208 protein-coding genes, 3 pseudogenes and 1 riboswitch (1 of these 212 cut by a window edge) are annotated in these 230,686 nt (G+C 64.4%); of the genes and pseudogenes, 124 read left to right on the forward strand and 87 right to left on the reverse strand.

Features of this window, described 5'->3' with window-relative positions; all coding sequences use genetic code 11:
* Positions 1–584: pseudogene (locus J7E80_RS02835) on the forward strand (pyridoxal 5'-phosphate synthase lyase subunit PdxS); the annotation flags it as partial.
* A 73-nt stretch (positions 585–657) separates the two neighbouring features.
* On the opposite strand, the gene J7E80_RS02840 reads toward J7E80_RS02835, so the two are convergent.
* Positions 658–2,670 carry a M3 family metallopeptidase gene (locus tag J7E80_RS02840; protein WP_215049971.1) on the reverse strand — a complete coding sequence of 671 codons (2,013 nt, stop codon included), beginning with the start codon at positions 2,668–2,670 and terminating at the stop codon, positions 658–660.
* Positions 2,671–2,754: 84 nt separating this feature from the next.
* On the opposite strand from J7E80_RS02840, the gene J7E80_RS02845 reads away from it, so the two are divergent.
* Positions 2,755–4,032, forward strand: a complete 1,278-nt coding sequence (locus J7E80_RS02845; protein ID WP_251036376.1) for a CapA family protein — start codon at positions 2,755–2,757, stop codon at positions 4,030–4,032.
* A 65-nt stretch (positions 4,033–4,097) separates the two neighbouring features.
* On the opposite strand, the gene J7E80_RS02850 is transcribed toward J7E80_RS02845, so the two are convergent.
* Both J7E80_RS02850 and J7E80_RS02855 read right to left on the reverse strand, forming a co-directional pair.
* Positions 4,098–4,838, reverse strand: coding sequence for a type 1 glutamine amidotransferase (locus tag J7E80_RS02850; RefSeq protein ID WP_215049972.1), 741 nt, complete (start codon positions 4,836–4,838; stop codon positions 4,098–4,100).
* On the reverse strand, positions 4,835–6,127 hold the full coding sequence (locus tag J7E80_RS02855; RefSeq protein WP_215049973.1) for a Mur ligase family protein: 1,293 nt from the start codon (positions 6,125–6,127) through the stop codon (positions 4,835–4,837). The genes J7E80_RS02850 and J7E80_RS02855 overlap by 4 nt, the downstream gene beginning before the upstream one ends.
* A 90-nt stretch (positions 6,128–6,217) precedes the next feature.
* Here J7E80_RS02855 and pdxT point away from each other — a divergent pair, with 90 nt between their 5' ends.
* From pdxT to J7E80_RS02900, 9 genes are all read left to right on the forward strand, one after another.
* Positions 6,218–6,940 carry a pyridoxal 5'-phosphate synthase glutaminase subunit PdxT gene (gene pdxT, locus J7E80_RS02860; RefSeq protein WP_215049974.1) on the forward strand — a complete coding sequence of 241 codons (723 nt, stop codon included), beginning with the start codon at positions 6,218–6,220 and terminating at the stop codon, positions 6,938–6,940.
* A gap of 3 nt (positions 6,941–6,943) precedes the next feature.
* On the forward strand, positions 6,944–7,699 hold the full coding sequence (locus tag J7E80_RS02865; protein WP_215049975.1) for a YebC/PmpR family DNA-binding transcriptional regulator: 756 nt from the start codon (positions 6,944–6,946) through the stop codon (positions 7,697–7,699).
* A gap of 79 nt (positions 7,700–7,778) precedes the next feature.
* The gene (gene ruvC, locus J7E80_RS02870) at positions 7,779–8,357 is read left to right on the forward strand and encodes a crossover junction endodeoxyribonuclease RuvC (RefSeq protein ID WP_215049976.1); all 579 of its coding nucleotides are present in this window, start codon (positions 7,779–7,781) and stop codon (positions 8,355–8,357) included.
* Positions 8,358–8,437: 80 nt separating this feature from the next.
* Positions 8,438–9,082, forward strand: a complete 645-nt coding sequence (gene ruvA / locus J7E80_RS02875) for a Holliday junction branch migration protein RuvA (protein WP_215049977.1) — start codon at positions 8,438–8,440, stop codon at positions 9,080–9,082.
* On the forward strand, positions 9,075–10,193 hold the full coding sequence (gene ruvB, locus J7E80_RS02880; protein WP_215049978.1) for a Holliday junction branch migration DNA helicase RuvB: 1,119 nt from the start codon (positions 9,075–9,077) through the stop codon (positions 10,191–10,193). The genes ruvA and ruvB overlap by 8 nt, the downstream gene beginning before the upstream one ends.
* A 246-nt stretch (positions 10,194–10,439) precedes the next feature.
* Complete coding sequence (gene yajC, locus J7E80_RS02885; RefSeq protein ID WP_215050166.1) at positions 10,440–10,823, forward strand: preprotein translocase subunit YajC; 384 nt, start codon at positions 10,440–10,442, stop codon at positions 10,821–10,823.
* Positions 10,824–10,935: 112 nt separating this feature from the next.
* Positions 10,936–12,687, forward strand: coding sequence for a protein translocase subunit SecD (gene secD, locus J7E80_RS02890; protein WP_215049979.1), 1,752 nt, complete (start codon positions 10,936–10,938; stop codon positions 12,685–12,687).
* Positions 12,687–13,712 carry a protein translocase subunit SecF gene (gene secF / locus J7E80_RS02895; RefSeq protein WP_215049980.1) on the forward strand — a complete coding sequence of 342 codons (1,026 nt, stop codon included), beginning with the start codon at positions 12,687–12,689 and terminating at the stop codon, positions 13,710–13,712. Before secD ends, secF begins: the two co-directional genes overlap by 1 nt.
* A 147-nt stretch (positions 13,713–13,859) precedes the next feature.
* On the forward strand, positions 13,860–16,253 hold the full coding sequence (locus tag J7E80_RS02900; RefSeq protein WP_215049981.1) for a bifunctional (p)ppGpp synthetase/guanosine-3',5'-bis(diphosphate) 3'-pyrophosphohydrolase: 2,394 nt from the start codon (positions 13,860–13,862) through the stop codon (positions 16,251–16,253).
* Positions 16,254–16,964: 711 nt separating this feature from the next.
* Here J7E80_RS02900 and J7E80_RS02910 read toward each other — a convergent pair.
* Complete coding sequence (locus J7E80_RS02910) at positions 16,965–18,503, reverse strand: DUF349 domain-containing protein (RefSeq protein WP_215050167.1); 1,539 nt, start codon at positions 18,501–18,503, stop codon at positions 16,965–16,967.
* A gap of 289 nt (positions 18,504–18,792) precedes the next feature.
* Positions 18,793–19,599 (reverse strand): peptidylprolyl isomerase, encoded by an 807-nt coding sequence (locus J7E80_RS02915; RefSeq protein WP_215049982.1) that lies wholly within the window; start codon positions 19,597–19,599, stop codon positions 18,793–18,795.
* A 246-nt stretch (positions 19,600–19,845) separates the two neighbouring features.
* Between J7E80_RS02915 and hisS the strand changes: the two genes are divergently transcribed.
* Positions 19,846–21,198 carry a histidine--tRNA ligase gene (gene hisS / locus J7E80_RS02920; protein ID WP_215049983.1) on the forward strand — a complete coding sequence of 451 codons (1,353 nt, stop codon included), beginning with the start codon at positions 19,846–19,848 and terminating at the stop codon, positions 21,196–21,198.
* Positions 21,199–21,259: 61 nt separating this feature from the next.
* Here hisS and J7E80_RS02925 read toward each other — a convergent pair whose 3' ends face one another.
* On the reverse strand, positions 21,260–22,558 hold the full coding sequence (locus J7E80_RS02925) for an APC family permease (RefSeq protein WP_215049984.1): 1,299 nt from the start codon (positions 22,556–22,558) through the stop codon (positions 21,260–21,262).
* Between the two features lie 99 nt (positions 22,559–22,657).
* Here J7E80_RS02925 and aspS point away from each other — a divergent pair, with 99 nt between their 5' ends.
* Positions 22,658–24,445: an aspartate--tRNA ligase gene (aspS, locus tag J7E80_RS02930; RefSeq protein WP_215049985.1), complete on the forward strand. Its 1,788-nt coding sequence runs from the start codon at positions 22,658–22,660 to the stop codon at positions 24,443–24,445.
* A 119-nt stretch (positions 24,446–24,564) separates the two neighbouring features.
* Here the strand turns inward: aspS and J7E80_RS02935 are convergent, their stop codons facing one another.
* From J7E80_RS02935 to J7E80_RS02955, 5 genes are all read right to left on the reverse strand, one after another.
* The gene (locus tag J7E80_RS02935) at positions 24,565–25,965 is read right to left on the reverse strand and encodes an MFS transporter (protein ID WP_215049986.1); all 1,401 of its coding nucleotides are present in this window, start codon (positions 25,963–25,965) and stop codon (positions 24,565–24,567) included.
* A gap of 10 nt (positions 25,966–25,975) precedes the next feature.
* On the reverse strand, positions 25,976–26,305 hold the full coding sequence (locus J7E80_RS02940) for a Dabb family protein (protein WP_215050168.1): 330 nt from the start codon (positions 26,303–26,305) through the stop codon (positions 25,976–25,978).
* Position 26,306: 1 nt separating this feature from the next.
* Positions 26,307–27,995 carry an FAD-dependent oxidoreductase gene (locus J7E80_RS02945; RefSeq protein WP_215049987.1) on the reverse strand — a complete coding sequence of 563 codons (1,689 nt, stop codon included), beginning with the start codon at positions 27,993–27,995 and terminating at the stop codon, positions 26,307–26,309.
* A gap of 84 nt (positions 27,996–28,079) precedes the next feature.
* Positions 28,080–28,841, reverse strand: coding sequence for an SDR family NAD(P)-dependent oxidoreductase (locus tag J7E80_RS02950; RefSeq protein ID WP_215049988.1), 762 nt, complete (start codon positions 28,839–28,841; stop codon positions 28,080–28,082).
* Between the two features lie 105 nt (positions 28,842–28,946).
* Entirely contained in the window at positions 28,947–29,732 is a 786-nt protein-coding gene (locus tag J7E80_RS02955; protein WP_215049989.1) for an IclR family transcriptional regulator, read from the reverse strand.
* A gap of 133 nt (positions 29,733–29,865) precedes the next feature.
* Between J7E80_RS02955 and J7E80_RS02960 the strand changes: the two genes are divergently transcribed.
* The 5 genes from J7E80_RS02960 (at position 29,866) to J7E80_RS02980 (ending at position 35,512) form a co-directional block, all read left to right on the forward strand.
* Entirely contained in the window at positions 29,866–31,617 is a 1,752-nt protein-coding gene (locus J7E80_RS02960) for an FAD-dependent oxidoreductase (RefSeq protein ID WP_215049990.1), read from the forward strand.
* Positions 31,618–31,649: 32 nt separating this feature from the next.
* On the forward strand, positions 31,650–32,420 hold the full coding sequence (locus J7E80_RS02965; protein ID WP_215049991.1) for an IclR family transcriptional regulator: 771 nt from the start codon (positions 31,650–31,652) through the stop codon (positions 32,418–32,420).
* A gap of 141 nt (positions 32,421–32,561) precedes the next feature.
* Positions 32,562–33,890, forward strand: coding sequence for a cytochrome P450 (locus tag J7E80_RS02970; RefSeq protein WP_215049992.1), 1,329 nt, complete (start codon positions 32,562–32,564; stop codon positions 33,888–33,890).
* Positions 33,883–35,178 (forward strand): NAD(P)/FAD-dependent oxidoreductase, encoded by a 1,296-nt coding sequence (locus tag J7E80_RS02975; protein ID WP_215049993.1) that lies wholly within the window; start codon positions 33,883–33,885, stop codon positions 35,176–35,178. The genes J7E80_RS02970 and J7E80_RS02975 overlap by 8 nt, the downstream gene beginning before the upstream one ends.
* Before the next feature lie 10 nt (positions 35,179–35,188).
* Positions 35,189–35,512, forward strand: a complete 324-nt coding sequence (locus tag J7E80_RS02980) for a 2Fe-2S iron-sulfur cluster-binding protein (RefSeq protein ID WP_215049994.1) — start codon at positions 35,189–35,191, stop codon at positions 35,510–35,512.
* A 15-nt stretch (positions 35,513–35,527) separates the two neighbouring features.
* Here J7E80_RS02980 and J7E80_RS02985 read toward each other — a convergent pair whose 3' ends face one another.
* A complete protein-coding gene (locus J7E80_RS02985) occupies positions 35,528–36,205 on the reverse strand; it encodes an acVLRF1 family peptidyl-tRNA hydrolase (RefSeq protein WP_215049995.1) in 678 nt (225 codons plus the stop codon).
* Positions 36,206–36,267: 62 nt separating this feature from the next.
* On the opposite strand from J7E80_RS02985, the gene J7E80_RS02990 reads away from it, so the two are divergent.
* From J7E80_RS02990 to nusB, 14 genes are all read left to right on the forward strand, one after another.
* Complete coding sequence (locus tag J7E80_RS02990; protein ID WP_215049996.1) at positions 36,268–37,806, forward strand: replication-associated recombination protein A; 1,539 nt, start codon at positions 36,268–36,270, stop codon at positions 37,804–37,806.
* A gap of 172 nt (positions 37,807–37,978) precedes the next feature.
* Positions 37,979–38,605, forward strand: coding sequence for a 30S ribosomal protein S4 (gene rpsD / locus J7E80_RS02995; protein ID WP_215049997.1), 627 nt, complete (start codon positions 37,979–37,981; stop codon positions 38,603–38,605).
* 142 nt (positions 38,606–38,747) lie between these two features.
* Positions 38,748–39,122 (forward strand): DUF948 domain-containing protein, encoded by a 375-nt coding sequence (locus J7E80_RS03000; protein WP_215049998.1) that lies wholly within the window; start codon positions 38,748–38,750, stop codon positions 39,120–39,122.
* Between the two features lie 18 nt (positions 39,123–39,140).
* Positions 39,141–39,371, forward strand: a complete 231-nt coding sequence (locus J7E80_RS03005) for a DUF6167 family protein (RefSeq protein ID WP_215049999.1) — start codon at positions 39,141–39,143, stop codon at positions 39,369–39,371.
* 126 nt (positions 39,372–39,497) lie between these two features.
* Positions 39,498–42,176 carry an alanine--tRNA ligase gene (alaS, locus tag J7E80_RS03010; protein WP_215050000.1) on the forward strand — a complete coding sequence of 893 codons (2,679 nt, stop codon included), beginning with the start codon at positions 39,498–39,500 and terminating at the stop codon, positions 42,174–42,176.
* Positions 42,177–42,182: 6 nt separating this feature from the next.
* Complete coding sequence (gene ruvX, locus J7E80_RS03015; RefSeq protein ID WP_215050001.1) at positions 42,183–42,782, forward strand: Holliday junction resolvase RuvX; 600 nt, start codon at positions 42,183–42,185, stop codon at positions 42,780–42,782.
* Positions 42,779–44,617, forward strand: coding sequence for an endolytic transglycosylase MltG (gene mltG / locus J7E80_RS03020; protein WP_215050002.1), 1,839 nt, complete (start codon positions 42,779–42,781; stop codon positions 44,615–44,617). Before ruvX ends, mltG begins: the two co-directional genes overlap by 4 nt.
* Positions 44,614–45,471 carry a shikimate dehydrogenase gene (locus J7E80_RS03025; RefSeq protein ID WP_215050003.1) on the forward strand — a complete coding sequence of 286 codons (858 nt, stop codon included), beginning with the start codon at positions 44,614–44,616 and terminating at the stop codon, positions 45,469–45,471. The genes mltG and J7E80_RS03025 overlap by 4 nt, the downstream gene beginning before the upstream one ends.
* Positions 45,472–45,500: 29 nt before the next feature.
* Entirely contained in the window at positions 45,501–46,700 is a 1,200-nt protein-coding gene (gene aroC, locus J7E80_RS03030) for a chorismate synthase (protein ID WP_215050004.1), read from the forward strand.
* 59 nt (positions 46,701–46,759) lie between these two features.
* Positions 46,760–47,392 (forward strand): shikimate kinase, encoded by a 633-nt coding sequence (locus J7E80_RS03035; RefSeq protein ID WP_215050169.1) that lies wholly within the window; start codon positions 46,760–46,762, stop codon positions 47,390–47,392.
* Positions 47,389–48,477, forward strand: a complete 1,089-nt coding sequence (gene aroB / locus J7E80_RS03040) for a 3-dehydroquinate synthase (RefSeq protein WP_215050005.1) — start codon at positions 47,389–47,391, stop codon at positions 48,475–48,477. The genes J7E80_RS03035 and aroB overlap by 4 nt, the downstream gene beginning before the upstream one ends.
* Positions 48,477–48,995 (forward strand): tetratricopeptide repeat protein, encoded by a 519-nt coding sequence (locus tag J7E80_RS03045; protein WP_215050006.1) that lies wholly within the window; start codon positions 48,477–48,479, stop codon positions 48,993–48,995. Before aroB ends, J7E80_RS03045 begins: the two co-directional genes overlap by 1 nt.
* Before the next feature lie 157 nt (positions 48,996–49,152).
* A complete protein-coding gene (gene efp / locus J7E80_RS03050) occupies positions 49,153–49,716 on the forward strand; it encodes an elongation factor P (RefSeq protein WP_056635236.1) in 564 nt (187 codons plus the stop codon).
* Positions 49,716–50,126 carry a transcription antitermination factor NusB gene (nusB, locus tag J7E80_RS03055; protein ID WP_215050007.1) on the forward strand — a complete coding sequence of 137 codons (411 nt, stop codon included), beginning with the start codon at positions 49,716–49,718 and terminating at the stop codon, positions 50,124–50,126. The genes efp and nusB overlap by 1 nt, the downstream gene beginning before the upstream one ends.
* A 79-nt stretch (positions 50,127–50,205) precedes the next feature.
* On the opposite strand, the gene J7E80_RS03060 is transcribed toward nusB, so the two are convergent.
* Positions 50,206–51,474, reverse strand: a complete 1,269-nt coding sequence (locus tag J7E80_RS03060) for a PrsW family intramembrane metalloprotease (RefSeq protein WP_215050008.1) — start codon at positions 51,472–51,474, stop codon at positions 50,206–50,208.
* Between the two features lie 168 nt (positions 51,475–51,642).
* On the opposite strand from J7E80_RS03060, the gene pyrR reads away from it, so the two are divergent.
* From pyrR to J7E80_RS03125, 13 genes are all read left to right on the forward strand, one after another.
* The gene (gene pyrR / locus J7E80_RS03065; RefSeq protein WP_215050009.1) at positions 51,643–52,227 is read left to right on the forward strand and encodes a bifunctional pyr operon transcriptional regulator/uracil phosphoribosyltransferase PyrR; all 585 of its coding nucleotides are present in this window, start codon (positions 51,643–51,645) and stop codon (positions 52,225–52,227) included.
* Entirely contained in the window at positions 52,224–53,219 is a 996-nt protein-coding gene (locus tag J7E80_RS03070) for an aspartate carbamoyltransferase catalytic subunit (protein WP_215050010.1), read from the forward strand. Before pyrR ends, J7E80_RS03070 begins: the two co-directional genes overlap by 4 nt.
* Positions 53,220–54,620, forward strand: a complete 1,401-nt coding sequence (locus J7E80_RS03075; protein WP_215050011.1) for a dihydroorotase — start codon at positions 53,220–53,222, stop codon at positions 54,618–54,620.
* The gene (locus tag J7E80_RS03080; RefSeq protein ID WP_215050012.1) at positions 54,620–55,138 is read left to right on the forward strand and encodes a hypothetical protein; all 519 of its coding nucleotides are present in this window, start codon (positions 54,620–54,622) and stop codon (positions 55,136–55,138) included. The genes J7E80_RS03075 and J7E80_RS03080 overlap by 1 nt, the downstream gene beginning before the upstream one ends.
* The gene (carA, locus tag J7E80_RS03085) at positions 55,119–56,384 is read left to right on the forward strand and encodes a glutamine-hydrolyzing carbamoyl-phosphate synthase small subunit (RefSeq protein ID WP_215050013.1); all 1,266 of its coding nucleotides are present in this window, start codon (positions 55,119–55,121) and stop codon (positions 56,382–56,384) included. Before J7E80_RS03080 ends, carA begins: the two co-directional genes overlap by 20 nt.
* On the forward strand, positions 56,384–59,710 hold the full coding sequence (carB, locus tag J7E80_RS03090; RefSeq protein ID WP_215050014.1) for a carbamoyl-phosphate synthase large subunit: 3,327 nt from the start codon (positions 56,384–56,386) through the stop codon (positions 59,708–59,710). The genes carA and carB overlap by 1 nt, the downstream gene beginning before the upstream one ends.
* Entirely contained in the window at positions 59,703–60,572 is an 870-nt protein-coding gene (pyrF, locus tag J7E80_RS03095; RefSeq protein ID WP_215050015.1) for an orotidine-5'-phosphate decarboxylase, read from the forward strand. The genes carB and pyrF overlap by 8 nt, the downstream gene beginning before the upstream one ends.
* Positions 60,573–60,664: 92 nt before the next feature.
* The gene (gene mihF / locus J7E80_RS03100; protein WP_215050016.1) at positions 60,665–60,982 is read left to right on the forward strand and encodes an integration host factor, actinobacterial type; all 318 of its coding nucleotides are present in this window, start codon (positions 60,665–60,667) and stop codon (positions 60,980–60,982) included.
* 43 nt (positions 60,983–61,025) lie between these two features.
* Positions 61,026–61,598 (forward strand): guanylate kinase, encoded by a 573-nt coding sequence (gene gmk / locus J7E80_RS03105; protein WP_215050017.1) that lies wholly within the window; start codon positions 61,026–61,028, stop codon positions 61,596–61,598.
* A gap of 39 nt (positions 61,599–61,637) precedes the next feature.
* Complete coding sequence (rpoZ, locus tag J7E80_RS03110) at positions 61,638–61,898, forward strand: DNA-directed RNA polymerase subunit omega (protein WP_205653913.1); 261 nt, start codon at positions 61,638–61,640, stop codon at positions 61,896–61,898.
* Positions 61,899–61,939: 41 nt separating this feature from the next.
* Complete coding sequence (gene coaBC, locus J7E80_RS03115; RefSeq protein ID WP_215050018.1) at positions 61,940–63,193, forward strand: bifunctional phosphopantothenoylcysteine decarboxylase/phosphopantothenate--cysteine ligase CoaBC; 1,254 nt, start codon at positions 61,940–61,942, stop codon at positions 63,191–63,193.
* Positions 63,194–63,269: 76 nt separating this feature from the next.
* Positions 63,270–64,505, forward strand: a complete 1,236-nt coding sequence (metK, locus tag J7E80_RS03120; protein WP_215050019.1) for a methionine adenosyltransferase — start codon at positions 63,270–63,272, stop codon at positions 64,503–64,505.
* Positions 64,506–64,668: 163 nt separating this feature from the next.
* Positions 64,669–66,828 carry a primosomal protein N' gene (locus J7E80_RS03125; protein ID WP_251036408.1) on the forward strand — a complete coding sequence of 720 codons (2,160 nt, stop codon included), beginning with the start codon at positions 64,669–64,671 and terminating at the stop codon, positions 66,826–66,828.
* On the opposite strand, the gene J7E80_RS03130 is transcribed toward J7E80_RS03125, so the two are convergent.
* From J7E80_RS03130 to J7E80_RS03165, 8 genes are all read right to left on the reverse strand, one after another.
* Entirely contained in the window at positions 66,825–67,934 is a 1,110-nt protein-coding gene (locus tag J7E80_RS03130) for a glycosyltransferase family 1 protein (RefSeq protein WP_215050021.1), read from the reverse strand. The genes J7E80_RS03125 and J7E80_RS03130 overlap by 4 nt on opposite strands.
* A complete protein-coding gene (locus tag J7E80_RS03135; protein WP_215050022.1) occupies positions 67,931–68,860 on the reverse strand; it encodes an alpha/beta fold hydrolase in 930 nt (309 codons plus the stop codon). The genes J7E80_RS03130 and J7E80_RS03135 overlap by 4 nt, the downstream gene beginning before the upstream one ends.
* 13 nt (positions 68,861–68,873) lie before the next feature.
* Complete coding sequence (locus tag J7E80_RS03140) at positions 68,874–69,743, reverse strand: aldo/keto reductase (RefSeq protein WP_215050023.1); 870 nt, start codon at positions 69,741–69,743, stop codon at positions 68,874–68,876.
* Positions 69,744–69,867: 124 nt separating this feature from the next.
* Positions 69,868–71,139 (reverse strand): MFS transporter, encoded by a 1,272-nt coding sequence (locus J7E80_RS03145; protein WP_215050024.1) that lies wholly within the window; start codon positions 71,137–71,139, stop codon positions 69,868–69,870.
* Positions 71,140–71,266: 127 nt separating this feature from the next.
* Positions 71,267–72,040 (reverse strand): 5'/3'-nucleotidase SurE, encoded by a 774-nt coding sequence (surE, locus tag J7E80_RS03150; protein WP_311380752.1) that lies wholly within the window; start codon positions 72,038–72,040, stop codon positions 71,267–71,269.
* Between the two features lie 8 nt (positions 72,041–72,048).
* Positions 72,049–73,035 (reverse strand): PfkB family carbohydrate kinase, encoded by a 987-nt coding sequence (locus J7E80_RS03155; RefSeq protein ID WP_215050026.1) that lies wholly within the window; start codon positions 73,033–73,035, stop codon positions 72,049–72,051.
* Positions 73,036–73,135: 100 nt separating this feature from the next.
* Positions 73,136–73,903: an alpha/beta hydrolase gene (locus J7E80_RS03160; RefSeq protein ID WP_215050027.1), complete on the reverse strand. Its 768-nt coding sequence runs from the start codon at positions 73,901–73,903 to the stop codon at positions 73,136–73,138.
* Positions 73,875–74,504 carry a DUF6194 family protein gene (locus tag J7E80_RS03165; protein ID WP_215050028.1) on the reverse strand — a complete coding sequence of 210 codons (630 nt, stop codon included), beginning with the start codon at positions 74,502–74,504 and terminating at the stop codon, positions 73,875–73,877. Before J7E80_RS03165 ends, J7E80_RS03160 begins: the two co-directional genes overlap by 29 nt.
* A gap of 407 nt (positions 74,505–74,911) precedes the next feature.
* Between J7E80_RS03165 and J7E80_RS03170 the strand changes: the two genes are divergently transcribed.
* A complete protein-coding gene (locus J7E80_RS03170; RefSeq protein WP_251036379.1) occupies positions 74,912–75,163 on the forward strand; it encodes a hypothetical protein in 252 nt (83 codons plus the stop codon).
* 97 nt (positions 75,164–75,260) lie between these two features.
* Here the strand turns inward: J7E80_RS03170 and J7E80_RS24550 are convergent, their stop codons facing one another.
* The 3 genes from J7E80_RS24550 to J7E80_RS23640 form a co-directional block, all read right to left on the reverse strand.
* Positions 75,261–75,734, reverse strand: a complete 474-nt coding sequence (locus J7E80_RS24550; RefSeq protein ID WP_396020722.1) for a GNAT family N-acetyltransferase — start codon at positions 75,732–75,734, stop codon at positions 75,261–75,263.
* 69 nt (positions 75,735–75,803) lie between these two features.
* The gene (locus J7E80_RS03180) at positions 75,804–76,085 is read right to left on the reverse strand and encodes a hypothetical protein (RefSeq protein WP_215050030.1); all 282 of its coding nucleotides are present in this window, start codon (positions 76,083–76,085) and stop codon (positions 75,804–75,806) included.
* A 163-nt stretch (positions 76,086–76,248) separates the two neighbouring features.
* Positions 76,249–76,479 (reverse strand): hypothetical protein, encoded by a 231-nt coding sequence (locus J7E80_RS23640; RefSeq protein ID WP_251036380.1) that lies wholly within the window; start codon positions 76,477–76,479, stop codon positions 76,249–76,251.
* 391 nt (positions 76,480–76,870) lie between these two features.
* Here J7E80_RS23640 and J7E80_RS23645 point away from each other — a divergent pair, with 391 nt between their 5' ends.
* Complete coding sequence (locus J7E80_RS23645) at positions 76,871–77,194, forward strand: hypothetical protein (protein ID WP_251036381.1); 324 nt, start codon at positions 76,871–76,873, stop codon at positions 77,192–77,194.
* 39 nt (positions 77,195–77,233) lie between these two features.
* On the opposite strand, the gene J7E80_RS03190 is transcribed toward J7E80_RS23645, so the two are convergent.
* A complete protein-coding gene (locus J7E80_RS03190) occupies positions 77,234–78,250 on the reverse strand; it encodes an LLM class oxidoreductase (RefSeq protein ID WP_215050031.1) in 1,017 nt (338 codons plus the stop codon).
* A gap of 130 nt (positions 78,251–78,380) precedes the next feature.
* Positions 78,381–79,403, reverse strand: coding sequence for a transporter (locus tag J7E80_RS03195; RefSeq protein WP_311380753.1), 1,023 nt, complete (start codon positions 79,401–79,403; stop codon positions 78,381–78,383).
* Between the two features lie 95 nt (positions 79,404–79,498).
* Between J7E80_RS03195 and J7E80_RS03200 the strand changes: the two genes are divergently transcribed.
* Positions 79,499–80,068, forward strand: coding sequence for a TetR/AcrR family transcriptional regulator (locus J7E80_RS03200; RefSeq protein ID WP_215050033.1), 570 nt, complete (start codon positions 79,499–79,501; stop codon positions 80,066–80,068).
* A 42-nt stretch (positions 80,069–80,110) separates the two neighbouring features.
* On the opposite strand, the gene J7E80_RS03205 is transcribed toward J7E80_RS03200, so the two are convergent.
* The gene (locus J7E80_RS03205) at positions 80,111–80,344 is read right to left on the reverse strand and encodes a hypothetical protein (RefSeq protein ID WP_215050034.1); all 234 of its coding nucleotides are present in this window, start codon (positions 80,342–80,344) and stop codon (positions 80,111–80,113) included.
* Between the two features lie 393 nt (positions 80,345–80,737).
* Here J7E80_RS03205 and J7E80_RS03210 point away from each other — a divergent pair, with 393 nt between their 5' ends.
* The gene (locus J7E80_RS03210; RefSeq protein ID WP_311380758.1) at positions 80,738–80,992 is read left to right on the forward strand and encodes an AMP-binding protein; all 255 of its coding nucleotides are present in this window, start codon (positions 80,738–80,740) and stop codon (positions 80,990–80,992) included.
* Here J7E80_RS03210 and J7E80_RS03215 read toward each other — a convergent pair.
* Positions 80,971–81,210, reverse strand: coding sequence for a hypothetical protein (locus J7E80_RS03215; RefSeq protein ID WP_215050036.1), 240 nt, complete (start codon positions 81,208–81,210; stop codon positions 80,971–80,973). The genes J7E80_RS03210 and J7E80_RS03215 overlap by 22 nt on opposite strands.
* Between J7E80_RS03215 and J7E80_RS03220 the strand changes: the two genes are divergently transcribed.
* Positions 81,196–81,501 carry an AMP-binding enzyme gene (locus tag J7E80_RS03220; protein WP_215050037.1) on the forward strand — a complete coding sequence of 102 codons (306 nt, stop codon included), beginning with the start codon at positions 81,196–81,198 and terminating at the stop codon, positions 81,499–81,501. The two genes, J7E80_RS03215 and J7E80_RS03220, sit on opposite strands and share 15 nt — an antisense overlap.
* Before the next feature lie 74 nt (positions 81,502–81,575).
* On the opposite strand, the gene J7E80_RS03225 is transcribed toward J7E80_RS03220, so the two are convergent.
* Entirely contained in the window at positions 81,576–81,875 is a 300-nt protein-coding gene (locus J7E80_RS03225; RefSeq protein WP_215050038.1) for a muconolactone Delta-isomerase family protein, read from the reverse strand.
* Between the two features lie 151 nt (positions 81,876–82,026).
* The gene (locus tag J7E80_RS03230; RefSeq protein WP_215050039.1) at positions 82,027–82,473 is read right to left on the reverse strand and encodes a hypothetical protein; all 447 of its coding nucleotides are present in this window, start codon (positions 82,471–82,473) and stop codon (positions 82,027–82,029) included.
* Between the two features lie 1,215 nt (positions 82,474–83,688).
* On the opposite strand from J7E80_RS03230, the gene J7E80_RS03235 reads away from it, so the two are divergent.
* On the forward strand, positions 83,689–85,050 hold the full coding sequence (locus tag J7E80_RS03235) for a prealbumin-like fold domain-containing protein (RefSeq protein WP_215050040.1): 1,362 nt from the start codon (positions 83,689–83,691) through the stop codon (positions 85,048–85,050).
* Between the two features lie 121 nt (positions 85,051–85,171).
* Here J7E80_RS03235 and J7E80_RS03240 read toward each other — a convergent pair whose 3' ends face one another.
* The 4 genes from J7E80_RS03240 to J7E80_RS03255 form a co-directional block, all read right to left on the reverse strand.
* Positions 85,172–86,488: an FAD-binding oxidoreductase gene (locus tag J7E80_RS03240; protein WP_215050041.1), complete on the reverse strand. Its 1,317-nt coding sequence runs from the start codon at positions 86,486–86,488 to the stop codon at positions 85,172–85,174.
* A 91-nt stretch (positions 86,489–86,579) separates the two neighbouring features.
* A complete protein-coding gene (gene otnC, locus J7E80_RS03245) occupies positions 86,580–87,224 on the reverse strand; it encodes a 3-oxo-tetronate 4-phosphate decarboxylase (RefSeq protein WP_215050042.1) in 645 nt (214 codons plus the stop codon).
* Positions 87,206–88,492, reverse strand: a complete 1,287-nt coding sequence (otnK, locus tag J7E80_RS03250; RefSeq protein WP_215050043.1) for a 3-oxo-tetronate kinase — start codon at positions 88,490–88,492, stop codon at positions 87,206–87,208. Before otnK ends, otnC begins: the two co-directional genes overlap by 19 nt.
* A gap of 31 nt (positions 88,493–88,523) precedes the next feature.
* Positions 88,524–89,252, reverse strand: a complete 729-nt coding sequence (locus tag J7E80_RS03255; RefSeq protein ID WP_215050044.1) for an aspartate/glutamate racemase family protein — start codon at positions 89,250–89,252, stop codon at positions 88,524–88,526.
* A 300-nt stretch (positions 89,253–89,552) separates the two neighbouring features.
* Between J7E80_RS03255 and J7E80_RS03260 the strand changes: the two genes are divergently transcribed.
* Complete coding sequence (locus tag J7E80_RS03260; protein WP_251036382.1) at positions 89,553–90,509, forward strand: phosphoglycerate dehydrogenase; 957 nt, start codon at positions 89,553–89,555, stop codon at positions 90,507–90,509.
* Positions 90,510–90,575: 66 nt separating this feature from the next.
* On the opposite strand, the gene J7E80_RS03265 is transcribed toward J7E80_RS03260, so the two are convergent.
* Positions 90,576–91,478, reverse strand: coding sequence for a LysR family transcriptional regulator (locus J7E80_RS03265; protein WP_215050045.1), 903 nt, complete (start codon positions 91,476–91,478; stop codon positions 90,576–90,578).
* Between the two features lie 170 nt (positions 91,479–91,648).
* Here J7E80_RS03265 and solA point away from each other — a divergent pair, with 170 nt between their 5' ends.
* Together solA and J7E80_RS03275 are read left to right on the forward strand one after the other, a co-directional pair.
* A complete protein-coding gene (gene solA / locus J7E80_RS03270) occupies positions 91,649–92,833 on the forward strand; it encodes an N-methyl-L-tryptophan oxidase (protein WP_215050046.1) in 1,185 nt (394 codons plus the stop codon).
* Between the two features lie 102 nt (positions 92,834–92,935).
* Complete coding sequence (locus J7E80_RS03275) at positions 92,936–93,610, forward strand: haloacid dehalogenase type II (RefSeq protein WP_215050047.1); 675 nt, start codon at positions 92,936–92,938, stop codon at positions 93,608–93,610.
* A gap of 781 nt (positions 93,611–94,391) precedes the next feature.
* Here the strand turns inward: J7E80_RS03275 and J7E80_RS03280 are convergent.
* Both J7E80_RS03280 and J7E80_RS03285 read right to left on the reverse strand, forming a co-directional pair.
* Entirely contained in the window at positions 94,392–94,754 is a 363-nt protein-coding gene (locus tag J7E80_RS03280) for a cupin domain-containing protein (RefSeq protein WP_215050048.1), read from the reverse strand.
* 463 nt (positions 94,755–95,217) lie between these two features.
* Entirely contained in the window at positions 95,218–95,661 is a 444-nt protein-coding gene (locus J7E80_RS03285) for a hypothetical protein (RefSeq protein WP_215050049.1), read from the reverse strand.
* Positions 95,662–96,039: 378 nt separating this feature from the next.
* Here J7E80_RS03285 and J7E80_RS03290 point away from each other — a divergent pair, with 378 nt between their 5' ends.
* On the forward strand, positions 96,040–96,732 hold the full coding sequence (locus J7E80_RS03290) for a hypothetical protein (RefSeq protein WP_215050050.1): 693 nt from the start codon (positions 96,040–96,042) through the stop codon (positions 96,730–96,732).
* Positions 96,733–96,768: 36 nt separating this feature from the next.
* Here J7E80_RS03290 and J7E80_RS03295 read toward each other — a convergent pair whose 3' ends face one another.
* A complete protein-coding gene (locus tag J7E80_RS03295; protein ID WP_215050051.1) occupies positions 96,769–97,731 on the reverse strand; it encodes a sugar-binding transcriptional regulator in 963 nt (320 codons plus the stop codon).
* 138 nt (positions 97,732–97,869) lie between these two features.
* Here J7E80_RS03295 and J7E80_RS03300 point away from each other — a divergent pair, with 138 nt between their 5' ends.
* The 3 genes from J7E80_RS03300 (at position 97,870) to glpK (ending at position 102,148) form a co-directional block, all read left to right on the forward strand.
* Positions 97,870–99,660 carry a glycerol-3-phosphate dehydrogenase/oxidase gene (locus J7E80_RS03300; RefSeq protein WP_215050052.1) on the forward strand — a complete coding sequence of 597 codons (1,791 nt, stop codon included), beginning with the start codon at positions 97,870–97,872 and terminating at the stop codon, positions 99,658–99,660.
* Positions 99,661–99,816: 156 nt separating this feature from the next.
* Complete coding sequence (locus J7E80_RS03305) at positions 99,817–100,563, forward strand: MIP/aquaporin family protein (protein WP_215050053.1); 747 nt, start codon at positions 99,817–99,819, stop codon at positions 100,561–100,563.
* A gap of 70 nt (positions 100,564–100,633) precedes the next feature.
* Positions 100,634–102,148, forward strand: coding sequence for a glycerol kinase GlpK (gene glpK / locus J7E80_RS03310; RefSeq protein ID WP_215050054.1), 1,515 nt, complete (start codon positions 100,634–100,636; stop codon positions 102,146–102,148).
* A 75-nt stretch (positions 102,149–102,223) separates the two neighbouring features.
* Here glpK and J7E80_RS03315 read toward each other — a convergent pair whose 3' ends face one another.
* Positions 102,224–103,174 (reverse strand): hypothetical protein, encoded by a 951-nt coding sequence (locus J7E80_RS03315; protein ID WP_251036383.1) that lies wholly within the window; start codon positions 103,172–103,174, stop codon positions 102,224–102,226.
* A 628-nt stretch (positions 103,175–103,802) separates the two neighbouring features.
* Between J7E80_RS03315 and leuS the strand changes: the two genes are divergently transcribed.
* The 4 genes from leuS to J7E80_RS03335 are packed head-to-tail and all read left to right on the forward strand — an operon-like array spanning position 103,803 to position 110,575.
* Complete coding sequence (gene leuS, locus J7E80_RS03320) at positions 103,803–106,328, forward strand: leucine--tRNA ligase (protein WP_215050173.1); 2,526 nt, start codon at positions 103,803–103,805, stop codon at positions 106,326–106,328.
* A 57-nt stretch (positions 106,329–106,385) separates the two neighbouring features.
* Positions 106,386–107,444 (forward strand): DegV family protein, encoded by a 1,059-nt coding sequence (locus J7E80_RS03325; protein ID WP_215050174.1) that lies wholly within the window; start codon positions 106,386–106,388, stop codon positions 107,442–107,444.
* Positions 107,445–107,493: 49 nt separating this feature from the next.
* The gene (locus J7E80_RS03330; protein WP_215050055.1) at positions 107,494–108,561 is read left to right on the forward strand and encodes a helix-hairpin-helix domain-containing protein; all 1,068 of its coding nucleotides are present in this window, start codon (positions 107,494–107,496) and stop codon (positions 108,559–108,561) included.
* Between the two features lie 58 nt (positions 108,562–108,619).
* Positions 108,620–110,575, forward strand: coding sequence for a ComEC/Rec2 family competence protein (locus J7E80_RS03335; RefSeq protein WP_311380754.1), 1,956 nt, complete (start codon positions 108,620–108,622; stop codon positions 110,573–110,575).
* A gap of 1,210 nt (positions 110,576–111,785) precedes the next feature.
* On the opposite strand, the gene J7E80_RS03340 is transcribed toward J7E80_RS03335, so the two are convergent.
* The gene (locus J7E80_RS03340) at positions 111,786–113,024 is read right to left on the reverse strand and encodes a hypothetical protein (protein WP_215050057.1); all 1,239 of its coding nucleotides are present in this window, start codon (positions 113,022–113,024) and stop codon (positions 111,786–111,788) included.
* Positions 113,025–113,480: 456 nt separating this feature from the next.
* On the opposite strand from J7E80_RS03340, the gene J7E80_RS03345 reads away from it, so the two are divergent.
* Entirely contained in the window at positions 113,481–113,873 is a 393-nt protein-coding gene (locus J7E80_RS03345; RefSeq protein WP_215050058.1) for a hypothetical protein, read from the forward strand.
* Between the two features lie 399 nt (positions 113,874–114,272).
* Positions 114,273–114,491 carry a hypothetical protein gene (locus J7E80_RS03350; RefSeq protein WP_215050059.1) on the forward strand — a complete coding sequence of 73 codons (219 nt, stop codon included), beginning with the start codon at positions 114,273–114,275 and terminating at the stop codon, positions 114,489–114,491.
* Positions 114,492–115,035: 544 nt separating this feature from the next.
* Here the strand turns inward: J7E80_RS03350 and J7E80_RS03355 are convergent.
* From J7E80_RS03355 to J7E80_RS24555, 3 genes and pseudogenes are all read right to left on the reverse strand, one after another.
* Entirely contained in the window at positions 115,036–116,244 is a 1,209-nt protein-coding gene (locus J7E80_RS03355; RefSeq protein ID WP_215050060.1) for a spherulation-specific family 4 protein, read from the reverse strand.
* A 1,225-nt stretch (positions 116,245–117,469) separates the two neighbouring features.
* Entirely contained in the window at positions 117,470–120,208 is a 2,739-nt protein-coding gene (locus J7E80_RS03360) for a BTAD domain-containing putative transcriptional regulator (RefSeq protein ID WP_311380755.1), read from the reverse strand.
* A gap of 15 nt (positions 120,209–120,223) precedes the next feature.
* Positions 120,224–120,457 (reverse strand): annotated as a pseudogene (locus J7E80_RS24555) (winged helix-turn-helix domain-containing protein); the annotation flags it as partial.
* Between the two features lie 625 nt (positions 120,458–121,082).
* On the opposite strand from J7E80_RS24555, the gene J7E80_RS24195 reads away from it, so the two are divergent.
* From J7E80_RS24195 to J7E80_RS03385, 9 genes are all read left to right on the forward strand, one after another.
* Entirely contained in the window at positions 121,083–121,208 is a 126-nt protein-coding gene (locus J7E80_RS24195) for a hypothetical protein (protein ID WP_285291787.1), read from the forward strand.
* Between the two features lie 54 nt (positions 121,209–121,262).
* On the forward strand, positions 121,263–121,388 hold the full coding sequence (locus J7E80_RS24200; protein ID WP_285291788.1) for a hypothetical protein: 126 nt from the start codon (positions 121,263–121,265) through the stop codon (positions 121,386–121,388).
* Positions 121,389–121,446: 58 nt separating this feature from the next.
* Positions 121,447–121,572, forward strand: a complete 126-nt coding sequence (locus J7E80_RS24205) for a hypothetical protein (RefSeq protein WP_285291789.1) — start codon at positions 121,447–121,449, stop codon at positions 121,570–121,572.
* 53 nt (positions 121,573–121,625) lie between these two features.
* Positions 121,626–121,751, forward strand: a complete 126-nt coding sequence (locus tag J7E80_RS24210) for a hypothetical protein (protein ID WP_285291790.1) — start codon at positions 121,626–121,628, stop codon at positions 121,749–121,751.
* Between the two features lie 250 nt (positions 121,752–122,001).
* Positions 122,002–122,988: a tetratricopeptide repeat protein gene (locus J7E80_RS03365; RefSeq protein WP_215050062.1), complete on the forward strand. Its 987-nt coding sequence runs from the start codon at positions 122,002–122,004 to the stop codon at positions 122,986–122,988.
* Positions 122,989–123,166: 178 nt separating this feature from the next.
* Positions 123,167–124,849 carry an ABC transporter substrate-binding protein gene (locus J7E80_RS03370; protein WP_215050063.1) on the forward strand — a complete coding sequence of 561 codons (1,683 nt, stop codon included), beginning with the start codon at positions 123,167–123,169 and terminating at the stop codon, positions 124,847–124,849.
* A 123-nt stretch (positions 124,850–124,972) separates the two neighbouring features.
* Positions 124,973–125,902, forward strand: a complete 930-nt coding sequence (locus J7E80_RS03375; RefSeq protein WP_215050064.1) for an ABC transporter permease — start codon at positions 124,973–124,975, stop codon at positions 125,900–125,902.
* A complete protein-coding gene (locus tag J7E80_RS03380; RefSeq protein WP_215050065.1) occupies positions 125,892–126,854 on the forward strand; it encodes an ABC transporter permease in 963 nt (320 codons plus the stop codon). The genes J7E80_RS03375 and J7E80_RS03380 overlap by 11 nt, the downstream gene beginning before the upstream one ends.
* Positions 126,851–128,632: an ABC transporter ATP-binding protein gene (locus J7E80_RS03385; RefSeq protein ID WP_215050066.1), complete on the forward strand. Its 1,782-nt coding sequence runs from the start codon at positions 126,851–126,853 to the stop codon at positions 128,630–128,632. Before J7E80_RS03380 ends, J7E80_RS03385 begins: the two co-directional genes overlap by 4 nt.
* A 113-nt stretch (positions 128,633–128,745) precedes the next feature.
* Here the strand turns inward: J7E80_RS03385 and J7E80_RS03390 are convergent, their stop codons facing one another.
* Positions 128,746–129,099, reverse strand: a complete 354-nt coding sequence (locus J7E80_RS03390) for a helicase associated domain-containing protein (RefSeq protein ID WP_215050067.1) — start codon at positions 129,097–129,099, stop codon at positions 128,746–128,748.
* 567 nt (positions 129,100–129,666) lie between these two features.
* Here J7E80_RS03390 and J7E80_RS03395 point away from each other — a divergent pair.
* Positions 129,667–130,734, forward strand: coding sequence for a ComEC/Rec2 family competence protein (locus J7E80_RS03395; RefSeq protein WP_251036385.1), 1,068 nt, complete (start codon positions 129,667–129,669; stop codon positions 130,732–130,734).
* Positions 130,668–131,684, forward strand: a complete 1,017-nt coding sequence (gene holA / locus J7E80_RS03400) for a DNA polymerase III subunit delta (RefSeq protein ID WP_215050068.1) — start codon at positions 130,668–130,670, stop codon at positions 131,682–131,684. The genes J7E80_RS03395 and holA overlap by 67 nt, the downstream gene beginning before the upstream one ends.
* A gap of 96 nt (positions 131,685–131,780) precedes the next feature.
* Here holA and rpsT read toward each other — a convergent pair whose 3' ends face one another.
* Both rpsT and J7E80_RS03410 read right to left on the reverse strand, forming a co-directional pair.
* The gene (gene rpsT / locus J7E80_RS03405; RefSeq protein ID WP_215050069.1) at positions 131,781–132,041 is read right to left on the reverse strand and encodes a 30S ribosomal protein S20; all 261 of its coding nucleotides are present in this window, start codon (positions 132,039–132,041) and stop codon (positions 131,781–131,783) included.
* 204 nt (positions 132,042–132,245) lie between these two features.
* A complete protein-coding gene (locus tag J7E80_RS03410) occupies positions 132,246–132,833 on the reverse strand; it encodes a type II toxin-antitoxin system PemK/MazF family toxin (RefSeq protein WP_215050070.1) in 588 nt (195 codons plus the stop codon).
* Positions 132,834–133,026: 193 nt separating this feature from the next.
* Between J7E80_RS03410 and lepA the strand changes: the two genes are divergently transcribed.
* Both lepA and hemW read left to right on the forward strand, forming a co-directional pair.
* Positions 133,027–134,880: a translation elongation factor 4 gene (gene lepA, locus J7E80_RS03415; protein ID WP_215050071.1), complete on the forward strand. Its 1,854-nt coding sequence runs from the start codon at positions 133,027–133,029 to the stop codon at positions 134,878–134,880.
* A gap of 36 nt (positions 134,881–134,916) precedes the next feature.
* Positions 134,917–136,146 carry a radical SAM family heme chaperone HemW gene (gene hemW / locus J7E80_RS03420; protein WP_215050072.1) on the forward strand — a complete coding sequence of 410 codons (1,230 nt, stop codon included), beginning with the start codon at positions 134,917–134,919 and terminating at the stop codon, positions 136,144–136,146.
* Between the two features lie 84 nt (positions 136,147–136,230).
* On the opposite strand, the gene J7E80_RS03425 is transcribed toward hemW, so the two are convergent.
* The 4 genes from J7E80_RS03425 to J7E80_RS03440 all read right to left on the reverse strand — a co-directional run bounded on the left by J7E80_RS03425 (position 136,231) and on the right by J7E80_RS03440 (position 138,812).
* Complete coding sequence (locus tag J7E80_RS03425; RefSeq protein ID WP_215050073.1) at positions 136,231–136,650, reverse strand: DUF4870 domain-containing protein; 420 nt, start codon at positions 136,648–136,650, stop codon at positions 136,231–136,233.
* Between the two features lie 163 nt (positions 136,651–136,813).
* Positions 136,814–137,332 (reverse strand): mycothiol transferase, encoded by a 519-nt coding sequence (locus tag J7E80_RS03430; protein WP_215050074.1) that lies wholly within the window; start codon positions 137,330–137,332, stop codon positions 136,814–136,816.
* A gap of 9 nt (positions 137,333–137,341) precedes the next feature.
* Positions 137,342–137,788 carry a DUF309 domain-containing protein gene (locus J7E80_RS03435; protein WP_215050075.1) on the reverse strand — a complete coding sequence of 149 codons (447 nt, stop codon included), beginning with the start codon at positions 137,786–137,788 and terminating at the stop codon, positions 137,342–137,344.
* A 169-nt stretch (positions 137,789–137,957) separates the two neighbouring features.
* Positions 137,958–138,812, reverse strand: coding sequence for a DUF3097 domain-containing protein (locus tag J7E80_RS03440; RefSeq protein WP_215050076.1), 855 nt, complete (start codon positions 138,810–138,812; stop codon positions 137,958–137,960).
* 213 nt (positions 138,813–139,025) lie between these two features.
* Between J7E80_RS03440 and hrcA the strand changes: the two genes are divergently transcribed.
* Genes hrcA through J7E80_RS03455 form a run of 3 tightly spaced genes read left to right on the forward strand, consistent with a single transcriptional unit; the run spans position 139,026 to position 142,000 of the window.
* Positions 139,026–140,039 carry a heat-inducible transcriptional repressor HrcA gene (gene hrcA / locus J7E80_RS03445; protein WP_215050077.1) on the forward strand — a complete coding sequence of 338 codons (1,014 nt, stop codon included), beginning with the start codon at positions 139,026–139,028 and terminating at the stop codon, positions 140,037–140,039.
* 59 nt (positions 140,040–140,098) lie between these two features.
* Positions 140,099–141,226 carry a molecular chaperone DnaJ gene (gene dnaJ, locus J7E80_RS03450; RefSeq protein ID WP_215050078.1) on the forward strand — a complete coding sequence of 376 codons (1,128 nt, stop codon included), beginning with the start codon at positions 140,099–140,101 and terminating at the stop codon, positions 141,224–141,226.
* A 3-nt stretch (positions 141,227–141,229) separates the two neighbouring features.
* Positions 141,230–142,000, forward strand: coding sequence for a 16S rRNA (uracil(1498)-N(3))-methyltransferase (locus tag J7E80_RS03455; protein WP_215050079.1), 771 nt, complete (start codon positions 141,230–141,232; stop codon positions 141,998–142,000).
* Between the two features lie 26 nt (positions 142,001–142,026).
* On the opposite strand, the gene J7E80_RS03460 is transcribed toward J7E80_RS03455, so the two are convergent.
* Positions 142,027–142,989: a GerMN domain-containing protein gene (locus J7E80_RS03460; RefSeq protein ID WP_396020723.1), complete on the reverse strand. Its 963-nt coding sequence runs from the start codon at positions 142,987–142,989 to the stop codon at positions 142,027–142,029.
* A 338-nt stretch (positions 142,990–143,327) separates the two neighbouring features.
* Here J7E80_RS03460 and J7E80_RS03465 point away from each other — a divergent pair, with 338 nt between their 5' ends.
* From J7E80_RS03465 to J7E80_RS03485, 5 genes are all read left to right on the forward strand, one after another.
* Positions 143,328–144,416, forward strand: a complete 1,089-nt coding sequence (locus tag J7E80_RS03465) for a PhoH family protein (protein WP_215050080.1) — start codon at positions 143,328–143,330, stop codon at positions 144,414–144,416.
* Entirely contained in the window at positions 144,413–144,886 is a 474-nt protein-coding gene (gene ybeY / locus J7E80_RS03470) for an rRNA maturation RNase YbeY (RefSeq protein ID WP_215050081.1), read from the forward strand. The genes J7E80_RS03465 and ybeY overlap by 4 nt, the downstream gene beginning before the upstream one ends.
* Positions 144,883–146,226 carry a hemolysin family protein gene (locus J7E80_RS03475; RefSeq protein WP_215050082.1) on the forward strand — a complete coding sequence of 448 codons (1,344 nt, stop codon included), beginning with the start codon at positions 144,883–144,885 and terminating at the stop codon, positions 146,224–146,226. Before ybeY ends, J7E80_RS03475 begins: the two co-directional genes overlap by 4 nt.
* Positions 146,210–147,169 (forward strand): GTPase Era, encoded by a 960-nt coding sequence (era, locus tag J7E80_RS03480; RefSeq protein WP_215050083.1) that lies wholly within the window; start codon positions 146,210–146,212, stop codon positions 147,167–147,169. The genes J7E80_RS03475 and era overlap by 17 nt, the downstream gene beginning before the upstream one ends.
* A gap of 235 nt (positions 147,170–147,404) precedes the next feature.
* Positions 147,405–148,874: an LCP family protein gene (locus J7E80_RS03485; protein ID WP_251036387.1), complete on the forward strand. Its 1,470-nt coding sequence runs from the start codon at positions 147,405–147,407 to the stop codon at positions 148,872–148,874.
* 67 nt (positions 148,875–148,941) lie between these two features.
* On the opposite strand, the gene J7E80_RS03490 is transcribed toward J7E80_RS03485, so the two are convergent.
* Positions 148,942–150,894 (reverse strand): M13-type metalloendopeptidase, encoded by a 1,953-nt coding sequence (locus J7E80_RS03490; RefSeq protein WP_311380756.1) that lies wholly within the window; start codon positions 150,892–150,894, stop codon positions 148,942–148,944.
* Positions 150,895–151,145: 251 nt separating this feature from the next.
* On the opposite strand from J7E80_RS03490, the gene leuA reads away from it, so the two are divergent.
* From leuA to J7E80_RS03505, 3 genes are all read left to right on the forward strand, one after another.
* Entirely contained in the window at positions 151,146–152,885 is a 1,740-nt protein-coding gene (gene leuA / locus J7E80_RS03495) for a 2-isopropylmalate synthase (protein ID WP_215050086.1), read from the forward strand.
* Positions 152,886–152,976: 91 nt separating this feature from the next.
* Positions 152,977–153,729, forward strand: a complete 753-nt coding sequence (gene recO, locus J7E80_RS03500) for a DNA repair protein RecO (protein ID WP_215050087.1) — start codon at positions 152,977–152,979, stop codon at positions 153,727–153,729.
* Positions 153,730–153,731: 2 nt separating this feature from the next.
* The gene (locus tag J7E80_RS03505) at positions 153,732–154,580 is read left to right on the forward strand and encodes an isoprenyl transferase (RefSeq protein ID WP_215050088.1); all 849 of its coding nucleotides are present in this window, start codon (positions 153,732–153,734) and stop codon (positions 154,578–154,580) included.
* Positions 154,581–154,942: 362 nt separating this feature from the next.
* On the opposite strand, the gene J7E80_RS03510 is transcribed toward J7E80_RS03505, so the two are convergent.
* The 7 genes from J7E80_RS03510 to J7E80_RS03540 all read right to left on the reverse strand — a co-directional run bounded on the left by J7E80_RS03510 (position 154,943) and on the right by J7E80_RS03540 (position 159,863).
* Positions 154,943–155,152: a hypothetical protein gene (locus J7E80_RS03510; protein ID WP_215050089.1), complete on the reverse strand. Its 210-nt coding sequence runs from the start codon at positions 155,150–155,152 to the stop codon at positions 154,943–154,945.
* 79 nt (positions 155,153–155,231) lie between these two features.
* Positions 155,232–155,747, reverse strand: coding sequence for a DUF2269 domain-containing protein (locus tag J7E80_RS03515; protein ID WP_215050090.1), 516 nt, complete (start codon positions 155,745–155,747; stop codon positions 155,232–155,234).
* A complete protein-coding gene (locus J7E80_RS03520; RefSeq protein ID WP_215050091.1) occupies positions 155,738–156,007 on the reverse strand; it encodes a hypothetical protein in 270 nt (89 codons plus the stop codon). Before J7E80_RS03520 ends, J7E80_RS03515 begins: the two co-directional genes overlap by 10 nt.
* Before the next feature lie 154 nt (positions 156,008–156,161).
* Entirely contained in the window at positions 156,162–156,809 is a 648-nt protein-coding gene (locus J7E80_RS03525; protein WP_215050092.1) for a DUF305 domain-containing protein, read from the reverse strand.
* Between the two features lie 127 nt (positions 156,810–156,936).
* The gene (locus J7E80_RS03530) at positions 156,937–157,401 is read right to left on the reverse strand and encodes a DUF6153 family protein (RefSeq protein ID WP_215050093.1); all 465 of its coding nucleotides are present in this window, start codon (positions 157,399–157,401) and stop codon (positions 156,937–156,939) included.
* Between the two features lie 93 nt (positions 157,402–157,494).
* Complete coding sequence (locus J7E80_RS03535) at positions 157,495–159,639, reverse strand: copper-translocating P-type ATPase (RefSeq protein ID WP_215050094.1); 2,145 nt, start codon at positions 159,637–159,639, stop codon at positions 157,495–157,497.
* Positions 159,640–159,704: 65 nt separating this feature from the next.
* Positions 159,705–159,863 carry a heavy-metal-associated domain-containing protein gene (locus J7E80_RS03540; protein WP_215050095.1) on the reverse strand — a complete coding sequence of 53 codons (159 nt, stop codon included), beginning with the start codon at positions 159,861–159,863 and terminating at the stop codon, positions 159,705–159,707.
* 344 nt (positions 159,864–160,207) lie between these two features.
* Positions 160,208–160,409: riboswitch (cyclic di-AMP (ydaO/yuaA leader) on the forward strand.
* 158 nt (positions 160,410–160,567) lie between these two features.
* Here J7E80_RS03540 and J7E80_RS03545 point away from each other — a divergent pair.
* Positions 160,568–161,269 carry a M23 family metallopeptidase gene (locus tag J7E80_RS03545; RefSeq protein ID WP_251036388.1) on the forward strand — a complete coding sequence of 234 codons (702 nt, stop codon included), beginning with the start codon at positions 160,568–160,570 and terminating at the stop codon, positions 161,267–161,269.
* 37 nt (positions 161,270–161,306) lie between these two features.
* On the opposite strand, the gene J7E80_RS03550 is transcribed toward J7E80_RS03545, so the two are convergent.
* Positions 161,307–162,311 carry an alpha/beta hydrolase gene (locus J7E80_RS03550; protein WP_215050096.1) on the reverse strand — a complete coding sequence of 335 codons (1,005 nt, stop codon included), beginning with the start codon at positions 162,309–162,311 and terminating at the stop codon, positions 161,307–161,309.
* 88 nt (positions 162,312–162,399) lie between these two features.
* Here J7E80_RS03550 and J7E80_RS03555 point away from each other — a divergent pair, with 88 nt between their 5' ends.
* Positions 162,400–163,473 carry a quinone-dependent dihydroorotate dehydrogenase gene (locus J7E80_RS03555; protein ID WP_215050097.1) on the forward strand — a complete coding sequence of 358 codons (1,074 nt, stop codon included), beginning with the start codon at positions 162,400–162,402 and terminating at the stop codon, positions 163,471–163,473.
* Positions 163,474–163,623: 150 nt separating this feature from the next.
* Here the strand turns inward: J7E80_RS03555 and J7E80_RS03560 are convergent, their stop codons facing one another.
* Positions 163,624–164,226, reverse strand: a complete 603-nt coding sequence (locus tag J7E80_RS03560) for a DUF3043 domain-containing protein (RefSeq protein ID WP_215050098.1) — start codon at positions 164,224–164,226, stop codon at positions 163,624–163,626.
* A 144-nt stretch (positions 164,227–164,370) separates the two neighbouring features.
* Between J7E80_RS03560 and J7E80_RS03565 the strand changes: the two genes are divergently transcribed.
* The 5 genes from J7E80_RS03565 to J7E80_RS03585 all read left to right on the forward strand — a co-directional run bounded on the left by J7E80_RS03565 (position 164,371) and on the right by J7E80_RS03585 (position 169,591).
* Positions 164,371–165,801: a dipeptidase gene (locus J7E80_RS03565; RefSeq protein ID WP_215050099.1), complete on the forward strand. Its 1,431-nt coding sequence runs from the start codon at positions 164,371–164,373 to the stop codon at positions 165,799–165,801.
* Positions 165,802–166,004: 203 nt separating this feature from the next.
* On the forward strand, positions 166,005–166,394 hold the full coding sequence (locus tag J7E80_RS03570; RefSeq protein ID WP_215050100.1) for an iron-sulfur cluster assembly accessory protein: 390 nt from the start codon (positions 166,005–166,007) through the stop codon (positions 166,392–166,394).
* Between the two features lie 185 nt (positions 166,395–166,579).
* Positions 166,580–167,452: a cytochrome c oxidase subunit II gene (gene coxB, locus J7E80_RS03575; protein ID WP_215050101.1), complete on the forward strand. Its 873-nt coding sequence runs from the start codon at positions 166,580–166,582 to the stop codon at positions 167,450–167,452.
* Positions 167,453–167,462: 10 nt separating this feature from the next.
* Positions 167,463–169,193 carry a cytochrome c oxidase subunit I gene (ctaD, locus tag J7E80_RS03580; RefSeq protein ID WP_215050102.1) on the forward strand — a complete coding sequence of 577 codons (1,731 nt, stop codon included), beginning with the start codon at positions 167,463–167,465 and terminating at the stop codon, positions 169,191–169,193.
* Positions 169,190–169,591 carry a cytochrome c oxidase subunit 4 gene (locus J7E80_RS03585; RefSeq protein ID WP_215050103.1) on the forward strand — a complete coding sequence of 134 codons (402 nt, stop codon included), beginning with the start codon at positions 169,190–169,192 and terminating at the stop codon, positions 169,589–169,591. Before ctaD ends, J7E80_RS03585 begins: the two co-directional genes overlap by 4 nt.
* A gap of 101 nt (positions 169,592–169,692) precedes the next feature.
* On the opposite strand, the gene J7E80_RS03590 is transcribed toward J7E80_RS03585, so the two are convergent.
* On the reverse strand, positions 169,693–169,986 hold the full coding sequence (locus J7E80_RS03590) for an HPr family phosphocarrier protein (RefSeq protein ID WP_215050104.1): 294 nt from the start codon (positions 169,984–169,986) through the stop codon (positions 169,693–169,695).
* 164 nt (positions 169,987–170,150) lie between these two features.
* Here J7E80_RS03590 and J7E80_RS03595 point away from each other — a divergent pair, with 164 nt between their 5' ends.
* Positions 170,151–170,945: a GntR family transcriptional regulator gene (locus J7E80_RS03595; RefSeq protein ID WP_215050105.1), complete on the forward strand. Its 795-nt coding sequence runs from the start codon at positions 170,151–170,153 to the stop codon at positions 170,943–170,945.
* A 92-nt stretch (positions 170,946–171,037) separates the two neighbouring features.
* Here J7E80_RS03595 and J7E80_RS03600 read toward each other — a convergent pair whose 3' ends face one another.
* The 4 genes from J7E80_RS03600 to J7E80_RS03615 form a co-directional block, all read right to left on the reverse strand.
* The gene (locus J7E80_RS03600) at positions 171,038–172,708 is read right to left on the reverse strand and encodes a cytochrome bc complex cytochrome b subunit (RefSeq protein WP_215050106.1); all 1,671 of its coding nucleotides are present in this window, start codon (positions 172,706–172,708) and stop codon (positions 171,038–171,040) included.
* The gene (locus tag J7E80_RS03605; protein WP_215050107.1) at positions 172,686–173,756 is read right to left on the reverse strand and encodes a ubiquinol-cytochrome c reductase iron-sulfur subunit; all 1,071 of its coding nucleotides are present in this window, start codon (positions 173,754–173,756) and stop codon (positions 172,686–172,688) included. The genes J7E80_RS03600 and J7E80_RS03605 overlap by 23 nt, the downstream gene beginning before the upstream one ends.
* Positions 173,757–173,859: 103 nt before the next feature.
* Positions 173,860–174,648 carry a c-type cytochrome gene (locus J7E80_RS03610; protein WP_215050108.1) on the reverse strand — a complete coding sequence of 263 codons (789 nt, stop codon included), beginning with the start codon at positions 174,646–174,648 and terminating at the stop codon, positions 173,860–173,862.
* A gap of 87 nt (positions 174,649–174,735) precedes the next feature.
* Complete coding sequence (locus J7E80_RS03615; RefSeq protein ID WP_251036391.1) at positions 174,736–175,410, reverse strand: heme-copper oxidase subunit III; 675 nt, start codon at positions 175,408–175,410, stop codon at positions 174,736–174,738.
* 112 nt (positions 175,411–175,522) lie between these two features.
* On the opposite strand from J7E80_RS03615, the gene trpD reads away from it, so the two are divergent.
* Positions 175,523–176,581, forward strand: a complete 1,059-nt coding sequence (trpD, locus tag J7E80_RS03620) for an anthranilate phosphoribosyltransferase (RefSeq protein WP_215050110.1) — start codon at positions 175,523–175,525, stop codon at positions 176,579–176,581.
* A 58-nt stretch (positions 176,582–176,639) separates the two neighbouring features.
* On the opposite strand, the gene J7E80_RS03625 is transcribed toward trpD, so the two are convergent.
* From J7E80_RS03625 to J7E80_RS03635, 3 genes are read right to left on the reverse strand one after another with little or no spacing between them, the layout of a single operon-like run.
* The gene (locus tag J7E80_RS03625; RefSeq protein WP_215050111.1) at positions 176,640–177,449 is read right to left on the reverse strand and encodes an ABC transporter ATP-binding protein; all 810 of its coding nucleotides are present in this window, start codon (positions 177,447–177,449) and stop codon (positions 176,640–176,642) included.
* Complete coding sequence (locus J7E80_RS03630) at positions 177,446–178,531, reverse strand: iron chelate uptake ABC transporter family permease subunit (protein WP_251036392.1); 1,086 nt, start codon at positions 178,529–178,531, stop codon at positions 177,446–177,448. Before J7E80_RS03630 ends, J7E80_RS03625 begins: the two co-directional genes overlap by 4 nt.
* Positions 178,528–179,592 carry an iron ABC transporter permease gene (locus tag J7E80_RS03635; RefSeq protein WP_215050112.1) on the reverse strand — a complete coding sequence of 355 codons (1,065 nt, stop codon included), beginning with the start codon at positions 179,590–179,592 and terminating at the stop codon, positions 178,528–178,530. The genes J7E80_RS03630 and J7E80_RS03635 overlap by 4 nt, the downstream gene beginning before the upstream one ends.
* 126 nt (positions 179,593–179,718) lie before the next feature.
* On the opposite strand from J7E80_RS03635, the gene J7E80_RS03640 reads away from it, so the two are divergent.
* From J7E80_RS03640 to J7E80_RS03650, 3 genes are all read left to right on the forward strand, one after another.
* Positions 179,719–180,726, forward strand: a complete 1,008-nt coding sequence (locus tag J7E80_RS03640; protein ID WP_215050113.1) for an ABC transporter substrate-binding protein — start codon at positions 179,719–179,721, stop codon at positions 180,724–180,726.
* A gap of 108 nt (positions 180,727–180,834) precedes the next feature.
* Positions 180,835–181,812 (forward strand): siderophore-interacting protein, encoded by a 978-nt coding sequence (locus tag J7E80_RS03645; RefSeq protein ID WP_215050114.1) that lies wholly within the window; start codon positions 180,835–180,837, stop codon positions 181,810–181,812.
* 163 nt (positions 181,813–181,975) lie between these two features.
* Positions 181,976–182,260: a DUF1540 domain-containing protein gene (locus tag J7E80_RS03650; RefSeq protein ID WP_215050115.1), complete on the forward strand. Its 285-nt coding sequence runs from the start codon at positions 181,976–181,978 to the stop codon at positions 182,258–182,260.
* 113 nt (positions 182,261–182,373) lie between these two features.
* On the opposite strand, the gene J7E80_RS03655 is transcribed toward J7E80_RS03650, so the two are convergent.
* Both J7E80_RS03655 and J7E80_RS03660 read right to left on the reverse strand, forming a co-directional pair.
* Positions 182,374–182,655, reverse strand: a complete 282-nt coding sequence (locus J7E80_RS03655; protein ID WP_215050116.1) for an Lrp/AsnC family transcriptional regulator — start codon at positions 182,653–182,655, stop codon at positions 182,374–182,376.
* A gap of 72 nt (positions 182,656–182,727) precedes the next feature.
* A complete protein-coding gene (locus tag J7E80_RS03660; protein WP_215050117.1) occupies positions 182,728–183,144 on the reverse strand; it encodes a DUF3054 domain-containing protein in 417 nt (138 codons plus the stop codon).
* 114 nt (positions 183,145–183,258) lie between these two features.
* Between J7E80_RS03660 and J7E80_RS03665 the strand changes: the two genes are divergently transcribed.
* Together J7E80_RS03665 and J7E80_RS03670 are read left to right on the forward strand one after the other, a co-directional pair.
* Complete coding sequence (locus J7E80_RS03665) at positions 183,259–183,657, forward strand: VOC family protein (protein ID WP_215050118.1); 399 nt, start codon at positions 183,259–183,261, stop codon at positions 183,655–183,657.
* 125 nt (positions 183,658–183,782) lie between these two features.
* Positions 183,783–184,256, forward strand: coding sequence for a VOC family protein (locus tag J7E80_RS03670; protein ID WP_215050119.1), 474 nt, complete (start codon positions 183,783–183,785; stop codon positions 184,254–184,256).
* On the opposite strand, the gene J7E80_RS03675 is transcribed toward J7E80_RS03670, so the two are convergent.
* Positions 184,253–185,134 (reverse strand): universal stress protein, encoded by an 882-nt coding sequence (locus J7E80_RS03675; protein ID WP_215050120.1) that lies wholly within the window; start codon positions 185,132–185,134, stop codon positions 184,253–184,255. The two genes, J7E80_RS03670 and J7E80_RS03675, sit on opposite strands and share 4 nt — an antisense overlap.
* On the reverse strand, positions 185,121–185,636 hold the full coding sequence (locus J7E80_RS03680) for a universal stress protein (protein WP_215050121.1): 516 nt from the start codon (positions 185,634–185,636) through the stop codon (positions 185,121–185,123). The genes J7E80_RS03675 and J7E80_RS03680 overlap by 14 nt, the downstream gene beginning before the upstream one ends.
* A 292-nt stretch (positions 185,637–185,928) precedes the next feature.
* Here J7E80_RS03680 and J7E80_RS03685 point away from each other — a divergent pair, with 292 nt between their 5' ends.
* Complete coding sequence (locus J7E80_RS03685; protein ID WP_215050122.1) at positions 185,929–186,231, forward strand: DUF4193 domain-containing protein; 303 nt, start codon at positions 185,929–185,931, stop codon at positions 186,229–186,231.
* A 106-nt stretch (positions 186,232–186,337) separates the two neighbouring features.
* Positions 186,338–186,631 (forward strand): hypothetical protein, encoded by a 294-nt coding sequence (locus J7E80_RS03690; RefSeq protein ID WP_215050123.1) that lies wholly within the window; start codon positions 186,338–186,340, stop codon positions 186,629–186,631.
* Between the two features lie 22 nt (positions 186,632–186,653).
* Here J7E80_RS03690 and J7E80_RS03695 read toward each other — a convergent pair whose 3' ends face one another.
* The gene (locus J7E80_RS03695; protein WP_215050124.1) at positions 186,654–188,525 is read right to left on the reverse strand and encodes a glycoside hydrolase family 15 protein; all 1,872 of its coding nucleotides are present in this window, start codon (positions 188,523–188,525) and stop codon (positions 186,654–186,656) included.
* Positions 188,522–188,998, reverse strand: a complete 477-nt coding sequence (locus J7E80_RS03700) for a hypothetical protein (protein WP_215050125.1) — start codon at positions 188,996–188,998, stop codon at positions 188,522–188,524. The genes J7E80_RS03695 and J7E80_RS03700 overlap by 4 nt, the downstream gene beginning before the upstream one ends.
* A 222-nt stretch (positions 188,999–189,220) precedes the next feature.
* Between J7E80_RS03700 and J7E80_RS03705 the strand changes: the two genes are divergently transcribed.
* Positions 189,221–191,380 (forward strand): transglycosylase domain-containing protein, encoded by a 2,160-nt coding sequence (locus J7E80_RS03705; RefSeq protein WP_251036393.1) that lies wholly within the window; start codon positions 189,221–189,223, stop codon positions 191,378–191,380.
* Between the two features lie 66 nt (positions 191,381–191,446).
* Here the strand turns inward: J7E80_RS03705 and J7E80_RS03710 are convergent, their stop codons facing one another.
* Complete coding sequence (locus J7E80_RS03710) at positions 191,447–191,914, reverse strand: DapH/DapD/GlmU-related protein (RefSeq protein ID WP_215050126.1); 468 nt, start codon at positions 191,912–191,914, stop codon at positions 191,447–191,449.
* Positions 191,915–192,182: 268 nt separating this feature from the next.
* Here J7E80_RS03710 and J7E80_RS03715 point away from each other — a divergent pair, with 268 nt between their 5' ends.
* A complete protein-coding gene (locus tag J7E80_RS03715) occupies positions 192,183–192,938 on the forward strand; it encodes a lytic transglycosylase domain-containing protein (RefSeq protein WP_215050127.1) in 756 nt (251 codons plus the stop codon).
* A 65-nt stretch (positions 192,939–193,003) separates the two neighbouring features.
* Here the strand turns inward: J7E80_RS03715 and J7E80_RS03720 are convergent, their stop codons facing one another.
* The 5 genes and pseudogenes from J7E80_RS03720 to yidC all read right to left on the reverse strand — a co-directional run bounded on the left by J7E80_RS03720 (position 193,004) and on the right by yidC (position 200,129).
* Entirely contained in the window at positions 193,004–193,267 is a 264-nt protein-coding gene (locus tag J7E80_RS03720) for a hypothetical protein (RefSeq protein ID WP_215050128.1), read from the reverse strand.
* Between the two features lie 30 nt (positions 193,268–193,297).
* Positions 193,298–193,474, reverse strand: coding sequence for a hypothetical protein (locus J7E80_RS03725; RefSeq protein WP_215050129.1), 177 nt, complete (start codon positions 193,472–193,474; stop codon positions 193,298–193,300).
* Between the two features lie 135 nt (positions 193,475–193,609).
* Complete coding sequence (locus J7E80_RS03730; RefSeq protein ID WP_215050130.1) at positions 193,610–197,188, reverse strand: bifunctional proline dehydrogenase/L-glutamate gamma-semialdehyde dehydrogenase; 3,579 nt, start codon at positions 197,186–197,188, stop codon at positions 193,610–193,612.
* Positions 197,189–197,540: 352 nt separating this feature from the next.
* A pseudogene (locus J7E80_RS03735) lies at positions 197,541–198,866 on the reverse strand (aspartate aminotransferase family protein); the annotation flags it as partial.
* Between the two features lie 300 nt (positions 198,867–199,166).
* The gene (gene yidC / locus J7E80_RS03740) at positions 199,167–200,129 is read right to left on the reverse strand and encodes a membrane protein insertase YidC (RefSeq protein WP_215050132.1); all 963 of its coding nucleotides are present in this window, start codon (positions 200,127–200,129) and stop codon (positions 199,167–199,169) included.
* A 248-nt stretch (positions 200,130–200,377) separates the two neighbouring features.
* Between yidC and J7E80_RS03745 the strand changes: the two genes are divergently transcribed.
* The 4 genes from J7E80_RS03745 to J7E80_RS03760 all read left to right on the forward strand — a co-directional run bounded on the left by J7E80_RS03745 (position 200,378) and on the right by J7E80_RS03760 (position 203,107).
* Positions 200,378–200,884: an HAD domain-containing protein gene (locus J7E80_RS03745; RefSeq protein ID WP_215050133.1), complete on the forward strand. Its 507-nt coding sequence runs from the start codon at positions 200,378–200,380 to the stop codon at positions 200,882–200,884.
* 151 nt (positions 200,885–201,035) lie between these two features.
* Entirely contained in the window at positions 201,036–202,262 is a 1,227-nt protein-coding gene (locus J7E80_RS03750) for an inorganic phosphate transporter (RefSeq protein ID WP_215050134.1), read from the forward strand.
* On the forward strand, positions 202,259–202,480 hold the full coding sequence (locus tag J7E80_RS03755; RefSeq protein ID WP_215050135.1) for a hypothetical protein: 222 nt from the start codon (positions 202,259–202,261) through the stop codon (positions 202,478–202,480). Before J7E80_RS03750 ends, J7E80_RS03755 begins: the two co-directional genes overlap by 4 nt.
* A 75-nt stretch (positions 202,481–202,555) precedes the next feature.
* Positions 202,556–203,107, forward strand: coding sequence for a dihydrofolate reductase family protein (locus J7E80_RS03760; protein WP_215050136.1), 552 nt, complete (start codon positions 202,556–202,558; stop codon positions 203,105–203,107).
* Between the two features lie 6 nt (positions 203,108–203,113).
* Here the strand turns inward: J7E80_RS03760 and J7E80_RS03765 are convergent, their stop codons facing one another.
* Positions 203,114–203,650, reverse strand: a complete 537-nt coding sequence (locus J7E80_RS03765; protein WP_251036394.1) for a hotdog fold thioesterase — start codon at positions 203,648–203,650, stop codon at positions 203,114–203,116.
* Positions 203,651–203,828: 178 nt separating this feature from the next.
* Here J7E80_RS03765 and polA point away from each other — a divergent pair, with 178 nt between their 5' ends.
* From polA to rpsA, 3 genes are all read left to right on the forward strand, one after another.
* On the forward strand, positions 203,829–206,471 hold the full coding sequence (gene polA / locus J7E80_RS03770) for a DNA polymerase I (RefSeq protein ID WP_251036429.1): 2,643 nt from the start codon (positions 203,829–203,831) through the stop codon (positions 206,469–206,471).
* 76 nt (positions 206,472–206,547) lie between these two features.
* On the forward strand, positions 206,548–207,837 hold the full coding sequence (locus J7E80_RS03775; RefSeq protein WP_215050138.1) for a GNAT family N-acetyltransferase: 1,290 nt from the start codon (positions 206,548–206,550) through the stop codon (positions 207,835–207,837).
* A gap of 187 nt (positions 207,838–208,024) precedes the next feature.
* Positions 208,025–209,500: a 30S ribosomal protein S1 gene (gene rpsA / locus J7E80_RS03780; protein WP_215050139.1), complete on the forward strand. Its 1,476-nt coding sequence runs from the start codon at positions 208,025–208,027 to the stop codon at positions 209,498–209,500.
* A gap of 165 nt (positions 209,501–209,665) precedes the next feature.
* Here the strand turns inward: rpsA and J7E80_RS03785 are convergent, their stop codons facing one another.
* On the reverse strand, positions 209,666–210,232 hold the full coding sequence (locus tag J7E80_RS03785; protein ID WP_215050140.1) for a type 1 glutamine amidotransferase domain-containing protein: 567 nt from the start codon (positions 210,230–210,232) through the stop codon (positions 209,666–209,668).
* Positions 210,233–210,388: 156 nt separating this feature from the next.
* The gene (locus J7E80_RS03790) at positions 210,389–211,081 is read right to left on the reverse strand and encodes a YigZ family protein (protein WP_311380757.1); all 693 of its coding nucleotides are present in this window, start codon (positions 211,079–211,081) and stop codon (positions 210,389–210,391) included.
* A 107-nt stretch (positions 211,082–211,188) separates the two neighbouring features.
* Between J7E80_RS03790 and coaE the strand changes: the two genes are divergently transcribed.
* The 4 genes from coaE (at position 211,189) to J7E80_RS03810 (ending at position 217,325) form a co-directional block, all read left to right on the forward strand.
* Positions 211,189–212,445 carry a dephospho-CoA kinase gene (gene coaE, locus J7E80_RS03795; RefSeq protein WP_215050141.1) on the forward strand — a complete coding sequence of 419 codons (1,257 nt, stop codon included), beginning with the start codon at positions 211,189–211,191 and terminating at the stop codon, positions 212,443–212,445.
* The gene (uvrB, locus tag J7E80_RS03800) at positions 212,442–214,541 is read left to right on the forward strand and encodes an excinuclease ABC subunit UvrB (RefSeq protein ID WP_215050142.1); all 2,100 of its coding nucleotides are present in this window, start codon (positions 212,442–212,444) and stop codon (positions 214,539–214,541) included. Before coaE ends, uvrB begins: the two co-directional genes overlap by 4 nt.
* A 237-nt stretch (positions 214,542–214,778) precedes the next feature.
* Positions 214,779–215,810 (forward strand): TerC family protein, encoded by a 1,032-nt coding sequence (locus J7E80_RS03805; RefSeq protein ID WP_215050143.1) that lies wholly within the window; start codon positions 214,779–214,781, stop codon positions 215,808–215,810.
* A 141-nt stretch (positions 215,811–215,951) separates the two neighbouring features.
* On the forward strand, positions 215,952–217,325 hold the full coding sequence (locus J7E80_RS03810) for an MFS transporter (RefSeq protein WP_215050144.1): 1,374 nt from the start codon (positions 215,952–215,954) through the stop codon (positions 217,323–217,325).
* On the opposite strand, the gene J7E80_RS03815 is transcribed toward J7E80_RS03810, so the two are convergent.
* From J7E80_RS03815 to J7E80_RS03825, 3 genes are read right to left on the reverse strand one after another with little or no spacing between them, the layout of a single operon-like run.
* Positions 217,311–218,657: an alpha/beta fold hydrolase gene (locus tag J7E80_RS03815; RefSeq protein ID WP_215050145.1), complete on the reverse strand. Its 1,347-nt coding sequence runs from the start codon at positions 218,655–218,657 to the stop codon at positions 217,311–217,313. The two genes, J7E80_RS03810 and J7E80_RS03815, sit on opposite strands and share 15 nt — an antisense overlap.
* Positions 218,650–219,150, reverse strand: coding sequence for a GNAT family N-acetyltransferase (locus J7E80_RS03820; RefSeq protein WP_215050146.1), 501 nt, complete (start codon positions 219,148–219,150; stop codon positions 218,650–218,652). The genes J7E80_RS03815 and J7E80_RS03820 overlap by 8 nt, the downstream gene beginning before the upstream one ends.
* Before the next feature lie 37 nt (positions 219,151–219,187).
* On the reverse strand, positions 219,188–221,731 hold the full coding sequence (locus J7E80_RS03825) for an RNA helicase (protein WP_215050147.1): 2,544 nt from the start codon (positions 221,729–221,731) through the stop codon (positions 219,188–219,190).
* 145 nt (positions 221,732–221,876) lie between these two features.
* Between J7E80_RS03825 and J7E80_RS03830 the strand changes: the two genes are divergently transcribed.
* The 7 genes from J7E80_RS03830 to J7E80_RS03860 form a co-directional block, all read left to right on the forward strand.
* A complete protein-coding gene (locus J7E80_RS03830; RefSeq protein ID WP_215050148.1) occupies positions 221,877–222,653 on the forward strand; it encodes a trans-aconitate 2-methyltransferase in 777 nt (258 codons plus the stop codon).
* 177 nt (positions 222,654–222,830) lie between these two features.
* On the forward strand, positions 222,831–224,654 hold the full coding sequence (locus J7E80_RS03835) for an ABC transporter ATP-binding protein (RefSeq protein ID WP_215050149.1): 1,824 nt from the start codon (positions 222,831–222,833) through the stop codon (positions 224,652–224,654).
* On the forward strand, positions 224,651–226,447 hold the full coding sequence (locus J7E80_RS03840; protein WP_215050150.1) for an ABC transporter ATP-binding protein: 1,797 nt from the start codon (positions 224,651–224,653) through the stop codon (positions 226,445–226,447). The genes J7E80_RS03835 and J7E80_RS03840 overlap by 4 nt, the downstream gene beginning before the upstream one ends.
* Positions 226,444–226,824, forward strand: coding sequence for a GntR family transcriptional regulator (locus J7E80_RS03845; RefSeq protein WP_215050151.1), 381 nt, complete (start codon positions 226,444–226,446; stop codon positions 226,822–226,824). Before J7E80_RS03840 ends, J7E80_RS03845 begins: the two co-directional genes overlap by 4 nt.
* 46 nt (positions 226,825–226,870) lie before the next feature.
* Positions 226,871–229,813, forward strand: a complete 2,943-nt coding sequence (gene uvrA, locus J7E80_RS03850; RefSeq protein ID WP_215050152.1) for an excinuclease ABC subunit UvrA — start codon at positions 226,871–226,873, stop codon at positions 229,811–229,813.
* A 132-nt stretch (positions 229,814–229,945) separates the two neighbouring features.
* Positions 229,946–230,662, forward strand: coding sequence for an HAD hydrolase-like protein (locus J7E80_RS03855; protein WP_215050153.1), 717 nt, complete (start codon positions 229,946–229,948; stop codon positions 230,660–230,662).
* A protein-coding gene (locus J7E80_RS03860; protein ID WP_215050154.1) for a 1-acyl-sn-glycerol-3-phosphate acyltransferase crosses the window boundary here: on the forward strand, positions 230,649–230,686 show its 5' portion. Its footprint extends 631 nt past the window's final position; 38 of the gene's 669 nt are visible here — the first part of the coding sequence; it begins with the start codon at positions 230,649–230,651; the stop codon falls past the right edge of the window. The genes J7E80_RS03855 and J7E80_RS03860 overlap by 14 nt, the downstream gene beginning before the upstream one ends.

Raw genomic sequence — 230,686 nt, forward strand, 5'->3', positions numbered from 1 at the left:
TCGACGAGTCCGAGGTCCTGACCCCGGCCGACTACACCAACCACATCGACAAATGGGAATTCACCGTTCCCTTCGTCTGCGGTGCCACCAACCTCGGTGAGGCGCTGCGCCGCATCAACGAGGGCGCGGCCATGATCCGTTCCAAGGGCGAGGCCGGCACCGGGGACGTCTCCAACGCCACCACGCACATGCGCCAGATCCGCGCCGAGCTCCGCCGGCTGTCCTCCCTGCCCGAGGACGAGTTGTATGTTGCGGCGAAGGAGCTGCAGGCCCCGTACGAACTGGTCAAGGAAGTTGCCGCCACCGGCAAGCTTCCCGTGGTGCTGTTCACCGCCGGTGGCATCGCCACCCCGGCCGACGCCGCGATGATGATGCAGCTCGGCGCCGACGGCGTGTTCGTCGGCTCGGGCATCTTCAAGTCCGGCAACCCGGCCCAGCGGGCCGCCGCCGTCGTGAAGGCCACCACCTTCTTCGATGACCCCGATGTCATCGCCAAGGCCTCGCGCGGCCTGGGTGAAGCCATGGTGGGCATCAACGTTGACGAGATCCCGCAGCCGCACCGCCTCGCCGAGCGCGGCTGGTAACTTCCTTCACTCGATTGCTCCGTAACCGCCCTTTAGAGCGACCAAAACGGCGGTTACGGAGCAATCGATGGGGTTATTCGAGGCCGCGGCGCTTCAGGAGCGGCTCAAGCTTGGCATCCCGGCCGCGGAATGTGCGGAAGGATTCCAGCGGGTCCCTGCTGTTGCCCCAGGCCAGGAGCTCGGTGCGAAAACGGTCGCCGTTGGCGCGGCTGAGGCCGCCGTTCTCGGTGAACCAGTCGACGGTCTCCGCGTCCAGCACCTCGCTCCAGATATAGGAGTAGTAGCCCGCGGCGTAGTAGTCTCCGGCGAAGATGTGCTGGAAGTAGCCCGAGCGGTAGCGCGGCGGTATGAGGGTGTGCGCCACTCCCGCCGCGGCCAGTGCCTTCGCCTCGAACTCCAGGGGGTCCTGGGGAACACTGCCGGCATCGAGGACGTGCCACGCCAGGTCCAGCAGCGCGGCGCCCAGGTACTCCGTGGTGGCGAAGCCCTCGCCCCAAAGACGCGATTCGTTCAGCCGGTCAACGACGTCCTGGGGGAGCTGTTCTCCCGTGGCGTGGTGGCGTGCGTAATTGGCCAAGACCTCGGGCCACATGATCCACATTTCATTCACCTGGGACGGGTACTCGACGAAGTCCCGCGGCACATTGGTCCCTGAGAACCGCGGATAAGTGACGTCCGAGAAAAGTCCGTGCAGGGCGTGCCCGAACTCATGGAAGAGGGTGCGGACTTCGTCGAGCGTCAGCAGGGTGGGCTCGCCGGCCGGCGGCTTGGAGATGTTCAGGTTGTTGATCACTACGGGCCTCGTGCCCAGGAGTTCGGCCTGGTCGACCAGCGAATTCATCCAGGCTCCGCCCCGCTTCGATTCCCGCGTGTAATAGTCGCCGAGGAAGAGCCCCAGCTCCGAGCCGTCCTCGTTGCGCACCTCCCAGACCCGGACATCCTCGTGGTAGCCGGAGAGGTCCGGCCGCTCCTGGAACGTGATGCCGTACAGCGACGTGGCGGCGAAAAACACACCGTCAGCCAAGACCCGGTTCAGCTCGAAATACGGCCGGATGGCCTGCTCGTCCACCGCGTAGCGTTCGCGGCGCACTTTGGCGGAATAGTAGGACCAGTCCCAGGCTTCAAGCGGGTGCCCGGCGCTCTCGGCCAAGGCCGCTGCTTCGGCGTCGGCGTTGCGGACGGCCGGCGGTGCCAGCCGGTTAAGCATGGTCCGGACCGCCCCGAAGTCCGGCGCCGTCTGCCGGTCCACCACGAGTTCGGCGAAGTTGGCGAAGCCCAGCAGGGCAGCCTTCTCCGCACGCAGCCGCACCATGGACCTGACGAGGTCCAGCACATCAAGGCTGCCTCCGCTGCTGCCCCGGGCGATGGATGCCTCATAGAGGCGGCGGCGGACCTCACGGTTCTCCAGGGAAGCCAGGGCGGGCTGGCTGCTCGGCTGGATGAGGGTCAGGAGGAACTTCCCCTCATGCCCCGCCAATCGGGCGGCTTCCGCGGCGCTGGAGATCTCGTCCGCCGGGAGGCCAGCCAGGTCGGCGGCATCGTCCAGCAGCAAGGACGCACTCTTCATGCCCTCCTTGACACGCTGGCCGAACTCGGTGCCCAGCCTGGCAAGCTCGGCGTTCAGTTCCTTGAGCTTTTCCTGCCCTTCGTCGCTGAGCTGGATTCCGGACTGGCGGAATTCCTTGAGGTATTCCTCAACAAGCCGCTGCGACTCCGAGTCGAGGCCTTCCGTATCGACGGCGGCGAAGCGCTCGTACAGCGCCCGGTTGAGATAGACGGCATCCTGGTGCGCGGTGAATCGCGGCGACAGCTCCGTTTCGAGTTCCTCGATGGTGTCCGAGGCGTCCGCCGACACCAGCGTGAAGAAGGAGGCAGCCGCCCGCTGCAGCAGCCGGCCTGAGCGTTCCATGGCCAGCGCGGTGTTCTCGAAGTTTGCCGGCTCCGGGTTGTCCACAATGGCCTGGATCTCTGCCAAATGTTCTGCAAGCCCGGCATCAACTGCTTCGGCGTAATGGTTGTCCTGAATGGCCGCAAAGGGAGGCAGCCCGAACGGCAGTTCGCTCGGGCTCAGCAGGGGATTAGTCATGAAGCAACCCTTTCATGCAGCCGTGGAGTTCACAATGATGGGCGGTCACGTTTTTGGACGGTGCACCACCGTAGGATTACGGACATGGGGAATTCTGACACCACATTTTTCAGCCGGTCGGCCCGGGCGATTGCGGCGGCATCGCTGATGGCGTCTTTAGCGTCCTGCGGCGTCGTCGCCGAGCAGGGCAACAGGTCGGGCGGATCCGCCGGCGGGGGGCAGGGTACGGTCAGTGCCTCGCCCGGCGCATCAGCGTCGCCGACGCAAGCGAGCCAGAGTCCGACGCCCAGCCCCACGCCGACGCCGGGCGCAGGACCGGAGTGCAAGGCTGTCCGCTGCGCCTCGGTCCTCGTCACCGGTGACATGCTCGTCCACACCCAACTGTGGGAGCAGGCGCGCCAGGATGCGTTCGCGACGGGCGCCAAGGGGCTGGACTTCGGCCCGCTGCTCGAGGGCCAGCGGGGCTATATCGAGCAGAGCGACCTTGCCATTTGCCACCAGGAAACGCCGGTGGCAGCTCCCGCTGGTCCCTTCTCGGCCTACCCCTCGTTTAACGTGCCGCCGCAGATCATCGCTGCCTCCAAATCCGTGGGCTATCAGGCGTGCACTACGGCGAGCAACCACACGATCGACCAGGGCACGGAAGGCCTGATCCGGACCCTGGACGCGCTGGATGCCTCCGGCCTGCAGCACACCGGCTCCTACCGCACGGAGGCGGAGGCGAAAGGTATCCTCATCCTGCCGACGGAAGCCGCACAGATCGCCGTCATCGAGGCCACCTACGGCCTCAATGGACAGATTCCGGAACAGGACTGGCAGGTGGACATGCTCGACGCCCCGGCCATGATTGCGAAGGCGAAGAGGGCCAGGCAGCTTGGCGCGGACATCGTGCTCGGTGTCATGCACGCAGGTGACGAATATGCCAGCGCTCCGAATGCCCAGCAGCAGGAAGTGGCGCACGCCCTCGTGGACAGCGGGCAGTTCACCATGATCTATGGCCACCACACGCACTCCGTGCTGCCGATTGAAAAGTACAAAGGTACGTGGATTGTCTACGGGCTAGGCAACGGCGTGACGGAGCTGTCGCCCACCTACGTGGTCAACAACGAGGGACTGCTGGTGCGGGCCCAGTTCAGCCAGGGTGCTGACGGAAAATGGGTGGCCGCCGATCTGGGCTGGGCACCTTCCGTCATCGTCAATGCTCCCTACCGCTGGTGTTCGGTGGCGTCAGACGCGCCGCAGGGCGCCTGTGCCGGCCCTGCCGCCGACGCCGAGACGCGGCAGCGGACCAAGACGGTGGTGGAGTCGATGGGGGCAGCGAAGGCAGGGGCCCACGAGCTCCTCATCACCAAGGAGCGGTGACCGGGTCGTAGCCGGCCCCCTTTAGCGGCATTCCGCTAAGGGGGCTCACTAGGGCGGGCTCTGCTTTAGCGGGGGCGGCGGGCGGCGTGCTCCCTGGCCAGTACCGCATAGTGGTCGTCGGGCGTGCCCGGCGTAAAGCTGCCGTACTTCCGCTCGACGGCGGTCCGGATCAGGTAGTCGGCGATGGCAGGGTTCTTGGGCAGCAGCGATCCGTGCAGGTAGCTCGCCACGATGTTGCGGTAGCGGGCCCCCTCCTGACCGTCGCTGCTGTTGTTGCCGGTTCCCTTGGCCACGGTGCCGAGTGGCGCCACGCCGGGGCCGAGGCTGGTCTGCCCGGAGTGGTTTTCGTAGCCAAGCACCTCACCGAACTCTGCCGTGGTGACCTTCACGTTGCCGATCAGCCGTTCGTCCGTGCCGTAGGTTTCCACATCGAGAGCGCCGATGCCGGGAATGACCTCACCGGTGCGGGTCTTGAAAAAGCGCCCGAACAGCTGGTACATGCCGCAGATGAGCAGCATGGGGGTGCCATCTTCGGTCATGTTCCTCAGCGTTTCAGCGCGGGACTGCAGATCATCCTGGATGACCAGCTGCCCGCTATCCTGCCCGCCTCCGCCGACGATGATGTCCACCTGGTCGGGAAAGGCGTCACCCACGTTGTACTCCAGCAGCTCTGGTGTGTAGCCGTGCCATTTCAGCCGCTGCTGCAAGACCAGGGCGTTGCCCCAGTCACCGTAGATGTTCATGTCGCGGGGATATAGCTGCAGGACCCTGATGGTTCCCTTGCTCCCCGTTGTCCCGGGGGTCACGAGACCACCTCCACTGTGGTGATTTTGGACAATTCGCGGCGGATGGCGAGCATGGCCGTATATGTGCAGAATACTCGCTTCGGCTTGCCTTGGCCTTTGCGGATAAAGTCGGCCAGCGCGGGGGCAATCTCCGTCTGAACGTCGCTGACCGGTACTTCGTCATACTGCAGCCGCAGTGCCATGTCGTAAGCGCGCGAGCCGGTCAGCTGGTCCACGCCGTCCGCGCGGAGAGACTCGAAGTCGACGTCCCACAGCCAGGACATGTCGCGGCCGTCCGCGTAGTTGTCGTTGATGGCGATCATGGTGGCATAGCCGCCTGCCGGGAAGGATTTCAGCCCCAGCCGGAAACCGCTCGGGTTCTTGACCAGGACCAGATCCAGCGGGAGGCCGTCGACGACGAGGCTCTCACCTCGGCCGAAGGCCGGTGCCACCTGGGAAAGGGCAGCGAGCAGGGCGCTGTTGTCTGCTGTGCCAGCGCCGCTGCCACAGATGCTGCGGGCCAGGGACAGGGCCGCGGCCGCATTGAAGATGTTGTAGACGCCGCGGAGCTTCATCGCAGTGGTGACCGTGACGCCGTCGTACTCAAAATCGGCGTTGTCCGCGCCCACGCGGCGGAGAACGACGTCGGCATGCGGCTTTTGCGGTACGGCCGCCAGCGGGGGGCTGCCGGGACCGGCCCGCAGTTCGTCATCATTGGGGAAAGTGCTGAGCAGGGAGTCGTCCAGCCCGAAGTAGCGGACCTCAGGGCCGTCCAGTTTTTCGGCGATCCGGGCGACGCGCGTGTCTTCGCGGTTCAGGACGACGGTCCCGGTGGTCTTGGAGGCGATGTGCTGGAGTAGCTGGGCAGTCTTGTCGATTTCCCCGAAGCGGTCCAGCTGGTCGCGCAGCACGTTCAGCAGGAGGCTGTAACGCGGCGGAACCCGGTTGACGAAGTGCACGGCGTGGGCTTCGTCGAGCTCCAGCACGGCGATGTCCGCCTCGAGGCGGCCGCGCCAGTCCACCTCGCCCAGCAGTGCGGCAGCTACGCCCCTGGTGAAGTTGCTGCCGGTGCGGTTGGTAAACACCTTCAGACCCTGGCTTTCGAGCAGTTCCACCACCATCTTCGTGGTGGTGGTTTTGCCGTTGGTTCCGCTGATCACCGCCACACCGTGGGGGAGGGTGGACAGTGTCCGCTGCATGAAGCCGGGGTCGATCTTCTCGACCACCAGCCCAGGAAAAGCGGAGCCTCCGCCCCGGAGCCGGGTAGCCCGGCGGACGAGCTTGCCGAGCATAACGCTGAAGGAAAACATGCTCTGTAATATATCCCAGTAGCGGCATGCAATCAGGCCGGGCAGTGCCGGCGGGACCTGCGACAGCGTCCGGCACACTATGATATTTGGATGACCAATCCCCTTTCTGCCGCGGTTCCGCGCCTTAGTGCAGGCATCGGTACAGGCTTGCGCATCGGCGTCCTGGCACTCCAAGGCGACTTCCGCGAGCACCTGCGCGCCGTCGAAACGGCCGGTGCCACCGGCGTCGGCGTCCGCCGGCCTGCGGAACTGGACGGCCTGGACGGACTCATCATTCCCGGCGGGGAATCCACCGCGATCGACAAACTCGCGCGGGCCTTCGAGCTCGCGGACCCGCTGCGCAAGCACATCGCCGAAGGCCTCCCCGTGTACGGGTCCTGCGCCGGGATGATCCTGCTCGCGCACGACATCGCCGATCCCGCCACCGATCTGGCCGGCAATCCCCAGCAGACCTTCGGCGGCCTGGACATCACTGTGCGGCGCAACGCCTTCGGCCGCCAGCGGGAGTCCTTTGAAACCGATCTGGACTTCAAGGGCCTGGACTTCAGCGCTACTGAAGTGGGCGTGGCGCCCGTGCACGCTGTCTTCATCCGTGGACCGTGGGTGGAGCGGGTGGGACCCGGCGTCGAGGTGCTGGCCCAGGTGGAGCCGGCGGACCCGGCCCACGCCTCCCACGCGGCCGATCTGCAGGGGACAGCTAGAATTGTTGCAGTGCGCTCCGGCCAACTGCTGGCCACCTCCTTCCACCCGGAAGTGACGGGGGAGAAGCGCGTGCATGAACTTTTTATCCGCATGATCAGAGGAGAAGCGTAAAGCATGTCAGGCCACTCCAAATGGGCAACGACCAAGCACAAGAAGGCCATCATTGACAGCCGCCGGGCAAAGTCGTTCGCCAAACTGATCAAGAACATTGAGGTTGCGGCCCGCATGGGCGGACCTGACCTCGCCGGCAACCCCGGGCTGGAACTGGCTGTCACCAAGGCCAAGAAGACCTCGGTGCCGAACGACAACATCGACCGTGCCATCAAGCGCGGCGCCGGCCTCACCGGCGAAGTTGTGGACTACACGGAGATCATGTACGAAGCTCGCGGCCCGCAGGGCTCAGCGCTGCTGATCGAGTGCCTCACCGACAACAAGAACCGCGCGGCCTCCGAGGTGCGGCTGGCGATCTCCCGCAACGGCGGCACCATCGCCGATCCCGGTTCAGTCAGCTATCTCTTCACACGCAAGGGCGTGGTGACCCTTCCGAAGAACGACCTCAGCGAGGACGACGTCCTGATGGCCGTGCTCGAGGCGGGCGCCGAGGAAGTCAAGGACAACGGCGACGCTTTTGAAATCCACTCGGACCCGAAGGACCTTCAGGCTGTCCGTGACGCGCTCAAGGAAGCCGGGATCGAGTACGACACCGACGAGGCCGAGTTCGTCCCGTCGATGGAGGTGCCGCTTGACCTGGATGCCGCCAAGAAGTTTATGAAGCTCGTCGACGCCCTCGAAGACCTTGACGACGTGCAGAACGTCTACAGCAACGCTGACCTCAGTGACGAAGTGCAGGCTGCACTGGAAGCCGAGTGACTTCCCGCTTTGCCTTCTGAGCGTTCTTTCCGGACCGCTCCGTTTCCTGAACGCTTGTTTCCTGATGGGGGGCCGGAAAGTGACGCTGCGCGTACTGGGTGTTGATCCCGGTCTTACCCGCTGCGGCATCGGCGTGGTGGACGTGGAAAAGAACCGCCGCGCCACCATGGTGGCCGTCGGCGTGGTGGGGACCTCTCCCCAGGAGACTCTGGATCAGCGCCTCCTGGTCATCGCGCTCTCCATTGATGACTGGCTCGACCGGTATGCGCCCGACGTACTGGCCGTGGAACGCGTGTTCTCCCAGCTGAACGTCAGCACCGTCATGGGCGTCGCCCAGGCCTCCGGCGTCGTGATAGCCGCAGCCGCCCGGCGGGGAATCCCGGTGGCTCTCCACACGCCGTCGGAAGTCAAAGCGGCGGTAACCGGCAGCGGAAGCTCGAACAAGGACGCCGTCACCAAACTGGTGACCAAGATTCTTAGGCTGGACGCCCCGCCCCGCCCGGCGGACGCCGCCGATGCGCTTGCCCTAGCCATCACACATGCGTGGCGGGCTGGCAGCGGAGCCTCAATTGCCACCACCGGGCCGGGCAGCCAGTCGCTGACGCCGGCGCAGCGTGCCTGGGCCGAGGCGGAGGCCAAGGCGCGCCGTGCGCGCTGATTGTCCGGGGCCCTTGCTAGGGTATTCGTAGATATGTTCGGATAGTCGGTTTTAGCCGGCGGTAGTTCAGGAGCCCGGCCTTGATAAGTTTTCTCCGCGGAACCGTAGCGCACGTTGGCCTGTCGACTGCCGTGATCGACCTTAACGGGGCCGGCATGAGTGTCAACGCCACTCCGCAGACCCTCAGCAGGCTCCGCACGGGCGAGCAAGGGAAGCTCTTCACGTCCCTGATTGTGCGGGAAGATTCCCTGACCCTCTTCGGCTTCGCCAGCGACGACGAACGTGAGGTCTTCGACGTCCTGCTCAGCGTCAGCGGGGTAGGCCCGAGGCTTGCCCTGGCCGTCCTGGCGGTCCATGATCCTGAAGCTATCCGGGTCGCGGCGCACACCGGGGACAGCAAAACGTTCACTAAGGTTCCGGGCATCGGCCCGAAAGTTGCCGGCCGCATCGTGCTCGAGCTCGCCGGAAAGCTCGTGCCGCACGGCACTGCGGCCAGCGCCGCCCCGGCCCCCTCCGGCGAATCGGTTTGGAAACCGCAGGTGGTGGCCGCCATGACCAGCCTCGGCTGGTCGGAGAAGGACGCCACCGGCAGCATCGATAAAGCCCTCGCCGAGACCCCCGACCTGGCGGACCAGGGCAATGTCGCCGAGATTCTGCGGACCACCCTGCGCTGGCTTGGCCAGGACGGGGCCAGGGCCGGCAACAGGGTAGGCAGCCGTGGCTGAACCGTCCCTCGTAGCCGGGGGAGAGGAACCCGAGGAGAGGGCCATCGAAGCGGCCCTGCGGCCCAAGAACCTGCACGACTTTGTGGGCCAGCACCGCGTCCGCAAGCAGCTGTCCCTCGTGCTGCAGGCGTCCCGCATGCGCGGCCGCAGTGCCGATCACGTCCTCTTCTCCGGTCCGCCCGGCCTCGGAAAGACCACGCTGGCCATGATTGTCGCCGCGGAGATGAACGCGCCGTTGCGGATCAGCAGCGGGCCAGCCATCCAGCACGCGGGTGATCTCGCGGCCATTCTGTCCTCGCTCTCCGAGGGTGAGGTCCTCTTCCTGGACGAAATCCACCGGATGTCCCGCCCCGCAGAGGAAATGCTCTACATGGCCATGGAGGACTTCCGCGTGGACATTGTGGTGGGCAAGGGGGCCGGTGCCACAGCCATCCCGCTGGAACTGCCCGCCTTCACCCTGGTCGGCGCCACCACGCGTGCAGGTCTCCTGCCCGGGCCGCTGCGTGACAGATTCGGCTTCACGGGGCATCTGGAGTTTTACTCTGTCGAAGAGCTCGAGCTCGTGCTTCGCCGATCCGCTGGTCTCCTGGACCTGAAGGTGAACTCCGCAGGTTTCAGCGAAATCGCCAGCAGGTCCCGCGGTACACCGCGTATCGCCAACAGGCTGCTGCGCCGCGTCCGCGACTGGGCCCTGGTGCACGGTATCGAGCAGATCGACGCGCGGTCCGCTTCCGCAGCCCTGGATATGTACGAGGTGGACAAACGGGGACTTGACCGGCTGGACCGTGCGGTGCTGGAGGCGCTCATCACCAAGTTCGGCGGCGGCCCGGTTGGCCTTTCGACCCTGGCCATCGCGGTGGGGGAAGAACCGGAGACGGTCGAGACGGTGGCTGAGCCGTACCTCGTCCGCGAGGGACTTCTGGGCCGCACACCCCGGGGACGCATCGCCATGGCCCCAGCCTGGACCCACCTGGGTTTCGCGGTTCCCGCCGGAGTTTTTGGCCAGGAAACGCTGGACCTGTTCGACGACGGTGCGGATCGCGACGGGGAAGATGGCGCGGGGGCGGCAGGTAAAGATTCAGCGTCCGAATGGATTTCCAATACCCAATAACAGCGTCCTTCCAGCTTTTCCCTCTAGACTGGAATGACGCTCGGCACGTCCGTGTCTCTGTTTTCGTGTCTTGTTTACGTGGCCGGCCCCAACAGGTCGCTGCTGCCGGTCATTAAATTGGCCCGAGAATGCGTGCGGGACGGACGGTGCCGTCAACCAGCTATGCAAGTACAGAACGGAACTTTTCCTGTGTTCGGACATATTTCTGCCCAGGCCCAGCCGCAGGCCGGCGGCGGCATCGACATCATGACCATCTTGCTGTTCGTCATGCTCGGCGTCTTCATTTTCATGATGTTCCGCCGCAACAAGAAGACCCAGCAGCAGCAGGCCGCCCTCCAGTCGCAGTTTGCACCGGGCATCGAGGTCATGACCAGTTTCGGCCTCTTCGGCCGCATCGTGTCGATCGATGAGGACAACAACAAGGTTCTGCTGGAACTGTCGCCGGGGAACCTTGCCACCGTCCACCGGCAGGCCGTCACCAAGATCGTTGAGCCGGTTACGGAAACCCAGGCTGTGCCCGATGATGCGTCGTCCCTCACGACTGACCAGGACGTAAGCACCACCGCCGTCGACGAAACGCCGGACGAAACCGTGAAGCGCCTTAACGACGAGGGCAAAAAGGACATCTAGTCCGCCGCCGCGTCCTGCCCCGCTGGATACCAGCATCAACGGCGGGGAGCTGCCGCCGGAGCGTGCCTGATCTGCACCGGCGGCTCCTCCGTAATTAAAAGAAAGATCGACAATGGCACGAACTGGCCGCAAGAAACCATCCCCCCGGGTGCTGGTCTGGCTTGGCGTAATCCTGGCCGTCCTGACTGCCGTCCTTGCAGGCGGCACGATGTCCGGGGTGGCAAGCTGGGCACCAAAGCTCGCGCTGGACCTGGAAGGCGGCACGCAGATGATCCTGGCGCCCAAGGTCGAGGGCGGCTCGGATATCAACGAGGAGCAGCTCAACCAGGCGGTGGCGATTATTCGTCAGCGCGTGGATGGCTCGGGCGTGGCGGAAGCTGAAATCAGCACCCAGTCCGGCAGGAACGTCGTGGTAAGCCTCCCGGGAACACCGTCCGCAGAGACGCGAGCCCTGATCCAGGCTTCCGCGGACATGAACTTCCGCCCGGTGCTGTTGGCGGCCCCGGGTGATCCGGTTCCCGAAGCAGAGCGCACGCCGGCGGCGCAGCTGCCCAAGCCCACCGCGAAGCCGCAGAACGGCAGTGACTCGAATTGGATTACGGCCGACATCTTTAAGCGCTTCGAGGCACTCGACTGTGCAAAGCCGCAACAGGATAAGCAGGAGCGCTCAGATCCCGCCAAACCGCTGGTCACCTGCGAGCCGGCCACCGCCGAGACGCCCGCAATCAAGTACATCCTGGGCCCGGTCGAAGTCAAGGGCGTTGAGATCCAGGGTTCCACCTTCCAGCTCCAGCAGGGCGCCCAGGGTGCGGTCACCAACGAGTGGGCCGTCAACATCCAGTTCAACGCCGAGGGCACAGCCAAGTTCAAGACGGTCACCGAGCGGCTTCACCAGTTCTACATCACTGCCGGCGGAGACACCGGCACCGATCCGAAGTCGCAGTTCGCCATTGTGCTCGACGATCAGGTCATTTCCGCCCCGCGGGCGCAGGCTGTCATCACCGACGGCCGTCCGCAGATCACCGGCGGCTTCACCGAGAAGTCAGCCAAGGTGCTGTCCGACCAGCTGCGTTTCGGTGCGCTGCCCATCAGCTTCGATATCCAGAGCGAGCAGCAGATCTCGGCGACCCTCGGCGGTGAACAGCTCCGCATGGGTCTGCTGGCCGGCCTGATCGGTCTGTTGCTGGTGGTCGTCTATTCCCTGTTCCAGTACCGCGCCCTGGGCTTCGTCACCGTTGCCTCACTGGTGGTTGCCGGCGCCCTGACATATCTGGCCATTGCCATCCTCGGTTGGACGGAGAACTACCGGCTGTCCCTCGCCGGCGTTGCCGGCATCATCGTTGCCATCGGCCAGACCGCAGACTCATTCATCGTGTACTTCGAGCGCATCCGTGATGAGCTCCGTGAAGGGCGCGGTCTGGTCTCTGCGGTGGAAAACGGCTGGAAGCGTGCCAAGCGAACTGTTCTCGCCTCCAAGGCAGTCAACCTCCTGGCCGCGCTCGTGCTGTACTTCGTGGCGGTGGGCAACGTGCGTGGCTTCGCCTTCACCCTTGGCCTGACGGCCATTGCCGACCTCATCGTAGTGTTCATGTTCACGCACCCGACGCTGCAGCAGCTGGCACGCACTCGCTTCTTCGGCGAAGGCCATAAGTTCTCGGGTCTCGATCCGGAGCGTCTCGGCGCGGTTCCGCTCTACCGCGGCGCCGGAAGGGTAAGGACCCCCGAGGATACGCCGTCCGTGGTGCGGGCCAAGAACACCGGCGCAGCGGCTGAGGCTGAACGCCGAATGACAATCGCTGAACGCCGCCGCGCGGAGCAGCAGCTTGCGGGTTCATCCAAGGGCCCGGCCAAGGAGAGCAAGTAATGTCCAGTTTCGCCAAATTCGGTAACGATCTCTACACGGGCAGGCGTTCCTACGACTTCGTTGCCGCGAAGAAGATCTGGTTCATCATCGCAGCCGTCGCCGTTGCGCTGTCCATCCTTATCCCGGTAGCCAAGGGTGGTTTCAACCTCGGCATCGAATTCCGCGGCGGCTCCGAATTCACCGTCTCCAACGTCAAGACGACGGACGCTGACCTGGGCGAGAAGGCTGTCCAGGATGTTGTTCCCGGGAGCGTTCCGAGGGTGGCGAACGTCGCCGGCACCACCATGCGCATCCAGACGGACAAGCTCACGGACGACGAGACGATCAAGATCAAGGAAGGGCTGACGTCGGCGTACGGCGTCACTGACAACGAGGTGACCTCAACCTTCGTCGGACCGACCTGGGGTGCCGATGTTACCAAGCAGGCCCTCATCGGCCTGGTGGTTTTCGTGGCCTTGGCAACGGTGCTGATGGCCCTGTATTTCAGGACCTGGAAGATGTCGGTCTCGGCCATCGCGGGGATGCTCGTGACCATGTTCATCACGGCCGGCGTCTACGCCCTGAGTGATTTTGAGGTGACACCTTCGGCCATCATCGGGTTCCTGACAGTCCTCAGCTACTCGCTGTACGACACGGTCGTGGTGTTCGACAAGATCCGCGAAAACACGGCTGAGATCGAGGTCTCCACCCGCCGGACATTCGGCGAGGAGGTGAACCTGGCCGTCAACCAGACCCTGGTTCGCTCCATCAATACCATGATGGTGGCCATCCTGCCTGTGGGGGCGATCCTGTTTATCGGTGCCGGGCTGCTCGGCGCCGGAACCCTCCGCGACCTCTCGCTGGCCCTGTTCGTCGGGATCCTCATCGGCACCGCGGCCACGATTTTCATTGCCGCTCCGATGTACGCCTGGCTGCGCCAGAGCGAACCCCTGCTGGTCAAGCAGGCCCAGCGCGTGGAGCACCGCCGGGCGGAGGGCGCCAAGGCCGCCGTCGAAAAGGCCGCCGCCCAACCCGCCAAGGGTTAGCAGCCGGCGCCATAAGGCCGGAGACCGTCATCATGACGGTCTCCGGCCTTTTGCGTCCTCGTCCCGGCGATCCTCGGCGTCCCGGTTATCGGGGACGCCGCGGCGGGAATAGACTGGAATAATTAACGGGTCGTGAGGGGTGCTTCATTGGAAGAACGTTCGACGTCGGCGCCAGAGGCAGCCGGTGATAACGGTCCGGGCCAGGGCCCGCAGACTGGTCTGGTGGCTGCCGGGCGCCCCGGACCGGGTGTTCCGGTGGACAACTCCGGTGTGCGCCCGACCTTTCCGGGCCGGCGTGAACGCACCCGGTCCCGGCTTGCGCGGCTGACCGGCAGGAGCACTGCCACGTATTCGCCCATCCTGGAGCCTCTGCTCCGGACAGTGCGGGCGAACAATCCCAAAGAGGACTTTGACCTCATCCAGCGCGCTTTTGTGGTGGCGGAACAAAGCCACCGGGGACAGAAGCGCAAGAGCGGCGATCCCTACATCACCCACCCGGTGGCCGTGGCCACCATCCTCGCGGAACTGGGCCTCGGCGGGACCACGCTGGCCGCGGCACTGCTCCATGACACCGTGGAAGACACGCCCTACACACTTGAAGACCTGAAAGCCGACTTCGGCCCGGAAGTGGCCATGCTGGTGGACGGTGTGACCAAGCTGGACAAGGTCAGCTTCGGCGAGGCGGCACAGTCGGAAACCGTCCGCAAAATGGTTGTGGCGATGGCCAAGGACATCCGGGTCCTGATGATCAAGCTTGCGGACAGGCTGCACAATGCACGGACGTGGCGTTTCGTCTCGGCGGAGTCTTCTGCCCGCAAGGCCCGCGAAACACTCGAAATCTTTGCACCACTGGCGCACCGCCTCGGGATGAACACCATCAAGTGGGAGCTTGAGGACCTCTCCTTCGCCGCGCTGTATCCCAAAGTCTATGAGGAAATTGTGCGCATGGTGGGCGACCGGACGCCCGAGCGCGAGAAGAGCCTCAGCGTCATCCGGAACCAGATCGCCGAGGACCTCCGGGTGGCCAAGATCAAGGCCACCATCACCGGCCGGCCGAAGCACTACTACTCGATCTACCAGAAGATGATCGTCCGGGACAAGGACTTCGACGACATCAACGACCTCATGGGTGTCCGCGTGCTCGTGGACTCCGTCCGCGACTGCTATGCGGCCCTTGGCACCCTGCATTCGCGGTGGAACCCGCTGCCCGGGCGGTTCAAGGACTACATCGCGATGCCCAAGTTCAACATGTACCAGTCGCTGCACACGACGGTTATCGGCCCGGGCGGCAAACCCGTTGAGATCCAGATCCGCACGCACGAGATGCACCGGCGGGCCGAGTACGGCGTGGCCGCACACTGGAAGTACAAGGACCAGCCCAACCGGACGGCCGCCGGGCCGGGCAGCCCCCGCGACGGCGACATGGGCTGGCTCCGTTCCCTCGTGGACTGGCAGCAGGAAACCTCCGATCCGGGTGAATTCCTCGATTCGCTCCGCTTCGAGATCAACGCCCGGGAAGTTTTCGTGTTCACGCCCAAGGGAGAGGTCATGGCACTGCCGGCGGGCTCCACGCCGGTGGACTTTGCGTATGCGGTCCACACCGAGGTGGGCCACCGGACCATCGGAGCCAGGGTCAACGGGAAACTGGTGCCGCTCAACAGCGAACTCAACCACGGCGACTGGGTGGAGATCTTCACCTCGAAGGCCGAAGGGGCGGGACCCAGCCAGGACTGGCAGCATTTCGTCAAGAGTGCGCGGGCACGCAACAAGATTCGCCAGTGGTTCAGCAAGGAGCGGCGCGAAGAGGCCATTGACCGCGGCAAGGAGCTCCTGACCCGCGCCATGCGGAAGCAGAACCTGCCGCTGCAGCGCCTGATGACCCATGACGCCCTGGCTGCCGTGGCCGAGGAATTCAAGTACGTGGACATCTCCGGGCTGTACGCCGGCGTGGGCGACGGGCACACCTCGGCGCAGCACGTCATGGAGAAGCTCGTCGAGATGCTCGGCGGCAATGAAACTCCGGATGACGACCTTACCGAAGTGAGCATCCCGACCCAGGTCTCGAAGGCGCGCTTCTCGGACTCCGGTGTGGTGGTCCGCGGCGTGGGTGACGTGTGGGTCAAGTTGGCCCGCTGTTGCACCCCCGTGCCTCCGGACCCCATCCTTGGGTTCGTCACGCGGGGTTCAGGCGTTTCCGTGCACCGCACGGACTGCACCAACATCTCCGACCTGAAGGACCAGCCGGACAGGATTGTGGACGTCGACTGGGCTCCGACGCAGTCGAGCGTGTTCCTCGTGGAGATCCAGGTGGAGGCCCTGGACAGGAAGTCGCTCCTGTCCGACGTGACGCGGGTTCTGTCCGAGAACCACGTCAACATCCTCGCCGCGAGCGTGCACACGTCAACCGACCGCGTGGCCATCTCCAAGTTTGCCTTCGAGATGGGTGATCCCAAGTATTTGAGCCACGTCTTGAGCGCTGTCCGGAGGATCGACGGAGTGTTCGACGTCTACCGGACCACGGGCAACCGCCGGCGCAGCTAAGGCGAGCTTTTCCAGCGCCGCCTTCTTGTGCGGCAATCTGGGCGTTGCCTCCACGGCCAGGGTCAGAAGGCGGATGCGGACGTCAAGATCAGGGCTCTCCAACAGTTGGCGTAGGGCAGGAACGGCGCGATCGGGCTCCACGTGCAAGGCGATGTCCAGCGCCGTCCGCGATGGGCTTGACACCATCAGGCCGCCCAGGCTGACCACGTCAAAGGGACCGAGACGGACCTCATGCAACGTGCAGCCGCGGGTTGACCTCAAACTCGAGATCCGGCGTTTGGCGTCGACCAGGAGGGCCAGGAGGTCCGGTTCACTGGCGCAGCCGTAGATCCAGGCCGCGGTCATCCGCCCGGCCACCACGCGCTGCCGGATGGCAGCCGGGACGGCAAAGGCCGCTGCGCGCGCCCGCAGTTGCGGAGATGCGGGAGCACCCGGCACTGTGTAACCGTGCTGATAAAGCCGCGTCAGCACGCCGTCGGCTGCCATGGACTGCAGCTCGGGCCAGGAAAACAGTTGCCCCGGGGCGTAAAGATCCAGCAACTGGGCTGCGGAGTTGGCTACGGCGCCGGATGCGGGGGAGTCAGCGGGCCGCCCCGTGGCGTTCCCCTGCCGGATTGGGGTCATCCAGCCATCCTGCCGGAACGTGCCGAAATGAGTACAGGCCCCGTCCCGGCTATGTGGATAACCGTTACGGGGCCTGCAGGGAATTACTTAGGAAAGCTCGCTGGCCGACCGCTGGATCTGGTCGAGCCATGCCTGGCGGGCATCGAGGGCTTCCTGGGCGGCCTTGATCTTGCGCTCGTCGCCTGCCTTCTCGGCCTTGGCCAAGTCTTCCTTGAGCCCGGCTATCGCGGACTCAAGCTGGCTCAGGGCACTGTTGGTGCGGGCCTTGGTTTCGGGGTTGGAGCGCTGCCAGTTTTCTTCCTCGGCCTGCCGCACCGCATCCTCGATCCTGCGCAGTCCTGCCTCGATGCGTCCCATGTCGGCGCGGGGCACCTTGCCGGCATCCTCCCAGCGGTCCCGGACGGACTGGAGGGCCTTCTTGGCGGCACCCAGGTCCTTGACCGGAAGGATCGCGTTGGCCTCTTCGAGCAGGGCTTCCTTCACCTTGAGGTTGGCGGCGTATTCCTGGTCAATTTCATCGTTCGCGGCCTGGCGATTCGTGAAGAAAACATCCTGGGCAGCCCGGAAGCGCGCCCACAGGGCGTCGTCGTCCTTGCGGCTGGCCCGCGGCGAGGCCTTCCACTCGTCCATCAGCCGGCGGTACTCCCCTGCGGCGAAGCCCCAGTCGGTCGACGAGGACAGTGCCTCGGCTTCGGCGATCAGCTTTTCCTTGGCGGCCTTGGCCGCGGAATTGTTGCTGTCCAGCTGGGAGAAGTAGGCACGGCGGTGGCGGTCAAAGACCGTCCGGGCAGCCCGGAAACGCTTCCAAAGGGCATCCTCGTTGCTGCGGCCCAAGCGGATTCCGCTCTTCTGCGCGGTCTTCCAGCTTTCGAACAGTTCGTTCATCCTGGCGCTGGAGGTCTTCCACTGGATCTGCGCCGGATCCGTTCCGGAAATGGCTTCGGCCTCGGCGACGATCGCTTCACGCGCGGCAAGCTCGGCTGAGCGGACGGCGTCGTGCTGGGCCTTTTCCGCCTTTTCGAGCTCGGTGATCTGCGTGGACAGCGTGTCCAGACGGCCTTCAGCCGAACGGATGTCACCCACCATGTTCCGCTCGGCCAGCTGCTCACGAAGGTGCGTGACTGTCTTCTGCATGTCCGTGGTCGGCGCCTTGGATGCAACGCGCTGTTCCAGCAGCACAATCTGGGCCACGACGTCGTCGTACTTCCGGGCGAAGTAGGCCAGCGCCTCGTCGTTGCTGACGCCAGGGTACTGACCGACAGGGTGTTCCTCGCCGTCGATGGTCAGGAAGACGTGGCCGTCCCCCTCGACGCGGCCCCAGCGGGCTGCTTCCGCGAGCGACGTGGCCGGCGCCGGGGGCACGGGCGTCACGTTTGCAGCGGGGCCTGCCTTGGGGCGGGCAGCGAAAGCTGCCGGCGACGGGGCCGGACGGGGAGCCGGCGTGGGGCGCGGACCGGGAGCGGCGGCTTCAGCGGCGGCAGACTCTCCGGCGGGAGCGGCGGCTTCAGCGGCCCCAGACTCTTCGGCGGGCGCGGCGGCTTCAGAGGCCCCAGACTCTTCGGCGGGCGCGGCTGCTTCAGCGGGAGCGGCGCTTTCTTCGCCTGCCGCGGCTTCTTCCGCCGCCAGCTGCTCGGCCTGTGCCTGAACTGGCTCAGGCTGCTGGGCCTGGGACTGCGCGTGTTCGCTTGGCTCACCTTCAGCCGGCGCGAGCTCCGTTGCTGCGCCTTCGGGCTGCACTTCTTCTGCCTGGGTACCTTCGGCAGCTGCCTCTGCGGGCTCGGCTGGGGGAGCCGGAACCTCAATCAGGTCTGCTGCTGTTTCGTCGGATTTCTGACTGTCTGTCACCGCTAAAAGTCTTTCGCTTGGAGGAAAATACTCTCGTAATACACCCGTGGCCGCTTGGGACGCTGGCTTCTTACTTCAGAGAGAACGAGTCTATCGTGACTGGTTCCACAGGTGCGCCGTCGGTGGCATTTTCGCCATTCTTAAGTCCTGCTTCCGCAATCTTCGTCACGACGTCCAGTCCCGAGGTAACCTTGCCCACCACCGTGTAGCCACCCGCGGCGTCGGCCGGTATCACAGTGTCCTTGTACACGATGAAGAACTGCGTGCCGTTGCCGTAGGCGTTTCCCCCGGTGCGTGCCACCGCAATGGTGCCCGCCGGATATTTGTTGTTCGCCGGGGTATTTTCCAGCGGGCCCCAGGTGTAGTTGGGGTCGCCTTGGCCATCTCCGGTCTTGGAACCGCACTGGAGCACGCCGAAGTTCTCCGCAGTGGTGAGGCGGTGGCAGCTGACGCCCTTGTAGTAGCCCTCATCGGCGAGGGACTTGAAGACGGCTGCGGCCTGCGGTGCCTTCGTGCCGTCCAGCTGGACGCCCAAGGCTCCGCGGTTGAGTTTCAGCTGACCGGTGAAGACCTTGCCCGCGGCTGTTTCGGGCTTGGGGATGTTGGCGGCGTTGGTGGCGGACGCAGAAGGAGAAGCGGATGCCGGGGGGGAGTTCAGTTCTGCCTCAGCGGCAGCGAACTCTTCTTCGGTCGGGTTTCCCGAGAAGACGGCAAGCTGAAGCACGACGGCGAGGGTGACTGCCGCCGCTGCGGCGCCACCTGCAATCAGGTTGTCACGCTTTCGCCGCTTTTCCTGATCCCGGCGAAGCGCGCGCTTTGCTTCCATTTGCTGGATGCGCCGCTTGGCTTCGCGCGTTTCGCGTGGACTGGGCGCCACAGGTCCTCCTCATTGATTGGGCTGCCCGCCTGAGTCACCCGCGAAGGCATCCTCGGCTACAGCTGCACGGCGGCAGCTTGTCCGGTTCCGGCGGCTGCATTAGAGATGCCGGCGCCGAAAGCATAAACTGACTGCCGCACATAGTTTATGCATGACAGCTTGGACTCCCGCCCCCTGCCGCCCCGTTTCGCGGGGAAAACTGCGCAGCGGACTCCGGCCGTCGGTTACCTGAGGAGAAACTCCACCATGGCACGCACAGCCTCCCTGTCCGGATTCCCCGAGTGGCTTCCCGAGGAGCGGCTGGTGGAGCAGCATGTCCTGGACACTCTGCGTCGTACCTTTGAGCTGCACGGCTTCTCCTCGATCGAAACCCGCGCCGTTGAAACCGTGGGCCAGCTGCTGCGCAAGGGCGAAATCGACAAAGAGGTGTACGGGCTCAGCCGGCTCCAGGACGACGAAGGCGATGAGGGCAAAGCGAAGCACGATCCGCACGCGCTGGCCCTGCACTTCGACCTGACGGTTCCCTTTGCGCGCTACGTCGTGGAGAACGCGGGCTACCTCGCATTTCCATTCCGCCGCTACCAGATCCAGAAGGTCTGGCGGGGCGAGCGCCCGCAGGAGGGCCGCGCACGGGAGTTCACCCAAGCCGACATCGACGTGGTCGGTGACGGCGAGCTGCCGTTCCGATACGACGTCGAAATCGCGCTGGTCATCGCCGAAGCCCTGGGCGCCCTTCCCATCCCGGACTTCCGTCTCCGCATTAACAACAGGAAGCTCGCCGAGGGTTTCTACCGTGGCATCGGCCTGGACGACACCGCCGGGGTGCTGCGCAGCATCGACAAGCTGGAAAAGATCGGGCCGGACAAGGTGGCGGAACTGCTCAAGACCGAGCTGGGGGCCACCGATGACCAGGCGCAGGCAGCGCTGAAGCTTGCCGGCATCCGGACCGAGGACACGTCCTTCGTGGCGCAGGTGCGCTCCCTCGGCGTGAGCAACGAGCTCCTTGAAGAGGGCCTGGACGAACTCGAGCAGGTCATCGAGGCCGCGGTGAAGCGCGCCCCCGGCAAGGTTGTTGCCGACCTGAGCATCGCGCGCGGGCTCGACTATTACACCGGCACCGTGGTGGAAACAGTGCTCGTCGGCCACGAGCAGCTCGGGTCCATCTGCTCCGGCGGCCGGTACGACGCCCTGGCGAGCAAGGGCAACAGGAAGTTCCCCGGCGTCGGTCTCTCCATCGGCGTGACCCGGCTGGTTTCCCGCATCCTCAGCCACAATCTTGCGAAGGCCTCCCGTTCGGTGCCCACCGCGGTGCTGGTCGCGCTGAACGCCGACGATACCTGGGGAGAGGCCCAGGACGTTGCCACACAGCTGCGCGGCCGCGGCATTGCCACGGAGGTCGCTGCCAAGGCCGAGAAGTTCGGAAAGCAGATCAAATTCGCTGACCGCCGCGGCATCCCGTTCGTCTGGTTCACGGACGACGACGGCAAGCACCAGGTGAAGGACATCCGCTCCGGTGTGCAGGTCGATGCAGACCCGGCGACGTGGACGCCGTCGGACGAGGACCTGTACGTCCAGGTCACCGGCGTCTCACCGGAGTAGCCAGCCCCGAGGCGGTTGCCTGGCCGAACGCGGTAAGCGGCTGAATAAAGCGGGAAACCGCCTAAGCGGCGCCGGTCCGGTTCCGGCGCAGCCGGAGCGCCACCGCCCGGGCGCCCACCCCGGCCGCCAGCACTGCTGCCATGGTCAGGACAGATGACGGCGGCAGCGTGAAGGCGAGGACAAGGCAGCCCGCGAGCCCGGCGGCGTTGAGCCATTTGGGCGCATGAAAGGGACGCTCCTGAAGCGTGTACGCTGCCGCGTTTGCCACGGCGTAGTACATGAGCACGCCGAAGCTGGAGAAGCCGACCACGGTCATCACGTTGCTGGTCAGCAGAAGCAAAATCACGACGGCGGCCACCGCCAGTTCGGCGACGAACGGTACGGTGTGGCGGCCCCCGATGCGGGCGAGCGGACCCGGCAGGTCGCGTTCCCTGGCCATGGCCATCGCGGTGCGCCCCACACCGGTTATCAGCGCCAGCAGGGCGCCCAGGGATGCGGCAGCCGCCCCGCCCTGCACGAACGGAGCGCCGGCAGCCAGTTGTGAGTGGGCCACGGCGTCCAGCAGGGGGGCCGGTGAGGCGGCGAGCTGGGGCAGGGGAAGATGTTGCAGGAGCAGGACCGCCAGCACCAGATAGATGCCAAAGGCTGCTGCCAGGGCGCCCAGGATGGCCCGCGGGATTACCCTGGCAGGGTCCTTTACCTCTTCGCCCAAGGTCGCGATGCGCGCGTACCCGGCAAACGCGAAGAACATGAGGCCCGCGGCGGGAAGGATGCCCCAGGCACTGCCGCTATCGCCGTCGGACAGCTCGCCGGGGGACAGGGCTCCGGTTCCCGAAGTAAGCCCGGCCCCGGCGGGATGGGGTCCCAGGATGCTGGCCGCTGCCACGAAGATGAGGGTGGCCAGGACAATGCCCAGCAGGACGCGCGTCAGGAATGCCGTCCGCGTGATCCCCAGCAGGTTGACCCCGGTCAGCGCTGCCACGGCCGCGATGGCGACCGGCGTGGCGTAGTCCGGCGCGACATACTGCCCGAAAGTCAGCGCCATGGCGGCGCAGGATGCCGTCTTCCCCGTCACGAACCCCCAGCCGGCGAGGAAACCAGGCCATTCGCCCAGCTGCTTGCGGCCATAGACATAGGTGCCGCCGCTCTCCGGGTACTTGGCTGCAAGTTGGGCGGACGCCACGGCATTGCAGTACGCAACCGCGCCAGCGATGAGGATGGAAACGAGGAGGAGTTTTCCGGCCAGTCCGGCAGCGGGCGCGAACACGACAAAGACGCCGGCGCCAAGCATGGATCCAAGTCCGATCGATGTTGCGTCGAACACCCCCAGCCTTCGCTGCAGCTGCTGATGATTGGTCATGGCAGGGCAGGGACCTTTCCAACGGGTAAACTCGGACGGGATCGTTCCCGCAATGATCCTAATTCAACTTCGTTTCGTCTTCCTTCTGAAAGGAATGCTGTGCTGCGCACACATGACCTTGGATCCCTTCGCTCCGAGCACATTGGACAAACCGTAACCCTGGCTGGCTGGGTAGGCCGCCGTCGTGATCACGGTGGTGTCGCATTCGTCGATCTGCGTGACGCTTCGGGCGTCGCCCAGGTCGTGGTCCGCGAAGAAGAGGTCTTCCACGGCCTGCGGAACGAGTACGTGCTTCAGGTGACCGGCACGGTCTCCAAGCGCCCGGAGGGCAACGAGAACCCGGCTCTTGCCACCGGCGAGATCGAGGTCATGGCGGACAAGGTCGTTATCCTCAACACCTCTGAGCCGCTGCCTTTCCAGATCGATGAGCATGTTGAAGTGGGCGAGGAAGCACGGCTCAAGCACCGCTACCTCGACCTCCGCCGTCCCGGCCCCAGCCGCAACCTGCGCCTGCGCTCCGAAGCCAACCGCGTCGCCCGCGAACTGCTTCACGAGGAAGGGTTCGTTGAAATTGAAACTCCCACGCTGACGCGCTCGACGCCGGAAGGCGCCCGCGACTTCGTGGTCCCCGCACGCCTGGCGCCGGGTTCCTGGTACGCCCTGCCGCAGTCGCCGCAGCTTTTCAAGCAGCTCCTGCAGGTGGGCGGCTTCGAGAAGTACTACCAGATTGCCCGCTGCTACCGTGATGAAGATTTCCGCGCCGACCGCCAGCCGGAGTTCACTCAGCTGGACATCGAAGCCAGCTTCGTTGAACAGGATGACATCATCTCGCTCGGTGAGAACATCGTGAAAGCGGTGTGGAAGCTGATCGACGTCGAGATCCCCACGCCGATCGAGCGCATCACCTACGCAGACGCCATGGCGCGTTACGGCACCGACAAGCCGGACCTCCGCTTCGGCCAGGAGCTGACCGAGCTGACCGAGTTCTTCAAGGACACCAACTTCGGCGTCTTCAAGGCCCCCTACGTTGGTGCAGTGGTCATGCCCGGCGGGGCATCTCAGGCGCGCCGGGCCCTCGACGCCTGGCAGGAATGGGCCAAGCAGCGCGGAGCCAAGGGCCTGGCCTACGTCCTGTACAAGGAAGACGGCGAGCTCGCTGGACCGGTGGCCAAGAACCTGACCGAGACTGAGCGCGCCGGTCTCGCCGACGCCGTGGGCGCCAAGCCCGGCGACTGCATCTTCTTCGCCGCCGGCGAGAAGACCCCGTCCCGCGCGTTGCTCGGCGCAGCCCGCGTGGAGATCGGTCACCGCACCGGCCTCATTAACCCCACGGACTGGGCTTTCTGCTGGGTGGTGGACGCGCCCATGTTTGAGCCGGCGGCTGCCGCTGTGGCTTCGGGCGACGTCGCGGTGGGCGCAGGGCAGTGGACGGCTGTCCACCACGCCTTCACCTCGCCCAAGCCCGAGTTCCTGGATACCTTCGACAAGGATCCGGAATCCGCGCTGTCCTACGCCTACGACATCGTCTGCAACGGCAACGAAATCGGCGGCGGCTCCATCCGTATCCACGAGCGCGATGTCCAGGAACGTGTCTTCGAGCTCATGGGTCTGGACCGGGCAGACGCCCAGACCAAGTTTGGCTTCCTGCTGGAGGGCTTCAAGTACGGCGCCCCTCCGCACGGCGGCATTGCATTCGGCTGGGACCGCGTCGTGGCCCTGCTGGCCGGCGTGGACTCCATCCGCGACGTCATCGCATTCCCGAAGTCCGGCGGCGGCCACGATCCGCTGACCGATGCACCGGCGCCCATCACCCCGCAGCAGCGCAAGGAAGCCGGCGTCGACTTCAGGCCCGAGGTCAGGAAGCTCGAGGCCAAGCAGCCAGAGTAGGCGGCCGAGGCGCGAGGCATCGGTCCGCCGTTTCGACGGTTCCCTGCGCACTCGACGTTGCGAAGCGTCGAACCGGCAGGGAACCGTCGAAACGGGGCGGGGCTTAAGTTTGCTGCGGCTTAGCTAAGCCGGACCGCCGGCTGCCGGGTAGGTTTCTGCTCGTCGAGCGCCTCCCGACGCCGTGCGGTGCCCGCCAGGTAGGGTGCACCAAGGTCCTGAATCAGCGTCCTGTACGTCTCCCGGGAGAAGAACGCGGACCCTGCAGCAACCAGCATGCAGACAGTACCGAAGACGGCCACCGGAACCCAGCCCATGACTCCCGGCGCCAGCAGCATGCCGGCGATCATCGGCCCGAAGCCGGCGAGGACCAGCCCCAGCTGATTGCCCATGGCCATGCCGGTGTAGCGGACGGGAGCGGCGAACTGCTCGGCGAAGAATGCGGGCCAGATGCCGTTGAAGCCCGAGTAGAGCACGGTCATGTTCAGGAAAGCCGCCAGGAAGACCAGGACGATATTTCCGGTGGACAGCGCCAGGAAGTACAGGAAGATCGTGGCTGAGCACCCGAAGGCGGCGGTGAGCAGCAGGGGCCGGCGGCCGATCCGGTCCGAAAGCTTCGCCGCCAGCGGCATGGCGAACATGGACAGGCCGATGGCGACGGCATTCACGGTGAGGATGGACGCGCGGTCGAAGCCTGCGGTGGAGGTGGCGTATGCCAGCCCGAAGACCGTGAAAATGGTCTGCATCACGGACATGATGGACATGCCCGCGACGCGCAGCACGTCGGGGGCCTGGAAACGGAGCACTTCCTTGATGGGCATCGGGGCGACCTGGTGACTTTCCTGGGCCTCCTCGAAGACCGGTGTTTCGTCCAGGTGTGTCCGGACCCAGTAGGCGATGGCCAGGACCACGATGGAGAGCCAGAACGGGATGCGCCAGCCCCAGCTCATCATCGCTTCCTGGGGCAGGGCAGTGACCGGAATGAACACGAGGGTGGCCAGCACCATGCCGGAGGCATAGCCCGTCATCACGAAGCTGGTGAAGAAGCCCCGCTTGCCCTCGGGCGAATGCTCCAGCGTCAGGGTGGAGGCGCCCGCAGACTCAGCGCCCGCGGAGAATCCCTGGGCCAGCCGGCCGGCCACCAGAAGGATGGGCGCCCAGACGCCGAGCTGCTCGTAGGTGGGGAGGAAGCCGATGCCGAGCGAGGCAAGGCCCATGATGCCCAGGGTCAGCAGCAGGATCTTCTTCCGTCCCAATTTGTCGCCGAAATGGCCCATGACCAGGCCGCCCACGGGCCTGGCCACGTAGGCGACGCCGAAGGTGGCGAAGGCGCCAACGAGTCCAATGGCAGGGTCCGCGGACGGGAAGAACAAGTGGGGGAACACCAAGGCGGCGGCGGTTCCGTAGATGAAGAAGTCGTAATACTCCAGCGTGCTGCCGAGGAAGGATGCCAGGGCGGCCTTGCCCGGCGTTTTCCTGGGGGCCGGCTGCGTTGCGGGCTGGCTTGTGGATGCAGACTGCATGGGAATCTCCTTAAGACTGCGTTGTCTCAGTGGTGGCGGCAGAGGTGTCCCCGAGGTGGAAGTCCACCGAGAGGATCTGCTGGCTGTTGGGGAACGAGTACGCCTTCAACGGCTCGTGGAGCGGATGCGTGTTGTACACCGCGATGTCCTCGACCGTTTCGAAGTCGGCCACAATGGCGTAGTCGAAAGAGCGCTCGGTGCTGAGGACGTCCGCGCCGTGGCTGAGGCTGAGCATGCCGGGGATTTTGCCGGTCATGTTGTTGAGGCCGTCAATCCAGGCCTGCTTGTCGGCAGGCAGGAAGCCCGGCTTGAACTTGAAGAGCACCGTGTGGCGGATCATCTCAGACACCTGCCAGTTCCGCGGCTTGCCCAGTCTGTGCGGCAGCCTGTTCCGCGGCACGGTATTCCGGTGACTGGCCAGCTATGGTGCGTCCGGCGAGGTAGCCCATGGTCATGATAGGTCCCAGGGTGGCGCCGGCGCCGGGATAGCCTGCGGCGTAGGCGTTTTCCGCCGTGTTGCCGGCGGCGAACAGGCCCGGGATGGGGCGGTTGTCGACGTCGAGCACGCGGGCCAGACCGTCGGTGGCCACACCGCCGTTGGTGCCGAAGGCGCCGTTGACCACTTCCAGGGCGTAGAACGGTCCGGACTGGAGCGGGCCAAGCGAGGGGTTCGGCCACGGGTTGTCGTCGTCGCCCCAGTACTTGTCGTAGGCGCTCTCGCCGCGGCCGAAATCGGGATCCTCGCCCTTGACGGCAAACTCGTTGAACCGGGCCACTGTCGCGGCGAGGTTCGCAGCCGGAACGTTGATCTTCGCGGCCAGTTCCTCAAGGGTTGCCGCCTCGATCAGATAGCCCGGCGTCGGCTGGCCGGCCCGGTGCGCCAGGATGCCGTAACGCTCCAGGTAGCCGTGGTCCACGACCACATGCGCCGGGGTGTTGAGGGTCCGGTTCGCGGCGGAATCCCAGGACTGCAGGCTGCGGGCGAGGTCATTGTAGTTCTGCGACTCGTTGGCGAAGCGGCGGCCATGGCGGTTCACCATGATCGATCCGGGCCCTTGGCGTTCGAAGCGGAGCAGGGTGCCCACAGGCTGCCCGTCGCGGATGTCGCCCGTGACGGACATCGGCGCCCACCACGCTTCGCGGGTGCCGCGGGTCTGGCCACCGATGCGCTGCGACATCCGCAGCCCGTCCCCGGTGTTCGACGGCGGCGAGCACATTGTGTACAGCCGCGAAGCGAGCATCGAGTCGGCCAGAGCCTTGTCCCATTCGAAGCCTCCGGTGGCCAGCACCACGCCGTCATTCGCCCGGAAGGCCTCGCCGGATTCCAGTTCGACGCCGGTCACCCGGCCGCCGTCGGTGAGCAGGCGGTGCCCGCGTGCCCCGGTGACCAGCGCGGCACCGTCGCGGACCAGGCTGGCAAGCAGCATGGAGACGAGGGCCTGGCCCTTGGCCACGAGCCCCTCGTCCTGGCGCCCGGCCAGTTCGTCCCACGGGAACTTGGTGAAGGCGCCCCAATTTTCGTATTCCTGCATGGTGAACGGCGCGCGGCCGTCGCTGCGGACGTGTGCCATGCGATCGCCCAGGGCTTCCCTGCTGTTGAACAGCTCGGGCTCCACCGTCCGGCCGCCTTCCATGGCGCCGGGTAGGTCCTGCCGGTAGTCGGGGAAGTTGTCGAGGAAGATGAAGCGGACGCCGCATTCTTCTTCCACGAAGCGGAGCATCTGGTCGCCGTAGTTGAGTGCTGCATTCAGGAGTTCGTCCCGGCCGCGTCCGCGGGCCACGGCGCGCACATATTCGGCGGCTGCCTCCTTGGAATCGGCAATGCCGGCCTTCCGTGCGTGGTGGTTGTCTGCCACCCAGAGCATTCCGCCGGAGACGGCGGAGGTGCCGCCCAGCAGTTCGCTTTTCTCCAGCACGATGATCGATTTGCCGGCCCGGGCTGCTGTGGCGGCGGCGGTGAGCGCGCCCGCACCGGAGCCCACGACGACGACGTCGTAGCTGTCCGAGGCGGTTCCGTTGATGAATTTCATGGTGGTGGTGTTCCCTTTCAGAGGAAGAAATGCCCTGCACAGCTCCCGCGGCGGGGCTGGGGCGGCTGGGGCCGGACGGCGGGGTCAGACGGCGGTGTAGCCGCCGTCGATCACGAGCTCGGACCCTGTGGTGAAGCGCGATTCGTCGGATGCCAGGTACAGCACGCCGTAGGCGATCTCGTCCGGCTGGCCCTGGCGGGGCAGCGGGTTGGAGCCGACCAGCTGCTTGTAATAGGCCTCGGCGCCGATCTCGGACTGCTCGGCCGAGCGGCGGCTCATCCTGGTGTTCATCGATCCGGGGTGGATCGAGTTCACCCGGATGCCGTACCGTCCGTAGGCCGCCGCGTCCGACTTGCTCAGGAGCCGGACGGCGCCTTTGGTGGCGTGGTAGAGCGGCACATTCCTTCCCCCGGTGATGCCATGGATGGAGGAGAAGTTGACGATGCTGCCGGTGCCCTTTTCGATCATGCCGGGGACCACGTGCTTGGTCATGAGCCAGACGCCCTTGACGTTGACGTTGAAGATCGTGTCAAAATCCGCCACGGACGCCGTATGGGATGCGCCGGCGGGGCCGATGATTCCGGCGGCGTTGACCAGGATGTCCGGTGCGCCCAGTTCGTCGCGGACCCGGCGGATGGCGTCGGCGACGCTGACCTCGCTGGTGACATCGACGTCGTACTCGTGAATGCTTGCGTGTGCCGCAGCAACCGGGATGCCGGCAACGTCCAGGCTGGCGATCACGGCGCCGTGTTCAGCCAGGAGGGCGGCGGTGGCGCTGCCCAGGTCGCCGCGGCCTCCGGTGACGATGGCGGTCTTTCCGGCCACGCGGTTCTGTGTGGGATTCATGGGTGCTCCTCGTGCTCCTGCAGCCTCTTCGCTGCGTCCTAGCCAGAGTGGCAGGGGAGTTGTGATGGGGACCACATGATTACCGATGAACGGAAAAACTTAGTTCTAGTGGCTTTGGCGGAGCGTTCCCTTCAGCTCGCCTTGCCAGCCGAGCGCCCTTGATATGCCACGGGCGGCGGCCATCAGGACGGGTACCCGGGCGGCCGCGTTCTCCTCGTTGCGCGGCACTACCACGCTGAGTGCGGCGCGGACGGTGTTGTCGGGCCCGAAGACGGGGACGGCGATGCCGCTGGATTCGGGCACGATCACGCCCGGCATGGCGGCGAAGCCGCGCTGCCTGATCTCAGCCAGGTGGCGGCGGAGTACAGCGGGATCGGTCAGGGTGGTTTCGGTGAACTTGGTCAGGGGCCGGGCCAGGATAGTGTCCTGATAGGCGGCGGAGGAGTGGGCCAGCAGGACCAGGCCCGAGGACGTTGCATGGATGGGCAGCCTGCCGGCGATCTTGGTGATGTCGACGATGGTTTTGTCGGAGCCCAACCGCTCGATGTACAGGACCTCGTCGGAATCAAGGATGCCCAGGGTGGTGGAGTGCTGCACCACGGCCTGGACGTCCTCCATGAACGGCAGGGCGGCTTCCCGCAGCCCCAGCATCTTGGACCCGCGGGAAACGAGTTCCCACATCCGGGTGCCGATGTGGATGTCACCGCCGGATTCACGTTCGAGGAGCCGTTCGAGCAGCAGGTCATTGACCAGGCGGTAGGTCGTGGTCACGGGCAACCCGGTCCGGCGCCCCAGCTCGGCGACGCTCATGGAGGTGTGGCGGTCGTCGAACGCGCTCACGATCTTCACGAAGCGGCCGATAATCGACTCGCCCGATGGGGAATTGGCCACGGTTCCTCCTCAGGATTCCCGCTCAATGGTAATCCTCCTCCCGGGCGGCCGTGCTCCCCGTTCTACTGGGGGTTTGTCAGTCAACGCCTGCCGCCGCAAAGGAGTGGCCTGCAGGCAGAACGGAGCAGGAACCATGACAGAAACCGCAAAGACGGCGGTCTGTGACGTACTCGTCATCGGATCCGGCGTGGCCGGAATGGCCGCGGCACTAAAGGCCGCCTCGCAGGGATTGAGCGTGATCGTCGCCGAAAAGGAACAGTACTTTGGCGGAACCACCGCGATATCCGCGGGCTGGGCCTGGGTTCCCGGCAACAAGCAGGGCCTGGCGCAGGGCGATACGCGCGAGGACGCCGAGACCTACCTGAAGAACCTGGCGCCGGAGACGTTCAACGAGGCAGGAGTGCGGAACTTCCTGGACACCGTGCCCGAGGCGATCTCCTTCTTCGAAAACGAAACCGACGTGAAATTCACCTACCCGGAGAAGGCCCCGGATTACCAGATGGACCTGCCCGGCGCGAAGCTCTCCGGCCGGGCCATCCTGCCGCAGGACGTGGACGCACGGGTGCTCGGCAACAAGCGGCTGCTGATGCAGCCGTACATGAGTTCCTATACGGTCTTCGGCTACATGCCGCAGGTGGGGCCGGACATCAACGAGTTCTTCCACGTGAACCAGTCGGTCAAGTCCTTCATCTACGTCGCCAGGAAGCTGCTGCGCACCTGGGCCGACGCTGCCCGCTACAAGCGTCCGGTCCTGCGCTCCAACGGCAACGCCCTGATGACCCGCATGGTCAAAAGCGCCGACGACCTGGGCGTCCGGCTGTGGAAGTCTTCACCGGCACTGTCCCTCACCAGGGACGACGCCGGGACCGTCACCGGTGCGGTCATCGGCGGAGAGCGGGCCGTCACCGTCACCGCCCGTTCCGGCGTCATCCTCGCGGCCGGTGGGTTCTCCGGGAACAGGGAACTGCGGCAGCGGTATTTCCCGCACGACGCCGGCGGCGACAACCACTTCACCCCCACCATCGGCCACGGCGGCGACGCCGCCACCCTGGCGATGGGAGCCGGCGGCTACATCGACGATTCCGTGTTCAGCGTGGGCTCCTGGGCGCCGGTGACCGTGTTCAAATATCTCAGCGGTGAACAGCGGCTCTTCCCGCACCTGCGCGCGATCGGCCTGCCCGGGCTTATCGCCGTCGACCGCCGCGGTAGGCGCTTCGGCAACGAGGCCCTGAGTTACCACGACTTCGGCGGGGCCATGATCGGGCACAACAAGGACGAGGACAGGACCTTCGGCTACGTGATCGGCGACGCGAAAACGATGCACAAATACGGCATCGGCTACGCCAAGCCCTGGCCCATGCCCCGGGGCTACTTCTACCGGACCGGCTATTTGGTGAAGGGGAACACCCTTGCTGAGCTGGCCGGAAAGCTCGGCATCGATGCAGCGGGCCTGGAAGCGACAGTCGCTGAATTCAACCCGGCCGCGGAGCGCGGCGAGGACCCGGCCTTCGGCCGCGGTTCCACCCAGTACAACCACTTCCGGGGCGACCTCGAGCACAAGCCGAACCCGAACCTGGCGCCGGTGGGCAAGGGGCCCTACTACGCGGCGAAGATCCAGATGGGCGATCTGGGCACGTTCGCTGGCCTCGGCGTCAACGAACACTCCGAGGTGGTCACTGCTGAAGGATCAGTGGTGCCCGGCCTCCTGGCCGTGGGTGCGGCTGCGGTGAGCGTCTTCGGCGGCGGCTACCCCGGCTACGGCTCCCACATCGGCCCGGCTTTGGTTTTCGGCTACCGTGCCGGGCGGGACATCGCCAGGCTCGCCGGGGACCGAAACGGGACAGCGCGGACCGGGTGGCAGCCGGCCAACATGGCGGCCAGTTAGTGGCGGCCAGTTAAGCGGGGCCGGAGAACGCCATGGCCAACTCGCCCTCGGGGGAATCGGTGATCAGCCGCGTGGTGCGGCTCATGAGTGCCTTCGACCGGGACCTGCCGGCCATGACGCTCTCCGGCCTCGCACGCCGCGCCGGCCTTCCGCTGACCACCGCGCACCGGCTCGTGGACGACCTGGTCCTGCACGGCCTGATTGAGCGGCTGCCGGACGGGAACCTGTGCTCCGGGATGCGGATGTGGGAGCTCGCAGCCCGTGGCTCGCGTGCGCTGAACCTTCGTGAGGTGGCGCTGCCGTTCATGGAGGATGTCCAGGCGGCCGTGCACCAGCACACCACGCTTGCCGTGCTCGACCACGGGACGGTGCTGTACGTGGAGCGCCTCTCCTCGCCGCGCTCCAGCCTGGACGCCGCCCACATTGCACAGCGGATGCCCATCCACGCCGCCTCCTCCGGCCTGGTGCTGCTGGCTTTCTCGCCGCCCGCAGTTCAGGCCGAGGTGCTCTCGAAGCCGCTGAAGATCGTGACCCCCGAGACCATCACTGACCCTGTACTCATCCGCAAGCACCTGGCCGAGATCAGGCAGCGCGGCTACGTTGCCCTGCCAGGCATTGGCGTCACCGAGTGGACGGGCATCGCTGTGCCCGTCTTCGGGCCGGGCAACACGATCGCGGCGGCGCTCAACGCCATCGTGCCGCGGCAGGAAGCGGCTGTTCCCTTGACCGTTCCCGCTCTCCTGACCGCCGCGCACGGGATCTCCCGCGCCCTAAGATCCCCGGCTGAGGGCCGGCCCCGCTGAAATCCGCCCAGCCCGGAGAACAGGCCGACTTTCGCAACCGATCAACGGAAGACCTATGGGGGCGGGTGCGGCGGATCGCGCACTGTGGAGTGAGAGGCGGATCACATCGGATTCCGCCGATGCCCACCGGAAAGAAGGACGATGATGTCTTGCCCGCTGACAGCAGCACCCCCGGCCGCCACGCACGGCAGCAGCACCCGCGCGACATTGCCACCGTACTCACATGAACTCGACTGGCCCCAGGGGATGGCGCCCTTCAAGGTGGTGGACGACGGGACCCAGGGGGATCCCTACCGCCACTACCAGTGGATGCGCGAGAACGCCCCGGTGCTCCGTGCCCATTCACCCGTATCGGATGTCTGGTTCATCTCCCGGTACGATGACGTCCGCCGGGCCATGCGGGCACCGAAAGTCTTCTCATCGCAGGTTGTGGACCCGGTCCCGCTGACCTTCCTGACGCTGTTCGACGCCCCCAACCACACCAGGCTCCGCCAGGTGGTGGCGCAGGCCTTCATCCCCAAGGCCATCGCCCGCTTCGAGGACCGGGTGCGGGAGAATGCGGAAAAGTACCTGGCGCCGATGCTCGCCGCCGGCGGCGGGGACGCCGTGGACGACTACGCCATCCCGCTGAGCATGTCCACCATCAGCGCCCTGCTCGACGTTCCTGCCGAGGACTTCGAGAAGATGAAGTTCTGGTCCGACGAGACCTTCAGCTACTTCGGCCGGCTGGCCCGCAACGCCCAAGGTACGGGCACGGACGAGCAGAGCACCCTCGAGTTCTTCGCCTACCTGAAAGACACCATGGAGCGCCTGTACCGCGAGGAGAGCGACTCCGTCGGCGGACACATCGCCCGCATGTGGAAGGAAGGCCTGCTCAGCGAGAAGGAAGCCAAAGAACTCTGCGCCTTTGTCTTCGTCGCCGGCCATGACACCACGACCATCCTCCTGGCCAACGCGTTCCGAATGTTCAGCGAACAGCCGGACCTGCTGGACCGGATCCGCCGGAATCCGGACGATGCGAACCTCTTCGTCGAGGAACTGGCCCGTTTCCGGGGCACCGTCCAGCGGGCCAGCCGGATCACCACGGAGGAGGTGGAGGTTGCCGGCGTGACGATTCCCGCCGGCGCCATTGTCCGGCTGCTGCCCGCAGCCGCGAACCGGGACAGCAGCAAGTATCCGGACGGCGAACGCTTCGACATCGACCGCAACACCGACGGCCACCTGGGCTTCGGGCACGGGGTCCACAGCTGCCTTGGCGCGCCCCTTGCCAGGCTTGAGGTGCTGGTCACGGTGAAGCTGCTCGCAGAGAAACTGGGGTCGCTCAGCCTGGATCCGGACAAGCCCATCGAGTACGTGCGCGGCAACAACCTGACGAACTCGGGCCCGGAGCACCTCCACGTGATGCTGCAGCGGGTCAACGGGGATCAAATCAACGCAGATCAAATCAACGTAGGGCAGCCCAATGCATAGCGGCACCGGAACACCAGCTGTACTGACCCAGGACCCGGTGGTCATCGTCGGCGCGGGACACTCCGGCGTCGCCGTCGCCGCGGGACTCCGCGCCCGGGGCTGGAAAGGCGGCATTCTGCTGATCGACGCGGAGCAGGAACTGCCCTATGAGCGGCCGCCGCTCTCCAAGGAACTCCTGAAAGACGGCGCTTCCGATGACTCAGCCGTGCTCCGCAAGCAGAAGTTCTACGCGGACAAGGGCATCGAGAGGCTCGCCGGGGTCGCCGCGGAGTCCATCGACAGGGATGGCCGGGCGGTGCTGCTGTCCGACGGAACGCGGCAGGTATATCACCGGCTGGTCATCGCCACAGGTTCACGGGCGCGGCCCCTCACTGTGCCCGGTGCCGGTCTTCCTGGAGTTCGGTCTCTGCGGACCCGGGCCGACGCCCTCGAACTCAAGCGGCTCCTGGTCCCGGGGACCCGGGTGGCCATCATCGGCGCCGGATACATCGGACTGGAAGTGGCTGCAGCGGCGGCCGCGAAAGGTTGTGAGGTCACGGTGCTCGAATTCCAGGATCGCGTGATGAGCCGGGTAACGTCCGCCCCGGTCTCGCGCCACTTCGAGCAGCTCCACGGGCGCCATGGCGTCCGGTTCGTCTTCGGCGCCGCGGTCACCTCGATCGACGGCGTAAAACGGGCCGAAGGCGTGACCGTCGCCGACGGCACTGCCTTTCCTGCCGACGTCGTACTCGCCGGCATCGGCGTCCTGCCCAACCAGGAGCTGGCGGCGGACGCTGGCCTCGAGTGCCGGGACGGCATCCTCGTGGACGGCGACGGCCGGACTACCGATCCCGCCATCTACGCCAGCGGGGACGTCACGCGGTTCACCAGCCCCATCGACGGCGCCAGCCAGCGGCTCGAGTGCATCCAAAACGCGCTCGCACAGGCGGACAGCGTGGCCGCTCACATCACCGGCCAGGCGGCCGCTGAACCGGAAGTCCCGTGGTTCTGGACCGTTCAGCACGGCGTCCGGCTGCAGACCGCGGGCGTCCGCCACCCCGAGGACCAGGTCATCGTCCGCGGCGAGCCCGCCGGCGGCAAATTCTCGGTGGTGTATCTCCGTGATGGCAGCCTCGCCGCCGTCGACACCATCGCCAACCTGACCGACTTCCGCACCGCCAAGCGGCTTATAGCCCAGGGAGCCCGGATCGACCCGGTGCTTGCTGAGGACCCCGCCATACCCCTCGCCGAAGCCATCTCCGGCACCCCCAACCATCCCGACGCTGACCTTGCAGCAGCCCGATCCTAAGGAAACCGGCATGAGCAACAACAAACTGACTGTCGTCGACCGCGAAGGCACCACCCATGACCTTGAATGGGAGCCTGACCAGAGCATGATGGAGGCCCTCCGGGACAACGACCTCCCCGTACTGGCATCCTGTGGCGGCACCGCCTCCTGCGCCACCTGCCACGTGTTCCTGGAGCAGGAGGTCTTCGACACCCTCGAGGACCGCAGCGAGGACGAACTCGAGCTGCTCGTGGAGGCCGAGGGCTACCGGGAATGCGGCTCGCGGCTCTCCTGCCAGGTGGGCTTCAGCCGGGACCTCAACGGGGTCACCGTGACGCTGGCGCCCGAGGAGTAGGCGCCGGTTGCAGCCCTACGTGCGGGGCGGGTCGGTCACCGCGACCCGCACCGCGCAGGCGTCCGCCGCGGCTTTCTTCAGGACGGCGGCGCGGGGATCGGCAACGTCGAGGTAGGCAAGCCGCGGCAGGCCTGCCCAAGGTTTCAGGGCAGGGTGCGCCAGGACTTCGTCGGCCAGGGCGCGGTCGCCGCCCGGGAGGATGTACTCGAAGGCCTGGCCGCCAAACACAAGCCGGGCCTGCTCCGCGACCGCCTCCACCATCGCGCCCGCCTGGTTGGAGCGGCGCCGCGCAAACCTTTGCTGGGACTGGCCTCCCGCAGCGGTCCGGGACTGCACGTACTTGGAGCCCGTTTTGGACGCGTAGATCACACCTTCGCTGGCGACCGCCACGGCGTAGCCTCCCCGACGGACCAGGACAAGCGCTATCCTGCGGGGCTGGGACGCCAGCGATGCCAGCCGCTCCACCAGATCGGATCCGCGCCCCGGCCGGCCGTCGTCGGGCCAGGGGGCCTGCAGCAGCGCAGTCGCGCCGTCGGCCGCAAGCAGCCGCACACCGTCGTCGTGGTCTTCAATCTCAAGGGGGCCATGGCCTGCGGCGAAGCGGTCCACCCAGCCGGCCAGCCGCGGGCCGGCCACGAACGCGGTGCGTGAGGCCGGGGAAGGGCGTCCGGCGGGTGAAGCGCTGTGGGGCATTGCCGAATCCCTTGCTTTCGTGACCGGACTTTGTCCGCTGAATCTATGAGTAGCCTATCTATGTGACTGATCTCTTTGGCTCGGGTCCGGGCAACGACGACGAGGGCGACGACGCGCCGCCGGACGGTGGCCCGAGCGCCGGGACGCCGGGCGCGTCCCGGACCACTTCGTTGCGCAGTCCGCTGGCTGTCCGGATGCGGCCGCGCACCCTGGATGAAGTGGTGGGCCAGCAGCACCTGCTCGGCCAGGGATCGCCGCTGCGCCAACTGGCTGCAGGTGCCGAGGCGGGCGGTCCCGCCGGTCCCAGCTCCCTCATCCTCTGGGGGCCGCCGGGCACCGGAAAGACAACGCTGGCGCACGTGATCGCCAGGGGACCGGGGCGGAAGTTCGTGGAACTCTCGGCGCTCACGGCCGGAGTCAAGGACGTCCGCCGGGTCATGGATGAGGCACTCACCGCCCGCGACCTCTACAAGACCACGACAGTGCTGTTCCTGGACGAGATCCACCGCTTCAACAAGGCCCAGCAGGACGCGCTGCTGCCCGGCGTCGAGAACCGCTGGGTGGTGCTCGTGGCGGCGACCACCGAAAACCCGTCCTTCTCCGTGGTCTCGCCGCTGCTGTCCCGATCCCTGCTGCTCACCCTGAGGCCCCTGACCGACGCCGATATCGAAGGCCTGCTCCAGCGCGCCGTGGCGGACGTCCGCGGGCTCAACGGCGCGGTCCGGCTCAGCGACGAAGCCCTGGCCCACCTCGTCCGGCTGTCCGGCGGGGACGCGCGTCGCGCCCTGACGGCGCTCGAAGCAGCCGCCGGGGTTGCGTTTGGCGACGCGGACGACGTCGGCACCTCCGTGGGTGCCGTCGGCACCGATGCGGACGTCACCACTGGGGACGGCACCACTGGAGGCGGCGCCGCTGTCGTCAGCGCAGCCCGGCCGACCGCTGCGAAATCGGCCGCTCCCGAACCTGTCATTGTCGATCTCCGGCGCACCGAGCGGGCGCTCGACGTTGCCGCTGTCCGCTACGACCGCGCCGGCGACCAGCACTACGACGTTGCCAGCGCCTTCATCAAGTCCATCCGCGGCTCCGACGTGGACGCGGCCCTGCACTACCTCGCCAGGATGCTGGAAGCGGGGGAGGACCCGCGCTTCGTGGCCCGGCGCATTGTGATCTCCGCCGCCGAGGACGTCGGCATGGCAGACCCCACCGCCCTGCAGACCGCCGTCGCAGCGGCGCAGGCCGTCCAGCTCATCGGCATGCCTGAAGGCCGGATTGTCCTGGCAGAAGCGGTGGTTCACCTCGCCACGGCGCCGAAGTCCAATGCCGCCTACCTCGGCATCAACAAGGCCATCGCCGATGTGCGGGCCGGGCTGGGGAACGGGATTCCGGCGCCCCTGCGGGACGCGCACTACCCGGGATCGAAGCAGTTGGGCCACGGCCTCGGCTACAAGTACGCCCACGATGCCCCCCATTCCGTGGCCACCCAGCAGTATCCGCCGGACGATCTTGTGGGCCGCGACTACTACGAACCCACCGGCAACGGCGCGGAGCGGGACATCGCCGTCCGGCTCGAGCGGCTGCGGAAGATCGTCCGGGGTAAGTGACCACCGTGGTAGGATGGATGCTTGTCTGGCAAGGCACGGACGCACAATCCACCGAATTTTCCGTTTGATGGAGCTGTGCCCTGCGCCCAGTAGCAAAAGGCAGCGGTTGGCCGATGCTCTCCATCGTGGAGGCCAGTAACACTGACACACCGCAGTTATTGGAAGGACACAAGTGGCTAACAACACTCGTGCTCGCCGTCAGGCCCGCCTCTCGCGGTCCCTCGGCATCGCTCTGACCCCCAAGGCCGCCAAGTACATGGAGCGCCGCCCGTACGGCCCCGGTGAGCATGGCCGTGCCCGCAAGAAGCAGGACTCCGACTACGCCGTACGTCTGCGCGAAAAGCAGCGTCTGCGCGCCCAGTACGGCATCCGCGAAGCCCAGATGACCCGTGCCTTCGAAGAAGCACGCCGCACCAAGGGCCTGACCGGTGAAAACCTGATCGAACTGCTCGAAATGCGTCTCGACGCCCTCGTGCTGCGTGCCGGCTTCGCCCGCACCATCGCCCAGGCCCGCCAGCTGGTTGTGCACCGCCACATCCTGGTTGACGGCATCCGCGTTGACCGCCCGTCTTTCCGCGTCGGCGAGGGCCAGCTGGTCCACGTTCACAGCCGCAGCGAAACCATGCCTCCGTTCCAGGTTGCAGCAGCCGGCGCGCACCGCGACGTCCTGCCCCAGGTCCCGGCCTACCTGGACGTCAAGCTTGACGCCCTGCAGGCACGCCTGGTCCGTCGCCCGAAGCGCTCCGAGGTCCCCGTGACCTGCGAAGAGCAGCTCGTCGTCGAATTCTACGCACGCTAAATTTTCGGCGTACCCAAGGAAGCCCGTGGCAAGCGCCGCGGGCTTCTTTGTATGTAAGGTACTTGGGGGACATCCGCGGCTGCAGCACGCTGCCGCCGCGCACCGAGTACCGTTCCACGGAGTTTCAAGGAGATGAACGTCTATGTCTGGTGGCGATATTGCCGGCCTGATCGCGGCCGGGGTATTTGCGCTCCTGGTCCTGTTGCTTGCTGTCCCGATCCTCAAGCTCGGCCGGGTATTCGATGAGGTGCGGACCTCGATCCGTTCCATCAGCGACGGCGCAACGCCCCTCATGGACGAAGTCACCGCCACCGTCTCCACCACCAACCAGCAGCTGAAGAAAGTGGATGGCATCGCCTCCAACGTTTCGGACGCCTCGGCCAACCTTTCGGCGCTGTCGTCCCTGGTTGCCGCCACGGTGGGCTCTCCCCTGATCAAGGTTGCAGCCTTCAGCTATGGCGTGCGCTCCGCCTTCGCCGCCCGCAAAAAGCCCGCCGCCGGCCGTCGCAGCCGCTAAGCCACCCGGAGAACTGAAATGAAGAGACTTGTCTGGATGGGCATCGGCGTTGCAATCGGTGTCATCGCTTTCCGCAAGGTGACCGAGGCACAGGCGACCCTGGGGCCTGAAGGCCTGAACCGGGCCGTGGGCAGGCTGGCCGACGGCGTCTACGACTTCGCCGACGCCGTCCGCGCTGGAATGCGCGAGCGGGAAACCGATCTGCGCACCGCGCTCGGCGTCGAGTCCCAGGACGTTGTCCGCCGCTAGCACGGCCGCGAGAGAATTAAACGAGAGAATTAAGCCAGCAGGATCCGCCGCTATCGCCGGAACTGCCACTGAATCAAATTGTCACGCGCCAGAATGCGTGAACCAAGAAGGGTATGTAATCAGCTCATGAAGTCGCAGGAGATCACAAAGCGCTGGGTGGACTTTTTCGTCAGCAAAGGCCACACCGCGGTTCCCTCCGCGTCGCTGGTGTCCAGCGACCCCTCCCTGCTGTTCACAGTTGCGGGCATGGTCCCGTTCATCCCTTACCTGACGGCACGTGAGGAAGCGCCCTACTCCCGTGCCACCAGTGTGCAGAAGTGCATCCGCACCGGCGACATCGAGGAAGTGGGCAAGACTGCCCGTCACGGCACGTTCTTCCAGATGTGCGGCAACTTTTCCTTCGGCGACTACTTCAAGGAAGACGCCATCAAGTTCGCCTGGGAACTGCTGACCACCAGCGTCGAGAACGGCGGCTACGGCCTGCCGCCGGAACTGCTGTGGGTGACTGTCTACGAAGAAGACGACGAAGCCAAGGACCTGTGGCTGAAGAACACCGGCGTCCCGGCCAGCCGCATCCAGCGCATGGGCAAGGCGGACAACTACTGGCACACGGGCCAGCCCGGCCCGGCCGGCCCCTGCTCGGAGATCTACTACGACCGCGGCTCCGCCTACGGCGTCGAAGGCGGGCCCATTGCCGACGAGAACCGTTACGTGGAGATCTGGAACCTGGTGTTCATGCAGTACCAGATCGACAACGTCCGTTCCAAGGACGACTTCGACATCGTGGGCGAACTGCCCAAGAAGAACATCGACACCGGCCTCGGCATGGAACGCCTCGCCATGATCCTGCAGGGCGTCGAGAACATGTACGAGACCGATCAGGTCCGGCCGGTCATCGACAAGGCCGCCGAGCTTTCCGGCAAGGAATACACCTCCGCAGAAACGGACGACGACCCGCACCACACCGATGACGTCCGGATGCGCGTTGTGGGCGACCACATCCGTTCGGCCCTGATGCTTATCGCCGACGGCGTGACACCCTCCAATGAAGGCCGCGGCTACGTGCTGCGACGCCTGATCCGCCGCGCCGTGCGTTCGATGCGCCTGCTCGGCGTCGAAAAGGCCTGCCTGCCGGACCTCCTGCCCGCCTCGCGGGACGCTATGAAGGGCGTCTACCCGATTGTGGAGACGGACTTCGAACGCATCAGCCGCATCGCCTACGCGGAAGAAAAGGCCTTCCTGCGGACCATCGCCTCCGGCACGGCACGCCTCGAGGACGCCGTGAACGAATCGAAGGCTGCCGGCCGTCCACTGTCCGGAGCCGACGCGTTCACGCTCCACGACACGTACGGCTTCCCGATCGACCTCACGCTGGAAATGGCCGAGGAAGCCGGGCTGAAGGTCGACGAGCCCGAATTCCGCAAGCTCATGCTCGAGCAGCGCAAGCGCGCCCAGGCGGACGCCAAGGGCAAGAAGGGCGCCCACGCGGACCTCAGCGCCTTCCAGGAACTGCTCTCCGAGGGTGAGACGGTCTTCACCGGCTACACCGACCTCGACGGCGAATCGCGGGTCCGCGGGATCCTCAGCGCCGGCCGCAAAGTTTCACAGGCAGCCACCGGCGACGAGATCGAGCTGGTCCTCGCCGAGACGCCGTTCTATGCCGAAGCCGGCGGCCAGGCTGCGGACACGGGCCTGATCACGGGTGATGGCTTCGTCGTCGAGGTCCTGGACGTCCAGCGGCCGGTGAAGGGGCTGAGCGTCCACAAGGCAATCGTGCGTGAAGGTGAAATCGCCTCCGACGCGCTGGTCAGGGCAGCGGTGGACCGCGAACGGCGTCACGCCGCCGAGCAGGCGCACACGGGCACGCACATTGTCCATGCCGCGCTGCACCAGATCCTCGGTCCTCAGGCCGTCCAGCGCGGTTCTTACAACAAGGCCGGCTACCTGCGCTTCGACTTCGCCTGGGGCGAAGGACTCAGCACGGCCACGCGCTCGGAGATCGAGGAAGTGTCCAACCTGGCCATCCGGAACAACTTCCGCGTGGATACCAAGGTCATGCCCCTCGCCGAAGCCAAAGCCCTCGGCGCCATGGCCCTGTTCGGCGAGAACTACGGCAGCGAAGTCCGTGTCGTGGAGATCGACGGCGCATGGTCGCGTGAGCTGTGCGGTGGCACCCATGTTTCGAACACCTCCCTGATCGGCAGCCTGTCGCTGCTCGGGGAGCAGTCGGTCGGTTCGGGAAACCGCCGCGTAGAGGCCTTTGTGGGAATGGACGCCTTCCGGCACCTTGCCGCCGAACGCGCGCTTGTCACCGAGCTGACCGAAATGCTGAAGGTGCCGTCCGGCCAGCTTGCCGACCGGATCGCCACGACACTGACGAAGCTCAAGACGGCGGAAAAAGAGCTCGAGCGGCTCCGCAAGGAACAGCTCGCCGCCACAGCCGCCCAGCTCGTCGGAACCGCCCAGGACGCCGCCGGCGTGCGCGTCATAGCGCACGACGCCGGACAGGTCGGCGGAGCTGATGACCTCCGCGGCCTCGCCCTCGACCTGCGGAACCGCTTGGGATCCGCGGCTTCAACCGTGGCCGTGGCCGGCGTCAGCAACGACCGGCCGGTGATCCTCATCGCCACTAACGAGGCTGCGCGCGAAGCGGGCGTCAAGGCCGGCGCGCTGGTACGGCTCGCGGCCGGCATTCTCGGCGGCGGCGGAGGCGGCAAGGACGACGTTGCCCAGGGCGGCGGCACCGATGCGTCCAAGGTCGGCGCGGCGCTGTCGGCAGTCGTAGATTCCGTAACACGGCGCTAGTAAACAGTGACCTCATCTGCTGCACCCGGCGTCTACCCCCAGGGAATCAAACTGGGGGTGGACGTGGGCACCGTCCGCGTCGGCCTGGCGATCTGCGACAGTGACGCCATCCTGGCCACTCCCTTGAAGACCCTGGACCGCAATCCCAAGAAGAACTCGGACGTGCGGGTCATTGCCGGCCTTGCGGCGGAGCGTGGGGCAGTACAGATTTTCGTGGGCCTTCCGAGGACCATGAAAGGTGAAGAACATGCCTCCGCACGCATGGCCACGGAGTATGCCCAGTTGCTCGCAACGGAGCTTCAGCGTGCAGGATTGGACGTGCCCGTCCACCTCGTGGATGAGCGTCTTAGCACGGTTTCCGCGCACCGGCACCTCCACGAAGCTGGCATGAGCAGCAAAAATCACCGTAAAGTGGTAGATCAGGTTGCTGCTGCGGGAATTCTGCAGCACGCCATTGACATGCAAAAAGCCAGGGGAACGGATGTGGGGAGCCGCGTACGCGCGCTTTCGCAGCCGGGGCTTTCCGGAGACGCCGCAGCGGATCACGCTGCGCAGGCTGTCCCGGGGACAGAGACGCAATCTTCAGAGGACGGAAGGCTACAGTGAGCCCGGTCAACAGCGACGACGCCTCCGGCAGGAACTTCAGGACCGCCGGACGGCCGCTGACGCGCAAGGAAATCCGAGCCCGGGAGAAGTCCCTCACGGCGGATTCCGGGGACCTCGTGCCCGAACATGCCTACGAGTCGGAGGACGACGTGCCGGACGTTCCGGATCACCCCCCGGCCGCCCCGCCGCAGCGGGCTCCGCAGGCGCCGGCACCGGCACAGGCGCGGGTAGAGCAGCCGCTCCCCGTTGCCGTTCCGGCACCAGTTCCTGCGGCATCAGTTGCACCGATCCCATCGGCGGATGTTGTGGCACCCACGGTTGGTGTTCCCCTGGTCCCGCCCCTTTCGCCCACCATCCAGCCGACTGCTGGCCATCACGTGGACGCTGCCCCCGTTCCGCACGAGGATGTCCCCGTTCCGCACGAGTACGCGGCTGACACCCACGACTCCCATGGTGCCCACGCCGCCCATGGAGCTCACGCTGCCGACGCCTACGCCGGCGACACCCACGCTGGGCACGCCCACGGCGCTCACAAGCATGCTGCCCACGCGGCCCCCGCCCACGTGGCTTCCGCGGATGCCGATGCTGGGGGAGCGTACGTCCACGCTGACGAGATCCAGCACCCCGCTGTCCATGCAGAAGAGGACTACGCCGCTTACCACCACGACGCTCACCACGAGGTGGCGTTCGAGGATCATGAGCCGTATGAACACGAAGCGGTCGGGCACCAGCTGCTCGGCAGCGCCGAAAGCGTGACGACCGTTGCCCGTCCGTCGAAGAAGGTCCGCCGACGACGCCGGCTGGTGGCCCTGCTGCTGACCCTTGCACTCTTTGTCACAGCCGCAGTCGTAGGCGCCCAGTTCCTCAAACCGCTGCTCGGCGGCGGAAAACTCAGCGACTATCCCGGCCCCGGCACCGGACAGGTGAAGGTCAGCGTCCTTCCCGGCGAGGGGCCGGTATCGGTGGCGGCCAAGCTGGAGGAGGCGAGGGTGGTGGCCAACGCTGACACATTTGTTGCGGCACTCGCCGCATCGGACGGAACCCTCAACCCCGGCGAATACGACTTCAAGCAGGAAATGAAGAACGAGGACGCCGTATCCGTCCTGCTCAACGAGGGACAGTCGAAGGTCATGTACGTCGCGTTGAACGCCGGCCTTCGGATCAACGAATCACTGGAGGCGATCTCGGAAGGCTCGGGGATTCCGGTGGCGCAGTTCAAGGCACTCAGCGACTCGCCCCAACAATTCGGGCTCCCGGCCAAGGCAAAGAACCTCGAGGGCTTCCTCGCGCCGGGCGAGCACCGGTTTCCGCTGGGCTCCACGCCGAAGGACATCCTGACGGAACTCGTCAAAGTCACCAAGGATGAACTGAAGTCGCAGGGCGTTACGGATCCCGTGAAGCAATACGATGTCGTCACCGTGGCAAGCATCGTGCAGGCTGAGGGTGGCCAGGCAGAATACAAAGATGTTGCCGGCGCCATTTACAACCGCCTCAAGCCCAACAACACTGAGACGGCCGGGCTGATCCAGTCCGATGCCACGGTCACCTACGGCCTGGGCCGGAAGAGTTTCCACATCGACGAAGACGAAAAGGCGGACAAGTCCAATCCGTACAACACGTACGCGATCCCGGGACTGCCCGTGGGCCCCATCGGTTCGCCGGGAAAGACGGCCATCGATGCGGCGGCCAAGCCGAAGAAGAACGACTACATGTACTGGGTGACCATCAACCTGGACACCAAGGAGACCAAGTTCTCCAAGACGCTTGAGGAGCACCAGCGTTACGTTGATCAGTACAACGTCTGGTGCGAGGCCAACCCCGGCCGTTGCGTATGAGCCGCAGGGCGGCCGTCCTCGGGCATCCGATCGGCCATTCCAAGTCTCCCGCCCTGCATTTGGCAGCGTACACGCAGCTCGGCGAGCAGATCGGCTACAGCGCCATCGACGTGACGGAGGAGTCCCTTCCGGCGTTCATGGCGTCGGTGCGGGTTGAGGCGGGCTGGCGCGGGCTTTCCGTCACCATGCCGCTCAAGAAGGCCATGGTCAGTGAAGTCGACGAAATCCGCGGCGTGGCGCGCGTGCTAGGGGTCATCAACACCGTTGTGTTCGACGGTGAAGGTGCGTCCGGCAGGCGGATCGGCTATAACACGGATGTCGCCGGCATCATCAACGCCCTGCGCAATGCCGGGGCGGTCGAAGCCCCGGCCGCCGCTGTCCTCGGCGGCGGCGGAACGGCGGCGGCCGCGGTGGCTGCCCTTCAGGAACTTGGCGCAAAATCAATTGATGTCTACGTCAGGGACACGGCCCGGGCGGCCGAGGCCAGGGCCGCGGCCGCCGGCCTTGCCCTGGAGCTCACCGTGCGCCCCATGACCGAGGCCGTCGCCGGAATGGCGGGCGCCGACGTCGTCATTTCCACGCTGCCGCCGCGGGCGGCTGACGGTATGGCCCTGGAACTGGAGCAGCGGGGCGGGTCGACGGACGGTGTCCTGCTCGACGTCGCCTACGACCCCTGGCCCAGCCGCATCGCTGCTGCCTGGCAAAGAGGCGGCGGAACAGTGGTGCCCGGACTGGAGATGCTGTTGTACCAGGCAGTTGAGCAGGTCCGCCTTTTCACGGGCCGGGAGGATGCTGCAAGCGCCGAAGTCATAGATGTGATGTGTGACGCAGTCGGGGCACCCCGACGCGTGTAGTGACCGCCAGACATGGCAGGATGGATTGTATGTTGCGTTGGTTGACTGCCGGAGAATCCCATGGTCCGGCCCTGGTCGGAATTATCGAAGGCGTGCCCGCAGGTGTTGAACTCACCAGCGGGCAGATTGCTGATGCCCTGGCGCGCCGCCGCCTCGGCTACGGCCGCGGAGCCCGGATGAAGTTCGAGCAGGACGTGGTGACCATCCTTGGCGGCGTCCGACACGGCACCACGCAGGGCGGCCCCGTCGCCGTTCAGGTGGGCAACACCGAATGGCCGAAGTGGGAGCAGATCATGTCTGCAGACCCGGTAGACGCCGAGACACTTGCGGACCAGGCCCGCAACGCTCCGCTGACCCGCCCGCGGCCCGGCCACGCAGACTTCACCGGCATGCAGAAGTACGGCTTTGATGAAGCCAGGCCCGTGCTTGAACGCGCCAGCGCCCGCGAAACTGCCACACGTGTTGCCATGGGAACAGTTGCCGCCCAGTTCCTGAAGCACCTCGGCATCGAACTCGTGAGTCACACCGTCTCCATCGCCAGCGTCACCGTCCCCGAGGGCAGGCCCCTGCCCGCCCCGGAGAACGTGATTGCGCTCGACGCCGACCCGCTCCGCTGCTTTGACCGTGAAACGTCCGACGCAATGGTCGCCGAGGTGGATGCCGCACACAAGGAAGGCGAAACACTCGGCGGAGTGGTTGAAGTGCTCGCCTACGGTCTCCCGCCGGGACTGGGGAGCTACGTCCACTGGGACCGCCGCCTCGATTCGCGCCTTGCCGCCGCCCTGATGGGCATCCAGGCGATCAAGGGCGTCGAAGTGGGCGACGGGTTCCTCACGGCTGCCAGGCGCGGATCGGCTGCCCATGACGAAATCGTCAAGGACGCCGACGGCCGGATCATCCGCACCAGCAACCGTGCCGGCGGCATCGAAGGCGGCATGAGCATCGGCGACGTCCTGCGTGTGCGGGCCGCCATGAAGCCGATCGCGACGGTTCCCCGCGCCCTGAAGACCATCGATGTCAGCACCGGCGAAGCCGCCAAAGCCCATCACCAGCGTTCCGACGTCTGTGCCGTTCCCGCCGCGGGCGTAGTGGCAGAGGCCATGGTTGCCCTGGTGCTCGCCGAAGCCGTGACCGAGAAGTTCGGCGGCGACTCCGTGGCCGAGACTGCCCGCAACATCAGGGGCTACCTCGACAACATTCCGGCGTCGCTGGACTCGATCGGACGCTAGTGCCCCTCAGTAATACACCCTCTGCCGCGGGGGAGCGGCCTGTCGTGCTCATCGGACCGATGGCGGTCGGCAAGTCGGCGATCGGGCAGCAGCTGGCACAGCAGCTCGGTGCCCCCTTTGTGGACACGGACGCCGTCATCGTCGAGAACCACGGCTCAATCGCCGACATTTTCGCCGGGCGCGGCGAGCGTGCGTTCCGGGAGATTGAGGCACGGACAGTCGCCCGCGTCGTCGAAGAGGCGACCGGAACCTCAACGGTCATTTCACTCGGTGGCGGCTCGGTTTTGGACTCCGGAACCCAGCAGCTCCTTAAGCGATGCACCGTGGTCTATCTCGAATGCGATGCGGACACCGTCGCTGCGAGGATTGCCAGGAACTCCGGCCGGCCACTCCTCGCCGGCGACGGAATCCGCCGCTGGAAGATGCTGTTTGCCACCAGGAAGCCGGTCTACGAGCGTCTCGCCGACATTGTCCTGGACGTCCGGCACGGCTCGGTGAATGAGCTGGGCCGACGGCTTGAGGCGGTCTTGTCCACCTATGCAGGCAGGGCAAAGGAACCCGGGGCGGAAAGCGGCACTCCGGAGGACTCAGTCGCGGCTGACACTGCCGCGGACAACACACGCGCGGCACACACCGCCGCGAATACTGCGGCCGGCAACATTCCGGCCGCGAAACAGGAAGTTGAAAAGTGAGCGAATCAACTGTCATCAAAGTCACCGGCGAATCCCCCGGGGACAACTACGACGTCGTAGTTGGGCGCGGCCTGCTCGGCACCCTTCCGGAACAGCTCGGGGAGCGCGTCCGACGCGTCCTGGTCATCCACCCGCGGGCACTGCGCTTGACAGGTGATGCCGTCAGGGATGAGCTGGCGGCAACAGGCTTCACTGCGCTGACCGCAGAAATCCCCGACGCCGAAGAAGGCAAGCACATCCAGGTGGCTGCGTTCTGCTGGCAGGTCCTGGGGCAGAACGACTTCACCCGCTCGGACGCCGTCGTGTCGGTCGGCGGAGGAGCCGTCACCGACGTCGCAGGCTTCGTCGCCGCGACGTGGCTCAGGGGTGTCAAAGTGATCCACATGCCCACCAGCCTGCTTGGCATGGTGGATGCCTCCGTAGGCGGCAAGACCGGTATCAACACGGCCGAAGGCAAAAACCTCGTGGGGGCCTTTCACCCGCCCGCCGCCGTCCTTGCGGACCTGGACACGCTGAACACCCTCCCGAAGAACGAGATGATCTCCGGCATGGCCGAGGTCATCAAATGCGGTTTCATTGCCGATCCCGCCATCCTCGACCTCGTGGAACAGAACACCGAAGCAGTCACGGACCCCCAGTCGGACACGCTTCGCGAACTGATTGAACGCGCCATTGCCGTGAAGGCCCGCGTCGTGTCGGAGGATCTGAAGGAATCCGGGCTCCGCGAAATCCTGAACTACGGCCATACCCTGGGCCACGCGATTGAACTCGTCGAACGCTATTCGTGGCGCCACGGTGCCGCAGTGTCAGTGGGCATGATGTTCGCTGCGGAACTGTCCCGCAGCGTGGGCAGGCTCGGCGATGCCGACGCAGACCGGCACCGCAGCATCCTCGAATCCCTCGGGCTGCCGGTGACGTACCGCCGCGACCGCTGGCAGGGCCTGCTGGACGGCATGCGCCGCGACAAGAAGTCACGCGGTGACCTGCTCCGCTTCGTGGTGCTCGACGGCATCGCCAAGCCCGGCATCCTCGACGTCCCCGACACGTCGCTGCTGTTCGCCGCCTACCAGGAGATTGCGTCCTAATGAGTGTCATCACAGGTGGAACCACTGAATGGCCCGATGGAGGTTTCCCGGGCATCAGGATCAACCCGGAACTCCTGACCCCGGAAATCACCAGCCCCGAAACATGCGCGGAGGCGCTCGGGGCTTCCATGGACCCGGCGGACCGGGTATTCGTGATGCTCGTGGAGGGCAACGCCTCTGATGCCGCTGAACTGCTGGCCGAGGCCCGGTACAAGGACCCCGAATCGTTCCGGCTGCGGGCCTTCGAGGCTGAAGTGCTGCGCGTCTCCCACCGCTATGACCCGGCCGTGGAGCTCTTCAAGCAGCTGCTCGCCGAAGTGTCTGGAACGCCCAATGAGGCACTGGTGCATCAGTGCCTGGGCAGGACGCACTTTGCTTCCGGCAACATCGGCGCGGCCGTGGAATCGTTCTCCCGGGCACTGGATCTGAGAGTCGCCCAGTCCGCCGATGCGGCCCTCATTTACTCGTCCACTGTGGCGCTGCAGCGTGCGCGGGACGTGCTCGAACTGGCCTCCTGACCGCCTGCGCAGGACGGGGCCGGCGGAGTGCGCCAGCTTGTCCGCTAGAATGGTTCTTGGATTTTTGATAAATACACGCTGGCGGGCCGAACGGCATGCTGGCCTGGCATAACCGGCTGGCAGCTAGAAGCAGTCAGATAGAAACCAGAGGAAATCAGTGGCAACCACAAACGACATCAAGAACGGAACCGTCCTGAAGCTTGAGGGCCAGCTCTGGAACATCATCGAGTTCCAGCACGTCAAGCCGGGCAAGGGCGGGGCGTTCGTGCGCACCAAGATGCGCAACGTCATGTCCGGGAAGGTCGTCGACAAGACCTTCAACGCCGGCCTCAAGATCGAAACCGCCACGGTGGACCGCCGCGATTACCAGTACCTGTACCAGGACGGCGCCGACTTCGTGTTCATGGACACGCAGGACTATGACCAGATCACCGTTTCCGGCGCCACGGTGGGCGACGCCACCAACTTCATGCTGGAAAACCAGATGGTCAACATCGCCATCCACGAAGGTACCCCGCTCTACATCGAGCTGCCGCCGAGCGTTGTCCTCGAAATCACCTACACCGAGCCGGGCCTGCAGGGCGACCGCTCCTCTGCCGGCACCAAGCCCGCCACGCTCGAGACCGGCTACGAGATCCAGGTGCCGCTGTTCGTCGAGAACAACACCAAGGTCAAGGTCGACACCCGCGACGGCAGCTACCTGGGCAGGGTCAGCGAGTAGTGAGCGCACGCGGTAAGGCCCGTAACAGGGCACTTGAGGTCCTCTTCGAGGCTGAGCAGCGCTCCGTCTCTGCTTTTGACGTGCTGCGCGCGCGGCGCGAGAGGACCGATCAGATCGTCAATCCCTACACGCTGGAAATCGTTGAGGGCGTGGTTTCACTGCAGCCTGCCATCGATGAATTCCTTGAAACGTACTCGCAGGGCTGGACCCTCGAACGCATGCCGTCCGTGGACCGGATCATCCTGCGGATCGGCGCCTGGGAGCTGCTCTACAACGACGACGTCCCCGACGGCGTCGCCGTCAGCGAAGCAGTCACACTGGCCAAGACTCTCTCAACGGATGAGTCGCCGTCGTTCATCAACGGCCTGCTGGGACGTCTCCAGCAGCTGAAGCCCTCGTTGCTGGCCTGACGCCAGCAGTGCGCAGACGCTAAAAAGCCCCGGCCGCCCGGCCGGGGCTTTTTGCTGCCCATTAATGTCCGACGGCGGCTTAATGTCCGATGGCGGCGCGCAACGCACCGAGCTCGCGCAGCTGCTGCAGCTCGTCCTGCTGGTGGGACTGGACGTCCCTGCCGCTGAGGATCCGCTGCCGGGTGAAGGCAAGCCGGGTGGCCGCTTTCACGAAGGCCTTCATCTCGGCTCCCCGATTGTAGGAACCGGCCCAGCGCACCGCCTGCCGCCTGCCGCCCGGGGTGGCCAGCATGGCCACTTCAGCCGGAGTGAACCACCCTGCGGCTGAATACTCAAGCAGCCGCTGGCGGGTGAGCCGTGTCTCGGCCACCCGCAGCACCACAATGCATCCCACGGCCAGCAGGAAGATCGGAACCTGCACCAGCACATACTGCGCCAGGAAGTCCTGTCCCATGCTGTTCCAGCGGTTGTGCAGGATCATCGCGGGGACCAGACCCACGGCAAACGCCGCAATGGACAGTCCGGAATGCCAGCGGCGTGCGGCGAAGCCCATGATCAGCCCGGTGGTCCCGGTGAAGATTGCGTGCGCGAACGGCGACATGACACCGCGCAGGAAGAAGATCTGGGCCAGGTCGCTGCCCGGGGTTGTGGATTCGGCGATGGCACGGCCGAAGTAGAGGATGTTCTCCGTGAAGGCGAAGCCGCCGGCGATGGTGAAGGCGAAGACCACGCCGTCCACCGGCCCGTCGAAGTGCTTCCGGGCGAGCAGCACCAGGAGCAGCAGGCCGAGGGACTTGGCGAATTCCTCCACGATGGGTGCCTGGACGGTGGTCATGAAATCGCGGTAGGACGCTTCGTCGGAGACGGGCGCGGCCAAGGCAAACACCGGCTGGATGAGCAGTGTGACGGCGATGGACACGGCCGCGCCCCACGTGAACGCAAACAGGAGCAATCGCTTGGGCTCCGGTTCCCAGCGGTCAATGTGGGAGACGGAAAGGAGCACCGCGCCGAGCGGGATCAGTGAGGCAACGAATCCGATGGCGAAGCCCGTTACGCCCGTGTTGGCCAGCAGGAAAGGGACCACCAGGAACAGGCTGACGAACGCGAGCACGCCTCCGCCCATCACCAGCGAGAGAACGCCGGACGACGGGCGGGCGGCCACGGTGGATGCCGATTCCGGGATGACCTGGGCTACGGATCCGCCGCTGTGTCCGGGCGCCGGTTGGTAGTTCTGCTGCTGGACATGGCCCATCCAGGTGGGGTTGGTCTGCTCATGGAACTGCCACTGCGGGTCGCCGGGGCGGTTGCCTGACGGTCCGGGACCAGGCTGGTGCGGGTTCATCGACATAGCCATGAGCCTATGTCGCGGCGTCGGGGTCGCCAAAGGCCCGAAGGCCGGATGTGACCGACGACGCTCTCAGCCCGGGGATTCAGGCAAACTCCGTGTGGTAATTTTGGAAGGCAAATGTTCCTTTTTTAATTCCGTCCCGTGAGGCGGGGAAAGGGGAGACGAGCGTTGACTCCTGTCACACAGGCACCGGTTCCGGCCAGGGTTGTTCTCAACCATGCGGATATCGACCGTGCACTCACTCGTATCGCCCATGAGATCCTCGAGGCCAACAAGGGCTCCCAGGACCTGGTGCTTCTCGGCATTCCTCGCCGCGGCTACCCGTTGGCCGTCCGGCTTGCGCAGAAAATTGCCGCCGCAGACCCTGCTGTGGACGCTGCATCCATCGTCGGACAGCTGGACGTCACCATGTTCCGCGATGATCTTTCCCACCAGCCCACCCGGCCGCCGCACCGCACCCAACTGCCGCTGACCGGAATCGACAACAAGGTTGTCGTCCTGATTGACGACGTCCTGTACTCGGGCCGCACCATCCGTGCCGCCCTGGACGCCCTCGTTGATCTGGGCCGGCCCCGCATTGTGCGCCTGGCCGTGCTGATCGACCGCGGGCACCGGGAGCTTCCCATCCGGGCAGACCATGTGGGAAAGAACCTGCCCACGTCCTCCGCCGAAAAAGTCCGTGTCCGCCTCGAGGAAACCGACTCCGTTGACGGCGAGACGGTCAACGAAGTGGTCATCGAGGCCGGCGCATGAAGCACCTGCTGTCCACGGAGAATCTGAGCCTTTCCAACGCCGTGCGCATCCTCGACACCGCCGAGGAAATGGCGGCCGTCGGCGACCGTGAGGTCAAGAAACTTCCCGCACTCCGCGGCCGCACGGTGGTCAACCTCTTCTTCGAGGATTCCACGCGTACTCGCATATCGTTCGAGGCGGCGGCCAAGCGGCTGTCCGCAGACGTAATCAACTTTGCCGCCAAGGGATCGTCGGTTTCCAAGGGGGAGTCCCTCAAGGACACTGCCCAAACGCTGTCCGCGATGGGTGCGGACGCCGTCGTGATCCGGCACTGGGCGTCAGGGGCACCGCACCGGCTCGCCGCGACCGACTGGATCGACGCCGCCGTCATCAACGCCGGTGACGGAACGCATGAGCATCCCACGCAGGCACTCCTGGACGCCTTCACCATGCGCCGGCACTGGACAAAACTCGCGGGCCTGCCCTCGACCGGCGCCGACCTTATGGGCATGCGGGTTGCCATTGCCGGGGACGTCCTGCACTCCCGCGTCGCGCGCTCCAACGTCTGGCTGCTGCGAACCCTCGGTGCCGAAGTCACGCTGGTGGCGCCGCCCACGCTGCTGCCCATCGGCGTCGAAAAATGGCCATGCAATGTCAGCTACAACATGGACGATACGCTCGAAAAGGGCGTTGACGCCGTGATGATGCTCCGCGTCCAGGGCGAACGGATGAATGCGTCATTCTTCCCCTCCACCCGGGAGTATTCGCGCCGCTGGGGCTTTGACGACAACCGGCTCCGCGCGCTGGACAGCCTCGGGCTCAAGGACACCATCATCATGCACCCCGGGCCCATGAACCGTGGCCTGGAAATTTCCGCCGCCGCCGCCGATTCGCCCCGCTCCACCGTGCTTGCACAGGTCCGGAACGGCGTGTCCGTCCGCATGGCCGCCCTGTATCTGCTGCTCTCCGGGGACACCCGCGAACCAGCCGCCACCCCTAAGGAGAGCAAATAAATGGCTGAACGTCCCGCCGTCAACGGCACAAACAGTAACGGCACCGACAGCAACGCCACCAGCGGAACCTACCTCATCCGCGGCGCATCGATCCTTGGCGCCGGAGCCGAGGACCTGCTCATCCGCGACGGAGTCATCACCGGGCGCGGCACAGACCTCTCCGACGACGGAGCCACCATCATCGACGCCGACGGCCTCATCGCGCTGCCGGGCATGGTGGACGTCCACACGCACCTGCGCGAGCCGGGCCGCGAGGACGCCGAAACCGTTGAAACCGGCACCCGGGCGGCTGCGCTGGGCGGCTTCACCGCTGTGCACGCCATGGCCAACAGCACCCCGGTGGCCGACACGGCGGGGGTCGTGGAGCAGGTCCACAGCCTGGGCCGCGCCGCAGGCTGGGTGGACGTCCGTCCGGTCGGTGCTGTCACCGTCGGCCTGGCGGGGGAGCAGCTGGCCGAACTCGGTGCCATGGCCGACTCCCGCGCCCAGGTCCGCATGTTCTCCGACGACGGCATCTGCGTCCACGATCCCGTCCTCATGCGCCGCGCCCTCGAATACGTCAAGGCGTTCGACGGCGTCGTGGCCCAGCATGCGCAGGAACCCCGCCTCACCGCCGGGGCACAGATGAACGAAGGCGAGGTCTCCGCAGTCCTCGGGCTGACCGGATGGCCGGCCGTCGCCGAGGAAAGCATCATCGCCCGCGACGTCCTGCTGGCCCAGCACGTGGGCTCCAGGCTCCATGTCTGCCATGTGTCCACCGCAGGGTCCGTGGAGATCATCCGCTGGGCCAAGGGCCGCGGCATCAACGTCACCGCTGAGGTGACGCCGCACCACCTCCTGCTCACCGACGAACTGGTCCGCAGCTATGACCCTGTCTACAAGGTTAACCCGCCGCTGCGGACCGATGCAGACGTCCAGGCCCTGCGTGCCGCCCTCGCAGACGGCACCATCGACGTCGTCGGCACCGACCACGCCCCGCACCCCAGCGAGCACAAGGAATGCGAATGGGCGCAGGCCGCCCTGGGGATGACCGGGCTGGAGACGGCACTGTCCGTTGTCCAGCACGCCATGATCGAATCCGGCCTGATGACCTGGTCCGACTTCGCCCGGGTCACCTCCATTGCGCCGGCCGCCATCGGCCGCCTCGAAGACCAGGGGCGCCCCCTGGAGGAAGGCGAGCCCGCGAACCTCATCCTCGTGGACCCGGCCGCACGCTGGACCGTGGACCCGTCCGCCATGGCGACGATGGGACGCAACTCCCCGTTCTCCGGCATGGAACTTCCGGGCAAGGTGGTGGCAACGTTCTTCAAGGGCCACCCCACGGTTCTCGAGGGCCATCTCAACACGCCGTACCGCTACCCGGCGGACGTGCCGGCAGCAGGCACGGCGGCAGGAAACTGATGGAAAAAGTCCTCCCCGGACTGGCCATGCTGGCCGTCGCGGCCGTCGTCTTTGCCCTCATCGGCATGGGATGGCGCAGCCGCCTCCGGCGCCAGTCGGACATCGAGCAGCTGCCGGCCGTGCCCCCGGAACTGGGTGCGCCGCTCGTCGCCGCTGATGGCCAGTACGTCGCGTCCACGACCGCCGGCGACTGGCTCGACAGGATTGCCGTGCACGACCTCGGAATCCGCACCAATGCCCGACTCACCGTGCATCCGGAGGGCGTGTTGATGGACCGGTCAGGTGCGCCGGCTCTCTTCATCCCGACGGCCAGGCTGTCGGGAATCCGCCAGGACAGCGGCATGGCCGGCAAGTTCGTCGAGAAGGACGGGCTGCTGGTCCTGAGCTGGACTCTCGGAGCCCACCAGCTGGACACCGGCTTCCGCACCCGCAGAGCCGCGGACAAGCCGGCCCTCCTCCAAACTCTTCAGGAATTGATCTCTGCAGGCCCTCAGACAGATGCCCATAGTGGAAAGTAATACAGTGACGGACAACAACACAGCAAGCTCCACCCCGGCCGCCCTGGTGCTCGAAGACGGCCGCATCTTCCGCGGCAGCAGCTACGGCGCCCAGGGCGCCGCCCTCGGCGAGGCGGTCTTTGCCACCGGCATGACCGGCTACCAGGAGACCATCACGGATCCGTCCTACGCCCGCCAACTGGTGGTGCAGACGGCGCCGCACATCGGCAACACCGGCGTGAACAGCGAAGACGCCGAGTCCCGCCGCATCTGGGTGGCCGGCTACATCGTCCGCGACGCCGCCCGCCGCCCGTCCAACTGGCGCTCAGAGCGCAGTCTCGACGACGAACTCGTGGAGCAGGGCATCGTGGGCATCCAGGGCGTGGACACCCGGGCCATCACCCGCCACCTGCGCGAGCACAAGACCATGCGCGCCGGCATCTTCTCCGGCGAGGCGGCCCAGGCCACGGACAAGGAACTGCTCGACGCCGTGCTGGCCAGCGCGCCGATGGAAGGCGCCCGGCTGGCCGAGGAAGTCAGCATCGACGAGGCCTACGTCGTGGAGCCCAAGGATTACGGCTGGGAAGGCGATGCCCGGTTCAGCATCGCCGCAATCGACCTCGGCATCAAAGCCATGACGCCCATCCGCTTCGCCGAACGCGGCGTCCGCGTCCATGTGCTGCCCGCCACCGCCACCATCGAGGACGTCAAGGCCGTCAACCCGGACGGGTTCTTCATGTCCAACGGCCCCGGCGACCCCGCCACGGCCGACACCCAGGTCAAGCTGCTCCGTTCCGTGCTGGACGAGAAGCTGCCGTACTTCGGCATCTGCTTCGGCAACCAGATCCTGGGCCGGGCATTGGGCTTCGGCACGTACAAGCTCAAGTACGGCCACCGCGGCATCAACCAGCCGGTCATGGACCGCCGCACCGGAAAGGTGGAGATCACGTCGCAGAACCACGGCTTCGCCGTCGACGCGCCCCTTGACGGCCCCACTACCGCACCGGAGGAGCGCTTCGGCCGGGTCGAGGTCAGCCACATCAGCCTGAACGACGACGTCGTTGAAGGCCTCGCGTGCCTCGACATCCCGGCGTTCTCGGTCCAGTACCACCCTGAAGCCGCGGCCGGTCCGCACGACGCCGCCTACCTGTTCGACCGCTTCATCGACCTGATGGAAGGCACGCGGGACGGCCGCAGCGCCAACCTGTCGGAGAAGCCCGCTGACGATCAGAACACCACCGATTCCAAGACTGAGGACAAGAAGTAATGCCCAAGAGAACTGACCTTAAGAGCGTCCTGGTCATTGGTTCCGGCCCGATCGTGATCGGCCAGGCCGCCGAATTCGACTACTCCGGCACCCAAGCCCTTCGCGTCCTCAAGGAGGAGGGCCTGCGGGTCATCCTCGTCAACTCCAACCCGGCAACCATCATGACGGACCCCGAGTTCGCGGACGCCACCTACATCGAGCCCATCACCCCCGAGGTGGTCGAAAAGATCATCGCCAAGGAACGGCCCGACGCCGTGCTGCCCACCCTGGGCGGCCAGACGGCCCTCAACACGGCCATCGCGCTGGACAAGAACGGCGTGCTGGAAAAGTACAACGTCGAACTGATCGGCGCGAACATCGCTGCGATCGAACTCGGTGAGGACCGCGAAAAGTTCAAGGGCGTAGTGGAGCGCTGCGGGGCGGAGTCAGCCCGCAGCCACATCATCCACACCATGGACGAGGCACTGAAGGCGGCCGACGACCTCGGCTACCCCATGGTGGTCCGCCCGTCCTTCACCATGGGCGGCCTGGGCTCCGGCCTCGCCTACAACGAAGACGACCTCCGCCGGATCGTCGGCCAGGGCCTGCAGTACAGCCCCACCAGCGAGGTGCTCCTCGAAGAGAGCATCCTCGGCTGGAAGGAATACGAACTCGAAATGATGCGGGACAAGAACGACAACGTCGTTGTCGTCTGCTCCATCGAAAACTTCGACCCGGTCGGCGTCCACACCGGTGACTCCATCACGGTGGCCCCGGCCCTGACCCTCACGGACCGCGAATACCAGCGGCTCCGCGACATCTCCATCGCCGTCATCCGCGAAGTGGGCGTCGACACCGGCGGATGCAACATCCAGTTCGCCATCGAACCGGACACGGGCCGCGTGGTGGTCATCGAGATGAACCCGCGCGTGTCCCGCTCCTCGGCCCTGGCGTCCAAGGCCACCGGCTTCGCCATCGCCAAGATCGCCACCAAGCTCTCCCTCGGCTACACGCTGGACGAGATCCCGAACGACATCACGCAGAAGACCCCCGCGTCCTTCGAGCCCACCCTGGACTACGTCGTGGTCAAGGTCCCGCGGTTCGCCTTCGAGAAGTTCCCAGCGGCCGACCCCACACTGACCACCACCATGAAGTCCGTCGGCGAGGCCATGGCCATGGGCCGCAACTTCACCGAGGCCCTGCAGAAGGCGCTGCGGTCGCTGGAGCAGAAGGGCTCGCAGCTGGACTTCAGCTCCGTCCCGGAATGGGAAGTTCCGGAGCTCATCGAAAAGGCCAAGCGTCCCACCACGGAGCGCCTGCACCAGGTCCAGCGGGCGCTGCTCGGCGGCGCCAGCGTGGAGGAGCTCTACGAAGCCACCAAGATCGATCCGTGGTTCCTTGACCAGCTCCAGCTGCTGAACGAGATCTCCCGCGAGATCCGCCAGTCCGGTGCCCTGACCCAAGAGATGCTCCAGCGCGCCAAGCGCCACGGCTTCTCCGACGAGCAGATCGGTGCCCTGACGTACAACTCGGAGGCTGTGGTCCGCGGAGTCCGGCAGGCGCTCGGCATCCGCCCGGTCTACAAGACCGTGGACACCTGCGCCGCCGAGTTCGCCGCCTACACCCCGTACCACTACTCCTCGTACGACGAGGAGGACGAGGTGGCGCTGCACTCCAAGCCATCCATCCTGATCCTCGGCTCCGGCCCGAACCGCATCGGCCAGGGCATCGAGTTCGACTATTCCTGCGTCCACGCCTCCATGGCGCTGCGCAAGGCCGGCTACGAGACCGTCATGGTCAACTGCAACCCGGAAACCGTCTCCACTGACTACGACGTCTCCACCCGCCTGTACTTCGAGCCGCTCACGCTGGAGGACGTCCTCGAGGTCATCGCCGCCGAGGAACGAACCGGCGGCGTGATGGGCGTGTTCGTCCAGCTCGGCGGCCAGACTCCGCTGAAGCTCGCCCAGCAGCTGGCCGACGCCGGCGTGCCCATCCTCGGCACCTCACCGGAAGCGATCGACCTCGCCGAGCACCGCGGCGCCTTCGCCCGCGTGCTGGACGAAGCCGGGCTCATCTCCCCGAAGAACGGCACCGCCGTGTCCTTCGATGACGCCAAGAAGATCGCGGACGAAATCGGCTACCCGGTTCTGGTCCGCCCGTCTTACGTCCTCGGCGGCCGGGGCATGGAAATCGTCTACGACGAGCCCAACCTGTCCCGCTACATCGCCAACGCCACGGAGATCACCCCGGACCACCCGGTGCTGATCGACCGGTTCCTCGAAGACGCTGTCGAGATCGACGTCGATGCCCTCTTCGACGGCAAGGACATGTACCTGGGGGGCATCATGGAGCACATCGAGGAGGCCGGCATCCACTCCGGCGACTCCGCGTGCGTACTGCCTCCCATCACTTTGGGAGGCAACGTCCTGGAGCGCGTCCGGACGGCCACCCGGGCGATTGCCGAGGGCGTGGGCGTGCGCGGCCTGATCAACATCCAGTTCGCACTGGCGTCGGACGTCCTGTACGTCCTGGAAGCTAATCCGCGGGCCTCGCGCACAGTACCGTTCGTCTCGAAGGCCACCGGCGTGCAGATGGCAAAGGCGGCCGCCCTCATCGGCACCGGCGTCACCATCAACCAGCTCCGGAGCGCCTACAAGATGCTCCCGGAAACCGGTGACGGCTCCACGCTGCCGCTGGACGCGCCTGTTTCGGTCAAGGAAGCGGTCCTGCCGTTCAGCCGTTTCCGCACCCCGGAGGGCACGGTGGTTGACTCGCTGCTCGGACCCGAGATGCGCTCCACCGGCGAGGTCATGGGCATCGACAAGCACTTCGACACCGCCTTCGCCAAGAGTCAGGCAGCAGCAAACAACGCGCTGCCCACGGAAGGCAAGATCTTCGTCTCCGTGGCGAACCGGGACAAGCGCTCGGTGATCATGGGCGTCAAGCGGCTCTCCGACCTTGGCTTCGAAATCGTCTCCACGGGCGGAACCGCCGATGTCCTGCGCCGCAACGGCATCCAGGCCACCCCGGTGCGCAAGGTTGCGGAGGGCAGCAGCGCCGAAGGTGAAGGCACCATCGCCGACCTCGTCATCGCAGGTGAAATCGACATGGTGTTCAACACCCCGTCCGGCGGCGAGGCCCGCAGCGACGGCTACGAACTCCGGGCAGCGGCCACGTCCATCGGCATCCCGTGCATCACCACGGTTGCCGAGTTCAACGCCGCCGTGCAGGCCATCGAAGCACTGCGCACGTACGAATGGTCCGTCACCAGCCTGCAGGAGCATGCCGCGGCCCTTGTGGCTTCACAGAATGCGGCCTCGCAGAAGGCCACACAGAATGCCTGAGGCAGGACCTGTTGGGCCCGTCGCCGGCCGGGAGCCCTTCGGCTCCCGGCTCGGCCGGGCCATGGCTGACCGCGGCCCCCTCTGCGCGGGCATCGATCCGCACCCGGCGCTGCTGAACGCTTGGGGGCTGAACGACGACGCCGCAGGGCTCGAGCGCTTCTCGCTGACGGTCCTGGAGGCCGTGGGTTCCCTCGCTGCCGCGGTGAAGCCGCAGGTGGCGCTCTACGAGCGCCACGGTTCCGCCGGGATGGCAGCCTTGGAGCGCACCCTCGAAGCGGCCGCGGATGCCGGGGTCCTGACCATCGCGGATGCCAAACGCGGCGATATCGGCTCCACCATGGCCGCGTACGCTGACGCCTGGCTCCGGGACGGCTCGTCGCTCGCTGCCGACTCAGTGACGCTGAGCCCCTACCTGGGCTTCGAATCACTCCGCCCGGCGCTGGACCTCGCGGCAGACTACGGCCGCGGCGTGTTTGTCCTGGCGCTCACCTCCAACCCGGAGGGGGCGTCGGTCCAGCACGTGGGCGGCAGCGACTCTGTTGCCCGACGGATCGTGCAGGCTGCTGCCGGCGAAAACGGGCGGTATGAAGGGCCCCTTGGCTCCGTCGGACTCGTCGTCGGCGCTACGGTGGGAACGGCCCTTGCGGACCTGGACCTGGATCTGGGCGCGGTCCGCGGGCCGATCCTGGCCCCGGGACTGGGTGCACAGGGCGCCACTCCGGCGGATCTGCGGCGAACTTTCGGCGCTGCCTACCCCCAGGTTCTCGGAACGTCGAGCCGGGACATCCTCAAGGCAGGTCCCGGCGTCCGGGAGCTGACGGACGCTGCAGCCCGCACGCTGGACGGGCTGCGCGCCCAATAGTCCATTGATTTCTGCCGCCGCCGAGGAGTAGGTTCAGGACAAGTCCAACGGCCTCGGCCGTGGATCCATTTGGCTACCCCCGGGGGATCACCGTGACTTTGCGACCCTTGTCAGCCCAGGAACGTTCCGATGCGCTGAAGAAAGCCGCCGCAGCAAGGGCAACCAGGGCCGCCGCCAAGGAGAGGCTTAAAGCCGGCGACCTGTCCATCGCCGAAGTGCTGGACTCCGGAGGCAGCGAGGAGGCGATCGCGCGCATGCGCGTGTCCGAACTGCTCGAGGCCCTGCCGGGCATCGGAAAGGTCCGGGCGGCCGCCATCATGGAGGCCGTGGGCATCGCAGCTTCGAGGAGGGTGCGGGGACTGGGCGTGCACCAGCGCCGGGCGCTGGTAGATTTTATGAACGAGAAATAGATTCATCCGAACAGAGTCATCTGAAGACCGCCCAAAGGAATACGTGAGCAAGAAACCCGGACTGACAGTCCTCGCTGGTCCCACGGCTGTTGGCAAAGGCACCGTGTCCACCTATATCCGGGACAACTACCCGGAGGTATGGCTGTCGGTTTCAGCTACGACCCGTGCTCCGCGGCCGGGTGAAATCGATGGAGTGCACTACTACTTCAAGTCCAAGGAGGAGTTCGAGTCCCTGGTGGCTGCCGGCGAATTCCTGGAGTGGGCGGTGGTGCATGGGGAGAACACCTACGGCACGCTGAAGAGCACGGTGAAGCAGGCCATCGCCGAAGGCCGCTCCGTGCTGCTGGAGATCGATCTGCAGGGAGCGCGGCAGGTGAAGCAGGCTCTGCCGGATGCACAGTTCGTGTTCCTGGCACCACCCAGCTGGGAAGAATTGGTGCGCCGTCTGGTGGGCCGCGGCACGGAATCGGCCGAGGAACAGCAGCGGCGGCTGGAAACCGGTAAAGTAGAGCTTGCTGCTGAACCGGAGTTCGACCACACCGTCATTAATGACGACGTTCGCCGGGCAGCGGACGAGCTTGTTTCACTCATGGGGCTGACCCCGCACCCGCGCTAGCCGCAGAAGCCATCAGCCCGTTAGAAATTTGGAGAATTCGTGTCCACGAACCTTGAAGGCATCATCAACCCGCCGATCGATTCGCTGCTCAAGGCAGCCGATTCCAAGTACGGCCTGGTGATCTTCGGTGCCAAGCGTGCACGTCAGATCAACGCTTACTACGCCCAGCTCCACGAGGGCCTGTTCGAGTACGTCGGCCCGCTGGTCGACACCAAGCTGAACGAGAAGTCGCTGTCGATCGCCCTGCGCGAGATCAACGAAGGCAAGCTGGTCTCCACGCCGATCGAGGCTTCCGAGTAACGTTCGCAGAGTAAAACAGACTGCTTGGTGACGGAGATCACGTGCGCATAGTCCTCGGAGTCGGGGGAGGGATTGCCGCCTACAAGGTGGCATCGCTCCTCCGGCTTTTTACTGAAGCCGGCCATGACGTCACCGTCATCCCCACTGAGGCCGCCACCCGGTTTGTCGGTGTGGCAACCTGGGAGGCGCTTTCCGGGAATCCGGTCAGCAACAGCGTCTTCGACGACGTTCCTCTGGTGAATCATGTCAGGCTGGGCCATGAGGCGGACCTGATCGTCGTTGCCCCTGCCACGGCCGACCTTCTGGCCCGCGCCGCAACCGGCCAGGCCAACGACCTCCTCACCAACACGCTGCTGATGGCCCGCGGGCCGGTGCTCTTCGCGCCGGCCATGCACACCGAGATGTGGCAGCACGCTGCCACGCAGGCCAACGTGGAAACCCTCCGCAGCAGGGGAGTCACCGTGCTGGAGCCGGCCAGCGGCAGGCTGACCGGCTCCGATTCCGGTCCCGGCCGCCTGCCGGAACCTGAGGCGATCTTCGACGCTGCCTTGGCACTGGCCGACGGACTCCGTGACGCCGGCACCGGCGAATCCGAAGGCATTTTCCCGCTGGCCGGCCGGACCGTGACCATCAGTGCCGGCGGAACGCGTGAGCCCCTGGACCCGGTGCGGTTCCTGGGCAACCGTTCCTCCGGAAAGCAGGGGGTCGCCTTGGCCGCCGCGGCGCGCGACGCCGGAGCCACTGTACGGCTCGTGGCCGCCCACATGGAGGTTCCCGCTCCGGCGGGTGTGGAACTGATCGAGGTCGAAACAGCTCTGCAGCTCCGGGAAGCCATGCTGTCGGCGGCAGCCGGCTCCGACGTCGTCATCATGGCTGCGGCTGTAGCGGACTTCCGCCCGGCGGACGTTTCCGGCACCAAAATCAAGAAACGGGATGACCACACCGACCCCGTCATCACGCTGGTCCGGAACCCCGATATCCTCCACGAACTCGTTGCGGTCCGCGACGACGCCGGAACCAGCCAGCTCGTGGTCGGGTTTGCCGCCGAAACCGGTGATGCCCACGGTGACGTCCTCGAATACGCCGAGGCGAAGCTTAAGCGCAAGGGCTGCGACCTCCTGGTTGTCAACCATGTCGGCGCGGACAAGGTCTTCGGCCAGGACCACAACTCGGTGGTCATCCTTTCCCGGGGCGGTGCCGAACCCCAGTCGGCGTCCGGCTCCAAGCATGACGTCGCCGCCGTCGTCATAGACCGCATCAGCGCCGAGCTGAGCAGGGTCTTCCCGCGAACCTGACGGGCGTAAGCAACGTCTCCTTAGCATGGGGACACACGCTGCCGTCCGGCCGATTGCCAACCAGTAAGGTAGTTGAGTGACTTTACCGCTGCACATTCCTGAATCCCACGGGTCCGTACCCTCCGCGCTCCGGCTCTTCACGTCCGAGTCGGTGACTGAAGGCCACCCGGACAAGATCTGTGACCAGATCAGCGATGCGATCCTCGACGCCCTGCTGGACAAGGATCCGGAGTCGCGCGTCGCCGTGGAAACCATGGCCACCACCGGCCTGGTCCACGTGGCCGGTGAAGTGACCACCGACGCCTACGTTGAAATCCCGCAGATCGTCCGAGAGACCATCCTGGGCATCGGTTACGACTCCTCTGCCAACGGCTTCGATGGTGCCCGCTGCGGCGTCTCCGTTTCCATCGGCCAGCAGTCGAACGACATTGCCGGCGGGGTGTTCAACTCGCTGGAAGCAAGGGAAGGCCGCCAGGAAGACGACTACGATCTCCAAGGCGCCGGGGATCAGGGCCTCATGTTCGGCTATGCCAGCGACGAGACGCCGTCCTACATGCCCGTGCCGATCTGGATCGCCCACCGGCTGTCCGAGCGGCTCACCGAGGTCCGCAAGAGCGGTGAACTTGCCTACCTCCGGCCGGACGGCAAGACCCAGGCAACGATCGGGTACGACGGCGACCGCCCCGTCTCGGTCGAAACCATCGTGATCTCCAGCCAGCACGCCGAGGGCTTCAGCCTCGACCAGCTCCGCGCTGACCTCGCCTCGCACGTCATCGATCCGGTGCTTGCCGTCGCGAACCTGGACATCTCCCGCACGGCCAACATCCTTAATCCTGCCGGGGCGTTCGTCATCGGCGGCCCAGTCGGTGATGCCGGCCTCACAGGCCGCAAGATCATTGTTGACACCTACGGCGGCATGGCCCGCCACGGCGGCGGCGCGTTTTCGGGCAAGGACCCGTCGAAGGTTGACCGTTCGGCAGCCTACGCCATGCGCTGGGTGGCCAAGAACGTGGTGGCCGCCGGGCTGGCCAAGCGGGCAGAAATCCAGATCGCCTACGCGATCGGCCAGGCCCGCCCTGTCGGCACATACGTGGAGACGTTCGGGACCGAGACCGTGGATCCGGCCAAAATCAGCGCCGCAATCGCGGAGATCTTCGACCTCCGGCCCCGCGCCATCATCGACGCTCTCGACCTCAAGCGCCCCATTTACGCCAAGACTGCCGCGCACGGACACTTCGGCCGCGATGATCCGGACTTCACTTGGGAGCGGCTGGACCGCGTGGACGACCTCAAGGCCTACTTCAACGCCTGAGCCGCCGGCCTGAACGCCGCCGGCCGCCTGGAATGTCCTACCCACGTGCTTGGCTGGTGATTTCTTCAGGACGGAGGGAGGCGCAGTGGGTCTGAACAACGCAGTCGGTTTTAGCAACACGGCTTTTAGCAGCATGGCATCCGGCAGCATGGCACCGAGCACCATGGGTTCGAATAGCAGCGCCGCCGGCCAGCCCATCGCAGGCGAGCCGCAACAGCTGTCCCTGCTGCAGGGATTTCCGGCCAGCGGCCGGACTGCGCCGGGACCGCCCCTGGCCGCTGACCTTCCGGTGGCACGCGTCCTCATCGAGTCGTCGCTCCCGCACCTGGACCGGCCCTTCGACTACAGCGTGCCCGCAGAGCTGGACGACGCCGCCGTGCCCGGGGTGCGGGTCAAAGTGAAGTTCAGCGGGCAGGAACTCAGCGGTTATCTTCTTGAGCGGATTGCCGAGTCGGACGCCGGCCACTCCCTGGTGCCGCTGTACAAGGTGGTTTCTCCCGTTGCCGTCCTGACGCCCGGCCTCCAGAAGCTCGCGAGCCAGGTCGCCGCACGCTATGCGGGGACGGTCAGCGACGTCCTGCGGGTCGCCATACCGCCCCGCGTGGCCAAGGTTGAGAAGGAGCTGGCAGGCGGGGAACCCGCACCGCAACCCGCCCCTGGCGCGGGGGCGGAGTCCCCTCCTGCGGCTGCCCCCGCCGCCGCCGGCCATGCGTGGGAGGAGTACCGGAACGGCAGTGCATTCCTCCGCCATCTGAGATCCGGCGGATCTCCGCGTGCCGTGGTCAGCGCCCTGCAGGGGTTCGGCCCGCGCGGCTGGCCGCAGCTCCTCGCCCAGGCCGTCGCGGCTGTGCGGCACTCCGGGCGCGGCGCCGTGGTTGTCCTGCCGGACTACCGCGACCTTGACCGGGTCCAGGCAGCACTGGAGGAGCTCCTTCCAGTCTCCGACATCGCCCGGCTGACTGCCGACGACGGCCAGACCCCGCGCTACCGCAGCTACCTCCGCGTCCTCAACGGAACGGCCGGCGTCGCTGTGGGCACGCGCTCGGCGGCGTACGCGCCGGTGCGGAACCTCGGTCTCGTGGTGTGCTGGGACGACGGCGATGATCTCCACATCGAGCAGCGTTCACCGTACGCCCACACGAGGGAGGTGCTGCTTCTGCGGGCCGAACAGGAAGGCGCCGCCTGCCTGCTGGCCGGCCACAGCCGCAGCACCGAGGCCCAGCGCCTCGTGGAGGCGGGCTGGGCCATGCCTGTCGAAGCCGAACGTCCCGTGGTCCGCAGGAGCGTTCCGCGCGTCCTCAATACCGCCGACAGCTTCGAGCAGGAGCGCGACCCCCTGGCCCGGATTGCACGGCTGCCCGGAGCGGCGTGGCGGACGGCGAAGGAAGGCCTGGAACGCGGGCCCGTCCTGGTCCAGGTCGCCCGCTCCGGCTACGCGCCGTCCCTCCTCTGCGACACCTGCCGGGAGCCGGCCCGCTGCCCGTCCTGCCAGGGTCCGCTGGCGGTTGCCGGGGCCTCCGGCAGCTCCGCTGTGCCTCAATGCCGGTGGTGTTCAACCCCGGCACCGGCGTGGCGCTGCAGCCACTGCAACAGCACCCGGCTGCGCCGCGGAGCCACGGGGGTGCTCCGCACGGCCGAGGAACTGGGGAGGGCCTTCCCCGGCAAAGCCGTGGTGACGTCCTCAGGAGACCACGTCAAGGCGACCGTTTCGGCTGCGGGGTCGCTCGTGGTGGCCACGGTCGGCGCCGAGCCCGTCGCTGACGGAGGGTACGCCGCCGCCCTGCTGCTCGACGGCGATTCCCTGCTGCGGCGGGAGAACCTGCGGGCAGGGGAGGACGCCGTGCGGCGCTGGTTCAATGCCGCGGCCCTCGTCCGGCCCGCGGCGGAGGGCGGCGTCGTGGTCATTACCGCCGACGACACGGCCGGGGTAGGTGCGCTCCTGCGCTGGGACGCCGCAGGCCATGCACACCGTGAACTGGCGCTGCGGACCGAACTCCGGCTGCCCCCGGCCGTCCGCGTGGCCTCAGTGACAGGCGGGCGAACCGCCGTCGGGCATTTCACGTCGTCCGTCACTGCCCTCCTGGCGGCGGAAGGAGTGGAGCTGCGGGTAGCCGGACCCGCGCCGCTGCTGCCGGGCCAACTCCCCGGGGCAGGGAAAACGGCAGCCGGCGCCGCCGGTGAGGACGTCCGCACCCTGCTGTTCATCCCGTACGGCCAGGCCGGCACCGTGACCAGGATTCTCCGGTCCGTGAAGGCCGCCAGTGCCGCGAAACGCACCGACGATCCTGTGCAGCTGCGGCTCGACGGCGTGGACGTGCTCTAGCGACGCAGCCTGGTTCGTGGCATACCCGCTGGCCTGCCCCTCAGGGCCATGACCTCGGCCGCTACGTCCACCAGCTGCCGTGCCGAGGCGTCCCAGCTGAAGTCACCGGCCCGGGCAACCGAACGCCGTGACACGTCCTTCCAGTGCCCGACGTCGTCGAGGCTGCGGGCCGCGGCGGCGAACGCAGCTGCCGAATCGGGGTCCACATATGTTGCGGCGTCAGCGCCCACCTCTCGGAAGATCGGGGTGTCGCTGGCAATGACCGGGGTGCCGAGCGCCATGGCCTCGACGAGGGGAAGGCCGTAGCCTTCCGCCTTCGACAAGCTGACAAGGGCGGTGGTGCGTTTGAGCAGAGCGGTGTATTCCTCGTCGGTGACGCCGTTGTGGAAGACCACCTTCGCGCCTGCCGGTACCAGCGCCTCCAGGTCGGCGCGGCGCTGCGGCGTGATCCGGCTGAGCAGGTGCAGCGTGTACTCGGGCAGTTCCGCCATCCCGGCAAGCATGGTCTCAACGTTCTTGTACGGCATGAAGGAGCCCATGTAGAGCAGGGTCTTCTCCGCTCCCGCATCCGGGTCGCGCGGGAGCTGGGCGGGCTGCGGCGCGTTGCCGACGATCCGCACCGGACGGTGCGTGAGCCGGTACTTGGCCATGAGCGCTTCGGTGGTGCGGCTGATGGTGGCAACCACGTCCGCGCGGTTCAGCAGGAGCCGCTGGGGCCAGAACGCCTTGTGGTACAGCCTCCACAGGAGCCGGACAGGCACCGGGAGGAAGCCGGGAGGGGCAGGGTGCTCGTAATAGATCAGATCGTGCAGCGTCAGTACCAGCCCGTACTTCCGCCCCCACGTACCCATGGTCTGCATGGGGCACACCACCACGTCGGCGTCCAGTTCGTTGACCTTCCTGGCCACGAAAAGTTCCAGGGGGGACAGCGGGCTGTTGATCAGCGTGAACGGCACGTCCGGGAGCAGGGCGAGTTGCCGGGGGTCGCTGATAAGCATTGAGACGTCTGCGATTTTCGAGGTTGCGGCGATGAGGCTCGCACCGTAGCGGCTGATGCCGTCATGGTGGTCCGTCCGGGTGAAACGCGCGTCGATGACAATTTTCACGCGGGATGGTCCTTAAGGAAGCGGCGGATGAACCCAGCGGCAGGTTCCGGCGTTTCGTAGTGGATGAGATGACCGACGCCGGGAATCACCTCCAGCGTGCCGTCCGGAAGGAGCCCGGCGAGTTTGTGCTGGTCCCGGAGCAGGGCGATTTCATCCTTTTCCCCGGCCACCAGCAATACCGGCAGTCGCAGTTTGGCTGCCACTTCGGCAACGTTGCTGCTGACGGACGCGGTGAACGATTCCAGCAGGCTCTCACGGTTGGCAAACGCACTAAAGTAGGCGTGATGCTGGCCATGGATGAACCGGAGGAGGTCCTTGTCTTTGGTTTTCGCCATGGCCACGCTCATGACCCTGACGATGAGCGGGCTGCGCAGCAGGAGAAGTCCCAAGGGGCGGGGGAGACGGGCGGAAAGCCGGTAGTACAGCACCGCGAGCCGGGTCATGAGGCCTTTGGGTCCCTCCAGGGCCGGCGCCGCAATCGGATTGATGAGGATCAGCGGGCGGACAGCCAGCGGATGATCCGCCACAAAGTGGGCAGCGATGATCGAACCGAAGGAGTGCCCCAGCAAGACGGTGTCCGGACCCAACCCCAGAGCCTCCATGAAGTCGCTGATGAACTGTCCGTAGCGGCGCACGCTGTGTTCGCCGTCGACGAAGGCTTCCGAGCTGCCGAACCCAGGGAGGTCCGGCATGATCAGGCGCATTTCGGGCAGCTGGTCCGCCACCCGCAGCAGCCCGTGGTGGTCGCCGCGGAACCCGTGGATGACCAGGATGGTGCGGGTCTCCGGGGTTGTCTGGACGGGCTCGTACGTCCAGTACGCCACCCTGCTGCCCCGGAGGTCCACGTCAGAGGCCGTGGTCCGGGCAGCGAGCCTGCTGCTGAAGAGGGACGGCGAGGTTGACGGCCCGGAGTCTGCTGTTTTCATTGCTGGAGTGGTCCTAGTTGACGTTGTCGGGATGGGAGCCGGTACGGTGGCCGCGGTCAAGACCGGCGATGTCCGCCATGTCCAGCTCGGACAGCTCGAATCTGAAGACGTCCAGGTTCTGGCGGATCCGGTCCCAGGAGCTTGCCTTCGGGATGGCGACGTTTCCCAGCTGCAGGTGCCACCGCAGAATGATCTGGGCCGCCGTGACCTTGTGCTCGGCGGCGAGCGCGAGGATGTCGGGGTCCTCCAGCACCTGCCCGCGGCCCAGCGGGCTCCAGGCTTCCGTCAGAATGCCCAGCTCGCGGTGCTTTTCCCTCAGCTCCTTCTGCTGCAGCCAGGGATGAAGCTCGATCTGGTTGACGGCGGGTACCACTTCGGCGCTGTCCAGCAGGCGGTCCAGATGCTGCGTCTGGAAGTTGCAGACGCCAATGGCCCGCACCTTTCCCTCCCGGTAGAGCGTTTCAAGCGCACGGTACGTTTCCTGGAACAGGCCGCGCTTCGGGCAGGGCCAGTGGATCAGGTACATGTCCACGTACTCCAGGCCAAGGTTGATCATTGACCGGTCGAAGGCCCGGAGCGTGGCATCGTAGCCATGGTCGTCGTTCCAGACCTTGGTCGTAATGAACAGGTCTTCCCGCGAGGTTGGCGCGGCGGCTTCTCCCGAGCCTCCGCGCATGGCTTCCACGCCGTACAGCGAAACGATTCCGCGTGCCACACCCGATTCGTTGCCGTACATCGCGGCCGTGTCGAAGTGCCGGTATCCCGCTTCCAGGGCCATGGTTACCAGCTTCGCTGTTTCGTCCCGCGGAACCTTGTAGAGCCCGAATCCCAACTGGTCGATCAGCACGCCGTTGTTCAGGCTGAGCCGGGGTGAGGTAGTCATGGTTATGACTCTACCGATATGGCTAAGCAGGATTGCAGAAGAGAGGCGTTTCAGGCGTGCCACGTTAAGGGATATGGGGCAGCCACGGACTGGTCCCGTGGACAGGGCGTGGTGACCTGGCGGGCTACGGCTCGGTTCCCGCGTTCGGCGTGCTGGTCGAGGCGTTGGCCTCATCGGCCTGGGGATGCCGCCGACGACTCGCCAGCAGGAACGGCACCGCAATCAACTGGATTGCGCCACCGATCGCCAGTGAGCCGTGATAGCCGTATATATCGGCCGACCGGCCGAGCAGCGGCTGCACCACCACGCCACCGCTTGATCCAACGAGCGAGTCGAAGCTCAGCACTGTGGCCCGCTGCTTTGAAGCGATCATGTCGTTCAGGTAGGCCTGCCGGACCGGGGTGCCCGCCGAGGCAATCACGGCCCAGAGCGCCAGCAGCACCAGCGCCACCCAGAACACCTGGATGAACCCGAGCATGACCAGAATCAGCGCGCTCACGACGCTGGTCAGGATCAACACCGTCGTGCGTTTGCGGACGAGGCCCCGGACCCGGGGCGCCATCCAGCCTCCGAGCACCTCTGCTCCGGCCACCATCGCCGCCGCAAGCCCCGCCACGGAGTACGCGCGGGGGTCGCCGAAAAGGTCAAGCAGGTACGGCTGCAGGGCGTAGAACACATAGATCTCGACGCCCGCGGCGAACGGCGCGGCCAGCATCACGTACCGTACAGGTGGGTTCTTCAATCCGTTCTCGATTGACGCGGAGAGCACGGCACGGGTCGCCTGAAGGGGGTGGGTCGAACGCTCGGGGGTGAAGCCGACGTCGTGCATGAGCCAAAAGGCGACGGCGAACATGGCCAACAGCACGCCCACCCGCAGCAGAAACGGCACACCGAGATCGGTGACCTGCGCGATCACGCCGCCGGCCACCGAGCCGGCAAGCATCGCGATGCCTGACACCATCAGTCCGCGCCCGAGCACCGACTCCAGCCCGCCTTCATACCCCGAAAAGCGCAGGGCATCGACGAGCCAGGCCTCAACCGCGCCGGAGAAGAAGGTGAAGCCCAGTCCGAGCAAGACTGACACGACGGCCCACATCCAGAACTGGGCGGACAGCTGCCAGAGCAGGTAGTAGAGGTAGGTCGATCCCGCCAGGGTCACCGTACCGAGCAGGAACGAAACGCGGCGCCCCCAACCGTCGGCGATCACTCCGGTGGGCACCTCGAACAGCACCATGCCGGCGGTGAAGAACGCGTTCGCGGCAAAGGCCTCGAGGTTGCTGAGGCCGGCATCCAGCAGGAAGAGGGTGTTGATCCCCCAGATGAACGAGGCCGCAAGGGTATTGCCCAGCGTCAACGTGAGATAGATGCGCTGAATCTTTCGGGCCGCGGCGTTCATCACGTCGGCGTCCCGGCCAGGGCGAGGGGGCAGCACGAGCCTATTCTCGTCGCCATCGTCTGCTCGCGCCAGAGCAGATGCCAGCGCGGCAGTCTCATGGGTAAATCCACGGAGAACCGCTGACGGATTAGATGCCCGTCCCCTGGGGCAGGCCGTGGTGCAGTGCGGGCAGGGCGGTTTGGGTGACCGCCTGGATGGCGGTGACGGTGGCGAAGCCTGCCGCCAGCAATGCCGCGTCGCTCTCGGGTTCCGGTTCCTCGGCCGTGTCTGCGATGGCCAGGCGCACGTGCTGCTGCCCGCGTTCGGCGAGGGTGGTCTGGACTATGCCGAATCTGGCCAGGGTTGCCGCGCGGTACTCGGGCAGCTCCGGCCCGGCCGTGTTCGGCACGTTGAGGTTCAGCACGGTCCCGACCGCCTGTTCCATCAGGAACGGTAGAAGGCCGGTGGCCAGCCGGGCGGCGGTGTCCCAATGGAACCGGGCCGGGCCCAGGCCGGTGTCCAAGGACACCGCCATCCCGCGTCGTCCATTCACGCCGGCAGTCAGTGCCGCACCGACGGTGCCCGAATGCAGGATGGCCCGGCCCACGTTGGCGCCGCGGTTGATCCCGGACAGCACCACGTCCGGCGGGTTGCCGAAGGCACCATGTGTGGCGATCATCGTGATGAAGGCCGGCGCCCCATGAACCGCATATGTGGCCACGCCGTCCAGACCCTCCAGTTGGCGCCGTTCCACCGAAATCCTGCCGTCCTGTTCCACGGCCGTGATCGACGAACTGCTGCCGCTGGCTTCTGCGACAGGGGCTGCGACGGTAACGCTGAGGCCGGCCCGGACGGCCCCGGCCGCCAGGGAGAGCAGGCCCGGGGACCCGATGCCGTCGTCATTGGTGATCAGCACGCTCACGGGGCCGTTCATTGTCCGCTGATCTTTCGTGCCAGTTCATCCGGACTCATCTGCTGTGCAGGTTCTCCTTGATCGGTTTCGCCCAATGGAATGATCCGCACGAGCCTGGCGAGGTGCCTTATGGCTGCCGCATCGCCGGTGCCGAGACCGTGACGGGTTACGTTCTGGGCACCTGCGGCGGTGCCCAGAACCACGGCCTCGTGTATGGTGCCGCCTTCGGCCAATACGGCGGCCACTCCCGCGGTGAGTGAATCGCCGGCTCCGCTGGTGTCCACGCTCTGAAGTTCCGGCATATGGATTTCGCTGACCGTGCCCTCATCGAGCAGCAGTGAGGGCAGGTGGGCGCGGGTGACAATCACCGAGGCCGCGCCTTCCTCCGCCAGCGCATGCATCGCTTCGATGATCCGACCGGGGTCTGTGGCGGCGGCGCGGCCGCTTTTCACGATCTCGTCGTCGGCGATCTTGATTACTGCCGGTCCGCCCGCCAGGACGGCGGTCAGCCTCTCCCCGGCGAGGTCGGCGATCACCGTGCACCCGGCCGCGCCCAGGTCGGCAGCCAGCCTGCGGTACACGTCGGCCGGCACGGCGTCTTCCCGGCCGGCGCCACTGAGGACGACTGTGCCGGCATCCATCCCGGCCTGAATCGTCAACCCGTAGAGTTCGTCCAGTTCATGCCGTGAGAGCCGGTCACCCGCCGATTCCGCCACAATACGTCGTTCGCCGCCGCGTCGGTCATGCAGGTATGCGCCGCTGCTGCCCTGCCCGGACACGGACAGCACGTTGACGCCTTCATCGGAGATCAGGTGCCGTACCACGCGCCCGGTTTCTCCGGAGAACGCGGCGCACATCGTGACTGATGCACCGAGCGCGGTCAGCATGCGGGATTGCCACACTCCCTGGCCGCCGGCATGGATATGGATGTCGGCAGTACCTTCGATATCCTCTACCGTCACTGTCAGCACGGGGGAGGGAGCGAAAACCACTACAGAGCCCATGAGCGACCTCCCCCGGCAGGACCGGCAGGCTTTAGATCAGGGAATCCGGTCATGGCTGCCTCTCCTCGCCCCACACACCTGGCTGCTCTTGCCGCTTCATTTATCGTAGCGCCGGGGGATGAATACGCCAGTCCGGCGGGATCGAAGAAACACGTGCACGGACTCGTCGCCCTATCCGTTCAGCCCCAGCCAGCCGATCGCCTCCCGGGCAATGCCGACAGGCGGTGTGCGGCCCTCTAAACTCCCGGTAGTAGACGTCGTAACCGTCCTTTTCCAAGGCCGGAACCAGTCGCCGGCTGGTGCGGTCGATCGGCAGGACCCGATCCCCGTCGCCGTGGGAAACGAAAATCGCCGGCTTGCCAACGCGGGGCGCCGGTGGAAGGAATCCCGGAGAGAAGGCGATGATTTTGGAGAAGCGGTCCCCGTTGGCCAGGCCCAGGCCCAAGGCATATGAGGCTCCATCGGAAAAGCCGCCGACAGCTATATGGTGAGGATCCACGGAAACCAGCCCGAATATCCGGGCCAGCGCACGGTTGATCACATCCACGTCCGGCCCGTAGCCGCTTCGGACGCCGTCCCATGTTGAGCCGCGGGAGGACGGGGCGGCCAAAAGGAACTGGTAGGTGTCTGCGAGCGGGAGCAGCAAGGATAATCCACCCGCGGCTTCGCCGCCGGCACCATGGAGCAGCAGGATGAGCGGCGCCCGCTGTCCAGGCTGGAGGCCATGGGGAACATAGAGCAAGGTATCCTGTGCCGGCTCCAGGCCCAAGGCCATCTGGCCGGGAACGGGAATCTGGTCACATGGTGTATCGCCGGGCCGGGCACTCAGAGCTGACCTGTCACGTGATGGTCCCCGTGGACGGTCCATGTTTCCTCCAGGGCAACTTGAAAAGCAGAACAGCCGGGAGAGCTTTCCTGACCCGTGAAGCGTTTTCCACATTGTCCGCCGCCGCCCTGCTTCTGCCGTTCCTCCCGTGGATGTTGCCAAAGTGACGGACTGGATGGGGCTGCCCGGGCGGGAGGCGGTTATCGCCGTCGCCGTGGGCTTTATGCAGTAGATCCCGGACCACCGACTCGGTTTCTGGTCCTGGGTTGACGACGGAGAGCCATCCCAGGCTGCCGCAAACAGGATGCGGGATCACGACGTCCGCGTTGCTGGGGTCAACGGCGTAGCTGGCGCGTTTCAGTTGCCGTGGCTCCTGCCCGGTCCGCTTGACGAATTCGTCCACTCCTGCGGCGAAGTTAACGCGGAAAGCCCCTGGCCGGTCGAGACGCGAGTCTTGGTCATCCGGATAATCCTTGGTCGCGATGGTTGCAAACGGCCGTGACTTCGGCACCACCCCGTCTGGTGCGCAGTAGAAGAACGAGTCGCCCCAGCTGATCTCCGGTGACCCGTCGCCGGGTTGCGGCTTGAGGGTCAGCCCGCCTCCGAGGCCTTCGATGTACGCGATGATTTCATCGATGCTCATACCGGGTTCCTTTCCGCAGACTGAGCGAGGCTGGCGATGTGTTGGACAGTCTTTACCGCCCCGGGTTGGCGGTCAAATGTGCGACGGGCGGGCAACGATATGGGGACGGATTTCGGGCGGGAGTATCCGCCTGCTGCTAACCCATCAATAATGAGGAAATGGCGCTCCCTTCCAGGTATCGCGTTCGAAGTCACAGCCGGCGAATTCGAGTCATCGGTGTTGTCGGCGCCATCTTGGCAGTCGCTGCTGCATCCGGTTGCGGTTTTTCCCCGAGGAACGGGGAACCGCCTTGTTTTCCGCCGCCCTATTCAGTGAAGCCGCCGAGTGCGAAAGCCAGCGAAAAGGTGACGGTCACGGCGCCGGACGCTGACTGTAATCCCCGATACGGTCAGAACGCCCGAATCCACGTGACGGTCACCGATGCGACCGGCGTGAAGGTCATTGACACAACCGCCCCGATGAACGACGCCGGCGGGTTCGGCTACACGTTTGATGTCCCGGTTCAAACGGCAGCGGGAAAAGCGGCTGTCACTGCCATGCCGTACAACATCGACTGGTGCGACGACACCGGCAGGAACAATCGCGTCGATGGCGCAGCTGTATTATTGCAACAGGCATCATGTGCAATGCCGATAAAGCCACTTAATATCACCCGTTAGGGTGGGCGGCGTGGAAGGGTTCTGGCACGGCCGCTAACGATGGCGCGACGAGATCTACGACGACAGGCTCTTCGTGTACCAAGTGAACTGCCGGCCGTCACTCTCTTCGCTCTGGCGGAAAGGAACGTAGCCGGTGCGTTGGGCGACGGCAATCGATGCGGTGTTCCCCGGTTCGATTCTGAGGACCGCCTGGACTGCCCCTGCCGCCGCGGCGTGGGCATCTGCGAGGAGGACGGCGCGTGGCGATGCCCCGGCCGCGCCACGCAGGTTGGAGGCCGTAGGAGATGTTCACCGTGCCCGGCTGTAGGTATGGCTGATCAAACTGCACCTCGATCGTGCCCACGAGTTCACCCAAGCCGGCCCGCACCCCAAAGGCATGCACAGGCCCGCCGGCTTCCCACTGATCCATGCAGCGCCTTATGTATTCCTCGACCGACTGCCGGGTGCTAATGCCCCCGCTGAACCATCGGACAAGTTCGGCGTCTTCCCCGGCCAGATGGCGATCGACGTCCTCCAAGCAAAGCGGGGACAAGCGGATAACACCGTCGGTTAGCTCCAAACTGTTTCCCACACCTCATCACCCACCATGCAAAGCATCCTAGCCAGGCGACCCTACCCTTGGCAGTCGCACCGCATGCAGCTAGCCATCCCGGACTCGGTTGAGCTCATCCAATTCAGCCGCGTCCAGAAACGTTCCAAGCGGGACGTTCACGGCATCGGCCACGGAATCGAGGAGGGTGAAACACCGGCGGGCAAGGATGATCGCCAGCTCGGCTGCGGCGTCTGGTCCCTTGCGTCGGGACAAGTCGGTAATCAGGTTGTGCATCCGATCGGTGAGGGTGTCCCCGCCTTCGGCTTCTTCCGAGGCGATGCGCAGCAGGGCGACGGCGGCGAGGCCAGCGTGATCGTAAACGTGTCCCATAGAGACACTCTAGAGCCGTCCGTCGTGATTCTGTAACGTTTTCCTTTAAGTCGGATATTCTGCCGGCTGGGGAATCACAGCGGGACCGTCCCGGAACCGAGGAAAACCAGACGAAGCGGAGGCCCGGCGGCTGCGCCATAGTGCCCAGCACGGTCTGACACTTCTACAGATTGACGCTTGCCAGATACGCGGCGGCTTTGTCCGGGTCCATGAACCATTCCTGGTAGTCCGGCGGATTGTTGAAGCCGTTCACGAACCTTTTGGCGATTTCCTGTGACTCGTTCGCTGCGGCAAGAATTTGCAGGACGTGTGGCGGGGGCGGTGCCAGGAGGGCGTTGGTCCAGTGTGCGACGTGCTGGGCGTAGTTCCAGTAGGTTTCGAAGGTTGCCTGCATGAAGCCAGGGTCGAAGGCCCCGTCGCCGTGTTCCGTGATGCTCTTCAGGTAGGAGGCTGCGCATTTGCTGGCGTTGTTGGATCCCTGGCCGGTGATCGGGTCGTTGAGGACGACGACGTCGGCCAGGCCCAGTACGTGCTTGCCGCTGGGCAGCGTGGCGATGGGATGGCGGACGGTCGGCGGGAACCGTCCCTGGAGGAAGCCGTTCGGGTCGGTAAGCTCGACGTCGAAGGCGCGGTCGGCTTCCCCCCGCGTCCTGAAAGATGAGTTCGCCGCCCCGCTGGACGAAGGCGTCCATGAACCGTGGGAACTTCACTCGCTGGTCAATGGACTTGGCGGGGTTGTCCAGCCGGGAGGCCCAGCCAATGGCCTTCTCCCCCGGAATCTCAGCGTGCGGAACGGTGAAGGAGATCCCGTCAACCGTGGGAGCGTCGGGCCAGAAATCGAGATCGAGGCTGCGTTCGTGTTCCAGCGCGTCGTGGAAAATGCACTGGCTGGAAGAGACCTTGCCCTCCCGGATTTCCTCGGGGGTTCGGTTGGAAACCATGGTGACGGCGAACCCGGCCTCCAGCAGGCCGATTCCGAGCTGCAGGCCCGACTGCCCTGCTCCAATGATGGTGATGTGGCGTTGCGTCATATCTTTTGCCCTTCTACTGCCGGTGTGCGTCGCGCACCTTTCCCAAACGCAGTCTTGATCGTGACCTTTGAAGTGTAGGAAATCGCGTCCCGGCCTGGGCACACCGTGACGCCGCCCTCAGACAAGTAGCGGCTCATGTGAGAGGTTTCCGGCCGGGAAGTGAGGCAGGACGTACTCGCTCAATTCGGCCATGACCTCGGAGACTGGCCGGCGGCTATGTTTGAAGTTGATCATCAATTGATCAATGCCGATGTCCTGCCATGCACTGAGGAATTGCATTAGTGGCTCCCGCCCAAGGGACAGGCCTTGGTGGATGGTGCGGGGGGCGGCTTTCGGGTTCTCGGTGAGGTCGATGTACGTGGCCTGGTTAAAGGGTTTGTATCCCGGTTCCCCGCGCTGTGCCGTGAGCCGGCGCCAGCGCTTGATGTTCAATTCCTGCTGCTGTAGCGGCAAGGTGTAGAAGAGCCATCCGTCTGCGTTTGCTGCGATCCAATCGATCTCCTGTTGGCCCCGCCCGGTCATGAATACCGGCAGCCGGGAGTGGGTCGGTTTGGGGAGCAGGTCGGTTCCGCTCATGGTGCCAAGGGCGGATGCGATGGTGGGGAAGTGGCTCTCTGTTGCCTGACGCAGATAGGACAGCGCCTCGCGGAACCGTTCGCCTCGGCCATCGTAGTCCGCCCCGTAGGCCGGATATTCCACAGCACGGTCTCCTGTTGCGACACCGAGCAGGAGGCGACCGCCGGAGAGTTGGTCGATGCTGGCGGCGGCCTTGGCTGTCTCCAGAGGGTGGTGTAGCGGCAACACCACACTTGCGGTGCCTAATCCGATGGTCTTGGTGCTCGCGGCGAGGTATCCCAGGTAGGCCCAGGTGTCGAATACCTGAGCGGCATCACCGAAGTGGGGGTCCAGCAGGGGGACGTCGCGCACCCACACGGTCGCGAAACCGGCATTCTCGGCTTGCTGGATCAGGCCCACATGGTTCTGCATGGCGGGGATGGGCCCGTCGAAGCCTTCCAGCGGCGTGATGACACCAAGGGTCATGCCCTGTGGATGGAATGACCGTTTGAGGCCGGGGTGTTCGGGGAATGGGCCCGGTGCTGCCCCGGTGATGTCGGGGGCTTGTGATTCATTCATAGTTGGTTGCCTTTTGTTGGACTGCTAATGAGGGCGTGGGCGAGAGTTCGCGAAGGGGACCACGGGAAGTGATGCGTTCAGATCCGAAGGCTTGATGTCGAACATGCGGTGTGATTATTCCTGCTCCTGGTCAGCCCATCGTCTGCTTCTCGGCGCCTGATTGCTGTCGCCGCGACGCACGGGTACTGGTGATAAGCAAGAGGACGGATTTCGTTGCGATCGCCAGCACGAGGGCCGTAACGGCGGCGAGCACTGCAACTGTGATGGCCTGCCAGGCAAACGGTTGGAGCAGGTGCAACCAGGTTATGGCGAGTGCGGCGACACTGGCCGCGGGGAAGGTGAATGACCAGAAGCCGAGAGAGAACGGCAGTGCGCGGTAGCGCGGCAAGAGCATTATCTGGATTAGCACCATGAACGCCGTCATCGCCGACAAGCCCTCGAACAGATGATTTGGCTGGCCGCCTGAGATCCTAAGCCATGCCGCTGATGCGACGGCCGGGGGAGCGATCATGATCGCCAGTGTCGGGATGAGGGGTGCGGGCATGGCGGGGCGGAGCGCGAGCCGGAGGAAGAAGAACACGGAGATCACCAGCCAAAAGAAGATGCCGATCGCGAAGCTCCCAACGGCGAGCCAGCCGATTCCCGTTTCAGCTGCGGTGAGGGCACCGACTAAGCCGGCTGCGCTGATGGGCAGGAAGTAGCCGCCATGTACGGATTCCAGTGGCATCTCTCCGCGCATCCAGTAGCTGAGGATCCATGCGGCGAACGCGGCTGCTGCAGCTATAGAGATCAACGTCAGCATGGTACCGGCAAGCGGGACCGTGCGGTGCAGGCCTGCTCCGAGCAGCATCGCGGCGATGGGAAGCAATGCTGCAAGCGGACCCTGAGCGAAGTGCATGAGCTGATGAGAGAGAGAATGATCAGTTCGCGTACCGCGATGCACGTGTACCGCGAGAGTCCAGACCCAAGAGATCGCAGCTGTCAGCCACAACGCCTGTCCTAGTCCGGACTGGAGGCCGAGCGCGGTTGTCCCCGCGGTCCAGACTTGGGCGAGGCCGGCAAGTCCCAGGGGGATGGCGAGTGTGTTCAACGGGATACGCGTTTGGACACGCGTCGTGGAGGCTGCATGTGCCAAGGGCAGTTGAGTGGACAAAGGAATGCCTTTTCTGAGAGGGGGCAGGAGGACTCCGACGTTTGCAAGAGGTTTTTGACCTTGAAGTACAATATCATGCGGGTTACTCTTTTTCTATGGGTAGACCGATGCAGTTCCAGGCCGATGAGGCTGTCGAGAGGGCGATGGACCTGTTCTGGCGCCAGGGTTATGCCGGGACGACGCCGCAGGAGTTAGCCAGTGAGCTGGGGATCGGCAAAGGCAGCCTCTACAACACGTTTGATAGCAAACACGAGCTGTTCATGCGTGCCCTTCGGCGCTACAGCGAAACACGACTCGAGTACCTCACGGAGCTGTTCGCAGCCCCTGGGCCGACCCGGCCGCGGCTCAAAGAGGCGATGACTGTCCTTGCCGGCGTGGGCGAGCACCGGCGGGGGTGTGTCATGGTCAATGCTGCCGCGGAGCTCGGCGCCGCCGACAACGACGTGAACAGCATCGCGGACGATCTTTTCACGCGGATCGAAGAAGTGTTTCGGCAAGCAATCGCACAGGGACAAGAGTCCGGAGAGTTCAGTAGGGATCAGGTTCCGGACACTGCGGCCAGCCAACTGCTTGCCTCCGTGGTCGGGCTCAGCGTGCTCGTCAAGGCAGGTGGGGCATCGGAAAGGTTCCGCGCCGTCATCGACGGCATCGTCGATGCCATGTGAGGCCGACGAGCATCCACCATCAGATCCGGCAGTCGCGGCGGATCATGCCGATCCTGGGAAGAGTTCGATACCGGCCGCAGTGGCGACTTCCCGGTAGGCGCTTGCCAAGTCGGCGAGGCTTGCGTGTTTGTTCAAGCCGCTCGGGTTCGGGACCACCCAGACGGGAGCGCCGCCGAAGGGATCCGGCTGGCGCCCGACCCTCGCCTGCGGCCGGGCAAAGGCAGTCACCGAGGCGGCCGGGATCTTCGCTGCAGGCCACGTGGATGTAGTGCTCACCGATCACGGCCTGTATGACTCGCAGAGGCAGGCCGAGCGCCTGACGCCGTTCTCCTCAGAACTTGCAACCTTGACGCTGTTCCACGACGATCTGCACCCCCTTGAAGGGGTTCGATGGACGAAGACTATCTACGTGGACCCTGATCACTACGTGGACCCTGATCAGCTCCTTATGTTGTACCCGCGAGCGGTGGTGGGCGGAGAGTTGTACGGCGTGCCGACTAGCTATGCCAACTGGAACGCCTCCATGGCCACGAATCAGGAGCTCTACCGTTCGGGCGGATACGGACCTCCTCTTGGGTCCGACGAGTGCTACCTGACGGCCTTGCAGCTGATGCATGTTGCGGGGCATGTCGGCAGCTTCCCGTTCCTTCACCTTTGCCGCAGGTCTTGGTGCCGCGATTCGACGCGAAGTTCGTGCTCGACGAGATCGATGCTCACCAGGTGACGACGATGTTCGCCGTCCCTGGGATGCTCAGTCGGATGGCTGATGAGGTCGACGGCGGAGGTGCGCCGCGGCTCGGCTCTCTGCGTCGCGTGCTGTACGGTGGCGCACCGGTCGAGACCGATGAGATCAAGCGGTACGTCAGGGTCTTCGGGCGCACACTCTCTCAGCTCTATGGACGTTATGAGGCTGGCTGCCCCTGAAGATCCTCGATCCGGCCGATCACGCGAGGCTCGTGCTTGGTGATGTCGAGGTGGTCGGCAGCTGCGGCCGGGCCATCGGTGCCGTCGACGTCGAGCTCGGAGCGACCGGTCCCAAGGGCGGTAGAGAGGTTCGGAGTCGCAGCGGCATGGCCTCGTCTGCCTTCGTCGATCTGGATCGATGGTGTGGCCTCGGGGACACGGGCATGTTCATCGAGCATGGGTACCTGCACCTCACCGGCCGCTTGGACGGGATGATCAACTCGGGCTCATTCCACGTCTATCCCGACGAAGTGCGTGAGGCGATCCTGGGACTTCCCGGCGTTTCCGCGGCGCTGGTCGTCGGAGAGCCCGATCCGGCCTGGGGCGAAGCGGTTGTCGCCTGTGTCGTGTCAACGGACCCCAAGATCGCCGACACGCTTCGCGAAGCTCTTCGTGACCGGTTGGCAGCGTACAAGATCCCGACGGTCGTCCACCGGGTCGAATCGCTGCCTGACGCTGAACCAGGGTGAAGAACATTTCGCTGTTCCATCTGAACGGGTTGTTCGTGCTTTCATACTTTCGTATTTGGATAAGCTTGCGGCCTTTAGGCGCGCTTGCCCGCCGGGTCATTCGGATGGGGGGTGAGAGGTGTGACTTCGACCGTCATCCAGACGTGAAGGGGCAGGGTCGCCAGGATACTCCTCAACTCGCTTTCGTTCTCTGCCCTCCAAAGGCCAAGAGTTCGCCACTCACCCGGCTCGACCGGTGGCTTCCACAGGCGCAGAAGATAACCCTGCTCCGCAAGTTGTGCAGCCCTGATGGCTTCCCGCGACCTGGTGTCATCTACGGTTTCCTCCGGTGTTCCGTCGGGAACGTTGGTAATGAGTGTGGTCAGGAATTCCATGTCCTTCTTCTTCCTTGCCAAACGGATGGTGAGAGATGCTGGCCTGGATCGCGGTTGGACTCCGGCTCCGTGGGAAGTTCCCGCAATGTAGGGCCAGAGATGAGTGATCCGTGAGGTATTCAGCCCGTTAATCCGAGCCGCGGCCTCGGACCTAAAGTGGCTCCTGGACGTCGTAGACGCCGCCCCACAATGACGAATCGCACTCCGAAGGAACGGACACATGCCCAAAGCCGCCGCCAGGTCCAACCACTGAGTCGAAAGCAAAGCGCTTGCTGGACGATCCCACGACGGCTTTGCCGTCCTCTGAAAGCCGTGTCCCAGCGGGCCAGCGTAGGAGTACGGGCTTTGACTTTGGGTCGTTGAGGGCTCGCAGTCCGACGCAGCCGTCGGACAGCTTGGTGAGGGTTCCGGAGTTCTGGGCGAGCATGGCGTCATCGCCGTTGCGCCAACTCGTGACAATGAGGTGCGCAGTGGCCGGTGAATTGGATGCCGGTGTGGAATCACCGCCCGGTCCCTGGGAGCAGGCGGCGAGATTGAGGCACAGCATCAACACTGCGGCGCCTGTGCCTGAGGGGGCAAGCCGGCATTTTCGTGACATTGGGTGCAATTCCTTAACCCGGGGCGAGGCGCAAAACCTCGCTCGTTCTTTCTACGTCCAAATCTCACCCTTCTTGGAAAGATCGCTTCATCACCTCAGGTCAGTAGGACTTCGGCCGGCTCTGTGCTGAGCGTACAAGCCAGGGCGTTGTGCCGGAAGGGATATCAGGTTCGATCACTTCATGAACCCTTACCGGGCAAGTATCCGTCGTCTCCGAGGCTCATGGATGGGGTGGCACGGTCAGGTAGGTGCTCCCGCCAGTCGTGGCCCCAAGAAGGCCACTTGGTTAGCAGCTGATAACCGCAAGGGCTTCCTCAAACGCACACCTGTATTTATCGCTGACAGAAAAACGCCAAATAATCGCTGCGATTCGCAGGCCTGACCTTGCGCCGGATAAATCAGGTCCGAAAATGGTCGTTCTCGACGATTTACCTTTGCGGCTCGAACAGTAGATTCATTAGCTGCAACTTGATGGCGACCTCGAGTTTCGCCCCTCGTTTGTGTTTCATGGACCAGCAAAGTTGATCTTTTATTGAGCGTTCCTGCCGGAAAATTGCCAAGAAGGGGACGCACAAAATGAACAAGCAACAATGGGCGCAATAGCCGCCGGCAAATTCAGACGGCTTGGACTGGGCTCCCCAGCCGGACTCTTCGCTGCTGGCCTGGCCGCTGATTTTCGCGGCCCACCGCGTGTTTGAAGTAGCTCACATGAGTTACTTCGTCACCAGTATCAGGTACTCGTTTTTTGAAGGGAGTCGTCGGGACTCGTCCCCACTTGCAGAATTCTCTGGGACGGGCTCTAAAAACGAGTATCCACCACTCGTGCAGGCCGTCCGCCAAGGGGTCAATTATGGGTCCAGCAAAAACAGCCCTCATCTGGGCTTCGGGCTGTTGCTACCGCTAGCAAGTTCCGGATCTCAGTCCGGAGTCAACGACCTGGCATTCGTGCCGGCTTACAGAGAACGCGCCAGAGGACGCGTAAATGCGCATAGTTTCAGGCAAGTATGTCGACTCACGGTCGCCCTGGTACGGGCTAAGCCGCGGCGTTTTCCCGTTTTTAGCCGCTGCCACTCTACAGTGACGATCGAGGAGTCAGACTGGTCCTTTTGCGGACCGCGCCGATCTTTCTTATTTTGGGAATGTGCTGGGGATTCCATGGCTTGCGGAACTACTTTCCGTGCCATTCACCGTCCATCATTGGAAGTGAGCATTTCTATGAAGCACAAATCACTCGCACCTTGGGCTACAGGATTGGCCTGTCTGGTTTTAGTTCTCTCCGGAACAACCGCGGCCCAAGCCAACCTTGCGGGAACCCCGTTTGACGCTGCTGACGGCAATCTGGTGCTCGACGATGAGACCAGCGACTGGTTCAATGTAGGCGTCGACTGCACACCCACCCTTGAGATGGGCTGTGGCGTCGACAAGCAGACCGGGCAGACTGACGATTCGTTTGGCAACGGAACCAAGGAGGATACTGCCGTCCCGTCTGTCATCGACGGTTCCATCCCTAACAACAAGAGCGATCTCACCCGCTTCTACGCAAAGCTACGCCCAGAGAGCGACGGCAAGGTTTTCGCGTATCTCGCCTGGGAGCGGGTTCAGGAGCCGACGGGCACCACGAACATGGACTTCGAGTTCAATATATCCACCACCCTGTCAAATGGCGTCACTCCCGTCCGCACGGCAGGGGACGTCCTGATCAAGTACGACCTCTCGCAGGGCGGCACCGTCCCGACTCTCGGATACCACCTCTGGGTGACCACCGGCGTCGGGCGGGACGTATGTGAAGCGTCCAACTCCGTCCCCTGCTGGGGCAAGGTAAAGCCGCTTAAAGACAACTTTGAGGGATCAATTAACACTGTCAGCGTTGTTGACCCGATTGCGCCGGATGATCCCCGCCGCTTGAGCGCGAGGACGTTCGGTGAGGCGGCAATCAACCTCACGGATTCAGGCATCATTCCCGCCGGTACTTGCAAGGGATTCAGTACGGCCTACCTGAAGAGCCGGTCCTCCGATTCGTTCACCGCCGCAGTAAAGGACTTCATCGCCCCACAACCGCTCGGTTTCAGCCAATGCGGCAGGATCGACGTCGTGAAACAGGACGACGCTAGCCCGGCTTCAGCGCTTCAAGGCGCAGTTTTCACGCTCTACAACGACCTCGCGCCTGTGGGAACCGCATTGGGTAAGGAAGATACCGCAACGCCCCAGACGTGCACCACCGGCGCCGATGGCAAGTGCTCGTTCATCGATGTTGATAACGGTAACTACTGGGTGGTTGAAACCACAACACCCGCAGGTCACGTCACTGCAGATCCACAGCAGGCCATACTAGGGACAGGGGGGACGGTAACTCTCACGTTCATTGATCCCCGTGACTTCAAGGTCGTCGTTCTCGTGTGCAAGGAAGCAGACAACTCCCTGTACTCGAGCAAGGTAAAGGTGGACGGAGTGGAGAAGTATTCGCTGGCAGCAGCACCGAGCGGTCTTACAGCCGCCCAACTGTGTGGCCTGGAGGGCGCGGCCTACGATGACAAGGGCTTGGGCGTGCATCCTGCAGAAGTGAACATCCCGCAGTAAGCCCGAAGTAATAAGGGATCCCTGTCGCGACCCCATCAGCTGAAAGCGGAAGGGCCGGGCCGTTGAACTGGACCCCGAAAGTTGGACTCTAAGGGAAGAGTCTAGGTTTTGGAGGTGCGGTTCAATGGCGTCTCGTGGATCGCATGAAACCTAAACGCGCCGTGCCTCTGTGGAACTGCTGGAGCAGGGCACGGCGGGTGGGCCATAGCGGCCGCGCCCAGGCTGTGGAGGAAAACGCTGGAAGAGAAGGTGCAGCGCCTGGAGATGGAGAACGCTGCGCGTTATTGCTGCCCGGGCTGGCGGGGTGCCGCCAAGACCTGGCCGGAGTAGCGTCCCACGGCCGGGTGGGCCGGAATTCATCGAAAAGCGGCTCGGGCTCATCAAATACCTCCGCTACGACTGCCGATCCCAAGAACGGGGCCAAGGTCACGCCGCTGTGAGTGGCGACGAGGTAAAGCCAAGGCCTGGACGGGACGGAGCCGATGACACTGCGCCCATCAGCAGGTATTGCTCGGACTCCGACATGGAGTTCGGTGATGTGAGCGTTTCCTGTGTTCTTCAGGACCTCTTGGAGCCGGTGGATAAACTCGCGTGCCAAATCCGAATCGATGGCAGGGACAGCATCGGCTGTCGCGGTCGCATCAAGATCGAGTGCCTGCAGCAACAAGCGCCCACCGCCAGCGGGGCGGATGTTGAGCTTCGGGCTGGTGAGAATCCGGTCTATGGCTACGGGCAGGGGGTTCGTGACGGCAAGATACCCTACGGTCACATCGCCTGGCTCTTGGTACTCGGTGACAACGGAACCCAATCCTGCGGCTGCTGTGATGTCATTCTTCCACCGTCCAACGGCACTCATCACTTGGTCCACAAGGACACTGTTGCCGTGGCTGAGGATGACGTTCACGCCCTCAGTAGTCTCTTCAAATGATTCCACGGCCGCTCCGATGCGGAGATGAGCACCGAGGTGTTTGGCACGCTGGAGTTGGTGACGTATGTAAAGGGCCGGGTAGCAGTGTGCTTCATTCGGGAAGTATGCTACGGCGGCGCAGTCCTCAGGAACGATCAGGTCAGGGATGAGTTCGCTGGCGGTTGAGCTGCTGATGCCCGTGGCTTCGTACCTGAATTGACCCAGCCGTTCCAGTCGGCGCTGGAGTTCGTTGGCGTGCTCAGGCGTAGCTGCCAGTTCGATGTGGCCGGTGGGTCGAAACCAGTCCGCGCCGGTGCCGGCAAGGCGGTGATGTGCTTCAAGGCCGGCGAGGTTCAGTTCGTAGTAACCTACGGGTTCCTTGCCATTCGAGTTAACCCATGCGTAAGTGGTCGACGACGTCCCGGAGCCCGGGGCGTTCTTGTCGATCAGGGTTACATCGGCCCCACGGGCAGCTGCCTCGGCGGCGATGGACACGCCAATTATTCCTGCTCCGATAACGGCTATTTTCATCGATAATTCCTTAGGCTGTGGTGATGCGGTTCAGCTGTACAGGCTCTTATCGGCGCGTGAGCACATAGGCCATGGCGAAGTGCCCCTGTTCCTATGTGCGGGTTGCGGAGAGTTGGGCGACCTGGGCGGGTTGGAGGGGTCGTGTCGCGTGGCCTTGGAGGAGAAAGAACACTCGTGCTGTTTCTTCTACTTCCTCAACAGCATCCACGGCTTGTGCCAAGGAAGGCGCGGAAACGATCGGTCCGTGGTTCGCCAGCAGCAGGGCCCGGGTCGACGCTGCGGCTTTTTGGGCCGCCTCGCCCAAGCCTTCGTCTCCGGGTGCGAAATATGGCAACCGGACCAGCCGTCCGACCCTCATCACAAAATAGGCCGTCAGCGGTGGCAGAACGTCATCATCGTCCAGGTCGTCGAGGCATGAAAGGGCGGTGGCATAGGTGGAATGCAGATGGACTACGGCATGGTCCTGCGGCCTCGCCCGGTACATCGCCAGGTGCAGGAATGCCTCTTTGGACGGGCGGGCTCCGGACAGGTGTTCGCCGGTGTCGGAGACCATTGCCAGATCGTCTGTTCTGAGTTCACCCAGGGAGGCATTGGTGGGGGTGACCAGCATTCCGCCTCCCACACGTAGGCTGAGGTTTCCGGATGTTCCCCTGGTCAGGCCCCTTTGGTGCAGGGACCTGGCCAGTCGGACGAGTTCGTTGCGGCTGTCCATGTCGGTCACCGGTTGTGGTCCCATGCGTCAACGAAGAGCCCCGGCATTCCGAGGTTTCCGGATTTGAGCAGGATGGACAGCCCGGGGTCAGTTTCCGTTTTCAGCCATGGCACGCCGGGCGAGACCTCCTTCCCGACATGGGCTGTGGTGATGCCGAGCCTGCGGACGACAGCGCCGGAGGTCTCTCCGCCGGCCACGATAAGTTGTCGGACACCCAGACCGACGATCCCTTCGGCGATCGTGGAAAGGCTGTCTTCGGTTATTTTCGCGGCCCGGGCCTGACCCAGTTCCTTTTGTGCTCTCGAGACTTCCTGTGGGGAGGCGGAGGAATGGATAAGGATCGGGCCGTCCGCAAGATTTTCCCGCGCGAACTGCAGCGCTTCGGCAACGACGTCGTGTCCTTCCGCGATGGCGACCGGGTCCACGAGGAAGCAGGGGCGGAACTGGCGGAACGTGTCGATCTGGACGTTCGTCATCTCGGAGCAGCTGCCGGCGACGACCGCGGCCGGGCCCGCTGGCCGGGTGGTGCGCTCCGATTCATGGTGGTCGCGGAACCCACGGGCAACCGCCAGTCCTCCGACCAGCCCTGATCCGCCAGTGACAAGCGGGTGACCGAGCGCTGCAGCCCCCAGCACTGCGAGGTGGCGGTCATTAAGTGTGTCGACGACGGCGTACTCAGTACCTTGGTCGCTCAGGATCTGGAACTGGGATTGAACTGCGGGAGCACCGGCTTCTATGACGCTATAGCCGATCTGACCCACGAGGTTTTTGGTTTGGGCCTGGAGCAGCCTTGGCACGCTCGAATCGGTCATTGGGGTCAGCGGGTGATTGCGCATGGATGATTCCTGCAGGAGGTCCGCGCCTGCGAACAGCACGCCGTTGTACACGGTCCGCAGCAGTGCCGGGGTTCCGGGAGCGACGACTGTGATCTGGCCGGCCGGAACGAACTCTTTGCGCAGGGCATCGGCTACAGGGCCGATGTTGCCCTCCGGGGTTGAGTCGAACGTGGAGCAGTATTTGAAGTAGAGCTGTTGCACGCCTCGGGATTTGAGGGCGCGTGCCGCCGCCAGAGACTGTTCTACAGCCTCGGTGGCTGGCACGCTGCGGGTCTTCAGGGAAACGACTATGCAGTCAACGTCGTGCAGCTGCATCGATGGGTCGGGGATGCCGAAGGTCTGCACTACCCGCATCCCGGTGCCCACAAGAGTGCCGGCCACGTCGGAAGCTCCTGTGAAGTCGTCGGCGATAACTCCCAGCCATGGGACATTCGCTTTCATTTGAGTGTTTGACATGGTCGGATCCTTCTCGGGTAGTGACGTTGTTTTAAGAGTCTTTGGAAGGGAAAAGAGTGCTGAGCTGGGTCATCCCGGAGTCGGGGGAAGTAAGGACGGTGGGTCCTCCGGGCTGGTCCTGGGTGTGCTCAATGACCCGGGCCATGGAGGCTTGGGCGAGAACGACGACGTCGCACTCCGCTGCCAGTTCTGAGAAAGCGGCGAGCACCAACGTGTCATGCATCGCGCGGTCACCTGCGCGCAGGGCGTTGAAAGCGCCGTCGACTTTTCGGGCGGTGATGGTGGGCTTTTTGTTCTGCCTTTTTGCTGAGCCTTGGACGAGCCGCGTGGTTGGTCCAAGGGTCGCAGACAGGGTCGCGAGCACGCCGATCCTGTCGCCGGATGCGACAGCGAGCTCGGCCATTGGGGTGTCGATGCGCAGGACAGGGATGGAGACAAAGTCTTGGGCGGCGGTTGCCGCTTCTCCAATGGAGGAGCAGCTCACCAACAATGCCTGGGCACCTGATTCCTCGGCATAGCGGGCATAGTTGACCAGTCGCCGTCGAACATGTCCTGGCGTTGTTCCCTTGGCAATGGTGTCTTGGAGCAATGACTCGTCCACGTAGTGCAGGACACGGAGGCCGGGAACCGTGTCCTGGGCCCGGACTTCCATGTCCGTTACCAGGCCGGGGACCGTGTGCAGCATTGCAAGCACTGGAGTTTGCTTCATGTCCTGGGCTGCCACGGCAAGCGGATCGATGGTCTTCAAGGGTGAGTTCATGATCTTCTTTCTGTCGTTTGCAGCGGCTGCTGAAGCTGCAGGAGCTACTCCCATGGCGATCGCCTCGAGCGGATTAGGGAATCGGTTGGCCGGCACCATGATGGCTTCGGCGGCGCCGAGCGAATCGCAGTCATAGTTGGGTCTTTCCGTTGTTGAACGACGTTGTCCCGATTCCGGGTTTGCCTCTGAATTGCACTATCGTCGGCTGTGCTTCCATTCAGACCAGCGTACGAGACAAGAAGATGCTGATTAACGGCACATGAGACAATGCATTGTTTCCAAGAACGAAAGAAGCAGGAGATGGACCTCGCAATGGCCGCCCGCGTTCTGATCACCACCGATTACCTGCGCCCCGGAGACAAAGTTGACCGGCTCCTGCGAGAGCATGGTCTCGAACCCATCTACTCACCGTCCCGCGGACTGCGGACACCTGCCGACCGTAAGGCGCTCTTCGACGGTGCCGTCGGTGCCATTCTGGCCAGCGAACCGGTCACCGCTGACATGCTCGCCGGTGCCGCCTCGCTGAAAGTCATCGCCCGCAGCGGGGTGGGCTACGACTCCATCGACACCAAAGCCGCCCAACGATCCGGCATACGCGTCTGCAACACCCCTGGCGTGAACCATGACGCGGTCGCAGAGATGACCATCGGCCTGATGATCATGGCAGCACGAAGCCTCCCTGGCGTCATCCAATCGGTCAAAGACGGCCACTGGCCGCGCACTGCGGGACGTGAACTGCGGGGGGCGACCCTCGGCATCATCGGTTACGGACCCAGCGGCCGAGCCGTGGCAAGGCTGGGTGGCGCCCTCGGAATGACAGTCCTCGTCAGCACATCCCACCCGGACCCGTCGGATCCCGCTGTCCGGTTCACCGATCTTCACACGACCATTAGCAAGGCCGATTACCTCACACTTCATACCCGCTCCGATGGCACCGGCAAACCGCTCATCGACTGCTCCGGTCTGCAGGCCATGAAACCTACCGCCATCCTCATTAACACTGCCCGCGGTTCCCTCATTGACGAAGAGGCGCTGGCCGACGCACTCACCGGCGGGCAGATCGCAGGAGCGGCGCTCGATGTCGTCCAGGATGAACCCCTGACCGCCAGCCACCGGCTCCGGGACGTGGACAACGTCCTCATCACCTCCCACCTGGCCGGACAAACGATCGAGGCACGAGAACGTGCCGGCGTCGCGGCCGCCCACGCTGTCATCGATGTTCTCGAAGGCCGGGAGCCGACCAATGTCGTGGCCTGATTCCACAGTGAACGGGAATGTGAACGGCCACGAGGAATCCCGTCATCGACGGCGACCCTGCGGTCGCTAAGAACCTATCCTCGCCGCAAGGCCCTGCCGCAGATGCTCAATGGCCGCGGTGATCCGGCGGGGTGTCCTGGCCGTGGCGGGGTAGAGAGCATAAATGTCGGCGCTGGGCGTCGGGACGTCTGGGAGGACCTGCTGAAGTACTCCCTGCTGGATCATCGGGTTGACGTGCCACGTGGAGCGCATGATCAAGCCGAGGCCCTGGATGCACCACTCGGTCACCACATCCCCGTCATCGCTGATCATGCTGCCCCTGACGTCGACGTAATCATGCCCCATCTCGCCGAAGCGCCACAGCGAGTAGTCGGCGTTGTTTTCACGCAGGACGATGCAGTTGTGCCGTTCCAGGTCCCTAATGGTCCGCAGCGGCGAGGCGCTGTCAATGTAGCTGGGCGCCGCGCAAACAATCCTCCGGTTTCGTGCCAGGAGTTTTGCCTTGAGCCGGGAGTCCGACAGTCCTCCGACCCGGATGGCGATGTCGAAACTCGTACCCGAGATGTTTAAAGGCAGCGGTGAAAGCTCCAGGTCTATCTGGATCAACGGGTGCTGCTGAACGAATTCCCCCAGCAGCGGCGCAATGTGCTTACGACCGATCCCCAGGCTCGAATGCACGCTAATACGTCCCTTGAGCTCTCCATGCTGCAGGGACAGGGCGTCTTCGAGATCAGTTTTCTGCTGGAGGATGGCCAAGGCACCTGTGGCATAGCGCTGCCCCTCTTCGGTGAGGGTCAACTGACGGGTGCTGCGCCGGACCAGTGGTACCCCCAGCCGCGACTCAAGCGCGGCAAGGCGTTTGCTTACCGCTGACACCGACTTTCCCCAGTTCCTGGCCGCTTCGGTGAGGCTCTGGGAACGGGAAATCTGTTCAAAGAACTCCAAGTCATCGATCGATGTTAGATCCATCTCCTGCTTCTTTCGTTTTTGGAAACAATGCATTGTCTCATGTGCCCTTAATCAGCGTCTTCTTGTGCCGTACGCTGGTCTGACTGGAAGCACAGCCGACGGTAGCGCCCTTCAGAGGCAGACCCTGAATCCGGACAATGGCTTGCAATAAGGGAAAGCAAGGTAGAAGCATGACTGCACTCGAAACGGACGTTGTCATCGTCGGAGTTGGCTCGGTAGGAAGCATGGCGAGTTGGCAGTTCGCCTCCCGTGGCCAGCGGGTCATTGGAGTAGACAGGTTTTCAATCCCCGGCCCCTTCTCTGCCTATGCCGGCGAATCGCGCCTTTTCCGCAAGGTTTACGCGGAAGGCGGGCATTACACACCCCTTTTGCAGAGGTCACAGGATCTGTGGCGTGATCTGGAGAAAATCAGCGGGACCCGGCTGCTCAACACTACGGGCGCTGTCACGATATATGACGAGCACAATCCGCGGTTGGCATCGCTTCTTGCAGCCGGGAAAGAGAATGGCCTCGACTACGAGTTTCTCCGGGGCGACGAAGCCAGGACAAAGTACGCCGAACATGTGATCAGGGATACGGATGTCACGATCTTTGATCCAGAGGGAGGCTACCTGAAGTCTGAAAGGGCCGTGACGGCCGCCCTGGTGGAGGCTACACGGCTTGGTGCTAAGTTCCTGGGAAACCGGAAAGCGCACAGCGTCGAGCCGTACGGTGACCGGTACATCGTGCGGACCGATCAAGAAGAAATCATCGCCTCCCGCGTGATCATCTCGCAGGGCAATGGTGCGGGAGCAGTTTGCAAGGAACTCGGTGTTCACCTTTCCGTTCTGCCACAGATCCTGACATGGTTCCCCGTTGTGGATCCAGCAGCATTCTGCAGGGAAGACATGCCGGTCTTCCTCAGGAGGGCGGAGGAAGACGGAAGGTCGGACAAAGCCCAGTTCTACGGGTTCCCGAGCGCTGACGGTTGGACAGTGAAAGTCGTCGCGAGCATATTTCTGGACGAGGTTGAGTCCATGGAGAAGCCTCCTACTTGGGATCCTCAGCACTTGGACACCATCCGGGCATGGGTCCGGGAATTCATTCCGGGACTGATCCCGGACCCGGTGCGGGTTGCCACGTGCGCGGACGGTCATTTACCTGATACGACCGCACTGTTCGGCGGAGTGCCCGGAATGGACGGCGTCGTCGTGGCGGCCGGCTTCTCCGGCCACGGCTTCAAGATGGCTTCTGCACTGGGAGCTATTGCCGCCGACCTCCTACTGGACGGAACAACGGCCACCGACGTCAGTTTCATGAACCCAGCACGGTTCCTCGGACCCGACACGCGACTCACGTCACTGGCTCTGAGCTAAGGGCAGCGCCGGTCGTTCAACAAAAGGTGATCCACTACCTGTCGGCAATTGTTGAAATCTCAACCCGCAAAAAAATACAAAACATCTAGGAACGGATTAATCATGGCAGACACGAACTTCCGGCCGAAGTACATCTCTTATGATGTCTACGGCACGCTGATCAACTTCAATATTTATCCCACCACCCAGCGCCTGCTCGATGGCCGCATCCCAGACGAGCAGTGGTTGGCCTTTAAGAAGGTTTTCCGTGCATACCGGTTCGACGAGGTCAATGGCGACTACAAGCCCTACCAGCAGATCCTTCAGGATGCCTTTGACCGCGCATGCAAGCGGTTTGGCATTGGGCCGACCCCCGGTGCCGGCGCAGAGCTCGCTGAGGCTGTACGCAACGCCGTTGCCCACGAGGACGTGCCGGCTGCGCTGAAGCTCCAGGGCGACAACTATAAGCTGGTGGCTCTGTCCAACGCCGACGACAGCTTCCTGGACATCAGCATTCCCAAGCTAGGTGCAGATTGGCACGCCGTGTTTACCGCTGAGCAGGCCGGGGCCTACAAGCCGCGCCTCCAGGCGTTTGAGTACATGCTGGACACCCTGAACGCCAAGCCTGAGGACTTCCTGCATGTCTCCTCGCACCCACTGTACGACCACATCCCGATGTACAACCTGGGTTTCCGGGACCTTGTAATGCTGGACCGTGGCGCTGAACCCTTCGCCGATGGCTACAACATCTTCACTGTTAAGTCCCTGGACGAGCTGAACAAGCACCTCGGCCTCTAAACCCGGTTCCAAATCCAAGAGCGTCAGTCAGATGACAATTGCGTAGGTCCCGTCCTGTCAACCATTCGGTGAAGGGGCCTGGGTGCTGTTGCGAGACCCCTTCATAAAGTGAGACGGACTGGCTAAATACGAACCTAAGCTGCGAGGGCCTGAGCACGGTATTGCACCGGGCTCAGGCCCTTGAGCTTTGTGGGATTCCTTCGACGTTGTATTAGCGAATGCACTCACAGTGCCGCAGCCAGCGAGCCGGTCCCGGGGAATCTCATCGGTGACCCATTTCTGCTTGGGGGGCTTCAGCGTCGAGGTCCCGATTCAGCATGTTCGGGGCAACCATGCCTTGCTCGCCCCGGTAGGAGTTGTGACGCTTCTTCGGCCGGACGTTGCAGACCAGCTTTACTCTCGTTCCTGGGCCCCCAAGGGCCGCACTTTTCCCAGGTAGGCCATTTCTGCCCCCAGTCGTTCGCTTAACCCCCGCTATCGTTCCAGCTCAGCCGACGCCGCGGCATCGGGCCGGTTAGGTCTGGCTTTAGGCTTCGGGCACAAAGCAACCGCACGCTCGCGGCGGTACCCACGCTGACACCACCGTTTCAGCAACGCTGCCGCACTATCCGCGATGCCCTGCTCAAACCCCGCTGCCCCGCGCTGATCCCCGAACTATGTGCATGGATAAAAAATGCCCCCCGGGAGCCGAGACTGAATTTCTCAGTCCAACTTCCGGGGAGCAGTTCACCGCCGCACAGGCGCTCTTGCCCGCTAGGTTTCGCTTGTTAGTTTTCCGGATTTACTCGGTAGCGGCGGGAACATCCGCCACAACCCACATCTTGCGGAGCGTTTCGTGGATGGTCCAGTGACCCTCCCAGCCCGCGGGGGTCACGAACAGGGTACCGGGTCCGATATCGAAGCTGTTGCCGTCAGGTTCGGTAATGGTGCCGCGCCCGCTCAGGATCTGGCAGATCTCGTCGTAGCCAGGACGGGTGCTCTTGAACTCTCCCGGAGTTACTTCCCAGATACCGGTCTTCAGGCCATCCCTGTTCCAAAGACGGAAGGACGCTTCGGTTTGCCCGGCCTGAATCGCGGTTTCCTTGGGGTTGTGCTCCCCGGGGCTTGCAGTTGTTGCATCGCTCATGACGGTCGCCTTGACCATAGTTGCTCCTTCTTGGGCTGCGCCCTGTACGTACGTGTCTGTCTTATTGGAATGACACTTCCCCATCGTATCAATCGTCAACAATTGACGATAGTCAATGAGAGTAATTTAACAGGCACTAGGGACGGCGTCACCATGGCCCGTCGCCAGCTTCTACGTCGCCTGCGGGAAGCCGACAAAGCCGATTCTTTGCAGACCATTGGGCCCGATCCCGGGGTGCTTCACTGGAAGATACGACGACGGCGACGCTGCCTTTCGCCGCCACCGGAGGTACTCGAGAGGATCCATGACGTGCCGCCGCACTCGACCTGCCACGCGTTCTGTACACACAAAGCTCTTGTTGGAAGCGGTGTCGGACGGGATCAGGCGACTGACTCCTCAGGAGTCCCGTTCGTCGAGAACATCCAGGAGGGCGTTCGCATGGGCTTTGAGCAGTTTGTCCACAGCCATGGGCGGGGGAGTGCTACGTCTGCGGTGCCGGTTCGACGGACTCCACGGCATAGGGTTTGGTCGCCGACCGCAGCAGTGGACGACGCAGGCGCACCTGGTACGGTCCATCCCTGAAAGTGACGCGGGGATCCAACTGGACAACCAAGAGTGGTTCGGCGCGGGCAGCGTCCAGCCGGATGACCATGCCGTCACGCCGCCCGCCCACGGAGAGCGGCGTCGCCGGCTCCACGGCGGTCTCATTAAGGAGTTCCTGATGTTCCGGCCCTGCCGCCAGGAAGAGGACTCCATGCGCGACCCCAATGACCCTCAGCGGGATCACTGTGTCAGGCGGCGCTGGTTCCGGAGGATGCCGGGATGGCATGTCGTGTTCCTGCGCAGACGACGTTCTGGCTGCCTTCAAAGTCCGGTCGCAGTCCTTGCACCGGGTCCGCGCCCCGACGTCGGCCAACAGGGTCACGTGGAGTCCTCTGGGCGCGTGGGCCCATTTGTCGGCCACAACTTGGCACCACTCCGTGTGATACTTCGTCCCGTACTTCATCACATAGACCTGATCGTCGACAAGGAGGGGCACTCCCTCCCGCCGAGCGGCCGGCTCGACCGGCTTGAGCTCGCCGAGGCCTCTGGCGTCTGCCTGATCGGGGTGGCTGGTCCTGAGATACTTGCGGATTAATGGATTGCCTGGCCGTTGAGGTCTTGGCATGGAACTGCGGGGCCCTTCTGCATGGCGAGAGTGTTGCGATCATTACCCCCTCTCTAGCTTGCTGGCTAGCTCTGCAAATAGGAAGCGCTGTCCACATTGCATGGCGTGCCGTTCGCTCCGGAATAGAATGTCCGGATGGCTACTTGGCTGCTGATCCACAGTCCGCTCGTCGACGCGGCGACATGGGCGCCGGTAGCGGCCAGGCTGCGGAAGCGGGGCCATGAAGCCGTCATTCCCGATCTGTCCCCGGCCCTATCCGACGGCGGCTCTCATGTTTCCCGGCAGGCTGAGCTGGCGGCCGCGGCAGTCGGGCACGGACCTGTTTACCTGGTCGCGCACAGCGCCGCTGGACCCCTGCTTCCGCTGATTGCCCATCAACTCGGGATGCAGGACATCGCAGTGCTGGCCAGCGTCTTCGTAGACGCCGCACTGCCGCACCCCGGTCAGTCGGCACTCGACGTGCTGCCCGCAGCCGCGGTCCAGCATTTGCACGATATGACCGTCGAGGGCTGGCTGCCGCCATGGACCTCCTGGTGGTCGCCCGAGCAGCTTGGAGCGATGCTGCCCGATGAGCAGTTGCGCAACGCCCTGATCGAAGCCTGCCCGCCGCTGCCCGAGAGCCTGTTCACCGAAGTCCTTCCCAATGTCGGTGAACACGAGCTGGGGACGTGCTGCTACATCCGACTCAGCAGTAACTACGAACCCTTCGCCGCTGCAGCCGGGAAAGCTGGCTGGCCGGTCCGCCACCTCACGGGCCACCATCTGGCGATCCTCACGACGCCGGGCGCGGTCGCCGACGTCCTCCACCACATCGTTGGCACTGCGTGACAGTTCCCGTCGTGATATGCCGCATCAACGTTTCGTCTAGTTCCCCGCGTCGAATTCGACGAGCCGTCTGGCGGACGCCTCGTCCAGGATCAGGTCAGTCGCGAGGCCGGCCGCCAGGGCGCCGCGGAGTCCGTTGATCTTGGAAGCGCCGGCCACGACGCAGATCCGTCGGCGCACCTCGCGCAGCTGGTCCAGCGAAGGTCCCGTGGAGCGCTCGTTCAGCGTGATGCCGTCCGAGGACCCGTCGGCCCGGAAAAAGACTGTGGCAACGTCCCCGGCCACGCCGGAACTGGCGAGGACGTTCAGGTCGTCCTCGTCGAGGTAGCCGCCGGCATACACATGGCTGGGGTAGTCCGCATCCACGGATCCGACACCGAAGATCGCGATGCTCATCCGGGACTGAAGTTTAAGGATGCGCTGAACGCTCCGCTCATTCCACATGGCCGTCTTCGTTGCCGCATGGTCAAAAAAGGCGGGCACGGGAAACTGCTCAACCCGCGCTCCGTAGGCGCTGCCAAAGCGGCGCATGATGTCACTGGCGTACGTGATGCCGGTGGTCTGCATGTTGCCGGCCCCGTTCAGCTGCACGACGACGGTGTCGTGGGTGATCTTCCGCGTGAGGTGCCGGCTCACGGCGCTGAGCGTGCTGCCCCAGGCCACACCGATAATGGCGTTCGAATCCACCAGGGGCCCGATGGTCCGGGCGGCCTGCATGGCCACACGGTCCAGTGTTTCCGCTTCATTCAGCGTGTCCAGGACGGGCACCACGTGCACATCCACCTTGTACTGGGCGCGGATCAGCCGCTCCAGTTCGGGGCCGGTGTCCAGCGGGCTGCGGATCTGGATCTGCACCAGGCCCGTCTCGCGTGCTGCTGAAAGGAGCCGGGACACGGTGGACCGGGACGTTCTGAGTTCCCGCGCAATGGCGTCCATTGTGAGGTCCTGGAGGTAGTAAAGCTGGGCAGCCCGGAGGGCCTCGGAATGTCGTGGGCGGGGCATGGGATCTCCGTTCTGCACGTTTGTGCATAGTCCTTGACGCCATTTTCCATTACTTCGAAGAATAGTTGTGAACCCGCGGCGCGCCCCTCACAGCGCGCCGCGTACATCCGCCCAAGGACCAAACCCAAAGGAGCAGTTTTGGGACTCAAGGATTCATCCGGCCACCCGTTCAAATCCAGCGCAGGGGAGACGGCAGCGCGCACCTCGGTGGCAAGCCTCCGGCAACGGCCCAACGCCCGTGTTCTCATTGTCGGCGGCGGTATTAACGGCGTCGGCACCTTCCGGGACCTCGCCCTTCAGGGTGTGGACGTTGCGCTCGTGGAGCGCGGCGATTACTGCCAGGGCGCCAGCGGCGCCTCGTCGCATATGATCCATGGCGGCATCCGCTACCTTGAAAACGGCGAGTTCCGCCTGGTGCGGGAGTCCGTGGTGGAGCGCAACCGCCTCCTGCGGATAGCGCCGCACTACGTTAAGCCGCTGCAGACCACCATTCCGATTTTCAGCACCTTCTCCGGGGTGCTCGCCGCACCCCTGCGCTTCCTTACCCACAAGCAGCAGGGCAAGCCCAAAGAGCGCGGTGCCTTCCTGATCAAACTGGGACTCAGCCTGTATGACGCCTTCTCCCGCGACGGCGGCAGCGTTCCCCGCCACCAGTTCCGTGGGCGCAAGAAGGCGCTCGCCGAACTCCCGCTGCTGCACCGGGGCGTGAAATACACAGCCACCTACTTCGACGCCTCCGTCCACAACCCCGAGCGCCTCACCCTTGACGTCCTCCAGGACGGCGAGAAGGCCGGCGCAGCGAATGCCACAGGCAGTGCCCGTGCCAGCAATTACCTGTCCCTCGCGTCGGTCAAAGCGACCTCAGCCGGAACCAGTACCGTTGTGCTCCGCGATGAACTGACTGGGGAGGTCTTTGATTTCACGGCCGATGTCATCGTCAACACCACCGGGGCATGGGTCGACCTCACCAACCAGGCGATGGGCGCAGCGTCATCGTTCATGGGCGGCACCAAAGGCTCACACATCGTGCTTGACCACCCCGGCCTGCTGGCTGCCTGCAAGGGCCGCGAGATCTTCTTCGAACATACCGACGGCCGGATCGTCCTGATCTATCCCATGGGGGACCGGGTCCTGGTAGGCACCACGGATGTCCGCGCTGACATGTCCGAGGACGCCGTATGCACTGAAGCCGAGATCGACTATTTCTTCGACCTCATCGGTTATGTTTTCCCGGACATCGTGGTGCACCGGGAGCAGATCGTTTATTCATTCTCGGGCGTCCGCCCTCTGCCGAGGCACGACGCCACCCAGCCCGGCTTCGTGTCCCGTGATTACCGCATTGAGCGCCGGGCGCCGGAAGCCGGCGGCAGTGGCGCCGTCGTACTTAGCCTTGTGGGCGGCAAATGGACTACGTTCCGGGCGCTCGCGGAGCACCTGAGCAACGACGTCCTCGCCGAACTGGGCAGGGAACGGAAAGTCTCGACGGCGAAACTCGCCATCGGCGGCGGCGCCGGCTTCCCGGATTCCGACGCCGGCATCCAGCAATGGATCAAGGCGCACATGGGCGGTTCCCGCGACGCCGACAGGGTCTCCGGTCTCCTGACCAGATACGGAACCCGTGCCGAAGAGGTCATCCAGTATCTCGATGCAGGGCCGGACAGCCTCCTGCATTCCACCCGGGAACTCAGCGTGCGTGAGCTGGAATTCATGGCTGCCAACGAGCAGATCGGCCACCTCGTGGACGTTCTGATCCGCAGGACCTCGCTCGCCTTCCGCGGCCTGGTCACCGGAGAACTGCTGAACGAAATCGCCGACAATCTGGCCGGGCCGCTGGGCTGGGACGCAGCTGGCCGTGCCGCCGAAATCGACCACGCTCAGGAGGTGCTGCAGCGGTATCACGGCGTCCACGTCCACAGCCTGGTCACCTAGAGCTTCGTCTCCCGGGCAGGGCAGCCCGGGTGCAAGGGCCGCATCCGTCCGCCAGCGCGGGGATGGAGGCGACCGGCCGGCAGGGCCAAAGCGCTGCCGGTACAACGGTTCTTCAAACTCACGAAGAACCGACAACAGAAAATGGAGGAGTCAAAGATGTCTCTTGAATTGGTTTTTCTTTCCGAGGTCTTCGGAACCGGCATGCTGACGCTGCTTGGCTGCGGCGTGGTGGCCAACGTCGCGCTCAAGGGCACGAAGGGCAACAACGGCGGGTTCCTGATGGTCACGTGGGGATGGGGCATCGCCGTTTTCGCCGGCGTGTTTGTCGCGGCCAGGTCCGGTGCCCACCTGAACCCCGCCGTCACCCTGGGCCTGCTCGTCAAGGGCAAGGACGAGTACGCCCCGGGCGTTCCGGTAGACGCGGCGTCCACCGTCACGTACTTCGGCGGAGAAATGGTCGGTGCGTTCCTGGGCGCCGTGGTCATGTGGCTGGCGCACAAACAGCACTTCGATGCGGAACCTGCGCAGGCCAACAAGTTGGGGGTCTTTTCCACCGGCCCGGCCATCCGCTCCACGCCCTGGAACCTGATCACCGAAATCATCGGCACCTTTGTGCTGGTCTTTGTGATCCTCACCTTCGGCGGGACCCCCTCAGGGCTTGGCCCGCTGGCTGTGGCGCTCCTGGTCGTCGGCATCGGCGTATCCCTGGGCGGCCCCACCGGCTACGCCATCAACCCTGCCCGTGACCTCGGACCACGCATCGCCCACGCCGTACTGCCCATCAAGGGTAAGGGCTCCAGCGACTGGAGCTACTCGTGGATCCCGGTGGTGGGACCCCTGATCGGCGGAGCATTGGCAGGCCTCGCCGGGCAGCTTCCGATCGTGTTCACCGCTGCTACTTAGAACCGCAGCACAGCATTTCCCTGATCCACAGCAATATCTTCAGAAACTTCAACAGGACAAGGACGTCATCATGAGCCAGTACGTAATCGCCATTGACCAGGGCACCACGAGCACCCGCGCCATCGTCTTCGACCAGACGGGCAACATCGTCTCCTCGGGGCAGATGGAACACGAGCAGATCTTCCCGCAGGCCGGCTGGGTGGAACACGATCCAGCGGAAATCTGGAACAACACCCGCGAGGTCATCGCCTCCGCCCTGTCCAAGGCGAACCTGACCCGGCACGACATTGCCGCCGTCGGCATCACCAACCAGCGTGAAACCTCAGTAGTCTGGGACAAGACCACTGGCGAGGCGGTCTACAACGCGATCGTCTGGCAGGACACCCGGACCCAGCCGATCGTGGACGAGCTCTCGAAGGACGGCGGAGCGGACCGCTTTAAGCAGAAAGTCGGCCTGCCGCTGGCAACATACTTCTCGGGAACCAAGATCAAGTGGATTTTGGACAACGTCGACGGCGCCCGCGCCAAGGCCGAGGCCGGGGACCTGGTCTTCGGCAACACGGACTCGTGGGTGCTGTGGAACCTGACAGGCGGCGTGGACGGCGGCGTGCACGTCACCGATGTCACCAACGCCTCCCGGACCCTCTTCATGGACCTGGACACGCTGCAATGGGACGAGGAAATCCTCGGCATCTTCGGTGTGCCGGTGACCATGATGCCCGCCATCAAGTCCTCCTCCGAGGTCTATGGCACCGTCCACACGTCCCAGCTGCTGCGGGAAGTTCCCGTGGCGGGCATCCTGGGCGACCAGCAGGCTGCCACGTTCGGCCAGGCGGCCTTCCAGACCGGCGAGGCGAAGAACACGTACGGCACAGGCTGCTTCCTCATCTTCAACACCGGCGAGGAGATCGTCCACTCCAAGAACGGATTGCTGACCACCGTCGGGTACAAATTGGGGGACGCAGCGCCGCACTATGCACTGGAAGGGTCCATTGCCGTCACCGGCTCGCTCATCCAGTGGCTGCGTGACAATCTGGGCATGATCAGCAGTGCACCGGAAGTGGAGACCCTGGCTGCGTCCGTGAAGGACAACGGCGGCGTGTACATCGTTCCGGCCTTTTCGGGACTGTTCGCACCGTACTGGCGCTCCGATGCCCGTGGTGCCATCGTGGGCCTGACGCGGTTCGTCAACAGGAACCACATCGCGAGGGCCGCCCTCGAGGCCACCGCCTTCCAGACCCGAGAGGTGCTGGACGCGGTCAACGCCGACTCCGGCGTTCCGCTCACCGAGCTGAAGGTCGACGGCGGCATGGTCGCCAACGATGCGCTCATGCAGTTCCAGGCGGACATTCTGGGCGTGCCCGTAATCCGTCCGAAGGTGGTCGAGACCACGGCCCTCGGCGCTGCTTATGCGGCCGGCCTCGCTGTCGGGTTCTGGAAGGACCTTGGCGAGCTGTCTGCCAACTGGTCCGAGGACAAGCGTTGGGAGCCGACGATGGACAAGGCGGAGCAGGACCGCCAGCTGCGGCTGTGGCGGAAGGCCGTCACCAAGTCCATGGACTGGGTCGACGAGGACGTGAGGTAGGAAAGGCCCGGGCCCGGATCCGCGGACCAGCCGCGGACCCGGGCCGCCGGCATTCAGCCAGTTCGCATCAGCCGGTCAGTCGTCGTCATCGTCACGGGGTGTGGCGACTTCGGCACGAGGCGTCTTCGCGTAGACACTCTTGCTGACGGTGTATGCGTGCTTGTCGAGCTTCAGCGCCTGCCGGTTAATGTCCTCCAGCCTGTCGTCACTGAACTTCCTGATCTTGACGAGGTCCATCGTTTCCTGTTCCTCGCCACCAACAGCCGTCACTTTGACCAGCCCTGTGCCTTCGGAGTAGAACTTCCGCTGGTGCCCCGCGCTGGGAGGCTCCAAGGGGCTGTACTCATCGATCACCAGTACATCGTCGTAGTAGCCTGTTGGGACCCGGACCTGCTGATGCTTCTTTAACACATCTCCGCAGTCCAAAAAGTCCACTTCCGGTGCGTAGGCCTGGACGTAGTGGGGACCTTTAATCCGAGGGTCCGCCTTCATGGCTATGCCGGCCTGGGCCTTGTCTATCCCGTGGATGAATGTGCTTGGAGCGCCCACGAACTTGCCGTCCTCGTACTCCTCGGGATACTCGCCGAACAGCCATACATCGCCCCTCCTAGTCTGGGCAAAGAAGGCAAGTTCGGACTCCACCAGCTCGCCGTCGCTGTAGTCCCTGTCCCACATCACGAGGGTTTTCACCCCGTCGATCACCTTGGTAAGTCCGGTCACGGTATGGACGACGGTACGCACGCTCGTTGACTCCGCGGTCTTGACTGTTCCTGTGGTTGTGTACTGCATGCCCGGTCTCAGCGGAAACCACTCGTTGTCTATTTTTGGTTTCTTTGGAAAGTCAGAGCGGTCAAACTTGATCTCCGATCCGGGTCCGCAGAGCGCGCGTGGGGCCGCGGTGGTCGCCGCAGAACCCGTCGCGGACGTGAACGTGGCCAGAAACAGCGCCAGCACCGAACCTGCCGCTGTTAGCCGTCTCTTATGCTGAAACATCTCGATCGCCTTCCTCGGGTGGGACTTGTTCATGCGGACATCTGCCAGAGCGCGGGCTAAGCATCGGCTGAGTTTCTCGCACGACTCTGGGGGGCATTGACCGGATTCTGGGGACATTCAGAAGTCGGGGGACGCTGGGAAGGGAGCACCGGCGCCCGCGAAGGGGCAGCGGTGTTCTCTGGGAGAAGGAGCGGGCCCGCCGGCACGAGAGCCGGGGCGGGAGGGGAACGCGGAACAATTCGGCGCGACGGGTCAACCTTGCGCGATGGTTTGCCGGATGGTTGACCGGGGAAACAGGCAAAACGTCCACTGCAGGCTCCACAACCCGAGACCCTTGCCGTACCCCCATACATTCTGTTCTGAATGGTGGACCTGCTGCGGGTATTTGGCAATGGGTCCTCTGCACGCTTTACACCGCACCGTTTGGCCCGCACCTTACACGAGGCGGTTCAGCATGAACGCGGGAGAGACGCTAGAGTAGGTTTATGCGTGCGATCCTCCTGCTTAGCTAGCCGCCCGGTATCCCGGATATACGGACTACCGAGCGGCCGCCCCTCCATGTCGAGGGGCTTTTGTGTGTCCGGGACGCATTCCCGGCAGGCGGCAGGGGATCAGACCGTTGTGACAGACAGACGTCATGACAGAACAGAAGAGGGCAGCAGTGAGCGTTCAGCCGGAGACCGAGACCGGAACAACAGCAGGTGGAGCGGAAAGCCCCGAGGAGGGCGCCTACAGCTTCGCGGCAATGGAGGCCAAGTGGCCGCAGGAGTGGGAGGACCTTAAGGTCTTCTCCCCGGTCGACGACGGCTCCCGGGAACGCCGGTACGTGCTGGACATGTTCCCGTACCCTTCCGGTGACCTGCACATGGGCCACGCCGAGGCCTTCGCCATGGGCGACGTCGTCGCACGCTACTTGCGCCAGAAGGGCTACGACGTCCTGCACCCCATCGGTTGGGATTCCTTCGGCCTTCCGGCCGAGAACGCGGCGATCAAGCGCAACGCGCACCCGAGCGAGTGGACCTACGCCAACATCGAGACCCAGGCCGCGTCGTTCAAGCGCTACGCCATCTCTGCTGACTGGTCCCGCCGCCTGCACACATCCGATCCCGAGTACTACCGCTGGACCCAGTGGCTGTTCAAGCGCTTCTACGAGCGCGGCCTCGCTTACCGCAAGGACTCACCGGTCAACTGGTGCCCTAAGGACCTGACCGTGCTGGCCAACGAGCAGGTTGTCAACGGCGCCTGCGAACGCTGCGGCACAGCCGTGACCAAGAAGTCGCTGAACCAGTGGTATTTCAAGATCACCGACTACGCGGACCGCCTGCTGGATGACATGTCCGAGCTGCAGGGGCACTGGCCCGAACGCGTACTGGCCATGCAGCGAAATTGGATCGGCCGCTCAGAAGGCGCGCACGTCCGGTTCGTGATCGAGGCGTCGGACGGACGCGCCGAGCGTGAGGTCACCGTCTTCACCACGCGTCCGGACACCCTGTACGGCGCCACCTTCTTCGTCGTGGCGGCGGACGCGCACCTGGCCCTGGACCTGGTCACGCCCGAACACCACGACGCACTCATGGCCTACCGGGAAAAGGTCAAGGGCCTTTCGGACATCGAACGCCAGTCCACCGAGCGCGAAAAGACCGGTGTCTTCACCGGCCGCTACGCCATCAACCCGCTTAATGGCGAAAAGCTGCCCGTCTGGGCAGCAGACTACGTTCTGGCCGACTACGGCACCGGCGCCATCATGGCGGTGCCCGCGCACGACCAGCGCGACCTCGACTTCGCCCGGGAGTTCGGCCTGCCGGTGCGGGCGGTGCTGGACACCGGCGAGGAGGATCCCGCCGTCTCCGGCAAGGCAACGGCCGGGGAAGGCACGCTCATCAACTCGGGTCCGCTGGACGGCATGCCCAAGGCAGAGGCCATCCCGGCCGCCATCGACATCCTCGACAAACAGGGCACCGGCGAGAAGTTCGTGAACTTCCGGCTTCGCGACTGGCTACTGAGCCGTCAGCGTTTCTGGGGCACCCCGATCCCCATCATCCACTGTGCCGAGTGCGGCGAAGTGCCGGTACCTGACGAGCAACTCCCGGTTACGCTTCCCGAAGACCTGCGCGGCGAGGCGCTGTCACCACGGGGCACGTCCCCGCTGGCCGCGGCCGCCGAGTGGGTCAACGTCGAGTGCCCGAATTGCGGACGTGCAGCCCAGCGGGATACGGACACCATGGACACGTTCGTGGACTCGTCCTGGTACTTCCTGCGCTTCGTCTCCCCGCACTACACCGACGGCCCGTTCGATCCTGCGAAGATCAATGACTGGATGCCGGTCGGGCAGTATGTCGGCGGCGTCGAGCACGCCATCCTGCACCTGCTCTACGCCCGCTTCTTTACGAAGGTCATCCATGATATGGGCCTCCTGGCGGCGGACGAGCCGTTCAGTGCGCTGCTGAACCAGGGCCAGGTCCTGAACGGCGGCAAGGCCATGAGCAAGTCGCTGGGCAACGGCGTGGACCTGGGCGAGCAGCTGGACAAGTTCGGCGTCGATGCCGTCCGCCTCACCATGATCTTTGCCTCCCCGCCGGAAGACGACGTCGACTGGGCGGACGTTTCGCCGTCGGGATCCGCGAAGTTCCTGGCCCGCGCATGGCGGCTGGGGCAGGACGTCACCAGTGAACCCGGCGTGGACGTCAGCACCGGCGACCGCGCCCTGCGGACGATTACTCACCGGACCATCGCCGACGCCGCGGACCTGCTGGACAACAACAAGTTCAACGTGGTGGTGGCCAAGCTCATGGAGCTGGTCAATGCCACGCGCAAGACCATCGATTCCGGTGCCGGCGGCGCGGACCCGGCGGTCCGCGAAGCCGCCGAAACCGTGGCCGTGATCCTGAGCCTTTTCGCTCCCTACACCGCCGAAGACCTGTGGAACGTCCTGGGCCACCCCGCCTCCGTGGCCAACGCCGGCTGGCCCGCGCACGACGACGCCCTGCTGGTGCAGGACACCATCACGGCCGTGGTCCAGGTCCAGGGCAAGGTCAGGGACCGGCTGGAGGTTTCGCCCGGCATCTCCGAGGATGACCTGCGTGAGTTGGCGCTGACCTCGGAGAACGTTCAGCGCGCCCTTGAGGGGCGCGGCATCCGCACGGTCATCGTGCGGGCGCCTAAACTGGTCAACATCGTCCCGGCCTAGCCGGGTCCCGGCCGCCGGTCCTTGCCGGCGGCCGGCCAGAACTGCTGGAGGTGCGCCCTGATTGACCGTGAGCCGGCCGCCTGGCTGTGGTTGAAAGATCATCTCGCCCGTCTCCGCCAAGCCACCGTTCCGGGGCGGGTGCCGCCCGCGGCGGAACCCGCCGTCGTCGTCCGCACCGCTGTGGTGACGGACTCCGCCGCCGCGCTGCCGGCTGACTGGGTGAGGGGCTTATCCCTCGACGGCAGGCTTGCCGTTGTGCCCATGCCGGTCATGGTGGGCGAGGAAATTTACGGTGAGGGTGAGGACGACATCACCGAGACCATCGCGGTGGCCCTTGCCGCAGCGACTCCGGTCAAGACCTCCCGGCCGTCGCCCGGGCAGTTTGAGCAGGCCTATCTGGCCGCCGAACGGAGCGGCTATGAGTCGGTGGTGTCCATCCATATTTCCGGCAGCCTCTCCGGCACCGCGGATTCGGCCCGGATCGCTGCCGGCCGCGTCGGCATCCCGGTCGAGGTGCTGGACACCCGGACCGTCGGCATGGCGCAGGGGCTGGCGGTGCAAGGCGCCGTGGTGGCCGCAGCCGACGGGCGCAGCGCCACGGACGTGCGGAAGTTCGCCGAGGAACGCCTGGCGAAGACCAAAGTGTACTTTTACGTGCCGAGCCTGGAGCAGCTGAGGCGGGGCGGACGGATTGGGGCGGCCGCGTCCCTTTTGGGGACCATGTTCTCGATCAAGCCAATTCTTGCGGTCGACGGCGGCAAGATCGTTCCGCTGGAGAAGATCCGTTCCGCTGCGAAGGCCATCGCCCGGCTCGAGGAGATCGTTGTTGCGGACGCCGCCGCCAGGCCGGCGGGGGAGGCCCGGCTGGCCATCCACCACTTCGGGAACCGGCCGGAAGCCGAAGTACTTGCCTCCAAACTTGCCGCGGCACTGCCGGACAGCCCGCCGGCACAGATCAGTTCCCTGCCGGCGGTGCTCGCCGCCCATGCGGGGCTCGGCGTCCTTGCCGTGATAGTCAGCGAAAGTACCACATCGGTCGCCAGTGTCCTTCGCCCTCTCCCCAGCAGCGGCCGTACCGGGCCGAACGGGTCCTCGCCGTTGACGCTATCCACATAGCGGCAGTCCGCCCTGTCCGCCCGAGCGCCCCGGCTCCTAGGGTGGTGGTATGCCACGCCGGACCGCTGGACCTGCCGCCAGCACTCCGGCGCGGCCGGACGCAGGGAGGGAGCCAGTCGCAGGCCGGCCAGGGGCAGGCAGGCGTCCGGCCGACGCTCCTGATCCCGCAAGTGCCTCCCACCGGCAACCTGCCAAACGCTTGGCGGCGAGGCTCGGTGGGCCGCACAGCGACACCCCTGGTCCCGGGCCTGCCGGCCTCCTGGAGCTGGGCGACGGCCGGGAGTTCTCCTACGGCAGCTCGGACGGGCCCCGTGGTGTTTCCCGGGCTTCCGAGGCGACAGTGGAGACCCGCGTCAGATGGCGCCTGGGCCTTCGGGCGGCGATGCTGCTGGGCGTTGTGTCGTTGGTGGCCGGCGGCTGGTTCTGGTGGCAGGTTGCCTCCGCGGAACCAGAGGTTCTTCCGTTAAGCGCCGTCACGAGCGAAGCGGCAGGAACAGCCGGCGCGGCAGGCAGCACGGCAGGGGAGGCCGGTGACGACGCCGGCGGTCCCGCGGAGGTTGATGAACGCTCCAGCCCCGGCGCAGCCACGGGGAGCGTTGTTGTTCATGTCGCCGGCTCCGTGAAGAAAACCGGTGTGGTCAGGGTTGCCCGCGGCGGCCGGGTCCATGAAGCCATTGCCGCGGCCGGCGGCGGAACTGCAGCCGCGGACCTCAACCGGCTCAACCTCGCGGCGGTGCTGGAAGACGGACAGAAAATCTATGTTCCGCGCCGCGGGGAGGCCATGCCGCCGGACGCTGGCCAGCAGGGGGCGCAGGGTGCGCAGTCTGAAGGAACGGGGGCCGCGGGAACGGGGGCGTCGGGGAGCGGGACGGGCGGGGCAGGCGGGTCCAGCGCGGCCGGCGGGAGCGGCAGTGCTGCGGCCGCCGGCAAGATCAACCTCAACACGGCGACGGCCGAAGAACTGGGAAACCTGCCGCGGGTAGGTCCGGTGCTGGCCCAGCGGATCGTTGATTGGCGCTCAGAGCACGGCCAGTTCAAGACGGTGGAGGAGCTCGACGCCGTAGACGGAGTCGGCCCCAAAATGCTGGAAACCCTGCTTCCGCTCGTGACGGTCTGAGATGGCGGGTAACCAACCGCGGAGGACCAGCAGGTGGCACCGGTACGTGGAGGCGGCCGTGAACCCGGCCCCGAACCACGGGACGGCCAGCGGCGCCCGCTCCCACCGCCCGGCCACCGACGGCCTCAGTGCCGCCTGGGGGCAGGCCGTGGCGCCTGCTGTCCGGCCGGCACCAGGCCATCGAGGATCAGGTTTCCTGCGCAGAATCCGTGAATGGTTAGGGTCGCGGCTGGCTCCCGACGAACGGGCCATTGATGCGGCAGACGAGCGACGCCGGCGGGTGGACCTCCGGCTTGTTCCGTCGGCCTTGCTCGTCTGGGCCGCTGCTGCCGCGGGACCATGGCTGAGCCCGCCCTGGCTCCTGGGGATGTGCTGCGCCCTGGTCACTGGCTCCGCGGTGCTGCTCGTGCTGATTCTGCGGCGGAGCGGGGCGGCCCCACACCTCGGACGCAGCTTCCTGCTGACGATAATGGCGGCCATGCTGCTGGCCGTGGCCGCCGCAGCGCACTCGGCTGTATCGTCTGCCCAGAAGAATGATGGACCGGTGGCGGCGGCCATCGCGGCCCGGGCATCATGCCTTGCAGAGGTTGAAATTGCCGGCGCACCGCGTGCCCTTAAGATTTCAGGCGGTGCGGGGCTGCCATCGCGCTGGGCGGTGGTGGCCACGATCAAATCACTGAACACAGGGGGCCAGTTGCTCCGGGCCGACGCTGCTGTGGTGATCATGGGCGGGGAGGACTGGCAGCACGTGGCTTCCGGCCAGCGCGTCCGGACTGCCGGAAAGCTGCGTCCTCCCGATCCCGGTCAGCTGGAGGCCGGGATTCTGTCGGCCTCCTCGTCCCCCATAACCCTCAGGGCCGCGGATGCCTGGACTTCGGGGCCGGCCGCGCTCGGAAGCCAGTTTGCGGCGGCGGCCGGCTGGCTGGACGCTGATGCCAGGGGACTCCTTCCAGGCATGGTCACGGGGGATACCAGCGGCCTGGATGAACAACTGGAGATGTCCATGCAGACTGTGGGTCTCACCCACCTGACCGCTGTGAGCGGTGCCAACTGCGGCCTCATCCTTGGAGCCCTGCTGCTGGCGGCGCGCAGCCTGCGGCTGGCCAGGCTTCCCGCTGCCGCATTCGCCCTGGCAGGCCTCGGCCTGTTTGTCCTGATGGTGGGACCTGATGCCAGCGTCTTGAGGGCCGCCCTGATGGGGGCCATTGCCCTAGCGTCGCTTGCAAGCGGAAGAACCGGCCGCGGCCTGAGCTTCCTCTGCCTCGCCGTCATCGGCCTCCTGCTCATCGACCCGGGACTCGGCACGAGTTTCGGCTTCCTGCTGTCCGTCCTTGCCACCCTCGGAATCATCGCGCTGGGCCGGCAGATCGTGGACTGGATTCCGGATGTCATCCCGCGCTGGGCGGCGGCCGGCATCGCCGTGCCGTTGTCGGCCCAGCTGCTGTGCGGCCCCGTCGTGGTGCTGCTGCAACCCCAGTTCGCCGCCTTTTCTCTGCCGGCCAACATTCTCGCGGCCCCGCTGGTGGCTCCAGTGACCATTCTGGGAACCGCCGCGGTGCCACTGGTGCCGCTGCTGCCATGGCTGGCCGCTGTACTGATCGGGGTTGCCGGCTTTTTCACGGCGGGCGTGGCTGGCGTGGCCAGGTTTGTGGCTGCCCTGCCGGGAGCCTCATTGCCTTGGCCTGAGGGCGTCCTGGGTCTCCTGACCATGGTGATGCTGTCGGCACTTACTATTGGTATCGTCTGGATGGCTGTGCGGCCCCGGCAGATCCTGCGGCTGGTTGTGGCGCTGCACGGCCGTACGGAGGGCTTCCTTGAGCGGGCGGAGCAGCATGTTCGCGGATACCGTACTGCGCTCCGGCCGGACCGGCCTAGGCATGGCTTGGAGCCACAGGCCGACCGTGGCTGGCTTAGATACTGCACTAACAGTTCCAGGAGGAATCCAGAATCGCCGCTGCGCCAACCACTCGAGCCCGGACAACGGCGTCCAACACGGCCACCTGGCGGGACATAGCCCCGGCAGCGGTGGTGCTGGTGGCGGTCCGGAGGATTAACTCGGATTCAGTCACCGCCCGGCGGGTGGAGGTAATGTGTGTCGGAATTTTCGGGCGCACAGCAATTGCCCGCAAAGGTTACTGAACTGAAATCACCGGTCTGGTGCCGGTAAATTCCGCGTTCTGGATTGGCAATAATCTCGTCACTGGCTGTGTAGGTCACCGTGGCCTGATTGTTCGCCGCGGCCTGGGTGCCGTCCCATGGGCTAATGGGAGCAGCAGTAATTGTGGCAACAGCGGAGGCAACTGCCAGCCAAGTCAGCAGTCGCGGTCTGATGGACGTGTTTGTCCCGTAAGAAAGCATGAATATCACTCGAATCGATCGGTGCGAATTCGGGAACTCACCGCAGAGGGGACGCGTTCGGGAAGGCTCAAAGATACCTACCAAGCCTCGGCACTGCACGCTGATTCTGTCAGGAATCTGGGCTTTGTCACTATGGCTCGAAGGATGTGACCCTCTGATCGGATCGGTGAACTGCGGAGAAACAGATTAGAGTGTCAGCTGATGACGACCTGCAGATTGTGTTCGTATCTGCGTGCAGAAGCGACTGCAAGTATGACAATGCTGGCGAGGCGTAAGGCTATTACCAGGTACTCTACGTTGGTACCAGAATGCTCCATCCTAACGTTGGTTCTCTTCTCAGTAGTTCAGACGTGAATTCTCACTGATCACAGTCGAACGGTACTGTTAGACCTTGTCTTCAATGTCCTCGAGGGTAAACTTCTTCGAACCGGCGAGCCGTGGGATGACGAGGGACCTGGACTGGCAGTTGCCTGGGTGAGTGCCGAAGAGAGGCTGTCAATCGGAATAGTCCGGCCAGAGTTCATGATCCCAGGTCCGGCGGTGGTCGTCAGTGGTCCGGGGCCGGCACCCCTCTGTGAACGCGACTCCTGGAGCGTTCGCGGGCCCTAGAAGCCATTCAACCTGCTGTCCTGCAAGTTGATGCATCAACAGGCCCTTCCAGACATGAATCCGGTTCTTTGGAATTCCCAGTGGGCTCCCGGCACAGACCGAGTCGGTCTGTGCCGGGAGTGACTGATATTTCGATGGGGAGTGCCTACTGGCGCTTCGAATGGTTGTTTCGGTGGCAACTGCAGTGCCAGCGGCGGCCGGGGAAAGTACGGTGCAGCAGTTAGGCTAGCTCGCCGGCTTGGGTCCGCGAAACTTGGTTAATATGTATACCGCTTCAAGCCGTCGTTGTCTGCCCAGAAGGTTCGAAGACTGTCACCCTGGACCTCGCGGGCGAAATAGAGGCTTTTCGCGATGGTTGTGGTGGCGTTCCCAAGACGAAAACGTACTGCGCACTCCAGCCCATTGGTACCGCAGTCAGTCCACAGGACACGTGCACCATCGAAGGAAACGCTGGTCGTGTAACGACCGGTCTGAGCTCCCTGCCAAATGCTGGTTAATCCGAAAAACCCCTTACTGGCAACGATGCCGCTGCGCTCTCCCCAGTAGACCCTTGTCGTCCCGAATGGACTGACAGCGACGTGCAGTGCCGTAATCTCGGTTGGTGTGGTGATAAAGCTTGTTGTAATACCGCCAGCCTTAGGGACAAAACGCACTTGGCGACCGACCGCGTAAAACAATCTCGAACCTGCGAGTCCGAGCCTGACCCTGTTGAAATCCTGACCTTGTACAACCGTCCTGGTAGGTCCCCCAATAAGTGCGGTAGCGCGGATTCCATTCTTATCAGCCCAGAATAATGAGGCGCCGTCGGTTTTGAGGTCACGGATAGGGTTGGCACTGGCGACAATGGTCTTGGGTAGGCCTCCGCCATCGAGCTGGAAACGTACGATCCTTGAGTTTGTCATGTTCTGCCTAGCGACGACGTAGCCGAACCAGATGCCGCCTACTTTGGCGTACACGAGTGCGCCAAAGTAGTGTAGGCCTTTCTCCCGATACAGGAGCCGCTCCGTGCCTGGCCTTCCGGTCTTCGCCGTGCGGTACACGCTCGACGAATTTGGACTGAACTCGTTTTCAGTATTGACAACCCAGTAAAGGTTCCCAGTCGACTGAAGGAGAGCTGAGGGCTCTGTACGCGAGACGACCGAGGCCTCCGAAGCAGCTGCGGAAAGGGTCGGCGTGCGAGATTCCGCGGATGCAGGCTGTCCGGCTACGGATAGGGAAATTGCGCATGCGATGGTGAGCCCGACTGTTCCAGAGCTGAATCGCCACCGCTTCAGACTGCGTTGTATTGCTGCCAAAGGTTGCCTCCTCCGATCTGGGGCCTTCTTTTGCGGTACCGAGATTTGTTGTTGAACGATCATCGTCTTCACTTTCTTAGTTCGCGTTGGTGGTGCGTCATTGTTCTGCCATGGACGGGTAACGAGGCTGAAGTTGCGATGGATGATCGTCCAGGCAGCGGGGTCGAAGCGGCTCGCGGCAACAAATCCAGCCGCCATCATGCGGTGAATGTTTCTCCACCGTGTCCGCGTTGCGCTTCGCCCTTTTTTATCGGGCTGGTGTCCCAAGGGTCCCGCGGAGGGCTTAAGCGATCCTTAATCGCTTGGGCAGAGTGCCTCAGCTGGCACCAGCGGGATGCGCCGGTACAAGCCCGAAACGAAACGCCACCAGTCGATTCTCACCGCTGTTGCTCACCGCACAAGATGCTGCGCCTGGCTCTGCTGGATCTCACAGGCAGCGTCGCTGGATGTCATCTCATCACACGCCATGTGACCCTTTATGGGACTCGAAGGGCGCTAATTACTTGTGATGAGCCTGTCGTCGAACTCCACGAGTACATGGCCAAGCCAGCGACAGGGAGTGGAGTGTGGGGCGCCCTATTTTGGCGTTCCCTTTTGGCCCCCATTCAATGCTCTCTTTGTACCGACGTGATCTGGAACCCCCTGGGGCCGGGCTCCATGATAACGACGAGCGAAATCATCGACCTCCACAGTTCGATCCTCGCGAATGCGCATACCTTCGCGATCGCTCCCGCGGGAGACCGCATTGCGGAGCGGCTGTACCTTCCCGCAGAGCCGGTCAGCATCCGGTCTCAGCGGATCGACTTACCACGCAAGGTGTGTCAGGCGCCCATCCAACAACTCCGCAACAACGGCGGCCTCCCCGTCATGAGCAAGTCCGTCCTGCACTGCCTTCTGCCACTTGATAAACCGGTTGACACTCTCGTTTCCTTCGCGAGGACGAGCTCGGAACTGATGAAGATGCGCGCTGGCCAGAGCAGGTCGGGAAGGTCGTCCTTGAACCAGGCCTCGATTCGCAGCATCCCGGTCACGGCGAGCGGGGACTTGTAGACGCGGCCCTTCCTTACGGGGCCCGCCATCGGTCCTGTCTGCTGGTTGGGCTTTGGAACGCTCATGGCAACAACCTACCTCCTGTCGCCGACAAGGTGAGCTGAACCCTTGGTTCGACGTAGCCGACCTATGTGGTGTGGCGCACTTCTCGGCGTTCTTGCGGGTTGAACTCGCCTGTGGGCACTATGACCGGGTTTTCACTGTCATGGGTTGGAAGCCTGAGGACGGGCCCAAGCTGTCGTCCGACTAGCGCATTGCGGAGATCCGCCGCGTCTTCGAGTCGAGCTGGACCGCGGAAGGGCACACCGGCTGGCCTCACGAGGGCCCCGAGCGCCACGGTACTCGACATCCCTGGGCCGGGAACATGATGACTGGCAACTGGATGCCAGCCGGCCGCTGGTGGAGGAACCCGGCGCGCTGACCGTTGCTCTAACGAACCTGGCGGATCCCCAATTCAGGGGCACCCTGGCAGTCAGCACGGAAACTTACACGATCACTTCCGTCGATCTGGGCCACATGCTGCAGACGCGCGCCAACGTCCGTCCCGAGCCCTATGATGAGGACCTGGCAGCCTTGGAGGAGATCAAGGCCAGCATCAAGGGAACGGGTGAGAGTTAACCCCAATTTTTGTGTGTAGATCACGGCCCGACCCTGGCCGAGTTGTTTCTGGCCCAGCTGGCGCCCACCCTGCCAATCCTCCATCCCGGAACGGAGGCGCCCTGGCATCTGACTTCTGGCACCGAGTTCACGAGACCCCAAGTTCGGGCCCTTCGCCCGTGATGACCACCTTATGCGGGGCCAGTAGTTGCCGGCGGCCCTGTCCTCGACCAGGACAGCGAGCTGTTCCTGCCACTGGTGCTCGTTGGCTTCGACTGGCGTTCCGGAGCCCGTTCAGCGCTAAGGGCCAGACGGATTGCCGTCCGGCCCTTAGCCTCGCTCCGAACATCTCTCGCCCGGAGAGCGATACTAAATGATTCACGCCTGAGCTGGCCAGAGCTGCTTCTTTGAGGCAGGCGATCATCATTTGGAGGGGCGCCTTCAGCGGGCCGAGGCTACTTGGCTCCTGCCGCGCAGCGGCCAGGCGTTTCCGGATTCAATGGTTTTGTTTCCGCAGGCTGCGCTCGGGGTTTCGACGTCGCGGGGCAGTTTTGGCCTCGGTCTTCTATTCAATCGCTGCTGCACAAATTGGAGCGTGGTGAATCCAATAGGGGGGCAGAGTATCCCAGGGATTGGGCAGAATGTCGTTGGTGACGTAGAGGTAACCGGCATACCGGAGGACCGAGAGCTGGCAAACAGAGAGGTAGCCTGGATCGTTGGCCGCGTAAACGAGGTGGCTGAAGTTCCTGGAAGGTTGGTATTTGACCCACGACGGGGGCGTCCACGTCTTGTACTTTTCGGCCGTGCCTTCAAAGATCACGAGTATGTCGGCCACTCGACTGGCGCCTAATTGCCATGCGGTGGAGGCGGCAACTCCGGGGTTGCCAACTACGATTTCTGTCCCCGGCGTCTTGGTCTTGATATAGGTGTAGAGATTGCGGTAGTAGGCTTTGATCGGGTCATTTGCAGTGTTGCTCATTTCGTCAAGAAAAATCCCGTCCACCCTGTAAAGCCTGTAGTACTTGTCGATGTCGGCATTTACTTGGGCGAGTGGCCGCGCTCCATAGCCGGTGTAGACATAACCTATGACTTTTTGGGCCTTTCCGTGGCAGTACGTAATGACTCTGGTGTAATCGGCATTGGCTGTTGCACCTGTACCTGGGCCATTGCCTGGATTCATGACAGCAATGGAGCTGCCGCCCCGATTGTTCATGCGGTCGCACATCTGCTCCCATTTCTTGTCAGCCTTGCTGGGATAGAAGTAGGCGGGAACAAGTTGATGCTGATTTCGTACTGTGGGCGGGGCGCATCGTTCGCCGCTGTACGTGATGCCGTCGAGGCTTGCCGCACCGACCTGATAGCAATATGTCCCACCTCGTGGGACGGTGTGCTTTGCACTGTAAAGCTTCCCGGTCGTGCCGCCAGACGAGGACGGAACTGAGGTGTAGTGCTTCCACACACCACCTTTTATCCTGTATCGGATCGGGAACGTCTTCTCGTTCGTGGACTGGTCTCGCCACGTCAGCAAGACTTGTACATCTCCGTTGTGCCATGCTGACAGCGTCGGGGCCTTCGGAGGAGCCGCAACGGCGGCTGGAGAGGCCAAGCTGAGGCAAAGCGAAGTCAGGAGCATTACGGGGAGCAGGGCAGACATGCGCCGCCTTACCATGTGATCTTCTACCGAAGTCATCTCCGTCTCCGAAATTGAATGGCGGAAATAGGACTTTTTCGGATGGGCGGAAAATCTGAACAGGGTGCGGTTTAAAGTGAACATTTCGAACTCCTCTAGTATGAGGGTGTGTTTTTCCTGAGGTGGGAGATTTGGCAGGTCGGCAATCGGCGTCCAACTGACGCTTCTGCTTTTTGTTCTTCCTGCTTGAATGCCTCGGCGGAACAGGGTTCATGCCTGTACGCCGTGATTGGGGCGGCGAACCAGTTCGGCCTCTGGAGCCACTCATTTTGTGCGGCTTCCAGTGTGGCAAGTATTAGTGCGTGCTGCGTTTCGGTGAGTCGCTCGGGAAATGCCAGGTGGTCGGGGTAGCAGCGATGTTGCCCGCGGCAAACCACCCCTTGCCGTCATCACTCGCCGAGCAATATTTGCAACATTCAGTCTTTCCTTTCCTGCGTCTGGGGCCTGATCTAGCCGGCGATCTAAGAGTCGGGCGCAAGGCTTAAGCCATTCTTAATCACGTGGATGCTTCCGATGACGCCACCATCAATTAGCCATGCCGCCCGCCAGACTGCTGCCCTCTGAGCGAGCGGCTGGACGAAACAACTCGGCACGGGGAGAACCCGGGCGTGGATCGGCGCCAGCCGCCCTCCGGGACGCCACACAAATATTTGATGGATGCGACTTTCGACAGCAGTCAAAGACCAGGAGCGCCGGCTGCTTAAGGTGTTGACGAGCCGATGCAGCGGACGCTCACCGCCGCCTCGTCAGCGATGGTCGAGTCCGCCGCCGTCACCATGGCTGCGTTGGACCGCGATTGACACGGGCATGGAAGGATGGGATGGCCCTTCGGGCTGTCGTCAGCACCTTCGGCGCGGCTAGTGGACCCGAACAGCATCCGTTCACCACGATGGTCTGCAACTTGGGCCACCATGGCCCATCGTTTCCGGCAGCCTTCCTCTGCGCGCGGGTCAGCGTCCTGCTCATGGAGGCATATTAAGGATCGCTTAAGCCCTCCCGGCCACTCTGTTAATACCAGCCCGAAGATTTCCGCTGGAGGTCACAAACCGACCGACCTGAAGCCCTCGCTGACTGACATATGAGGAGATGCTGATCATGAAGCGAATTGAGACGTGCAGGGCCCGCAACGGCCAAACAAGCGCTGGTGCCCCGATTGCAGCGACGTCGGAAGTCCCCTTCCCAGAAAGCAGAATGCGTCCTTCTCTCAGGGTTACAGGCGATCACCTCGCGGCATGGGGTGAGGACCTTTGGCCCGACTGCGTAGACTGACAAGCGCTTTGACCGGCTGGTCGCATCTGTGCAACGAGATCTATTTGCCAATTGGCGAAGCCCACGGTGCTGCACTCAAGTGCTGCGTTGTTGGCTGCTCAGGGGCTGCAGACGACTGCTGCGGGGAGGACGGGTCCTGCTCGCTTCCCTGTGGCTTATCCCGGAGCACCTCGTTGAGGACCTGGGTGAGGGTTAGCTCCTGGCCAGCCGCCCAAGCCAAGGCGAAGGGAACTGTGCCGGCTTGAGTTCTTGCCTTGGCCATTACCGATTCGAGATGTCGCTGTTCTGCCGGGAAGAGCGGAAGCCCCCGTTCCTTGCGGTAGGCATCTACTGCCGCAAGTACGCGGATGGCCAGCTCGGTGCGGCGCATTTCAACGTAGGCGTCTGCCAGTTGTTCGAGGAATCCCGCGATTTGGCCCTGTCCGCCAAGGTCCTGCGCTCCGCTTATTGCCTCAAGCAGCAGTCGTTCGGCACCAGGGTAATCACCGATTTGCTCCATGCACTCGGCCAAATTAGTTAGGGCGATCGCGAGTATCCATCGGTCACCCACTTGTCGGGCAAGTGCGGCGCTCTCGCGCCGCAAGGCAAGGGCCTTATCTATGTCACCGGAGTAGTACGCAACCAGGCTCAGCACGATTAAGGCGCATATGCGGGTGCGGGGGCTGGCAAGTGGTAGCGATAGCGCTTCGCTGGCCAGCCGCTCAGCGGAGACATTGTCATCACGCTCCGACGCCTGCACCGCCAGACACGCCGTGCTCCAGGCGACCCCTTGGTCGTTGCCGGCGGCTTCGAACGCTTTAAGGGCCCTGTGGTGAAGGTCGGTGGCATCGTCGTTACGACCGAGCATCCAGCACAAAGTGGCTGTTCCACTAAGTGCGGGTGCTCTGAGCGCTGGTGAAGCAGTCGGTGTGTTGGAGATTAGCTTCAGGGCGATTTCACATTGCTCGGCCACGTCCCCGGTCAGCTCCCAGTAATGCCAGAGCTCTCCTACCAGCCGTAACGCCAGCTCAGTGGATCCGCCAGGCCCGGCAGCCCACAGAAAAGCGCCCCGCAGATCGGGCGCATCGGCGTGCAGGGCGTGGAATGCGTCCACTTGACCGGGCGCCCATAGGTGGGGGCTGACGACCTCGGCCACACTAAGGTAGTACTCGGCGTGCCGACGCCTCACCGTTAAGGCATCGACATACGATTCGAGCCGGTCACGGGCGAACTCGCGGATCGTCTGCAACATTGATATCCGCTCTGTTCTCTTGGAGTCCACGTAGCGGCGCAGCAGGCTATGACGTGACAGCACGGTCAGCAGGTCTTCGGCCACAGCGTCTTCAGCGGGAGACGATCCGCAAATGCTGCTGACAGCGGTCACCGTCGGATCAGCAGCGAAGACGCCCAGACGATCGAAAAGTTGCCTTTCAGCCTCATCGAGCAGCCCGTAGCTCCAAGCGATAGTCGCCGTGAGTGTCCGCTGACGATCCGGAAGATCGCGGAAAGCTGCCGGCAAGGCGGCAAAACTGACCTCCAGCTCATTCAGGAGTTCGCTCTCGCTGCGATAACGCAATTGGGCTGCGGCCAATTCGATCGCGAGCGGAAGGCCATCCAAGCGGCGACAAAGCCGCGTCACCACCGCAGCATTATCGCCATTGACGTTCAGGCGCGGACGCACTGTACGGCCACGGGTCAAGAAGAGCTTCACCGCTGGCACTGATTGCAGTATGAGCGGTGGCAGTGGTGGGTCGAGAGGAGGGAGAGCCAAAGGTTCGAGCTCGTATTCGTACTCGGCGCGCAGTCCGAGCGGGCGCCGGCTCGTGGTAAGGATCCACAGGTCGGGTGCGGCGGTGAGCATGTCCACCACTACGGGCCATGCCTCCTCCAGGTGTTCGAAGTTGTCCAAGACCATTAACAAGCGTCGAGAGCGCAGGAAGCGGGTCACGCTCTTTATAGGGTCCACGCCCGCCCAGTCCTCCAAGCCAAGCGCATTCGCTATCGCTGCCGGCACCTGACGGTCTTGCGTGAGCGGAGCAAGGTTGACCCAGCAAGCGCCGTCGGCCATTTGTGGAGTTAGCCTTCCCGCGGCAGCTAATGCCAGGCGCGTCTTACCGGTCCCGCCGGAACCCGTGATGGTGATCAGCCTGCAGCCTTCGTCGACGAACAAGCTGCACAATTCCCCAAGCTCCGTCTCACGCCCGACCAGTGGCGTGAGCTCGGAAGGAAGATTATCCACCCGCTGCCTGATCCGTCGGCGGCCCTCCAAGGCGGGTGCTGCAAGGGACGGGTCTTGCTGCAGCACGGATTGTTCCAATCCTCGCAGGCGTGGCCCCGGATCGATGCCCAGCTCGTCAGCGAAGACTCGGCGTGCGTCGCGGCACGCTGCCAGCGCATCCGCCTGCCGATCAGACCTGTACAAGGCGAGCACCAGCGAGGCCCAAAGCCGTTCCCGATAAGGGTTCAATGCCACCAGCGACAGCAACTCACCCACCAGTGCACGGTGCCGACCCAGCGTCAGATCTATCTCAATCAGGTCCTGATAGACATCCAGTCTCGATTCCTCCAGCTCATCCAGCTCCGGCCGGAACACCTCCATGTCGGCCAAATCAGGAAACGCCGGACCCCTGAAAAGTTGTACGGCTTGGCGAAGACAATCGGCACCTTCGAGCAAGTTCCCGTCCTGCACAGCCTGCCCGCCCGCGGCGACCTCCTCGCGGAAGCGCAGAAGATCAAGCTCATCCTCTTTAAGAGTCAGCACATAGCCGCCCGAACGGCTGGCCAAGCGCTGTGAAGTCACCCCTTTCGGTCGCTCCGGCTCGAGGAGGCGCCGCAAAGTCGCAATGTACACCTGCAACTGAGGGCCAGGCTTTGCTGGTGGATTGTCAGCCCATATGGCCTCCGCCAAAAAGTCCGGTGTAACGATGGAGTTAGCCCGCAGGGCCAGACACTCTAAGACAATCCGTTGCTGACCGGCTCCGACGGCAACCGGCGCCCCGCCGACGACAACCTCCAGCGGTCCCAGAACCCGAATCCCAAGTGCACCCACAACATTCCCTTAACGACCCGGTCTGTGCTGAGAGTTCAACACGCCCAGCTTCTCGTGGGGCGTCTCCTCAACTGCCCTTCTCGTCAACTGCCCTGCGCACGACCTCGGGCGGGCGCCTGTTTCCAAACGCGCTAGGAAGCTGAAGGACTTGGTGGTATTTCTCTCGTCGGGCACAACATTTACCTCCGAGTCAGAATAGGCCGTTTCTAGCCGCCCCTAGAGCCCGGTAACCATCGACGCGACTGGTTGTATATGAAGTGAAAATACGCCGAGATTAGCTCGAGCGGAAGCCTCAAATAATGCGAATCCCTCTGCCGGTTGGCCGTCGTTCAGGGTCATTGCCCCAATCCGTCGCTGGGAGCGTAGCTCCTTGGGATAGCAGCCACATGACATTTAGCTGCAACACATGAGATTGGCCAAGCCAAACCTCCCTCAACTCTTCCAGTGTCAGCCGAGAGAGCAAGGCTCGCCTTGGCGCTGAAGCCTGGCGATGGGGGCGACTTACCACTGCCACCGAAGCCAATGCCAGCCATCCATGCTGGCGGACCGGGGCAATTAAGGATCCATTAAGCGGCCCGCGCAACCCTGAGATCACAACAGAAACAACCACCGAAGGAAACACATCATGTATCGCAAGATCTATTCCACAGCCGTCCTGCTCGCCACCGCCCTGGGCTTCGCGGCCGTCACCGCCAGCCCCGCCACCGCCGGCGCGGCCTTCAACCATTGTGAACCACTCGTCCGCCGCTGACCCGGCACCACTAACCCAACCAATCCGTACCGCCACACACCCTAGGAGATCATCATGTTCCGTCGAATCTGGTCCACCACCGTCCTACTTGCCACCGCCCTGGGCTTCGCCGCCGCCACCGCCGGCCCCGCGGCTGCCGCCCTCAGCGCGAATCACTGCCAACCACTCGTCCGGCGCTGACAGCCCGGCTCGCCAACCCGGTTTTCAGCCGTTCACGCACCTCCGGAAGGAGATCATCATGTTCCGTCGAATCTGTTCCACCGCCGTCCTCCTCGCCACCGCCCTGGGCTTCGCAGCCGCCTCCGTACACCCTGCAGCTGCCGGGATTGGCTTCAACCATTGCGAACCGCTCGTCGGTCGCTGACCCGGCACCACTAACCCAACCAATCCGTACCGCCACCACCCTAGGAGATCATCATGTTCCGTCGAATCTGGTCCACCGCCGTCCTCGTCGCCACCGCGCTCGGCTTCGCAGCCGCCACCGCCGGCCCCGCCCTCGCCGGGACCCGGCTGAACCATTGCGAACCACTCGTCCTCCGCTGATTATAAAGATGCGGCAGTCCTCCGGCCCGAACCGATATGGTTCGGGACCGGAGCTGCTCTGACAGGCAGGATTCGATGTGGGACTGAGGCATCTGTGGGACTGAGGCATCTTAGGGCACGAAGAACGCTCCGGAAGGCCCAACAACTGTCACGAAGGGGCCATCCTGAACGTGCAGAGACCACGGCGCTGAAGGCACTGAATCTTCTGCCTCCAACTGCAGGCAACAGACTGGCTGATGTAACTGATCGCGTGTCAGTCCTGGAGACGCTAGCGCAATTCGCGGCCGACTCCGCAAGCCATTCAGAGGCGCAGCGCCGCTGCGACGAGGCTTTGACTCTTCTCGAGCATGCAGAACCGAGCGCCACCCGCGATGAGCGGCGCGTTGCCATTCTCGTCCACAAGGGAAACAGCCAGCGGCTATCTGCCCGCTATGAGGAATCATCAATCACCTTGGCCCACGCCCTTGCTCTGTCAGAACCACTGCAAGTTTCCGTTGCGTCAGTCGGCCCGCTCAACGCGCTGGGGATTCTGGCCAAGGACCGCGGTCGATATGAAGAGGCAGCCACTTACTACAACAGAGCCCTAAAACTGCTTGCAGCAAAAGTTGGGGGGAATGCACCGGACATGGCGAGCCTCTTCCACAACCTGGCGGGCTTGAACCACGTTCAAGGACAATTTGTCCAAGCCGAGGAACCGGCGCGTAAAGCAGTCAGGTTGCGCCGGGCGGCCAGGCCCCCAGACCCGGTAGGGTTGGCCGCCGATTTGTCAGTCCTTGGCGCTGTCCTCGCCGGGCAGGAGCGCTTTAACGAAGCTACCGTCGTCCTGTCAGAAGCACTGAACTTATGGCGGAACCGTTATGGCGAAGAGCACTATGAGGTCGCCGTCCAGCTTCACAACCTCGCGGCAATCCAGCAGGCTCAGCAAGACTATCTGTCATCTGAGGCAACTTTCCGGAGAGCCCTGGCGATCAAACAGTCGATTCTTGGACCCTCTCACCCTGAAATCGCAGTGATTCTGAACAATCTCGGCACCCTGTATTCCGACATCGGCCGGACCCGCGAAGCCATGGACTGCTACGAGGACGCGATCACGATATTCAAGCAGACACTGGGTGACGGCCACCCCAGCACTGATGCCGCCATTCAGAACCGAAACGCTCTTGCGAAACTGCGATCTGCTGCAGTTACGGACGAAGCCGCCAAGGGAGACCCGGGCTCAATGCCTTACGTCGACTAATCGAGATCCATAGTTGCTTTGGCCAGTTTTCAGCCTTGATTTATCTTCCCGGGAGCTCCAGTATTTGCACAACAAGCGGCACGCGCGACGTCACAGTGCAGGGCCAAAGGAAACGTACAACACGAGGCCAACGCCCAACACACGTTCCCTGACTCGCTCCAACGACTAGGAGGGGGAAATGCCATATAAGCGGATCTCCAAAGCCGTGGGTATTGTGGCCCTCGCCGCCCTTGCCCTAACTGCATGCAGCCCTGCTGCTGACACTGCTCACACCGATAAGGTCAGCAGCGACCCAACCAAGATCATCACCGCATACAGCAACGAGCCCCAGAACCCACTGCTGCCCGCGGACACGAACGAGGACTATGGCAGCCGCGTCATCGAACTGCTGTTCGAGGGACTTCGCGCTTACGACCCGGAAGGCAAACCCATCAATGCGCTGGCTGAATCCATCGAGACCGTCGACGCTCAGAACTGGATCATCAAGGTCAAGAGAGGGAGCAGATTCACCAACGGTGAGGAAATAACGGCCAAAACATTCATCGAATCCTGGAACTTCGCCGCACTGAGCACCAACTACCAAAGCAACGCTTCATTCTTCGAGTCCATTGACGGCTATGCCGCTGTGAGCGCCGTCCGGACGACCACAGGCACGGATGAGACAACCATGACCGTCCCTGCCCCCACAGCGCAGACGATGTCCGGCTTGGTGCTCAAAGACGACCACACGTTCTCAGTAAAGCTATCCCAACCCGAGGCCGATTGGTCGCTTCGACTAGGCTACTCGGCATTCTTTCCCCTGCCGTCGGCAGCCATTCGGGACCCCAAGACCTACGGTGAAAATCCCATTGGAAACGGCCCGTACAAGTTCGCGAAGGAAGGATCGTGGGTTCACGACGAATCCCTCTCTCTCGTCAGGAACGACGCTTATGACGGACCCCGCAAAGCCAAGAACGGCGGCGTGACCTTCAAGTTCTACACAGAGCCGGGCCCCGCCTACATCGACCTCCAGTCCGACAACCTGGACCTCAGCGACACGCTGCCATCCAACGCTCTCAGGACATACAAGGCCGACTTCCAAGACCGGTATGCGGCAAAGCCCGTGGCCTTAAACGCCACACTTATCATCCCCCCATACAATCCAAACTTTCAGGGCGAGGCCGGCAAACTTCGACGTCAAGCCCTTTCCCAGGCCATCAACCGGGAAGAAATCTGCACGATAATCTTCAACGGCACGTGTACGCCGGCCAAGGAGTTCACCGCCCCGGTTCTGGACGGCTACACCGAGAAGATCCCAGGCAACGAAGTGCTCAATTTCGATCCGACCAGGGCCAGGGACCTGTGGGCACAGGCCGATAAAATCAAGCCGTATGACGCATCGAGGCCGCTGCAGATCGCCTCGAACACGGATGGCGGCAACAAGGAATGGGTTGACGCGGTAGCTAACGGATTCAAGAATAACCTCGGCATCCCCGCTGAAACCCAGCCATTTGCCAAGTTCGCGGAACTTCTGGACCGGCGCAAGGCCCGTTCCCTCCCTGGCCTAACACGCACTGGCTGGAACGGGGATTACCCGTCGTTGTACAACTTCCTCGGCCCGGTCTGGGGGACCGGGGGACCCGCCAACTACGAGAAGTTTTCGTATCCGGAGTTTGACCAGTTGCTCCAAGAAGGTCTGAGATCCAAGGAGACGAGTGAGGCGAATGCGAAGTTCAACAAGGCCCAGGAAGTCCTGTTCAGGGAACTCCCCGGATTGCCATTGTGGTACACCAATCGGCCTATCGTGTGGAGCAACAACGTCCTTTCTGCTGAGACCGGTTGGAACGGAGCTATCCTCTACCACAACGTTTCCGCCAAATAGAGCCAGGATCACAACCTGCCGTGATGGCGGTGGTCGGGCTGATCCCCGGTCCCCATGTTGGCCCGCGGTCGCGGGAAGACAACCATGGATTTCCACCGCGTGCACAGAAAGCAGTGCCTCTAAGTGATTCGGTACCTCCTTCGGCGTCTGCTTCAAACGATTCCCGTCTTAATCGGTACGACGCTTCTCGTTTATTACATGGTTTTCGCCCTGCCGGGGGACCCGATTGCTGCACTGTTCCGAGACAAGCAGCCCCCACAAAGTGTCATAGACGACCTGCGGAACCAATACCACTTGGACGAGCCGTTCTGGATCCAATACGGTGCCTTCCTTGTCAACCTCCTCACCCTTAATCTTGGAAACGACTTCACGCAACAGCCGGTCGCCTCGACTCTGGCTCGGATATTTCCCGTAACCGCTATGCTCGCGGTCGAAGCCCTCATCATCCAGGCAGTTTTCGGCGTTACCTTCGGTCTAATCGCCGGTCTTCGCCGGGGCAGGGTTTTCGACTCAACCGTCCTGGTCGTATCCCTGATCGTCATCGCGATACCCACATTCGTCCTTGGCTTCGTGTTTCAGCTCGTTTTTGGCGTCCGGCTGGGCTGGGCCAAACCTACCGTTGGTGCCAACGCGGATTGGGCAGCACTCGTCCTTCCCGCCACGGTGCTGGGGCTCGCGTCCTTCGCCTACGTCCTGAGGCTTACCCGCGCCTCGGTCATCGAGAACAAGAAGGCCGACTACGTCCTCACCGCATCAGCAAAGGGACTGTCCGGTCCACGTCTCGTCCTGACGCATATCCTGCGCAATTCCATGATTCCGGTCGTGACATACCTTGGCGCGAACCTGGGAAGCCTCATGGGAGGCGCGGTCGTCATCGAGGGCATTTTCAACGTGCCGGGCGTCGGCAACAAGCTGTACCAAGCCGTCCTGCGGGGCGAAGGGCCAACTGTGGTGATCATCGTAAGCGTGCTTGTACTCGTTTTCGTCGTGGCAAACCTTCTTGTAGACCTCCTTTATGCATGGCTTGACCCGAGGATCCGATATGACAAGTGACCATGACGCTCAACACTTTGTTGCACCCAGAGAGGAAATCCCCTTGCTACCCGCCGATCCTCTCAATGTAGAGGCAACACACCGTAGTCTCTGGGCCGATGCATGGTGGAAACTCCGCCGTCGGCCCTTGTTCATCATCTCCTCCTTGATGATCCTCATGATCATCGTCGTGGTGCTCTTTCCCGGGCTCTTCACCCAGACACCGCCGAACGAAAACTGCCACCTGGCCAACTCGGCCGGACCGCCGGTTCCCGGGCATCCACTGGGATTCACTTTCCAGGGATGCGATGTCTACTCGCGCATCATTCATGGGACACAGGCGTCAGTAGCAGTTGGGCTGCTATCCGTTTCGGGTGTGCTAGTTATCGGCGTGACTTTCGGCGCCGTCTCGGGTTACTACGGAGGCTGGATCGACGCGGTCCTTGCTCGCCTGAGCGACATCTTTTTCGCTCTCCCCCTGGTCCTTGGCGCGTTAGTCGTTGCACAGCTACCGCCCGTTCGGGAGAACAAGAGCGTCTGGACTGTAGCGCTTGTCATCTCCCTGCTGGGATGGCCACAGATGGCCCGCATCACCCGCGGCGCCGTTCTAGAAGTCAGTAACGCGGAGTTCGTCACGGCCGCGAAATCGTTGGGCGTTTCGAAGTTCGGCACGCTCGCCCGTCATGTACTGCCTAATTGCATGGCGCCCGTTGTTGTTTTGGCGCCTTTGGAGCTGGGCACGTTCATCGTGACGGAGGCGACCTTGTCCTTCCTGGGCATTGGCCTACCCCAATCGGTCATGTCATGGGGGCAGGACATCGCAGCCGCCCAACATTTGGTCCGCACAGACCCCATGATCTTGATATACCCGGCCGTTGCACTGTCAATCACGGTGCTGAGTTTCATTATGCTCGGCGACGCACTCCGTGACGCCTTCCATCCGAACAGCCGTCGTCGATCGAGGAAACGATGAAGTCACTGGATGCAAGCCTCAACGACGAGGGCTCCGAAGTGGAAGGACCGCTGCTGGAGATAAGGGACCTTAAAGTCACCTTCCAGACACCACATGGCGATTTCGATGCCGTGAGGGACGCACACCTAAGCATCATGTCTGGTGAAACCGTGGCCATGGTAGGAGAATCCGGCTCTGGCAAATCCACCACAGCCCTTGCAGTCATCGGCCTGCTGCCTGACAACGGGCGCGTTTCCGGCGGGCAAATACTGCTCAACGGTGAAGACATAGCCCATGCGTCCGAGCGGCGCATGATCGAACTTCGCGGCAAGACCATCGGCATGGTCCCGCAGGACCCGATGTCCAATCTGAATCCTGTCTGGAAGATCGGGTACCAAGTGAGCGAAGCGCTGCGTGCCAACGGCAAGCCGGCGAGGCACTCGGATGTCGCGAGGGTCCTTGAAGAGGCTGGACTTCCGGACCCGGGGCGCTGTGCCAGGCAGTATCCGCACCAGCTTTCAGGCGGGATGCGGCAACGTGTACTCATCGCGATCGGACTGTCCTACCCACCGAGGCTTCTGATCGCGGACGAGCCAACATCGGCCCTGGACGTCACGGTCCAGCGGCAAGTCCTGGACCACTTGGAGGTTATGACTTCGGAGCTCGGCACAGGAACCCTGCTGATTACTCACGATCTAGGTTTGGCTGCTGAGCGTGCGTCTAGAGTTGTAGTTATGTACGGTGGGCGGGTAGTTGAATCTGGCCCCTCGCTGGAGTTGCTACTCAACCCTAGGCACCCGTACACGCAGAGACTAGTTGCCTCGGCGCCCTCGCTGTCTTCCCGCCGCATCCAGACACGAACTCGCTCTGCCTTCACCGGAGAAGCGTGCCCGAGACGAAGCCGTCCTCGGAGAAGTAGTGGTGCGGACGAACTCCTGAAGGTCGAAAACCTTACAAAAAAGTTCAAGCTTCGGTCAGCTACTGGGCGGTCAACCCCATTCACAGCCGTGGACAACGTTTCCTTCAGCGTCGGACGGGGAACGACAACGGCCATCGTGGGGGTGTCTGGTTCCGGCAAATCCACCATTGCACGAATGGTCCTGAACCTGTTGACGCCCACGTCCGGGCGGATCGTGTTCGATGGAGTGGACACCTCCACGCTTAGTAACCGGCAAATCTTCGATTTCCGCCGCCGCATGCAGCCCATCTTTCAGAATCCATACGGTTCCCTCGACCCGATGTACAACATCTACCGGACCATCGAGGAACCTCTCAGGACTCACCGGATCGGTGACAGATCAAGCCGGGAGAAGAAGGTGCGGGAACTCCTGGATCAGGTGTCCCTGCCCCAATCCAGCATGAAGCGGTACCCGAACGAACTCTCGGGTGGGCAGCGGCAGCGTGTGGCGATCGCCCGGGCATTGGCTTTGGATCCTGACGTCATCATCTGCGACGAAGCCGTGTCGGCTCTCGACGCACTTGTGCAGGCACAGGTCCTCACTCTCCTCGGCCAGCTCCAGTCGATACTGGGATTGACCTACGTCTTCATTGCTCATGACTTAGCTGTCGTGCGGCAGATCGCCGACGACGTCTGCGTTATGGAAAAAGGCAAGGTCGTGGAGGCTGGCCCCACAGACTCGGTCTTTGAAGCGCCGCGACACGACTGCACCACGGCCCTACTCAACGCCATCCCCGGGACAGGACTATTACCGCCGCAGGTTGGCCGCTCTGTCCTGACTAACGGTGTGGATATTGCTAAGTGCTCTCACCGTCCGCGCGCCTGCCGGTCGTGGAAGTAGTTCGGAGCATCGGGGGCGTGCTCGGCTCCAGAGAGTGCCCGCCTGATGACCAAGCATGCCGGACGATGAAACCGTGGACCGGACGATCGAAGAGCGCACTTCCCGACCATGATTCATTCCCGGGGCCTTCTGCGGCGCTGCCTGCCCGTCCGCCAGCCGGGGACGGTGGCGTCCAGGGCATCTGCCTTCCTGCCATCGAGTTCACCCCGGCGCTGCTTGTAGCGCTGGGTGTGCAGCCACACGCCGAGGTCGTGCTCTTCACTGGTGATGACGGCCTTGTGGCGGGGCCGGTCGCTGCCGGCGTCCGGGTAGGCAGCCAGTGCCTCGAGCCGTTCCTGCCACCGTGCCCCATCGGCGTCTGCCCGCGGGGGAGTCTGCCAGTCCGGAAGTACGGCCCGCTCGGGCCGACGGCATCCCGCTCTACGGTCTGCCGCGCGGCTCCATCGCTCAGGCGTTGGTCCGGGCAAGCGGGGGCGAAGGAACGGCGCGAGATCTTGCGCCGGGGTGGAGGTCGATCTCTGCCGACTGCCATGCGGCTATCGAGGAATGTGGTTCTGAAGCGGTAACAGCGTACGTCCCGTTCGCCGTGGCGGCGCTCGATGCTCTGGACGCTGGGCATGCGGAGGCCGCTCAGGCACTCGCTGGCTCGCTCATAGACGCGATCCTGACTTCGTACTTTGGGAAGGATCGCTAGAAGTACACTCCCGACCGGAACGGGAAACGGACGAAGGACACGTATGCCGAGTTCAGCGTCCGGCAGTTCATCGCGTTCGCTCTGATGTGGCAAAACTACCAACAATTCTTCGTCGCCGACGGCGACAAGGTGCCGAGGACATTCAGCCGCAACGCCACGGCGCACACAGTGAGTCCCCGCCAGTTCAACAGGAGTAACGCGGTCCAGGGCATCATGATTGCTTGCAGCCTGCTGTACCGACTTGACGAGCAAGCCCGGCACACGAGGTGGCCACGGAGCTGTAGTGGCCATGGGCAACGGGAAGCCAACCCTCAGTACAAGCACATCGAGGAACGCTACCTTGAGCCACGTACGGCCTCAGCAAGCAGAGGAGATTCTGCCTAGGAATGACCCACCTCCTAAGTTAATAATCACCGGTGCCAACTGCGGCCTCATCCTTGGAGCCCTGCTGCTGGCGGCGCGCAGCCTGCGGCTGGCCAGGCTTCCCGCTGCCGCATTCGCCCTGGCAGGCCTCGGCCTGTTTGTCCTGATGGTGGGACCTGATGCCAGCGTCTTGAGGGCCGCCCTGATGGGGGCCATTGCCCTGGCGTCGCTTGCAAGCGGAAGAACCGGCCGCGGCCTGAGCTTCCTCTGCCTCGCCGTCATCGGCCTCCTGCTCATCGACCCGGGACTCGGCACGAGTTTCGGCTTCCTGCTGTCCGTCCTTGCCACCCTCGGAATCATCGCGCTGGGCCGGCAGATCGTGGACTGGATTCCGGATGTCATCCCGCGCTGGGCGGCGGCCGGCATCGCCGTGCCGTTGTCGGCCCAGCTGCTGTGCGGCCCCGTCGTGGTGCTGCTGCAACCCCAGTTCGCCGCCTATTCTCTGCCGGCCAACATTCTCGCGGCCCCGCTGGTGGCTCCAGTGACCATTCTGGGAACCGCCGCGGTGCCACTGGTGCCGCTGCTGCCATGGCTGGCCGCTGTACTGATCGGGGTTGCCGGCTTTTTCGCGGCGGGCGTGGCTGGCGTGGCCAGGTTTGTGGCCTGTCTTCCGGGGGCGGCTCCGCCTTGGCCCGAAGGCCAGTTCGGCCTGTTCACCATGGCGCTGCTTTCGGCCATGAACGTGCTGGCCGTCTGGCTGGCTACCCATCCCGCCCAAACGCTCGGGTTCGTCCTCGCCGCCCATCGTGCCACGGCCGGTTGCCTTGAGTGGCTGGCGCAACTAACGAACCCGCGGCCGCGCTCCGCCAGGCGCGCCCACTCGGACGGCCCCGCCCGCTTGGGCCGGCGCGGCTTGGTGCAGCGGTTGGGCCATGGCAGGCTTAGAGTCTGCAATCCGTACCCCGGGAGGAACCAACAGTGGCCGCTGCCCAGCCCCAACGATCCAGGACGTCGGCGACCAATTCGGCCACCTGGCGGGACGTGACCCCGGCCGGAGTGGTGCTCATCACGGGTCCGGAAGAATACCTTGGTATCCGGGCCATGGACCGCATCCGCTCGCAGGTCCGGGCCGCCGCTCCGGACGTCGAGCTCACCCGCCTCAACGCGGGGAGCTATGAGGCAGGCTCGCTGGCCATGATCGTCAGTCCCTCCCTGTTCGGTGAGACTAAGCTGATCGAGGCCGAAGGCTTGGAGTCCATGAACGACCCGTTCCTGGCCGATGCCCTGGCCTACCTGCAGCACCCGGAACAGGACGCCGTTCTTGTCCTGCGGCACGCCGGCGGCGTCCGGGGCAAGAAGCTCCTCGACGCGGTCAAGGCCGGCGGATGGCCCGTCGTTGACTGCCAGCCGCTGAAGAAGGACGCCGACAAGACGGCATTCGTGGTGGCGGAATTCAAGGCTGCGTCACGACGCATCGAACCTGACGCGGTGCAGTCCCTCGTGAACGCGGTCGGCGCCAGCCTGTCCGAACTCGCGGCGGCCTGCAGCCAGCTCATTTCCGACGCTTCCACCACGGTGGATGCCGAAATGGTTGAACGGTATTACGGAGGGCGGATCGAGGCCACCGCGTTCAAAGTGGCCGACGCCGCGATGGCCGGCAACGGCCCGGTTGCGCTGTCCACCCTCCGTCATGCCCTGGCCACAGGGGCTGACCCCGTACCGCTGGTGGCTGCCTTGGCTGCGAAGTTGAGGACCGTTGCCAAAGTGGCCGGGGCGCAAGGTTCAGCTGCCCAGATCGCCAAGCAGCTGGGCATGCAGCCATGGCTGGTGGAGCAGGCGCAGCGGGACGTCCGGAGGTGGACGCCGGAAGGCCTCGCCCGATCAATCCAGGTGACCGCGGAAGCCGACGCGCAGGTCAAGGGCCTCTCCCGCGATCCCGTGTATGCGGTGGAGCACGCCGTCACGGTCATTGCCGCGGCCGCCCGCGGCCGGTAGCCAAAGCACGTTAAAAAAGACGCAAGCAGGTTAAAGAGATGTGGCCGGCACCAATGGTGCCGGCCACAAGCATCAGTTCAGTTGAACTGGAAAACCTTAGAGTGCGTTGACCTTCTTGGAGATCGCCGACTTGCGGTTTGCAGCGTTGTTCTTGTGAAGAACACCCTTGCTGACAGCCTTGTCCAGCTTACGGCTGGCAGTAACGAGCGCAGTAGTAGCGGCTTCCTTGTCAGTGGACTCAACGGCGGTGTTGACGGCGCGGATGGCCGTCTTCAGCTCGGACTTGACTGCGTTGTTGCGCAGACGAGCCTTCTCGTTGGTCAGGATGCGCTTCTTCTGGGACTTGATATTTGCCACGTGTGAACTCTCTTTTTAATGCGGAAATGGTCTAGAGGGCTTTCAGGTTGGCCATTGACTGAGCGGCGTGGGGATACCTATGGCGGCCAACCATCAGTGGCCGTCGACCTGCACGGACACACAGCTATGAATAGTAGCAGAATTCAGCCGGGAGAGGCGATTTGCAGGGACCTGGCGCGTCCCGGCCCGCCGCATTTCCGCAGGTCACGTCCAGCCATTCAGGTCCCGCAGCGCCTCGGCCACGGCGAAAAACTGGCTGCGGCCCAGTACCGCGCCTTCACGCCTGACATCCGCAGGCCGGATCTGGAGGACACGGTCGAGCTTGGCCTCGCTGGGACGCAACTGCCTGTCCCACGGGCCGGTGCCGACGTCGACATAGTCGCGGCTGCGCCGGGGATGGGCGTCGTGGTCCTTGCTGGTCAGCATCAGGCCGAGCAGGTAACGCCCATGGTTGCCCACCAGCAGGACCGGGCGGTCCTTGCCGCGGGAATGGTCCTCTTCATAGGGGACCCAGGTCCACACTACTTCGCCGGGATCCGGCCGGCCGTCGGGTGAGGGGGAGTACCGCAGGCTTGCCGTGCCGCGGAAGTCGCCAGGATATCCGCCCGACAGGCCGGCTGTCCCGGTCCGGCCAGCGACCTTTCCCAAGGAACTCCCGGAAGCTGCCGTGGATGGCTTCGCCGGCGCCGCCTTAGGCCTGGCCCGCGGGGTTTGCTGCCCACTGGGGGAGCCGGAGAGGAAGCGGAGGGAAGCGCGGACGGCGTTGCCCATGGTGCGGAAGTTCAGGGCCATGCCGGAAACGATACCGCCGCAAAGGTCAGGGCCACCGCCAGGGGCCCGGACATGTACCATGCCTGGAATGTACTGCGCGGGGCCTGAACGTGGGAGACTAGAGGTTCAGATATGCGGCAGCATCAGGATGGCCCGAGTTCGGCCTGAACGACGCCGTGGATATGCCAACAGTTGCCAACAGTAAGGACCCTGCGTGTCTCCCATGGCCCGCACCGCCCCGGTGCCCGCCGCGACAGATCCGGCCATCATTCGGAATTTCTGCATCATCGCGCACATTGACCACGGTAAATCCACCTTGGCCGACCGCATGCTGCAGTACACCGGCGTCGTGCAGTCCCGCGACATGAAGGCGCAGTATCTGGACCGCATGGATATCGAGCGAGAGCGCGGCATCACCATCAAGTCTCAGGCCGTGCGGATGCCTTGGGAGCTCGATGGCGTGAGTTACGCCCTGAACATGATCGACACCCCGGGCCACGTTGACTTCACCTATGAGGTGTCCCGGTCCTTGGCGGCCTGCGAAGGCGCAGTGCTCCTAGTGGACGCAGCCCAGGGCATCGAAGCCCAGACCCTGGCCAACCTGTACCTGGCCATGGAAAACGATCTGACCATCATCCCGGTCCTGAACAAGATCGACCTCCCGGCCGCGCAGCCGGAGAAGTACGCCGCCGAACTGGCCAGCCTGATCGGCGGCGACCCGGAGGACGTGCTGCTGGTCTCCGGCAAAACCGGCGTCGGCGTCGAGGCGCTGCTGGACAAGATCGTCCGTGACCTGCCCGCTCCCGTGGGTGACCCGGACGCGCCGGCCCGTGCCATGATTTTCGACTCCGTCTATGACACCTACCGTGGCGTGGTCACCTACGTTCGTGTGGTGGACGGCATGCTGCACCCGCGTGAGCGTATCCAGATGATGTCCACCAAGGCCAGCCACGAGCTCCTGGAAATTGGGGTCAGTTCCCCGGAGCCGACGCCCTCGAAAGGCCTCGGTGTCGGCGAGGTAGGCTACCTCATCACCGGCGTGAAGGACGTCCGCCAGTCGAAAGTGGGCGATACGGTCACCAATCTCGCCAAACCCGCCGCGGAATCGCTGAGCGGCTATGCGGATCCCAAGCCGATGGTGTTCTCAGGCCTCTACCCTCTGGACGGCACCGACTACCCTGTGCTGCGCGATGCGCTGGACAAGCTCAAGCTGAACGACGCAGCGCTGATCTATGAACCGGAAACCTCTGCAGCCCTCGGCTTCGGCTTCCGCGTGGGCTTCCTTGGCCTCCTGCACCTGGAGATCGTCCGCGAGCGCCTCGAACGCGAATTCAACCTGGACCTGATCTCCACGGCGCCCAACGTGGTCTACGAGGTCACGCTCGAGGACAAGAATGTGGTCACCGTGACGAACCCCAGCGAGTTCCCCTCAGGGAAGATCAATGAGGTTCGCGAACCCATGGTGGCCGCGACAATCCTTGCCCCCAACGAGTTCGTCGGCGCCATCATGGAGCTGTGCCAGGGCCGCCGCGGCGTCATGCGCGGCATGGACTACCTGTCCGAAGACCGGGTTGAGCTGCGGTACTGGATGCCGTTGGCCGAGATCGTGTTCGACTTCTTCGACCTGCTCAAGTCCAAGACCCGCGGCTATGCCTCCCTCGACTGGAAGGCCGATGGCGAACAGGTCGCCGATCTCGTCAAGGTGGACATCCTGCTGCAGGGCGAGCAGGTGGACGCATTCAGCGCCATTACCCACAAAGACAAGGCCTACGCCTACGGCGTGATGATGACAGGCAAACTGCGCGAGCTTATCCCGCGCCAGCAGTTCGAGGTTCCCATCCAGGCCGCCATCGGTTCGCGGATCATCGCCCGTGAATCAATCCGCGCCATCCGCAAGGATGTCCTGGCCAAGTGCTACGGCGGTGACATCACCCGAAAGCGCAAACTGCTGGAGAAGCAGAAGGAAGGCAAGAAGCGCATGAAGATGGTGGGCCGCGTGGAAGTGCCGCAGGAAGCCTTCATCGCCGCCCTCACCACGGACGAATCCAAGGACAAGGCCAAGAAGTAGTGATGACCGTGGCCGAAACCACCGGAGGCCGCACACATGCCTAGCGTTCTGCCCTTAGGGGATCCCGCACCGTCGGACGGCCTGCTGCCGCCGCAGGCGCTGGACGGTGCGGCGGACCGGGCCTTTGGACTCTACGTGCACATCCCGTTCTGCGCGGTTCGCTGCGGCTACTGCGACTTCAATACGTACACTGCCACGGAGCTCGGCGGCGGCGCGTCCCAGGATGCATATGCCTCCACGGCCATTTCCGAAGTGGAGTTCGCCGCGGGCGTCCTGGAGCAGTCCGGCCTTCCCGCCAGGAAGCTCCGGACGGTGTTCTTTGGCGGCGGCACACCCACCCTGCTGCCCGCAGAGGATCTGGCCCGTATTCTCCGCGCTGCCACCGATCAGTGGGGCATCGAACCCGGCGCCGAAGTGACCACGGAAGCCAATCCGGATTCCGTCACGCCCGAGTCGCTGCAGCTCCTGGCCGATGCCGGCTTTACGAGGGTTTCCTTTGGCATGCAGTCTGCTGTGCCGCATGTCCTGAAGGTCCTCGACCGGACGCATACGCCCAGCCGTGTGCCCCTGGTGGTGCAGTGGGCCCGGGATGCCGGGCTGGACGTCAGCCTCGACCTGATTTACGGCACGCCGGGCGAATCGCTCGAGGACTGGCGCTTTTCGCTCGAAACGGCGCTTTCCTACAGCCCGGACCACATCAGCGCCTACGCGCTGATAGTAGAGGATGGCACCAAGCTTGCGGCGCAGATCCGCAGGGGTGAAGTACCGGGAATCGACGACGACGACCACGCCGCCAAGTATGAGCTCGCCGATCAGATGATTTCCGACGCCGGCCTCCACTGGTACGAGGTCAGCAACTGGTCCGCCACTGCCGATCAGGCCTGCCGGCACAACCTTGCCTACTGGCGCGGGGATGACTGGTGGGGGATCGGACCCGGCGCCCATTCGCATGTCGGCGGAGTGCGCTGGTGGAACGTCAAGCACCCCACCGCCTACGCGGGCCGGCTCGCCTCCGGTGTGTCGCCCGCTGCGGGGCGCGAAACCCTCGACGCCGAAACCCGCGGAGTGGAAAGAATCATGCTGGAGGCCCGGCTGGCTTCGGGACTAGCTGTCAGTTCGCTCTCGGCCTCCGGCAAGCATGCAGTGGCCGGACTCATTGCCGACGGCCTCGTGGCACCTGCCGATGCTTTCCGCGGAAGGCTGGTCCTGACACTCAAGGGGCGGCTGCTGGCGGACGCCGTCGTGCGGCGGATCCTGCCGGACTAACCTCCGGGTCCGGGCCCGCAAAACTGAATACGGCTTAACCAACAGCGGCCCCAGACCCGAACAGGTCTGGGGCCGCTTGGGCCGTTACTTGATCCAGCGCAGGTTGTACGCGTAGCGGTGCGGCTGGCCACGGTTGACGTGGATGCCGGCGGACACGGCGAAGCAGGTCAGGGCAATCCAGATCAGGGTGGCGAGTACGGCGAACAGGTTGCCTATCACGGGGAGCAGCACCAGCACGTTGGCGAGGACAGCCGCGATGGTGGGTGGCAGCGTGAAGTTCAGGGCTTCCTTGGATTCCTGGGCCGTGAAGGGCCCCCGGTCGCGGAAGATCAGGTAGATCAGCAGTGCCGGCACGCAGCCGAGGATCCCGCCGAAGTGGGCCAGCGTTGCCCACTGTCTGTCCTCGCTGGCGGTCAGTGGAAGCGCATTGGCAGGCACGCCATGGTACTGGGGCACGTCAGGGCCGGACTGGGGATCCCTGCGGTCGCGAGCATCTTCTGCCACGGTTTTCTTCCTTAAACATGCGTTGGTGCGATATTGCCGGTGGTTCATGTTCGCGCCGGCCGGTGGCGCCGGACGGCGGGAGCGCGCAAGGCGCCCTTCCAAGAATACTGGGTCGGGCCCGGAATGGACGACGCGCTGCCGGCCCCGCGACACCGCAGTTCTCTTAGGGTCCACCCTGTATCCCGGGGTTCAAGCCCTTGGCGTAGGCCGCCTGCCCCACATGCTGGAGGCAATCGGCAATTGTGCTGACCAGCCGCACCCCAAGAGTGACGGGCGGGTCCCAGCCGTAGTCGACGACCCGGTCGAAGTCCTCGTCGCCGAGAGTTCTGAGAAACTCCGCAGTCTGCCGGTGAACGGCATCGTAGTATGCGAGCAACAGCTCCGGCGTGGCCCGCACTGCGTCGACCTGGCCAGTCGAATGGCCGTAGCCCGTGTCGCCTTCGGGCAGCGGCAGGTCGAAGCGGCCGGCAAATTCCTGCGAAGTCCAGACCTGCTCCAGGCCAGCGGCGGAGGCGACCTGCGCGTCCTCTATCCGGCTGAGGTGCCAGATCAACCAGGCAATAGAGTTCCCGTTGCCTGCCGGACGGCGGATCAGGGACGCGTCGTCGATCCCATCCAGGGTGGCGGACACGGCCTCGTGGATCCGGACGAAAGCGTCCACCAGCAGATCGTTGGATTTCATCGCGTCACCTTAGTGTTCGCCGGCCGGGCGGCCAGTGCGCATCCGGTCACGTGCGCAGCGCACAACCGCGGACAGATCGAGCCCATAGGTTGGTCCTGCGCCGGAACTGTACTCCTCGAGTCGGGCCGCACCGCGCTCGACGAGCCGGAGCGCGCCAACGCTGTTCCCCCGCGCGGCATGCGTGAGCCCGACGCAGATCTGGGCGAGACCCTGCCAAAGGTTGCGTTCTTCTGCCGGCCCGGCTTTCCAGCGCGCCTCAAGTACTTCATGGGCCGCGAAGGGCCGGCCGGCCTCCACCAGGCTTCGGGCCGAAACCAACGTCTGCTCTGGAGGCAGCGGCTCCTCCGAGACCGGCTCGACGCCAGCACTTCCGTACGGCAGCGGCCGCCCCAGCGCGTCGCGGGGCCGGGCCTGCCGCGGGCGCCGGAAGGCATCCCGATCCCTGTCGCCGGTCATCGCCGTCCCCGTCCTGAGCGTCCCTGGAGCCTGCCCGCCTTCATACACGCCATGCCGTTCATACACCCCATGCTAAGACCCACTCTTTGGGAAGGTCTCGCCATGTTTGTTGATCCATGGAACCTACAGTGTCAGCTACGGCGCAGTGTCAGCTACGGCGCAGTGTCAGCTACGGCGCAGTGAGGAAGTCGATGACCTCTTCCACCCGGCCCAGCAGCGCAGGCTCCAGGTCGGCGTACGTCCGCACCGCACCGAGGAGCTTTTGCCAGCCGAGGCCGACGTCTTCCTTGGTGGAATGCGGCCAGCCGAATGCAGCAAGGATCCCGGTCTTCCAGTCCGTGCCCCGGGGCACCACCGGCCACTGTGGAATGCCGAGGACGGACGGCCTGATGGCCTGCCAGACATCCACGTAGGGGTGGCCAACAATAAGCACGTTCCCCGCGGCGCCGGGCGAGGCCATCACGGCGTCCGCAATCCGGGATTCCTTGGAGTCCGGAACGAGGTGGTCCACGAGCACTCCCAGCCTGCGGCCGGGTCCCGGGCGGAATGTGGCAACAGCGGCGGCCAGATCGTCAATGCCGTGAAGGGGCTCGACGACGATGCCCTCCACCCGGAGGTCGTCGCCCCAGACTTTTTCCACGAGTTCGGCGTCGTGCTTGCCCTCCACCCAGATCCGGCTGGCCTTGGCGACCTGGGCGCGCTGGCCCTCCACCCGGACGGAGCCCGACGCGGTGCGGGCTGCCGTGCCGGAACCTGGCCGCTTGGCCGACGGTGCCGGCGGCATCAGCCGGATGGGCTGGCCCTCCAGGAGGAAACCGAATCCAAGCTTGAATGAGCGTGACTTGCCGCGGCGGTCCTCGAGCGCCACGACGTGCATCCCGCCGGACTTCTCCACGCGTGTCACCGCTCCCACCCAGCCGGATTGGACGTCCTCCAGCACCATGCCGCGCTCCACCGGTACCTCTGGCAAATCATTCTTGGCCGGCGCTGCAATGTCCCGCGGGCCCCAGGTCTGGTACTGCATAGTTCACACCGCTTTGCACTAGGAAGCTGCCGCCACGGCCTTGAACCGGCCTCCGGGCGGAATCGGGCCCGGAATTTCGCCCGGAGCGGTACCAATGCTAACAACGGGCCGTCTCATATTAGACTTGTTAGCACTTAGGCATGTCGAGTGCTAAGCGATGGGTTGTCGGGCCCGCGCTGCCCCTGCCCAATATCGGTCGATCGGAGGTGGACTATGAGCGAACCACGCAAGCTCGAGGTGCTGCGCGCCATCGTCGAGGACTATGTCCATTCCCGGGAGCCCGTGGGATCCAAGGCACTCGTCGAGCGCCACCACCTTGGGGTTTCCAGCGCCACCATCCGCAACGACATGGCTGCTCTGGAAGACGAGGGCCTGATCACCGCCCCGCACACCAGTGCCGGCAGGATTCCCACGGACAAGGGCTACCGGCTTTTCGTGGACCAGATCTCGGCCGTCAAGCCCCTCTCCCAGGCGGAGCGCCGGGCCATCCAGTCCCTGCTGGAGGGAGTCGACGATCTCGACGACGTCCTTGACCGTACGGTCAGGCTCCTTGCGCAGCTGACCAACCAGGTCGCCGTCGTGCAGTACCCGCACCTGAGCCGCGCCGTGGTCCGCCATATTGAGTTTGTCCAAATGGCGCCCCGCAAAGTCCTCATCGTGCTGATCGCCGATTCCGGTAAGGTCGAGCAGCGTGTCATCGACGTCGGCCAGGAACTCAGCGACGACACCCTGACTGCCTTGCGGACCAGGTTCTTGGCCGGGGTCGCAGGCACGGCGCTGACCATGCTGCCCCAGCACCTGACTGCCGTCGTGGCCGGCTGCGCTCCCGCAGAGCGTCCGGCCGCCATCGCCCTGAGCAGGGCCCTCGAGGGACTCGCCCACAGCACCAGGGAAGACCGCATGGTCATGGCCGGCACCGCGAACCTGGCCCGGTCCAACGTGGACTTCCCGCTCAGCATCGGCCCCGTCCTCGAGGCCCTGGAGGAGCAAGTGGTCATGCTGCGCCTCCTCAGCGAGATGGCACAGGATCCCCGCGGTGTTGCCGTGAGCATCGGCCGCGAGAACCCCTACGACGGACTGGCTGAGGCGTCCGTGGTAGCTACCGGCTACGGACCGGACTCCACCGCTAAAATCGGCATCCTCGGACCCACCCGCATGGACTACCCCACCACGATGGCCGCCGTCCGTGCGGTGGCCCGCTACCTTTCGAGGATTCTTGGCCCGTAACCCCCACAGTCCAGTGAATCCCGCACCCCAGGCAAGATAACCAGGAAGAGATACGAACTTTGAGCAGCCACTACGACGTTCTTGGAGTCTCACCGGAAGCCACCGGAGAAGAGATCAAAAAGGCCTACCGCAAGCTGGCCCGCACCCTGCACCCGGACGTCAATCCAGGGCCGGAGGCCTCTGACCGCTTCAAGGCCGTCACCCACGCCTACGAAGTGCTCTCGGACCCGCAGAAACGCCGGGTCTATGACACCACAGGCAACGAGAACGGCACGGACAACGGCTTCGGCGGCGGCGGTTACGCCGGCCAGGGCTTCGCGTTCCAGGATATTTTTGACACCTTCTTCGGCGCCGGCGGGTCCGCTGGCCCCGCCTCACGCGTCCGCAGGGGTCAGGACGCCCTCATCAGCGTCCGGATCGACCTGCGCGACGCTGTTTTCGGCGCCAACAAGAAGCTGGAAGTCGACACCGCCGTAACCTGCCCCACCTGCGAGGGGTCATGCTGTCGCGCAGGCACCCATCCGGAACGCTGCGATATCTGTGGCGGCAGCGGCCAGGTCCAGCGGGCAGTGCGCTCCATCCTGGGACAGGTTATGACCTCCGCTCCGTGCGGCTCTTGCGAGGGCTTCGGAACGGTCATCAAGGATCCCTGCAACGAGTGCAACGGCCAGGGCCGCATCCGCAGCCGCAGGTCGCTGACCATCAAGGTTCCCGCAGGCGTGGCCACCGGCACCAGGATCCAGCTTTCCGGGCAGGGCGAAGCCGGCCCGGCCGGCGGCCCCTCCGGTGATCTCTATGTGGAAATCCGCGTCAACAACGATCCCACCTACGTCCGTGATGGCGACGACCTCCACGCCACCCTGAACATTCCCATGACGGCTGCGGCGCTCGGAACGGAACTGAGCCTGGACACCTTCGACGGAAAACAGGAGATCGACGTCAAGGCAGGTACCCAGTCCGGCGAGATCATCACTCTCCGGGGACTTGGCGTCACCCACCTTCGGGGCTACGGCCGCGGCGACCTCAAGGTGCACCTGCAGGTCGAGACACCGGCCAAGCTTGATCCCGCCCAGGAGGACCTGCTCCGGCAGCTGGCCAAGCTGCGCGGAGAGCAGTTCTCCGAGGGCAAGCTGGCCGCGAGCGGCGGGGTCTTCGCGAAGCTGCGGGACCGCCTCGGTAACCTGTAGCTTGTGAGCAACCCCGTATTTTTCACCCCCGCCGGAACGCTGGATGAGGCACGGCCCGGGGCGCTGTTCGTGCTTGACGGAGCCGAAGCGCGCCACGCCGTGACGGTCAAGCGGCTGGCGGTAGGGGAAGCGGTCGACATTGCCGACGGCGCCGGTCGTCGCCTGACAGGCACGGTGGCCCAGGTAGCGCCTGCGCAGCTGACCGTCGAGTGCTCTTCGGTGAGACTGGAGGACCGACCTGCTGTACGCCTGGTGCTCGTCCAGGCCCTCGCCAAGGGCGACCGCGATGAATTGGCGATCGAGACCTCCACCGAGCTCGGCATCGATGCGGTTATCCCCTGGCAGTCGGAGCGGTCGATTGTCCGTTGGAAGGGCGACCGCGCGGCAAAGGCCCACGCTAAGTGGCAGTCCGCAGTCTCCGCGGCTGCGAAGCAGGCCCGCCGGGCGTGGATCCCGGAGGTGCGTTCCGCCGTCGATACCCAGGGCCTGGCAGCGCAGGTGGCGGGCGCGGCTCTAGCGGTGATCCTCCACGAAGACGCCGTGAAACCCCTGCGGGGAATACTGGAAGCCTGGCGGGACGCCGGGCTCGCGGGTCCCAACCCCCGGGAGATCCTCCTGATCGTGGGGCCGGAGGGCGGGATCAGTCCCCGGGAGGTCACCAAATTGTGCAGCGCCGGCGCCGTGACGGCGCTCCTGGGACCGCACGTGCTGCGGTCGTCAACGGCCGGACCTGCAGCCGTCGTCATTGCGAGTGACGTCCTGGAACGCTGGTAACTGGAGTCGGCTTCGAGCGGGGAAGGCTAACGGACCTTGAATCCCCGGGTGTCCACGTTGAGCTCGTCGGAAGGCTTGCTGCGATCAAACTGTGAGACGCGGATCTCGTAGTTTCCCGGGGCGAGGTTGACGTTCACGCTGAACACTCCGGAGGCCTCGGCCTGTGCTGCCGCCGTGGCCTCGCCGTCCAGGTACTTCTCCTTGTCGCCGTTCTCCTGCACCTTCAGGATCTGCCAGCGGAGCTTGCCCCCGGGCACCGTGCTGCGGCCGTTGACCTTGACGCGGCCGTCGGCGACTTCGACACCTTCCTGGGGGTCAATGATCCAGACCGGGGCCACCATTCCGGCGCTGCGCGCAATCGGGGCACCCAGCTTGACGTACTTGAACGCCTGGTAGTCGGTATGACCGTCCACCAGGATCACCACTTCAATCTGCTGACCGGCGTCGATCAGGCCGGAGCTCGCGCCGGCAGCCGTGGCGGTATACACGAGCTGCTGGACGGCCCGCTGTGCCATGTCGGCGTCGAGATTGCTGTTGAAAGCATCGGCGGACACGTCCACGGTGATCACGTTCGTGCCCGAGATCGACGTCGCCAGGTTCTTGGGATTTTGCCAGGGTGTAAAGAAGTCGGGATCCAGAGGCGCCTCGGACATCATGGCCCTGAGCGCACTCGTGATCGGGTTTTCATCGTCCGGCACGTCCCGGAACTCCCGGTACAGGAAGACGTTGGCGTCGCTCCGGCCGATCCAGTAGACCGGAGCCTTGTTGGACGACTGCATCGTCTCCAAGGGGGCACTTGTGGTGGGAACACTGTCAGTTCCCGCTGCCTGCCGCGATTGGGCGGGGCCGTTCGTGGAGATTGCGGCTGGTTCAGGATCGGCGATGCACCCGGACAGGAGCAAAGCGGCAGGGAGCAGCCCGAGCGCTATCACGGAACGCATCCGCGCAGCTGCTTTCGGACCGGTTGATCCTGGCTTCCTGATGTCCATGCTCCTTCCAAAACCCGTGGGGTGCCCGCCAGACACGGCGTTTACTAGCCGCAGGCGGCGGCTGCGGGCAGGAGCAGCCGATGCCCAGCGACTCCATTTCCAGCATTACACAAGGCCCAGGGGCCCAGTGCGCCTTTGGGCACCAGGGCCTGAACTGCAACGGGAACGATATGAGGCCGATACAAAGTTGATACCTAATTGCGGGAACACGTCACGGAAGAAGAGGCCGCCGGAGCTGCGCCAGACGGTGAGCGCAGGCGCGCGCTGGCGTAAGATGGAAGGACTCTGAAGAGTTTAATTTCGAACTGGAGGGAACCAGAGGCCTGCGGGCCGGCACCATGACTGAATCAGCAAACGGAAAGCGCCGCCTCAACACCGGGGACCGCACCGCAGGTGAATTCCCGCATACCCTGCCCGGTATCCGGACGGAGGTGGTCATCTTCGACAACTCTGATCAGATGGTTCAAACCTTGGGAAGCCATGATGAGGCGCTGCGCTTCATCGAGGAGCAGTTCCCGACCGTAAGTTTCCATGTCCGAGGCAACGAGCTTTCGATCAGCGGACCTTCGGCCGACGTCCCGCGCATCATGCGGCTCCTCCACGAAGTGCGCGGTCTTGTGGCCCGCGGAACCGTGATCACGCCAGCCGTGCTCCAGCAGCTCGTCCTGCTGCTGCGCAGCCAGTCGCTGCAGAACCCGGTTGACGTGCTGACCCACGACATCCTCTCCAGCCGCGGCAGGACCATCCGGCCCAAGACGCTGAACCAGAAGAACTACGTGGACGCCATCGATGCCAACACGGTGATCTTCGGAATCGGCCCGGCAGGCACAGGAAAGACCTATCTGGCGATGGCGAAGGCCGTGCAGGCGCTGCAGCAAAAGGAAGTCAGCCGGATCATCCTTACCCGTCCGGCCGTGGAAGCCGGTGAACGGCTCGGATTCCTGCCCGGCACGCTCAGCGACAAGATCGATCCCTACCTCAGGCCGCTGTACGACGCCCTGCACGACATGATCGATCCGGAATCCATTCCGCGCCTCATGGCGGCGGGAACCATCGAGGTTGCGCCCCTTGCCTACATGCGGGGCCGCACGCTCAATGACGCCTTCATCATTTTGGATGAGGCCCAGAACACCACACCCGAACAGATGAAGATGTTCCTGACCCGGCTTGGCTTCGGTTCCAAGATGGTGGTCACCGGCGACGTCACCCAGGTGGACCTGCCGTTCGGAACACGCTCGGGCCTCCGGATCGTCGAAGAGATCCTCCAGGGCATAGACGACGTCAATTTCACCGTTCTGGACGCCTCGGACGTCGTGCGCCACCGCCTAGTCGGAGACATCGTCAACGCCTACAGCATCTGGGACGAAGTACAGCGAAACCGGGTCAAGCATTCCGTGCCCCGGGAGAAGCGGGGACAACACGCATGAGCATCGAAGTAAATAACGAATCCGGCGTCCAGGTGGACGAAGCAGAACTCGTGGCGCTGTCCCGGTTCATTTTCGAGCAGCTGTATATCCATCCCCAGGCCGAGCTGTCCATCCTGCTGGTGGATGAACCCTCCATGGAAAAACTCCACATCGAGCTGATGGACGAACCCGGTTCCACGGATGTGCTCTCCGTCCCCATGGATGAACTCACGCCGGGGACGCCGGACAAGCCCACGCCCCAGGGGATGCTCGGCGACATCGCCATCTGCCCCCAGGTCGCCGAGGTCCAGGCGCGCAATGCAGGCCACTCCACCCAGGACGAAATGCTGCTGCTCACGACGCACGGGATCCTGCACCTGCTTGGCTACGACCACGCGGAACCGGAAGAAAAAGCAGAAATGTTCGGCCTGCAGCGTGAGCTGCTCGCGGCATTCACCGGCAAAGAAGCTCCGTCCGAGACCATCCAGTGACATCCCTGCTCCTCGTCTGCATGGCGCTGGTGTTCCTTGCTGCCGCAGCGCTGCTGACGGCTGCGGAAGCGGCGTTCAGTTTCCTTCCGCGGCATGATGCCGAACAGGCACTCCTGAAGAGCCGCGGCACCGCGCTCCGCCGGATCCTCGACCAGCCCATGACGCACATGCGCGCCCTCCGGTTCTGGCGAATCTGGTTTGAAACAGCGTCCGCGGTTGCTGTGGCCGTGCTTTTCTACAGCCTGCTGGACAACGTGTGGCTTGCCGGCCTTGCGGCGACAGGCATCATGGCTGTCCTGGGTTTCGTGATAGTCGGCGTCTCACCGCGCCAGCTGGGCCGTTCCCATTCAGCCGGAGTCGTGCTGTATTCAGCATCGCTGATCCGGTTCCTCGCCTGGGTCCTTGGTCCCATTCCGGGCTGGCTCGTCCGGCTCGGCAGCGCCGTGGCCCCCGGCGCGCCCGGCGGCGACGAGGCATTCTTCAGCGAGGAAGAGTTCCGTGAACTCGTGGACCGGGCCACCGAATCGGACATGATCGAGGACAACGAAGCCGAACTCATCCAGTCCGTCTTCGACTTCGGGGAAACGTTGGTCCGCGCAGTGATGGTTCCCCGCACGGACATCCTGAGCATTGACGCCGGCTCGAGCCTGCACCGCGCCATGTCGCTGTTCCTCCGCTCCGGCTACTCGCGGATTCCGGTCATCGGAGAAAATACGGACCAGATCCTCGGGATCGTCTACCTCAAGGACGTGGCTGCCACGCTCCACGGCCTGGGCCCGGATGAAGAACCGCCGCTGGTGGACGCCTTGGCGCGCGAGGTCCGCTACGTCCCGGACTCCAAGTCCGTCAGCGACCTGCTGCGGGAGCTGCAGAAAGAGTCAACGCACGTCGCTATCGTCATTGACGAGTACGGGGGAACGGCGGGCCTGGTCACGCTTGAAGACCTGATCGAAGAGCTCGTCGGCGAGATCGTGGATGAATACGACACCGAAAGCGCCGAAGCGGTGGACCTGGGGGATGGCACCTACCGGGTGAGTGCCCGGATGAGCATCGACGACCTAGGTGAACTCTTCGACCTCGAGCTCGACGACGACGAAGTGGACACCGTGGGCGGACTGCTCGCCAAGGCGCTGGGCCGCGTACCGATCGTCGGCAGCGCCGTGGAAGTCGACGGCGTCTCGCTCCGGGCCGATCGGCTGGAAGGCCGCCGAAACCGCGTCAGCCACATTATTGCGGCGCCCGTTCCAAAGGGCGACGTTCAGGACAATACTGACCTTGAAGACCTTCTCGACGAGGCACAACAATTGCAACAGGGAGTTCCACGTGAGCAAGCAGAATAAGGCCGACGGCGGCGCACCCTTCGGCGGTTTCCACGCCGGGTTCTCGGTTCTGGTGGGCCGGCCGAATGCCGGAAAATCAACGCTGACCAACGCCCTGGTAGGCAAGAAAGTTGCCATCACCTCCGCCAAGCCGCAGACCACCCGCCACACCATCCGGGGCATCGTTCACCGGGAGGACGCCCAGCTGATCCTCGTCGATACCCCGGGTCTGCACCGGCCCCGGACGCTGCTCGGGAAACGGCTCAACGACCTCGTTGCCGATACGCTCGCCGAAGTGGATGCAATCGGCTTCTGCCTTCCTGCCAACGAAAAGATCGGTCCCGGCGACAAGTTCATTGCGGCACAGCTCGCAGCCGTGGGACGCAAGCCGGTGATAGCCATCGTCACCAAGGCTGACCTCGTCGACCGGCAGGCACTGACGGAACAGCTACTCGCCGTCGCCGCCCTGGGCCGGGAAGTGTTCGGCGAAGAAGGCTGGAAGGACATCGTGCCGGTCTCGGCGACGGACGGTTTCCAGGTAAGCACCGTGGCGGATGTGCTGATCAGCCACATGCCGCCGTCGCCTCCGCTGTACCCGGACGGCGAGCTGACCGATGAGCCGGAAGCCGTTATGGTGGCCGAGCTCATCCGCGAGGCCGCACTGGAAGGCGTCCGCGACGAGCTTCCCCACTCGCTGGCCGTCGTCGTTGACGAGATCGTGCCGCGGGAAGGACGGGCCGAGGACAACCAGCTCCTCGATGTCCGGGTGAATCTCTACGTGGAGCGGCCCTCCCAAAAGGCGATCATCATCGGCAAGGGAGGCAGCCGGCTCAGGGAGGTCGGGACCAACGCCCGCAAAGGCATTGAAGCCCTGCTCGGCACGCGCATCTACCTCGATCTTCACGTGAAGGTCGCCAAGGACTGGCAGCGCGATCCGAAGCAACTGATAAAGCTGGGTTTCTAGCCGCCCAGGTTGCTGACCGGCGCGCTCCCGCGCCGGTCCGAGGCACGCTTCCGGCGTTTTCCCAGCCTCGGCGACTAAAATAAGGCGGATTTCGTTTTTAGAGGAAGGTCACCCTGTGGTGCTACGCCGCGACAACCGCGCACCGGGGCCGGGCAAACCTGCCCGGCCCGAGCCAGCTGCCCGGCATGCCGAAGACGCCCGAGTGGGCGCTGCCCGGCATTTGAACATGCGCCACATGCCTGTGTGGCTGAAAGTTACTACCGCCGTCGTTTCCGTTGTCCTGATCGGCGGCCTGGCCTTCGCGGGCTACTGGTACATCAGGCTGCAGTCCAACATTTCCTCGTCCGCTCTCGGGGCCGGCAACAGCCGGACCGACAACGTGGACGATGCCACCGGCAGGCTGCAGATCCTGATCCTGGGTTCCGATACCCGCGACGGCAAGAATTCAAATTACGGAAGTGCCGAGGATTCAAACGGCTACGGCAACTCCGACGTCATGATGCTCATGGACATCTCGGAGGACAACAAACGCGTCAGCGTCGTCAGTTTCCCCCGCGACCTGCTGGTGGACATCCCCAAATGCACCGATCAGAAGACCGGCAAGCAATTCCCGGCCCGCAGCGACGTCATGATCAATGAGGCCATGAGCGAAGCGGGCATCGGCTGCGCCGTCGATACCGTGAACAAGCTGACCGGCCTTGAGGTGGACCACTTCATGATGGCCGACTTCAACGCCGTCAAGGAGTTGTCCAACGCCGTGGGCGGCGTGGAGGTCTGCATCAGTGACGCCGTCTACGATCCTGACTCCCGCCTGAAGCTGCCCAAGGGCAACTCCCAGGTCCAGGGTGAGCAAGCCCTCGCATTCCTGCGTACCCGCCACGCCTTCGGCGACGGCGGAGACCTCGGCCGCATCAAGGCCCAGCAGGGGTTCCTGTCCGCCCTCACCCGGAAGATCAAGGACGACGGCACCCTCTCGGATCCGGTGAAGATGCTCAACATCGCCGACGTCGTGACCAAGAACCTCACGGTCGACGACGGGCTCTCCTCTGTGCCGGCCCTGATCACCATAGGCAACCGGCTCAAGACTATCGACGTCGGCAAGGTGGCCTTCGTGGCGGTGCCGACCGTTCCGGCCGCCAGTGACCCGAACAGGCTTGATCCGGCGGAGCCGGCGGCCTCACAGCTTTTCGCCGCGCTCAAGAAGGACGTCGACCTGACCGATCCGGAAGGGAAACAGAAACCGTCACCGTCACCGTCGGCGACGCCTGGCACCAGCGCCCCGCCGTCCGCGGCGCCCAAGCCGACCACGCCGGCAGCGCCGTACGACAAGTCCCTGCAGCCGGTGACCGTGGTCAACGGCACCGCAGTCCCCACCAGGAGCCAGGAGATTGTCGAGGCGCTGGTCGCGGCCGACTTCACCCAGGTGGGACAGTTCGAGGACGCGCCCACGCCCAAGACCATGGTCTATTACGGTCCTGACTTCGCCGATGTGGCAGCCGACGTTGCGAAGCTCTTCGGCATCCCGGCCGCCCAGGTAGCACCGTCGCCGGGGATCTCGGGAGTCCAGCTCTATCTTGGTGCTGACTTCGTCTCGGGCTCCAAGTTCGGCAAGACAACGGTTCCGAAGGACATCGTCAACCAGACGGCAAAGGACGCAACCTGCCAGACGGCCAATCCTGAACTGATCGTTCAGGACGCGGGCTGAGGGGCGAATCTCCCGCAAAGGTGAATGCCGGGCCAACCACATGGTTGGCCCGGCATTTTTGGCGTTGTTACCAGATGCTGACGCGTTCCTCCGGCGGCATCCACATTCCGTCCTCTTCGGAGACGCCGAACGCGGCATGGAAGGAATCCAGGTTCCTGGCGATGGCGTTCGTGCGGAACTCGTTGGGGGAATGCGGGTCTGTGGCAAGGCGCCGGATGGCTTCCTCGGAGCGGATGACCTGGCGCCAGCCGGCGGCCCAGGAGGCAAAGAACCGCTGTTCGCCCGTCAGGCCGTCCAGTACCGGCGGTTCCTGCCCGTTGAGGCTGAGGCGGTAGGCCTTGTAGGCGATGGTGAGCCCGCCGAGGTCGCCGATGTTCTCCCCGAGTGTCAGCCTCCCGTTGACGGTGTGGCCGGGTGCCGCGGAGGGGGAGAGGACGTCGTACTGGTCCACGAGCCGGCTCGTCAGCGCCTCGAAGGCCTTGCGGTCGTCCTCCGTCCACCAGTTCCGAAGCTCACCCGTGCCGTCGAACTGGGAGCCCTGGTCATCGAAGCCGTGTCCGATCTCGTGCCCGATGACCGCTCCGATTCCACCGTAGTTGACGGCGTCGTCAGCGTCCGCGGTGAAGAACGGCGGCTGGAGGATGGCCGCAGGGAAGACGACCTCGTTCAGCATTGGGTGATAATACGCATTGACCGTCTGCGGGGTCATGAGCCACTTGTTCAGGTCCACGGGCTTGCCCACCTCATCGAGGTGGCGGTCGACGTCGGCGTTGTGGGCGCGTTCAACGTTACCGAGCAGGTCGGAGGGATCAATCGTGACAGCCGAGTAATCGATCCACTCGTCGGGGTAGCCGATCTTGGCGCGGAAGGCACCCAGTTTGCGCAGTGCCTCGCCCTTGGTGTCTTCACCCATCCATGTGAGGCCGGTGATGCTCTGCCGGTAGGCCTCGATCAGGTTGTCCACGAGGGTCTGCATCCGTGCCTTGTGGGTCTCCGGGAAGTGCCGGGCAACGTAGATTTGGCCGACTGCTTCGCCGAGCGCTGCCTCAACGACGGCGACTCCCCGCTTCCAGCGGTCCTTGTTCCGGGGCGTACCGCTGATTTTAGTGCCGTAGAACGAGAAGTTCGTGTCGACGAAGGCCGAGGACAGGTAGGGGGCTGCAGAGTTAATGACCCGCAGGGCCAGCCACTCCTGCCACACGGGCAGGGACTCCGAGACCAGCAGGGCCGCGGCGCCGGCGAAAAAGTCCGGCGTGCTGACCACGATCTCCTGGCGCTTGTCCGGGACGATGTCCGCTGCCTCGAACCAGGTGTTCAGCAGCGGGAACAGTTCACTGGCCTGGTCCGCCGACTTCAGGTTGTACGTCTTCTGGGGGTCCCGCAGCGTGACGTTGTCCCAGTGGTGCGACGCGAGTGCGGTTTCCAAGGCAACCACCCGGGCCGCTGCGCCCTCCGGGTCGGCGAGGCCGGCCATGCCGAACATGGTGCCCACGTACTCCCGGTAGGCCTGCACCATGGGCGCGAATTTCTCTTCGCGGTAGTAGGACTCGTCAGGCAGCCCCAGTCCGCCCTGGCCCGTGTACAGCAGGACGCGTTCGGGGTTGCCCGCATCCGGCGCGGGGTAAATATAGAACAGGCCGGACACGTCCGCGCGGAACAGGCGGCCGACCAGTGCGATCAGCTCGTGGACAGAGGAGGTGGCGAAGACCTCATCGAGCCGGGCACGGATCGGGTCCATGCCCTTGGCCTCGATGGCCGCCTCGTCCATGAAGCTGTTGTAGAGGTCGCCGATCTTGCGCTCGATACCGGTGGCCGCCGCCCCCTTGCCGGCGGCTTCCTCAATGATCTCCCGGACCGCGAGCTCCGCGCCGTCGCGAAGGGCGGTGAACGTTCCTTCCAGGGGGCGGTCGTCCGGGATCGTCGTGCTCTTGAGCCATGCCCCGTTCACATGCTGGTACAGGTCGTCCTGCGGCCTGACGCTGTGGTCGATATTTGACAGGGCGATCCCCGAATGTGGCACAGAAGCTCCTTCGATGACGGGCTGCTGCCGGCGCTGGCACCGGTGCAGCGTCTGCATGGTGGACGTTGCTGGAGGTGTTGCTCCTTCATCTTACGCACCCGTGTTACTGTGAAATGGTGCGTGCAGAGCTCCTTCTCCTTAGCTGCCGCGGCGAGGCCTCAGCGATCTAGCGCAAGGCCCACCCTCGCTGCGGAGTTTGTGTTGCCCGGCCACCCTTTCACTCAGGAATCACAGAAAAGGCCACGATAGTAATGCGAAACGCACAGAAGCCCTCGGGAATGCCTGTCCACCGCTACATCCCGTTCCAGGACCAGATCACCGTCGAACTGCCTGACCGCACCTGGCCGGACAAGGTCATCACGAAGGCTCCCCGGTGGTGTGCCGTGGATCTGCGCGACGGCAACCAAGCGCTGATCGACCCCATGAGCCCGGCCCGCAAGATGAAGATGTTCCACCTGCTGGTCAGCATGGGCTACAAGGAAATTGAAGTGGGCTTTCCCTCCGCTTCCCAGACAGATTTCGACTTCGTCCGGCAGCTCATCGAAGGCAACCACATCCCCGATGATGTCACCATCCAGGTCCTGACCCAGGCCCGTGAGCACCTGATCGAGCGGACCTATGAATCCCTGGTCGGAGCCAAGCAGGCCATCGTCCACCTGTACAACTCCACCTCGGTCCTGCAGCGGCGCGTCGTCTTCAACCAAGACGAGGACGGCATCCTGGACATTGCCCTCCAGGGCGCCAGGCTGTGCAAGAAGTACGAAGAAACGCTGGCCGACACGCACGTCACCTATGAGTACTCGCCGGAATCCTTCACCGGAACCGAGCTGGAATACGCTGTCAGGGTCTGCAACGCCGTCTCCGACGTCTTCGAGGCTTCCGCCGACCGCCAGGTGATCATCAACCTGCCCGCCACCGTTGAGATGGCCACCCCGAACGTTTACGCCGACTCCATCGAATGGATGAGCCGGAACCTGCACCCGCGTGAGGGCATCATCCTCTCCCTGCACCCGCACAACGACCGCGGCACCGGCGTCGCCGCCGCCGAACTGGGCTACCTGGCCGGCGCCGACCGCATCGAGGGCTGCCTCTTCGGCAACGGCGAGCGGACCGGCAACGTCGACCTGGTCACCTTGGGGCTGAACATGTTCGTGCAGGGCGTCGATCCCATGATCGACTTCTCGGACATCGACGAAATCCGTCGCACCGTGGAGTACTGCAACCAGCTGCCAGTCGCTGAGCGTGCGCCCTATGGCGGCGACCTGGTCTTCACGGCGTTCTCCGGCTCGCACCAGGACGCCATCAAGAAGGGCTTCGAAGCCCTGGAGAAGGATGCCGCCGCAGCCGGCAAGGACGTCAGTGACTTCACCTGGCAGGTCCCGTATCTGCCGGTCGACCCGAAGGACCTGGGCCGCAGCTACGAGGCCGTCATCCGCGTCAACTCGCAGTCCGGCAAGGGCGGGGTGGCCTACCTGCTGAAGAACGAGCACAGCCTCGACCTGCCGCGCCGGGCCCAGATCGAATTCTCCGGCGTCATCCAGCGCCGCACGGACACCGTGGGCGGCGAGGTCAGCGGCGCGCAGCTGTGGCAGCTGTTCCAGGACGAGTACCTGCCGTCCGACTCATCCGACGGCAAGTGGGGCCGGTATTCCCTCGGTTCGGTCAAGACCGAGACCGATGAAGACGGCTCCATGACCCTGCACACCACCCTTAGCGTGGACGGCGTCCAGGTCCGGCGGACCGGAACCGGGAACGGGCCCATTGCCGCGCTCCTGGATATCCTCGGCCAGGACGGCGTGGACGTCCGCGTGCTGGATTACAGCGAGCACGCACTGTCGGAAGGCGGAAACGCCCGCGCCGCGGCCTATGTGGAATGCGCTGTCGGCGAGCGGGTGCTGTGGGGCATCGGCATCGACCCGAACACCAGCATGTCGTCGCTCAAGGCAGTTATTTCGGCCGTAAACCGAGCCATCCGGGACGCCCAGGCCTGACCGTCCTCGCAGGTGCGCCGACGGCTCCGGGCGGCGGCGCACCTGCAACCCGGAAAGCGGGGATTTCCCGCAGACAGTGCGAAGATTAAGCGTGGTTCAACAGTCATTTGCAGCGCGGGCCTACCGCGATGATGCCGTCGTTCTGCGCACCCACAAACTCGGCGAGGCGGACCGTATCATCACGCTGCTGACGAAACACCACGGGCAGGTGAGGGCAGTCGCTAAGGGCGTCCGGCGCACCAGCAGCCGCTTTGGCGCCCGTCTGGAACCGTTCATGGTGGCTGATCTGCAGCTCGTGTCCGGCAAGTCCCTGGACATCGTCACCCAGGCCGTGGCCAAGGGCGCCTATGGCGGAAACATCGTCGCCGACTACGGCAGGTATACGGTTGCCGCTGCCATGACCGAGACGGCGGAAAAGCTGACGGATGTTGACGGCGAGGCCGGCACTGCGCAGTACAACCTGCTCGTCGGTGCGCTGGCATCCTTGAGCCGGGGGGACCACAGCCCGGAATTGATCCTTGACTCGTATCTGCTGCGCGCCCTGGCCACCGGCGGCTGGGCACCCAGCTTCACCCACTGCGCACGCTGCACTGCGCTTGGCCCGCACACCGCCTTCTCGGCGCCGCTGGGCGGCATGGTGTGCGGCGGCTGCCGCCCGCCGGGTTCACCGGCCCCGGCCGCCGAGACCGTGACGCTGCTGGGCGCCCTGCTCACCGGTGACTGGCCGACGGCGGATTCCTCACTGCCGCTGCACCGGCGTGAAGCGGCGGGCCTCGTCGCCAGTTACCTGCACTGGCATCTCGAACGTGTCCTGAAATCCCTCAAACATGTGGAGCGTACCTAACAGTGTCCTTGGGAAAGAAGACCACACCCGCCCGGCGGCGGACTGCCCCCGTGGTGCGTCCGTATCCTCATCCTTCCGGAGCGGTCGCCCCGGCGATCCCTGCGGAGTTCGTGCCGCAGCATGTCGCCATTGTGATGGATGGAAACGGACGATGGGCCAACCAGCGCGGGTTGCCCCGCATTGAAGGCCATAAGGCAGGGGAGCCAGCACTGCTGGATGTGGTGGCCGGCGCCATCGAGCTTGGCATCAAGTACGTCACGGTCTACGCGTTCTCCACGGAGAACTGGCGCCGCTCCCCAGAGGAAGTGCGCTTCCTGATGGGGTTTAACAAGGACGTGCTGCGCAGGCAGCGAAACCAGCTGGACGAATGGGGCGTGCGGGTGCGCTGGTCCGGCCGTCGCCCCAAACTGTGGGGCTCCGTCATCCGCGAGCTGGAAGAGGCTGAGGCGTACACCGCCGGAAATAGCACATGTACGTTAACTATGTGTGTGAACTACGGCGGCCGTGCGGAGATAGCTGATGCCGTGTCAGCCATCGCCGAGGAAGTCGCGGCCGGCCGGCTCAGGCCCGGAGCCATCACGGAGAAGACCGTCCAGAAGTACCTCGACGAGCCTGACCTTCCCGACGTCGACCTTTTCCTGCGCAGCTCCGGCGAGCAGCGGCTCTCCAATTTCATGCTCTGGCAGTCGGCGTATGCCGAGTTCGTGTTCCTGGATACGCTTTGGCCGGACGTCGACCGCCGGACGCTCTGGGACGCCGTCGGGATCTATGCCCAGCGAGACCGCCGTTACGGGGGCGCGGTGGACGCTGCCAAGAATCCCGTGACGGCCTCCACCCATCAGCCCGGGTAGGGCCCGGGCTTCACCCTCACGACATTCGAAGAGGTTTCCCTTGGAACGTGCCCTACTAGGCGCGCCTAGGATTTAAGGCTCTGTGGCTTGCTCAGCAGAATGGCGGCCTGCCGGTTGCTTTCCACGGCTCTCGGTGTGACGTTCAGTCCCGTGTTCCGCGGTGGTGCGAATGTGGCTTGAGAACTCGTCGACCATGGCCATGTCGAGAAGGGACTCACAGCTTGTATCGGGGATCACCCTCGAATCAGCCTCGGCAACCGTGTCGTAGGCGGTTCTGACCTTTATCAGGTTTCTCGTGGTCAATCATGGACAGAGCTTACCGAGAGCGTGGCCTCCTGTTGGCCGACAGGGGCATGCCGGTGTCAGGACTTGTCATCGGTTTTAGGTTTTTCCTCCTGGGTGGCCTCATCCTGGTGCGGATCGTGCTTGTGGCGCGCTTCCTGAAGATGGTGCTCCAGCTTCTCTTCCGCGTCGCGGCGGCGCTGACCCACGGTTCGTATCTGCTGGGTTGTGGGTGCTGCGTGGGCGTGCAGATGCGGACCATGATCCGGCAGGTCATTATTCTCGTTCATAGTGGAATCGTCCCACCGGACATGGACATCAGGAAGTGGTTGTCGATGCAAGCAAGTCTCCTTCTGTGGGGACCGACAGTTAAGGCACCGTCTGCTTGCCCTGTTCCTGCCGTTTTCGTTGGCCGTAGCGGGTCATGCCTCGGGGCTTGTAGATGGCAAGGACCGTGGTCAGGACCAGCACCACGAGACCGCCGCCGGTATGAAGCAAGGCAGAGGGGAAGTCCATCCCGGACATCGCAGGGTCCACCGCCATGCTTGCGACTGTGCTGATTGTTTGTGTGTACAGGACCAGCACAACCGTCGCGATAAGGGTGAGCACGAGCTTGAAGAGCACCCAGTAATGCCGGAACAGCCCCCAGACTGTTCCCAGGGCGAGCATGACGCCGGTCAGGAGTGAAGTGAAGGCCAGTGGAACAAGCAGGGACCAAACTGCTGCCTGCAGGGCAAGCCACAGGAGGCGCCCCAGCTGGGGATCCGATCCGGTCAGGGCGGCAATATCGATGACCACGAAAACAGCAACGGCTCCTGCCCAGCCCAGTGAGGACAGGACATGCAGAGTCAGCAGAAATTTCCGGAGCGCCGAGGTCAGGACCATCCCGGGGTCACGCCTGCCTGCTGCCCTGACGGAACTCCTGCATGCGCATGCACCGCACCGGGCGATGAAACGGGCTCACCCGTTCCTAATCCATGCCTGGCCGGACCGTGCTGGCCGCCGCTGAGCAGCATTACAGCGATGGCGATCAGGACCACGACGCCGGCCACGATGGCGGAAACTTTGACCCATCGGGGCGGTCCCGTGAGACCTTCCCGATCCCGTTCAGTGCTGTGTTCGGGACCGCTTGGCTCGTGGGTCATATCGTTCTCCAAGAAACGGGTTCATGCTGCGTTGCAGCAGCTTTAGAAACAGTATGTCTCGTCGCCGGACGCGGATGCGACCCTGGCTGCTCGGCACGAGCACGGGTAGTGGTCCAGGCACCGGCCCCGAGGGCCGGCGCCTGGAACGTGCCGGTCAGAGGGTGGCCAGCAGTTTCCGCATTTCCTCGATTTCGGCTTCCTGTGCCCTCACGATCTCTTTGCTCAGCTGGATCACATCGGCATTCTTGCCGCGGGTCAATTCGGCCTTGGCCATCACGATGGCTCCTGCATGGTGGGCGATCATCTGGTTGAGGAAGAGCTTCGCCGCTTCGGCGCCCTGCGCGGCGTCGAGTTTCTTCATGTCTTCATCACTCATCATGCCCTCCATACCGTGGCCGCTGTGGCCGGAGGGCATCTGGGTGGGTTCGTTCCAACCCTTGAGCCAGCCGGTCATGGTTTCGATCTCCGGTCCCTGGGCTGCCTTGATCTTGCTGGCCAGGCCCGTCACCTCTCCGGGAACGTTCTGCTTCTTCAGCATCGTGTCGCTCATCTCCACGGCCTGGGCATGGTGCGGAATCATCATCTGGGCGAACGCGACGTCCGCGGCGTTGTGTTCCGCAGCCGCGGCCGGCGCACTCGCGGAAGGGGCGTGGGACGAGGGGCCACTGGCGGGGGAGGTGCCGTGCTCCATGCCTGGCATGGACGTTTCCGGGGATCCGGATCCGGATCCGGGAGCGCATCCGGCAAGGGCGATGGCTGCCGCGATGGCCGCGGAGGAGAGGGTCAAATACTTCTTGTTCATGAAAAATCAGGTCCTTCGAAACATCAGTGGCGCGGTGGCGCCACACAGGGCGTAAGCGTTAGCGATGCACCTGACCGTCCGAGCGTCAGGGGTATTTGAGGCGCCGGAGGCAGCGCAGGGCCCTGTTTTACGTCCTGCTGATGGAGAGTTCGCCCGGTGTCGGACTGCCGGGAAGATAGGACCAGCATTCGATGGCCTTGGCGGCGTCGCCTGTTTTGCTGCCAATGGCAAACACTGCTGTGCCGGGCAACGGGGCGGTCAGGGACCCGGTTTTCGCCGAGGGAGTGCAGGCCGCGGTCATGGTTTGCATGCTGGCGCCACCACCGGAGCCGGAGCAATTCTCCGCTTGGACGCTGGCCGTACCCTGGGCCGCCGGTGCCAGGTGGTCCCGCACCGTTTCGGGCGCAGGATGGCCGTGGTCGCCGGACGGCGCGGCATGGGCCGTTCCGCCTGTGGCGGCCGGAGAGTGCATGGCGTGGGTGCCGGTTATCACATGCATGCCGAAGATCCCGGCGATGACGGCCAGGACTGCGGCGAGCAGTCCTGCGTGGCGGAGGAACGCCGTCGCGCGGGCCTTAGCCGTTGCTGTCATGACGTTCCTCCTTTCGTGCTGCGGGCCACGTCTTCTGGCTTCAAGGCTACCGGACGGGTGAATCCGTCTTGACTGGTGGGCGGTGCTGCGCGTTCAACGAACCTGGGCGGGGCTCAGTTTCATCCGTCGCAGTAGCTGGGCGTTGAGCGCGACCACGATGGTGGAGATGGACATCAGGACGGCACCGGCGGCAGGGGAGAGCACGACACCTGCGAAGGCGAGCACCCCGGCAGCCAGTGGGACGGAAATGATGTTGTAGCCGGTGGCCCACACCAGGTTCTGCCACATCTTCCGGTAACTGGCCCGGGACAGGTCCACCAAGGACAGCACGGCCCGGGGGTCGTTGCCGGCCAGGACCACGCCAGCCGATTCCATGGCCACGTCGGTGCCGGCGCCGATCGCGATACCGACCTCGGCCCTGGCCAGCGCCGGGGAGTCGTTCACGCCGTCACCAACCATGGCCACCTTCAGTCCGCGGGCCTGGAGCTCGGCGACTTTCTTGTCCTTGTCCACGGGAAGGACTTCGGCGAAGACCTCGTCGATCTTCAGTTCCGCTCCCACGGCCCGGGCAACCTGCTTGGCGTCGCCGGTGATCATGGCCACCTTGATGCCGCGGTTCTGCAGTGCGGCGACGGCCTGGCGCGACTCCTCACGGACAGCGTCCTCAAGGCTCACCGCACCCAGGACACGGTTTCCGTCCACGACGTGCAGCACGGCCGCGCCCCGATCCATCCATTCCCGGGTGGATCGGGCCAGGGCTTCGGGCTCACTGATTCCAAGCTCCCGCAGCAGTGCCGGACCGCCGACCTGGACGGCGCGTCCGTCAACCGTGGCGCGGACGCCTCGTCCGGTCATGGATGTGAAGCCTGTGGCCCGCGGAATGTCCCGGTCCTGTTGCCGGGCTGCCCGGACGATGGCGCGGGCCACGGGGTGCTCGCTGTCTGCTTCCACGGCGGCGGCCAGGGCCAGCAGCTCCTCTCGGTTCACAGAGTCCGCCGTAGCCGCGTCCCTGAGTTCAGGCTCGCCCTTGGTCAGCGTCCCGGTCTTGTCGAACAGGACGACGTCGACGGTGCGCATGCGTTCGAGCGCCATCCGGTTCTTGATCAGCACTCCTGCCCGGGCGGCCCGTTCCGTGGAGATCGCGATCACCAGCGGAATTGCCAGTCCCAGGGCGTGCGGGCAGGCGATCACCAGCACTGTCACGGTCCGCGTGACGGCATCCGGCACGCTGCCCAGCACAGTCCAGGCAATGAACGTGATGAGTCCGACGCCGGCGGCGAAGTAAAAGAGGAAGGCCGCGGCCCGGTCGGCCAGGGCCTGCGCCTTCGACGAGGAGGCCTGCGCCTCAGCGACCAGCCGCTGAATGCCCGCCAGAGCGGTGTCGTCTCCCACGGCGGTGATGCGGACACGGACCGTGTTGTCGGTGGCCACCGTTCCGGCGACGACGGCGTCCCCGGCGGAGCGGAGGACCGTCTTGGATTCGCCGGTGATCATGGATTCATCGAACTCGGCCTGCCCGTCGACCACCGTGCCGTCCGCGGGCATACGTGCGCCGGAGCGGACCAGAACGGTGTCCCCGGCCTTGAGCTCGGAAACATTGACGGTCTCCGTGCCCGTCTCGGTGATGCGTTCCGCCTCGTCTGGCAGCAGGGCTGCGAGGGCGTCGAGGGCGCCTTGTGCGGATCCGAGAGCCCGCATTTCGATCCAGTGGCCCAGCAGCATGATGGCCACCAGAAGGGCCAGTTCCCACCAGAAGTCCAGGTCGAAGCCGCCAATGCCCAGGCCGGTCACCCAGGAAGCGATGAAGGCGACGGTGATGGCCATGCCGATCAGCAGCATCATTCCCGGCCGTCGCGTTGTCAGTTCATTCAGTCCGCCTTTGAGAAACGGCTGCCCGCCGTAGAGGAATATCACGGTTCCCAGCAGCGGCGGGATCCACGTGGAGCCGGGGAACTCAGGTGGCATGTAGCCGAGTAGATGGGCGAACATCGGGCTGAAGTACACGACTGGCACGGACAGTGCCAGGGTCAGCCAGAACCTGTCCTTGAACATCGCGGTACTGTGTCCGGCGTGCTGGCCGTGGGTGTGCACGACATGGTCGTCGCCGGTGTCCGGACCTTTGTGGCGTTTGTGGTGGTCCGGGACGGCAGCCACGGCTGTCTTGTCCTGGGTCAGGTGCAGCCTGGCGCCGTCAGCTTCCCGGATCTGACCCTGGTGGTGCTCGGTGTGCTCTTCCATGATTCCTCCTCATGAGGCCCGGGCCGGCCTGCGGCCGAACGGTCAGCGGGCCGGCGGGAACTTTGCTAGCTGGTGATCCGGCTGTATCCGGTGGATGTAACAGCGTCACGGACTGCCGCAGCAGGGGCAGATCCGGAAACGCCCAGGCGGGAACGGCCGCCCGGGACGCAGCCCGAGGCGGAGGACACCAGGGCCAGTTCTTGCCGGGATTCTGTTCCACACATGTCAGTTCCATTCCGTCAAATGAGAGTTCGATGGGTGCTGGGGTTGAACGGCTGTGACGGCGATGCGGGGCACCTGCCTGGACATACCACTTCACTGACAACGCCTTCAATATACCCCTAGGGGGTATCCTTCGCAAGGGCACTCTCAGGGTTCACTCAGGCCGCCGCGTGCCGTCACTGGAATCTCGGTGCCGGCAGGCCAGCAGGGCGGATGTAGGGCAGGCGCATAAGCCCTCGCCCCCCATTCCGCAACTGCAACACGCCATCATGTACGTAACGAATTTGTAACGTCATTTTTTTCTTGGTTTCATGGTTGGTACCACATACCTTCACCGGGTATGCGTGTACCCGCTTCGCCAAACCCCGCCGGCGGTACATGGACCCTTCACTTCAGGCGGGGGCGGAAGACCCATGAATGACGCCTTTGGGCGTCTTGGGGTGAAGCCTGGCCCTGTCGCTGCATCCCTGTGAGGCGCGCGGCAGGGGAGGCCGGACAGTCCACTCGTCCGAATCCGACAGCTAATTTCGCCGGCGTCGAGAGGACCTACGCTGTGCCTTCCCACGACCATCACGGCCTGCGCCGTGCCATTTTCTCGCGCACATCCAGTAAGGGCCGCCGCCGGGCAGCCGCATCACCAGTGCCAAGGCCGCGGGGCCGCGGCCAAAAGCTGGCTGTCGCGGCGGCGGTGACAGGAATGCTTGGCATGACCGTACTCTCGACGGCCCACGCCGCCCCAACAGGGATCTCGGCCGCCCGGGAGGTTCCCGCCAATGCAGTGGACGCTCCGGCCGCACAGCCCTCCCTGCTCGAGGAGGCAGGATCGTCGCTGGTTTTTGACCGGCCCCAGGTCAAGTCCTCCCCGGCACCGAAAGCGGCACCGAAAGCGGCGCGGAAAATGGCATCGAAGCCGGCGCGGAAAGCGGCATCGAAGCCGGCGCGGAAACCGGCACTGAAGGCTGCACCCAAACCGGTACGGAAGCCGGCACCGAAACCCGCCCGGGCTTCCGCGCCTTCGGCAGGCCTGCGGGCACCGCTCGCCTCGACGATCGTGACTTCCCCATATGGGCACCGCGTCAATCCCCTGACCGGGGCAATCGGCGAATTACATACGGGGCTTGACTTCGCCGGGGCGTGCGGCACGCCCGTTCTGGCTGCGGCCAGGGGGAAGGTCACCGAGGCAGGCTGGAGCCCGTACGGCGGCGGAAACCGGATTGTTGTTGACCACGGCAAGGGCCTGAAGACCACATACAACCATCTGGCCAGCATCGGCGTTTCCAAGGGCCAGACCCTGGCGAAGGGTGGCCGGATAGCCGCCGTCGGAACGACCGGCAGCTCCACCGGCTGCCATCTTCATTTTGAAGTCATGGTCAATGACAGGACCGTCAACCCCGCCAGCTACCTATAGGCAACCAGAGCGACTTCCCGGCTGCGCCTCGCCACTCTCATGGCAGCCGACCGAAGGATTCGTCCTCAGCGGCAAAGCCGTGGATCCACCGGGCCAGCCGCCGGTAGGCATCTGCCCGCACCTCGGTACGGGAGAGGAAGACATCGTGGAGGGCGCCGTCGATGCGCTCCACGGCTACGCTCTGTCCCAGCGACAAGGCGCGGACAGCGATGACGTTGACGTCCAGCACCGAGTCGGTCCTGCGCATCGCCTCGGTCCAGAACGGCCCGTTGGCACTTGCGCCGGAAAGCAGGACCAAAATGGGAATGTCGATGCGGAGCCCCCGGGCCACCTGCGCCTGGCCGGTAAGAACGGCACTCAGCCACGCGGCGCGGACCGGAAAGGCCATGGGTGGCCGGTACCTGTCATCGAGCGTCCATTCGCCTTCCGCGGAGCTGCTGATGCTCCGCCAGTAGAAGCCACGTTCGGGGAGCCGGAGCACAGCCTCCGGCCGCACCCGCGCGAGGGGTTCCACCATGGTCCACGCAGCCCGGCGGACCAGCGAACTGCCGTGCATTTCGAGCCATGGGCTGTTCAGGACCAGTTGTGAAGCTATTCCGGGGTTGCGGCTCACCCAGAGGGCGGCCACCAGGCCTCCGGTGGAGTGTCCCATGAGGACAAGCGACAAGGGTGACGGGGGCTGCCGGTCGGAAATCATGCTGACTGCAGCGCTGATTTCTGCGTCATAGTTCGCCAGGTCGGCGACATAGCCGCCGTGTGTATCGGGCTTCAGGCTGCGGCCGTGGTTGTGCATGTCCAGGGCAAAGAATTCAAAGCCCTGATCGTTCCAGAAGCGTGCGAGGTCGGCATTGAAGAAGTAGTCACTCCAGCCATGCAGGAAGAGCACTGCACGGCGGCTGGCCACCGGACCGGTCTGCTGGCCTATATCCTGCTGCGGGACATAGCGGACGAGCGTCGCAGTGCGGGTGACACCGTCGCCGCCCTTGGCCTCGAAGGCGCAGGATTCGAAACCCTCACCGAGGATGTCGCTCTGCCAGTCCATGGCACCAGCCTAGACGCGACGCTGGCAGTGTGGCGGACGCCAGCCGCACGGGTTTGGTCTGTACCGCCGAAGACGGAAAACTAGAGGCATGCGCGTATATCCCACTTTCTTCAGGCTGGCCTTTTCATGGATGGACGCCGAACGCGCCCACAAGATCGGATTCAAGGGGATCCGCCTGGCCCACTCCACCGGAGCAGGCCGGCTGCTGGCCCGCTTTACGGCACCGCCCGCATCCCTGCAGACGAGCGCGTTCGGGCTCACGTTCCCGTCGCCGTTTGGGCTGGCCGCCGGCTTTGACAAAGAAGGCCACGGCATCGAGGCCCTGACGGAACTCGGCTTCGGCCACGTTGAGGTGGGCACGATCACCGGCCGGGCCCAGCCGGGCAACGAGCAGCCGAGGCTGTTCCGGCTCATCGAAGACCGGGCAGTCATTAACCGGATGGGATTCAACAACGACGGCGCCGCGGCAGTGGCGCCCCGTCTCAAGTCTGCGCGGGCTGCGCTGCAGCGGCGGCACCCAAAGGTGCGCCCGCTTATTGGTGTGAACATCGGCAAAAGCAAAGTTGTGGACCTGGAGCACGCCGCGGAGGATTACCTCATCAGTGCGCGCAGCCTGGCCCCGGCGGCAGACTATCTCGTGGTGAACGTGAGTTCCCCCAATACGCCGGGCCTCCGCCTGCTGCAGAACGTCGAAACTCTGCGGCCGCTTTTGACGGCGGTGGGGGAGGAAGCCGATAAGGCTGCCGGGCGCCACGTGCCGCTGCTCGTCAAAATCGCCCCTGACCTCAGCGATGAGGATATCGACGACGTCGCAAGGCTCGCGCTCGATTTGGGACTGGACGGTATCATTGCCACGAACACGACCATTGGACGCGACGGGCTCAAGTCGGCGCCGGAGAAGATTGAGACCTGCGGTGCAGGGGGACTGTCCGGTGCTCCCTTGAAGTCCCGGTCCCTGGAAGTGCTGCGCCGGCTCAAGGCAGCCACCGACGGCCAGCTCACGCTGGTTTCCGTGGGCGGGGTGGAGACATCCGAAGATGTCCAGGACAGGCTGGATGCCGGTGCCACCCTCGTCCAGGGATACACCGCCTTCCTTTATGAGGGCCCGTTCTGGGCGGCCCGCATCAACCGGCAGCTCGCGAAGAGCCGTCGCGGGGCCTGATTTCCAGTCCGCGGACAGCGGTAAAGCAGCAGTCCGCACAACGAAGAGACGTTCACGCGGGCACGCTATTACACAACAGCCCCAGGCGGTATAACCGCCTGGGGCTGTTGTGTTCGTCAGGTCCGGGCGGGACCCGAGAAGGGATTGAGGTCAGGACGGAAACTGCCCGCGCCGGACCTGCGGCTTGGGGAGGCGAAGCTTCCGGAACTGCAGGGAGCGCATGGAGCCGTACCAGACGGTACCGCGCTCCACTTCGCCGAACTTCTGGGCGAGCCTCTTGCGGAGTTTGCGGGACAGGATAAACACGTCCACGAAGACCGCCAGGAACATGACCCAGAATCCACCCAGGACATAAATCATCTGTTCACTGGTGGACGGGACCACCAGCGAAATGATCACGAAGATCAAAGCGCCGAACATGAGGTATTCGCCGAGGCTGAACCGTGCGTCGACATAGTCACGGGCGAACCGTTTCTGCGGTCCCTTGTCGCGGATGGGCAGGAACCTCTCGTCGCCGGTGTCGAGCGCCTGGCGCGCCTTGAGGCGCTGTTCCTGGATAGCGGCACGCTCTGCCGCCTTCGAGGCCTTGCGGTCCTCCGGCACCAGGGGCCGCTTGCGGGCTGCTTCCTGGGCTTTGCGCTTCGGCGTGGGCGCACCCTTGCCGGCAGCCTCTGCCTGACGGGCAGCTGCCTCGGCTTCCCCTTGGTCTACTACATCCTGCGCCGCTGGCGCTTCCTTTTTACGTCCGAACACCAAAACAGAATACCTTGCAGGACCGGGACGCCGGTCACAGGGGCGTCCCGGGCAAAGCGCGAGGTTAGGCGGGAGGTTACGCGGGCAGCCGAGGCGCGGCCGCCCTATCGACGCAGGGCTCTGCAGCGCGGGTAGTGTTTTGCCATGACTTCACCATCAGCGGCGACCCCGCAACAATCCGGCCGTCCGGTTGGCGGCGTCGACACGGACGCCCTGCGGAACGCCGTTAACGCGACGTTTGAGACCACGATGTCCCAGCTGACAGACCTGGTCAGCATCCCGGGCATCGCCTGGGCGAGCTTCCATCCTCCGGAGCTGGACCGCAGCGCCGAGGCCGTCGCAGCCTTGGTCCGGAGCGCCGGCCTCGGGGACGTCAGGATTCTTCGGTGCAATAAGGAGGACGGGACACCCGGGGGGCCGGCCGTGGTGGCGCGTCGCGAAGCGGCGGAAGGCAAGCCGACAGTCCTGCTGTACGCCCACCATGACGTACAGCCGCCGGGCGATTTGACGCTGTGGGAATCGGAGCCCTTTGCCGCCGTCGAACGCGACCGCCGGCTGTACGGCCGCGGGGCTGCGGACGACAAAGCCGGAATTATGGCGCACATCGCTGCCTATGGGGCTGTGACGAGGGTACTGGGTGACGACTTCGGGCTCGGCGTGACCCTTTTCTTCGAGGGCGAGGAAGAGGCCGGTTCGCCGACCTTCCGGACCTTCCTGGAAACGCACCGCGAACTGCTCCGGGCTGATGTCATCGTCGTGGCGGATTCAAGCAACTGGAAGGTGGGGGTGCCGGCCCTGACCACGAGCCTCCGGGGCCTGATCGACGGAACCATCGAAGTGCAGGTGCTGGAGCATGCGGTGCACTCCGGGATGTACGGCGGTCCGGTGCTGGATGCACCCACCCTGTTGTCCCGCCTTATCGCAACCCTGCACGATGACGAGGGCAACGTGGCCATTGAGGGTTTGGTCAGCCGCGACGAAGTCATGGTGGACCTCACGGAGGATGAGTTCAGGTCGGACGCTTCGGTCCTCGACGGCGTCAAGTTGGCAGGCGCCGGGACCATAGCGTCGCGGATGTGGACCAAGCCTGCGCTTTCCATTATCGGTTTCGACGCTCCTGCCGTTGACGTTGCCTCGAATACGCTGCAGCCCAGGGCCCGGGCCAAATTCAGTCTGCGGCTGGCCCCCGGCCAGCTTCCGGCAGAAGCCATGCTGGCAGTCCGGCGTCACGTCGAGATGCATGCACCGTTCGGTGCGAAGGTTGTCTTCACCCCTGGGGAAAGCGGCAACGGCTACCTTGCGGACAGGGATTCCGCAGCGGCGGCGTTCGCCATGTGGGCGCTGGGGGAGTCGTGGGGCGTGCCGGCCGTGGAAATGGGCATCGGCGGCTCCATCCCCTTCATTTCGGACCTGACGGATCTCTATCCGGACGCCCAGATCCTCGTCACGGGGGTGGAGGACCCGGACTCCCGGGCGCACTCCGCCAACGAATCCCTGCATATTGGGGACTTTCGAAATGCCGTGGTGGCCGAGTCGCTGCTGTTGGCGCGCATTAACAGCGAGGGCCTGGGCTGACAACCTCGGCCTGAGCTGATGGCTCCGGTCCTGACATGGGCTGCCGTGGCCTCATGGGAACAAGCGGGGGACGGCAATGGTTACGCCTGTAGTTAGAGCTAAGCGTGCTATCGACGTAGCATGTAGCTATAGCCCATACCGTTTCCGTAGGGGCAGGCGCCGTGCACGCGGGGCCGCCAGGACCGTCGTTAGAAGGTAGGCCAATGAGCACTACGACCAATGAAAACAGCTCCGAATCCACTGGCACGGCAAGTGCCGAACTGGCGAGCCACGAGGTGCAGCTGACAGACGTTGCCGCGGGCAAGGTCCGCAGCCTCCTTGAGCAGGAAGGCCGCACAGACCTCCGTCTTCGCGTTGCGGTGCAGCCGGGCGGCTGCTCCGGACTGATTTACCAGCTTTACTTCGATGAGCGCCTTCTGGAGGGCGACGCTGTACGCGACTATGACGGCGTCGAGGTCGTGGTCGACAAGATGAGCGTGCCGTATCTCAGCGGTGCCAGCATCGACTTTGAGGACACCATTTCCAAGCAGGGGTTCACCATCGACAACCCCAACGCCGGCGGTTCATGCGCCTGCGGCGATTCATTCCACTAACGGGCCCGCTTGCCCTTCCTCACGCTGTGGCGGCGCCGGTATTGACCGGCGCCGCCACACTGGCGCCGACATGTGGGCGAAAACGCGTTGGGAACGGTAAGCTCTACACCGAGTAGTAAAACCTTTAGTGTGCCCGGGACGTCTTAGGCCGCCCTGGCAACAGCAACAAGTAGGAAGGGCCGTCTGTGAGTTCGCAGAACCGAACCGGCAGCCGACGCAAAACGATCACTACGATCACTGGCTTGGCAACTGCCGGCGCGTTGGTTTTGACTGGATGTTCGCCAGTGGTAGAGAAGGGGTGGCTCCCCACTGAGCGTGGGACCACCAGTAATACCGACCGCATCATGGACCTCTGGGTCAACTCATGGATTGCCGCTCTCGTGGTGGGCATCATTACCTGGGGCCTGATTGTCTGGTGCATCGTGGCTTACCGGCGCCGCAAGGGAACCGTCGGATTCCCCCGGCAGACCAGCTTCAACCTTCCGCTCGAGGTCTTCTACCTGACGATCCCGCTGTTCATGGTCCTGGTGTTCTTCTACTTCACCGACCGCGACCAGCAGGCCATCGATGACCGCTCGCAGCCGGCCGATGTCGTCGTTGACGTCCGCGGCAAGCAGTGGGCCTGGGACTTCAACTACAAGAAGGGCGAGGTCATCACCGAGGACGTCCACGAAGCCGGCGTCCAGGCACACCTGACCGGTGAAGCAGTGGACAAGGAGAAACTGCCCACGCTCTACCTGCCCGTCGGCAAGTCCGTGGACGTGGAACTGAACTCCCGGGACGTTATCCACTCCTTCTGGGTTCCCGCTTTCCTGCAGAAGCGCGACATGATCCCCGGCAAGACCAACTACATCCGGTTTACGCCCACTAAAGAGGGCACGTACGACGGCAAATGTGCCGAGCTCTGCGGCGAATACCACTCCGAAATGCTGTTCCGCGTGAAGGTGGTTTCCGAGTCTGAATTCCAGGCGCACATGACCCAGCTCCGCCAGGACGGCAACACGGGACTGCTCGGCGAAGAGTACGACCGCAACCCTGGCCTGAACGAAACGAAGTAAGGGGAGCGACGTGGCTACTTACACTCAATACACTCAACCCGTCGGTGTCCTCGAGGCGCCCGTAGTACCGAAATCCAAGGGACGCATCGTCGTCAACTGGATCACCTCCACTGACCACAAGACCATCGGGTACATGTACCTGATCGCGTCCTTCGTGTTCTTCTGCCTCGGTGGCGTGATGGCGCTGCTCATCCGTGCCGAACTGTTCGAACCCGGCATGCAGATCCTGCAGACCAAAGAGCAGTACAACCAGATGTTCACCATGCACGGAACGGTGATGCTGCTGATGTTCGCCACCCCGCTCTTTGCCGGGTTCGCGAACGTGATCATGCCGCTGCAGATCGGCGCCCCCGATGTGGCGTTCCCGAGGCTGAATGCGCTGGCTTTCTGGTTCTTCCTCTTTGGTTCCACCATCGCAGTGTCTGGCTTCATCACCCCGCAGGGTGCTGCATCGTTCGGCTGGTTCGCGTACGCGCCGTTGTCCAACACGACGTTCAGCCCCGGCATCGGCGGTGACCTGTGGGTCTTCGGCCTGGCGCTCTCGGGCTTCGGCACCATCCTCGGTGCGGTCAACTTCATCACCACCATCATCTGCATGCGTGCACCGGGCATGACGATGTGGCGCATGCCGATCTTCACCTGGAACACGCTGGTCACCGCGATCCTGGTCCTCATGGCGTTCCCGCCGCTGGCCGCCGCGCTCTTCGCCCTTGGCGCAGACCGCCGCTTCGGGGCGCACATCTTCGACCCGGACAACGGCGGGGCCGTGCTCTGGCAGCACCTGTTCTGGTTCTTCGGCCACCCCGAGGTGTACATCATCGCGCTGCCGTTCTTCGGCATCGTCTCCGAGATCTTCCCGGTCTTCAGCCGCAAGCCGATCTTCGGCTATAAGGGCCTGGTGTACGCCACGATCGCCATTGCCGCCCTGTCCGTCACCGTCTGGGCACACCACATGTACGTGACCGGTTCGGTACTGCTGCCGTTCTTCGCCTTCATGACCATGCTCATCGCGGTTCCGACCGGTGTGAAGTTCTTCAACTGGATCGGCACGATGTGGCGGGGCTCCATCACATTCGAGACCCCGATGCTGTGGAGCATCGGCTTCCTCATCACGTTCCTCTTCGGTGGCCTTACCGGCATCATCCTGGCCTCGCCGCCGCTGGACTTCCACGTCTCGGACTCGTACTTCGTGGTGGCGCACTTCCACTACGTGGTGTTCGGCACCGTGGTGTTCGCGATGTTCGCCGGCTTCTACTTCTGGTGGCCGAAGTGGACGGGCAAGATGCTCAATGAGCGCCTCGGCAAGATTCACTTCTGGCTCCTGTTCCTGGGCTTCCACGGCACGTTCCTGATCCAGCACTGGCTCGGTGTTGAAGGCATGCCGCGCCGCTACGCGGACTACATGCCGCAGGACAACTTCACCTGGATGAACCAGTTCTCCACGATCTCCTCGTTTGTGCTGGGCGCGTCGCTGATCCCGTTCTTCTGGAACGTCTACATCACCGCCCGCAGCAGCGAAAAAGTCATGGTGGACGATCCCTGGGGCTTCGGTGCATCGCTCGAGTGGGCCACGTCCTGCCCGCCGCCGCGCCACAACTTCACGTCCCTGCCGCGCATCCGTTCGGAGCGCCCGGCACTGGACCTGCACCACCCTGAACTCTCACAGTCACACACCGTTGAGTCACCGGCACCGGCAGCAGCTGTGCTCGGTAACGCCGATCAGAAGGACACTGCGCAGTGAAGATCGAATCTTGGATTTTTGGAGCCGGAGTCTTCTTCTTCGTACCGGTCTCCCTGATTTACGGTTTCCTTACCAACTGGCATGAGTGGGTCGGCACGCTGGGTATCCTGCTCGTAGGCGGCCTTGCGGGCATGATTGGCGCCTACTTGGGCTTCACCGGCAAGCGGGTTGGTATGCGCCCAGAGGACCGCAATGACGCCGAGATCCATGAAGGCGCCGGCGAACAGGGGCACTTCAGCCCCTGGAGCTGGTGGCCCTTGATGCTTGGTCTGACCTGTGCCGCAGGTTTCCTGGGTCTCGCCATCGGGTTCTGGATCACCTTCATTGCCGCAGGCATGGCGATCATCACACTCGTAGGCTGGGTCTACGAGTACAGCCGCGGTGACCACGCCCACTAGGCTGCAGACACCGGACTGACGAAACAGCCAAAACGACGGCGGGCCCCACCTCACAGGTGGGGCCCGCCGTCGTTCGTTGTCTTGGCTGGTGCTAGAGAAACTTAATTGGCCTTCTGTGACTCCAGCAGCTCAACAAGCCCCGTCAATGCGGCTTCGGCCTCAACGAGGCTGCGGCCGGCCGGCAGAGCGGATTCCGTGATTCCCAGTTCCACTTCACAGCCACAGTTGAAGTCGGCTGTCATGACCTCCAGCAGAGACCGGGCATCAACGGCGCTGATCCCGGCCTTGCGGATGGTGACCGGCAAACCGGTCTCCGTCACGGCCCGGACAAACACCGCAGCAGGGCGGGCGTGCAGGCCTACAGCCGCCGAAACGATTGCCTTGCGAACTGGCAACTGGACTCCTTTACTTGGACGGAATGACGCCGTCGTCTTCTGCGTTCGCCCTTAAGAATATCCGCCCGGCAGGTGCCTGATCTTCACTCATGGAAGCTGGTCTAGACCTGACGGCGGAGTGGTTTAACCTTGAAGGGTGAACATCCATTCCAGGAGCAGCTGCCATGGCCGCTAGCGCAGCAGCCGGCATCGCCGGTGAGATCGACAGGAAGAGCGGCACCCCCATCTACGTCCAGCTGCGGGAAATTCTGCGGACGTACATTGCCACGTCCTGTCCGCCAGGCTCCGGCCTTCCGTCGGAGCGTGAACTGGCGGAACGCTTCGGCCTGGCGCGGATGACTGTTCGCCAGGCGATCGATGCCCTGGTGGGGGAGGAAGTCATCGAGCGGGTCGTAGGGTTAGGCACGTTCGTCCGCAAACCGAAGCTTGACCTTCAGGTCAAGCTCACGTCGTACAGCGAGGAAATGCAGCGGCGTGGCATGGTGCCTGCCGCCAAGGTTCTCAGCTTCGAGCAGATCGCTGCCAGTGCCTTTCTGGCGCGGGAACTCCAGCTGGAGGAGGGAACGCCCCTGGTCCGCTTCCGGCGCCTTCTGCTGGCCGATAATGAGCCGATGAGCGTGGACGAGAATTTTATCCCTGCCCACCGCGTCCCTGGGCTGCTCGACGGCGAACCGCCGACCTCGCTGTACAACGTTTTGAGCGAACAGTTCGGGCTGGTGATGGAATGGGGCGAAGACATGATCGAGGCCACGGCGGCATCGCCCTCCACCGCGCGGCTGCTGAATGTCGAAATCGGATCGCCGTTGCTGAAGATCCAGCGGCACGCGTTTGTTGCCCGCGCTATGGTGGACTATTCCGTGTCCTTCTACCGTGCCGACAGGTACAAGCTCTGGGTGCCGTTGCAGCGGCCTGGTGTGCGGCCCACCCGCAACTATGCCTCCGGCTACCGGAACAAATAGCCTGGGCCCTGTAGGCCAGGGCAGAGCAATGCAGAAAGGCCCCGTCCAACCGGACGGGGCCTTTCTGCAGGTGCTAACCGCTGGGAGTGATCCTAGTGGCTGAGGGTCCTCTGGCCTGCGCCTGCTTCAACAGCCTCGTGGTGGCCATGGCTGGCCTCCAGCTCGGCCGGCGTCGCCGGGGCAACCCTGTCCTCGAAGAACCACTGGGAGAGCTTCGCGCGGCGCTTCTCCTTGCGCGTGACAATGCCGTGTTCGTTCGGCACAGCGGGCAGCGGAACCGGCGACTCGAAGCCGACCAGCCTGTACCGCTTGTATTCGTCGAGCGGAGCGTGGACCTCGATGAATTCACCGTGCGGTAGCCGAACAATGCGGCCGGTCTCACGTCCGTGGAGGGCGATTTCCCGGTCCTTGCGCTGCAGCGCCAGGGCCACCCGCTTGGTGACAACGAACGCAATGATCGGGCCCAGGAAGAACAGTGCCCGCAGCCAGTACGTGACGTCGTTCAGCGCCACGTGGAAGTGGGTGGCGATGAGGTCGGAGCTTGCAGCCGCCCACATCACGCAATAGAACGTAAATCCTGCCATGCCAATAGCCGTCCGTGTAGGGGCGTTGCGCGGACGGTCGAGGACGTGGTGCTCGCGGTTGTCCTTGGTGATCCAGCGCTCGATCCATGGGTACATGAACAGGACGGTGAAGACGAGGCCTGCCGGCACCAGGGCCGGGAGGAGTACGTTGAGGGTCAGGACATAGCCGAAGATGACGTACTCGAAGTGGAAGTCGCCAAGCACACCCGGCATGAGTCGGAGCGCACCGTCCACCCAGCCGATGTACCAGTCAGGCTGCGTGCCTGCGGAAACCGGGGAGGGGTCGTACGGGCCATAGTTCCAGATCGGGTTGATGGTGAAGAACCCGGCCATCAGGGCAATCACACCGAAGACGATGAAGAAGAATCCACCGGCCTTGGCTGCATAAACCGGGCCCAGCGGGTAGCCGACGACGTTGCCGTCGTTGCGGCCCGGGCCGGGGTACTGGGTGTGCTTGTGCACGACCACCATGAAGAGGTGGAGGACGATCATGAGGAGGATCAGTGCCGGAACCAGCAGGATGTGGAGCGTGTACAGACGGCCGATGATCATCGTGCCGGGGAATTCCCCGCCGAAGAGGAAGAAGGAGGTGTACGTGCCGATGACCGGGATGGACTTGATAACACCGTCAATGATGCGCAGACCGTTACCGGACAGCAGGTCATCGGGAAGCGAGTATCCGGTGAAGCCGGCAGCCATGGCCAGGATCAGCAGGACGCCGCCCACCACCCAGTTGAGTTCACGGGGCTTGCGGAATGCGCCGGTGAAGAACACGCGCAGCATGTGTACGGCGACGGATGCCACGAACAGCAGCGCTGCCCAGTGGTGGACCTGGCGCATGAAGAGACCGCCGCGGACATCGAAGGAAATGTCCAGCGACGAGCTGTAGGCAACTGACATCTCAACGTTCTTCAACGGGATGTAGGACCCGTTGTAGTGGGTCTCCGCCATGGACGGATCGAAGAAGAAGGTCAGGAAGGTGCCGGACAGCAGGAGGATGACGAAGGAGTACAGGGCCACTTCGCCGAACATGAAGGACCAGTGGTCCGGGAATACCTTGCGGCCGAACTCGCGGAGAATGCCTGAACCGCCGACGCGTTCGTCGACAAAATCAGTGATGCGTCCGACTTTGGTGTTGGCTGTGTAGGCGGGGGCTTCAGCTGTTGTTGCTGCGCTCATGCATATCACGCTCCCAGTAACTTGGTCCTACAGGTTCTTTGAAGTCGCTCGTCGCGACCAGGTAGCCCTCATCGTCAACCGCAATGGGCAGCTGGGGGAGAGGACGGCTGGCGGGGCCAAAGATAACCTTGCATTCCTTGGTCAGGTCGAAGGTGGACTGGTGGCACGGGCACAGCAGGTGGTGCGTCTGCTGCTCGTAAAGAGCAACGGGGCAGCCGACGTGGGTGCAGATCTTCGAGTAGGCAACGATGCCGTTGTAACCCCAGTTTTCGCGGCCCGGCGACGGGTTGAGAGCAGCGGGGTCAAGACGCATGAGCAGGACGACGGCCTTGGCCTTTTCGTTCAGCTTGCCTTCGTGGAGATCGTTGAGGCCTTCCGGAATCACGTGGAAGGCGGATCCGATGGTAACGTCCGACGCCTTGATGGGTGTGCCGTCGGGGTCTCGGGCGAGGCGCTTGAGCTTCCCGTCCTGCGGCGCCCACATGGTGTGCGCCAGCTTGTTGTCTGGACGGGGACCAAGGTCTCCGAAGACAGCCAGTGCGGGCAGCGGCGCGAGTGCTACCGCGCCGAGCAGAGTGTTCCGGATGAGGGGGCGGCGCTTGATGCCCGTCTCCTCCACGATGTCGTCGACAATGCGAACGGCAGCCTGGCGGTCGTCTTCCAGCCGGATGGCGTGGCGTTCCTCGGATACTTCGTGGTCCGGCATCAGGGCCTTCGCCCAGTGGACGATGCCGGTGCCGATGCCGAGCATCGCAAACGCTGTTCCCACGCCCAGCAGGGCGTTCTGCAGCCTGATGGTAGCGATCGTGGAGTTATCGCCCAGGTCAATAGCGAAGTACGCCACCAGGAAGATCACGGTGCCAACGACCGACGTGCCGAACAGAATGGCTACCTGCCGTTCTGCTCGCTTCGCGGCCTTCGGGTCCGTGTCAGCCAGGCGCAAACGGTGCGGGGGAATTCCAGGGTCCTGGAACTTCTCCACCTCATTCTGACCAGCCGTAGCTACGGTGCCCGAGTGGTTCGGACTGCCGTCACTATGGTTGCCCATGATTCGCCTCATCCTTCTCTCGTCTCGGCGTTGCCGAGTTAATGTTCAATTTCAAACCTGCTGAACGGTCAACAGGACGTTCTTTTGTTGTGACCTGCGCGTGCTAGGACGTGCGGGACGTCAGCCAGATGGTGAAGGCGATGATGACGCCAAGGCCGGCAATCCAGACAAACAGGCCTTCAGATACCGGGCCGAGGGCGCCGAGGTCTGCGCCGCCGGGGGAGCCGGTGGCTTCGATCTGCTTGAGGAAGGTGACGATGTCCCGCTTGCCTTCGGGGGTGATGTTGGAGTCGCTGAAGACCGGCATGTTCTGCGGCCCGGTGACCATAGCTTCGTAGATGTGCTTGCCCGAAACGTCAGCCAGGGCAGGAGCGAACTTTCCGCGGGTCAGGGCTCCGCCGGCGGCCGCAGCGTTGTGGCACATGGCGCAGTTGGTCCGGAACAGTTCGCCACCCTTGGCTGCGTCGCCCTGCTCATCGAGGACGCCAGCCTCGGGGATGGCCGGGCCAGCGCCCAGAGATGCGACGTACGCGGCGAGCTGGTGGGTCTGCTGCTCGTTGAACTGGGCAGGCTTCTTGTACGCCTGGGGACCGTTCATCTGCATGGGCATGCGTCCCGTGCCGACCTGGAAGTCGACGGCGGCGGCGCCGACACCTACCAGGGACGGACCGTCGTGCGTTCCGCCGGCACCCATGCCGTGGCAGGTGGCGCAGTTGGCGGCGAAGAGCTTTTCGCCTTCCTCTGTGTCACTGGCACTGAACTGGGTGGTGCTGGCTTTCGCCTGGTTGACGGTGGTGGCAACGGCGTACAGCCCACCAGTGAGGAGGAGACCCATCAACAGCAGCGCAATGGCTGCCAGTGGGTGACGTCGCTTCTGCGAGAGTGCCTTCACGTGGTGGTTCCTTTATTCGATCGTGCGTGGGCTCCGGGAGCCGCTTCTTGAAAATCAGTCTCTTGGGGAAAAAGAGTGACGTCTGGGTTACATGAGGACATAGATGACCAGGAAGAGGCCGATCCAGACGACATCCACGAAGTGCCAGTAGTACGAAGTGACAATCGCCGAAGTCGCTTCGAAGTGACCGAACTTCTTTGCGGCGAACGAGCGGCCCATGATGAGGAGGAACGCGATCAGGCCGCCGATGACGTGGAGGCCGTGGAAGCCGGTGGTCATGTAGAAGGCAGAGCCGTAGGCATTCGACGAAAGCGTCACATGCTCGGAAACCAGCATGGCGTATTCGGTCGTCTGGCCAGCCACGAAGAAGGAACCCATCAGGAACGTCAGGGTGAACCACTCGTTCATGCCCCAGCGGGTGAACTGCAGCGGTCCGCCGCTGCGTCGCGGCTGGAGCCGTTCGGCGGCGAAGACGCCCATCTGGCAAGTGAAGGAACTGGCCACGAGGACGATCGTGTTAACGAGCGCAAAGGGGAAGTTGAGCTTGGCCGTCTCTTCAGCCCACATCTGTCCGGAAGTGGACCGGAGTGTGAAGTACATGGCAAAGAGGCCGGCGAAGAACATCAACTCGCTGGACAGCCAAACTACGGTTCCGACAGAAACCATATTGGGGCGGTTCAGCGTGGGGTGCGCCGGGGTACTGGGGGCATGGGTCGCAGATGTCACATAGACATTATGTCGGTAAAACTCCGTCCTGCCCAACGCAAACCGCCTTTTGGGGGGACTTTTTCTACAAAGACGCGAAATCGCGCTGAAAAGTTCCGGGCAGGGTTCACATTGGTTTTTGGAAGCCGCACCTCGATAGCATCAGGAGGTGACTTCACAGGTATCGGCACAGGCGGCAGGTAATACTTGGCCGCGGCTCATCTCCGCACTGATAGACGGCAAGAACCTGAATGCGGACAGCACTGCCTGGGCCATGGACGCCATCATGTCCGGCGAAGCCACGCCTGCCCAGATTGCCGGATTCCTCGTTTCGCTGCGGGCAAAGGGCGAGACGGTGGAGGAGATCGCCGGCCTCGTCGAAGCCATGGTTGCCCATGCGAACCCGATCACGATCTCTGGTGAAAAGCTCGATATCGTGGGTACGGGCGGTGACCAGCTGAACACAGTGAACATCTCCACTATGGCGGCGCTCGTCTGTGCCGGTGCGGGTGCCAAGGTCGTCAAACACGGCAACCGGGCCGCATCGTCGTCGTCGGGCTCGGCGGACGTTCTTGAAGCGCTCGGCGTCCGGCTGGACCTCCCGATCCCAGACGTGGCACGCAATGCTGAAGAGGCCGGAATCACCTTCTGCTTTGCCCAGGTGTTCCATCCGTCGTTCCGCCACACAGCTGTTCCCCGCCGGGAACTCGCCATACCCACAGCCTTCAATTTCCTCGGCCCGCTGACCAATCCCGCCAAGGTCCAAGCCTCCGCCGTTGGAGTCGCCAATTCACGGATGGCACCGCTGGTGGCCGGCGTGCTAGCACGACGCGGCAGCCGCGGGCTTGTTTTCCGTGGCAGTGACGGCCTTGACGAACTGACCACCACCGGCCCGTCAACCGTCTGGGAAATCCGCGACGGCGCAGTTACCGAGCAGCTTTTTTCGCCGGCCGATCTCGGCATCCGTCAGGCGACGGTGGAGGAACTCCGCGGCGGAGACGCCCAGGCGAATGCCGCCGTCGTCCGCGAGGTTTTGGCAGGCACCGCGGGCCCGGCACGCGACGCCGTCCTGCTCAACGCCGCCGCCGGCCTTGTGGCCTACGATCTGGAGGCCGAGGGCGCCCTGACCGAACGTATGGGGCGGGCTCTTGCCCGCGCCGCTGAATCCATCGATTCGGGAGCGGCCGCCGCGGTCCTCGACAAGTGGGTCAGCCTGACGCATGCATAAGCGTTAACGCCCCAGCAAGGGGCCGGCACGATGGTGCCGGCCCCTTGCTTTGTGCTGTTTATGATGCAGCGTGCCCGAGGGGGATGACGTGCGGACGTCCATCTGTGGGTTCGCTGATCACATGGGCGTCGAGCCCAAAGACGTCATGGAGGAGCTGCGGCGTGACGACCTCCGCCGGCGTTCCTTGCGCGACAATGCGGCCATCGTTCATGGCGACAATGTGGTCCGAGTAGCGGGCGGCGAGCGAGATGTCGTGGAGAACCATCACGACTGTTCTTTTGTGCTGGCGGTTCAAACGGCGGACGAGTTCCAGGACATCCACCTGATGGGCGAGATCCAGATAGGTGGTGGGTTCATCGAGCAGGAGAATCCCGGTTTCCTGGGCCAGCGTCATCGAGATCCACGCCCGTTGCCGCTGGCCACCGGAGAGGTCCTCGAGCGGCGTGTCCGCAAACTCGGCGATATCCGTGGCCCGGAGCGCGTCCTCAACGACGGTCTGGTCTGCGGGGGAGTACTGCTGATACCACTTTTGCCGGGGGTGTCTGCCCCGGGACACGAGGTCTGCCACGGTCAGTCCGGAGGGTGCGATGGGCGTCTGCGGGAGGATGCTGATCCTGCCGGCAATGTGCCGGGTGGACTGCCTGCGCAGCGGGGTTCCGTCCAGGAAAACGTCGCCGGAACGGGGCGAGAGGAGCCGGCCGAGGCCGCGGAGCAGCGTGGACTTGCCGCAGCCGTTGGGACCGATAATTGAGGTCACTCCCGCAACGGGGACCGTCAGGGACAGGTCGCGGATGATGTCCCGGCCGTCATAGCCCAGGCTGAGGTTCTCCGCCCGCAGCCCTTCATTCCGTTCTTTTGTGATGTTCAACTCAGCCTCCGCTGGTACTTCAGGATCAAGTGGATCAGGAACGGCGCACCCAGCACGGCGGTGGCGACGCCGACTGGTAGCGGCGCGCTGAGTGCGTTGGCCGAAATGGTGTCCGCCAACAGGACGAACACCGCGCCCACGAGCGCTGAAACGCCTACCGGCGGAACGACGTTGGCGGTCAGGGACCGTGCGATCTGAGGGCTGGCCAAGGCGACGAAGACAACCGGACCGGCGGTCACGGTGGCGACCGACGCCAGCAGCACTGCGATGCTCAGAACGGTCAGCCGTACAAGGCCGATGCGCGTTCCGAGGCCGACGGCGGTGTCGTCACCGAGGCTGGTCAGCAGCAACCACCGGCCGCTGAAAACCGCAGCCGCGAGGAGTATTGCTGCGCTGACGGCCATGGGCTGGACCGTGGCCCAGTCCTTGGCGTTGAGCGAGCCTGTCATCCAGGTCAGGGCCTGGGCGGCGCTTGTGACGTCGCCGAGTGTCAGGATCCACGTGGTCAGGCTTGCCGCGAGGCCCGAAATCCCAAGTCCGGCCAGGACCAGCCGATAGCTGTCGAGACCCCGCCGGTAGGCGAGCAGGTAGACTGCCACGCCGGTGACGATGCCGGCGGTGAATGCCGCGACAGGCATGCCCACGGTGGCTGCGAGGCCGCTGAGCCCGGCGTGCCCTCCGCCAGCGATGACCAGGACTGCGACGGCGCCCAGTGATGCTCCCGCGGTCACGCCGAGCAGGTCCGGACTGGCCAGGGGGTTCCGGGCAACGGTCTGGGTGATGGCACCGGCCGCAGCCAGCGAGGCACCGACCACAACTGCGGCCACCATGCGCGGGGCCCGGAACTCGGTGACCGCGAGATGCGTCCGGGCGCTGGAGTCATCGCCAAAGAGTGCACGGAGAACATCCGGATAGGCCAAAGGGGTTCCGCCGAAAGCCACGTGCAAAGCCATCGCCGCTATCAGCGCCGTTGCCAGGAGAAGGGCCACCACGACGAGCCGAAGATTGACACGGAGCGACACGGGACCCAAGCGCAGCGCCCGGATCGCTGCTGTCGGCTGGTTTCCGCTGCGGACGCTCATAGTGTTGCCAGCCTGCGGCGTCGGGCCAGGTGAACGAAGAAGGGTGCACCGACGACGGCAAGGACCACGCCGACCGAGAGCTCGCCCGGGCGGGCTATGACCCGGCCCGCAGTGTCAGCCAGGAGAACGAGGGTCGCTCCCGTCACAGCGGATACGGGGATCAGTGAGCGGTAGTCCGGGCCCGTTAGGGTGCGGGCAATGTGCGGGACCAGCAGCCCGGCGAAGGCAATGGGTCCGGCCAGCGTGACGGCGGAACCGGCCAGGAGGGTGACGGCGGCGATTCCGGCGGCTCGGGCACGGAACACCGAAATCCCCAGCGAGACGGCGCTGTCTTCTCCCAAGGCCAGTGCGTTCAGGGGACGGATGTTGAGCGCGGCCAGCAGGACACCGGCACAAATAAAGGGCCAGATCACCGACAGTGCGTCGCTCTGCCCGGCCAACGAACCTACCTGCCAGAAGCGCAGTGTGTCCAGGGCCTGGTCGTTGAGCAGGACAATTCCGGCCACCAGGCCCGAGCATAGGGCTGTTACCGCTGCCCCTGCCAAGACCAGGGTCACCGGGGTGGAGCCGTGACGGGCGGCCGAGCCTATTGCGAAGACCAGGACGCTGGCGGCCAGGGCGCCGGTGAAAGCCAGGATCGCCTGCGTCAGGGCAGGCGCCTCACCGGCGAGCGCAGTAGCGCTGACTATGGCAAGCGCCGCGCCCTGATTGATACCAAGCAGTCCCGGATCAGCAACCGGATTTCGCGTGTGGCCTTGGACGAGTGTCCCCGCCAGCCCGAGGCAGACACCGGCGCACACTGCCAGGACAGTCCGCGGCCAGCGCAGCTCGCGGATGGTGACGTCCATGACCGTTGCGTCCGGGGTGAATACCGCGTGCCAGACGTCCTGAATGGACGAGGGTTGCCCGCCGATACATATGCTCAGGACGGCCGCGGCCAGCATGGCCGCCACCGACGCCGCAAGCCACTTCAGGGGCGCCCGGCCAGGGTGTCGTCCCCTCCGGGGTGTTTCCGTCCGCGCCGGCACTGCCGGAGCCTGGGTCGGATCCAGTGTCTTCACGTGGTCCTTCTATTACGTCAGTAGATTGTGATCTATTTCCCAAAATCCTGCTACAGTCTACGGCAGACACAGGTAAGCCTTGCCTAATAAGTCGATTTCCCCGTCACATCGTTTGAAAGCGACCCAGTGAAAACACGCATCCTTAAGCAGCTCAGCGCTGCTACCGCCGGCCTCGCGCTGCTGGCGACGGCCGCCTGCGCTTCCCCAGCCGCCTCCAGTGAGAGCACCACCCCCGCAGCTTCCGAGACTGCCGGGTATCCCCTCACCATGGAACACACCATGGGCTCCACGACCATCGAAACGGTCCCGAAGCGAGTCGTCGCGCTGGATCCCAGCTACATCGACGCGGCCCTCCTGCTGGGCGCTGACCTGGTCGGCTACGTGCAGTACCGTCAGGACCCGAAGGCGCCGTTCGCGCCGTACCTCGGTGACGTCGCGGATGCTACGAAAGATTCGGTGAACGTCGGAACCATGGCCGAGCCGAACCTGGAAAAGATCCTTGAGCTGGAGCCGGACCTGATCGTCTCTGCCAAGGTCCGCCATGAAGCGCTCTATCCGCACCTGTCCAAGATCGCACCCACGATTTTCTCCGTCAGCACGGGTCCGACCTGGAAGGAAAATGTCGTCTTCCTCGGCGAGGCCCTGGGCAAGAAGGCCAAGGCAGAAGAACTCGTCAAGGCCTATGAAGAGCGTGCGCAGAAGGTCGGAGCGGCAATTCTGGCGAAGAAGCCTGAGGCCACCTACTCCCTGATCCGGTTCACTGGCGGAGATACTGCCCGCCTGTACTCCTCCAAGTCCTTCATTGGCGAAATCATGGCCGACATGCGTATTCCCCGGCCGAAGGACGCTCCGGACAGCAAAGAGGAAATTTTCGTGCCGCTGTCGGCTGAGCAGATCCTTCAGGGAGATGCCGGCCTGGTCATGGTCAGTGCCTTCACCCCGGCTGGTGAAGAAGGTGACAAGGCTCGCGCTCAGCAGGAAAAGTTCCAGTCAAACCCACTCTGGAAGCGGCTGAAGGGCGAGGTACTCCCCGTTGACGACGCGACCTTCCTTGCCTCCGTCAGCATTCAGGGTGCCCATGCCGTCATCACTGATCTGGCCAAGCACTTTGGCGTGGACCCCCACCTGCCATAACAGTTCCGGAGGCGGCGGACCACGCCAGGAGCACAGCATCCTGTGGCCGCCGCCTCCGCCGTCAAAGGCGGTTCACCGCCACTCGGACTCCAGCGAAAGGCACGAGCATTGAAAGAGGCAGAATCCAGCCCCGCACATCCGCTGCGGGTGTTCGACGTGGCCGTCCGCCGCGTCGCGGAGCTCACCCCCAATTTCCGGCGCATCACCTTCGCAGGTGCTGACCTGGACTCGTTCGGGGTTCCGGGGGCGTCTCTGGATCTGAGGATCAAGCTGCTGCTGCCCGTTCCCATGCATCCGGTATCCCGGCCGGGGTTGCCGGGCGGGCAACTTTACGAGGGCTGGTATCAGGACTGGCTCCGGATCGACCCGTCGGAACGGGGCTGGCTGCGCAGCTACACTGTTCGAGCCTTGCGCGCCACCGCCCAAGGCCGGGAGCTGGACATTGACTTCGTCATGCACTCCGACTCCGCCGGCCACGGCGCGCCAGGCTCGGATTGGGCGCGGGCCGCCGCACCTGGGATGCGTGCAGTCATTATCGGCCCTGATGCGAACGCCATCACCCGCGCGACCCTGCCGAGCGAGACAGGGATCAGATGGGACCCGCAAGGTGCCCGCCATGTTCTTCTGGCCGGGGATGAAACCGCTGTCCCGGCAATCGGCGCTATCCTCGAAGCCCTGCCGGCCGATGTCACAGGTATGGCGTTCGTGGAGGTCCCTGACAGCAGGGACTTTCAGGACATCAGGACCGAATCCGACGTGAGCGTCACATGGCTGGCACGGACTACAGTGAATGCTCCCCGCGGCCGGTTGCTCTGCGACACTGTCCGCCGGGCGGTCTCTGGCCCTTCACCGTTCCAGGCAACGGCGGCTGCCGCCAGTACCACGGAAATGTACGCCTGGGTGGCCGCGGAAGCAGGCACTGTCAAAGAACTTCGCCAATACCTCGTGCATCATCTGGGAGTAGACCCCAGACGATCCGAGCTCAGAGCTTACTGGAGCCAGGGCAAAGCCGGATCCGGGAGCAACGGCATTCCGATCCAGCAGGAGGCCCGTCCGCAGCAGCTAAGCCCGTCACTCTCCGGATAGACCTTCCCCCCTTTGATGACCACTGTGGCTCCGCGGATCCTGGATCGGCGGAAAACGGGAAGAATTAAGTCACACAATTGGGTCTTTTTGATCAGTCCCGGCACGCCTACCGTAGACACAGGAGCGGCCCGACCCGGGCAGCCGAGCCGAGGAGGATCTTTCCATGACAACGCATGTCGCAGACTGCAGCGTAACCAACTGTTCCTTCAACGACCACACTCAATGCAACGCGGCGGCCATCACCGTCAGCGGTGCCGAAAACCATGCCCACTGCGCCACGTTCATCGACACCGGAAGCCACGGCGGACTGCCCAAGGTCCTGGCCGACGTAGGGGCCTGCCAGCGCTCCGAGTGCATCCACAACGACCACCTGATGTGCCAAGCGCCGGAAGTGCATGTGGGCCCGGGCGCGGACAACGCTGATTGCCTCACTTACTCCCACCGGTAGAGCCGGACGCGCCGCTCAGGTAACAGGAACGCGGACACTGGGCCGGCGCTCCAGGAACGAAAGGCCCCCAGCAGGAGATTTCTCCAGCTGGGGGCCTTTCGCAAGGCCCGTGACTACTCCTCGAAGCCCAGCGCAAAGGCTGCGTCGAGGTCGTGTTGGGAATATGCACGGAAGGCGATATGCGTCGTCGTGTGCACCACGGCCGGGACCTTAGAGAGCTTGTCCGCGATGACGTCCGCAAGGTCTTCGTGCTGTGACACACGGGCCACGGCAATGAGGTCCCACTCTCCGGTAACGGAGTAGACCTCGCTGATGCCCTGGATGGCGGAAATTTCCTCGGCAGTTTCGGGGATTCGCGAGGCGTCTGTCTTAATCAGGACGAATGCGGTGATCACTGGTAACCCTTCCGGATCTGTTGTGCCGTGACAGTGCCCGGCGGCTGCGTGCTGTGGTGCCAGCCTAGTACATCAGCCCCGGCGCCGTGATCGCCGCAACCGCAGAAATCCGGCCACGAGCAGACGGTAGCCGAGCAGGAAAACGGCCAGGCTGATCAGGGCAACGATGACGAACGGCAGCACCACTGTCTGGCCTGTCACTGCCCGCAGCACCATACCGATGCCCACTGTGCCAAGCCAGACGGCCACACCGGCCGGCCAGACTGCCAGCGGCATTCGCCAGACCCGGAAAAGGAGCCAGGTAAGGGCAGCGCCCGCGAGGAAGGGCCACGCCGTCAGGATGACGCCCGTGATGACGTTCCCGCGGGCATGGGCGTCACGGCCGATAGCGGCAAACGTCATGATGAGCAGCGCATCCACTGCCGCCGCGGACGTGACGATGGCGGGAGCGGAACGCCCGGTGCTGGTCAGGTCTTCTCTGGAACGCATGCCTTCGAGCCTAGCTGTTGTCCGCTGGTGTTGCCTCGCCACGGCCGATCCGCGACGATGGCTGACAGATGATGAAGGCTGGCAGCTGCAGTAACCACTTATCGAGGGGGATCAGTGAGGCTCATCCAGATCGCACAGCGCGCCCAGGACCTTGACCGGGCGGCTCAGTTTTATTCTGCCTTGCTCGGCACTGCGCCGCAGGCGGTTTTCGACCCTCCCGGATTGCTGTTTTTCAACCTGGGCGGTGTGCGCCTCCTGCTTGAGAGGGGAGCGCCGTCATCGCTGATCTACCTGGGCGTTCCCGATGTCCGTGTGCTGGTCGGGGAGTTGGAGGACAGCGGCGTGGAGGTGGTCGAGGCCCCGCACGTGATTTTCAGCCACGCGGACTCAAGATTGGGCCCGGAGGGAACCGATGAATGGATGGCGTTCATCAGGGACAGTGAGGGCAACACGGTGGGTCTCGTCAGTCAGTTGCCGGGTGGCGGACTGCCCGCCACGGGAGCGACGGAGTAGGCAGCCGGGCCGAAGCGACCTGGCCGAAGGCTGTTGTCACTGCACGCTCCCGGGCTACGCTCGAGCCGGGATAGACCACGGCCAATGGCGGATCCGCCACAGGACTGCAGGGAGAAGGAAGCAGCATGCAAAAGATCACAGCTTGTCTATGGTTCAACAACCAGGCGGAAGAAGCGGCCCAGTACTACGTCTCCGTTTTCGACAATGCAAAGGTCAACAGCATTTCGCGTTTCGGTGCAGGCGGCCCGGGCCCTGAGGGGCAGGCCATCGTTGTTGAGTTCGACATTGCGGGCCAGACATTCCAGGCGCTGAACGGGGGACTGGCGTCCTCGTTCACCGAGGCTGTCTCCTTCATGATCGACTGTGCCTCCCAGGACGAAGTGGACCGCTACTGGAACGCTCTGACTGACGGCGGGGACGAGGGGCAATGCGGCTGGCTCAAAGACAGGTACGGGGTCTCGTGGCAGATTGTTCCGTCCGTGCTCAGCCGGCTCATCGCCGGACCCGACGCCGCCGGATCCCAGCGCGCCATGCAGGCAATGCTGGGCATGCGGAAGCTGGACATCGCCGAGCTTCAGAGCGCCTACGACGGCCGCTAGTCCGGCTGGGTGCCCTCAGCCGCCAAGCCGGTATGTCTTGAAACCAGGACGGGACACTTGGCATGGTGGAGAACGGCATGCGCCGTCGATCCTATCGTTCCCCGAATGAGCCCCTGACCCCGGCTTCCGACCACTACAAGGCTGGCGTCCCCGGCCGCTTTGAGCAGGCCGCGAGGAACGGAGGAGTCCTCGACGAGTTTGCCACTGATCTCCAGGCCGGGCGCTTCGGCCCGGGCAGCTTGCACCGCTCCATCGAGCAGCTCGGTGGCTGCGTTCAGTGCTTCGCCCGCAGCAAAGCCGGGTTTGCCGACACTGAAGTGGAGCCGCCGAACATGAATCACCACCACGGACACGCCGGCGACGGAGGCAAGCGTGCAGGCGTCTGTCAGGGCCGCGCTGTGGCCGTAATGTTCGATTCCGACGACGACGGGAGCCCCGGGGTTGTCATCAGACCTGACCACGGCCACCGGGCAGTTCGCGGTGGCGGCCAGCTCCAGGCTGACCGACCCCACGACCAGTCCCATGAAGCCGCCGATGCCCCGGCTGCCGACCACCAGCATCGTGGCCCCCGCTGCCGCGGTCCGCAGGTGTTCTGCGGGCCAGCCGTACAGCAGGCTGGTCCGGATCTTCACCTGTGGGGCTGCAGAGGTGGCATGATCAACGCCTTCAGCGAGGACGGCCTCCGCGTAATGCTGGAGTCCGCTGTCCGCGACGCCCTCAACGGGCCCCAGGTCATGAGTGAGAAGGGGCCACAGTGAGCAGTGCACTACGTGAAGCTCACAGTGGCGCAGATCAGCCTGGTGTGCGGCCCAGCGGACTGCCCTGCCGGCTTCGACCGACCCGTCGTAGCCAACCACGATGCTTTCAGCGCTGCTCATCGTCTGCTCCCTCATCAAAGGCCCGGGACTCGGAAGCCGGCTTCACCGAGAGCCCGGGCGGCAGTTCCGTCCCATGGGCGATCAGTACGGAGCATTTTGCATGCTCGGACATAGCGGCACTGACAGAGCCAAGCAGAAGGCCTTCAAATCCTCCATGACCGCGGCTTCCCAGGACGAGGAGTTGGGCACGCCGGCTCTCCTCCACGAGCACCTTGGCGGCCGGCCCCTGCCTTATCACCACGTCAACCTCGACGGCGGGCGTTGGGCCCAAGGCTTTGGCGACAGCCTGCTGGCACATTTTGCGTGCTTCCTCGTCAGGGTTCCAGACCACGGGTTCAAAGGTTCCAAAGGCGATGTGGAACTGCCAGGCCGCCACGGCGACAACTCGGGCCGACAATACGGGGGCGAGGGCGGCTGCCCAGCGCAAGGCAAGGATTGATGCAGGACTGCCGTCGACTCCGACGACGATTGAGGCTTCCGCGTGACCCTCAGACGCGTTCATGATGCTGAGCGTACACCTTCCTGGACACCGTGAGGACGGCTGCAACAGCCCGGTACAGCGCGGCTGCGCACTGACCTGACCGCCGCCAACACGACATATTCGGGCCACCCGCGCTTCTCATTTTTCATGCGCCGCCGACCGGCCCTCCCGCACAACGCTGAAGGGCCGCTTGCTCGTGATCCGACGTCGTAATCCTGATCTGCGGTAGTAAGCACTTGACTCGTCAGCGCTATGGTGTAGGTTGCAGTCCCGACAGCTAAACCAAACGCGCCAAAGAAAGAGAATCACCTAAGTGGCAACTGATTACGACGAAGTACGTTCCGACGTCAAGGAATCCCAGGACAACTCCCTGGAGGCGCTGCAGTCCGCCAATGCACCGGATGCCCGCAGCGTTGTCCGTGAGCTGGATGAGACCGACGCTTTGGACGATGCCGTCATTCCGGGCGGGGAGTTCGTCGCGGAGGAACTGGTCGTTCAGGTCGTGCCCCAGGCCGAGGACGAGTTCACCTGCTACTCGTGTTTCCTGGTCCGACACCGCTCGCAAATCGCGCGAGAAAAGAACGGCCACGCCTACTGCATTGAATGTGAAGGCTGAGTCGCTACGGCATAGCCCGCGATAGGCCGAACCTTGCAGTGCCTTTCCCAGGTTTTGTGAAGGTCTTTCCGTCCGTGTTCCCATGCGGCAGGGCCAGGATCGATGAATGAGGCTTTGGAGAAGAACCATTGCACCCGGACTGGCAGCTCTTGCAGTCGTTCTTTTAGGCGCGGCGGACGCGTCCGGGGTTGATCAGATGGCAAACATCAAGACACTGAATTCGACCTCGGTCACCACGCCTGCTGTAGCTGCAGAGGGCCAACTGCCGCTTCGTCACCTTGTCGTGCGGGGTCTTGCCGCAGGTTCACTCCCCGGCGGCTTTCCCTACGATGAACCCCGCGAAGAAAAGTACGACGAGAACTATCAGGAAACACTGCATCAGCACAGCACTCCGGCTTAACGCCCGCGTGGATAATGGCCGGTCAAGGCGTGTTCATCTCATGGGGCTGGGTGTCGCGGAGGGCAAGGGCTGCCTGGACGAGCGCGGCATGAGTCAGGGCCTGGGGAAAGTTTCCCAGGAAAGCGCCTGTGGCCGGATCGATTTCTTCGCTGTAGAGCCCGAGCAGGCTGGCTTTGCCGAGGAGGGCTTCGAAGAGGGCGGTGGCTTCGGTGCGCCTTCCGGTGCGGGCGAGGGCCTGAGCGAGCCAGAATGAGCAGGGCAGAAACGCCCCTTCGGTTCCGGGCAGTCCGTCGCGGCCGGGCGGGTAGCGGTAGAGGAGTGGGAAGCCGGCGGACAGCCGCTCCTGAACGGCATCCACCGTTCCTGTTACACGGTCGGAGCCGGTCTCTTCGAGGCCGATGACGGGCAGCACAAGCAGAGCGGCGTCCAGATCTGAGGATCCGTAGGTGCGGGTATAGGTGTTCCTGGCGGGGTCAAAGCCCTTGGACCTGATCTCGGCGGCGAGATTGTACCTGGCCTTTTGCCACTGCTGTCGACGGCGTTCGCGGAGGTAGTGGGTTTCTCCGATGCGGAGCGCCCGGTCGAGGGCCAGCCAGCCCATCATTTTGGAGTGCACATGCTGGGCGGCGTCGTCACGGATTTCCCAAATTCCCGCGTCGGGATCCTGCCAACGCCGGGCCACTAGGTCGGCGAACCCGCGCATGGCCCGCCATGTCTCCGAGTAGAGTCGGTGTCCGCTCTGCACGAGGACCCAGGCGGCGTCCAGGACCCATCCATAGCCGTCAAGCTGGTGCTGGCCCGCGGCGCCGTTGCCGGTGCGGACCGGTGTGCTCCCGGCATATCCCGGCCAGCCGCGGAGCGTCCGCTCAGCAGGCACATGTCCTCCGGCAAGGGTCAGCATTGCCGGCAGACGAGGCCGTTCGAGTCTGCTGGCATGCAGCAGCCAACCGAGGAATTGTCTTGCTTCAGCGGATTTGCCTGCAGCGAGGAAGGAGCCGACGCCGATGCTGGCATCCCGCGGCCAGGCGTATCTGTAGTCCCAGTTGCGTATCCCGCCGGGATCCTCGGGCAGGGACGTGGTGGGTGCTGCCACCGGGGCACCGGAGGGGGAGTACGTCAGGAGCCGGAGGGTCAGCAGGCTCCGCAGGACCGGTTCCCGGAAGGGAATCCGTTCGTCGACGTCGTCCGTCCAGTCCCGCCAGCGGGCCTCATCAGCTTCGACGAGGTTCCAGGCTGTGGCCGGGTCGAGGTGAATGAGTGGTTCGCCATAGGCAATGGCGAGCACGAGTGTGACAGGGCGGCCGGGGCTGACGGTCAGGTACGTCCGACGGCCTGGTTCCAGCTCCAGCGCGGGGCTGCAGCCGAGAGACATAGCCAGCGGACCCCATTCGCAGACCAGGTTACGCCCGCGGCGGACGCGTGGGGGGCGGTGCTGTTCGCCCAGCCTGGGGTCAAAGCCGATGACCGCGGGCACGGGTAACCCTTCCGCCGTGAGACGTCTGATGAGAACTGTGGTGGGCAGCAGCTTGCCGGCGACTTCGGCTACCATCGCTTCGGTCAGGATGAGGCGGCCTTCGCCCGATGACCATACGGTTTCCAGAGTTGTGCTGTGGTGGCGGTAGCGGCGTGTGACCCGTCGTGCCGGCAGGGCCGGTCCGGCCAGAAAGGTTCCGGCGCCGGCTCCGCCAAGGAGCGCGCCGAAGACCGGCTCGCCGTCGAATGCTGGGGCGCAGAGCCAGTCAACCGAACCGTCCGCGGAGACAAGGGCGGCGGTGCGAGTGTCGCCGAGCAGGCCGTAATCGGCGATGGGTGAGGGCGGCCACGGCTGGTTGCTGCTGGGGGCAGCTCTGGCCGGGTCCGGTTTTTCGATGGGGTTTTGGTGCCGGGCTTTCATGGCACCCTGAGGAGCAGCCCGAGGACCGTCCCGTAGATGAGATGGGCGAGGACCGCGATGGCCGGTGTCTGGATGCCGTAATTCAGGCCGAGCAGTCCCGGGGGTTCCAGCACCGCCCTGTTGGCAGGTCCTGCCCTGGTCGATGCCATCCGGGGGTGAACGCCTGGCAGCAGGGGGAGGATCACCGTCAGCGCTACCGCCACGTGCAGAAGCCCCAGCAGCGCGCCGATCCACCAGGTTGCCGTGCCAAGGAGCGCGAACGTTGCCGCGTACCCCAGGGCGAAAACCTGGCCGGCGGCAAGATGAATGAAAAAGCCCGCGACCCGTGCCCGATCAGGATCCGGGGTTAGCAGCGTGCCGAGCACGAGGGGCAGGTCCAGACGCGTCCAGCCGGCCATTTGGGCCGCGATCATCACAACCGTCAGGGCTCCCGTGGCCAGCAGACCGAACAAGGCCCAACCTTGCCAGTCCATTGAGTTGCCTCCGCATCTGCAGGACAGGTTGTACAACACCCGTTCTAAAGATAGATATCTTGAATTTAGAACCCGCCGACAGAACAGTCAAGGCCTCCCATCTTGGGAGGAGCGGCGAAAATCTTGGGAGGAGCGGCGAAACGGTTCGCCTGCAGATGTCTGGATCGGAGGCGGCAGGGCGCGTATTCTGGTGTCACATCGGACGGGATGTGAGCTGGAATCATGGCAAGAACGCGCCTGTCGTGGCCAATGCGCAGGCTCCTGGTGAGGATGTTCGGGTTCGTCATCCTCAGCAGCATCTGCGGCGTCCTCGTGGCAGCCTACCTCGTCCCGCAGCTCGCCCTCGCGGGCACCGCCGCCAGCAGGTCGCTCACTTTTTTCAACAGCCTTCCGAGCGAACTGGCGGTCGAGCCTCCGGCGCAGACCACGAAGATGCTGACGGCGGACGGAAAGACGATCGCCACATTCTATGCGGAAAACCGCGTGCGGATCCCTCTCCGACAGATGTCCCCGTACATCAAGGATGCGGTCGTGGCGATCGAGGACAGCCGTTTCTACGAGCACGGGGGGATTGATCCCCTGGGCGTCCTCCGGGCACTGACCACCAACATCACTGAAGGGGAGCGGCAGGGGGCGTCCACCATCACCCAGCAGTTCGTGACCAATGTGGCCAACGAAGCAAAGATCTCCGCCGGACGTGAAGAGCAGGTGATCCTCAGTGGGCAAAAGAACATCGGGGACAAGCTCCGCGAAATGCGGCTCGCGATCGAGCTGGAAAAGAAATTCACGAAGGACAGGATCCTGGAAGGCTATCTCAACATCGTCTTCTTCAACCGCAACGCCTACGGCATCGAAGCAGCTGCCCAGTACTACTACAGCGTTCCTGCGAGCAAACTCACCCTGCCCCAAGCCGCACTGCTGGCCGGGCTTGTCAACAGCCCCAGCGTCTACGACCCGGTGACCAATCGGGAGAACTCCATTCAGCGCCGCAATCAGGTCCTTGGCGCCATGCTCGAACAGGGCAAGATCACGCAAAAACAGCACGACGACGCGGTGGCCGCCGACGTGGGATTGAAAATCCGGCCCTCCAAACAGGGCTGCGCCGGGGCCCTGATGGCGCCCTACTTCTGCGACTACGTCGCTCAGCTGATCCTGACCAACCCCGCCTACGGGGCAGACATTGAAGCGCGCGAGCAGAAGCTGCGCCGCGGGGGGCTGACCATCACCACGACCCTCGACAGCCGCCTGCAGGCCGCGGCCCAGGCCCAGGTGAACGCGACGGCCGGGGCGAATCCAACCAAATGGGGCGCATCCCTGGTCACCATCCAGCCTGGTACCGGCAGGATCCTCTCGATGGCGCAGAATACGGTGTTCCTGGCCCAGAAGGGGAAGTTCGACACGCAGCTGAACTTCAACGTGGATTCCCAGGACGCCAATGGCAATGACCTTAACGGCGCCGGCGGCTTCCAGCCGGGTTCCACCATGAAGCCCTTCACCTTCGCGCAATGGCTCAACGAGGGCAAGAAGATCACACAGGTCGTGGACGCGTCCCGACGGGAGTACCCGCTCGGATTCAAGTGGCGGTCCTCCTGTGGGAAGGTCCTCGGCGCCTACAGCAGCAAGCAGCGCAGTGCGGGACTCGAAGCCTCCGAGGATCTGCAGAACAACTCGGGAGAGTTCTACCGGAAGATGCCCGCCGACTATGGGCTGTACAACTCCATCAACACCGCGACCTTTGCCGAAGCTGCCCAGCTCGACTTCTGCGGAATCCAGAAAATGGTCGACGCAGTGGGCATCCACAGCGGGCTGGACGGCTCCCGGGTCAACATGCACCAGCTGGGCAATATCCTGGGCGGCACGGCTGTGGCCCCGCTTCAGATGGCCAACGCCTTCGCTACATTCGCCGCGGACGGCCGCTTCTGCGAGCCGCTTGCCATTCTGCGGGTGAACGATATCGCAAAGCGGACGCTTCCCGCCCAGAAGCCCAGCTGCAAGGCCACGGTGGACCGGGAAGTGGCCCGCGGCGTTAATTCGGTGCTTCAGGATACGATGAAGAAGGGCTCCGGCGTCCACATCAAGCCCAAGATCAAGAGCGGCATACCCATTGCGGCCAAGACGGGTACGAACAACAGCAACGGCGCCACCTGGGTGGTGGGCTACACGACCGGGCTGGCCACGGCGTCCTTCTTCGGCGACACGCTGGAGGGACAGAAGCGGCCCGGCAGGAACCTCACCATCAACGGAAGGTTCTACGACCGTATCGACGGCTACATGCTCGCCGGACCGCAGTGGTCGATTTACATGAACAAGGTGGTCGGACTCTACCCGACAAAGCCGTTCCCTAAGCCGCCGGCTTCAATGATCGGCAAGCGGGCAGACTAGGGACGGCGTTGAAGGGACGTTGAAAGGGACGCCCTGGCTTGGGTGCCCTCAGAGGCTTGGCCTACGTTACGCCGCCCTCCGCTTCTGCTCCTTATGACGCGGCAACTTATGGCGCGGCAGCGCGGTTACGGAAGATCCCGCCGTCGGCCTGGTGCCGGCTGCGATGACGCCGTGCGCCGTAACGGTACTGTCGCCGTGGAGATGGACCCCGTCGTCGATCTGGGCGCCCGCCCCAATGCGTGAGTGGCTGCCGATGTGAACGCTGTTGCCGACGGTTGCTCCTTGACCGACGTAGACAGCGTCTCCGATGAAGACATCATTGCCGATGCGGGCCCGGCGGTCGATCCAGCTGCCGGCACCGATGCGGCATCCGGACCCGACCCACGCCCCGGCCTCCACATAGGTGGTTGAACTGATGAATGACGTGTCGTCAGCCTTCGCGCCCCGTCCGATAAGCCCGCCACCGTTGGCGTGCCTATGGTAGGTGATGACGTTCCCGGCGTCGTCTTCTACTGATTCGATGGTGTTACTCATTCCCTTCCTGTTCGTGTCCGGCCAGCGATTCCAGACACCTGAATTAACGCGCATGGGACGCCAAGCATTCCCGTGCTGGCGCGGGTGAACCGCCAGAAGTACGTCGACAGCGCGTGTCCGGCGCGCCGAGAGGTCCTCCTGACAGGGGAATGCCGCGGCGTGCTGTAGGTTGCTTTGCGGTCAGGCAACCAACCCCGGAAAAGAGATCATGCACGCGGCAAACGACTATGACGACGCGGATCCAGGCATAGATGATGCGCGGTAGTCCATGCTTCGTCTGAAGCGCCTCGCAGTGTTCTACCTCTTCGCCGTCTGCGTCATAACGGGGCTCTCGTTCTGGGCACTCCACGTGTCCGGCGCGGCGATGCGCGGTGCCCAGCCCCCGCCGCCGCAATCGGAGGCGAAACTCGGGGTGCTGTCAACCGACAGCACCCCGGCGGTGAACATCACCAAGAGCATAATTGACGCACAGTGGCTCATCCGGACTGCGGCCCGGACCGGCATACCGGCCCGGGCCCTCCTGGCTTACGCGGCTGCAGCGGATATGGCTAACGCCGAGGCCCCGACCTGCCGGATCGGCTGGAACACGGTGGCAGCCATCGGCTTCATCGAGTCCGCCCACGGAAGCCACGGTGGGGGAACTCTGACGGCTACTGGGCAGGCGAGCCGGCCGATTATCGGCCCCAGCCTCAACGGCGACGGTTTCGCCGCCATTCCCGACACGGACGCCGGCGCTCTGGACGGTGATGCACTTTGGGATCACGCCCTCGGACCAATGCAGTTCATTCCCTCCACGTGGCAGCTGGCCGGGCGGGACGGGAATGGCGACGGAGAAGCCGACCCCCTTAATATCGACGATGCCGCCCGCAGTGCCGCATCCTACCTGTGCTTGGGCGGCCGTGACCTTGCGACCGCCCGCGGATGGTCCGACGCAGTATTCTCCTACAACCAGTCGGATTCCTATGTGGACCAGGTGCGGGACCAGGCCAACGCCTACGCCGCACAGGCGGGCCCTGCCGGCTGACCGCCATCATGAGGCTGGCGCGTCATGGTGGCGACCAGGTCAGGCTCGAGAGGGCGGCGCCGGAGCTAGAAACTGTCGATGGAGGTTCCTGCTGCAGGGTGGGCGTACTTGGGTTTACGTGAGCCGAAGCGGCTCGCGACCAGCGTCCAGGTGACGGATTGGCCCTCGTTCGGAGGCATGATGCTCCCCTCGGAAATAAAGTGCGATTCTGCGTCCCGGCTGGCAGGCACCCACCATCCATTGAGGGGGCAGTGTTCACCGGTTTTCGCCTCGCGGGCTTTGGAGGAGTACTTGCTGTGGACGTGCTTGTGGGGGATACGCTTCTTCATCACTGCTTCGATTCTGCGGTTGTCTTTGAGCTAAATCCGTGTGGTCTTTTTGGCATCCCGCGTCATCAGCCCCGCAGAAACGCCTCCTGCACCTGTGGTGAGAAGGGCCAGCCCCGCGCCAAGGACCAGCGTGGATGTGGCGGAGACAGCGAACGCAACGCCTGCCGTTACGAGCAGCAGCATCGTTGAAAGGTAGATACGGAACATGCTGGCCTTTCGGGTGTGAAGTCTGGGAGGCGCGCCGCATTGCTAACGGCGGGGCGTGTGCCTGTTTAAGGGGTTGCTGAAAGCCGGGTCCGTACAAAGCCATGGCAGTGGACGGACCCGGCCGGTCCGGTTCGCTTAGAGGAGTGCGTCGGAGAGGTGGTCCGGAGTGCCGAACCGGTGCGCCGTGATGGAGACTGCTTGTTCGCGGAGGAAGGTCAGCAGTTCGACGCGGCTGGCGGCGACGACGTCGTTGGCGTAGATGGCCACGTCCGGCTTGCCACCTGCGGCCTCCGCTGTTGCCGCGGCCGGGGCGCCGAGCAGGCGGATGCGGACACCGGATTCCGGTCCGGTCTTGGCCGCGTACCGCTGGACCCGGGCGGCCCAGGCTGCGGCGTTCTCGACAACCATGACCACGCCGGAGTCCCGGAGCACTTTAGCGACGGCATCGGTGAGTGGCTCGGTGGTGCTGACTGTCAGGGCATTGAGCTCCGGGCGTCCATCCCAGGCGGACACTCCGGCTGAGACAACGCGGAGCAGTTCGGCCATGCCGTGCCCTGAGGTGGCCCCTTCGTACCGGATGGTTACCGGTACGGGCCTGTAGCGGAAGACATTCCGCTCGGCCTGGAGCCCGGAGACGTCCCGGGCAGCACCGTATTCCATAGCCCACGCCTGGGCGTCCGCGACCAATGCCGATTCGAGCCAGGTGACATCTGCTGCAGTGATGGACCCTGCGCCGGCTATGTCCACGGCCGCTGTCAGGATGTGGCGGGCGGGTCCGGAGATCGGGGCCTTGGGAGTTGCCTGGATGGGGGCGTCCTTCCAGGCTCCGAGGCCGACAAGGTAGTTGGGCCCGCCGGCCTTGGTACCGGCGCCGACGGCGGACTTCTTCCAGCCGCCGAAGGGCTGACGCCGCACGATCGCACCGGTGATGCCGCGGTTGATGTAGAGGTTGCCGGCCTGGACGTTCTCCAGCCAGTACTTCAGCTCGCCCGGGTCCAGGGAGTGCAGCCCGGAAGTCAGGCCGTAGTCGATGTCGTTGACGATATTGACAGCTTCTTCCAGAGTCTCGGCGGTCATGACCCCCAGGATCGGTCCGAAGTATTCGGTCTTGTGGTACTCGCTGCCGCGCCCGACGCCGGCACGGACACCGGGGCTCCAGAGCTTGCCGCTGTCATCAAGCTTGCGCGGTTCGAGCACCCAGGACTCTCCCTCACCGAGGGTGGTGAGCCCGCGGAGCAGCTTCCCGTTGGCCGGTTCGATGACCGGTCCCATCTGGGTTTGCGGGTCTACGGGGTATCCGACTTTCAGCGACCGCGCTGCGTCGACCATCTGTTGGTTGAAGCGACGCGACGTCGCGACGGAGCCGACGAGGATGACCAGCGAGGATGCGGAGCATTTCTGCCCGGCGTGCCCGAAAGCAGACTGCACAACGTCGCGGGCGGCGAGGTCGAGGTCGGCACTGGGGGTGACGATGATGGCGTTCTTGCCGCTGGTCTCGGCAAGCAGGGGCAGGTCCTTGCGGAAGGAGCGGAACAGTTCGGCCGTCTCGTACCCGCCGGTCAGGATCAGCCTGTCCACGGCGGGGTGGGACACCAGCGCTGTGCCCAGGTCCCGCGTGGCCACCTGCACGTACTGCAGCACGTCGCGATCGATGCCGGCCTCGTCGAGGGCTTCCCAGAGCGCTTCAACCATGACGGCGCCGCAGCGGCGTGCCTGCCGCGCCGGCTTGATCACGACGGCGGAGCCGGCGGCCAGGGCGGCGAGGACAGATCCGGCCGGGATGGCGACCGGGAAGTTCCACGGGGGAGTGACAACGGTCAGCTTCGAGGGGACGAACTGTGCGCCGTCGACATTGTCCAGTTCCTTGGCAAGTTCGGCGTAGTAGTGCGCGAAGTCGATGGCTTCGGACACTTCCGGGTCGCCCTGGTCCAGGGTCTTGCCGCATTCGGATGCCATGACTTCCAGCAGTTCGGCCCTGCGGGCCTCCAGCCGCACGCCGGCACGGTGCAGCACCGCGGCCCGCTCTGCCCCGGTCAGGGCACCCCAGGCTGTGCCGCGGGTGACTGCCGTGTCGATGACAGTTTCCAATTCGTTCCGGGTGCCGAGCTCGTGGGCGTCGGCGGTGGCCTGCCCGAGCGTTGAGGACGGAACACGGTCGAGGATGGCCCGGCCCCAGGCGCGGTTGGCGGGAAGATCAGGATCGGTGTCAGGGGTGTTGGCGAAGCTCGCCGTGGGCCCGCCATGGCCTATCCCGCCGATTTCCAGGCCCGCCCGGGATGTCGCTTCTGCCAATGCGGTCTCGGCGTTGAAGCGGCTGCGGTCCTGAACGCGGTTGGGTCCGGGGACGTCGTCGGTGAGGGCTGCCAGGGAGGCCAGGAAGCGCTGCTTCTCGCGTTCGAACAGGGCTTCGTTTTTGTCGAGCTCGAAGACGGCGGACATGAAGTTTTCCTGGCTGGCGCCTTCCTCGAGGCGGCGGATGAGGTAGGCGATGGCAACATCGAACTCGCCCGGATGCACGACCGGGGTGTAGAGCAGCAGGGATCCGACGTCGCGTTTGACGGCTTCGGCCTGACCGGTGGCCATGCCAAGCAGCATCTCGAATTCGATTCCCGAGGTGATCCCTCGGGCTTTGCCCAGCAGGTGGGCAAGGGCCACATCGAACAGGTTGTGTCCGGCCACGCCGATACGCACGTTGCCGATTCTTTCGGGCGTCAGGGAGTAGTCGAGAACGGCTTTGTAGGAGGTGTCGGAGTCCTGCTTGGTGCCCCAGGTCGCCAGCGGCCAGCCGTGCAGGTCCGCGTCGACCAGCTCCATGGGCAGGTTGGCGCCCTTGACGACGCGGACCTTGATCGGGGCCCCGCCGTTTGCGGTGCGGGCCGCCGCCCATTCCTGCAGCCCGATCATGGCGCTCAAGGCGTCGGGCAGGTACGCCTGCAGGACGATTCCGGCTTCAAGAGTGCGGAATTCGGGCATCTCGAGCAGGCGGGTGAAGACCGCAATCGTCAGGTCGAGGTCCTTATATTCCTCCATGTCCAGGTTGATGAACTTGCGGGGGGAGGAGGAGGCGGCGAGCTGGTACAGCGGGGCGAGCTTTTCCACAATATGGCCGACCGCTTCGTCAAACGCCCAGTGGTTGTGCGGGGCGACGGTCGAGGAGACCTTGATGGAGACGTAGTCAACGTCCTCACGGGCCAGCAGCTTCCTGGTGCCTTTGAGCCTGCGCGATGCTTCACCTTCGCCGAGGATGGCCTCGCCGAGGAGGTTTATGTTCAGCCGGATCCCGTCCTTCTTGATTTTGGCAATCGAACGGCCGAGCCTGTCGTCGGTTGCATCCACGATCAGGTGGCTGACCATTTCCCGCAGCACTTTGCGGGCAATCGGGATCACGACGCCCGGCAGAACAGGGGCGAGGGAACCGCCGACGGCGACGGCGGATTTCATGTACCAGGGCAGGAACGCAGGGACCTTCGGTGCCAGGGCGTTCAGCTTCCTTGCTGCGACCGCCTTGTCCTCGGGGCGGACAACGCCATCGACGAAGCCGACGGTGAAGTCCAGGCCTTGCGGGTCTTTCAGCACCCCGGCCAGCTGGGCAGCGGCGGCATCGACGGGGACTTTTGCGCCCTCGGCCAGCCAGCGGCGGACCAGCGCGACGACATCGTCGGCCAGGTCAGCAGGCTGGACCAGCTTCGCGCTGGTCGCGGCGGTTGCGGTCATGGGTGTACTCCTCAAGGGTGATTTTCAGTGTGCCGGCCAGCGGCCCGGCTCTATCGATTCGAGCGTGACAGCGGTGGGATATCAGTGGCCGGATGGGCCTGCGTCCCAGTATGTATCGGCGGAAGCATTAAGCAAAAGCGATGTTTTCCGCACAATACACTTCACGAATAACGATGAATCTAATCCTTGGTACGGTGAACCCTGTCACTTGCGACAGGCTTTGCAGAGCTGCGCTGTGCCTCGCCGGCGTGGGGTCGCCGGTTCACGGTTGGTGGCCCGTGCCGCGCCGCAGGCGACCGCGGGGATGTTGCTTTCGTTGCTTCGTTGCTTCGTTGCTTCGTTGGATCCAGGTTCAGGTCAGGAAGCTGTCTGTTGCCGCCAGAGCCTCGTCCAGGATGGCCAGGCCCGCGGCGGCGTCGGAGTCGTTCATGTTGAGGGGAGGGGCGACATGGATGCGGTTGCCCTGGATCAGGGGTAACAAGCCCCGGTCCAGGCACGCCTTAGCGAAGGAGATCATCGGCGCGTTCGGCGCACCAGTGGCTCCTGTCGGCACGAGCGACTCTTTGGTCAGCCGGTCGCGGACCAGTTCGACGGTCCAGAGGCCGCCAATGCCGCGAACGTCGCCGACGGACTCGTGCTTCTCGGCCATCTGCCTGAGCCCTGGCCCCAGAAGGTCCGTGCCGAGGCGGGCCGCTGCCGCGACTGTGTCCTCCTCGTGCATCGCGTTGATGGCGCCGACGGCTGCTGCGCAGGCGAGCGGGTGGCCGCTATACGTCAAACCCGCCGGGTAGGGGCGTTTGGTGAACATCTCGTAGATCGCGTCGCCAACCAGCACGCCGCCCAGCGGCACATACCCGGAGTTCACGCCCTTCGCGAAAACCAACAGGTCGGGGGCCACGCCATCGTGGTCGACGCCGAACCAAGCTCCGGTGCGGCCGAAACCGACCATCACCTCGTCGGCGATGTAGACGATGCCGTGGCGGTCGCACAGGTCGCGGACCCCACGCAGGTAGCCGGGCGGTGGCACGATGACGCCCGAGCTGCCGATCACCGATTCCAGGACCAGGGAGGCGATCGTCGAAGGCCCTTCCAGGAGGATCACCTGCTCGAGATGAGCGAGCGCCCGTTCGCACTCTTCCTCCAGGCTGCTCGACCCGAACGCCGACCGGTACAGGAAAGGTCCGAAGAAGTGGACGGCGCCCGCCGCGCCAGTGTCCGAGGCCCAGCGGCGAGGATCGCCGGTGAGGTGGATCGACGTCGTTGTCGAGCCATGGTACGAGCGGTAAGCGGCAAGCACCTTCGGTCGACCTGTGTAAAGGCGTGCCATCCGAACCGCATGCTCGATGGCCTCCGTTCCACCATTGGTGAACAGCACGTGCCCGAGGCGCTCCGGGGCGACCTCCACAATCAGCCGCGCGGCCTCGCCCCGGACATCGGACGCGTGGCCGGGTGCCAGCGTGCACAGACGGTCGGCCTGCTCCTTGATCGCAGCGACGATGCGCGGATGTTGGTGACCAAGGTTGGTGAACACCAGCTGCGAGCTGAAGTCCAGGTAGCGCCGTCCGCTGACGTCGAAGACGTAGCTACCGGAGCCGCCGACCAACATGGGCACGTCGCGCGGCCCCTGAACAACCCAGGGGTGGAAGACCAGTTCGTCGAGATTCATGACAACCTCCGTTGCTTCAGTGCCCGACTATTCACCTTTACTGCCTCACCTTGGCACCGTCACCCAGCCGCGTCCATAGCGCTTGCACCACTCCGCTCCAGCAAAAGCCGATAGCCGCCCACAGGCGGTACCCGGCCATTCCCGTCCCGCGGTTGTTCTGCCTAGGCTCGTGTCTCACTTCCAAGGAAGTGGGATTGCTGACCGGTCAGGAACCAACGACGCTAGGTCAGGATGAAAATGTCCGGGTCCCACGAGTGGCAGTGCCCGCGTAGACCACGGGGAGCCCGGCAGGAAGTTGTGATTCTCGCACCCTTAGCCGTGTTTTTTCTTCCTGTTCTTGCGGTGCGGCTGAATGCGCTGGTTTTTGTGCTCGACGACGGCGGGAGCCACCTCGGCCCCTTTCCGTTTGCTTCCCGGGTTAGACGTGACCGGAAGCCCTTTCGCGGCGCGCCGCTCGGCGAGGGCTTTGGCAGCCGGGGAGCCCGGCGTGGGCATGCGGCGGATCACGAAGAACTGCTGACCCATGGTCCACAGGTTGGTGATGGTCCAGTAAATGAGGACGCCGATGGGGAAGTTGATGCCGCCGACGCCGAAGACGATGGGCAGGATGTAGAGCATCATTTTTTGCTGGCGCATGAACGGGCTGGCCATGGCTTCTTCAGACATGTTCTTGGCCATGATCTGCTTCTGGGTGATGAACTGCGTGGCCGTCATCGCCAGGATCATCACGATGGTCAGGACCGTAACTGCCATATTTCCGTCGCTGTACAGCAGTGCCGCAGTCAGTGGCGCGCCGAGGATACTGGAGGCATCGAACTGCAGCACCTGTTCGTGGCTCATGGCGCCGATGCCCTCGCCGCGCTGCCTGGCAGTGCTGATGCCGGCGAGCACCGTAAAGAGCGCGAAGAAGAACGGCATCTGAACAAGCAGGGGGAGGCAGGCCGAGAACGGGTTGGTGCCGTGCGTTTTGTACAGGGCCATCTGTTCCTGCGTCATGGCCTGGCGGGACAGTTGGTCTTTTTTCCCCTTGTACTTGTCCTGCAGTTTCTTCAGGTCCGGCTGCAGGAGCTGCATCCCGCGCTGCGCCTTGATCTGCTTGACGAACACGGGGATCAGCGCGGCACGGATCACCAGCACCAGCCCGATGATGGACAGCGTCCAGGTCCAGCCGCTGGCCTCGGGCAGTCCAAGACGGCTCAGGCCTTCATGGAAGCCGACCATGATGACCGAGACCAGCCACTGGAACGGGAACATTATTGTTCCGAAGAAGTCCATACGACATACCCCGTGAGAAGAAATTCTGGCGATCTGGCTAGTCGTGAGACTACAGGTCTAAAGCCTGTCTTCTATAGAGGGCAAGCCCTGGCATGTGAGCACCGTCAGTTCGGACGGGCATCCCCTTGCCCGCGACCACGCCGGTTCCGTAGTTTTGGAAAAGAGCCAGGGGCAGGGGGGGCAACCACCGGGCCGCACTGGCTGCTGTGCCGGTGCCTTGGCTTGGGCCGCAACGGAAGGACCATGGCGTGGGAAACGTGTCGCTCTACCTGGACGTCGACGGCGTGGTGTGCCCCTTCGGAGCAACCGGCGATACCCCTTGGGGCTCGGCCTGGAAGTACGCGTACGCCGGCATGCTTGAAGTGGCGTTTGCGGGCGAGCTGGTAGGGGCCCTGAACCGGCTGGCACCAACGCCCGGGCTTCGCTGCGTATGGCTGACGAGCTGGGAGGAACTGGCACCGGCGGTCCTGTGCCCGGTCACGGGGCTCGACGGCGGCAGATGGCCGGTGCTGACGGCGGAAGGCGCGGGAAGCGGAGCCAGCTGGTGGAAGCTCGAGGCAATCCAGGCCGACGTCGACTTCGCCCGCCCCGAGGGGATCATCTGGGTGGACGACCAGCTTGCCTTCGAGGGACGTGCCCAGGCCTGGGCGGGGATCCTGGGCAGGCGTGCCCTGCTGGTTTCGCCCGACCCGAGGCGGGGGCTGTCCCCGGCGGAGGTCTCCGCCATCCGGGCCTTCGCGGAGGACCAGGTTTGATCTCCCGTTCCGGGCGCGTACGATCTATAGGGTTTCAAGCCCGTTCTGCAGCTTTGCAAATCCCATCGCGTGAATGTCCGGTGAACTTTGCTGTGCGGAGCAGGCAGGGAAATGGAACTGCTGATCGTCGACTCTGCAGATTGGGCAACAGGTGGATATCACCTTCATGGTGGCGCTGGTCATAGCGCTGGCATTATTTTTTGACTTCACGAACGGCTTCCATGACACGGCGAATGCGATGGCCACGCCTATCGCCACCGGTGCCATCAAGCCTAAAACGGCGGTGGCGCTGGCAGCGACCCTGAACCTCGTTGGCGCGTTCCTGTCCACCGAGGTCGCTAAGACTGTTTCGGGCGGCATCATCCGGGAGGGGAACGACGGCATCCAGATCACGCCGGACATTATTTTTGCCGGCCTCATGGGAGCCATCCTCTGGAACATGATCACCTGGCTCAAAGGGCTTCCGTCGAGTTCCTCGCATGCCCTCTTCGGCGGGCTGATCGGCGCGGCCGTGGCGGGCATCGGGTTCCACGCCGTGAACCTGGAGTCCCTGATGCAGAAGGTCATCCTGCCGGCGATCTTCGCACCCATCATCGCCGGTGGCGTTGCCTACGTCTGTACCCGCGTCGCCTACGCGCTCACGTCACGCCACGATCCGGAGACGGGCAGCAAGCTGACCCAGAAGCGCGGCGGCTTCCGGACCGGCCAGATTTTCACTTCCAGCCTGGTGGCGCTGGCCCACGGCACCAACGACGCCCAGAAGACGATGGGCATCATCACCCTGGTCCTGATTGCGGCAGGTACCCAAGATCCCGGCTCGGGTCCGCAATTCTGGGTCATCGGGGCCTGCGCCTTCGCCATCGCCATCGGCACGTACGCCGGCGGCTGGAGGATCATCCGGACCATGGGTGCAGGACTTACGGAAGTGAAGCCCGCGCAGGGCTTCGCCGCAGAATCCAGCACCGCCTCTGCCATTCTCGCCTCCTCGAACCTCGGTTTCGCCCTCTCCACCACCCAGGTGGCTTCAGGATCCGTGATCGGTTCCGGGATGGGCCGTAAAGGCACGTCCGTCCGCTGGGGCATGGTGGGGCGCATCGCACTTGGCTGGCTCTTCACCCTGCCCGCGGCAGGCATCGTCGGCGCCCTCACCGCGCTTCTCGTCAAGACCGGCGTCGTTGGCGTGGTGATTGCGGCGGTCGCTGGAACGGCGGCAGTCCTGTTCATGTTCTTCTACTCACGTAACTCCGCAGTGGGCCACCACAACGCCGTGGAGGTCGAGGAAGCAGGCCAGGCGGTCCGCTTCGCGAAGAAAAAAGCCCTCGCCCGCGCACGCGCCAAGGCAGCCAAGGCAAACGAGCCGAAGGATACTCAGCGATGAAGTGGTTGGAACTCCTGACAGTGGGCGTCGCCACGCTGGTGGCGGCAGTAACGGTGGTTGTCCTGTATTCACTTGGTGTCCGGCTTACCGCCATTGCCGGTGACCGGCAGGCGAGCACACCGGTCTGGGTCCGCTACCTCGCCTACGTCTGCTTCGGGCTCTGCGGCATCGCCGTGCTGTTCGGGCTCTACCTGATCATTCCCTACTTCAGCGGTTAGACGGCCACGCCTACGACGGACGGCAGGCTGGATACAGCACTGGGAACCGGGCCTGCGACTCGCTAGGCTGGGCGCATGTCCAGTGTCCAGTACTACGTGGCGTCCTCCCTCGACGGATTCATCGCCACAGCTGACGATGACCTAGCCTGGCTCCTGCAGTTCGACGGCTTCGAAGGCGGAAAAGAGAGCTACGAGTCCTTCATGGCCGGCGTAGGCTGCATCGTCATGGGCGGCAGCACGTACCAGTGGCTCATGGAGCACGAGCCCGGGAACTGGCCGTATCCGGGAACGCCCTGCTGGGTCTTCACGCACCACGAGTTCGCCGCTCCGCCGGGAGCCGACATCACCTTCGTGCGCGGGGACGTGCGCGAGTTCGCTGATGACTTCACCCGGGACGCCGCGGGCAGGAACGTCTGGGTTGTGGGAGGCGGCGAGCTTGCTGCCCAGTTCGCCGACGCCGGCCTGCTGGATGAGCTCATCGTCTCGATCATCCCCGTCGTGCTGGGTCACGGAAAGCGGCTGCTGCCCATGAACGGCCCGACGCCGCCACTTGAGTTAACGGACTCCCGCACCCAGGGACGGGGAATAGTGGAGCTCCGCTACCGTTTCGGCGGACAGTCCGCCTAACGTCCGCTACGCGCCGATGTCGCGGATCAGATTGGTGATGCGGGCGGTGGAAAGCCTGCGGCCCTGCTCATCGGTCATGACAATCTCATGCGTGGCCAGGGTCCTGCCGAGATGGATGGCGGTGCACGTCCCCGTCACGGTGCCCGCGGCAACCGCCCGGTGATGTGTTGCACCCACCTCAATGCCGAGTGCTTGCCGCCCCGGACCGGCATGCATGCCCGCCGCGAAGGACCCTAACGTTTCGGCAAGCACCACGTGCGCTCCACCGTGCAGGATTCCGGCCACCTGGGTGTTTCCCTCGACGGGCATGGTGGCCACTGTCCGTTCCGGGCTCATCTCCAGGAAGCGGATCCCCATCTTCACCACCAGGGCGCCGATGCCGTACTCGGCAAGCCAGTCGTGGAGGTGCTCCGGGACGCCGGCGGCAAACAGTTCTTTCCTGAACTGCGCTTCCACGACGGAGCGCGATTCCTCTGCGGATTGGGCCTCCCCGGTGGGCTGGCGTTCCCCGGCAGGCTTGGCGGGCGTGAAATTGTCCATCATGGGAACTAGGCTGGCACCTGTGAGTGAAACAACCAAACCGGCCCCTTTTCCGTCCACAACCGAGACCCTTCAGGACATCGCGGTGTCCTCGCCTGCCCGCCCGTCGGTGTCGGCCACCGAAGCCCCGGTCATCCCCCTGACGGATCAGCCCCGCCTCCTGGTGCTGGACGGGCACTCCATGGCGTTCCGGGCGTTCTTTGCCCTTCCGGCCGACAAGTTCTCAACCGCGCGGGGCCAGCACACCAACGCGATCCACGGCTTTACGTCCATGCTCATCAACCTCATCAAGGAGCAGAAACCCACCCATATCGCAGTGGCCTTCGACGTCTCGGATGACACCACGCACCGTAAGGCCGAGTACAGCGAGTACAAGGGCGGCCGCAATGAAACTCCCAGGGAGATGAGCGGCCAGATCGACCTTATCGACAAGGTCATGCAAGCGTGGGGCATCAAGACCATCAAAATGCCGGGCTATGAAGCCGATGACATCCTGGCCACTCTCGCGACCATGGGGGAAAAGGCCGGGTACGAGGTACTCCTCGTCACAGGCGACCGCGACGCCTTCCAGCTCATCACCGACAACGTGTTTGTGCTCTACCCCAGGAAAGGCGTCAGTGATATCCCCAAGCTGGACGCTGCTGCTATCCAGGAGAAGTACTTTGTGACGCCGCCGCAGTACTCGGACCTCGCCGCCCTGGTGGGGGAGTCCGCGGACAACCTCCCCGGCGTTCCCGGCGTCGGCCCCAAAACGGCGGCCAAGTGGATCAACCTGTACGGCGGGCTGGAGGGGGTCCTGGAGCACCTGGACGCGATCGGCGGGAAGGTGGGGGACGCCCTCCGCGAAAACGTCGAGGACGTCAAGCGCAACCGGCGCCTGAACCGGCTCCACACGGACTTGGACCTCCCGGTAACGCTGGACGAACTTGCGGAACCGCGGCCAGACGAGGCCGCCCTGGAACAACTGTTCGACGACCTTGAATTCAAGACGATCCGAGCCCGGCTGTTTGCCCTCTATGGCAGTGACGAAGTGGAGTCCGCTGAGCGCGAGAGCATCGACACGCCCGCTTTTGTGACCCCGTCCGGAGCAACTGAGCTGAATGCCTTCCTGGCAGCCGGGGCCGGGAAGCGGTCGGCCGTCGCGGTCGATCTGGTACCCGGACGGATCGGCGAGGATGCCGCGGCGCTGGCGGTCGTCCGTGACGACGCCGCCGTGTACATCGACCTTGCAGCCCAGGACGCCGCCGCCGAAAATGTCTTGGCGGAATGGCTGCGGGATGAGAAATCGCCGAAGGTCATGCATGGCTACAAGGCCGCACTGAAAGCCCTGTCCAGCCGTGGCCTGGGCCTGGAAGGGGTGGTCGATGACACCTCAATCTCCGGGTACCTCATCCAGCCGGACCGCCGCACGTACGAGCTCGCCGAGCTGGCCCATCATCACCTCAACATCAGCATCTCGCCGGAGACCGCCAAGGCGGGCCAGCTTGAGCTATCATTCGACGGCGACGACGTCGCAGCTGCCGGCGAGCTGGTCCGGGTGGCCGCCGTGGTCCAGGCCCTCAGCCGCTACTTCGAATCGGAACTGAAGGAGCGGGAGGCTGAGGACCTGCTGGCCACCCTTGAGCTCCCTGTCAGCCGGGTACTCGCCGACATGGAACTGGCGGGAGTCGCCATCGACATGCCTCGCATGGACGAGCAACTGGCGGACCTGGCCAAGGTGATCGACAACGCCCAGGAGCTTGCCTTCGCCGCGATCGGCCACGAGGTCAACCTCGGTTCCCCAAAGCAGCTGCAGACCGTCCTGTTCGATGAACTCCAGCTGCCCAAGACCAAGAAGATCAAGTCCGGCTACACCACGGACGCTGCCTCGCTGAAGAACCTGCTGGAAAAGACCGGGCACGAATTCCTGGTCCAGCTCATGGCCCACCGGGAATCGTCCAAGCTGCGCCAGATGCTGGAAACGCTCAAGAAATCCGTGGCCGACGACGGCCGCATCCACACCACCTATGCGCAGAACGTGGCCGCTACGGGGCGCATCTCGTCGAACAATCCGAACCTGCAGAACATCCCCATCCGCAGCGAGGAAGGCCGCCGGGTCCGCGGCATCTTCGTGGTCAGCGAAGGCTATGAATGCCTGCTGTCCGCAGACTACTCGCAGATCGAAATGCGCATCATGGCGCACCTCTCCGGGGACGCCGGCCTGATTCAGGCCTACAAGGACGGCGAGGACCTGCACCGCTTCGTGGGCTCCAACATCTTCCATGTGCCTACTGACCAGGTCACCAGCGCCATGCGGTCCAAGGTCAAGGCCATGTCCTACGGCCTCGCATACGGGCTCACGTCCTTCGGCCTGTCCAAACAGCTGGAAATTTCCGTCGATGAAGCCCGGACCCTGATGAAGGAATACTTTGACAGGTTCGGTGCCGTGCGCGACTACCTCCGCGGTGTGGTGGACCAGGCTAGGATCGACGGCTACACGTCCACCATCGAGGGGCGGCGACGGTACCTGCCCGACCTCACGAGCACGGACAGGCAGCTGCGGGAGAACGCCGAACGCATCGCCCTCAACTCGCCCATCCAGGGTTCCGCCGCGGACATCATCAAGCGCGCGATGCTGGGCGTACATGCCGAGCTGGCAGCCCGGGGACTCAAGTCGAGGATGCTGCTGCAGGTTCACGATGAACTCGTCCTTGAGGTGGCCAGCGGCGAACGTGAAGAGGTGGAGCGGCTGGTGACGGAGCAGATGGGCGCCGCCGCGGAGCTGAGCGTCCCGCTCGACGTGCAGATCGGCGTCGGCCCGAGCTGGTACGACGCCGGCCACTAGTAAATTCAGCATGCGCAGGGCACCAGATCAGGCGCCCTGCGCATGTCATTCATCCGGGTTCAAGGGGGAGCAGCACGTGGCAGACAGCTATGAGATCAGACGGTTCAGGGTGGCGGACAAGGGCGCGCCCGGCTACGCCCAGGGAACCGACTGGGTTCACGCCGTGGGCTTCGGCTTCCACGACACCCGGCGGAATGACGAATTCGTCGACAAGATCCTGGCAATGTACCGGCTGGACGGCCGCGAGCTGACGGGCGTCTACCAGACGGGCAAGGTTGCACCGCATTCGCTGGGCGCCAACATTCCCGTCGCCACTTTTGGCACACTGCGCAAGGACATGAATGTCGGCTTCGGCCGGCAGCTCCGGACGCACATGGTGACGGCGGTGACGGTGCGCGGGACGCACCGGCGGCAAGGCCTGCTCCGTCGGATGATGACCGAGGACCTTCTGGCCGCCAAAGCGGACGGGCTGGCGGTGGCAGCGCTCACGGCGTCGGAGGGGTCCATCTACGGCCGCTTCGGCTACGGCGTGGCCACCTTCGAGCGGACCATCAAGGTCGACACCGGGTCGAGGTTCCGGGTTCGCCATACTGCAAACGGGAGGGTGGAAATAGCGGACCGGAAAGTCCTCCTCGAGCTGGCGCCGGAAGTGTTCAAACGTTTGCACCGGCAGACCCCGGGATCCATCGTCCGGCAGGACGCCTACCGGCAGAGCGTCTCCGGAGCCGTAGGCCGTGACGGCGCGGAAGACGAAGCCATCAAGTGCGCCCTGCACTACGATTCTGCCGGTTCCGTGGACGGCTATGTCTCCTACAAGTTCGCCGGCTGGGAAACGAAGCCCTACACGATCGAACTGGTGGACCTGGTGGCAGCCACCAGTTCGGCCTATCTCGAACTCTGGCAGTTCCTCGGCAGCATCGACCTGACCGAGCGCGTCAGTTGGGCCGAAGCGCCGGTTGACGATCCCCTCGCCTGGGCCCTGGAGGACCCGCGGTGCATTGAGTCCTCGGACCACCGCGACATGCTGTGGCTCAGGGTCCTGGATACCGGCAAAGCTTTAGCGGCGCGGCACTATTCCGCGGACGGGTCCTTGGTCCTTGAGATCGCCGACGGCCTGGGGATCGCGGGCGGCATGTTTGCGCTCGACGTCAGGGAAGGCACCGCAAAGGTCACGACGGCTCCGGCCGGCTCGCGCCCGGACCTCTCGCTGGACGTCGGGGAACTCGGTTCCGTCTACCTTGGCGGGGTTTGCCCGGTGACGCTGGCCTCGGCCGGGCGGATCACCGAGCATGTCCCGGGAGCCGCGCTGAAGGCACGGCTCATGTTCGCCGTCGAACGCTCCCCGCACTGCCTGACGCACTTCTAGCTTTGACCGGGCTTGGCGGGGACCACTATAATGAACGGGCGTGTACCACGTGCACGTATCTAGAATCCACAAAATCAGGATGACCCGGCAATTCCAGCGGATTTGCCGAGGCCTGCGCCTGCGTTCCATAACGCGGGCGCGGTGGTTTGCCTGACCGACTAACTATCCACAACGGAGCCCCTACTACATGACCATCACCTCCACCGAGAAGCCCGGTACCCCCGTAGTCGCGATTAACGACATCGGTACCGCTGAGGACTTCCTCGCAGCAGTCGACGCCACTATCAAGTACTTCAACGACGGAGACCTCGTCGAAGGTACCGTCGTCAAGGTCGACCGCGACGAAGTTCTGCTCGACATCGGTTACAAGACCGAAGGTGTCATCCCCTCCCGCGAGCTTTCCATCAAGCACGACGTTGACCCCGGAGACGTCGTCTCCGTTGGCGATCAGGTCGAAGCCCTGGTGCTCACCAAGGAAGACAAAGAAGGCCGCCTGATCCTCTCCAAGAAGCGTGCTCAGTACGAGCGCGCCTGGGGCGACATCGAGAAGGTCAAGGAAGAAGACGGTGTTGTCACCGGTACCGTCATCGAGGTTGTCAAGGGTGGTCTTATCCTCGACATCGGTCTGCGCGGCTTCCTGCCCGCGTCCCTCGTCGAGATGCGCCGTGTGCGCGACCTGGCTCCGTACATCGGTCAGCAGATCGAAGCCAAGATCATCGAGCTGGACAAGAACCGCAACAACGTTGTGCTGTCCCGCCGTGCCTGGCTCGAGCAGACCCAGTCCGAGGTCCGCTCCACCTTCCTCAACAAGCTGGAAAAGGGCCAGGTCCGTCCCGGCGTCGTTTCCTCCATCGTCAACTTCGGTGCCTTCGTGGACCTGGGCGGCGTAGACGGTCTCGTCCACGTTTCCGAGCTGTCCTGGAAGCACATCGACCACCCGTCCGAGGTTGTCGAAGTTGGCCAGGAAGTCACCGTCGAGGTTCTCGAGGTTGACCTGGACCGCGAGCGTGTCTCCCTGTCGCTCAAGGCTACGCAGGAAGACCCGTGGCAGACCTTCGCCCGCACCCACGCCCTTGGCCAGGTTGTCCCGGGTAAGGTCACCAAGCTGGTTCCGTTCGGTGCGTTCGTTCGCGTCGAAGACGGCATCGAAGGCCTGGTCCACATCTCCGAGCTGGCTGTCCGCCACGTTGAGCTGGCTGAGCAGGTTGTCTCCGTGGGTGACGAGCTGTTCGTCAAGGTCATCGACATCGACCTCGAGCGCCGCCGCATCTCCCTCTCCCTCAAGCAGGCTAACGAGGGCGTTGACGCCGAAAGCACCGAATTCGATCCGGCTCTCTACGGCATGGCCGCTGAGTACGACGAAGAGGGCAACTACAAGTACCCGGAGGGCTTCGACCCGGAGTCCAACGAGTGGCTTGAAGGCTACGAGAACCAGCGGGCAGCCTGGGAGCAGCAGTACGCTGACGCCCAGACCCGCTGGGAAGCCCACAAGAAGCAGGTTGCCCAGCACGCTGCCGACGACGCTGCAGCTGCAACGTCCGGCGAGAGCGACTCCGGCACCACTAGCTACTCCTCTGAGCCGGCTGCTGCCGAGGCCGGTGCGGGCACGCTTGCTTCCGACGAGGCCCTCGCAGCACTGCGCGAGAAGCTGACCGGCAACTAATTGCCTGACGCTGTAACCGGCGCGGTGAGTCCGGCCCCCTGGGGCCGCTGGCCGATGCCCCGGTGATCAGCACTGGGCATGAAGCCAAAAGGTGGCCGTCCCTTCGGGGGCGGCCACCTTTTCGTTAAGTGCTGTTGAACCTAAGCTCAGAATGCGGTGCAGTCGTCAGGCCGTCTGGTCCGCATGCTCGCCTTCGGCGATTTCCTCCAGCACTTTGTCGTTAAACGCCCGCAGGTCGCCCGGCTTCCGGCTGGTCACGAAGCCCTGGTCCACCACCACTTCCTCGTCTGTCCAGTTCGCACCGGCATTCCGCAGGTCCGTCGCCAGCGTGTGGTAGGAGGTGAGGTTTCGCCCCTTGACCACGCCGGCATCAATGAGGAGCCATGGGCCGTGGCAGATCGCGGCCACGGGCTTGTGCTGCTCGAAGAAGCTCCGCGCGAAGGCCTGGGCGTCCTTGTTCACGCGCAAGTGGTCGGCGTTCACGACGCCCCCGGGAATCACCAGGGCGTGGAAGTCCGAGGCGTTGGCCTCGGCCAAGGTAAGGTCGACGTCGAACGTGTCCCCCTTGTCCACTCCTTCGAAGCCCTGTAGTTTGCCGCTCTTTGGAGCCACGAGAACGGGCTCTCCGCCGGCGTTCTTGACGGCGTCCCACGGGCTGGTCAGTTCGATCTGCTCCACGCCGTCCGTCAGCAGGAAGGCGACCCTCTTGCCGTTGATGTTGTGTTCTGACATGCGTCCTCCTTCATCGTGGCGCGCCGCCTGCGGCCGCACGGGCACGGGCCGGGGTTGGCGCGCGGTGTGCTGGCTTACACTTCAACCCTAGGAAGCAGGAAACTGATAAGCAAGCTGATTATTGCTTTCCTGGACACGGCAGTCCGGCGGCCGGCGTCAGCGGGGGAGCGGCCGGTCAACCCAGTCCGTGCCCTCCGGCTCCAGGTCCACGCTTCCCGCCGTCATGGCTGCCAGCCGCTCTGAAGCATCTGCCAGCACGTCGGGTGAATCCGGAAGGGCGAGCCGCAGGACGGTCGACTGCGGCTCGTAGCCGGTTTCAGCCATGACATAGCCGGCGGCGCGGAGATCGTTCTCGAGGCGCCCGGCCGCGGCATGCGGTACCCGGACGGCACACAGGCGGAGCCGCCGGCGCTGCACAAGGGGAGCGATCTCCAGCGCTGCAGACACCGATTCGGAGTAGGCGCGGACCAGCCCGCCGGCGCCCAGGAGCACCCCGCCGAAGTAACGCACGACGACCGCACTCACGTCACTGACGTCCGTCACCCCGGGCGCGGTTTCCCGCCGGAGCAACGTCTCCAGCATGGGAATCCCGGCGGTGCCGGAAGGTTCGCCGTCGTCGCTGGAGCGCTGGACGCCGCGGTCCGGGCCCAGCACGAAGGCGGAGCAGTGATGCCGGGCATCGTTGAATTCACGGCGGAGGTCCGCCACCAGTGCCCGGGCGCCGTCCTCGGTCTCCGTGCGGCGCAGCACCGTGATGAAACGGGACCTCTTTATCTCGATCTCAAGGCGGAAGTCGGGGCCGGCGGCCAGGGTGGTGTAGGACGACGTCCTGCTCTCTTGCTGTTGCACCGCCCAAGTCTAGTCCGGGCAGGGGCCCACGCCGTCAGGGTTCCCTGGGCGAGCGGAGTCAGGTCAGGGCGCGAGGTCAGGGGGGCCGTGGGGACTAGTCTTGGGGAGTGTTGAAGATTGGGTTGACGGGCGGCATCGCCTCGGGGAAGTCAATGGTGGCTGCGCGTCTCAGGGAGCTCGGAGCCGTGCTCGTCGACGCGGACGCCATTGCACGCGACGTCGTGGAGCCTGGCACCCCGGGCCTGGCGGCAGTCGTGCAGGCCTTCGGCCCGGAAATCCTCGACGCCAGCGGGCGCCTGGACAGACCGCGGCTCGGCGCGGTCGTCTTCAGGGATCCGGAACGGCGTGCGGAGCTGAATGGCATCGTCCATCCCCTGGTCCGGGAGCGGGCCGCCGCGGTGATCGCTTCCGCCCCCGCCTCCGCCGTCGTGGTCCAGGACATTCCGCTGCTGGTGGAAACCGGCCAGGAAAGCAGTTTCCATCTCGTGGTGGTGGTGGATGCGGCGGGAGACGTCCGGGTCCGCCGCATGGTGGAGTACCGCAGGATGACGGAGGAGGAAGCCCGCTCCCGGATGGCCGCCCAGGCACGCCGGGAGGTCAGGCTCGCCGCTGCCGATGTTGTCCTGGATAACTCGGGAACGCCGGAGGAGCTGCGGCGTGCGGTGGACCGGCTGTGGGAGGGCCGGCTCGTGCCGTATGCCCGGAACATTCACAACGCCACTGTGGCTGCCCGGCGCGGCGGACCGGTCCTCGTCCAGCACGATCCCGATTGGCGGCGCCAGGCGTCCCTGCTGATGGGGCGTCTCCGCGCGGCCGTTCCCGGCGATATCCTTGCAGTCGACCACATCGGATCCACGTCTGTTCCCGGACTCGACGCCAAGAACGTCATCGATCTCCAGCTGGCGGTGAAGGACCTGGAAACGGCGGACCGGATAGCGCCCCTGCTGGGCGCCGCCGGCTTCCCCGTCTGGCCCGGGATCCTGATGGACAGTCCCAAACCGGGGGTCCCGGATCCTGCAGCCTGGTCCAAGCGCATGCACGGCAATGCGGATCCCGGACGGCCCGTCAACCTCCATGTCCGCGTCGCCGGCTCGCCCGGCTGGCGCTTCGCCCTGTGCTTCCGCGACTGGCTCACCTCGGACCCGTCCGCGCGGGAGGCGTACGGGGCAGAAAAGCATCGGATCGCGGCACTCCACGCTTCCGACGCCTCCACGTACGGCTACGCACAGGACAAGGAAGCCTGGTTCACGAACACCGCAGGCCCGGGAATGGAGCGGTGGGCCGAACGCAGCGGCTGGCAGCCGCCGTCGTACGCTTCTTCCGGCAGCGGCAGATCAGAGAGCGGCGGTAGATTAGAGACATGAGTCTTGCGCAGGAGATCAACCGCGTCGTTGCGCCTTTCGAGGTCATCAGCGAATTCAAGCCCGCCGGCGACCAGCCGGCCGCAATCGCCGAACTCACCGAACGGATCAAGAACGGCGAGAAGGACGTGGTGCTCCTTGGCGCCACCGGTACGGGAAAGAGCGCCACCACGGCCTGGCTGATCGAGCAGGTGCAGCGGCCCACGCTCGTCATGGTGCAGAACAAGACGCTGGCCGCCCAGCTCGCCAACGAGTTCAGGGAGCTGCTGCCCAACAACGCGGTGGAGTACTTCGTCTCCTACTACGACTACTACCAGCCGGAAGCGTATGTTCCGCAGACCGACACCTTCATTGAGAAGGACTCCTCGGTCAACGAGGAGGTGGAGCGGCTCCGGCACTCGGCCACGAATGCGCTGCTGACCCGCCGGGACGTGATCGTGGTGGCTACGGTGTCCTGCATCTATGGTCTGGGTACCCCGGAGGAATATATCGCCGGCATGGTGACCCTCCGCAAGGGCCAGCAGATGAACCGCGACGACCTGCTGCGGAAGTTTGTGTCCATGCAGTACACCCGCAACGACATGGACTTCCACCGGGGAACGTTCCGCGTCCGCGGCGATACCGTCGAGATCATCCCGATGTACGAGGAACTGGCGCTCCGGATCGAGTTCTTTGGCGACGAGGTGGAGAACATCTACACGCTGCACCCGGTGACAGGCGAAGTGATCCGCGACGAAACCGAGATGTACGTCTTTCCTGCCTCCCACTACGTGGCGGGGCCGGAACGCATGTCCCGTGCCGTCAAGGCGATCGAGGACGAACTGGCCGAACGGCTCGCCGTCCTCGAAGCGCAGAACAAGCTCGTGGAGGCCCAGCGCCTCCGGATGCGCACCACCTACGACCTTGAGATGATGCAGCAGATGGGCTTCTGCAACGGGATCGAGAACTACTCGCGCCATATTGACGGGCGCGCGGGCGGCACCGCCCCGCACTGCCTCATCGACTACTTCCCGGATGACTTCCTGCTGGTCATCGACGAATCCCACGTCACGGTGCCGCAGATCGGTGCCATGTACGAGGGCGACATGTCGCGCAAGCGGACCCTGGTAGACCACGGCTTCCGGCTTCCGTCCGCCATGGACAACCGCCCGCTGAAATGGGACGAGTTCCTGGAACGCGTGGGCCAGACGGTCTATCTATCCGCGACCCCCGGAAAGTACGAGCTCGGCAAGGCCGACGGCTTCGTGCAGCAGATCATCCGGCCCACCGGCCTCATCGATCCCGAGGTTGTGGTCAAGCCCACCAAAGGCCAGATCGACGACCTCCTGGGTGAAATCCGATCCCGGGTGGAGAAGGACGAACGCGTCCTGGTCACCACGCTCACCAAGCGCATGGCCGAGGACCTCACCGACTACCTCCTCGGCCATGGCATCAGGGTGGAGTACCTGCATTCGGACGTGGACACCCTGCGGCGCGTGGAGCTGCTCCGCGAACTCCGGATGGGCAGCTTCGACGTCCTCGTGGGCATCAACCTCCTCCGCGAGGGCCTCGACCTCCCCGAAGTCTCGCTCGTGAGCATCCTCGACGCCGACAAGGAAGGCTTCCTGCGTTCCTCCACGTCGCTGATCCAGACCATCGGCCGTGCCGCCAGGAATGTGTCGGGCCAGGTGCACATGTACGCGGACCGGATCACCGACTCGATGGCGCACGCCATCGAGGAGACCAACCGCCGCCGTGCCATCCAGGTTGCCTACAACACGGAAAACGGCGTGGACCCCCAGCCGCTGCGGAAGAAGATCGCGGACATCACCGACCAGCTGGCGCGCGAGGATGCCGACACCCAGGAGCTGCTGAACAACAACCGCATGGCCAAGGGTGCCAAGCGGAGCAAATCCGGCGCGAAGGGTGCTGCGAAGGTGCGGGAGGACGGCCTCGCCGCCGCACCCGCAGAGGACCTCGTGGGACTGATCGAACAGCTGACCGAGCAGATGCACGGCGCGGCGGCCGAGCTGCAGTTCGAGGTCGCGGCCCGGATCCGCGACGAGGTGTCGGAGCTGAAAAAGGAACTCCGCCAGATGCAGGCCGCAGGCCACGCCTAACCCTCAGCGTGTCCGATTAGTGGAACGCTGCCCTGCTGTGGCAGGCCGAAGGCGCGGGCGGGTGCCGGCGTGGGGTAAAGTTGAGGTCACGTAGGGGAGTATCCCAAGCGCTACGGACGTCAACACGCAAGGCACGGATGCCTTGCCGGGCGTAGCGGGCAACCAATTCAGCACCAAGTGCACAGGTTCGCCGGAGAGACTTACACCGGTTTTCTGTACCCTGCGAAAGGTATCTCTGTGCAACTTCCCGTCTGGTTTGAGGTCGGCTCGTTCGTCGTCCTCGGCATCATCCTCGCGTTGGACCTGCTCCTGGTGCTTCGGCGCCCGCACGAACCCTCCATGAAGGAAGCCGGCCTCTGGGTGGCTTTCTATGTGGCACTGGCCATGGTGTTCGCCGGTGCCATGTTCATGTTCGCCGGACCTGAGTTCGGCGGTCAGTTCGTCGCAGGCTGGGTGACGGAATACAGCCTCAGCATCGACAACCTGTTCGTGTTCATCATCATCATGGCCCGCTTCGCGGTACCGCGTAAGTACCAGCAGGAAGTGCTGATGGTGGGCATTATCATCGCGCTGATCCTGCGCGGCATCTTCATCATGCTCGGCGCCATCGTCATCGAACAGTTCAGCTGGGTCTTCTACATCTTCGGTGCCTTCCTGCTGTGGACCGCTTGGAAGCAGGCCCAGGACGAAGGCGAAGATGAAGAGGACAGGGAAAACCCCCTCATCGAGAAGCTCCGCAAGGTCATCCCGATGTCGGAGAAGTTCGACGGCGGCAAGCTCCGGACCGTGGTCAACGGCAAGAAGGTCTTCACCCCCATGCTGATCGTCTTCGTGACCATCGGTATGACGGATCTCCTGTTCGCCGTGGACTCCATCCCGGCCATCTTCGGCCTAACCCAGAGCGCTTTCATCGTCTTCACCGCCAACATCTTTGCCCTGATGGGCCTCCGCCAGCTCTACTTCCTGCTCGGCGGGCTGATGAACCGCCTCATCTACCTGAAGCACGCGCTGTCCGTAATCCTGGCCTTCATCGGCGTGAAGCTGGTCCTGCACGCCATGCACATGAACGAGCTGCCGTTCATTAACGGCGGCCACCACATCGAGTGGGCCCCGGAAATCCCCACCTACGTCTCGCTGGCCGTCATTGTCGGCACGATCATCATCGCCGTGATCGCCAGCCTGGTCAGCTCCGGCGCGCAGAAGGCAAAGCTGGACGCCCGTCTTGAAGAGGATGCCAGGAAGAGCAAGAGCATGAGCGACGCCGAGTAATCACTCGTCTTACCCGCTGAACATTCGGACAACCCCGGTCACCTGTGGCCGGGGTTGTCCGTTTCTCCGTTTACTGCCTCCATAGCACCCGCAGAACTTTCTGCAGTGCCGCCGATGGCGGCTCCGGTCTATGCTCGGAGGATGGCAACCACTTCCTGGGCCGGGCCTGAGGTGCGCCGGGTGCAGCGGCGCACCGTGGCGCTGCTGGGGGCAGCACAGATCTTCAGCGGAATCGGGACCGGGGCCACGGTTTCCATTGGCTCGCTGCTGGCGGTCGAGCTGTCGGGCTCAACGGCCTGGGCAGGCTCCGTCGCCACAGTGATGACCCTTGCCGCAGCCCTTGCCGCGCTGCCGCTTGCCTCGCTCGCGGAACGCCGCGGCCGCAGGATCGGCCTGGTCACCGGACTTGCCGCAGCCCTGGCCGGTGCCGCGCTGATGGTGGTTGCGGTCGTCACCGGCATCTTTGCCTTCCTGGTCCTTGGCTCAGCCGGCGTGGGACTCGGCGCGGCCTCCAGCCTGCAGGCCCGTTTCGCTGCCCTGGACCTTGCCGAGGCCGAGCACCGGGGGAGGGCTCTTTCCGCCGTCGTCTGGGCCACCACCATCGGCGCAGTGGCCGGGCCAAACCTGATCCAGCCGGGAGCCGCCGTCGGCCAGGCGCTTGGCCTGCCGGCCATTGCCGGGCCCTTCGTCATTTCCGCCGCGGGACTGATGCTGGGCTGCGGCCTGCTGATCGCCGGCCTCCGCCCTGACCCGCTTCTGCTCGCCCGGGAGCTTGCGGCCGCAACGACTGCGGACGTCATCAAGCCGGCGCCCATCGGTCAGGTGCCGCTGCCCGTCAAACGGGGGACCCTCGTCCGCGGCCTGGGTGCAGTCCGGCACTCCCCACCCGCCCTGCTGGCGCTGGCTGCCGTCGTCGGGGCCCACGCCGTGATGGTGGGGGTGATGTCCATGACGCCGGTGCACCTCCTGGGCCTTGTGACGGCTGGTGATCATGCCGGCCACATGATGGCCGGCGACTCGCTGGTCATCATCGGCTTCACCATTTCCCTGCATATCGCCGGCATGTTCGCATTATCCCCGCTGTTTGGCTGGATGACGGACAAGGCTGGGCGAATGCAGACCATTGCCCTGGGCTTCAGCCTCATCCTCGCGGCGGTTCTGACAGCCGGGTTCGGGCAGGCCTCCACCGTGACTGTGGCCGCGGGTCTCATACTCCTGGGCCTCGGCTGGTCTGCGGCGACCATCTCCGGATCCACGCTCCTTGCCGAGAGCGTGAACCAGGAAGGCCGGGTCGCCGTCCAGGGTGTTTCCGACATGCTGATGGGTGCAGCAGGCGCCGCGGGTGGCGCCGTCTCGGGCCTGGTCCTGAGCTGGGCGGGATACCATGGCCTGAATATGGCTGGCGGTGCGGTCGCCTTTGCCGTTCTCGCCGCTGCTCTGGTCATGCTTCTGGCCGGCCGGCACGGAGTGTCTGGTGAAGCGGAGTTCGCCGGAGAGCGCTCAGGTCCGGACTGACCGGACCATGCCCAGCAGGCGGCCGAAGATCGCCTCGCCGTCATCTGCGATGCCATCGTGGTGGAAATCGGCGGTTTCCCAGGTCTGCAGCCCGCGGACGGCCGCTGCGGTTTCCATGGAGAACCGGCGCTCCACATAGATATCGTCGCTGTACACGGCGGCGGCCACGGGGACGGAATTGGCGGCGAGCTGCGACATGTCGTAGAGCGGCTTCCAGTCCGGTTTCGCGGCGACCAGCTCCGCCACTTCCTGGAGCGGGCGCAGGGCGTGGTCCTGCTCGAAGTACCAGGGATAGACCATCTCGCCGGTCAGGAGCAGTTCCGGGGCGTTCGGGCTGAACTCCGGGAACTCCCTGAGGACGCGCCAGGCGGCCCAATCCGTTGCACGCCCCTGGGCATAGATGGATTCGTGCAGCAGCGCGTAGAGGGGATTGCCGGCACGCGAAACCTGGGAGCGCACCTGCTCAAGGAAGGAATCGGAAAGGCGTTCGCCCCGGGGGCTGTCCACGAAGGCGTCTTCCAGGAGGTGGTGCAGCCCGTCCACCCTGGTGTTGCCGCCCAGGAAGGAACCCACCATCTGGAACCGCTCCACGGTCAGGCGTTCGCCGCCTGGCAGGAATTCTTCCGTGCCCCGGAGATGCCGGGCGATCCGGTTCACCGTCTCACGGTCTTCCGGATACCATCCGAAGTACTCGGCGTTGCGTGCTGCCACGCGCTTGAACGTCGCACGATAGACCCGGTCCGGGGTGCCCGTGAGCGGGGCCAGGCCGCCGGTAATCAGGACCTCGCGCAGCCCCTCCGGCGCGAACGAGAGGTAGGTCAGGGCGCAGAAGCCCCCGTAGCTCTGCCCGTAGATGGTCCATGGCTCCGAGCCCAGGGCGTGGCGGATCACCTCGGCGTCGGCAACGATGGAATCGGCCCGGAAATGTTCAAGGTAGCGGGCCTGGGTCTGGGCGTCACCCCGCGCGGGCAGCGTGTTGCGGTCGATGGGGGAGGACAGCCCGGTGCCGCGCTGGTCGAGCATGAGGATCCGGAAGTCCTTCGCGGCCGCCTTGTTCCAGCCGCCGAGCGACATCAGCCGGTTGCCACGGCCGCCGGGGCCACCTTGCAGGTAGACGAGCCACGGCAGACGTTCCACAGCAGCTTCGCTGTGTTCGGTCGACACATACTCGCGGGCGAACACCGTGATCGTTTCGGCGGTGTCCGCGCCGTCCGCAGGTGCAGTGAAATGGTCCAGCGGGACGGTGAAGTAGTGCTCAGTGGTGCGCATCCCGCGGAACTCGTGCCTGGCGCGAACGGTATGGACGGCGGAGTCCACCGTCGCCTCAGCCATGGACGCCCGCCGCGCTGCGTGCGCCGAACGCCGCCAGGGCCTCGCCTGTAAGCCGGAACGTGGACCATTCCTCCATCGGGTTCGCCCCGAGCTTCCGATAGAAATTGATGGAGGGCTCGTTCCAGTCCAGAACGCTCCATTCAACACGCGCGTAGCCACGTTCGACGGCCGTGGCCGCCAGATGCTGCAGAAGGGCCTTGCCGTGCCCCTCGCCGCGCCCTTCCGGGGTGACGTAAAGATCCTCCAGGTAGATGCCGTGGACACCTTCCCAGGTGGAGTAGTTCAGGAACCACAGTGCGAACCCCCGCACCTGTCCGGCATCGTTCTCGGCGATGTGCGCAAACACGCGCGGGTTGTCGCCGAACAGCACGTCCGCCAGCATCTCGGGGGTGTTCCGGACGGCGTCCGGCTCCTTCTCATAGATGGCCAGATCGTGGATCATCTGAAGGATTACGGGGACGTCGTTTGGAGTCGCGGGACGGATTACACTCATGTCTCCGAGCTTACTGCGTCACCCGAACGGGTGGATGTCAGAGCCTGTTGACCTCGGTCACGCGGACCACGGCCGTGCCGGTTTCGTCGGAGGCGGCCAGATCGACTTCGGCTGAGATGCCCCAGTCGTGGTTACCCGCCGGATCGTCGAAGATCTGGCGGACCGTCCATGCTTCCGGGCCCTCGGTGATCATCAGCAGTCCCGGGCCGCGGGCCGCGGGGCCGGTGCCGATGTCATCGTGTTCATCGAAGTAGTCGTCCAGCACGTCTTCCCAGCGGTCCGCGTCCCAGCCCGCATCGCCGTCGAGCTCGCCCAGCGCGGCCGCATCCTCGTCCGCGAAAAGTTCCACGCGCCGGAACATCTCGTTCCGCACCATGACCCGGAACGCGCGGATGTTCGACGTCAGCGACGGCGGCGGCGGAGGTGGCGCGTCGTGGGGGGTCGGCGCCGCTCCGGAGGTCAGCTCCTCCCACTCGTCCAGCAGGCTCGAATCGACTTGGCGGACCAGTTCGCCGAGCCACGCGATGAGGTCCTCAAGGTCCTCCCTCAGGAGATCCTGAGGCACGGTCTGGCGCAGGGCCTTGAAGCCATCGGCCAGGTACCGCAGCACGATGCCCTCGGAGCGCGCCAGCCCGTAGAACTGGACGAACTCGCCAAAGTTCATGGCACGTTCGTACATGTCGCGGATGATGGACTTCGGCGCCAGTTCAAAGTCACCGATCCACGGCGCAGCCTTCCGGTAGACCTCGAACGCCTCGCCGAGGATCTCCGCGAGGGGCTGCGGGTACGTCACCTCGTCGAGCATCGCCATCCGCTGCTCGTATTCGATGCCGTCGGCCTTCATCGCCGCAATGGCCTCGCCGCGGGCCTTCTTCTGCTGGGCTGAGAGGATCTGCCGCGGCTTTTCCAGCGTGGCCTCGATCACCGACACCACGTCAAGGGCATACGACGGCGACTCCGGATCCAGCAGTTCCAGCGCCGCCAGGGCGAACGGCGAGAGCGGCTGGTTCAGGGCGAAGTTCGGCTGCAGGTGGACAGTGAGGCGGACGGTCCTGCCGTCCGCACCCTGCTCCTCGGGCGGGATGCGTTCCACGACCTCGGCGGCCAGCAGCTCGCGGTAAATGCTCAGTGCCTTCTTCATGAGCCGGAGCTGCGACGGCCGCGTTTCGTGGTTCTCGGTAAGCAGGCGCCGCGCAGCAGCGAACGGGTCTCCGGGCCGCTCCATCAGGTTCATGAGCATCGCGTGGGTGACGGTGAAGCTGGAGGTGAGCGGCTCCGGAACGGACTCCACCAACCGGTTGTAGGTGGGCTCTCCCCAGGAGACAAAGCCTTCCGGCGGCTTCTTCCTGATCACCTGGCGCAGCTTCTTCTGGTCATCGCCGAACTTCGCCGTTGCCTTGGCCATGGCCTTGACGTTCTCCACCACGTGCTCCGGCGCCTGGACCACCACGGTGCCGGCGGTGTCGTAGCCGGCACGCCCGGCGCGGCCGGCGATCTGATGGAATTCACGGGAGTTGAGCAGGCGGGTGCGGACGCCGTCATACTTGCTGAGCGCGGTGAGCAGCACGGTCCTGATGGGCACGTTGATGCCCACGCCCAGGGTGTCAGTGCCGCAGATGACCTTCAGCAGGCCGGCCTGGGCGAGCTGCTCCACCAGGCGGCGGTACTTCGGCAGCATGCCGGCGTGGTGAACCCCGATGCCGTGGCGGACCAGGCGGTTAAGGGTCTTGCCGAAGCCGGCGGCAAAGCGGAAGTTGGCGATCAGCTCGGCGATCTTGTCCTTTTCTTCGCGGCTGCAGACATTGATGCTCATCAGCGTCTGGGCCCGCTCGATGGCTTCGGCCTGGCTGAAATGAACCACATAGACCGGTACCTGCTTGGTGGACAGCAGTTCCTCGAGCGTCTCGTGCACGGGGGTCTGGTGATAGTAGTAGTGCAGCGGAATGGGGCGCTCGGCCGAACTGACTGTTGTGGTGGGCCGTCCCGTGAGTTCCGTCATGCCGTCCTCGAAGCGGCTGACATCGCCCAGGGTCGCGGACATCAGGAGGAACTGGGCCTGCGGCAGTTCGAGCAGCGGGACCTGCCAGGCCCAGCCGCGCTGGGGATCAGAGTAGAAATGGAACTCATCCATGATCACGGACCCAAGATCGGCGGCCGCGCCTTCGCGCAGGGCGATATTGGCCAGGATCTCCGCCGTGCAGCATATGATCGGGGCGTCCTGGTTGACGCCGGAATCGCCGGTGATCATGCCCACGTTCTCGGCCCCGAAAATCTCGCACAGGGCGAAGAACTTCTCTGAGACGAGGGCCTTGATCGGGGCCGTGTAGTAGCTGCGGTCCCCGCGGGCCATCGCCTGGAAGTGCGCGGCAATGGCAACGAGGGACTTCCCTGAGCCGGTGGGCGTCGCCAGGATCACGTTGGCGCCGGTGGCGAGTTCCATGATGGCCTCGTCCTGGGCGGCATACAGCTCAAGTCCCCGGCTTTCCGTCCATTCCAGAAAGCGCATGTAGAGCGAATCCGGGTCAACCTCTGCTGTTGCGGTCCGTGCGGCCGGGGCGGGGAGCTGTTCAACAAGTTTCATTGCCTTCCAGCTTAGTGCGTGTGCCTGCGCAGCGTGCTTTCTCCCGGCGTCGGCGCTAGGCTCGCGTTGGCTGCCCCTTCGGGTGGCCGCCGTCAGGCGTCCGGCAGCTGGCGCCGACCCCGCCGTTTCGAGCCACGGAGGCCATGTGCACTGGGATCCCACCAAGTATGTCCAGTTCGGCGACTACCGCCAGCGCCCGTTCTTTGACCTGACCGGACGTATCGATGCAACTGCGCCGCGTGAGGTGGTTGATCTGGGATGCGGCCCGGGCAACCTGACGGCCGCCCTGGCCGAACGCTGGCCGGGATCCCGGGTGCGGGGCGTCGATTCCTCGCCGGAGATGCTCTCCAAAGCTGAAGCCCTCGCGGAGGCTGCAGTGAATCTGGAGTTCAGCCTCGGCGACATCGCCTCGTGGGCCCCGTCGCCGGAGACCGACGTCGTGGTGAGCAACGCAGCGCTGCAGTGGATTCCGGAGCACCGGGAATTGCTCCCGGGATGGCTGGACGCGCTCAGCCCGGGGGCGTGGTTCGCCCTCCAGGTGCCGGGCAACTTCAGTTCCCCTTCCCACACGCTCATGCGCCAACTCGCCGAATCACCTGCCTGGGCCGACAAGCTCGACGGCATCCTCCGTCACGATGATGCCGTCGCCGAACCTGCCCGCTACCTCGAAATCATGCTCGACGCCGGCTGCGCGGCGGACGCCTGGGAGACAACGTACCTGCAGCTGCTGCCCGGGGAAAACCCCGTCCTCGAATGGGTGCGCGGGACGGGCCTGCGGCCTGTCCTGGCTGCTCTCTCCAGGGAGGATGGCGCCAGGTTTGAGGAGGAATATGCCGCGCTGCTGGCAGAGGCCTACCCGGTTACGGACCACGGCACTGTGTTTCCGTTCCGCCGGATCTTCGCCGTCGCCCGGAAACTTTAGGGCGTCGTCGTTCCCCGTGGCGATCGACCATTGAACCGTACTCCGTTGGCGCGCGTCCTAGTCACCATGTAATGGTGGCTGTGATGTAGCTTACAAGGACCAAGTGGTTACGGAGCCGGGTCGCAAAGGCTCCTGTTGTGCACGAGCGTGGGAGGAGGCCGGGTGCTCTTAGGCCTGATGAGCCGCCTCCTCTCAGAACAGCGCACCTCGGTGTGGGCCATCGTCGTGCTGCAAATGATCCAGACTGCCGGCAATTTGATGCTCCCCACTCTGAACGCCAGCGTCATCGACGACGGCATCCTGGCCGGGCGGACGGACGTGATCCTCCGCCTCGGCGGCTGGATGGTCGCACTGTCGGTCGTCCAGGTTACCGCTGCACTCGGCGCAGGCTACCTCGGCGCTGTGGTGGCCATGAAGATCGGCCACCGGCTCCGACGGGACCTTTTCGGCAAAGTTCAGACCATGTCTTCCCAGGAGGTCGGTGCCTTCGGCGCTCCCAGCCTGGTCACGCGGGCCACCAATGACGTGCAGCAGATCCAGACCTTCGCCGTGCTGGTCTTCACCATGCTGGCCGCCGCGCCCGTCATGGGCATCGGAGGCATCGTCCTGGCAGTCCAGCAGGACGCGACGTTGTCCGCCGTCGTGATTGCCATTGTTCCGCTGCTGGTTCTGATCATGGCCCTCATCGTCCGGCGCTTAATTCCGCTCTACCGGCAGGGCCAGGAGCTGATCGACGGCGTTACGCGGATCCTGCGCGAACAGATCATCGGCGCCAGCGTCATCCGGGCATTTGTGCGGCAGGACCACGAGGCACGCCGCTTTGCCGAGGCGAACCGGAAACTGACGCGCAACAATCTCCAGTCAGCGCTCCTGGTGGCCGGGATGCTGCCCATGATCATGATCGTGGTCAATCTGTCGGCCGTGGCGGTGGTCTGGTTCGGCGGGCATCTGATCCAAAGCGGCAGGATGCAGGTCGGTGCGCTGACCGCCTTCATCGCGTACATCCTGCAAATCCTGCTGGCCATCATGATGGCCATGTACGTGTTCATGACCGCCCCCCGTGCAGCCGTCTGCGCTGAACGCATCCAAGAGGTGCTGGACGTGGAGCCCGCCATCGCCGGCCCTGCCCTGCCGTTCGCTGCCTCCGGCGTGTTCCCCCAGGGTGCCACTGCCGCCAGAACAGACGGTGCCGCTGCCGCCGGAACAGACGGAACGGAACACGCAGCCTCGGGGGACGTCAACGACGGGACCGTTGCCGCGGGGACAGTCGAGTTCCGGAATGTCGTCTTCGCCTATCCCGGTGCGGAAACCCCGGTTCTTGCCGGCATCTCATTCACCGCCCGCGCCGGCGCCACCACGGCGATCATCGGCTCCACGGGCAGCGGCAAGTCCACGCTGCTGAACCTGCTGCCGCGCTTCCTGGACGCCGTCGACGGTGAAATCCGCTTTGGCGGGCGGAACATCCGGACCTTTCAGCTGGACGACCTCCGGGCCCGGATGGCGATAGTCCCGCAACAGGCCTACCTCTTTGCCGGTACAGTCGCCGGAAACCTGCGGATGGCTGCACCCGGGGCCAGCGACGAGGACCTCTGGCAGGCTCTTCGGCGGGCACAGGCCGACGAGTTTGTCCGGAACCTGCCAAACGGCCTGAATGCCGCGGTAGGTCAGGGCGGCGCCGGACTTTCGGGAGGCCAGCGGCAGCGGCTCTGTATTGCCCGCGCCATTCTCCGGAAGGCGGAACTCTTCCTCTTCGACGACAGTTTCTCCGCCCTGGACTACGCCACGGAGGCCAGGGTGCGGCAGGCACTGGCACCGGCCCTGGGCTCCGCCGCCGTCATTATCGTCGCCGAGCGGGTTGCCAGCATCATGGATGCCGGGCAAATCCTCGTCCTGAATGAGGGCCGGCTTGTGGCCCAGGGGACCCACCGGGATCTCCTCCAGACGTCGCGCACCTACCGCGAGATCGCCGAGTCGCAACTCGCCCTGGACGAGCTGCCATGAAGGGGGCACATGCCGCCGTAAGGCCGGCCAGCCTCTTCTGGGCCGCATCCGCGCGGCTCATCGGGCTCCTGGCGCCTGTCAGGGGAAGGATGATCATCGCGATTGCAGCCACCTGCGGGTTCGCGGCTCTCAATGTGACGGCGCCGAAGCTCCTGGGTGACGCCACGGATGTCGTCGTGGAGCCCGTCATCGGCGGCATTTTTGATGAGAGCAAGCTGGCTGGGCTGCTCGCGGTGGTGGCATTGCTGTACGTCGGGGCATCGCTCTTCAACTGGGTTCAGGGTGTGCTCACGGCCAGCGCGGTGCAGCGACTCGTCCTCCAACTGCGGACGGCGGTTGAAGACAAGCTCCACCGGCTGCCGTCGTCACATTTCCAGGAACAGACGCGCGGTGACGTCCTCAGCCGGGCGACCAACGACGTCGACAATATCTCCCAGTCCCTCAACCAGCTGCTCACGCAGCTGATCATGGCCGTGCTGATGCTGTGCGGCTCGCTGGCAATGATGCTCTGGATCTCGCCCCTGCTGGCGGCGATAGCCCTCGTATCGGTGCCGGTGTCCACTCTCGTGACGGTGCTCGTTGCCAGGAAGTCGCAGGCGCATTACGCCGATCAGTGGGCCTCCACGGGAGCCCTGCACGCACATATCGAGGAATTCGTCTCCGGTCACGAGGTCATCAAGGCCTTTGGGCAGCAGGACGCCGTGGCGGAAATTTTCGGGTACGGAAACGACCGCCTGGCGCACACGTCCGCCAAGGCGCAGTACGTCTCCGGTGCCTTGCAGCCGCTGATGGTGTTTATCGCAAACCTCAACTATGTGGCGGTTGCCGTCGTGGGTGCCCTTCAGGTCGCGGCCGGAGCCATGACCATTGGCGGCATCCAAGCCTTCATCCAGTTCAGCAGGCTTTTCACCCAGCCCCTGGGGCAGATCGGCGGCATGCTGACCGTGATGCAATCCTGCGCGGCTTCCGCTGAGCGGGTTTTTGCGCTCCTGGACGCGCCGGAGATCCCGCCGGAGGGCCGGGCCAAGGCCGGGGAGAAGCGGCTCAGCGGGCGGATCGACTTCGACGACGTGACCTTCGGCTACGTTCCGGGCATCCCGGCGGTCCGCGGGGTGACCTTCTCCGTACTGCCGGGGCAGACAGTCGCCATCGTGGGCCACACGGGTGCCGGCAAAACCACCGTGGTGAACCTGCTGATGCGCTTCTACGAGCCGGACTCCGGGCGCATCACCTTTGGCGGCACCGACATCGCCACCGTGCCTCTCGATTCACTGCGGTCCAACTTCGGCGTCGTGCCGCAGGACGTCTGGCTCTTCACCGGGACCATCCGCGACAACATCGAATACGGGTGGCCGGGGGCAAGCGACGCTCAGATTCTGGCCGCAGCAGAAGCGACCCGCGTGGACCATTTCGTCCGTGCCTTGCCGGCCGGCTACTCCACGGAGCTCGGCAACGACGGCGACTCGCTGAGCAAGGGGCAGCGGCAGCTCATCACGATTGCGCGGGCGGAACTTGCCGGGCGCGGTGTCCTCATCCTGGATGAGGCCACCAGCTCCGTGGACACCAGGACGGAGGTGCAAATCCGGCTGGCCACGAACCGGCTGCGGCAGGGAAGGACGAGCTTCGTTATTGCCCACAGGTTGTCCACGATCCGGGACGCTGATCTAATCTTGGTCATGGATCACGGACGCGTCGTTGAACAGGGAACCCACCAGAGCTTGCTGTCCGGTGGCGGATATTACACACGGCTGTACAACGCACAGTTCCGCGGCTTCGGGGAGTCCGTCCTGTGAGCGCACACCACGCCTTCCCCGGGCAGTGGAAGCCCAACCACGCCAGTTCCGTCGCCCTCTATGAACAGCTCAGGCTCCACATCATCGAGCAGGCCGACCAGGGAAAGCTCGCCCCGGGTACCCGCCTGCCTGCGGTCAGGAACCTTGCCGAGGTTCTCAGCGTCGCTCCGCATACGGTGGCGAGGGCCTACAAGGAGCTGGAAGCCGCCGGCGTGGTGGCCACGAAGGGCCGGAACGGCACCGTCGTCTGCGCCCGGGATGAACGGTGGGGGGCCCTCTCAGCAGCCGCCGCCGACTATGCCGCTGCGGCAAAGTCACAGGGCGCCACCTTCGCCGAGGCCGTTCACCTGCTGGCCGCCGCCTACGACGCTGAATAGCAGGGCCACATGGATATTCGAAGAAGTTTTCGATTAGCATTAGTGGGTGCCTAAAGCCGTAGCTGACGAAACAGCCGTTGATTCCCACTCCGCCGTCGTGCCGCTGAACCCCTCTAAGCCGGACCGTGCGAAACCGGCCCACCCGGATCTGTCCCGCCTGATCGTCAAGGGCGCACGCGAGCACAACCTGCGCAACGTGGACCTCGACCTGCCGCGCGACGCCATGATCGTCTTCACCGGCCTCTCCGGCTCTGGCAAGTCGTCCCTTGCCTTCGACACCATCTTTGCTGAGGGTCAGCGCCGCTACGTCGAATCACTGTCGGCCTACGCCCGGCAGTTCCTCGGCCAGGTGGACAAGCCCGATGTCGACTTCATCGAGGGCCTTTCCCCGGCCGTGTCCATCGACCAGAAGTCCACGAGCAAGAACCCCCGCTCAACTGTCGGTACCATCACCGAGATCTACGACTACATGCGTCTTCTGTGGGCGCGCGTCGGCCGTCCCTACTGCCCGGTCTGCGGCGAGCCGGTCATCAAGCAGACACCGCAGCAGATCGTGGACCAGCTGCTGGAACTGGAGGACGGCACCCGCTTCCAGATCCTTGCCCCCGTGGTGCGCGGCCGCAAGGGCGAGTTTGTGGACCTCTTCAAGGAACTGACAGCGAAGGGCTATTCCCGCGCCCGCGTGGACGGCGAGCTCATTCAGCTCAGCGATCCGCCCAAGCTGGGCAAGCAGTTCAAGCACACCATCGAAGTGGTGGTGGACCGCCTGGTGGTCAAGGAGGGCATCAGCCAGCGCCTGACCGACTCCATCGAAACAGCCCTGGGACTGGCCGAAGGCCGCGTGCTGGCCGAATTCGTGGACCGCGATGCCGATGCGCCTGACCGCCTGCGGGCCTTCTCCGAAAACCTCGCATGCCCGAACGAGCATCCGCTGGCCATCGATGAAATTGAGCCGAGGTCGTTCTCCTTCAACAATCCGTTCGGCGCCTGCTCGGCCTGCAGCGGCATCGGTACCAAGCTCGAAGTTGATGAGGAACTCATCGTCCCCAACCCGGAGCTTTCGCTGGCCGAAGGCGCCATCGCTCCGTGGTCACTCGGCACTGCCACCACCGAATACTGGAACCGGCTCCTGGAGGGACTCGCCAAGGAGGTGGGATTCTCCATGGACACCCCGTGGGAGAAGCTGCCCGCAGACGTCCGCCAGACTGTCCTTCATGGCAAGGACCACAAGGTCGTGGTTCAGTACCGCAACCGGTTTGGCCGGGAGCGTAAATACAGCACGGGCTTCGAAGGCGCCATCCAGTACGTGCACCGCAAACACGGCGAGACGGACTCGGACTGGGCCCGCGACCGCTATGAGGAATACATGCGGCAGGTTCCATGCGCTGCCTGCAACGGCGCCCGGCTCAACCCGGCGTCGTTGTCCGTGCTGATCAACGGCAAGTCAATTGCGCAGGTGGCGGCGCTGCCCATGCGCGAATGCGCTGATTTCCTCAACAACCTTGTCCTGACCGGGCGCGAGGCGCAGATCGCCCACCAGGTCCTCAAGGAAATCCAGGCCCGCCTGACCTTCCTGCTGGATGTCGGCCTCGAATACCTGAACCTCGAACGCCCGTCCGCTACTCTTTCCGGCGGCGAAGCGCAGCGGATCCGGCTCGCCACGCAGATCGGCTCCGGCCTCGTGGGCGTGCTCTACGTCCTGGACGAGCCGTCCATCGGCCTGCACCAGAGGGACAACCGCCGGCTCATCGAGACCCTCACCCGGCTCAGGGACATGGGCAATACGCTCATCGTGGTCGAGCACGATGAAGACACCATCCATGAAGCCGACTGGATCGTCGACATCGGGCCCGGGGCGGGGGAGCACGGCGGCCAGGTGGTCCACTCCGGTTCCTACGCCGCCCTGCTCGAGAACAGGGCATCCCTGACCGGGGACTACCTCGCCGGGCGCAAGAAGATCGACCTTCCCAAGAAACGGCGCAAGTATGACAAAAAGCGTGAACTGAAAGTCATCGGAGCCAGGGAAAACAACCTCATTAACGTCGATGCCGCTTTCCCGCTGGGGCTCTTCACCGCGGTGACCGGAGTCAGCGGCTCGGGCAAGTCGACCCTCGTCAACGAGATCCTCTACAAGGTGCTCGCCAACAAGCTCAACGGCGCCAAGCAGGTGGCCGGCCGGCACAAGTCGGTCCAGGGGCTGGAGCACCTGGACAAGGTGGTCCACGTTGACCAGAGCCCGATCGGACGAACTCCGCGGTCCAACCCGGCAACCTACACCGGCGTGTTTGACAACATCCGCAAGCTCTTCGCCGAAACCACAGAGGCCAAGGTCCGCGGGTACCTGCCCGGTCGCTTTTCCTTCAACGTCAAAGGCGGCAGGTGCGAGGCCTGTTCGGGTGACGGCACGCTGAAGATCGAGATGAACTTCCTGCCGGACGTGTATGTTCCCTGCGAAGTGTGCCACGGTGCCCGCTACAACCGGGAAACGCTCGAGGTGCACTACAAGGGCAAGACCATCGCGGATGTGCTGAACATGCCCATCGAGGAAGGCGCCGAGTTCTTCGCGGCCTTCTCCCCGATCGCACGCCACCTCAACACCCTGGTCGATGTCGGACTCGGCTACGTGCGCCTGGGTCAGCCTGCCACCACACTTTCCGGCGGCGAGGCGCAGCGCGTGAAGCTCGCCGCAGAGCTCCAGAAGCGCTCCAACGGGCGCAGCATTTACGTCCTGGACGAGCCCACCACCGGTCTGCATTTCGAAGATATCAGGAAGCTGCTGCTGGTGCTCCAGGGCCTCGTGGACAAGGGCAACACCGTCATCACCATCGAGCACAACCTTGACGTGATCAAGAGTGCCGACTGGATCGTTGACCTGGGCCCGGACGGCGGTTCAGGCGGCGGACGGATCGTGGCCTCCGGCACGCCGGAGCAGCTCGCCAAATCAACGGAGAGCCACACAGCCACGTTCCTGGCCGAGATTCTCAGCTAGGAGGGCAGACCACGGCGGGCCGGGAGCGGCTCAACCGCCTGGACTGGCGCAGGAGCACCCTGTCGGGCGGAGAAATATTCCCCGTATGGCATGTGAGTTTGAGCAAAGGTGCTCTCATGAGAAACTAAGCCGGTGACTTCAACAATAGTGCCCGTGATCTTCGACCTGGACGGCACTCTTGTCGATCCGGCCGGCGGAATAACAGACGGAATTGCCGCGGCCCTCAGGGAATTTGGGATTCCTGTTCCGAGCCAGGAGCTCTTGGACGCCATGGTTGGACCAAAGCTGAGCGATGCACTGCTGACTATTGCGGGAGTTCCTCCGGCCAAGCTTCAGATGGTCATCCGGAGCTATCGAATGCGTTATCTCGACACCGGCATATCGCAAAGCCGGCTCTACCCCGGGGTTCTCGAGCTGCTGGATGGATACGCCGCCGCGGGACGGCCCATCGCCGTGGCGACACAGAAGCCGGAACACCTGGCGCCCCTCGTCCTTCAGCACCACAAGATACTCGACCGCTTCGTGTCCGTCCAGGGGTCCGCCGTGGACGAAACGGCCGCCGCTGCCGGTCCGGTCGGCAAGACCGGCATCATTGCCGCCGCCATGGCCGACCTCCGTACCCAGCACGCCGTGATGGTGGGGGACCGTGCACAGGATGTCGCAGGTGCGATTGCCAACGGCATCGACTGCATCGGTGTCAGTTGGGGCTTTGCCCCCGACGGCGAACTGGAGGAAGCGGGCGCCGTGGCGGTCGTCCACGACGCACCGAGCCTTCGTAACACCATCGAGGAGCTGGAATCCGTCCGGGCCGAAGCCATGAGCGAGGTGCGCAACGATGGAGCTGTTTGACGGCATCAGGTGGACCACCCGGGG

Origin of the sequence: Arthrobacter sp. ISL-28 (genome assembly GCF_018613875.1) — a bacterium.
In the GTDB taxonomy this organism is placed as follows: Bacteria; Actinomycetota; Actinomycetes; order Actinomycetales; family Micrococcaceae; genus Arthrobacter.

What these genes read in the sequence shown, in the direction of transcription:
- J7E80_RS03435 (WP_215050075.1), bottom strand. Translation starts at nt 137,788, where the DNA reads ATGACCGGCGACAGGGATCGGGATGCCTTCCGGCGCCCGCGGCAGGCC.
- J7E80_RS03715 (WP_215050127.1), top strand. Translation starts at nt 192,183, where the DNA reads ATGCTTCGTCTGAAGCGCCTCGCAGTGTTCTACCTCTTCGCCGTCTGC.
- J7E80_RS03220 (WP_215050037.1), top strand. Translation starts at nt 81,196, where the DNA reads ATGTTCATCGAGCATGGGTACCTGCACCTCACCGGCCGCTTGGACGGG.
- hisS (WP_215049983.1), top strand. Translation starts at nt 19,846, where the DNA reads ATGGCACGCACAGCCTCCCTGTCCGGATTCCCCGAGTGGCTTCCCGAG.
- J7E80_RS03295 (WP_215050051.1), bottom strand. Translation starts at nt 97,731, where the DNA reads ATGCCCCGCCCACGACATTCCGAGGCCCTCCGGGCTGCCCAGCTTTAC.
- J7E80_RS03535 (WP_215050094.1), bottom strand. Translation starts at nt 159,639, where the DNA reads ATGGAAGAGCACACCGAGCACCACCAGGGTCAGATCCGGGAAGCTGAC.
- J7E80_RS03125 (WP_251036408.1), top strand. Translation starts at nt 64,669, where the DNA reads ATGGGTTCGAATAGCAGCGCCGCCGGCCAGCCCATCGCAGGCGAGCCG.
- J7E80_RS03465 (WP_215050080.1), top strand. Translation starts at nt 143,328, where the DNA reads ATGACTGAATCAGCAAACGGAAAGCGCCGCCTCAACACCGGGGACCGC.
- J7E80_RS03380 (WP_215050065.1), top strand. Translation starts at nt 125,892, where the DNA reads ATGACAAGTGACCATGACGCTCAACACTTTGTTGCACCCAGAGAGGAA.
- carB (WP_215050014.1), top strand. Translation starts at nt 56,384, where the DNA reads ATGCCCAAGAGAACTGACCTTAAGAGCGTCCTGGTCATTGGTTCCGGC.
- J7E80_RS03710 (WP_215050126.1), bottom strand. Translation starts at nt 191,914, where the DNA reads ATGAGTAACACCATCGAATCAGTAGAAGACGACGCCGGGAACGTCATC.
- J7E80_RS03385 (WP_215050066.1), top strand. Translation starts at nt 126,851, where the DNA reads ATGAAGTCACTGGATGCAAGCCTCAACGACGAGGGCTCCGAAGTGGAA.
- J7E80_RS03240 (WP_215050041.1), bottom strand. Translation starts at nt 86,488, where the DNA reads ATGAAAATAGCCGTTATCGGAGCAGGAATAATTGGCGTGTCCATCGCC.
- J7E80_RS03440 (WP_215050076.1), bottom strand. Translation starts at nt 138,812, where the DNA reads ATGCAGTACCAGACCTGGGGCCCGCGGGACATTGCAGCGCCGGCCAAG.
- J7E80_RS03540 (WP_215050095.1), bottom strand. Translation starts at nt 159,863, where the DNA reads ATGTGTGGAACAGAATCCCGGCAAGAACTGGCCCTGGTGTCCTCCGCC.
- J7E80_RS02865 (WP_215049975.1), top strand. Translation starts at nt 6,944, where the DNA reads ATGTCAGGCCACTCCAAATGGGCAACGACCAAGCACAAGAAGGCCATC.
- J7E80_RS03695 (WP_215050124.1), bottom strand. Translation starts at nt 188,525, where the DNA reads ATGAAAGCCCGGCACCAAAACCCCATCGAAAAACCGGACCCGGCCAGA.
- J7E80_RS03510 (WP_215050089.1), bottom strand. Translation starts at nt 155,152, where the DNA reads ATGAACGAGAATAATGACCTGCCGGATCATGGTCCGCATCTGCACGCC.
- J7E80_RS03705 (WP_251036393.1), top strand. Translation starts at nt 189,221, where the DNA reads ATGGCAAGAACGCGCCTGTCGTGGCCAATGCGCAGGCTCCTGGTGAGG.
- J7E80_RS03545 (WP_251036388.1), top strand. Translation starts at nt 160,568, where the DNA reads ATGACCGTACTCTCGACGGCCCACGCCGCCCCAACAGGGATCTCGGCC.
- J7E80_RS03650 (WP_215050115.1), top strand. Translation starts at nt 181,976, where the DNA reads ATGACAACGCATGTCGCAGACTGCAGCGTAACCAACTGTTCCTTCAAC.
- J7E80_RS03630 (WP_251036392.1), bottom strand. Translation starts at nt 178,531, where the DNA reads ATGAGCGTCCGCAGCGGAAACCAGCCGACAGCAGCGATCCGGGCGCTG.
- J7E80_RS03330 (WP_215050055.1), top strand. Translation starts at nt 107,494, where the DNA reads ATGCCACGCCGGACCGCTGGACCTGCCGCCAGCACTCCGGCGCGGCCG.
- J7E80_RS03810 (WP_215050144.1), top strand. Translation starts at nt 215,952, where the DNA reads ATGGCAACCACTTCCTGGGCCGGGCCTGAGGTGCGCCGGGTGCAGCGG.
- J7E80_RS02925 (WP_215049984.1), bottom strand. Translation starts at nt 22,558, where the DNA reads ATGACCAATCATCAGCAGCTGCAGCGAAGGCTGGGGGTGTTCGACGCA.
- J7E80_RS23640 (WP_251036380.1), bottom strand. Translation starts at nt 76,479, where the DNA reads ATGCAGGCAACCTTCGAAACCTACTGGAACTACGCCCAGCACGTCGCA.
- J7E80_RS03680 (WP_215050121.1), bottom strand. Translation starts at nt 185,636, where the DNA reads ATGAACGCGTCTGAGGGTCACGCGGAAGCCTCAATCGTCGTCGGAGTC.
- glpK (WP_215050054.1), top strand. Translation starts at nt 100,634, where the DNA reads ATGAGCCAGTACGTAATCGCCATTGACCAGGGCACCACGAGCACCCGC.
- J7E80_RS03725 (WP_215050129.1), bottom strand. Translation starts at nt 193,474, where the DNA reads ATGTTCCGTATCTACCTTTCAACGATGCTGCTGCTCGTAACGGCAGGC.
- otnC (WP_215050042.1), bottom strand. Translation starts at nt 87,224, where the DNA reads ATGGGACCACAACCGGTGACCGACATGGACAGCCGCAACGAACTCGTC.
- J7E80_RS24195 (WP_285291787.1), top strand. Translation starts at nt 121,083, where the DNA reads ATGTATCGCAAGATCTATTCCACAGCCGTCCTGCTCGCCACCGCCCTG.
- J7E80_RS03820 (WP_215050146.1), bottom strand. Translation starts at nt 219,150, where the DNA reads ATGAGTGTAATCCGTCCCGCGACTCCAAACGACGTCCCCGTAATCCTT.
- J7E80_RS02965 (WP_215049991.1), top strand. Translation starts at nt 31,650, where the DNA reads ATGGCCAACTCGCCCTCGGGGGAATCGGTGATCAGCCGCGTGGTGCGG.
- J7E80_RS03000 (WP_215049998.1), top strand. Translation starts at nt 38,748, where the DNA reads ATGTCTGGTGGCGATATTGCCGGCCTGATCGCGGCCGGGGTATTTGCG.
- J7E80_RS03060 (WP_215050008.1), bottom strand. Translation starts at nt 51,474, where the DNA reads ATGTCGATGAACCCGCACCAGCCTGGTCCCGGACCGTCAGGCAACCGC.
- J7E80_RS03595 (WP_215050105.1), top strand. Translation starts at nt 170,151, where the DNA reads ATGGCCGCTAGCGCAGCAGCCGGCATCGCCGGTGAGATCGACAGGAAG.
- J7E80_RS03600 (WP_215050106.1), bottom strand. Translation starts at nt 172,708, where the DNA reads ATGAGCGCAGCAACAACAGCTGAAGCCCCCGCCTACACAGCCAACACC.
- J7E80_RS02975 (WP_215049993.1), top strand. Translation starts at nt 33,883, where the DNA reads ATGCATAGCGGCACCGGAACACCAGCTGTACTGACCCAGGACCCGGTG.
- J7E80_RS03025 (WP_215050003.1), top strand. Translation starts at nt 44,614, where the DNA reads ATGAGCCGCAGGGCGGCCGTCCTCGGGCATCCGATCGGCCATTCCAAG.
- J7E80_RS03410 (WP_215050070.1), bottom strand. Translation starts at nt 132,833, where the DNA reads ATGGCCCTGAACTTCCGCACCATGGGCAACGCCGTCCGCGCTTCCCTC.
- J7E80_RS03700 (WP_215050125.1), bottom strand. Translation starts at nt 188,998, where the DNA reads ATGGACTGGCAAGGTTGGGCCTTGTTCGGTCTGCTGGCCACGGGAGCC.
- J7E80_RS03135 (WP_215050022.1), bottom strand. Translation starts at nt 68,860, where the DNA reads ATGAAAACAGCAGACTCCGGGCCGTCAACCTCGCCGTCCCTCTTCAGC.
- J7E80_RS02985 (WP_215049995.1), bottom strand. Translation starts at nt 36,205, where the DNA reads ATGCCCCACAGCGCTTCACCCGCCGGACGCCCTTCCCCGGCCTCACGC.
- yajC (WP_215050166.1), top strand. Translation starts at nt 10,440, where the DNA reads ATGACCATCTTGCTGTTCGTCATGCTCGGCGTCTTCATTTTCATGATG.
- J7E80_RS03345 (WP_215050058.1), top strand. Translation starts at nt 113,481, where the DNA reads ATGATAACGACGAGCGAAATCATCGACCTCCACAGTTCGATCCTCGCG.
- J7E80_RS03720 (WP_215050128.1), bottom strand. Translation starts at nt 193,267, where the DNA reads ATGAAGAAGCGTATCCCCCACAAGCACGTCCACAGCAAGTACTCCTCC.
- J7E80_RS03815 (WP_215050145.1), bottom strand. Translation starts at nt 218,657, where the DNA reads ATGGCTGAGGCGACGGTGGACTCCGCCGTCCATACCGTTCGCGCCAGG.
- J7E80_RS03785 (WP_215050140.1), bottom strand. Translation starts at nt 210,232, where the DNA reads ATGTCAGAACACAACATCAACGGCAAGAGGGTCGCCTTCCTGCTGACG.
- J7E80_RS03180 (WP_215050030.1), bottom strand. Translation starts at nt 76,085, where the DNA reads ATGGGACACGTTTACGATCACGCTGGCCTCGCCGCCGTCGCCCTGCTG.
- J7E80_RS03515 (WP_215050090.1), bottom strand. Translation starts at nt 155,747, where the DNA reads ATGGTCCTGACCTCGGCGCTCCGGAAATTTCTGCTGACTCTGCATGTC.
- J7E80_RS03520 (WP_215050091.1), bottom strand. Translation starts at nt 156,007, where the DNA reads ATGACCCACGAGCCAAGCGGTCCCGAACACAGCACTGAACGGGATCGG.
- J7E80_RS02840 (WP_215049971.1), bottom strand. Translation starts at nt 2,670, where the DNA reads ATGACTAATCCCCTGCTGAGCCCGAGCGAACTGCCGTTCGGGCTGCCT.
- J7E80_RS02960 (WP_215049990.1), top strand. Translation starts at nt 29,866, where the DNA reads ATGACAGAAACCGCAAAGACGGCGGTCTGTGACGTACTCGTCATCGGA.
- J7E80_RS02970 (WP_215049992.1), top strand. Translation starts at nt 32,562, where the DNA reads ATGATGTCTTGCCCGCTGACAGCAGCACCCCCGGCCGCCACGCACGGC.
- J7E80_RS03070 (WP_215050010.1), top strand. Translation starts at nt 52,224, where the DNA reads ATGAAGCACCTGCTGTCCACGGAGAATCTGAGCCTTTCCAACGCCGTG.
- yidC (WP_215050132.1), bottom strand. Translation starts at nt 200,129, where the DNA reads ATGGACTTCTTCGGAACAATAATGTTCCCGTTCCAGTGGCTGGTCTCG.
- J7E80_RS02935 (WP_215049986.1), bottom strand. Translation starts at nt 25,965, where the DNA reads ATGCAGTCTGCATCCACAAGCCAGCCCGCAACGCAGCCGGCCCCCAGG.
- J7E80_RS03260 (WP_251036382.1), top strand. Translation starts at nt 89,553, where the DNA reads ATGGACCTCGCAATGGCCGCCCGCGTTCTGATCACCACCGATTACCTG.
- J7E80_RS03835 (WP_215050149.1), top strand. Translation starts at nt 222,831, where the DNA reads ATGAGCCGCCTCCTCTCAGAACAGCGCACCTCGGTGTGGGCCATCGTC.
- J7E80_RS03305 (WP_215050053.1), top strand. Translation starts at nt 99,817, where the DNA reads ATGTCTCTTGAATTGGTTTTTCTTTCCGAGGTCTTCGGAACCGGCATG.
- J7E80_RS03675 (WP_215050120.1), bottom strand. Translation starts at nt 185,134, where the DNA reads ATGAGCAGCGCTGAAAGCATCGTGGTTGGCTACGACGGGTCGGTCGAA.
- J7E80_RS03765 (WP_251036394.1), bottom strand. Translation starts at nt 203,650, where the DNA reads ATGATGGACAATTTCACGCCCGCCAAGCCTGCCGGGGAACGCCAGCCC.
- J7E80_RS02845 (WP_251036376.1), top strand. Translation starts at nt 2,755, where the DNA reads ATGGGGAATTCTGACACCACATTTTTCAGCCGGTCGGCCCGGGCGATT.
- J7E80_RS03570 (WP_215050100.1), top strand. Translation starts at nt 166,005, where the DNA reads ATGAGCACTACGACCAATGAAAACAGCTCCGAATCCACTGGCACGGCA.
- alaS (WP_215050000.1), top strand. Translation starts at nt 39,498, where the DNA reads ATGAAGTCGCAGGAGATCACAAAGCGCTGGGTGGACTTTTTCGTCAGC.
- J7E80_RS03565 (WP_215050099.1), top strand. Translation starts at nt 164,371, where the DNA reads ATGACTTCACCATCAGCGGCGACCCCGCAACAATCCGGCCGTCCGGTT.
- J7E80_RS03430 (WP_215050074.1), bottom strand. Translation starts at nt 137,332, where the DNA reads ATGAAATCCAACGATCTGCTGGTGGACGCTTTCGTCCGGATCCACGAG.
- J7E80_RS03755 (WP_215050135.1), top strand. Translation starts at nt 202,259, where the DNA reads ATGAAGTGGTTGGAACTCCTGACAGTGGGCGTCGCCACGCTGGTGGCG.
- J7E80_RS03265 (WP_215050045.1), bottom strand. Translation starts at nt 91,478, where the DNA reads ATGGATCTAACATCGATCGATGACTTGGAGTTCTTTGAACAGATTTCC.
- J7E80_RS03290 (WP_215050050.1), top strand. Translation starts at nt 96,040, where the DNA reads ATGGCTACTTGGCTGCTGATCCACAGTCCGCTCGTCGACGCGGCGACA.
- J7E80_RS03215 (WP_215050036.1), bottom strand. Translation starts at nt 81,210, where the DNA reads ATGCTCGATGAACATGCCCGTGTCCCCGAGGCCACACCATCGATCCAG.
- J7E80_RS03190 (WP_215050031.1), bottom strand. Translation starts at nt 78,250, where the DNA reads ATGAATGAATCACAAGCCCCCGACATCACCGGGGCAGCACCGGGCCCA.
- J7E80_RS03165 (WP_215050028.1), bottom strand. Translation starts at nt 74,504, where the DNA reads ATGAGCATCGATGAAATCATCGCGTACATCGAAGGCCTCGGAGGCGGG.
- J7E80_RS03605 (WP_215050107.1), bottom strand. Translation starts at nt 173,756, where the DNA reads ATGGGCAACCATAGTGACGGCAGTCCGAACCACTCGGGCACCGTAGCT.
- J7E80_RS03730 (WP_215050130.1), bottom strand. Translation starts at nt 197,188, where the DNA reads ATGACCGCAACCGCCGCGACCAGCGCGAAGCTGGTCCAGCCTGCTGAC.
- J7E80_RS03230 (WP_215050039.1), bottom strand. Translation starts at nt 82,473, where the DNA reads ATGTCACGAAAATGCCGGCTTGCCCCCTCAGGCACAGGCGCCGCAGTG.
- J7E80_RS03355 (WP_215050060.1), bottom strand. Translation starts at nt 116,244, where the DNA reads ATGTTCACTTTAAACCGCACCCTGTTCAGATTTTCCGCCCATCCGAAA.
- J7E80_RS03235 (WP_215050040.1), top strand. Translation starts at nt 83,689, where the DNA reads ATGAAGCACAAATCACTCGCACCTTGGGCTACAGGATTGGCCTGTCTG.
- J7E80_RS03690 (WP_215050123.1), top strand. Translation starts at nt 186,338, where the DNA reads ATGAGGCTTTGGAGAAGAACCATTGCACCCGGACTGGCAGCTCTTGCA.
- J7E80_RS03760 (WP_215050136.1), top strand. Translation starts at nt 202,556, where the DNA reads ATGTCCAGTGTCCAGTACTACGTGGCGTCCTCCCTCGACGGATTCATC.
- J7E80_RS03200 (WP_215050033.1), top strand. Translation starts at nt 79,499, where the DNA reads ATGGGTAGACCGATGCAGTTCCAGGCCGATGAGGCTGTCGAGAGGGCG.
- J7E80_RS03550 (WP_215050096.1), bottom strand. Translation starts at nt 162,311, where the DNA reads ATGGACTGGCAGAGCGACATCCTCGGTGAGGGTTTCGAATCCTGCGCC.
- J7E80_RS03840 (WP_215050150.1), top strand. Translation starts at nt 224,651, where the DNA reads ATGAAGGGGGCACATGCCGCCGTAAGGCCGGCCAGCCTCTTCTGGGCC.
- J7E80_RS03825 (WP_215050147.1), bottom strand. Translation starts at nt 221,731, where the DNA reads ATGAAACTTGTTGAACAGCTCCCCGCCCCGGCCGCACGGACCGCAACA.
- J7E80_RS03370 (WP_215050063.1), top strand. Translation starts at nt 123,167, where the DNA reads ATGCCATATAAGCGGATCTCCAAAGCCGTGGGTATTGTGGCCCTCGCC.
- carA (WP_215050013.1), top strand. Translation starts at nt 55,119, where the DNA reads ATGCCCATAGTGGAAAGTAATACAGTGACGGACAACAACACAGCAAGC.
- J7E80_RS03255 (WP_215050044.1), bottom strand. Translation starts at nt 89,252, where the DNA reads ATGAACTCACCCTTGAAGACCATCGATCCGCTTGCCGTGGCAGCCCAG.
- J7E80_RS24200 (WP_285291788.1), top strand. Translation starts at nt 121,263, where the DNA reads ATGTTCCGTCGAATCTGGTCCACCACCGTCCTACTTGCCACCGCCCTG.
- J7E80_RS03340 (WP_215050057.1), bottom strand. Translation starts at nt 113,024, where the DNA reads ATGATGGCGGCTGGATTTGTTGCCGCGAGCCGCTTCGACCCCGCTGCC.
- J7E80_RS03075 (WP_215050011.1), top strand. Translation starts at nt 53,220, where the DNA reads ATGGCTGAACGTCCCGCCGTCAACGGCACAAACAGTAACGGCACCGAC.
- J7E80_RS03485 (WP_251036387.1), top strand. Translation starts at nt 147,405, where the DNA reads ATGCCTGTGTGGCTGAAAGTTACTACCGCCGTCGTTTCCGTTGTCCTG.
- J7E80_RS02950 (WP_215049988.1), bottom strand. Translation starts at nt 28,841, where the DNA reads ATGAATCCCACACAGAACCGCGTGGCCGGAAAGACCGCCATCGTCACC.
- pyrF (WP_215050015.1), top strand. Translation starts at nt 59,703, where the DNA reads ATGCCTGAGGCAGGACCTGTTGGGCCCGTCGCCGGCCGGGAGCCCTTC.
- J7E80_RS02855 (WP_215049973.1), bottom strand. Translation starts at nt 6,127, where the DNA reads ATGTTTTCCTTCAGCGTTATGCTCGGCAAGCTCGTCCGCCGGGCTACC.
- J7E80_RS03660 (WP_215050117.1), bottom strand. Translation starts at nt 183,144, where the DNA reads ATGCGTTCCAGAGAAGACCTGACCAGCACCGGGCGTTCCGCTCCCGCC.
- J7E80_RS02945 (WP_215049987.1), bottom strand. Translation starts at nt 27,995, where the DNA reads ATGAAATTCATCAACGGAACCGCCTCGGACAGCTACGACGTCGTCGTC.
- J7E80_RS03275 (WP_215050047.1), top strand. Translation starts at nt 92,936, where the DNA reads ATGGCAGACACGAACTTCCGGCCGAAGTACATCTCTTATGATGTCTAC.
- solA (WP_215050046.1), top strand. Translation starts at nt 91,649, where the DNA reads ATGACTGCACTCGAAACGGACGTTGTCATCGTCGGAGTTGGCTCGGTA.
- aroC (WP_215050004.1), top strand. Translation starts at nt 45,501, where the DNA reads ATGTTGCGTTGGTTGACTGCCGGAGAATCCCATGGTCCGGCCCTGGTC.
- hrcA (WP_215050077.1), top strand. Translation starts at nt 139,026, where the DNA reads ATGAGCGAACCACGCAAGCTCGAGGTGCTGCGCGCCATCGTCGAGGAC.
- pdxT (WP_215049974.1), top strand. Translation starts at nt 6,218, where the DNA reads ATGACCAATCCCCTTTCTGCCGCGGTTCCGCGCCTTAGTGCAGGCATC.
- J7E80_RS03140 (WP_215050023.1), bottom strand. Translation starts at nt 69,743, where the DNA reads ATGACTACCTCACCCCGGCTCAGCCTGAACAACGGCGTGCTGATCGAC.
- J7E80_RS03155 (WP_215050026.1), bottom strand. Translation starts at nt 73,035, where the DNA reads ATGGGCTCTGTAGTGGTTTTCGCTCCCTCCCCCGTGCTGACAGTGACG.
- otnK (WP_215050043.1), bottom strand. Translation starts at nt 88,492, where the DNA reads ATGTCAAACACTCAAATGAAAGCGAATGTCCCATGGCTGGGAGTTATC.
- hemW (WP_215050072.1), top strand. Translation starts at nt 134,917, where the DNA reads ATGCCTAGCGTTCTGCCCTTAGGGGATCCCGCACCGTCGGACGGCCTG.
- J7E80_RS03045 (WP_215050006.1), top strand. Translation starts at nt 48,477, where the DNA reads ATGAGTGTCATCACAGGTGGAACCACTGAATGGCCCGATGGAGGTTTC.
- J7E80_RS03315 (WP_251036383.1), bottom strand. Translation starts at nt 103,174, where the DNA reads ATGAACAAGTCCCACCCGAGGAAGGCGATCGAGATGTTTCAGCATAAG.
- J7E80_RS03670 (WP_215050119.1), top strand. Translation starts at nt 183,783, where the DNA reads ATGCAAAAGATCACAGCTTGTCTATGGTTCAACAACCAGGCGGAAGAA.
- J7E80_RS03555 (WP_215050097.1), top strand. Translation starts at nt 162,400, where the DNA reads ATGCGCGTATATCCCACTTTCTTCAGGCTGGCCTTTTCATGGATGGAC.
- rpsA (WP_215050139.1), top strand. Translation starts at nt 208,025, where the DNA reads ATGACCATCACCTCCACCGAGAAGCCCGGTACCCCCGTAGTCGCGATT.
- polA (WP_251036429.1), top strand. Translation starts at nt 203,829, where the DNA reads ATGGCGTTCCGGGCGTTCTTTGCCCTTCCGGCCGACAAGTTCTCAACC.
- J7E80_RS24210 (WP_285291790.1), top strand. Translation starts at nt 121,626, where the DNA reads ATGTTCCGTCGAATCTGGTCCACCGCCGTCCTCGTCGCCACCGCGCTC.
- J7E80_RS03080 (WP_215050012.1), top strand. Translation starts at nt 54,620, where the DNA reads ATGGAAAAAGTCCTCCCCGGACTGGCCATGCTGGCCGTCGCGGCCGTC.
- ybeY (WP_215050081.1), top strand. Translation starts at nt 144,413, where the DNA reads ATGAGCATCGAAGTAAATAACGAATCCGGCGTCCAGGTGGACGAAGCA.
- J7E80_RS03280 (WP_215050048.1), bottom strand. Translation starts at nt 94,754, where the DNA reads ATGGTCAAGGCGACCGTCATGAGCGATGCAACAACTGCAAGCCCCGGG.
- J7E80_RS24205 (WP_285291789.1), top strand. Translation starts at nt 121,447, where the DNA reads ATGTTCCGTCGAATCTGTTCCACCGCCGTCCTCCTCGCCACCGCCCTG.
- secD (WP_215049979.1), top strand. Translation starts at nt 10,936, where the DNA reads ATGGCACGAACTGGCCGCAAGAAACCATCCCCCCGGGTGCTGGTCTGG.
- J7E80_RS03145 (WP_215050024.1), bottom strand. Translation starts at nt 71,139, where the DNA reads ATGAACGCCGCGGCCCGAAAGATTCAGCGCATCTATCTCACGTTGACG.
- J7E80_RS03525 (WP_215050092.1), bottom strand. Translation starts at nt 156,809, where the DNA reads ATGAACAAGAAGTATTTGACCCTCTCCTCCGCGGCCATCGCGGCAGCC.
- secF (WP_215049980.1), top strand. Translation starts at nt 12,687, where the DNA reads ATGTCCAGTTTCGCCAAATTCGGTAACGATCTCTACACGGGCAGGCGT.
- J7E80_RS03005 (WP_215049999.1), top strand. Translation starts at nt 39,141, where the DNA reads ATGAAGAGACTTGTCTGGATGGGCATCGGCGTTGCAATCGGTGTCATC.
- J7E80_RS03530 (WP_215050093.1), bottom strand. Translation starts at nt 157,401, where the DNA reads ATGACAGCAACGGCTAAGGCCCGCGCGACGGCGTTCCTCCGCCACGCA.
- J7E80_RS02980 (WP_215049994.1), top strand. Translation starts at nt 35,189, where the DNA reads ATGAGCAACAACAAACTGACTGTCGTCGACCGCGAAGGCACCACCCAT.
- J7E80_RS03035 (WP_215050169.1), top strand. Translation starts at nt 46,760, where the DNA reads ATGGCGGTCGGCAAGTCGGCGATCGGGCAGCAGCTGGCACAGCAGCTC.
- J7E80_RS02940 (WP_215050168.1), bottom strand. Translation starts at nt 26,305, where the DNA reads ATGATCCGCCACACGGTGCTCTTCAAGTTCAAGCCGGGCTTCCTGCCT.
- J7E80_RS03460 (WP_396020723.1), bottom strand. Translation starts at nt 142,989, where the DNA reads ATGGACATCAGGAAGCCAGGATCAACCGGTCCGAAAGCAGCTGCGCGG.
- leuA (WP_215050086.1), top strand. Translation starts at nt 151,146, where the DNA reads ATGCGAAACGCACAGAAGCCCTCGGGAATGCCTGTCCACCGCTACATC.
- uvrB (WP_215050142.1), top strand. Translation starts at nt 212,442, where the DNA reads ATGAGTCTTGCGCAGGAGATCAACCGCGTCGTTGCGCCTTTCGAGGTC.
- J7E80_RS03225 (WP_215050038.1), bottom strand. Translation starts at nt 81,875, where the DNA reads ATGGAATTCCTGACCACACTCATTACCAACGTTCCCGACGGAACACCG.
- J7E80_RS03160 (WP_215050027.1), bottom strand. Translation starts at nt 73,903, where the DNA reads ATGGACCGTCCACGGGGACCATCACGTGACAGGTCAGCTCTGAGTGCC.